Annotated in this window: 163 protein-coding genes and 1 pseudogene (1 of these 164 running past the window's edge); 94 read left to right on the top strand and 70 right to left on the bottom strand. The window is 59.9% G+C overall.

Annotated elements, in window-relative coordinates:
• A pseudogene (locus ROI90_RS10425) lies at positions 1-103 on the top strand (IS5/IS1182 family transposase); the annotation flags it as partial.
• 154 nt (positions 104-257) lie between these two features.
• Here ROI90_RS10425 and ROI90_RS10420 read toward each other — a convergent pair.
• The 7 genes from ROI90_RS10420 to ROI90_RS10390 all read right to left on the bottom strand — a co-directional run bounded on the left by ROI90_RS10420 (position 258) and on the right by ROI90_RS10390 (position 10808).
• Positions 258-1715, bottom strand: a complete 1458-nt coding sequence (locus ROI90_RS10420; protein ID WP_315998285.1) for a hypothetical protein — start codon at positions 1713-1715, stop codon at positions 258-260.
• Positions 1716-1934: 219 nt separating this feature from the next.
• On the bottom strand, positions 1935-2309 hold the full coding sequence (locus ROI90_RS10415) for an endonuclease domain-containing protein (RefSeq protein ID WP_315998284.1): 375 nt from the start codon (positions 2307-2309) through the stop codon (positions 1935-1937).
• A gap of 180 nt (positions 2310-2489) precedes the next feature.
• Complete coding sequence (locus ROI90_RS10410; protein ID WP_315998283.1) at positions 2490-5954, bottom strand: hypothetical protein; 3465 nt, start codon at positions 5952-5954, stop codon at positions 2490-2492.
• Between the two features lie 149 nt (positions 5955-6103).
• Positions 6104-7552, bottom strand: coding sequence for a hypothetical protein (locus ROI90_RS10405; RefSeq protein WP_315998282.1), 1449 nt, complete (start codon positions 7550-7552; stop codon positions 6104-6106).
• 183 nt (positions 7553-7735) lie between these two features.
• Complete coding sequence (locus ROI90_RS10400) at positions 7736-8128, bottom strand: hypothetical protein (RefSeq protein WP_315998281.1); 393 nt, start codon at positions 8126-8128, stop codon at positions 7736-7738.
• Between the two features lie 166 nt (positions 8129-8294).
• Complete coding sequence (locus ROI90_RS10395) at positions 8295-9668, bottom strand: hypothetical protein (RefSeq protein ID WP_315998280.1); 1374 nt, start codon at positions 9666-9668, stop codon at positions 8295-8297.
• A gap of 138 nt (positions 9669-9806) precedes the next feature.
• A complete protein-coding gene (locus tag ROI90_RS10390; protein WP_315998279.1) occupies positions 9807-10808 on the bottom strand; it encodes a sugar phosphate nucleotidyltransferase in 1002 nt (333 codons plus the stop codon).
• Positions 10809-11036: 228 nt separating this feature from the next.
• On the opposite strand from ROI90_RS10390, the gene ROI90_RS10385 reads away from it, so the two are divergent.
• From ROI90_RS10385 to ROI90_RS10375, 3 genes are all read left to right on the top strand, one after another.
• Entirely contained in the window at positions 11037-11615 is a 579-nt protein-coding gene (locus ROI90_RS10385) for a LemA family protein (protein WP_315998278.1), read from the top strand.
• Between the two features lie 93 nt (positions 11616-11708).
• Complete coding sequence (locus ROI90_RS10380) at positions 11709-12161, top strand: TPM domain-containing protein (RefSeq protein ID WP_315998277.1); 453 nt, start codon at positions 11709-11711, stop codon at positions 12159-12161.
• Positions 12158-12988, top strand: a complete 831-nt coding sequence (locus tag ROI90_RS10375; RefSeq protein WP_315998276.1) for a TPM domain-containing protein — start codon at positions 12158-12160, stop codon at positions 12986-12988. The genes ROI90_RS10380 and ROI90_RS10375 overlap by 4 nt, the downstream gene beginning before the upstream one ends.
• A 35-nt stretch (positions 12989-13023) precedes the next feature.
• On the opposite strand, the gene ROI90_RS10370 is transcribed toward ROI90_RS10375, so the two are convergent.
• Positions 13024-13647 (bottom strand): 3'-5' exonuclease family protein, encoded by a 624-nt coding sequence (locus tag ROI90_RS10370; protein WP_315998275.1) that lies wholly within the window; start codon positions 13645-13647, stop codon positions 13024-13026.
• 655 nt (positions 13648-14302) lie between these two features.
• On the opposite strand from ROI90_RS10370, the gene ROI90_RS10365 reads away from it, so the two are divergent.
• The 8 genes from ROI90_RS10365 to ROI90_RS10330 all read left to right on the top strand — a co-directional run bounded on the left by ROI90_RS10365 (position 14303) and on the right by ROI90_RS10330 (position 26716).
• Entirely contained in the window at positions 14303-15052 is a 750-nt protein-coding gene (locus ROI90_RS10365) for a hypothetical protein (protein ID WP_315998274.1), read from the top strand.
• Between the two features lie 48 nt (positions 15053-15100).
• Positions 15101-17878, top strand: coding sequence for a TonB-dependent receptor (locus ROI90_RS10360; protein ID WP_315998273.1), 2778 nt, complete (start codon positions 15101-15103; stop codon positions 17876-17878).
• A complete protein-coding gene (locus ROI90_RS10355) occupies positions 17879-19039 on the top strand; it encodes a DUF4249 domain-containing protein (protein ID WP_315998272.1) in 1161 nt (386 codons plus the stop codon).
• 37 nt (positions 19040-19076) lie between these two features.
• A complete protein-coding gene (locus ROI90_RS10350; RefSeq protein WP_315998271.1) occupies positions 19077-21497 on the top strand; it encodes an MG2 domain-containing protein in 2421 nt (806 codons plus the stop codon).
• 201 nt (positions 21498-21698) lie between these two features.
• Positions 21699-24587, top strand: a complete 2889-nt coding sequence (gene polA, locus ROI90_RS10345; protein WP_315998270.1) for a DNA polymerase I — start codon at positions 21699-21701, stop codon at positions 24585-24587.
• Positions 24588-24602: 15 nt separating this feature from the next.
• Complete coding sequence (locus ROI90_RS10340) at positions 24603-25085, top strand: DinB family protein (RefSeq protein WP_315998269.1); 483 nt, start codon at positions 24603-24605, stop codon at positions 25083-25085.
• A gap of 130 nt (positions 25086-25215) precedes the next feature.
• The gene (locus tag ROI90_RS10335) at positions 25216-25638 is read left to right on the top strand and encodes a DoxX family protein (protein ID WP_315998268.1); all 423 of its coding nucleotides are present in this window, start codon (positions 25216-25218) and stop codon (positions 25636-25638) included.
• 67 nt (positions 25639-25705) lie between these two features.
• Positions 25706-26716 (top strand): YpdA family putative bacillithiol disulfide reductase, encoded by a 1011-nt coding sequence (locus ROI90_RS10330; RefSeq protein WP_315998267.1) that lies wholly within the window; start codon positions 25706-25708, stop codon positions 26714-26716.
• Between the two features lie 107 nt (positions 26717-26823).
• Here ROI90_RS10330 and ROI90_RS10325 read toward each other — a convergent pair whose 3' ends face one another.
• The 3 genes from ROI90_RS10325 to ROI90_RS10315 form a co-directional block, all read right to left on the bottom strand.
• A complete protein-coding gene (locus ROI90_RS10325) occupies positions 26824-28284 on the bottom strand; it encodes an SGNH/GDSL hydrolase family protein (RefSeq protein ID WP_315998266.1) in 1461 nt (486 codons plus the stop codon).
• Positions 28285-28310: 26 nt separating this feature from the next.
• A complete protein-coding gene (locus ROI90_RS10320; RefSeq protein ID WP_315998265.1) occupies positions 28311-29570 on the bottom strand; it encodes an OmpP1/FadL family transporter in 1260 nt (419 codons plus the stop codon).
• Positions 29571-29749: 179 nt separating this feature from the next.
• On the bottom strand, positions 29750-30565 hold the full coding sequence (locus tag ROI90_RS10315; RefSeq protein ID WP_315998264.1) for a cyanophycinase: 816 nt from the start codon (positions 30563-30565) through the stop codon (positions 29750-29752).
• 262 nt (positions 30566-30827) lie between these two features.
• Here ROI90_RS10315 and mgtE point away from each other — a divergent pair, with 262 nt between their 5' ends.
• The 3 genes from mgtE (at position 30828) to ROI90_RS10300 (ending at position 33973) form a co-directional block, all read left to right on the top strand.
• Complete coding sequence (mgtE, locus tag ROI90_RS10310; RefSeq protein WP_315998263.1) at positions 30828-32213, top strand: magnesium transporter; 1386 nt, start codon at positions 30828-30830, stop codon at positions 32211-32213.
• Between the two features lie 76 nt (positions 32214-32289).
• Complete coding sequence (locus ROI90_RS10305) at positions 32290-33207, top strand: magnesium transporter CorA family protein (RefSeq protein WP_315998262.1); 918 nt, start codon at positions 32290-32292, stop codon at positions 33205-33207.
• Positions 33208-33235: 28 nt separating this feature from the next.
• Positions 33236-33973, top strand: coding sequence for a hypothetical protein (locus ROI90_RS10300; protein ID WP_315998261.1), 738 nt, complete (start codon positions 33236-33238; stop codon positions 33971-33973).
• 82 nt (positions 33974-34055) lie between these two features.
• Here ROI90_RS10300 and arfB read toward each other — a convergent pair whose 3' ends face one another.
• Together arfB and ROI90_RS10290 are read right to left on the bottom strand one after the other, a co-directional pair.
• The gene (gene arfB / locus ROI90_RS10295; RefSeq protein WP_315998260.1) at positions 34056-34463 is read right to left on the bottom strand and encodes an alternative ribosome rescue aminoacyl-tRNA hydrolase ArfB; all 408 of its coding nucleotides are present in this window, start codon (positions 34461-34463) and stop codon (positions 34056-34058) included.
• A gap of 208 nt (positions 34464-34671) precedes the next feature.
• Positions 34672-35106, bottom strand: coding sequence for a hypothetical protein (locus ROI90_RS10290; RefSeq protein ID WP_315998259.1), 435 nt, complete (start codon positions 35104-35106; stop codon positions 34672-34674).
• 94 nt (positions 35107-35200) lie between these two features.
• Between ROI90_RS10290 and ROI90_RS10285 the strand changes: the two genes are divergently transcribed.
• Positions 35201-37258 (top strand): M13 family metallopeptidase, encoded by a 2058-nt coding sequence (locus ROI90_RS10285; protein WP_315998258.1) that lies wholly within the window; start codon positions 35201-35203, stop codon positions 37256-37258.
• A 99-nt stretch (positions 37259-37357) separates the two neighbouring features.
• Here ROI90_RS10285 and ROI90_RS10280 read toward each other — a convergent pair whose 3' ends face one another.
• Positions 37358-37828 carry a nuclear transport factor 2 family protein gene (locus tag ROI90_RS10280; protein ID WP_315998257.1) on the bottom strand — a complete coding sequence of 157 codons (471 nt, stop codon included), beginning with the start codon at positions 37826-37828 and terminating at the stop codon, positions 37358-37360.
• A 250-nt stretch (positions 37829-38078) separates the two neighbouring features.
• Here ROI90_RS10280 and ROI90_RS10275 point away from each other — a divergent pair, with 250 nt between their 5' ends.
• Positions 38079-38786 (top strand): head GIN domain-containing protein, encoded by a 708-nt coding sequence (locus ROI90_RS10275; protein ID WP_315998256.1) that lies wholly within the window; start codon positions 38079-38081, stop codon positions 38784-38786.
• Between the two features lie 87 nt (positions 38787-38873).
• Here the strand turns inward: ROI90_RS10275 and ROI90_RS10270 are convergent, their stop codons facing one another.
• Positions 38874-41759, bottom strand: a complete 2886-nt coding sequence (locus tag ROI90_RS10270) for a PA14 domain-containing protein (protein WP_315998255.1) — start codon at positions 41757-41759, stop codon at positions 38874-38876.
• A gap of 302 nt (positions 41760-42061) precedes the next feature.
• Positions 42062-42631: a hypothetical protein gene (locus ROI90_RS10265; protein ID WP_315998254.1), complete on the bottom strand. Its 570-nt coding sequence runs from the start codon at positions 42629-42631 to the stop codon at positions 42062-42064.
• 156 nt (positions 42632-42787) lie between these two features.
• On the opposite strand from ROI90_RS10265, the gene ROI90_RS10260 reads away from it, so the two are divergent.
• On the top strand, positions 42788-43735 hold the full coding sequence (locus ROI90_RS10260; RefSeq protein WP_315998253.1) for a 3-oxoacyl-ACP synthase III family protein: 948 nt from the start codon (positions 42788-42790) through the stop codon (positions 43733-43735).
• Between the two features lie 163 nt (positions 43736-43898).
• On the opposite strand, the gene ROI90_RS10255 is transcribed toward ROI90_RS10260, so the two are convergent.
• Positions 43899-45998, bottom strand: coding sequence for a matrixin family metalloprotease (locus ROI90_RS10255; protein WP_315998252.1), 2100 nt, complete (start codon positions 45996-45998; stop codon positions 43899-43901).
• 157 nt (positions 45999-46155) lie between these two features.
• On the opposite strand from ROI90_RS10255, the gene ROI90_RS10250 reads away from it, so the two are divergent.
• The gene (locus ROI90_RS10250; RefSeq protein ID WP_315998251.1) at positions 46156-46842 is read left to right on the top strand and encodes a hypothetical protein; all 687 of its coding nucleotides are present in this window, start codon (positions 46156-46158) and stop codon (positions 46840-46842) included.
• 96 nt (positions 46843-46938) lie between these two features.
• On the opposite strand, the gene ROI90_RS10245 is transcribed toward ROI90_RS10250, so the two are convergent.
• Entirely contained in the window at positions 46939-47853 is a 915-nt protein-coding gene (locus ROI90_RS10245) for a DUF72 domain-containing protein (RefSeq protein WP_315998250.1), read from the bottom strand.
• 381 nt (positions 47854-48234) lie between these two features.
• Between ROI90_RS10245 and ROI90_RS10240 the strand changes: the two genes are divergently transcribed.
• The 6 genes from ROI90_RS10240 (at position 48235) to ROI90_RS10215 (ending at position 54428) form a co-directional block, all read left to right on the top strand.
• Positions 48235-49053, top strand: a complete 819-nt coding sequence (locus ROI90_RS10240) for a septal ring lytic transglycosylase RlpA family protein (RefSeq protein ID WP_315998249.1) — start codon at positions 48235-48237, stop codon at positions 49051-49053.
• A 157-nt stretch (positions 49054-49210) separates the two neighbouring features.
• Positions 49211-49528: a hypothetical protein gene (locus ROI90_RS10235; RefSeq protein WP_315998248.1), complete on the top strand. Its 318-nt coding sequence runs from the start codon at positions 49211-49213 to the stop codon at positions 49526-49528.
• A gap of 69 nt (positions 49529-49597) precedes the next feature.
• The gene (locus ROI90_RS10230) at positions 49598-49804 is read left to right on the top strand and encodes a hypothetical protein (RefSeq protein WP_315998247.1); all 207 of its coding nucleotides are present in this window, start codon (positions 49598-49600) and stop codon (positions 49802-49804) included.
• A gap of 66 nt (positions 49805-49870) precedes the next feature.
• The gene (locus ROI90_RS10225) at positions 49871-52366 is read left to right on the top strand and encodes a penicillin acylase family protein (protein ID WP_315998246.1); all 2496 of its coding nucleotides are present in this window, start codon (positions 49871-49873) and stop codon (positions 52364-52366) included.
• A gap of 154 nt (positions 52367-52520) precedes the next feature.
• Complete coding sequence (locus ROI90_RS10220) at positions 52521-54014, top strand: TonB family protein (RefSeq protein ID WP_315998245.1); 1494 nt, start codon at positions 52521-52523, stop codon at positions 54012-54014.
• Between the two features lie 21 nt (positions 54015-54035).
• Positions 54036-54428, top strand: coding sequence for a hypothetical protein (locus tag ROI90_RS10215; protein ID WP_315998244.1), 393 nt, complete (start codon positions 54036-54038; stop codon positions 54426-54428).
• A gap of 94 nt (positions 54429-54522) precedes the next feature.
• Here the strand turns inward: ROI90_RS10215 and ROI90_RS10210 are convergent, their stop codons facing one another.
• A complete protein-coding gene (locus ROI90_RS10210) occupies positions 54523-55752 on the bottom strand; it encodes an alpha/beta hydrolase family protein (protein WP_315998243.1) in 1230 nt (409 codons plus the stop codon).
• A 166-nt stretch (positions 55753-55918) separates the two neighbouring features.
• Between ROI90_RS10210 and ROI90_RS10205 the strand changes: the two genes are divergently transcribed.
• The 4 genes from ROI90_RS10205 to ROI90_RS10190 all read left to right on the top strand — a co-directional run bounded on the left by ROI90_RS10205 (position 55919) and on the right by ROI90_RS10190 (position 60009).
• Complete coding sequence (locus ROI90_RS10205) at positions 55919-56341, top strand: BlaI/MecI/CopY family transcriptional regulator (protein ID WP_315998242.1); 423 nt, start codon at positions 55919-55921, stop codon at positions 56339-56341.
• Positions 56307-57650 carry a M56 family metallopeptidase gene (locus ROI90_RS10200; RefSeq protein WP_315998241.1) on the top strand — a complete coding sequence of 448 codons (1344 nt, stop codon included), beginning with the start codon at positions 56307-56309 and terminating at the stop codon, positions 57648-57650. The genes ROI90_RS10205 and ROI90_RS10200 overlap by 35 nt, the downstream gene beginning before the upstream one ends.
• A gap of 157 nt (positions 57651-57807) precedes the next feature.
• Positions 57808-58797: a hypothetical protein gene (locus ROI90_RS10195; RefSeq protein WP_315998240.1), complete on the top strand. Its 990-nt coding sequence runs from the start codon at positions 57808-57810 to the stop codon at positions 58795-58797.
• A gap of 174 nt (positions 58798-58971) precedes the next feature.
• The gene (locus ROI90_RS10190) at positions 58972-60009 is read left to right on the top strand and encodes a hypothetical protein (RefSeq protein ID WP_315998239.1); all 1038 of its coding nucleotides are present in this window, start codon (positions 58972-58974) and stop codon (positions 60007-60009) included.
• A 161-nt stretch (positions 60010-60170) separates the two neighbouring features.
• Here ROI90_RS10190 and ROI90_RS10185 read toward each other — a convergent pair whose 3' ends face one another.
• Entirely contained in the window at positions 60171-61742 is a 1572-nt protein-coding gene (locus tag ROI90_RS10185; protein ID WP_315998238.1) for a DHA2 family efflux MFS transporter permease subunit, read from the bottom strand.
• Positions 61743-61822: 80 nt separating this feature from the next.
• Here ROI90_RS10185 and ROI90_RS10180 point away from each other — a divergent pair, with 80 nt between their 5' ends.
• Complete coding sequence (locus ROI90_RS10180; RefSeq protein WP_315998237.1) at positions 61823-62212, top strand: four helix bundle protein; 390 nt, start codon at positions 61823-61825, stop codon at positions 62210-62212.
• 111 nt (positions 62213-62323) lie between these two features.
• On the opposite strand, the gene ROI90_RS10175 is transcribed toward ROI90_RS10180, so the two are convergent.
• The 3 genes from ROI90_RS10175 to ROI90_RS10165 form a co-directional block, all read right to left on the bottom strand.
• Positions 62324-63430: an HlyD family secretion protein gene (locus ROI90_RS10175; RefSeq protein ID WP_315998236.1), complete on the bottom strand. Its 1107-nt coding sequence runs from the start codon at positions 63428-63430 to the stop codon at positions 62324-62326.
• A gap of 134 nt (positions 63431-63564) precedes the next feature.
• Complete coding sequence (locus tag ROI90_RS10170) at positions 63565-63990, bottom strand: universal stress protein (RefSeq protein WP_315998235.1); 426 nt, start codon at positions 63988-63990, stop codon at positions 63565-63567.
• A 133-nt stretch (positions 63991-64123) separates the two neighbouring features.
• Positions 64124-65458: a TolC family protein gene (locus tag ROI90_RS10165; RefSeq protein WP_315998234.1), complete on the bottom strand. Its 1335-nt coding sequence runs from the start codon at positions 65456-65458 to the stop codon at positions 64124-64126.
• A 237-nt stretch (positions 65459-65695) separates the two neighbouring features.
• Here ROI90_RS10165 and ROI90_RS10160 point away from each other — a divergent pair, with 237 nt between their 5' ends.
• From ROI90_RS10160 to ROI90_RS10125, 8 genes are all read left to right on the top strand, one after another.
• Positions 65696-67786, top strand: a complete 2091-nt coding sequence (locus ROI90_RS10160) for a sigma 54-interacting transcriptional regulator (RefSeq protein WP_315998233.1) — start codon at positions 65696-65698, stop codon at positions 67784-67786.
• 221 nt (positions 67787-68007) lie between these two features.
• Complete coding sequence (locus ROI90_RS10155; RefSeq protein WP_315998232.1) at positions 68008-68133, top strand: hypothetical protein; 126 nt, start codon at positions 68008-68010, stop codon at positions 68131-68133.
• A gap of 120 nt (positions 68134-68253) precedes the next feature.
• Positions 68254-69570 carry an AAA family ATPase gene (locus ROI90_RS10150; protein WP_315998231.1) on the top strand — a complete coding sequence of 439 codons (1317 nt, stop codon included), beginning with the start codon at positions 68254-68256 and terminating at the stop codon, positions 69568-69570.
• A 9-nt stretch (positions 69571-69579) separates the two neighbouring features.
• Positions 69580-70611 (top strand): 5-methylcytosine restriction system specificity protein McrC, encoded by a 1032-nt coding sequence (locus ROI90_RS10145; protein ID WP_315998230.1) that lies wholly within the window; start codon positions 69580-69582, stop codon positions 70609-70611.
• Between the two features lie 288 nt (positions 70612-70899).
• Positions 70900-72552 (top strand): TldD/PmbA family protein, encoded by a 1653-nt coding sequence (locus tag ROI90_RS10140; protein ID WP_315998229.1) that lies wholly within the window; start codon positions 70900-70902, stop codon positions 72550-72552.
• Between the two features lie 148 nt (positions 72553-72700).
• Positions 72701-74035, top strand: a complete 1335-nt coding sequence (locus ROI90_RS10135; protein WP_315998228.1) for a TldD/PmbA family protein — start codon at positions 72701-72703, stop codon at positions 74033-74035.
• An 81-nt stretch (positions 74036-74116) separates the two neighbouring features.
• A complete protein-coding gene (locus ROI90_RS10130; protein ID WP_315998227.1) occupies positions 74117-75769 on the top strand; it encodes a TldD/PmbA family protein in 1653 nt (550 codons plus the stop codon).
• Between the two features lie 122 nt (positions 75770-75891).
• A complete protein-coding gene (locus ROI90_RS10125; RefSeq protein WP_315998226.1) occupies positions 75892-77217 on the top strand; it encodes a TldD/PmbA family protein in 1326 nt (441 codons plus the stop codon).
• 82 nt (positions 77218-77299) lie between these two features.
• Here the strand turns inward: ROI90_RS10125 and ROI90_RS10120 are convergent, their stop codons facing one another.
• Entirely contained in the window at positions 77300-77959 is a 660-nt protein-coding gene (locus ROI90_RS10120) for a porin family protein (protein WP_315998286.1), read from the bottom strand.
• Positions 77960-78507: 548 nt separating this feature from the next.
• Between ROI90_RS10120 and ROI90_RS10115 the strand changes: the two genes are divergently transcribed.
• Positions 78508-79221: a hypothetical protein gene (locus ROI90_RS10115; RefSeq protein ID WP_315998225.1), complete on the top strand. Its 714-nt coding sequence runs from the start codon at positions 78508-78510 to the stop codon at positions 79219-79221.
• 134 nt (positions 79222-79355) lie between these two features.
• Positions 79356-80063 carry a hypothetical protein gene (locus tag ROI90_RS10110; RefSeq protein WP_315998224.1) on the top strand — a complete coding sequence of 236 codons (708 nt, stop codon included), beginning with the start codon at positions 79356-79358 and terminating at the stop codon, positions 80061-80063.
• Here ROI90_RS10110 and ROI90_RS10105 read toward each other — a convergent pair.
• Complete coding sequence (locus ROI90_RS10105) at positions 80060-80641, bottom strand: outer membrane beta-barrel protein (RefSeq protein ID WP_315998223.1); 582 nt, start codon at positions 80639-80641, stop codon at positions 80060-80062. The two genes, ROI90_RS10110 and ROI90_RS10105, sit on opposite strands and share 4 nt — an antisense overlap.
• 204 nt (positions 80642-80845) lie before the next feature.
• Here ROI90_RS10105 and ROI90_RS10100 point away from each other — a divergent pair, with 204 nt between their 5' ends.
• The 8 genes from ROI90_RS10100 (at position 80846) to ROI90_RS10065 (ending at position 90953) form a co-directional block, all read left to right on the top strand.
• Positions 80846-81469 (top strand): DUF4159 domain-containing protein, encoded by a 624-nt coding sequence (locus ROI90_RS10100; protein WP_315998222.1) that lies wholly within the window; start codon positions 80846-80848, stop codon positions 81467-81469.
• Positions 81470-81479: 10 nt separating this feature from the next.
• Positions 81480-82241: an outer membrane beta-barrel protein gene (locus ROI90_RS10095; RefSeq protein WP_315998221.1), complete on the top strand. Its 762-nt coding sequence runs from the start codon at positions 81480-81482 to the stop codon at positions 82239-82241.
• Positions 82242-82367: 126 nt separating this feature from the next.
• On the top strand, positions 82368-83345 hold the full coding sequence (locus ROI90_RS10090; RefSeq protein ID WP_315998220.1) for an AAA family ATPase: 978 nt from the start codon (positions 82368-82370) through the stop codon (positions 83343-83345).
• Between the two features lie 124 nt (positions 83346-83469).
• Positions 83470-84342 carry a DUF58 domain-containing protein gene (locus ROI90_RS10085; protein ID WP_315998219.1) on the top strand — a complete coding sequence of 291 codons (873 nt, stop codon included), beginning with the start codon at positions 83470-83472 and terminating at the stop codon, positions 84340-84342.
• A gap of 187 nt (positions 84343-84529) precedes the next feature.
• Positions 84530-85216 (top strand): DUF4468 domain-containing protein, encoded by a 687-nt coding sequence (locus ROI90_RS10080; RefSeq protein WP_315998218.1) that lies wholly within the window; start codon positions 84530-84532, stop codon positions 85214-85216.
• Positions 85217-85349: 133 nt separating this feature from the next.
• Entirely contained in the window at positions 85350-86870 is a 1521-nt protein-coding gene (locus tag ROI90_RS10075; protein ID WP_315998217.1) for a BatA domain-containing protein, read from the top strand.
• Positions 86870-89164 (top strand): DUF4175 family protein, encoded by a 2295-nt coding sequence (locus tag ROI90_RS10070; RefSeq protein WP_315998216.1) that lies wholly within the window; start codon positions 86870-86872, stop codon positions 89162-89164. Before ROI90_RS10075 ends, ROI90_RS10070 begins: the two co-directional genes overlap by 1 nt.
• Positions 89165-89186: 22 nt before the next feature.
• A complete protein-coding gene (locus ROI90_RS10065; protein WP_315998215.1) occupies positions 89187-90953 on the top strand; it encodes a hypothetical protein in 1767 nt (588 codons plus the stop codon).
• A 162-nt stretch (positions 90954-91115) separates the two neighbouring features.
• Here the strand turns inward: ROI90_RS10065 and ROI90_RS10060 are convergent, their stop codons facing one another.
• Positions 91116-91361, bottom strand: a complete 246-nt coding sequence (locus tag ROI90_RS10060; RefSeq protein ID WP_315998214.1) for a hypothetical protein — start codon at positions 91359-91361, stop codon at positions 91116-91118.
• Positions 91362-91495: 134 nt separating this feature from the next.
• On the opposite strand from ROI90_RS10060, the gene ROI90_RS10055 reads away from it, so the two are divergent.
• From ROI90_RS10055 to ROI90_RS10025, 7 genes are all read left to right on the top strand, one after another.
• Positions 91496-92077 carry an RNA polymerase sigma factor gene (locus tag ROI90_RS10055; RefSeq protein ID WP_315998213.1) on the top strand — a complete coding sequence of 194 codons (582 nt, stop codon included), beginning with the start codon at positions 91496-91498 and terminating at the stop codon, positions 92075-92077.
• Between the two features lie 82 nt (positions 92078-92159).
• On the top strand, positions 92160-93350 hold the full coding sequence (locus ROI90_RS10050) for a serine protease (RefSeq protein WP_315998212.1): 1191 nt from the start codon (positions 92160-92162) through the stop codon (positions 93348-93350).
• Between the two features lie 305 nt (positions 93351-93655).
• Entirely contained in the window at positions 93656-93910 is a 255-nt protein-coding gene (locus tag ROI90_RS10045) for a hypothetical protein (protein ID WP_315998211.1), read from the top strand.
• A gap of 366 nt (positions 93911-94276) precedes the next feature.
• Positions 94277-94471 (top strand): hypothetical protein, encoded by a 195-nt coding sequence (locus tag ROI90_RS10040; protein WP_315998210.1) that lies wholly within the window; start codon positions 94277-94279, stop codon positions 94469-94471.
• Between the two features lie 613 nt (positions 94472-95084).
• The gene (locus tag ROI90_RS10035) at positions 95085-96011 is read left to right on the top strand and encodes an SMP-30/gluconolactonase/LRE family protein (RefSeq protein WP_315998209.1); all 927 of its coding nucleotides are present in this window, start codon (positions 95085-95087) and stop codon (positions 96009-96011) included.
• 110 nt (positions 96012-96121) lie between these two features.
• Positions 96122-99574, top strand: coding sequence for a PAS domain-containing protein (locus ROI90_RS10030; protein ID WP_315998208.1), 3453 nt, complete (start codon positions 96122-96124; stop codon positions 99572-99574).
• 60 nt (positions 99575-99634) lie between these two features.
• Positions 99635-100039 carry a response regulator gene (locus ROI90_RS10025; protein WP_315998207.1) on the top strand — a complete coding sequence of 135 codons (405 nt, stop codon included), beginning with the start codon at positions 99635-99637 and terminating at the stop codon, positions 100037-100039.
• A gap of 50 nt (positions 100040-100089) precedes the next feature.
• Here the strand turns inward: ROI90_RS10025 and ROI90_RS10020 are convergent, their stop codons facing one another.
• On the bottom strand, positions 100090-101175 hold the full coding sequence (locus tag ROI90_RS10020) for a PAS domain-containing sensor histidine kinase (RefSeq protein WP_315998206.1): 1086 nt from the start codon (positions 101173-101175) through the stop codon (positions 100090-100092).
• 383 nt (positions 101176-101558) lie between these two features.
• Between ROI90_RS10020 and ROI90_RS10015 the strand changes: the two genes are divergently transcribed.
• Positions 101559-103181 (top strand): Na+/H+ antiporter, encoded by a 1623-nt coding sequence (locus ROI90_RS10015; protein WP_315998205.1) that lies wholly within the window; start codon positions 101559-101561, stop codon positions 103179-103181.
• A 212-nt stretch (positions 103182-103393) separates the two neighbouring features.
• Here the strand turns inward: ROI90_RS10015 and ettA are convergent, their stop codons facing one another.
• Positions 103394-105061 carry an energy-dependent translational throttle protein EttA gene (ettA, locus tag ROI90_RS10010; RefSeq protein WP_315998204.1) on the bottom strand — a complete coding sequence of 556 codons (1668 nt, stop codon included), beginning with the start codon at positions 105059-105061 and terminating at the stop codon, positions 103394-103396.
• A gap of 341 nt (positions 105062-105402) precedes the next feature.
• Here ettA and ROI90_RS10005 point away from each other — a divergent pair, with 341 nt between their 5' ends.
• From ROI90_RS10005 to ROI90_RS09995, 3 genes are all read left to right on the top strand, one after another.
• A complete protein-coding gene (locus ROI90_RS10005; protein WP_315998203.1) occupies positions 105403-106716 on the top strand; it encodes a DUF349 domain-containing protein in 1314 nt (437 codons plus the stop codon).
• A gap of 142 nt (positions 106717-106858) precedes the next feature.
• Entirely contained in the window at positions 106859-107080 is a 222-nt protein-coding gene (locus ROI90_RS10000) for a DUF2795 domain-containing protein (protein ID WP_019948259.1), read from the top strand.
• 75 nt (positions 107081-107155) lie between these two features.
• A complete protein-coding gene (locus ROI90_RS09995) occupies positions 107156-107935 on the top strand; it encodes an ABC transporter ATP-binding protein (RefSeq protein WP_315998202.1) in 780 nt (259 codons plus the stop codon).
• A gap of 31 nt (positions 107936-107966) precedes the next feature.
• On the opposite strand, the gene ROI90_RS09990 is transcribed toward ROI90_RS09995, so the two are convergent.
• From ROI90_RS09990 to ROI90_RS09980, 3 genes are all read right to left on the bottom strand, one after another.
• On the bottom strand, positions 107967-109157 hold the full coding sequence (locus ROI90_RS09990; RefSeq protein ID WP_315998201.1) for a lycopene cyclase family protein: 1191 nt from the start codon (positions 109155-109157) through the stop codon (positions 107967-107969).
• Positions 109158-109360: 203 nt separating this feature from the next.
• Positions 109361-110224 carry an LOG family protein gene (locus tag ROI90_RS09985; protein WP_315998200.1) on the bottom strand — a complete coding sequence of 288 codons (864 nt, stop codon included), beginning with the start codon at positions 110222-110224 and terminating at the stop codon, positions 109361-109363.
• Between the two features lie 256 nt (positions 110225-110480).
• A complete protein-coding gene (locus ROI90_RS09980) occupies positions 110481-111743 on the bottom strand; it encodes an ABC transporter permease (protein ID WP_315998199.1) in 1263 nt (420 codons plus the stop codon).
• Between the two features lie 142 nt (positions 111744-111885).
• Between ROI90_RS09980 and queA the strand changes: the two genes are divergently transcribed.
• Together queA and ROI90_RS09970 are read left to right on the top strand one after the other, a co-directional pair.
• Entirely contained in the window at positions 111886-112935 is a 1050-nt protein-coding gene (gene queA, locus ROI90_RS09975) for a tRNA preQ1(34) S-adenosylmethionine ribosyltransferase-isomerase QueA (RefSeq protein WP_315998198.1), read from the top strand.
• 127 nt (positions 112936-113062) lie between these two features.
• A complete protein-coding gene (locus ROI90_RS09970) occupies positions 113063-113767 on the top strand; it encodes a 2-C-methyl-D-erythritol 4-phosphate cytidylyltransferase (protein WP_315998197.1) in 705 nt (234 codons plus the stop codon).
• A 110-nt stretch (positions 113768-113877) separates the two neighbouring features.
• Here the strand turns inward: ROI90_RS09970 and ROI90_RS09965 are convergent, their stop codons facing one another.
• Positions 113878-114297 (bottom strand): hypothetical protein, encoded by a 420-nt coding sequence (locus tag ROI90_RS09965; RefSeq protein ID WP_315998196.1) that lies wholly within the window; start codon positions 114295-114297, stop codon positions 113878-113880.
• Positions 114298-114466: 169 nt separating this feature from the next.
• Positions 114467-115324 carry a hypothetical protein gene (locus ROI90_RS09960; RefSeq protein ID WP_315998195.1) on the bottom strand — a complete coding sequence of 286 codons (858 nt, stop codon included), beginning with the start codon at positions 115322-115324 and terminating at the stop codon, positions 114467-114469.
• A 199-nt stretch (positions 115325-115523) separates the two neighbouring features.
• Here ROI90_RS09960 and ROI90_RS09955 point away from each other — a divergent pair, with 199 nt between their 5' ends.
• The 3 genes from ROI90_RS09955 (at position 115524) to ROI90_RS09945 (ending at position 117046) form a co-directional block, all read left to right on the top strand.
• Complete coding sequence (locus tag ROI90_RS09955) at positions 115524-116099, top strand: DUF4142 domain-containing protein (RefSeq protein WP_315998194.1); 576 nt, start codon at positions 115524-115526, stop codon at positions 116097-116099.
• 70 nt (positions 116100-116169) lie between these two features.
• Positions 116170-116379, top strand: coding sequence for a hypothetical protein (locus ROI90_RS09950; RefSeq protein WP_315998193.1), 210 nt, complete (start codon positions 116170-116172; stop codon positions 116377-116379).
• Positions 116380-116422: 43 nt separating this feature from the next.
• On the top strand, positions 116423-117046 hold the full coding sequence (locus tag ROI90_RS09945) for a DUF4142 domain-containing protein (protein ID WP_315998192.1): 624 nt from the start codon (positions 116423-116425) through the stop codon (positions 117044-117046).
• 123 nt (positions 117047-117169) lie between these two features.
• Here the strand turns inward: ROI90_RS09945 and ROI90_RS09940 are convergent, their stop codons facing one another.
• Positions 117170-117400, bottom strand: a complete 231-nt coding sequence (locus tag ROI90_RS09940; protein ID WP_315998191.1) for a hypothetical protein — start codon at positions 117398-117400, stop codon at positions 117170-117172.
• 103 nt (positions 117401-117503) lie between these two features.
• Complete coding sequence (gene uvrA, locus ROI90_RS09935; RefSeq protein WP_315998190.1) at positions 117504-120641, bottom strand: excinuclease ABC subunit UvrA; 3138 nt, start codon at positions 120639-120641, stop codon at positions 117504-117506.
• A gap of 263 nt (positions 120642-120904) precedes the next feature.
• Between uvrA and ROI90_RS09930 the strand changes: the two genes are divergently transcribed.
• On the top strand, positions 120905-121633 hold the full coding sequence (locus tag ROI90_RS09930) for a hypothetical protein (RefSeq protein WP_315998189.1): 729 nt from the start codon (positions 120905-120907) through the stop codon (positions 121631-121633).
• Between the two features lie 200 nt (positions 121634-121833).
• Complete coding sequence (locus ROI90_RS09925) at positions 121834-122295, top strand: hypothetical protein (RefSeq protein ID WP_315998188.1); 462 nt, start codon at positions 121834-121836, stop codon at positions 122293-122295.
• Positions 122296-122369: 74 nt separating this feature from the next.
• Here ROI90_RS09925 and ROI90_RS09920 read toward each other — a convergent pair whose 3' ends face one another.
• On the bottom strand, positions 122370-123989 hold the full coding sequence (locus ROI90_RS09920) for an FAD-dependent oxidoreductase (protein ID WP_315998187.1): 1620 nt from the start codon (positions 123987-123989) through the stop codon (positions 122370-122372).
• Between the two features lie 130 nt (positions 123990-124119).
• Here ROI90_RS09920 and ROI90_RS09915 point away from each other — a divergent pair, with 130 nt between their 5' ends.
• Entirely contained in the window at positions 124120-124359 is a 240-nt protein-coding gene (locus ROI90_RS09915; RefSeq protein WP_315998186.1) for a hypothetical protein, read from the top strand.
• 53 nt (positions 124360-124412) lie between these two features.
• Positions 124413-124664 (top strand): hypothetical protein, encoded by a 252-nt coding sequence (locus tag ROI90_RS09910; protein ID WP_044000633.1) that lies wholly within the window; start codon positions 124413-124415, stop codon positions 124662-124664.
• Between the two features lie 577 nt (positions 124665-125241).
• Here the strand turns inward: ROI90_RS09910 and asnS are convergent.
• Entirely contained in the window at positions 125242-126645 is a 1404-nt protein-coding gene (gene asnS / locus ROI90_RS09905; protein ID WP_315998185.1) for an asparagine--tRNA ligase, read from the bottom strand.
• A gap of 275 nt (positions 126646-126920) precedes the next feature.
• Here asnS and rpoN point away from each other — a divergent pair, with 275 nt between their 5' ends.
• The 3 genes from rpoN (at position 126921) to ROI90_RS09890 (ending at position 132932) form a co-directional block, all read left to right on the top strand.
• A complete protein-coding gene (gene rpoN, locus ROI90_RS09900; RefSeq protein ID WP_380229739.1) occupies positions 126921-128507 on the top strand; it encodes an RNA polymerase factor sigma-54 in 1587 nt (528 codons plus the stop codon).
• Positions 128508-128604: 97 nt separating this feature from the next.
• Positions 128605-129186 carry a hypothetical protein gene (locus ROI90_RS09895; RefSeq protein ID WP_315998183.1) on the top strand — a complete coding sequence of 194 codons (582 nt, stop codon included), beginning with the start codon at positions 128605-128607 and terminating at the stop codon, positions 129184-129186.
• 125 nt (positions 129187-129311) lie between these two features.
• Positions 129312-132932 (top strand): PAS domain S-box protein, encoded by a 3621-nt coding sequence (locus ROI90_RS09890; RefSeq protein ID WP_315998182.1) that lies wholly within the window; start codon positions 129312-129314, stop codon positions 132930-132932.
• 59 nt (positions 132933-132991) lie between these two features.
• Here ROI90_RS09890 and ROI90_RS09885 read toward each other — a convergent pair whose 3' ends face one another.
• Positions 132992-133723 (bottom strand): LytR/AlgR family response regulator transcription factor, encoded by a 732-nt coding sequence (locus tag ROI90_RS09885; RefSeq protein ID WP_315998181.1) that lies wholly within the window; start codon positions 133721-133723, stop codon positions 132992-132994.
• Positions 133724-134005: 282 nt separating this feature from the next.
• Entirely contained in the window at positions 134006-135391 is a 1386-nt protein-coding gene (locus tag ROI90_RS09880; protein WP_315998180.1) for an FAD-dependent oxidoreductase, read from the bottom strand.
• A 642-nt stretch (positions 135392-136033) separates the two neighbouring features.
• On the opposite strand from ROI90_RS09880, the gene ROI90_RS09875 reads away from it, so the two are divergent.
• On the top strand, positions 136034-138019 hold the full coding sequence (locus ROI90_RS09875; RefSeq protein WP_315998179.1) for a TonB-dependent receptor: 1986 nt from the start codon (positions 136034-136036) through the stop codon (positions 138017-138019).
• On the top strand, positions 137979-138767 hold the full coding sequence (locus tag ROI90_RS09870) for a TonB-dependent receptor domain-containing protein (protein WP_315998178.1): 789 nt from the start codon (positions 137979-137981) through the stop codon (positions 138765-138767). Before ROI90_RS09875 ends, ROI90_RS09870 begins: the two co-directional genes overlap by 41 nt.
• A 41-nt stretch (positions 138768-138808) precedes the next feature.
• Here ROI90_RS09870 and ROI90_RS09865 read toward each other — a convergent pair whose 3' ends face one another.
• From ROI90_RS09865 to ROI90_RS09840, 6 genes are all read right to left on the bottom strand, one after another.
• A complete protein-coding gene (locus ROI90_RS09865; protein ID WP_315998177.1) occupies positions 138809-139471 on the bottom strand; it encodes an alpha-ketoglutarate-dependent dioxygenase AlkB family protein in 663 nt (220 codons plus the stop codon).
• Between the two features lie 12 nt (positions 139472-139483).
• The gene (locus tag ROI90_RS09860) at positions 139484-140143 is read right to left on the bottom strand and encodes a hypothetical protein (RefSeq protein WP_315998176.1); all 660 of its coding nucleotides are present in this window, start codon (positions 140141-140143) and stop codon (positions 139484-139486) included.
• Positions 140144-140255: 112 nt separating this feature from the next.
• Positions 140256-141539 (bottom strand): kynureninase, encoded by a 1284-nt coding sequence (kynU, locus tag ROI90_RS09855; RefSeq protein ID WP_315998175.1) that lies wholly within the window; start codon positions 141537-141539, stop codon positions 140256-140258.
• A 245-nt stretch (positions 141540-141784) separates the two neighbouring features.
• The gene (locus ROI90_RS09850; RefSeq protein ID WP_315998174.1) at positions 141785-142795 is read right to left on the bottom strand and encodes an amidohydrolase family protein; all 1011 of its coding nucleotides are present in this window, start codon (positions 142793-142795) and stop codon (positions 141785-141787) included.
• Between the two features lie 11 nt (positions 142796-142806).
• Positions 142807-144135, bottom strand: a complete 1329-nt coding sequence (locus ROI90_RS09845; RefSeq protein ID WP_315998173.1) for a hypothetical protein — start codon at positions 144133-144135, stop codon at positions 142807-142809.
• A gap of 28 nt (positions 144136-144163) precedes the next feature.
• Positions 144164-144700, bottom strand: coding sequence for a 3-hydroxyanthranilate 3,4-dioxygenase (locus ROI90_RS09840; RefSeq protein ID WP_315998172.1), 537 nt, complete (start codon positions 144698-144700; stop codon positions 144164-144166).
• A gap of 182 nt (positions 144701-144882) precedes the next feature.
• Between ROI90_RS09840 and ROI90_RS09835 the strand changes: the two genes are divergently transcribed.
• Both ROI90_RS09835 and ROI90_RS09830 read left to right on the top strand, forming a co-directional pair.
• On the top strand, positions 144883-145668 hold the full coding sequence (locus tag ROI90_RS09835; protein ID WP_315998171.1) for an SDR family oxidoreductase: 786 nt from the start codon (positions 144883-144885) through the stop codon (positions 145666-145668).
• Between the two features lie 137 nt (positions 145669-145805).
• Positions 145806-147638 carry a hypothetical protein gene (locus ROI90_RS09830; protein ID WP_315998170.1) on the top strand — a complete coding sequence of 611 codons (1833 nt, stop codon included), beginning with the start codon at positions 145806-145808 and terminating at the stop codon, positions 147636-147638.
• Between the two features lie 57 nt (positions 147639-147695).
• On the opposite strand, the gene ROI90_RS09825 is transcribed toward ROI90_RS09830, so the two are convergent.
• From ROI90_RS09825 to ROI90_RS09815, 3 genes are all read right to left on the bottom strand, one after another.
• Entirely contained in the window at positions 147696-148241 is a 546-nt protein-coding gene (locus ROI90_RS09825; protein ID WP_315998169.1) for a hypothetical protein, read from the bottom strand.
• A 93-nt stretch (positions 148242-148334) separates the two neighbouring features.
• Positions 148335-149783 (bottom strand): hypothetical protein, encoded by a 1449-nt coding sequence (locus ROI90_RS09820; RefSeq protein WP_315998168.1) that lies wholly within the window; start codon positions 149781-149783, stop codon positions 148335-148337.
• A gap of 169 nt (positions 149784-149952) precedes the next feature.
• On the bottom strand, positions 149953-150477 hold the full coding sequence (locus ROI90_RS09815) for a hypothetical protein (RefSeq protein ID WP_315998167.1): 525 nt from the start codon (positions 150475-150477) through the stop codon (positions 149953-149955).
• Positions 150478-150735: 258 nt separating this feature from the next.
• Between ROI90_RS09815 and ROI90_RS09810 the strand changes: the two genes are divergently transcribed.
• The 5 genes from ROI90_RS09810 to ROI90_RS09790 all read left to right on the top strand — a co-directional run bounded on the left by ROI90_RS09810 (position 150736) and on the right by ROI90_RS09790 (position 157184).
• Positions 150736-152304, top strand: coding sequence for an ArnT family glycosyltransferase (locus ROI90_RS09810; protein ID WP_315998166.1), 1569 nt, complete (start codon positions 150736-150738; stop codon positions 152302-152304).
• Positions 152305-152420: 116 nt separating this feature from the next.
• Positions 152421-153176 carry a class I SAM-dependent methyltransferase gene (locus ROI90_RS09805; RefSeq protein WP_315998165.1) on the top strand — a complete coding sequence of 252 codons (756 nt, stop codon included), beginning with the start codon at positions 152421-152423 and terminating at the stop codon, positions 153174-153176.
• A 28-nt stretch (positions 153177-153204) separates the two neighbouring features.
• On the top strand, positions 153205-154158 hold the full coding sequence (locus ROI90_RS09800; protein WP_315998164.1) for a glycosyltransferase family 2 protein: 954 nt from the start codon (positions 153205-153207) through the stop codon (positions 154156-154158).
• 30 nt (positions 154159-154188) lie between these two features.
• Positions 154189-155631 (top strand): aldehyde dehydrogenase, encoded by a 1443-nt coding sequence (locus ROI90_RS09795; RefSeq protein WP_315998163.1) that lies wholly within the window; start codon positions 154189-154191, stop codon positions 155629-155631.
• A 104-nt stretch (positions 155632-155735) separates the two neighbouring features.
• On the top strand, positions 155736-157184 hold the full coding sequence (locus tag ROI90_RS09790) for an ArnT family glycosyltransferase (protein WP_315998162.1): 1449 nt from the start codon (positions 155736-155738) through the stop codon (positions 157182-157184).
• Between the two features lie 12 nt (positions 157185-157196).
• On the opposite strand, the gene ROI90_RS09785 is transcribed toward ROI90_RS09790, so the two are convergent.
• Entirely contained in the window at positions 157197-157778 is a 582-nt protein-coding gene (locus ROI90_RS09785; RefSeq protein WP_315998161.1) for a Uma2 family endonuclease, read from the bottom strand.
• Positions 157779-157887: 109 nt separating this feature from the next.
• A complete protein-coding gene (locus ROI90_RS09780) occupies positions 157888-159324 on the bottom strand; it encodes an energy transducer TonB (RefSeq protein ID WP_315998160.1) in 1437 nt (478 codons plus the stop codon).
• Positions 159325-159454: 130 nt separating this feature from the next.
• Here ROI90_RS09780 and ROI90_RS09775 point away from each other — a divergent pair, with 130 nt between their 5' ends.
• Together ROI90_RS09775 and ROI90_RS09770 are read left to right on the top strand one after the other, a co-directional pair.
• A complete protein-coding gene (locus ROI90_RS09775; protein ID WP_315998159.1) occupies positions 159455-160381 on the top strand; it encodes a pirin family protein in 927 nt (308 codons plus the stop codon).
• 122 nt (positions 160382-160503) lie between these two features.
• On the top strand, positions 160504-160746 hold the full coding sequence (locus ROI90_RS09770) for a hypothetical protein (RefSeq protein WP_315998158.1): 243 nt from the start codon (positions 160504-160506) through the stop codon (positions 160744-160746).
• 96 nt (positions 160747-160842) lie between these two features.
• Here ROI90_RS09770 and ROI90_RS09765 read toward each other — a convergent pair whose 3' ends face one another.
• Entirely contained in the window at positions 160843-163053 is a 2211-nt protein-coding gene (locus tag ROI90_RS09765; RefSeq protein WP_315998157.1) for a S9 family peptidase, read from the bottom strand.
• A 193-nt stretch (positions 163054-163246) separates the two neighbouring features.
• On the opposite strand from ROI90_RS09765, the gene ROI90_RS09760 reads away from it, so the two are divergent.
• Positions 163247-164188, top strand: coding sequence for a hypothetical protein (locus ROI90_RS09760; RefSeq protein ID WP_315998156.1), 942 nt, complete (start codon positions 163247-163249; stop codon positions 164186-164188).
• Between the two features lie 92 nt (positions 164189-164280).
• Here ROI90_RS09760 and ROI90_RS09755 read toward each other — a convergent pair whose 3' ends face one another.
• Positions 164281-165798 (bottom strand): OmpP1/FadL family transporter, encoded by a 1518-nt coding sequence (locus ROI90_RS09755; RefSeq protein ID WP_315998155.1) that lies wholly within the window; start codon positions 165796-165798, stop codon positions 164281-164283.
• Positions 165799-165890: 92 nt separating this feature from the next.
• A complete protein-coding gene (locus ROI90_RS09750; protein ID WP_315998154.1) occupies positions 165891-167294 on the bottom strand; it encodes a hypothetical protein in 1404 nt (467 codons plus the stop codon).
• A gap of 187 nt (positions 167295-167481) precedes the next feature.
• Between ROI90_RS09750 and proS the strand changes: the two genes are divergently transcribed.
• From proS to floA, 3 genes are all read left to right on the top strand, one after another.
• A complete protein-coding gene (gene proS, locus ROI90_RS09745; protein ID WP_315998153.1) occupies positions 167482-168957 on the top strand; it encodes a proline--tRNA ligase in 1476 nt (491 codons plus the stop codon).
• Positions 168958-169074: 117 nt separating this feature from the next.
• A complete protein-coding gene (locus ROI90_RS09740; RefSeq protein WP_456077700.1) occupies positions 169075-169635 on the top strand; it encodes an NfeD family protein in 561 nt (186 codons plus the stop codon).
• A gap of 57 nt (positions 169636-169692) precedes the next feature.
• Positions 169693-170694 carry a flotillin-like protein FloA gene (gene floA / locus ROI90_RS09735; RefSeq protein ID WP_315998151.1) on the top strand — a complete coding sequence of 334 codons (1002 nt, stop codon included), beginning with the start codon at positions 169693-169695 and terminating at the stop codon, positions 170692-170694.
• A gap of 145 nt (positions 170695-170839) precedes the next feature.
• Here floA and ROI90_RS09730 read toward each other — a convergent pair whose 3' ends face one another.
• Positions 170840-172885 carry an OmpA family protein gene (locus ROI90_RS09730; protein ID WP_315998150.1) on the bottom strand — a complete coding sequence of 682 codons (2046 nt, stop codon included), beginning with the start codon at positions 172883-172885 and terminating at the stop codon, positions 170840-170842.
• 437 nt (positions 172886-173322) lie between these two features.
• Between ROI90_RS09730 and ROI90_RS09725 the strand changes: the two genes are divergently transcribed.
• Together ROI90_RS09725 and chrA are read left to right on the top strand one after the other, a co-directional pair.
• Entirely contained in the window at positions 173323-174300 is a 978-nt protein-coding gene (locus ROI90_RS09725) for an isopenicillin N synthase family dioxygenase (RefSeq protein ID WP_315998149.1), read from the top strand.
• A 162-nt stretch (positions 174301-174462) separates the two neighbouring features.
• Positions 174463-175695, top strand: a complete 1233-nt coding sequence (gene chrA / locus ROI90_RS09720) for a chromate efflux transporter (protein WP_315998148.1) — start codon at positions 174463-174465, stop codon at positions 175693-175695.
• 88 nt (positions 175696-175783) lie between these two features.
• Here chrA and rfbA read toward each other — a convergent pair whose 3' ends face one another.
• The 7 genes from rfbA to prmC form a co-directional block, all read right to left on the bottom strand.
• Positions 175784-176656: a glucose-1-phosphate thymidylyltransferase RfbA gene (rfbA, locus tag ROI90_RS09715; protein ID WP_315998147.1), complete on the bottom strand. Its 873-nt coding sequence runs from the start codon at positions 176654-176656 to the stop codon at positions 175784-175786.
• 73 nt (positions 176657-176729) lie between these two features.
• The gene (locus tag ROI90_RS09710; protein ID WP_315998146.1) at positions 176730-177737 is read right to left on the bottom strand and encodes an SDR family oxidoreductase; all 1008 of its coding nucleotides are present in this window, start codon (positions 177735-177737) and stop codon (positions 176730-176732) included.
• 124 nt (positions 177738-177861) lie between these two features.
• On the bottom strand, positions 177862-178914 hold the full coding sequence (rfbB, locus tag ROI90_RS09705) for a dTDP-glucose 4,6-dehydratase (RefSeq protein WP_315998145.1): 1053 nt from the start codon (positions 178912-178914) through the stop codon (positions 177862-177864).
• A 96-nt stretch (positions 178915-179010) separates the two neighbouring features.
• Entirely contained in the window at positions 179011-180033 is a 1023-nt protein-coding gene (galE, locus tag ROI90_RS09700) for a UDP-glucose 4-epimerase GalE (RefSeq protein WP_315998144.1), read from the bottom strand.
• A gap of 86 nt (positions 180034-180119) precedes the next feature.
• Positions 180120-181418: a nucleotide sugar dehydrogenase gene (locus tag ROI90_RS09695; RefSeq protein WP_315998143.1), complete on the bottom strand. Its 1299-nt coding sequence runs from the start codon at positions 181416-181418 to the stop codon at positions 180120-180122.
• Positions 181419-181471: 53 nt separating this feature from the next.
• Positions 181472-182068 (bottom strand): acyltransferase, encoded by a 597-nt coding sequence (locus ROI90_RS09690; RefSeq protein WP_315998142.1) that lies wholly within the window; start codon positions 182066-182068, stop codon positions 181472-181474.
• A 117-nt stretch (positions 182069-182185) separates the two neighbouring features.
• Positions 182186-183049 (bottom strand): peptide chain release factor N(5)-glutamine methyltransferase, encoded by an 864-nt coding sequence (gene prmC, locus ROI90_RS09685; protein WP_315998141.1) that lies wholly within the window; start codon positions 183047-183049, stop codon positions 182186-182188.
• 91 nt (positions 183050-183140) lie between these two features.
• Here prmC and ribD point away from each other — a divergent pair, with 91 nt between their 5' ends.
• Positions 183141-184181 carry a bifunctional diaminohydroxyphosphoribosylaminopyrimidine deaminase/5-amino-6-(5-phosphoribosylamino)uracil reductase RibD gene (gene ribD, locus ROI90_RS09680; protein WP_315998140.1) on the top strand — a complete coding sequence of 347 codons (1041 nt, stop codon included), beginning with the start codon at positions 183141-183143 and terminating at the stop codon, positions 184179-184181.
• A gap of 92 nt (positions 184182-184273) precedes the next feature.
• Here ribD and rpmA read toward each other — a convergent pair whose 3' ends face one another.
• Together rpmA and rplU are read right to left on the bottom strand one after the other, a co-directional pair.
• Positions 184274-184579: a 50S ribosomal protein L27 gene (gene rpmA / locus ROI90_RS09675; protein ID WP_315998139.1), complete on the bottom strand. Its 306-nt coding sequence runs from the start codon at positions 184577-184579 to the stop codon at positions 184274-184276.
• A 106-nt stretch (positions 184580-184685) separates the two neighbouring features.
• On the bottom strand, positions 184686-184991 hold the full coding sequence (gene rplU, locus ROI90_RS09670; RefSeq protein WP_315998138.1) for a 50S ribosomal protein L21: 306 nt from the start codon (positions 184989-184991) through the stop codon (positions 184686-184688).
• Between the two features lie 449 nt (positions 184992-185440).
• Between rplU and ROI90_RS09665 the strand changes: the two genes are divergently transcribed.
• The 5 genes from ROI90_RS09665 (at position 185441) to ROI90_RS09645 (ending at position 191701) form a co-directional block, all read left to right on the top strand.
• Entirely contained in the window at positions 185441-186403 is a 963-nt protein-coding gene (locus ROI90_RS09665) for a ribonucleoside-diphosphate reductase small subunit (RefSeq protein ID WP_315998137.1), read from the top strand.
• Positions 186404-186519: 116 nt separating this feature from the next.
• A complete protein-coding gene (locus ROI90_RS09660) occupies positions 186520-186735 on the top strand; it encodes a hypothetical protein (RefSeq protein WP_315998136.1) in 216 nt (71 codons plus the stop codon).
• A 430-nt stretch (positions 186736-187165) separates the two neighbouring features.
• Complete coding sequence (locus tag ROI90_RS09655) at positions 187166-189547, top strand: ribonucleoside-diphosphate reductase subunit alpha (protein WP_315998135.1); 2382 nt, start codon at positions 187166-187168, stop codon at positions 189545-189547.
• Positions 189548-190361: 814 nt separating this feature from the next.
• The gene (locus ROI90_RS09650) at positions 190362-190775 is read left to right on the top strand and encodes a hypothetical protein (protein WP_315998134.1); all 414 of its coding nucleotides are present in this window, start codon (positions 190362-190364) and stop codon (positions 190773-190775) included.
• Positions 190776-191101: 326 nt separating this feature from the next.
• The gene (locus ROI90_RS09645; protein WP_315998133.1) at positions 191102-191701 is read left to right on the top strand and encodes a hypothetical protein; all 600 of its coding nucleotides are present in this window, start codon (positions 191102-191104) and stop codon (positions 191699-191701) included.
• Between the two features lie 198 nt (positions 191702-191899).
• Here the strand turns inward: ROI90_RS09645 and ROI90_RS09640 are convergent, their stop codons facing one another.
• From ROI90_RS09640 to ROI90_RS09610, 7 genes are all read right to left on the bottom strand, one after another.
• Entirely contained in the window at positions 191900-193246 is a 1347-nt protein-coding gene (locus ROI90_RS09640) for a sensor histidine kinase (protein ID WP_315998132.1), read from the bottom strand.
• Entirely contained in the window at positions 193243-193932 is a 690-nt protein-coding gene (locus ROI90_RS09635) for a response regulator transcription factor (protein WP_315998131.1), read from the bottom strand. Before ROI90_RS09635 ends, ROI90_RS09640 begins: the two co-directional genes overlap by 4 nt.
• A gap of 96 nt (positions 193933-194028) precedes the next feature.
• Positions 194029-194829 (bottom strand): hypothetical protein, encoded by an 801-nt coding sequence (locus ROI90_RS09630; RefSeq protein ID WP_315998130.1) that lies wholly within the window; start codon positions 194827-194829, stop codon positions 194029-194031.
• Positions 194830-195129: 300 nt separating this feature from the next.
• A complete protein-coding gene (locus ROI90_RS09625; protein WP_315998129.1) occupies positions 195130-195903 on the bottom strand; it encodes an MFS transporter in 774 nt (257 codons plus the stop codon).
• Positions 195903-196430 carry an MFS transporter gene (locus ROI90_RS09620; RefSeq protein WP_315998128.1) on the bottom strand — a complete coding sequence of 176 codons (528 nt, stop codon included), beginning with the start codon at positions 196428-196430 and terminating at the stop codon, positions 195903-195905. Before ROI90_RS09620 ends, ROI90_RS09625 begins: the two co-directional genes overlap by 1 nt.
• 39 nt (positions 196431-196469) lie before the next feature.
• Positions 196470-196841: a DMT family protein gene (locus tag ROI90_RS09615; protein ID WP_315998127.1), complete on the bottom strand. Its 372-nt coding sequence runs from the start codon at positions 196839-196841 to the stop codon at positions 196470-196472.
• Positions 196842-197129: 288 nt separating this feature from the next.
• A protein-coding gene (locus ROI90_RS09610) for a hypothetical protein (protein WP_315998126.1) crosses the window boundary here: on the bottom strand, positions 197130-197266 show its final stretch. It continues 142 nt past the right edge of the window; the window shows 137 of its 279 coding nt (coding positions 143-279); the start codon falls outside the window, past its right edge; it ends in the stop codon at positions 197130-197132.

Below are 197266 nucleotides of genomic sequence, written 5' to 3'. Positions count from 1 at the left end.
CAAGCAGTTTCGCCGCGTGGCCACGCGCTATGACAAGTTGGATGCCCATTTTCTGGCCTTTGTTCATCTTGCCGCAACCGTACTCTGGCTGCGTGACTGTTAACACTTCCTAGTTCCCCTCCTTGGAAAGGAGGGGTTAGGGGTGGTTGACTTTACGTCAGAACGATGGTTAGAGCTACCTCCAGTACCGTTCAACGAATATCACCCCCCCCTAACCCCTCCTTTCCGAGGAGGGGAACTGGCTTTTAGCTTTTTAGTTACTCAAACCGGATGGCGGCTTTCTGCTCAATCTGCCAGGCTCCGGCCACTTTGCGCAGTACGCCCTCTTCCTCCGTCACGATGCGCGTAACTGGGCCGGCGGGCTGCTGGTATTTGCAGGCCTCGCGCAGGGAATATTGGGCGCTCTGAATGGCGTAGGCGTGCACCGCCTGGTTGGAGGTTACGCTGAACGTGGCCAAATCGGGCCATTGCGGGTCCAGATGAATTTCGTAAATGCTGTCGTGTTGGGGCTCGTCCGAAAAGTCGTACTCATTAAAAGTACCGTTCACGGGCACCTTCACGTAGCGCGTGCGGGGCTGGTCGGCAGCCGGAACGGCGGGCGTTGCGGGTAACTGCACGGGCGGCACCAGGCTTGCAAACTCGTCGTGCGCAGCGGGAGCAGGCGTACTGGCAACCGGCGTTTCCGTTGGCTGAAGCGGAGCCGGCGCAACTGGTGCGGGTGAAGCTACCGGAGCCGGAGTTGGTGCAGCCGGTACCGGAGTTGGCGCAACGGGTTGCGGTGCGGGTGGTGGGGTTGGCCTAGCCGCAGCTACTGGTGCCGCAGCCGGAGCGGCTTTCTGCTGGGGCTGGCGTTTCTGTAGCTCCTGTTCTACCCGCTGCTGAATTAGCTGTTCCAGCTCGCGCAATTGGGTTGGGGAGAAACGGTCGGCCGTTTTGCCACCGCTGCTGCCGGGGCTGGTTTGCAGCGCCGCAATATCGTCGCGGCGCTTGTCGATGCGGGCGTTGATTTCTTTCCAGGATGCGCCAATGCTGCGCTTCAGCAGCGCGTATAGCACCAAGCTCAGCAGCGCCAAAATCAGGGCCAGCGGCCCAAAAAACTTATTCATCAGGCTCTCCCCTGCCCCGGTGCTAGCGGCGGCAACGGGCGAAGCAACGCCAGCCTCGTCCAAACCCGCGTCGCCGGGGGCAGCTGCTGTGGCTTCGTCGGTGGTGGCAGTGGTGTCTACGGTTTCGGTTTCGGCGGCGGCTTCGGCAGCGGGCAGGTCGCCGATGGGCGTGCCTTGGTCGAGGTAGTTTTTCAGGGCCGTTTCCAGCTTCGTCACGCCGGCCAGCCGGGCCGTGTTGCCTTTTCGGGACGGGGAAGTGCGCAGCCGGTTGATGATTTCGCGCACCAACGTTTGCAGCCGCGAATTATCGGAACCTAACCCCTGGTACATCACGCCCTTCACTTCCAACGGCTGGTACAGCGCCGAATACACCCGCTGGTTATCCGACTTAATACTGCCCTCCAGCACCTTCAACGACCCACCGCACTGCAGCTGGCTTTTCAGTTCCGGATGGCCGGTATCCTCGTACACGAACTTGGCCGTAGCGCACCAGATCTGCACCTTCCGCTCTTCCAGTGTGGGCTGGCCAAGGGGCGTTTGGGCATGGCCGCCCGCCGCGAGCAGCAGCAGGCCAGAAAGTAAAAAAGCAGCGCGACGGGAAAGGGTCATAGGGTGTTGGGGTAGCAGGTTGAGCCAGACGAAACTAGAGCTAAAAATTAAAAGCTAGTTCCCCTCCTTGGAAAGGAGGGGCTAGGGGTGGTTGATCGTGCGCTGGAACGGTTTTTAGAATTAGATCTAGTCATCGTTCTTACATCCATCAACCACCCCTAACCCCTCCTTTCCAAGGAGGGGAACTATTTTTTAGTCTTTAAGGAGTGTTGTGCATCATTATTTCTCGGAAAAAGCCGCTTCAATGGCAGCCAGTACGCTTTCCGGATGGCTCCAGAAGTTCTTGTTTTCAAACCGCAGCACGCGCAAGCCTTGGGCCTCCAGGTACTGCGTACGATGTATGTCCCGCGCATTGCCCACTACATCATAATGCCTGGCCCCATCCAACTCTACCACCAGCTTCTCAGCGGGGCAATAGAAATCCACGATGTATGGCCCAACACTGTGCTGTCGCCGAAACTTACGCCCGGCCAGCTGGCTACGCTGCAAGTAACTCCACAACGAAGCCTCCGCCGAAGTCAGGCTGTTGCGCAATTCCCGGCGCTGCTGCTTTTGCGGGGTGAGGTTGTGCCGACGTTCTGCATGCTCAGCCATTGTGACCAAGATTAGAAACTAGCTCGCCTCACTGGAAAGGAGGAGTTGGGGGTGGTTAATTCGTTGAACGAGTACTTGAGCTAAAAGCTAGCGGGTCGTTCAACGAATCAACCACCCCTAGCCCCTCCTTTCCAAGGAAGGGAACTAGTTTTTAGCTCTTAGTTCTGGTTTCGTTCATGCTTACGCCTGCAGCTCGCGGCTCAGGTTGTACAATGCCTGTTTTAGCGGCAGGAAGAACAGGGTTTCGGGCAGGGTTTCGTCGGAGGAGAGCTGGCGCTGGAACTGGTGCAGGCCCAGGCTCAGGCTGTCCTCGATTTCGCGGAGCAGGATGTCCTTCACACGCTGACGGTCCACGTCTACGCCTACTTCGCGCAGGTAGGGGGCTACTTCGTCGCCTTCCAGCACCAAAGTGAGGTAGTTGCGCACGTTGTCCAGCACCGTATTTTTCAGCTCGGCATCCACCTGGTTCAGTTTCAGGCGCTGCTGGTTGAGCTCGGTGCCTTCCACGGCGCCGCTGTACTTCACGGGCTTGATGTTGTCGTAGTCGGTGGTGGTTTTCTCCTCGAACAGCACGCCGCCGTTGGTGGTGGCTTCCTTGGGGTTGTCGGCCAGGATAACGCGGAAGTTGTGCGGCGGCTCCACACCCGTTACGGCTTGGAAGATGGCCTTCGTAATCTTCTCGATAGCCACCAATGAGCTACCGCCAGCCAGCAGACGCAGGTAGAGGCTGCCCTTGCCGGAGAAGCACAGGTAGCGCGGCGTTTTCAGGCCGAGGTGCTTGGTGAGCTGGGCCGTGTGGTAGATGATGCTGGTGTAGTGCAGGTAGAACAGCACCCGCAGCTGCCGGCCCTTGCCGAGGCCCAGGGCCTGGGTGAAGCGCAGGGCATCATCGTACTTAAACAGCAGGCTGGTCACGTCGGCAGAACCGAAATCGGTGTTGCTGAGCGCAGCGCGCAGGTAGCCTTTGTACTCCTGGTTTTGCTCGGAGTCGGGCAGGCTTTCCACGTGGCCCACGCCGAGGCGCAGCAGGCCGTTCTGCTTGGGCGCACCCTGCACGCGGGCGTAGCCGTCGCCCCACAGGTCGTCGCCGGCAAAGCGGAACGAGGTGCTGTAGGCCGGTTTCTGATCGGCGAAGAGCAGCAAATCGGTGGTACCGCCGCCGATGTCGATGTTCACCACGTTTTCGTCGCGGTTGGGCACTACCTGGTTGGTGGCGGTAAGGTAGTAATACGGCGCCACCGACTCGGTGAGGCAGATGGTAGCACGGCGAGTCTTGAACACCTGCTGGAACGACTCGTCCCAGACCTGCTGGAACTGGTTACGCAGGAACCCATCAAAGCTCAGCGGCGCAAACCACACCACGCGGGTGTCTTCCAGAATGCCGCCGTGCAACGCCGCTTTGTGGCGGAGTAGCAGCAGAATTTCCTTGAAGAAGGCCTCAATGCGTGACACGCCCTGTGGGTCCAGCTCCGCCGACCACTTCAGGTTGGTGATGAAGCGGTTCTGGGGCAGCTCCGACGCGTTTTCGGTATTAATGCTGAAGCCGATGTTGATATTGCTGAGCACCTTAGCGGGCTCATTGGCAAACGATGTCGTTTCGCAAACGGCTGTTCGGATCGGGAATTCATACACCGAACCACCTTCGCCCACGAACGAGGGCACAAACTCGCGGTTCTGCAGCGTAGCAATGTAGGTCCAGATTTGGCCGGCACCGGTGCGGTAGCGTTGCGCGGCCGAAAGGCCTGCATCGGCTACCGGTGCATGCAGCCATTCCACTTGCACATCAGCCTCTCCAATGGTGAGAGGGCGCGGGTGAGCCGTGGGTGAATCGGCGTAGGCAATGTGGGTGTTGGTAGTACCGAAGTCCACCGCGAAGGTGAAGCGGCGGGTGCCCCGGTCCAGCTCACGCCAGCGCGGCACGAACAGGCCACGGGCCGGCTCCGCGCCAATAGTGGCGGGCGGACAGGTCAGTTCGGCCAGGTCAAAATGGGTGCCGGTGACTTCGTAGTAGGTGCTGCCGGCGGTGGCCATGCTCTTCTGAGTGCGCTCGTAGCGGGTGGCGCGGCGGGCGGCACCCTGCTCCGTGATTCGCTCCCCGTTCACGAAGAACGTGAGGTCGTAGCGACGGTTGAGCATAGTGGGCGCGTTGTCGGCGTCCACCAGCATCACCTTGTAGAGGTCGTTGTACTCGGGCTGGTAGCGCACCTTGTAGAACGGGAACACGCCCACGCCCACGGCGGCCTTCACAATGCGGCCCTTCTCCAGAATCTCGCGGCCCTGGGCATCCTTCGGGTTCTGCGGATTGGTGTAGTAGCTGCGCTCAAACGTGATAAAGCGGCCCGCCTGCACCGGCACCCGCAGCTGCACGCGCACGTGGCTCAGGTCAATAGTGAAGGTGAGCAGCTCGGCCAGCTCGTTCTCGGTGAAATACTCGAAAAACGCCTGTTTCAGCGGCAGCAGATACGGGAAACGCGCGCGGCCCTGACCATCGGCACCATACTGAAACGTGACTTTTCCGGTGTGGAAACGCTGAGTATTCAACTCGTAGGGTAGCTCCACCAGCGAGTCTTCCAGCAAGTCGCCTACCGTGAGGTAGGGGTACTTGAAGCCTTTGCCAGGCAGCACGCGGCTTTCCAGCGCCACTTCGTCGTAGTAGGGCACCGGCGTACGGTCGTCCCAGGGCTGGCCGTTGAGGTAGTTGGCGCCGGGCATGGTCAGGTTGGGGCGCAGCACCAAAGGGCGCGGCCGGCCCGTTGTCGATTCGCGGGTGGGCTGGATGAACAGGTCGGAGCTGGTCACGGCCGACTGGTCGGCGCGGCCGGGCAGCGGCACGCCTTTCACGCTCACGAGGTTGCCCTGCACGTCGGCCAGGGCTGGGTAGCGAGTGGCAAACTGTTGGGCACTCCGGTCGCCCTGCATCTGAAGCTGGTTGATTTTCGAGCGGTCGAGGCCGGCGTACACGCTGCCGGCAAACTCGCGGCGCTGTAGCTGCGGATAGGCCAGAAACAGCTCATACACGAACTCCCGGAACTGTGGGTCCCGGTCTTCAAGCAGCACGGTTTGCTTGTCGAAATAATGGCCGCGGGCCTGGGGCCGCTCCAGGTCCAGCGGCGTCACGGCGGGGCCGGTGAACAGGATGGTCAGCGGCGAGGTGCCGCCCAGCAGGCGCGTGCCCCCCGCTAATTCCGGCGACTCATAGTACACTAGGTACATGTCGGTGAAGTCCCGGAACCGCTCGTCCTGCATGTACAGCTGCAGGGTTTCGCCCAGCAGGCGCGTGCCCTCGTCCTGCCGCATCCGGCGGATTTCGGCCTCGGCATTCCAGCGGCGCAGCGTGATTTTACGGCCGGCCTGGGTGTAGAGGTGGTAGTTGTAGAGCAGCTCCAGCAAATCCCAGAAGTGCGTGGTCAGCTCGTGGTACACCGAGCCGGGGTTGCGCTGCCCCTCCCGAGCCAGGAAATCAAAAGCCGTTTCAAACAGGTGCATCCGCGCAAACGGCGTCGGGATGCTCACGGCCAGGTTGCGCGACTTACCGCCCGCCGGATCCGTGACGGTGTTGATTTCGGTGCTGGTGACGGGGGCGGTTTTCTGCCAGCCCTGCACCTGCTGGGAGCCGTTGTTGTGTAAGCGAAGGACTTTGGCCATTGGTTGCCTCACCCCCCGGCCCCCTCTCCTTCAGAGAGGGAGTGCGTTCTGGAGGATTTTTCTTTGTGTTTCTGACTAATTGATACCGGAGAATACGCGCCGCCGTGGCTCCCCCTCTCTGAAGGAGAGGGGGCCGGGGGGTGAGGCAGCTACACCACTTTCACCTTCTCCTCAAATGCCTTGTCGGTCACGTCGTAGAACAGCTCCAGCAGCTTGCGGAAGCTGTCGGGTTCCTGGATGGACTTCTCGGTTTTGTTGAGGTTGTCGAGCAGGTAGTTGTGGCTGAGGCCCTTATTGAAGAAGTCGTTCCACTTCTTTTCCACCGGCTTGCCCAGAATCATGGCGTTGAAGTCGTCGGTCTGCAGGTCGAAGGGGCGGAAGGCGCGGCGGTTCTGGGCCAGCTCCTGTAGCCACTGATCCACGCCCATGTCCTGGCTGTGCAGGAAGGTGTTCAGCTCCCGGAAGATGGGCTCGTTGCGCATGGCGTAGTCCAGCTTCAGGTTGTCGGCGTAGGGCGCTTTGTCGGTGGGCAGGTGCTGCTTGTGGTAGCGCGTGAAGTACAGGAACTGCGTGAGCTGCTTGGCAATGATTTCGCGCGACTCGTCGGGCAGGTGGCTGAACTGGATTTCCGGCGCGTCCGTCTGCAGGCCGTACTCGTGGAAGTGTGGGCCGCCGGTGCGCAGCTCGGCGGGCGAGTAGCGCATGAAGTCCACGATGCTCAGAGCCGCCAGCAGCTCAATTACGTGGGCCTTGTTTTTCTGCTGGGTGCCACCGGGCTGATTTTCGTAGGGCGTGTCGGGCGTGTCGGCGAGGTAGTACAGCGCGTCGAGGCCCTGGAGGTTGTGCTCGTAGTAGCTGAGCGCCGCCTTGGTCTTTGTGAGGAAGTTGTTGGAGTCGATGACGGCGTTGTCCTCGCTCTGCAGGGCGAAGTAGGGCATCACCGTCACGGCGCCGGTGGGCGCGTCGCGCAGGTAGCGGGCGTTGCTGAGGCGCGTGTTGGTGTCCTTCAGGTTCTTGAGCATCAGCGGGAAGCCCGCCGCACCCGTGCCACCGAAGATGCTTGACACAAAAAACACCCGGTCGCCATCCTGGAAGTTGTCGGCGAAAAACCGCATTTCGGGGCTCTCCACCAGCTTATTCAGCACAATGCTACCCACGTTCGGGGAGCCGCGAAAACCAATGGTCAGCGGGCTTTCCAGGTTATCCTGAGTGAAGAGCAAATCCACCAGGCCCTTGGAGTCAACCGACAGACCATCGTAGCTCAGGTATTGCCGAAAGCTCTGGTTGATGCCGCCGAAGTCGAAGATGAAAGTGTCCTTCACCGAGCCGTTCACGTCCTGCGAAATGCCGCTCAGCGTGCTGATATCGGTTTTGAAGAAGCCTTCTTCGCGGGGGCCGAGGCGCTTGTAGATCTGCTGGTAGCTCTGCAGCAGCTGCACCGTGCGGTTCATGTCCCCGTTGTGGGCGTCGGGGTCGATGATGATGGGCACTACCCGGTCGCAGTTGGGCAGCTCCACCCCCGCGGCCAGCAGCATCGTGAGCGAGCGAATCACGCGGGAGCCCGTGCCGCCAATACCGAATAAAAAGAGTTTAGCCATGAGTTGCTGATGTTGAACGAAACTCCCCTCCTTGGAAAGGAGGGGACGCGGCGGCTTTAACCGACGCTGGGGTGGTTGATTCGTTGCTGATGTTGTTTATCAAAACAACCCAAACGTCATCGTCCAACGATTATCAACCACCCCTAGCCCCTCCTTTCTAAGGAGGGGAACTAGCTTCTAGCTCTAAAACGGTGTCGTGCTGGCGTTGGTGGAGGCGCGCTTGAACAGCAGCGAAAAGGTGAAGAACCATGCTAGGCCTAGAATAGCGTTCCAAGTGGCCAGCCAGTAGATGTAGCTGTGGTCGGTGACCTGCTGGGCGTTGGTTTGCCAGATGGTGACGACAAACGCAATCAGCGCATTCAGCACCAGAAAAATGCTCCAGTGGCGGCCCTTGTTGAAGGTAGCTACGCCCATGGCCCGGTTGATGAGTAGATAGAAAACCAGCGCCAGCCCGGCGGAAACACCCAGGTTCAGCAGCCCGAGGTTGGGGAAAATAACGTCGCGGTATACGGGCGTATCCGCTGGGGGCTGAGGGTTGCCAATGAGTTCGTAGAGGAAGCGGAAGAATGCTTTCATGGAAAGAGGTGAGGCCGGGCTCCGGGCCGGCAACCCGTGGAACGATGGGAAGGAAACGAAATTGTGAGACCGGACATCAGCCGCTCCTCGCTATCAAGGAACGAAAACCGTTCCAAATCGGTGAACAAGTCAGCCAACACAGGCCACACGCGGCTCGGCCGTAGCCCTATTCGGCTGGCTGTAAGGTGAGTGGCAACTCAAAAATCGGGCGCGTGGCCTCGGCTGGCTCCAGGCTGTCAAGCAGGGAACTGAGGGCAAAGGTTTTGGGCGCGGGCGTACCATCGTTGCGGGTGGTCCACTGGGCCACCCAGGCGGGGCGCTGATCCTGGAGGCGTAGCACCAGCGGGCGGGCCGCTTTGGGCTGGCGCGTCAGGCGCACTTTGGCGAAGTGCGTGAACTTGCTCTGGGGGCCACTGCTGGCTTTGGTTTGGTCGGTAGCGGCGGTTACTTCCAGCAACTTGGCGTCGGTATCTACGCCTTCCAGCTTCAGATTCTGCCGCAGGTACGCCACGTCCTTATACTGGCCGGGCAGTTGTCCCAGGTTCAGGCCCACCACAAACTCTACGGGTTGCTGGGCCGAAGCTTCCGACACAGCTACCACGCGGTAGGAGCCGGCGGCCCGCTTGCTCGCCCCGGCATCACCGTAGTACCACGCGCCTTTGTTCTGATATTTATCGAGCACGGAATAGGCCGGGCGCGGGTACGTAACGCCGAAATGGGCCTGTTTAGCGGGTTGTTGCTCCAGCAGGGCGGCATCGAAGCGGCGCACGGCATCGGCGGGACCCAGCACCCAGATATAGTAGGGTATTTCGGTGTCGCAGCAGTTGGTTTTCTTGCCGGCCGCTTTCAGGGCCGGGTAGTACGTGCCCCTGAAATCCGAGAGGTAGCCGTACACCGACACGGCCAAGTCGGGCTGCGCGCCGTTGCGCTGCAGCGCGTCCGTAATGTCGGTTTTGATGTAGGGAATGGCCCCGGCGTTTTTCGGGGAGTAGATGAAGTCCGAAATCAGCACACTCACCGAGCCGGGCTGGTAATAGCGCGTCATCAGCGTATCGAGCACGGCGGGCAGCTCGGTGCTTTTGGCCGGCTGCTGAATGCCGCTGCGCACGGTACCGGAAATACCCGAATACGTGTCCTTGTACGGCTTTTCCTTGATGCGAAAGAACGTCTTCTGGCGGGCGGCCGGGGTACGGTTTATTTCCGAAAGCAGCTGCGCTACGTGCTGCTGAAACTTGGTGTTCTCGCCGCTAGCTCCGGTTTTGGGCATGAAGCCTTCCATCGAGCCCGACACTTCCAGAAACACATTCACGGCCTGCAGGGGCTGAGCCGCCGCGCCATTCGTTACGTCGGCTGCCTCCTCCGGGGCTTCCACGCCGGGCGCTTCCGTGGGCCGTACACTGGCCGGCATTTCAGCTTTGGGTTTTTCAGCAGCAGCGGCTCCGTCCTCCGATTTCATATCGGAGCGGGAGTAACAGCCGGACAGTAGCAGCATCAGGCCCAGGGCGGGCAGCAGGCGGGGGAAGGAGGTCGGGTAGCGCATCGGGCTAAAGTAACGACAATCTGCCCGCAGCGGATACATAAACGGTGAAGTTGTGAAATGGTGAAGTTGTGAAATGTTCTGACCACACCAGTAGACAGAACATTTCACAACTTCACCATTTCACAACTTCACCATCCCTTAGCTGTAGTCGATTTCCGTGTTGTCGCCGATGTTGAGGCTGTGGCGGGTGCCTTTGAACAGGGCGTCGGAGCCGACGATGCAGTCGTGCATCACGGCGGAGCGCAACTCGCTGTAAGAGCCGATAATGGACTCGCTCAGGATGGTGTTCTTGACGATGGTCCGGTCGCCGATGGCCACGTTGGGGCCGATGATGGAGCCGCTGATCTGGCAGTCGTGGCCGATGCTGACGGGCGGGATGATGATGGTATCGGGAAATTCGGGGAACTCGCGGCGCTTCAGAAACTCGGGGCGGTTGAGCAGGCGGGCGTTGGCTTCCAGCAGGCTTTCCTTGCGGCCGCAGTCAAACCAGTTATCCACGGGCGTAGTCACCATTTCAGCCCCATCCTGAATCATCAACATAAGCGCATCCGTCAGCTGAAACTCGCCGTGGGTACGCTGGTCCTGGTCGATAATGCGCTCCAGAGCTGAAGCCAGCCAATCAGGGTTGGCCAGCTTATAAAGGCCCACCAAGGCATAATTCGACTTGGGAATGCGCGGCTTCTCCACCACTTTGGTTACGCGGCCACCGGCACCGGTTTCTACCAGACCAAACAACGAAGGGGTTTTTACCTCCTTCACGGCCAGCACGTTACCGGGCGTAGCCATCATGGCGGGCAGGTCTACATCCACAATGGTATCCCCGAGCAAAATCAGGATACCATCCTGCTCATGGCGAAACTGCTCCCGGGCCAGCCATAGGGCGTGGGCAATACCCTCGCGGGGCTCCTGTACAACAAAGGTGCTGCGCAGCTGCGGGTACTGCTTGCGCACGTAGCTCTCCACTTTCTCCCCCAGATAGCCGATGATAAAGACGAACTCCTGCACCCCGGCGTCCATCAGCCGGTCGATGATATGACCCAGGATGGTGTTGCCGGCCACGGGCACCAGCGTTTTGGGCTGGGTGTGCGTATGGGGGCGCAGGCGGGAGCCGATACCGGCTACGGGAATAACTGCTTTCATGAGGGGAGAAAAATCGGGAAGCACCGAAGCGCAAAATACACAAACCAGCCGGAGCAACCGTACACACAACCGCTGTGGCCTGAATTCGTACTTTGCAGCACGCTGGTTCAGCCGTGTGCTCCCGTTACGGGCGCACCGCGCCGATATGCAACAGCCACAAAGGCTACTTGGTTGGCCCACCGTCTTCTTTGCTTCTCTCTTCCATTTTTTTCACTCTCCCTCACTTTTATGAAACGCTTTCTGCTCTATTTCGCCGGCCTAGTGCTGCTGCTTACTCAGTCGTCCTGCGGGTACAACTCCATGGTTTCCAAAGACCAGGCCGTGAAAGCTCAGGTGGGCAACGTGCAAAGTGCCTACCAGCGCCGCTCCGACCTGATTCCGAACCTGGTAAACACGGTAAAAGGGGCCGCCAACTTTGAAAAGTCTACCCTGACGGAAGTAATTGAGGCCCGCGCCAAAGCCACCAGCGTGCAACTGAACGCCAACGACCTGACGCCCGAAAACCTGAAGCAGTTTCAGGAGGCTCAGTCGCAGGTAAGTGCGGGTTTGGGCCGTCTGTTGGCCGTATCAGAAAACTACCCGGAGCTAAAGGCTAACGCCAACTTCCAGGAGCTGCAGGCTCAGATTGAAGGCACCGAAAACCGCATCAACGTGGAGCGCAACAAGCTGAACGTAGTAACCAACGACTACAACGGCTACATCAAGAGCTTCCCCAACAACCTGTTTGCCGGCATGTTCGGCTTCAAGGAGAAGCCTTACTTTGAGGCCGACGCCGCCGCGCAGAAAGCCCCGACTGTTCAATTTTAATTCGAGTTACCAGTTGCCCGTTGTCCGTTGCCAGGTTGTACAAACTCCCTACTCGGCAACTGGTAACGGGCAACTGACAACTGGTAACTGACTATGACCAACCCTCTCACCCCAGAGCAGGAAGCAGCGCTGGTAGCGGCTATCCGCCAGGCCGAGTTGCGCACTTCCGGCGAAATCCGGGTACACCTGGAAGACACCTGCCCTACCCCGGAGCCGCTGGACCGGGCGGCACAGGTATTTGCGGAGCTCGGTATGCACCGCACGGCCCAGCGCAACGGGGTGCTGTTCTATCTGGCCTGGCAGAGCCGGCAGTTTGCCGTTATCGGCGACGCGGGCATAAACTCCGTGGTACCCGATGATTTCTGGGAAACAGCTAAAGAGAACGTACTCCAGCATTTCCGGTCCGAGAAGTACGTGAATGGCTTGGAGCAGGGTATCCGGCTGGTAGGTGAGCAACTACGGCGCTACTTCCCCTACGACTCTGCCACCGACCAAAACGAACTGGACGATTCCATTTCTTTCGGCAATACGCCTACCCGCTCATGAGGCCATTGCTTTCTTTCGCCCGCGTTTCCCGAAGTTGGTGGCTGGTCCTGTGTCTGCTGCTGGCTCAGCTGACGGCCTCGGCCCAAAACCTGCCGCCCCGGCCCAATCCGCCCCGCTTGGTAAACGACCTGGCGGGTATGCTACAGCCTCAGCAGGTAGAGCAGTTGGAGCGCAAATTAGTCGCCTATAACGACTCTACTTCTTCGCAGATAGCCATTGTAACGGTGCCCACCCTCGGCGACTACGACATTGCTGGCTATACCCAGCAATTGTACGAAAGCTGGGGTATTGGCCAGAAGAACAATAACAACGGGGTTCTGATTCTGGTGGCTGAGCAGGAACGCAAGGTGCGTATTCAGCCCGGTTACGGCTTGGAGGGAGCCATTCCGGATGCGTTGGCAAAACGGATTATTACCTCCACCCTCACCCCGGCTTTCAAGGAAAACCGCTACTACGAAGGCCTCGACCGGGCTACCGACCAGCTTATTGCCTTAGCCAAAGGCGAGTACAAAGCTGATCCTGCCACCCAGCCTCGGGCCCAGCGCGGCCGCGAGGATTCCAGTGGCTCGGGCATCAGCTTTTGGGTAATTATTGCCCTTCTCATTCTGTTTATCCTGTTCCGTAACCGGGGCGGTGGCAGCGGCGGCCGCCGTAACCGCGGCTTTGGCGGAGCCATGATTCCCCCCATCATCTTTGGCGACTTCAGTGGCGGCCGCGGCGTATTTGGCGGCGGGGGCGGCAGCTGGGGCGGTGGTGGCGGAGGCGGTGGCTTTGGGGGATTCGGCGGTGGCAGCTCCGGCGGCGGCGGCGCTTCCGGCGACTGGTAGCCCCCTCCTGTGCTCATAAACAACAAGGCCCGGCTTTATGCCGGGCCTTGTTGTTTATGAGCAGCCTGCCCCTGCTTGTACACGGGCAACTCATAGAAAGGCCGCAGCAGCTGTACCACGTCCAGCGCGTCGGCCAGCGCCTGGTGGGCCACGGTGTCATCCTCGAAGCCGGCCCGGGCCTTACAGATTTGCATAGTGGGCAAGCGTGAGTCTTTGCGCCAGTTCAGGTAGAAAGCGGCTGGGTCCAGCATGGCGGGCTCGGCGCGTACCAGGGTGCCATAACCAGGCAGCTCCCGTAAAAAACCCAGGTCGAATACGGCAATATTCTTGCCGGCCATGGTTACCGCCACGCAATCCTTTTTATCGGCTTTGAAGCCCTGCGCCAACAGAAAATCCCGCAGTTGAGGCAGCAGTTCCGTGGGCGTGCAGAGTTCGGGGTTCGGTTCTTTACGGGCCAATTCCTGCAGCAGGCCCGCGTTCAGGGCCAGAGCTCCGGCTGTGCCCACCAGCTCCGGGTGGCGCACCACCCGCCGGAACGCAGGCAACTCCGCCAGAGGCCTCAGCTGCTTAGTGTCTTCCACTACGGCGGCCAGCTCCAGAATCTGGTGCCGCTGAGGGTTGCTGCCGGAGGTTTCAAGGTCAAGAGAAATATAGCGCATAGTACCGCCTCTACGCAGATACCGACTACCATGGCCAAGCTCCGGCCACCCTACGGCTCAGCCATGGCTAGGCTATGGTTTTTCCAAATGAGTGGTATGCAGCAGCCCCAGTTACGTGTCACAGAGTAAATTTATCGGCTCTACACTTGTTCTGCAGCGGTTTTGCGGACCGTGTACCGGTTTGGTGGACGCCGCTCGCTAGGCCGGTTGTCGCCGGTGAAAGATGTTCCGCCGTCTGGGTGTCAGCTGCCAGCAGTGGGCCCGACGAGCTACGGCCGTCGGGCCGGAGGACAACTCCATCGGGCCTGCCCCTGATGAAACTGTAGCACTTTGCACTACAGTGGTTTCATGAACGGTGTAGAGACGCCCACTCGTGTCTACTCGTCCGGGCCACTACCGCGTTATGGTTCAACGAGGAGATGCAAGTAGGCGTTTCTACCCCCCGCTACCTCATTCGTGAGCTTGCTATATGCTTAGCAACCCAGTTGAAAACAACGGGGAATAGTACCAGGCTCGAGTACCTGGTAATTCGTTTATGCTACTCCTACGGCCGATTAGATTGAAAATTTTATCATCCACCTTCAATAATTTAGAATAACTTTCCTTCTAGCTCTACCCTTGCTGTCAATCCTGAGCCTATTTATCCTGTAATAGCATGAAAACACCTGTTACTATTTGCCTTACTTTAAGCTCTTTTATTCATTGTGCAGCTGCCTTCAGTCAATCGGCCTCCTCTACGGTTGAGCTTAAGCCCGATACTGCCGCATTACAGCAACAGTACAATATCATATTTACTAACTCAGCGCAATTATACAACGGCCCCGAATATGCCGATTATTCATTACGGTTTAACGCCCGTATCGGCCACCAGTTTTATATGTGGCCCGACAAGCAACCAGGCACTATTGTATACAACAAGCAATATTATTCCGGCCTGTTATTGGCGTATGATATAGTAGTAGACCAGGTGGTATTATCATTTCCCAATAGCCCATTCAGACTACGAGCAGTGAATGAGAAGGTAGATGAGTTTACTATCAACAACCACCATTTTATTAGAGTAGTGGCTGATAGCACTACTGATAAAAATCTTTCTACTGGTTACTATGAGCTATTAACACCGGGCAGTGCTCAGGTGTTAGCCAAGCGCAGTAAACACATGCAGAAGCAGATCAGACAAAATAAGGTAGAAGCCGAATTTTCTTCTAAAGACAAGTTTTTTTTGAAACACGATGGGCGTTACTACGCTGCTGATTCCAAAGCCAGTATTCTACGTGCTTTCCCTAGCCATTCGAAAGAAATGCAGATGTATATTCAATCTAAAAAATTAAAGTTTAATAAAAAAACTATTGAATATTCATTAATTACTGCAACAAACTATTACAATGAATTATCTAATAAATAGCCTTCTATTATTCCGTGTATTTATTCTTGCACTACTTTTTCGCTCTTTATGAAACACGCTTACACAGTACTGCTCCTTCTGTGCGGCTCCGTGCTTCCTTCTGCCGGTTACGCGCAGCAAACTGACAAGGTGCTGGATGGAACTTTTACCCGCGTACCGTTTGAACAGTTTGCCCGCCTGGTCGAAAGCCAGACCAGCTACCGGTTCTATTTCAATGCAGCCGCTACGGATAGTCTGTTCATTACCCTGAAAGCGCAGAACCTGCCGGTAGAAGCGGCCCTGGAGCAGGCGCTGCGCCCCACGGCTTTCCGCTTTGCCGTGGATGACGAGAAGCGCGTGTTCATTACGGTGGGCAAACCCATAGAGGCAACTCTGCCCGGCATTTTCTTCCAGAATACCACCGAAGGCCCGGCAGTTGCCCGCAACTTTCCAACTCCCCCCCAGCAGACCACCCCCGTGGGCCGGTCGCGCTACGTGCGCGAGGCCGAGTACGTGGTGCACGACATTGGCGCGGGCAGCAGCACAGGCAGCGGCAAGGCCACGCTGGCCGGCCACGTGCGCGACCTGAAATCGGGGCAGCCTATTATTGGCGCAACGGTGTACACCGAAAACCCGGACGCGGGCACCAGCACCGACCAGTTCGGCTACTACTCCCTCACGGTTCCGGTAGGGCGGCGCGACATCAAAATCCGGGGCATTGGCGTGAAGAACACGAAACGGCAGGTGGTTTTGCGCGGGGACGGCCGGCTGGAAATTGAGGTAGAAGAGGATATTACCTCGTTGAAGGAAGTGGTAATTGAGGCAGAGAAAGACAAGAACGTGGCGGGCATGCAAATGGGCCTGACGAAGCTGGATATCAAAACCATCCGTCAGGTACCCACGGCCTTCGGCGAATCCGATATTTTGCGGGTAATTCTGACGCTGCCGGGGGTAAAATCGGTGGGGGAAGGCAACACGGGTCTGAATGTGCGGGGCGGCGCCACCGACCAGAACCTGATTCTGTTCAACGGCACCACCATTTATAACCCTTCCCACCTGTTTGGCTTTTTCTCGGCCTTCAACCCCGATATTTTGCAGACGGTGGAGCTCTACAAGAGCGCCATTCCGGCCAAGTACGGCGGGCGGCTGTCGTCGGTGCTGGAAATTACTACCCGCGAGGGCAACCGCAAGAAGTTCTCCGGCTCCGGGGGCATAGGTCCGCTTACGGGCCGCCTGACGCTGGAGGGCCCCATTGTGAAGGATAAAAGCAGTTTTATTATCAGTGGGCGCAGTAGCTACTCCGACTGGATTTTGCGGCGACTATCCAACAGCTCCTTCCGCAACAGCACCGCCTCGTTCTATGATGTAAGTGCCCACGTCAGCCAGCAGTTCAACGAAAAAAACAGCGTGTACGCTACTGGCTACCTCAGCACCGACCGGTTTCGGCTGGCCAGTGATACCACCTACCAATACATCAACCAGAATGGTAGTCTGAAGTGGCAGCACAGCTTCAACAACAAGATTTACGGCGTATTTACGGGTGCCTACAGCCACTACGGCTACGATATTACCAGCGAGAAAAACCCGGTAACGGCCTCTCGCCTGCAGTACGGCATCAAGCAAACCAACCTGCAGGCCGATTTCAGCTACTTTCCCAACACCAAGCACACCATTGATTTTGGGGTGAGCAGCCTGCTGTACCGGATTTCGCCGGGCAGCCTGAAGCCCAACGGGGAAGGCTCCTTGATCATACCTGATGTGCTGGCTCGCGAGCAGGCCCTGGAAAGCGCCCTGTACGTTTCGGACCGGATTGACGTGAGCCCGCGCTTCTCGGTGGCGGTGGGGTTGCGCTACTCCCTGTTCAATGCCCTGGGCCCACGGGATGTGTACCAGTACGCGGCCGGTCTGTCCAAATCAGAAAACACCATTACCGACACCCTGCGCTACGGCTCAGGCAAGGTGTTGGCCACCTACCACGGCCCCGAGTACCGTCTCTCGGCCCGCTATGCCCTCACGGATAACTCCTCCGTGAAGCTCAGCTACAACCGCACCCGGCAGTACATCCACCAGCTTACCAACACGGCCTCCGTGTCGCCGGCCGATATCTGGAAGCTCTCTGACGCCAACGTGCGCCCCCAAGTCGGCGACCAGTACTCGGTGGGCTTCTACCGCAACTTCAAATCCAACACCATTGAAACCTCAGTGGAGGCGTACTACAAGTCGTTGCGTGATTTTGTGGACTACAAAAGCGGGGCGACGCTGATTCTGAACCATCACATTGAAACGGACATCGTGAATGCGCTGGGCAAGGCCTACGGGGTGGAGGTGCTGGTGAAGAAAACGACCGGCAAGGTGAACGGCTGGCTCAGCTACACCTACTCCCGCTCCCTGGTGCGGGTGAATGCGGCCACCACCTCCGATATGGTGAATGGCGGCCGTTACTACCCCAGCAACTTTGATAAGCCCCACGATGCGACGCTGGTAGGTAACTACCGCTTCAGCCGCCGCATTAGTGCCTCCCTCAACCTCACGTACAGCACCGGCCGGCCCATCACGCTCCCGCTGGCCAAGTACACCATCGGCAATTCCACCCGCGTGTACTACTCCGACCGCAACGCCTACCGCATTCCGGATTATTACCGCGCTGATTTTGCCCTGAACATGGAAGGCAACCACAAGGTGAAAAAGCTGGCCCACAGCTCCTGGACCGTGGGCGTGTACAACCTCACCGGGCGCCGCAACCCCTACTCGGTGTATTTCAAGTCAGAAAACGGGCAGATTCGGGGCTACCAGCTGTCCATTTTTGGCCAGCCCATTCCTACTATAACCTATAATTTCAAATTCTAGATGCATCCTCGCCTTTCCATACTATGCACGGCCGCGTTGTGGGTAATGGCCCTGTTGCTGCCCGGCTGCATTGAGTCCTACTCGCCCGAGGTGCTGAGCAGCCCCCGGCAGTTTCTGGTGGTTGATGGCTTCATCAATAGCCAAGGGGTTACCACTATTTCGCTGCAGCGCACCATTGATATTACCGCCAAAACGCCCCCACCGCCCGAAAAAGGCGCCGCAGTTTCCATTGAGGAAGAAAATGGCGCACGGTACGTATTACCGGAAGGCGTAGTAAAAGGCACTTATTCCTCGGCCCCACTCACGCTGAACCCCCAGAAAAACTACCGGCTGCGCATTCTTACGGCGACGGGCAAGGAGTACGCTTCTGCCTACACGGCCGTTAAAACCACCCCTCCCATCGGGGACGTAACCTGGCAGGCCAGCGACAAGGGGCTGGATATTTCCCTCAGCTCGTATGATGCCTCCGGCCAGACGCGGTACTACCGGTGGGAGTACGTGGAAACCTGGGAAATAGCCTCTCCTTACAACCCAACGGTTGAGTACAAGAACAGCCGCATCCAGGATATCACCACGCCTTTCCCCACAAGATGCTGGTCGACGGCCACCTCCTCCGATATTGAAATAGCCAGCACTGTTCGGCTTACGGAGGATAGAGTTTCCAATTATTTACTCCGCTCCCTGCCTACTACCTCTGACCGGCTGCGCATACGCTACAGCATTCTGGTAAGCCAGCACGCCCAAACTGCCGAGGAATACATGTACTGGGAGCTTTTGCGGAAGAATACCGAAAACATCGGCACGCTCTTCGATCCGCTGCCCTCGCAGCTGACGGGTAATATCCGTTGCCTGAATGACGAGAATGAATTGGCCCTGGGCTTTATCAGTGCGCACTCCCTGGCGCAGAAACGCCTGTTCATCGGCCGGGGCGAGCTTCCCCGCACGTGGCTCATTCAATCCGGCTACGAAAGCTGCCTGCCGCCTGACACCGTGAAACTCTATACCGGATTCAAGTCGCCGGCGGAAATATTGAAAGCGACCTTTAGTATCCCGGGCTACCTACCCATCAATGAAGTGGATGGAGGCTACACGGCCAGGTCCCGCGAGTGTATTGATTGTCGACTACGCGGCACTGCCGTGAAGCCCGATTTCTGGCCGTAGTTCTTGATAAGCTGCTATGTATTACGCTAGTACTCTATTGCGAAGCAAAACCGCCGCTATCCGTTACCGCAGCCTGCTGCTGGCCCTGGGTGTGGGGCTGACGGCCGCCAGCGGCGCGGCGGCCCAGACTGCCCCCGATTCCTTGGGCGGCCTGACGCGCGTTTTCAGCCGCTACCAGCGCACGGCCGTACCCGAAAAGCTGTTTCTGCACCTCGACCGGCCGTTTTACACGGCCGGAGAAACCATGTGGTTTAAGGTGTACGCCGTGGATGGCACCTCCGGCCGGCCCCTGCCCATGAGCAAAGTGGCCAACGTGGAGGTGCTCAACCACGAAAATAAGCCCGTACTCCAGGCCCGGGTGGAGCTCCGGCAGGCCACCGGGCAGGGTTCTTTCACCCTGCCGGCCTCCTTGGCTTCGGGCACTTACACTGTGCGGGCGTATACCAACTGGATGCAGAACTTCGGGCCGGAATACTACTTCCACAGCTCCGTAACGGTGGTCAATACGTTTGCGGCCTCGGGCGCGGCCGCCCAGGATTCTGTCAAGCCCTATACCGTCCAGTTTTTCCCGGAAGGAGGTAATCTGGTGCAGGGCCTGCCCGGCAAGGTCGGCTTTCAGGCCACCAGTTCCAGCGGTAAGGGCGTGGCCGTGGAAGGCAAAGTGCTTACCCAAACCGGTGCGGTGGTGGCTACCTTCAACACGCTACGCTTCGGTCTGGGCAGCTTCAGCTTTACGCCGGAAGCGGGCACTACCTACACGGCCGTAGTAACCCAGGGCAAGGGCAAGCCCAGCCGCTACCAGCTACCCCCAGTGTACGCGCAGGGCTACGCTATGCGCTTGGAGCGCCCGGCTAGCGGCCTGCTGACTGTAACGGTGCGCGCCACTACTACCCAACCCGAAACTGTATACCTGCTGGGCCACGCCGGACAGACTATAGCCGTGGCCGCTCAGGCCACGCTGCGCGACGGCAGCACCACCTTCACCGTGGAGCCCGGCCAGCTGCCCGACGGTATTTCGCATTTTACCCTGTTTGACGCCGGCCGCAAGCCGCTGTGTGAGCGGCTGTACTTTCAGCCGCCCCGCAACAAACTCACCGTAACCGCTCAGCCCGACAAGAACCACTACGGCCTGCGCGACCAGGTGGCCCTGAGCCTGGCTACGACGGCCGGGGCGGGGCAGGCCCTGGGCGCCAATTTGTCGGTGGCCGTGTACCGGCTGGATTCACTGGCAGCCCCACGGCCGGCGGATATCAACAGCTACCTGTGGCTGAGTGCCGACCTGAAAGGCGAAGTTGAAAGCCCTGAATACTACTTTACCGCCACCGGGCCCGAAGCCGCCGAGGCCGCCGACAACCTCATGCTCACCCAGGGCTGGAGCCGGTTTCGGTGGGAGCAGGTGCTCGCCTCCGCGCCGGCCCCGCTGCCCTACCTGCCCGAGCTGCGCGGCCCATTGGTGCAGGCCCGCCTGACCCAGCCCGGCACCGATATTCCCCGGCCGGGCGTGACGGCCTACCTGGCCTCGCCCAGCCGCCTTACCCGCCTGACCAATGCCGTGAGCAATGCTGATGGGTTGGTACAGTTTGAGGCTGATGCGGCGCGTGGCACCCGGGAGTTAGTGATTCAGACTGATCCGCGCCAGGATAGTACCGCGCAAATCAAGCTACTTTCGCCATTTTCCGGCCGCTACGCTCCCGCTTTGGCTCCGGCATTTAGCGCCCTGCCCAGCCTGGAAGCAGCCTACACGAAACGACACTTCCAAACCCAGGTACAGACCATCTTCGCCCCCAAAGAAGCCCTGCGCCCCGCCCCGGCCCCGGCCGATAGCCTGGCATTTTATGGCAAGCCGAGCGAAACCTATTTCCTGGACAAGTACACCCGCTTCAAGGTGTTGGAAGAGGTGATGCGGGAATACGTACCGGGTGTTATGGTCCGCATCCGTAAAGACGGTTTCCACTTCATGGTGATGGATAAGGTCAACAACGCCATCCTGACTGAAAACCCGCTGGTTCTGCTGGATGGCGTGCCCGTTTTCAGCGTGAACAAGATGATGGCCATGGACCCGCTGAAAATTCAGAAGCTGGAGGTAGTCGACAGCCGCTACTTCCACGGCGCCACCGTCTACAACGGCATCGTCAGCTACACCACTTACAAGGGTGATTTGGAAGGTTTTGAGCTGGACCCACGGGCCCTGATTCAGCAGTACGAGGGCCTGCAGGCGCAGCGGGAGTTTTACGCGCCCCGCTACGATACGCCCCAGCAGAAGCAGAGCCGCCTGCCCGATATGCGCAACCTGCTCTACTGGAACCCAGGCGTGACCACCACGGCCGCCGGCCCCCGCAAGCTGGAGTTTTATACCGGCGACCAGGCCGGCCGCTACCTGGTAGTGGTGCAGGGCCTCGCCCCCACAGGGCAGGCTGGAAGCAGCCGTACCGTGTTGGAGGTGAAACCCGCCCTGTAACCGGCCGGGCCGGTTTATTGGCAAAGCCACTCTGCCTGGGCGGGGTGGCTTTGCGTCTTTTTGCGGCCGCCGCCCCGTATCCGCAACTCCGGCCGGCTATCCGCGGTAGTATACACCGCCACTCTATCTTTTGGCCGGTTACCTACTTATCCGACGCGGCGGCTACTGCCCGCGCTTTCCTCCTTCCGTACCTTCGCCCGCATGACTCCTGACGCTCCCGCCTCCCAGCCCCACAAGCTTTTCCTGCTCGACGCCTTCGCCCTGATTTACCGCGCCCACTTCGCCTTCAGCAAGAACCCGCGCGTGAACTCCAAGGGCCTCAATACCGGGGCCATCCTGGGCTTCACCAACACGCTGGTAGAGGTGCTGCAGAAGGAAAAGCCCACCCACATTGGGGTGGCCTTCGACGCCCAGAAAAAAACCTTCCGCCACGAGCAGTTTGCCGACTACAAGGCCCAGCGCCAGGCCATGCCTGAGGATATTGGGCTGGCCATTCCTTACATCAAGAAGATTATTACGGCCTTCAACATCCCGATTTTGGTGGTGGATGGCTACGAGGCCGACGACGTGATTGGTACCCTGGCCCGCCGGGCCGAGGCCCAGGGTTTTGGGGAGGTGTTCATGATGACGCCCGACAAAGACTACTGCCAGCTGGTCACGGACTGCGTGAAGATTTACCGCCCGGCTTTCATGGGCAATGCCGCCGAGGTGCTGGACGTGCAGCACGTACTGCAACGCTTCGAGATTGAGCGGCCCGAGCAGGTAATTGACATTTTGGGCCTACAGGGCGACGCCTCCGACAACATTCCGGGCATTCCGGGCATCGGGGAGAAAACCGCCAAAACCCTGATTCAGAAGTACGGCTCGGTGGAAAACCTGATTGCCAACGTGGACGAGCTCAAGGGCAAGCAGCAGGAAAACGTGCGCAACTTTGCCGAGCAGGGCCTGATGAGCAAGGAACTGGCCACCATTCACCTGGATGTGCCCATTGAATTCCACGAGGAAGGCCTGCGCATGGAAGCCCCCAACGTGGAAGCCCTGCACCAGCTGTTCGAGGAGTTGGAATTCCGGCAGCTGGCTACCCGCCTGCTGGGCGGGGGTAGCCCGGCTGGCACCAGCCCCGCTGCTCCTACCCCGCGCGGGGCCCGTCGCCCCAAAGTAGCTGAGGGCCAGGGCAGCTTGTTCAGCTCCTCCGCCGATGCCGCCGTGGGCATTGCGGCCGAAGAAGGCGAAACCGGCAGCTTTGGCGCCCCGGCAGGCCCGCGGCGTACCCTGCAGGATATGGACGTGCGCTACCATCTCATCGACACGCCCGAGCTGCGCAACAGCCTGCTGGAGTTTCTGTTACAGCAAACCGAGGTCAGCTTCGATACGGAAACCACCGGCCTCGATACCATGACAGCCCGGCTGGTGGGCCTGAGTTTCTGCTGGCTGCCCGGCGAGGCATACTACGTACCCGTTCCGCACGACGACCACGCCACCGCCCAAGCCCTGCTAAATGAGTTCTGCCCCTTTTTCGAGGCCCCGCAGATTACCAAAGTGGGCCAGAACATCAAGTACGACCTCACCATTCTCAAGCACTACAACGTGCAGGTGAGCGGGCCCCTGTTCGACACCATGCTGGCCCACTACCTGCTGGAGCCCGATATGCGCCACGGCATGGACGTGCTGGCCGAAACCTACCTGCACTACACGCCGGTGCCCATTACTGACCTCATCGGCCCCAAGGGTAAAAACCAGAAAACCATGGCCGATATTCCTGCGGCCGAGGTAAAGGACTACGCCTGCGAGGACGCCGACGTGACCCTGCAGCTCAAGCACGTGTTTGAGCCCATGCTGAAAGAGGTGGGCCTGCTGGATTTGCTAAACGAGGTAGAAAATCCGCTGGTGCCGGTGCTGGCCGATATTGAGTACGAGGGCGTAAAAATCGACTCCTCGGCCATGGGCGAGTACTCGGCCGAACTGCAGGGCTACATTGTGGATATTGAGAAGCAGATTTTCGCGGAGGCCGGGCAGGAGTTCAACATTGGCTCGCCCAAGCAGTTGGGGGAAGTGCTGTTCGATAAGATGGACCTGGGCCGGGGCAAAATCAAGAAAACCAAAACCGGCCAGTACGCCACTGGCGAGGAAGTGCTCAGCCAGTTGGCCGCCGATGCCCCCATTGCCGGCCTCATTCTGGAGCACCGCCAACTCACCAAGCTGCGCAGCACCTACGTGGAGGCTCTGCCCCAGCTGGTATGCGAAGCCGATGGGCGCGTGCATACCTCCTTCAACCAGGCCGTAACGGCTACCGGCCGCCTCAGCTCTACCAACCCCAACCTCCAGAACATTCCCATCCGCACGGAGAAGGGCCGGGAGATTCGCAAAGCCTTTGTGCCCCGCGACGCCGGCCACGTATTGCTGGCCGCCGACTATTCGCAAGTGGAGCTGCGCATCATGGCTGACTTTTCGGGCGACAAAACCATGATTGAAGCCTTCCGCCAGGGCCTCGATATTCACACCAGCACGGCCAGCAAGGTATTCCACGTGCCCCTGGACCAGGTAGATGGGGAGATGCGCCGCAAGGCTAAAACCGTCAATTTTGGTATTATCTACGGTATTTCGGCCTTTGGTTTGGCCCAGCGCATCGGCATTTCGCGCAAGGAAGCCACCGAAATTATTGACACCTACTTTGAGGAGTTTGCCTCGGTGAAGCAGTTCATGGATGAGAGCATCAACCGGGCCCGGGAGCTGGAGTACGCCACCACACTGCTGGGCCGCCGCCGCTACCTGCGCGACATCAACTCCCGCAACGCCACTCTGCGCGGCTACACCGAGCGGAACGCCATCAACGCCCCCATCCAGGGTACCGCGGCCGATATCATCAAGAAGGCCATGATCAACATTCACGAGTGGCTGCGCGCGGAACGCCTCAAAACCCGCATGATTCTGCAGGTGCACGATGAACTGGTGTTTGATGCTGTGAAGGAAGAAGTGGACTACATCACGCCCAAAATCAAAGAGCTGATGGCCACGGCCCTGCTGCTGCCTCACGGCGTACCGCTGGAAGTAGAAGTAGGCACCGGCCAAAACTGGCTGCAAGCTCACTAGTACGTGCGTAACGCTATGGACCAGCCCATTAAACAAGGTATCGTAACGGAGCTGATTAGTCTGCTCACCGAGGGCAACGCCCACGTTACGTTTGAGGAGGCGTGTGCCGGCCTCACGCCGGCACACTGGAACCAGCACGTGCCGGAGGTACCCTACACCATTTGGCAGCTGGTAGAGCATGTGCGTATTGCCCAGTGGGATATTGTGGAGTTTTCCCTTGGCGCCGGGCATACTTCGCCCGACTGGCCCACCGGCTACTGGCCTGCCGCCTCCGCTACCGCCGACGAAACTACCTGGCAACACACGCTTGAACAGATTCAGGCTGACCGGCAGCGGTTCATAGCTCTGCTACAAAGCCCAACTACCAATCTGCTGGCACCCATTCGGCACGGCGACGGCCAAACGCTCCTGCGCGAAGCCATGCTGATTGGGGACCACACGGCCTATCACACCGGCGAAATCGTTCTGATTCGGAGGCTACTGCACGCCTGGAAATAGGGAGATGGTAGTAGCTGAGCGTTCGGCCGCGGCCCGTGCCAAGCAAGGGTGCTGGGACAGGCCGCGGCATATCCGCGGCGGTGGCGGGGCCGTATAGCCGAAGGAACCGGGCAAATCCTGGCGTACTCTCATGCAGCAACCTCCTCACACCACCACCCTGCAAAACGTAGCCCGAGGGCTGTTGGGCACCTTTATGCTTGTGGCCGGCACTGGCCACCTCACGTTTGCCCGCCAGGAGTTTCAGGCCCAGGTACCCGACTTTATTCCGCTGAACAAGGACACGACGGTACTAGCCTCGGGGGTGGTGGAAATTGGGCTTGGCCTGGCGCTGCTCACCTTGAAAGGCCAGAACCGGGTGCGCATGGGCATGGGCCTGGCGGCCTTTTATGCCGCCGTTTTCCCCGGCAATATTCACCAGTATACCCACCACCTTTCCGCTTTCGGTCTTGATACCGATGCCAAGCGGTTTGGGCGGCTGTTCATGCAGCCGGTGCTAATGGGTGTGGCTCTGTGGTCGACGGGGGCCTTGAGGGCGCTGCAAAAGAAATCCTGACACTGCCCATGCTAACCCAGACTGCTTGTTTGAAAACCACTGGGCCCCGAAGCTGGTAGTATAGCGTATGACTGATTCCTCTTTTGATGTGGTGGTGGTGGGGGCCGGGCCGGTGGGCTTGGCTTGCGGGCTGGAAGTGCAGCGGCGCGGCCTCTCAGTGTGCGTGGTGGACAAGGGCGCGCTGGTGAATTCCATTATTGGCTACCCTACCAACATGGAGTTCTTCTCTACCCCCGAGCTACTTGAAATAGGCGGCTACCCCATGACGACGCTGCACTACAAGCCGCTGCGGGAAGATGCCCTGGACTACTACCGCCGCGTGGCCTTCACCGAGAAACTGCCGCTCCGCCTGTTTGAGCGGGTAGTTGGCCTGGAAGGCTCCCTGGATAACTACACCGTGGTAACGGACAAGGGCCGCATTCGGGCACGCTTCGTTATTGTAGCTACTGGCTTCTACGATGTACCCAACCTGCTGCGCGTGCCCGGCGAGGACCTGCCCCACGTTACCCACTACTACAAGGAGCCCTACGCCCACGCTGACCAGGACGTGGTGATCATCGGGGCCAAGAACTCCTCGGCCAAGGCCGCACTGCAGCTACTGCGCGCCGGAGCCCGCCCCACTCTGGTAGTGCGCGGCCCGGAAATCAGCGAGTCGGTGAAGTACTGGATTCGGCCCGACCTGATAAACCGGATTAAGGAAGGCCGCATCGGCTGCCACTTCAACAGCACTGTGGCGCGCATCACCGAAACTACTGTGGAAGTTCACACGCCTGACGGCCCGCGCACTCTACCTGCCCAGCACGTGTATGCCCTCACCGGCTACCACCCCGACTTCTCCTTCCTGGCCACCCTGGGCATCACCTGCGGCACCGACGCTGCCCAAACGCCCACCCATAACGCTGATACGCTGGAAACCAACCGCCCCGGCCTGTACCTGGCCGGCACCGTGTGCGGGGGTCTCAACACCAGCCGCTGGTTTATTGAAAACGGCCGCTACCACGCCCAGCTCATTGCCGCCCGCCTGGCCGGCGAGGCCGCTCCGCAGCTACCCGAGGTATTGCAGCAGGTGCAGCTTTAGTAGGCTGTTTTCTGCGCTACCCGTTCTCCTCTCTCCTCACGCAAAGAGCCCGCTTCCACTGACTGGAAACGGGCTCTTTGCGTAGCCTTACAACCACCTGATAATGCCTAGGGCAGCAGCAGAGCGTTGTAGTCGATGGGGTTTACCTGCGGCACGGAGGCCCCGTAGGTGGAGTTTATTACTTTGATGAACTCATTGGCAATTACGGCGTAGCCACGCGAAGTGGGGTGCACGCCGTCCAGCGAGAACAAGTTGCCCCGGATGAAGCTGGCGTTGTTAGCCGTGCCGTTAATGGCAATTCCACCCAATGCTACCGTGCTGAAGAACGAATTCATATCAGCCAGGCCCACATTATACTGGCGGGCGGTTTTGGCAATAATATTGTTCAGCTGCGTAGTGCGTGTTTGAATGGCGGTAACTTCGGCAGCGTCCAGCACAAACTGGCTGGGCAACGGATTGGCTTGCGTAGCTGAGTAACCCACTCCTACTGGCAGCGGATTGCCTGGAGTAGTGGAGGCGCTACCAATAACAGCCGAAGATGGCAGAACCAGCAGGTCGTTGGCGGTAGCCTCCCGCACAGTACCGGTGCCGGTGGTAATATACAGGCTAGCAGCAGCGGCGTTCGGCAAGTTTGGGTTAGCCTTGATACCCGCAATGATAGTTGGCACAGCTACGGCCGTAAAATACGGCACGTTGGTCACGTTCGGAATATTGGCTACTACGCCTTTCACCGTGCCCGTTTTGCTGATGGTACGCACAATGTTGCGGTACCCACGGCCGAAGCTGGTGGTATCCGTCAGGTTGCTGAAGGGGTTGGAGGCTACTGCTACCGCCCCATTGGTGGCGTACGTGAGCACGTCGTTATTACCTAGCCAGCAGGTGAAGAACGTGGCATTCTTGCGGCTGATAAACGTGGTGTAGTCCGTAGTACCACGGTCAGCAGCTGGTAGCAGACGCTGGTAGTAGTTATTGAGCAAGCCGTAGCCCTGCGCCAGCGCAGCCACCTGCGGCACGGCAGAGGCTGTGCGGTCAGCACTGAGGACCGAAATACCGGGCACACCCAGGTTGTTCGGCTGTACAGTGTTGAACGGTGTCAGTTCCAGAGCACCCGTTGCAGGCGTAGGTAATGGCAAACGGTTGCCGGTGAAGGCCAGCTTGTAGTCGGCTGCGTTGTTCGTGAAAGTCTGGGGAGTAGTCTGGCCGGCCAGCGTAGCAGTAGTGCTCTGGCCGGGCGACAGAATGATGGGCGAACCGGCGGTGGTGATACCGTAGAACTTGAGGTAACCCGAACCATCGGCGCGCTCAGGCGCAAACGTTGGCGACACGAACTCACCGCCGCCTACTTTGGCAAACTGCTGGGCCAGAATGGCAGGGTACGAGGTGGTGATACCAAAGTTAGCCAGGCCACCGCTCTGGAAACCGGCGGTGAGGGAGTTACCGATGGCCACGTAGCTGGTGAAGTCAGCGGAGCCTCTGTCGGCGCGGGGAGCATCCAGCTCGGGCTGGCAGGCGGCCAGGCCCAACCCCATCAGGGCTGCTGCCGACCAAGTTTTCTTAGAGGAAAACATATTCATAGAAGTAGAAGCAGCAAAAATTAGAAGGTGTAGTTCAGGCCCACACCGGGCACAACTACCTGCGTTTTGTAGGTACCGGCCACGCGGTCGGTGGTACCGTTATTGATCAGGTCGGCCTGAGTTTCTGTGCGCTTTTTGAGGTTCACGAACTGCGTGCTCAAGTCGACGCTGAAATGCTCGCCGAATTTGTAGGAAGCACCTAGCGTGCCGGTAATACGGTCGGCATCCGGCGTTTCGGGCGTTACGTAGCCGTCGCGCACCGGGGAGTTATCGTAAGCCCCACCGGCGCGCACCGTCAGGCCGCTCGTAACTTGGTACTGGCCGCCCAGGCGGAAGGTCAGTGCATCCTCGTAGTAGCGCTTGGAGGAGCTAACGGTCTGGCCATTTACGGGGGCGTTAAACCGGAAATCAAGCGTTTTGTAGGCGCTCCACTCCACAAAGTTCACGTCGAAACCAATGGTCAGCTTCTCATTCGGCATTACGCCGATACCTACCGAAGTAGTAGCAGGCAGGGGCAGCGTGGCGTCGAACTCAGTGGCCTGGAAGTTAGGCGCCGCCGTGCCCGACAAGTTGGTGAACTTCACGTCGCCACCCTTCACCTGCGCGTCAATTTTGGAGCGGTAGCTCACCCCAATGCTCAGCTTTTCCGAAGGCTTGAAGAACACCCCGGCGTTGAAGCCAAACTTGCGCTCGGCCTTGCCATCCAGCTCGATGCTGGCAAATTCGCCATTGGCATTCTGGGCCGGAATGTCGCGCTTCAGGTTCACGGAGCCCAGTGCCAGGTAGGTCAGGCCCGCGCCCACACTCAGGTTATCGGTAATGGCGTAGCTCACGGTGGGCTGCACATAAATCGACTTCAGGTCAATTTCCGTGAGGGCGAAGCGGCCTTCCCAACCGGGGGCATACTCCAGCTTGTTGCCGAAGGGCGTATAGATGGCAATGCCCACCCGGAATTTACCCTCCGTAGGGCCAAAGCCCACAAACGCGCTGAAGGGGGTAGTGGTATTGTTTTGCAGCTCGCGCTGCACGCTGCCGTTTTCGGCGCGGAAGGCCTGCCGAGCCAGCGTGGCGCTTACGCCCAGCTGCACGCCGCGGTCCTTCACCATGGCCAGGGCACCAGGGTTGTAGAACATGGCCGCCTGGTCCAGCGACAAGCCAACACCCACGCCGCCCATGCCGTTGTTCTTCTGGCCTGCCAGGGTTACCTGGTAGCCACCCGCCGAGGCTGCCGTACCCGAGAGCAGCGCCCCTCCCGCGAGGAGTAGAGATTGTAGCTTCATGTTGAAGTAAAAGAGGTGAGTGAGAAGTTGGGGGTTAGTGCCCTAAATGTAGGGAAAAATGCCACTATTTACTCGGCGTGCCGAATAACTTTCTGTGGTAGAAACACGCAGTTGGTGAGTACTCCCTCAGCCGTATTATATGCAGTAGCGCTGCCGTACTCCGTCATTGGCTGAGTTCTTTACGTGGTAAGCGTTACCTCCCGGGAGTGCAGGTCCAGCACCTGGCCCGCCACCACTAGGTGTACCCGGAAGTTTTGGCCACTGACGGGCTCCCCCCGGCCAATGCGGCCCAGATTGCTACCGGTGAGGTGGCGGCCATCCACTACCATCACCACCCCATCCCCGAAAGCCTCAGCATAACGTCCCTGGCGAATAATAAGGCCGGTTTCCTCGGCTAGGCCCAGACCCAGACACATGGGGTGGGCCAGCAGGGCGTGGGCCAGGCGCCCGAAGCGGCCCCGCTCCACAAAGTGCTGATCAATGAGCAGGCGGGGCAGCAGGCCCAGGCCGTGGCTGGTGAGCATACCGCCCTTGCGCAAAGCCCGCCACCCGTATCCCTGCACCACCATTAGCTCGGGCATCACGGCGGCCCCGGCGCTGGTACCGGCAATGATGAACTCAGGTTCCTGCTCATAGCGCTCCTGCAGCACCCGCAGAAACTCGGTGTTCAATAGAAAGTCGGTGATACGCTCCTGGTCGCCGCCGCTGAAGAACACGAGGCCGGCTTTGCGCAGGCGGCGCAGCGTATCGGGGGCATCGGCGGGGTGGTGCTCACTGATGCGCAGGTGCCGGGCCCCGGTGCAGCCCAGTTCCCGCAGGGCCCGCTCGTAGGCCCGGGCCGAGCGGGCATCGTCGCGGGAGGCTACCGTAATAATTTCAACTGGCAACCCGGAGTTGGGCAGCATGTCGCAGAGCAGGGCCAGCAGGGCATCGTCGTCGCCGCCACCGAGGGCGACAAGCGTACCGAGCGGCTGAACAGTAGACGGATGGGGCATACAGGGCGGAAAGGAACAGAAACCAAATGTACGGGGCTAACGCAATTCAGCAACCAGCGGCCATGCCGGGCCGCCCGCGCCGGCCTGCGGGCAGCCAAAGTCCCGGCCGTATGGTTGGGTTTCGCGTATAGGCCACCGAACCGGCCAGAAACTTGGGCGCAGGGCACGGAAACCGGCCCTGAAAAGCCTACTTTTGCGCGCCGGTTTTTACCGCCTCACCAAGTCCTGTTTGCCTAGCGAAAAACACCCCCTCTTGCCGTTCATGAATCAGCACCCAACTACCGACCACATCACGTCCCTGATTCAGGAGGGCGAGTTTTTTAAACTCAAGGAGGCGCTGAAGTCCTTTGAACCGAACGAAGTAGTAGAGCTACTGGAACAGGAGGAAGAACGGGAACAGCTGATCATCTTCCGGCTGCTGCCCCTGCGCCTGGCCACGGAAGTGTTCGAATACCTCGACCTCGACATTCAGAAGCATTTTCTGGCCAACCTCTCGCAGGACAAAATTTCGGACATCCTCAACGAAATGTCGCCCGATGACCGGACGGCGCTGCTGGAGTTTCTGCCCGACGAGCTGGTGCGGGAGCTGATCCAGACGCTGTCGGAGCCGGAGCGCAAGGTTACGCTGGAGCTGCTGGGCTACCCTGAGTACTCGGTGGGCCGCCTGATGACGCCCGATTACATTGCCATCCGGGAAAGCTGGACGGTGCAGCAGGTGCTGGACTATATTCGGCGGCACGGCGGGCAGTCGGAAACCCTGAGCGTGCTGTACGTAACCGACGAGCGGGGCGTACTGGTAGATGACATTCGCATTCGGGAGTTTTTGCTCTCCGACCCGCAGAAGCGCGTGAGTGAGCTAATGGACCGGCGCTTCGTGCAGCTCAATACCATGCAGGACCAGGAGGAGGCCATTGAGGTGTTCCGCCGCAACGACCGGGTGGCCCTGCCCGTGGTGAACGACGAAGGCGTGCTGTTCGGCATTGTAACGATTGACGACATTCTGGATATCCGGGAAGAAGAAGATACCGAGGACATACAGAAGCTGGGCGGCTCGGAAGCCCTGGATGAGCCCTACCTCGACACGCCCATCTGGAAAATGGTACAGAAGCGGGCCGGCTGGCTGGTGATTCTGCTGATTGGGGAAATGCTCACCACCTCGGCCATGCACCACTTCGAGGATGATTTGCAGAAGGCGGCTGTGCTGGGCTTGTTTATTCCCCTTATTATCTCGGCCGGCGGCAACGCGGGCTCCCAGGCTACTTCGCTTATCATCCGGGCCATGAGCCTGGGCGAGTTTTCCCTTTCTGACTGGTGGCTGGTAATGCGGCGGGAGTTGCTTTCGGGCTTGGCCCTGGGCAGTATTTTGGGTATAGTGGGGGCGTTACGTATTATACTGTGGGCCAACTACATCGACCCCGGTTATTTCGGCCCGTACTGGCAGTTAATTGCCGTAACAGTGGGCTTCTCACTGCTGGGCATTGTGCTGTGGGGTGCGCTGTCGGGGGCCATGCTGCCCATGCTGCTGCGCCGCCTTGGGCTTGATCCGGCCACGTCCTCGGCCCCGTTCGTGGCCACGCTGGTAGACGTTACCGGCCTGATCATCTACTTCTCGGTGGCCACTTTTGTGCTGCGCGGGACGCTGTTATAAGCAGCCTCTTCCTAGTGCCAGTGCGGTAGTTTGGGCGCGGGCGGAAAAATTGAACCAGCTACTTTCTCCCCCTCTCATGACCGAACAGCTGCTTACCCAACAGGACACGCACTTTACCTGGCTCGACATTACCAACCCCAGCGCCGCCGAGCTGGAGGCCGTGGCGGCGCAATACAGCCTGCCCGATGCCCTGGTACGTGACTGCCTGGAACCCACGCACCTGCCCAAGTTTGAGGCCACCAACGGGCTGAGCTTCGTGATTCTGCGGGTGTTCAGCATGCCCGAAAGCACCCAGGCCGATACTATTCAGGAGCTGAGCACCAAAATTGCCGTGTTCTACACCGCCAATTTTCTTATTACCGTGCACCGGCGGCCGCATCCGGTGCTGAGTGAACTGAAAAGCGTGGCCCGTGCCCCCGGTCAGGAGTGCAATACGCCCGCCGAGGTAGCTATTCATTTGGTGCGCTACGCCCTCAATAGCTACGTACAGCCGGCCCTCACGCTTACCAAGGAGCTGGACGATTACGAGGCAGAAATTTTTCTGAAGCAGGAAGTACCTAATGCGTTGCAGGGTCTGTATTTTCTGAAGCGCAAAGCCTCGGCCGCCAAGCAGCTGCTCCTCCTTACCCGCGACATTTTGCTGATGCTGCGCCGCCAGACGGCCAGCGCCACCGTCCACGTAACGCTGCTTCAGGACACCCAGGATTTGCTGGTGAAGGTAGAAACGCTCTACCAGCAGCTCGACGGGGCCGCCACCAACCTGATGAACCTCTACCTCTCGTTGTCGTCGCAGCGCACCAACGAGGCCATGCGGGTGCTCACGGTGTTTTCGGCGTTTTTTCTGCCGCTTACCTTCATTGCCGGCATTTACGGCATGAACTTCAACTACATGCCCGAGCTGACCTGGAAACTGGGCTACCCGCTTTCCATCATATCAATGGTGGTTATTTCGGTGGGGATTTACGTGTGGTTTAAGCGCAAGGGCTGGATTTAAGGCAGCCCGTTTAGGTAGTTTGTTTCCGATGAAGTTTCGCCTGTTCCTCTCTCACTGCCGGAGCCTGCGCGCACTGCGGGCCGCCCCCCTGGCCCTGCTGGGCGGCTGCGCCGCCGTGGGCCAGCTCGATACGCTTCCCGAAGGCCGCTACCGTGCCATCCAAACCAACGATGCGGCGCTGCATGCCCGGCTGCCGCTGGGCCAGCCGGTGTACGCCCGCCAGAGCGCCGATACGTTGTATCTGCTCCCGGATAGCCTCAGCCACAAGGCTCCAGCGCCGGATATGCCGCTCTACTATCGGCTGCAGCCGGGCCGCCACGTAGTGCTGGCCGCCCGCCGCTTCGACCTCGACGTGTTTACGATTCCGTTTAAAATTCGTCCGCCCCGGGCCGGCCTGCCGGTGCAGCTCAACTCCAACTTCAACGCGGCACTGTACCTAGGGCGCCGCCTCGATTTTTACCACCTCACCAGTCACCGCCAGGTGGGCGGGCAGCGCCGGCCGCTAGTGCGCACCACGGGCTTGGGCTACGGTCTATTCACCGGGCTGGGCTCCTCGGCCATCACCCCCGATTTCACGCGCCAGCATGCCACTACCGACTACGAGGGCTTTGTGCTGCACGTCGGGGCCGCCACTATTTACGACGCGCACATTTTCAACCTGGGCCTGGCCGTGGGGGCCGACCACCTGCTGGGCCCCGACGGCAGCCACTGGATCTATCAACACCGCCCGTGGTTTGGGGTATTGTTTGGCCTGGATCTGAATTAGGCATTAGTGCTTGGTTGGTAGTGCTTAGTGCTTAAGTCACGAGACGAGAACAGCCTAAGCACTAGGCACTATCAACTAAGCACTAAAAATCTACCCGGCCGCGGTTGGCTTTTTTGTCGCCGTGCTTCTTCTTGGATTCCAGGCGCTGGCGCACGGCACCTTTGCTGGGCTTGGTGGCTCGGCGGGCTTTGGGCTTGTAGAGGGCTTTGCTGAGCAGCTCGTGGAATTTGCGCAGGGCCGTTTCCTTGTTGCGCAGCTGGCTCCGGTCTTCCTGAGCTACCACCAGCAACTCACCCTCAGTGGTGAGTTTGGAAGCCAGCTTCTGCAGCAGCGTCTGTTTCTGCTCGTCGGTAAGCAGCTGGGAATCGAGCAGGCGGAAGCGTAGCTCTACCCGGCTTTCTACCTTGTTCACGTTTTGGCCGCCCGGCCCGCTGCTACGGCTGGTTTGAAACTGGAGTTCGGGCAGAAAATCGGTGGCGGCGGGAAGCATTGGGAGCAGGTTGTAGCGCGAAGCCTTTGCTTCGCTTATCAGTATACAATAATTGCCATTTAAGCGGCGCGGGTATCCCAGAGCTGAAGCCCTTGGCTACGGAGAGGCGCTATGGCTTGTTGGCTGTGGCGCTGACTGGCCTAGTGGTTCGGCCCTGGACGCCCGCACCGAACCATTAGGCAACAATACGCGAAGCAAAGGCTTCGCGCTACAAAACTTTCCACAGCAGCCAGCCCAGCAGGCCGCTCCGGATGGTCCAGGCGACGGTGCGGAGCCAGTTGGTACGCACCAGTCCGTCGATGGTCACGTAGTCGTAGCCGTGGGCGGCCAGGCGGTTGTGAAAGGGCACCGAAATGAAGAACGTACTGGCCCACACCACCACCACCAGCCCCAGCTGCCCCCAGCGGGCCGAGCCCAGCTCCGGGGCCGCCCCGGCCAGCCACCCGGCCAGGCCCAGCTCCAGCACCATGGGGGCTAGCACCACCCAGCTCATGGTACGGGTGTGGTGCCGATGAAATGCCCCGAATTTATCGGGTGCCACGTAGGCGAGGCCGGGGTAATGCACCAGCTGCACCGTCCAGATGAGGCCGGTGAGGTAGGCGGCCAGGGCAAAGTTAAGCAGCAGCAGGTGGGGGAGTATCATGAGTAAGCAACGGCCGGAAAAGTAGCCGCGTCCTTGCCGCTACGCGAAACGCCCCATTCGCGCTACATTCGCCTTCCCTTATTTACCATTTCCCATGACCCTCTCCCCTACTCTGCGGCCCTGGCTGCTGGCGGCTCCGCTGCTGGGCCTCGTGTTTACGGCCTGCCAGCCCGGCGGCAGCTCCAAAGCCACCGGCCCCGACCTCATTCAGGCCAACCTGGATACCACCGTGCGTCCCGGCGACGATTTTTACACCTACGCCAACGGAGCCTGGTTTAAAGGTCACCCCATTCCGGCTTCGGAAAGCAACTGGGGTATTGGCAAAGAAGTGCAGAACGAGGTGTACGCCCGCCTGCGCAAGCTCAACGAGGACGCGGCTACAACCAAAGCCACCGTCGGCTCGGTGCAGCAGAAAATCGGCGACTTCTGGGCCACGGGCATGGACAGCGCCACCATCAACAAGCAGGGGGTAGCACCGCTGAAACCTGAGCTGGACCGTATTGCCGCCATGCAGTCGGTAGCCGATGTGCAGGCCGCCATTGCCCGTTTGCAGCCCCTGGGCGTGAATGCGCTGATTGGTTACTACGTGGGGCAGGACGCCAAGAACAGCGAGAAAATGGCGCTGCAACTCTGGCAGTCGGGCCTGGGCCTGCCCAACCGTGACTACTACTTTAATAAGGACGCCCGCACCAGCAACATCCGCCAGGAGTACAGCCAGCACTTGACCAAGATGTTCGGGCTGCTGGGCCAGGATGCGGCTACGGCCCAGGCCAACGCCCAGCGCGTAGTGCAGTTGGAAACCAAGCTGGCCGCCGCCTCCCGCAAGCTCGAAGCCCTGCGTGACCCCTACGCCAACTACAATAAAATGCCCGTTTCGGGTCTGGACAAGCTCACGCCCGGCCTCAGTTGGAAGCTCTGGCTGGCCCAGATGCAGTTGAGCAAAGTAGATACGGTCATCGTGGGCCAGCCCGAGTTCTACCGCGAAGCCGGCCGCCTGCTCACCACTGCGCCCCTCGCCGACTGGAAAGCCTACCTGCAGTGGCAGCTGGTGCACGCCTACGCCGGCACGCTCAGCCAGGATTTCGACAACGAGAACTTCCGCTTTTATGGTACCGTGCTGCAGGGCGCCAAGGAGCAGCGGCCCCGCTGGAAACGCGTGCTCGATGCCGAGGAAAACGCCATGGGCGAGGTGCTGGGCCAACTGTTCGTGAAGGAGTACTTCACCCCCGAAACCAAGAAGCGCTACGAAGACCTCACCGAAAACGTGGTGGCCTCCTTCCGCGACCATATTCAGCAGCTGGACTGGATGAGCGACTCCACCAAGCAGAAGGCCCTGGTAAAGCTCACCAAAATCACCCGCAAAGTAGGCTACCCCGATAAGTGGAAGGATTACTCCTCCCTGAAAGTGGACCGCAGCTCCTACGCCGCCAACGTGATGCGCGCCAACGAGTGGGCCTACCGCTACAACCTCAGCAAGCTGGGCAAACCCGTGGACCGCACCGAGTGGGGCATGACGCCCCAGACTTACAACGCCTACTACAACCCCAGCAACAACGAAATTGTGCTGCCGGCCGCCATTTTCGCCATTCCCGGCCTGATTGACGCCAACGCCGACGACGCCATCATTTACGGCTACGCCGGGGCCAGCACCATCGGCCACGAGCTCACCCACGGCTTCGATGATGAGGGCAGCCAGTTTGACGAGAAGGGCAACCTGCGCAACTGGTGGAGCAAAAAAGACCGGGCCGCCTTTCAGCAGCGCGTAAACGGCATCGTGCGCCAGTTCAACGGCTACACCGTGCTTGATTCGCTGCACATCAATGGCAAGGCCACGGCCGGCGAAAACATTGCCGATTTGGGCGGTATCGTCATTGCCCTGGATGCCTTCAAGAAAACTGAGCAGTACAAGAAGGGCGAGAAGATTGGCGGCCTCACGCCCACCCAGCGCTACTTTCTGGGGTACGCCTTGGGCTGGCAAACCCACCAGCGCGACGAGCGGCTGGCCCAGGCCATCCTCACCGACGTGCACTCCCCGGCCCAGTTCCGCATCAACGGCCCCTTTGCTGATGTGCCCGAATTCTACGAAGCCTTCAACGTGAAACCCGGCCAGAAACTTTACCTCCCCGATTCGGCCCGGGTGAAAATCTGGTAGGCTGACTTTCTAAAATTGAAGCAAAAAAGCCTTTCTGCGCAGTGCAGAAAGGCTTTTTTGCTTTCGATCTGGCAGCTGGAAGCCGCCGGCCCGGCACGCTTACTGTTTTGGGCGGGCCATGAATTGCTCCAACCCTTCACGGGCAGTTTTACGCACTTTGTCTTGCAGAAACCCCGACCAGCCTAGCAGCCAGCCCATTGGCCCCAGCGCCTGCCGCGACCAACGCCAGAAGCTGAACTCATCGTGGTGGGTGCGAATGAGGCCGTCTTGGAAGGTGAAATGGGCCTGCACGTGGTTGTGCACTTTGCGGCGGGTTTTGCTGAAAGTATAGCGGGCATCCCAGGTGGCGCGGCCGCTGTGCTCATCGGCCCACACGTCGTTGTAGGCCAGGCGCAGGTCGCCGCCCCGCTCGCAGAGCATCCGCCACATCAGCCCGATTTCGGTACCCTTCAGCTGAAACGCGGCATCTTCGAACGTAGCTTCGGGGTGGTAGCAGGCGGCCATACCGGCATGGTCGCGGCGCTGGAAGGCCTGGTAGAAACGGTTGAGCAGGGCTTGGTGCGGATGCATGAGACGGGTGCCCGGTAATTGGGGCCATCAAAGCTACCCAAAAAGGCCCAACCCTTGTGCACTCATCCCCTGGTCACTGAGCTTTGCCCACGAGCAATACTCCTTTGGTCAAGCAACGAAAACCAACGCCACAGAAATGCATTATGCAGTATTATGCAGCATTTTACAAATTCATTATGGCGCGTAGGCAACGGTTTTTCCGGGGCTGTCATCTGTACCCTCAGATGTCTCACTTTAACTTCTGCACGATATGAAAACGCTCCGGTTTCTGTTGCCTATTTTGCTCATGGCCTTGGTAGTACTGTCGGCCTTTCGGGTAGCCGGCACCCGCGAAACTCGCTCCGTGGAGGCCTTTAGTGCCGTGAGCCTGGGCGGCTCCATGAAGGTAGTACTTCGCCAGGGTAGCCCCCAGAAGGTGGAGGTAGAAGGTGAGGCCGAAGATTTGGCGTACCTGGAAACCGTGGTAAGCAACGGCAGCCTGCGCATCGGCACCAAGAAAACCAGCGGCAACAATTGGCATACCTACAAAGGCAGCGTAACGGTGTACGTGACAGTGCCCAGCATTAAGGCGCTGAAAGTAAGCGGCTCGGGCAGCATCAACGCCGCCGATGCCATCAAAGCTGACAAGCTGGACCTAGGCGTAAGCGGCTCGGGTAGTATTATTTTGAGCAGCGTAACAGCCGACAAAATCAGCTCGGCGCTTTCCGGCTCCGGCTCCATTCAGGCTGCTGGCGTGGCCCCCACTCAGGAAATCAGCGTGAGCGGCTCGGGCGGCGTTCAGGCTCCCAAGCTGCAAAGCAAAACCTGCAGCATCAGCATCAGTGGCTCGGGCGGCTGCCGGGTGCAGGCTACCGAACTGCTGGAGGCCAGCATTGTGGGCTCCGGCGACGTGTACGTGACTGGCAACCCGCAAGTAAAAAGCTCGGTGGTGGGCAGTGGCCGCGTACACCGGCAATAGAGTCTGCTTATTCAATGGTAATAGTAAACAAACTGCCCTGCTGGCTAAGCCAGCGGGGCAGTTTGCCGTTGAGGAAGGTAGTAGGTGCTACTCCCGCACTAGCCGCTGGGTAAGCACACCCCCCGCCGAGGTAATCCGGCACAGGTACACGCCCTGGGGCACGCTCGTTAAGTCAAGCGGTACTTCCTGCACCTGCGCAGCCGGTAGCTGGCGCCTCAGCACCACGCCCCCCCGGACGTCCACTATTTCCAGCGTAGCCGCAGTGGCCTGGGGCAGCTCTACCCGCACTATCACCGTGCCCTGGTTGGGGTTGGGGGCCAGCGTGGCGCGGGCAGCGAGGCTACCCCGGAAGGTTACTGACACCACTGCCGACAGGGCTTCCGTACCATCCTGGTCTACCTGGCGCAGGCGGTAGTAGTTGATACCGGTCAGTGGCGTGGCATCCAGGTAAGCGTAGCGCTGGTGCTGCTGGGTAGTGCCTGCCGCTGCTATTTTGCCCACTGGCTCAAATACCTGCCCGTTGCCGGAGCGCTCCAGCACAAAGTAGGCGCTGTTCAGCTCCTGGGCGGTTTCCCAGGTGGCAGCTACGCCAGATCCTTGGGCTACCGCCCCAAACCGGGTGAGCGTAACGGGTAGTGGGGCGTTGGAGGTGGTAGTACACAAGCCTGCTGCGGGTACCAGCTGCTGGCTTATTCCGGCCTCCGGGCTGGCGTACTCCAGCCGCAGCGTGTTGCTGCCAGTAGCCTCTCCGTACAGCACCAGCATATCGTGCAGGCCCGCCGTGAGTTGCACGGTGGCTGTAATTGTAGTAGCCGGGTGAATGCCGCCGTTCTGGATAGTGGCCGAGGTTAGCGTGGGCGTAGTAGCCAGCGCCGCATTATCCAGCCAGAGGTAGGCTCCGTCATCGGCGGTGAGGTAGAAGGTGTAACTGCCAGTAGCAGGAACAGTGATGCGCCCCCGAAACCGGGCGCTGAAGTTGTTAGGGTCCTGGGTGGGGCCACTGGCTGCGCCGGTGAGGTTGCCCCAGCTGGCCGTGCTGCCAAAGTTGAGTACTTGCACGTTGCGGCTCTGGGCCGGAGTAGCGCTGGTAAAAAAGGCCGGATCATCGTTGAAATAGCCCGGGAAGAACTCCGCGTACAGGCCCGAGGAAGCTTCCACCCCGCCCCCATCGAGGCCGGAACAACCCGCGGGCGAGCGGGCAATTATCTGCACCTGCAGTGCCCCCTCAAACACGGTACTGCCCCCGGCATTGCGCGCGGCCACATCCAGCTGGTAGGTATCCTCTGGCACGGTAGCATCAACCAGCACCTGCCCGGTGGTGGCGTTGATGGTAATACCAACGGGCAGGCTGGCAGCATTGGTAAGCACATAGCTGGTAACTGGCGAAGCGCTGGTAACAACCGGTACTGCCGAGGCCGCCTGCGTTTGTACAGTTACCCGCAGGGCATTGGGCGAATAGCGCAGGGCCGTAGGCAAAGGCAAAGCCGGCTGCACCGAGCCGCAGAACGCGGTGCTGGGCACCACCTGCCGGGCAATGCCCAAGCCGGCACTTTCATACTCTAGCCGAAGCACGTTATCCTGGGCATTGTCGCCGTAAAGCAGTAACAGGTTGTGCAGGCCGGCGCTTAGCGTTATGGTTGCGGCAACGGTAGTAGCCGGGTGCAGGCCGCTGTTGTCAATGGTAGCATCGGCGCGCACGGCCGGCGCAGCCAGCGCCGCATTATCCAGCCAGAGGTAGGCCGCGTCGTCGGCCGTGAGGTAGAGGGTGTAGCTGCCGGCCGTGGCAATGTACAAGCTCCCGCGCAGGCGCAGGCTAAACTGCTCGGGGTTTTGCTGGGTACCGCTTGCCACGGGCAGCAGGTTGCCGAAACTGTCCGGACTGCCAAAATCAACGGTAGGCTCAGTGCGGGTGAGGCCCGGCGTTGCGCTAGTAAAAAAGGCCAGATTATCATCGAAATAGCCCGCGAAATACTCCGCGTACAGCCCGGCCGAAGCGGGTTCCCCACCGGCATCGGTACCACTACATCCACTGGGCAATGGGGCTGTTACCTGAAACCGGAATACATTGCGGAAGGTGCTGGTGCCGTTGGCATTACTCACGGCCACATCAACGTCGTAGGCCCCCTGGGGCACGGTAGCATCAGCCGTCAGTACGCCGGTAGTGGCATTTACACTAATGCCCGCTGGCAGGTCGCTGGCGTTGCTCAAGGCAAATCCGGTGGCCGCCGCACCGCCATCATCTACTACCGGTGTGCCAGAACCGCGCGTACTTCCTGTGGGCAGGGCCCGGACAGCCGGACTGTAGCTGATACCCTTGGGAGGAGAAGGCTGGGCCACCAGGGCGGTGCACAGAGCGTTGGTTGGCACTGGTTGACGCGCAATATTGGGACCTTCGTATTCCCATACCAGCGTGTTCTCGCAGCAGTCTTCCCCGTACAAAATCAACACGTTATGTCGCCCGGCCGGAAGCGTAAGGGTTACTGAGCGGGTGGTAGCCGCGTGGCGCCCCCCGTTGTTGATGGCCGCCGCGCTTACCGCTGGCGGTAGCGCCAGCGCTGCATTATCCAGCCAGAGGTAGGCCGCGTCGTCGGCCGTGAGGTAGAAGGTATAGCTGCCGGCCGTGGCAATGCTCAGGCTGCCACGCAGGCGCAGGCTAAACCGTTCGGGGTCCTGAGCTGAGCCATCGGAAACCGGTAGCAGGTTGCCGAAGCTGGCGGAGGTTGTGAAATTTACGTCCGGCTCGGTGCGGCGTAGGCCTACGGGGTGGTTGTTGTCGGAGAAAAAGCCCGGATCATCTTCGAAATAGCCCCGGTAATACTCCGCGTACAGCCCACTACTGGCCGGCTGCCCACTGGGGTCGGTACCGCTACACCCGGGGGTTTGCGCGTTGGCAAACGTAGTGACAAACAGGCTTGCCGCCGCTATCAGGTAAATCACCCGTTTGAAATGCGAGAGAGAAGAGATTTTTGTCATCTTAAGATGATTTTATAGAATAAAGACAATACAATTCATACTATTGAAGGTAGCAACTATTTTATATTTTGCAACTTTTTTTATTTTTTATTGTATTAATTAAATAACAGTGTTTATATTATTCCGTGTTACTTGTAAGTGGGCAGTGCATATGCAAAGGCGTAAAGCTGATTTATATATCTAATTTATTTTATATTCAGGATTTAGCTATAGACCCATGCATATGCATACTGCCCCCGCCTTATTGGCCTTGGAGGCACAACAAAGCGGGGGCAGCGCCCAGGCAACAGCCGAGGTAGCGGCTAGAAATCAAACAGCCCCTTGCGGCTGCCGTCCTTGGCCTTCGACTTTTTCTTGTTTTTCTTCTTGTCGCCGAACAGCCCATCGAACACGCTTGACTTGTCTTTGATGAGCACGTAGCGCACGGAAAGGGCCGTTGGAAACCGGGCCCAGTCATCGGAGTTAATCTCCACGGTGGGCTTGAAATCGAGGCTCAGCACCAGCGGTACAAAGGCAACTTTGTACTCTACTCCCGCCAGCGCATCAAAGCCCCCAAAGCCGCCCGTATCCTTGTTGCGGCCCAGGTGCCCGCCGGCCCCAAAGTAGTAGTTCAGGCTGGGACCCAGAATGCCGAAGTGTCGCTCGGCCAGCACCGTGGCGCTTACTTCCCGGGAACCCACCAGGGCCAGGCCTTCCAGCGTGGTTTTCTCAAGTATTTTTTGCTGCACCGTGAGGCCGTAGTTGTTTTTACCCAGCCGCAACCCGGCCGCCGTGTGGTATTTCTGGGCCTGCGCGGCCGGAGCCAGCAGTGCATCTGCACCGGATACTACTAGCAGCAGTGCCCCTGCCCGAAGCCAATTGTGAAACGTCATAATCTTGTTAGTGCGGCCCTGAACCCGGCCCTGGGTACCGCGTTCAACGAATTGCGGCTGCGCAAAGTACGGGCCCCTGCCGGAATAGCCACCGACTTTCTGCAAAGGCCGTACCTTGCCGCCTCTTTTTGCTCAGCACCACCTCCAGTACATACCGTGTATATTCACCACGTGGCGGCGTACCTGCCCACCGACATTATCACCAACGAACATTTTACCCGCCTCAACGGCCTTTCCCACGAGTGGATTACGGAGCGCACGGGTATTCGGGCCCGTCGGAAAGCCAGCCCCGGTGAAAACACCAACACGATGGCCGTAGAGGCCACGCGCCGGGCTTTAGCGGAGGCGCCCACCTTTTCGGCCTCATCTATTGAGCTGATTGTGGGCGGCACCTACACTCCCCACGACACCATCTATACCGTGGCCCACGCCGTGCAGCGGGAGCTGAACGTATCCGATATTCCGGTGGTCAGTATTTCCTCGGCCTGCTCCTCGCTACTCAATGCGGTGGAAATTGTGGAAGGCTATTTTGCCCTGGGCAAAGCCAGCCGGGCGCTGGTGGTGGTAAGTGAACACAACACAGCCTACAACAACGACCTTGACACCGTAGCGGGCCACTTGTGGGGCGATGGAGCAGCGGTGCTGCTGCTTTCCAAGGAGCGTATTTCGGAGCAGGACCTACGGGTGCAGTCCATCCGGACGGGCGGAGCCGGCAATGTGGGCAAGGCCGACCAATCGGTAACGCTGAAGCCTGTGGAGCGAGGCATTGTCATGCCTTTCGGCAAGGACGTATTCATCCACGCCTGCACCTACATGACGCGCGTAACCCAGCAGATTCTGGAGCAGAACAACCTGGGCATCGACGACGTGACCTTCCTGATTCCGCACCAAGCCAACCTGCGCATCACCAAAAACGTGCTGCAGCAGCTGGGTCTGCCCGAGGAACGGGGCGTATCCAACATTGAGGAGCTGGGCAACACGGGTTGCGCCGGGGCCGCCATTGCCCTCGCCGATATCTGGGGCCAGCTGCACCCGGGCAACCACATTGTGGTGACAGTATTTGGGGGGGGCTACTCCTACGGGGCTATGCTGCTGGAGCGCTAAGCTTCTGCCAATATATGCGGTCAAGAAAAAGTCCTGCTACCCGGCAGGACTTTTTCTTTGAAGCCGTTTAGGAAGTCGTAAAAATTAACAGAACGTCATGCAGAGCCGGAGGCGAAGCATGACGTTCCACCACTTTCTAAACAGCTTCTTTGTATGATTTCCGCTACTCCGTAACTACGAATGGCGTGGTACCGTCGCGGCCGTTGGTATCGGTCCAGCGGATAAGGTAGTAACCGGCACGTAGCGGGGGCGAGTTGATGGTCGTTATGTTCACCCCCGGCAGGTACTCGAAGCGGGTACCGCCCAGGTAACGACCCACCGCATCGTAAAAGCGCACCACTACTGCGCCGGCAGCTGCCCCGCCCACATACTGTAGGTTTATTGGGCCGTACCCATTTACGGGGTTGGGGTAGATCAGCAGGGAGGTGGCGGCGGCGGCTTCGTCGGTTACACCCATGGGCAGAGCCGCATCCAGGGAGCCATCGGGGCGGCGCACCCGCAGGCGGTAGTAGCTCAGACCCGGCCGGGGCTGGGCATCCACGAAACGGTACTGCCCTCCCCCGGCCCCGGCAGCTACCGTAGCCACGGCTTGCCAGCCGGCCGTCGTATCGGCAGAGGCCCGCTCTACTACAAATCCGCTCAGGTAGCATTCCTCCCGCGTGGTCCACTGCACTGTAACCCCGGAGCCGCTTGCCAACACAGCGGCCTGGCTGGTAAGTGGGGCTGGCAACATGGGCGAGGGTCCACAGATATCGGGCTGAAAACTGCGGGTACGCAATATGTAGCGCCCCCCGGCAATGTCGCTGCTGGCGGCCAGGGTGCGGCTGCGCTGGCCCCGGGCAATGGCAAAGTGCATTACGGCCGTAGGCAGAATCAGGTGGGAGAGTTGCTGGGCGTGCCCCAGCTCGTGCACGGCTACCGACTCAAAATCCAGTTGCGTTACGGAAGGATTGGCCGGCCCGAACTGCCAGGCAGCGGCGTCATCAAATTGGGTGTCTACTTCCTGCACGTAAAATACCACGCTGCCATTGGCGCGGTAGCACCCCCGGTAGTAGCTGGTGGTGCGGCCCAGTACCCCGCTGGGCAACTGCCCGCCGCCATCAAAGCCCACCGAATTCTCGCCGTCGTCGGCCACCCCGGATTTGGAGCGGGTAGTGCCCAAGGTCCAGTTAACGCCGGTTTGGCAGCGCCAGGTAGCCAGAGCCCGTTGCCAGGAAGCAGCAGCGGCCGTGTTGCTGGCAAAGTCGGGGTCGAGGCGGAAAGTCATGCCCCCGGCCCCATCGAAATTGCGGTGCCCCGGCACGGCGCGCTGGCCAGTGTTGGTATCCAGCACGTTGGTGGCCGCATACACAATAGTAACCGAGCCGAGGCTTACCGTGGCCAGCTGCCCACTGGTGGTAACGCGCACAGGACCGGTGCCGGCCGGGTTGCGGCCGGCGCTCAATGAGGGAACCCGCACCTGAATGCGGGTATCCGTCCAGCTCAGGTAGTCATCATCATTGACTTTGGTATAAGTTGCGCCCCCATCATCAGCATTGCGGAACTCTACACTGCCCGTGCCCCGGGTGCCCCCGAAACCGGAGCCGGAAATAGTAAGCACCGCGCTGGTGCCGGCCGTGAGGCTGGCCGGCGAGAGGGTGGTAATAACCGGCGCGGCCCCCTTGGCAGCCGCAGCCGGCTGACGCAGCTGCTGCAAGGCGGCATCCAGGCTTGGGTTAGCCTGCACCAACTGCGGCGCGTCCCCGGCTACTGCACTGTAAAAGGTGGCATCCGTGAGCGAGTAGCGGCGAAAGGGCTCGGCGGCCGTGCCAGCCCGAACATCGTAGCGGATAAAGCCCTGCTCACTGCCGTAGGCCTGCCACTCACTGCCGGCGGCAAGACCAGCAAAAGCAGCCGGCTCCAGGTAAAACACACCTTGCTCACCGGGTACTAGGCTCAGGGTGTTGGTAAGCTGTTGCCGCTCCAGGCCCACAGTTCCCCCCTCCGTTATAAGGGTAAGCGTGGGTTGCGCTGGCCCTTTTAGCTGCTTGAATACCCGCAGCTGGTGCCGGGTAAATATCCGCCCGTTCTTCCCCCGAAAGCCGACTACATCCAGCACCTCGGCCTCTACAATGCGGCTGGCCCGGGCAGTGCGCGCGGCTGGGTCTAGCGGCACTAGCAGACAATGCGTTTCCGCAGGTACCAGGGTCTGAGCCGTGAGGGACAGGGGCCGGAACCAGCAGGCTGCCAGTGCCAGAGCAAGCGTAAAAATTGTACGCATCATATCATGCAGGAGTAAGGCACGGGGCCGAAGGTAAAGTACAGGAATTACGAATTATTGCCGGCCCCAGACGCCGCTTCTTCGCATTTATTCCGCATAAGGCAACCATTGCGGGCGAGGTAGCCTCCTGCTGCTACATTCTACCTTTTTCCCTATTTCTATGCGTATGCTTTCCCGGGCTCTGCCAATGGGCCTGTTCTGTTTATTGACTACGGCGGCCGCGGCCCAAACCACCGACTCCGCTACCACCACACCTACCCTCGGGATCAGCCGAAAAACGACTGAGCCCGGCAACGGCCCGGGTACCCTTATCAAGGTAGGCACTGGCCTCACCCGGGGCCTTAGCAGCAGCTACTGGGGGCTGTCGGTGCCGGTAGTGGTGGGGGCCGAGCATCACCTCACTCCAGCCTTGAGCGTGTACGGCAACGGTTTTGCCGGCGTCAAAATTGGGCGCAGCAACCGGCTCTCCGATGGCTCCCGCTCCTCCCTCATCGGCGACTACGGCTTTGATGTAGGCGTAAAGTATTACTACAACCAAGAAAAGCGCCGGCAGAAAGGGCGGGAAACCGGCCCGTTCGTGGGTAACTATCTGTCGTTGCAGTCCAGCTCCGAATTTACCACCGCCAGCTTCCGCACCCCCTACAACTACTCCACCCTCACGGTGCAATGGGGCATGCAGCGCCGCCTAGGCAAGTACGGCTGGTTTGATGCCTACGTGGGCGCGGGCCTGGGCCGGGATGCGGGCTACACCTATTACGATTACACCGGCCCCAGGAGGCAGGCTCCGCAGCTCGGCATTGCCACGGAGCTGGGCATTAAGTTCAGCTTGGGAAAAGTAGTGAAATAGTGAGATGGTGAAACGGTGAGTGTGACGGTCTATTTGCCCCACTTGCTCAGCCTTAGCCGCCAGAGCATCAAACTCACCATCTCACTATTTCACCACTCAAAACAAGCTACCCTGCACCGCCTGCGGAATAACCCGGGGCGGCTGCACGGCCATGCCCGTCAGCTCGTGCAGGCGGTGCAGGAAATGCTCAGCCCAGATGGGGGAGTGCATGATGTCCTTTTGATGCACGAATACATACGCCGTGTGCAGCCCCGCCTCCAGCCAGCTGGCCAAGCGGGCAGCCCAATCATCGGCCCGCTTGAAGTCGGAATCAATGAGGGCGTGGCCGTTGATGCGTAAAAACGCCACGGGCGTAGTTAGGCGCAGATGCAGCACGTCGCGGCGGCCGGCCACATCACTCAGCACTAAGGGCTTGTTCAGGGCTTCCAGCATGGCTGCTACTGAATCCAGTAGGCCTCTGTCAGCAAACCAGGCGGGGTGGCGCAGCTCTACAGCCAACGGCACGTAGGCCGGAAAATCCAGCAGGTAGCGCTCCAACCGAGGCAGATGCTCGGGGCCAAAAGTGGGCGGCAGCTGCAAAAACGCGTGCCCCAGCGTGGGCCCCAACCCTTCAATAGCCCGGCAGAAGCTCTGCGTGAGGTCGTCGGCGTTGTAGAGGGCCCGGTCGTGGCTGATGATTTGGGGCAATTTGGGGCAGAAGCGGAACGTAGCCGGTACCGCATCGCGCCATTTGCGCACGGTGGGGGCGTCCGGAATCCGGTAATGGGTAGTATTCAGCTCAATGCTATTGAATTGCCGGGCGTAATGGTGCAGGTAGTCGGCATCCCGGATACCCATGGGGAAGTAGCTGCCCAGCCAAGCCTTATTGGTCCAGATGGGGCAGCCCACATACACGGCCGGGGGTGCCGGTTGGGCAGGCAGAGCCCGGGCCAGTACCCCGGCCGTATCGGGGTGGTCGGGGGGCAGGCGAAAGTTAACGTAGCGCAGGTCGGAAAGGCGGCCAAAATCCATACCCGAAGGTACGGCAAAACCCCGGCTCCCGGCTACAAGCTCGCGCCAAGGCATGGCCGGTATCGAACACATAGTGCTTAGCACATTTCCGCGACTTTTGCAACCTGCCTTTGCCCTGGCATCCGTACTACATGACAAAATTTTTTAAGCGGCGGATAGTCGCATTTTCTCAAACAATTAGCACTGGTATAAAAAGAGTGCAAAATCCATCTTAACGAAACACAATACCCTTTTTATGAGCTTTCGATTCAATAATTTAAATGCAAAATTTCTTCGAAAAGATCAATTTATAAAGTTAGTGCAAGCCTAATACGGTTGGAACGGGGGAGGTGATTTCTGGGGGGCGTCTAGATTTGTCGCATTCACCAACCAAGAGACTTTATGAAGTTGACTGTACGACTGCATCTCTCGGGCTTGATGATGAGCCTGCTACTGGTACTGCTGACAGCCTTCTCGGCCTCAGCAAGCGCGCGGCGGGCAAGTGAGGATGAAAAAGCCCCGGCTGCGGCCGTAAAAAAGACATCGACCATGCGAGGCCGCGCCTCCTGGTACGGTCGTGAGCACCAAGGCCACCGCACCAGCAATGGGGAGCGGTTTGACCGGAACAAGTACACCTGCGCCCACAAAACCCTGCCTTTCGGCACCAAATTGCGGGTTTCCAACCCCGAAACCGGCAAATCGGTGGTGGTGCGCGTTACGGACCGGGGCCCATTTCGCCACCAGCGTATTCTGGATCTGGCGGAAATTGCCGCCCGTCCGCTGGGCATTGTTACCCACGGAGCCGTAGCAGTGGTAGCGCAGGTAGTGGACCCAACCACGCCCCTTGGCCCCACCGAGGCGCCGGAGAACCTGGCCCTGCTGGCTGCTGACTCCACTATTACCGCTGATATTCACACCAATATTGTGGCCGGCGAAACCGAAGCAGCCGATGTGGCCCTCACGCCCGAACCCGCCGCTACCTACATTATCCAGGCCGGCACCTTTGGCGACCCACGCAATGCCCGCGCCGTGATGGACAAGATTCAGAGCGTAGAGCCCAAGCTGCTGGTTACCACCGTAGCCACCACCACTGCAGAGGGCCGGGCCCTGAACCGCGTAGTAGTGGGCCGCTTCGCCACCCAAGCTGAGGCCGATGAGGTGCGGCTCCGGCTGGCCCGCGTGGGCGTGGCCGGGCTGGTCCGGCAGGGCGAGAACCTGTAAGCACGGATTCAGCTAGCTCGTCCGGAGTTAGACCTGATAGAAGCATCTTCCGCTAGCGGAGGATGCTTCTGTTTTTTAACGAGAACCGGGTTTCGCATCATCAATTATTCCGGATAACTTCAGCCAGTTTCCACCTATCCTATTGCACCTTTCTATCATGTATAAGCCTGTTTTGCTGATTGCTGTGGCCTGTTTGTTACTTCGGAACGCTGCGGTAGCCCAAAGCACTACCACTAAAGGCACCCGCGTACTGGGAGTTTCTGTCGGCAGCCTGTTTTTCCGGTCCGAGGCCAGCACCTCCGCTTTTGATGTGGCACTTGAGCCGGTTGCGGGAGTGTTTTTCGCCAACAACTGGGTCGTGGGCGTTGCGTTGCCGGTAGAGTACCACGCCTTCCGCTACAAGCGAACTGACGAGCATCACAACGAACTGATAACGGGCGTGGCGCCTTGGCTGAGGTTTTATCTTCCTTCCTAAAGCCGGCACCGGGTATTTGGGGAAGCGCAGGTCGGGGCTCTGTACAATGCTTACTGGGGGAAGCAGCCAGTGTACGACCCGCTGGGCATGCCCGTCGTCGACAAATTTAAAGGCCACAACTTTGGCGGATTCGTGCGCATTGGGACCGGCTACTCGTATTTCCTGACGCCGAATGTAGCCGTTGAAAGCGTGGCGGCCTATCAGCAGGGCGGTTTCACGTCGGGCTACGATGGTCTGAAGTTGAACATCGGCCTGCGGGCCTACCTGGCCCGGTAAGCTACCTCAGCTGCGTCAGAAACCGAAGCATTTGCTACCTTCCGCTCCCGCGAAACTGGTTGGCAAATGCTTCGATTTCTTCCGGGCACCCTGGTGCTCCTCGTTACGCTTACCCTTGCCTGGGTAATGAACACCAAGCTGGGTATTGCGCCGCCCGTGGCGCGTCTGCTGAGCCCATACCGGGGTTTTTGGCAGAATGGCGAAACGCCCGAAGATTTTCCCGAGAGGCAGACCCTGCACCTGCCCGGCCTGCGCCAGCCGGTGCGCGTGCGGTTCGATGACCGGCGGGTGCCCCACATCTTCGCCCAGAACGACCATGACCTGTACTACGCCCAGGGCTACCTTACGGCCCGGGACCGGCTCTGGCAGATGGAGTTTATGACCCGGGTGGCGGCGGGCCGCATTTCGGAAGTGGTGGGCCCGCGGGCTCTGGAGTACGACCGGTTTCAGCGGCGCATGGGGTTGCCGTACGGGGCCGAAAACTCCCTGCGGTCCATGCTGAAAAACGATACGACGCGGCTGGTGCTGGAGTCGTACTCAGCGGGGGTGAATGCCTACATCAGCCGCCTTTCGCCCAAGGAGTACCCGTTTGAGTACAAGCTGCTGGATTACGCCCCCGAGCCCTGGCAGCCCCTGAAGTGCGCGCTACTGCTGAAGCTGATGGCCTGGGACCTGAGCGGCCGCTCCGACGACCTGCGCCTGAGCAACATCCTGAATAAATACGGCCCGAAGGTGACGCAGGACCTGTTCTCCGATTACCCCTTCCGCGAAGACCCAATTGTGCCCGCCGGTACGCCTCTCGATTTCAAGCAGCTGCCGGTACCGGCCACACCGCCTTCGTTCACGGCGGCCTTGTCGGGGAAGGTGCCCGAGCGGGAGCCGGATGCCGAGTTGGGCTCCAACAACTTTGCCGTGGCGGGCAGCCGCTCGGCCTCGGGCCTGCCGCTGCTGGCCAACGACCCGCATTTGCAACTCAACCTGCCCAGCATCTGGTACCAGGTGCAGCTGCACGCGCCCGGCCAGAACGTGTACGGCGTAACCATTCCGGGTGCACCGGCCGTGATTATCGGCTTCAATGAGGATGTAGCCTGGGGCGTGACCAACGTGGGCGGCGACGTGCTGGACTGGTACCAGCTCAAATTTCGGGACGCAGCCAAACGGGAATACTGGCACGATGGGCGCTGGAAACCGGTGCGCCGGGTGGTGGAGCGGATAGCCGTGCGCGGCTTCCCTGACCGCCTCGATACGGTGCTTTACACCCACCACGGCCCCGTGGTGTACGACCACGACGAGAAGCCCTTCAACCCGCAAACGCCCACCCAACACGCCATGCGCTGGACGGCCCACGAGGGTGCCGATGAGGTGCTGGCCTTCGTGAAGCTCAACCACGCCCGCAACTATGCCGACTACGACCGGGCCCTACGCACCTACGCCTCCCCGGCCCAGAACTTCATTTTTGCCAGCAACCAGAACGATATTGCCATCCGGCCCAATGGCCGCTACCCGCTGAAGTGGCCCGAGCAGGGCAAGTTTATTCTGGATGGCACCGACGCCCGCACCGACTGGCAGGGCTGGATTCCGATGACCCAGACGCCGCGGGTGCAGAACCCGGCCCGGGGCTTCGTATCGTCGGCCAACCAGCACTCGGCCGGGCCCGACTACCCCTACTACATCGGCTGGGACTACGCGCCCTGGGACCGGGGCCACCGCATCAACCAGCAGCTGGCCAAGATGCACCGCGCCACCGCCGACACCCTGCGCGAACTGCAGAACGATAACCTCGGCATCAACGCCCAAACCATGCTGCCGTGGATGCTGGCTACCATAAAAGGTAACAAGATGACCGATAACTGCTATATGCCGCCAGTTCCGGACTCGCCAGAATATGCGGCAGTGCGGGCGTTGGAGAAATGGGACTACCACTACACCACCGATGCCGTGGCCGCTACCATCTTCGATCTGTGGTATCAGGAATTGGTCAAGCGGCTCTGGGATGATGATTTTGGTAAACAGGCTACTGGGCTGGAAATGCGCCCCCCCTCGCAAGACCGAACGAATCGGTTGTTACTTACCCAATCGGGTAATCCGGCTACTTGCTTTCAGAATAGCAGCCCCTGGGTTGACGACCGGCGCACACCCAAGAAGGAAAACGTGCACGACCTGCTGGCGGCGTCCCTGCATTTCGCCGTGGATTCGCTGACCCGTAAGTTCGGGCCGCTGGGGCCGAAGTGGGGCTGGGCCAACCAGAAAAGCACCGACATCAACCACTTGGCCCAGCTGGCGGGCTTTGGGCACCAGGATATTGTGTGCGCCGGCAGCCGCGGCACCGTCAATGCCACTACCCCGCGCAACGGCCCCTCCTGGCGCATGGTGGTGGCACTGGGCCCGCAGGTTCGGGCCTACGGCATCTTTCCCGGCGGGCAGAGTGGCAACCCGGCCTCCCGGCACTACGATGATATGCTGGAAAGCTGGCGCGTGGGCAAGCTCGACGAGCTGGTGTTTCTGCGCGCCGCCGACGAAAACCACCCCCGCCTGCAGGCGGCCTGGCGGCTGGAACAGTAACGCAGTATAGTGCTGGTTCCGTGCGTATCTTGCTCAGCTGACCCTATCCTGTCTCCGCTTCTATCTGACTTCAGAAATGTCTTTACCGTGTAGCCGCTCTGTGTGGCATCGAATAGTATTGGCAGCTTGCCTCACGGGAGCAGCCGCACCAACAGTGCAAGCTCAAAAAACCACCAAAAAGCCGGCTACTGTTACTAAACTGTCACCCACGCCGCGCATTTACAGCCTATATGAAGTGCAGACGCGGCCCGAGTACGCGGAGGGCGAATACGCGCTACGGCAGTACCTGCGAAGCCAGCTGCGCCAGCCGGCCGCCGTGAAGGCAGGCAAGGAGCGGGGCACGGTAACGGTCTACTTCATCGTGCAGCCGGATGGTCGCCTCACCGACGCCTTCATTGCCCAGGGCCTCAGCGCGGCCAGCAACGCCGAGGCCCTGCGCCTGGTACAGGCCATGCCCCGCTGGCGTCCCGCCCGTTACCAGGATAAGCCCGTACCCGTGCAGTATCCGATTTCCATTCTGTTTGAGCCCCCGGTTCAGACAGTGCCCGACTTGTCGGGTTTGCAGAACGAGAGGCGGGTGGTGGAAGAGGTACTGGAGAATAAGATATACACCTACGTAGAGCAGATGCCGGTATTTCCGGGCGGGCAGGAGTATTTGGTGAAGTACGTGCAGGCGAGTTTGCGCTACCCGGCGGCGGCCGTTGCCAACAAGGTAGAGGGCCGGGTGTTTGTCCGGTTTGTGGTGCAGCCGACGGGTCAGGTAGATAACGTGGAGGTTATAAAAGGCCTGAGTGCAGGCTGCGACGAGGAAGCGGCGCGTGTTATCAAAGCCTTGCCGCCCTTTGAGCCCGGCAAGCAGAATGGTCGCTTAGTTGCTGTGTCGTATACACTGCCCGTCACGTTCAGTCTGGAAAGCACCCCTGGCGCTCCGGGCGTAGCTATTCCGCCCTTGCCCACGCTGCCTAAGCCCGAGGATAAAGTGTACACCTACGTGGAGCAGATGCCCGCGCTGGCTGGCACCACTGAGGCCACCATTGCCTCGGCCCTACAGGCGGCCGTGGTGCTGCCTAGGGAAGTTGTGAAGGGAGATAAGGAAGGCCGTGTGTACCTGAGTTTCGTGGTAAACCAGGATGGCCAGACCGAAGACGCCAAGATACTGCGGGGGCTGTGCACGACCTGTGATGCCGCTGCCCTGGCGGCCGTGGCAAAGCTGCCCCGTTTGGAGCCTGGCAAGCAAAATGGAGAAGCGGTGCGCGTACAGCTGACGCACACAGTACAAATGTTCGGTCCCAACCACGTATTCGAGCCCCGGGAGGCGGTAACGCAGGCCAGCTTTAACGGGGGCGGCGTGGCCCTGCGCCAGTATTTCACGGAAAAGCTCAAGGAGCCCAAGGTACTGGCCCAAGAACAGCTGCGCGGGGCGGTGGAAGTACGCTTCGTGGTGCAGGCCGACGGCAAAATTGGGGCGACCGAAGTGGTGCGCCCCCTCTGCCGCAGCTGCGACGAGGAAGCCCTGCGCCTGGTGCGCGCCATGCCCACCTGGACCCCGGCCCGCGACGCCTCCGGCCAACCCATTGCCGTGCGCCAGGCCGTACTTATTCCCATGCCCGCCCCCGAGCTGCCCCGCAAAGCCGGCATCGACAATTAGGTCTTCCCCACTCCCCTTCCTATGAAAAGTACTCTCGCCTTGCTCCTGCTCATTTTTCTGGGGAGTGTGTTATTGCAGTTGGCGCTGCCTTGGTGGAGCGTAGTGCTGCTGTGTTTGGCGGGAGGCGCGTGGTGGCGGGTTTCGGCCGGGGAGGCTTTCTTGGCGGGACTATTAGGGGCGGGCTTAAGCTGGTGGTTGCCCGCGGCCTGGCTGAACACCCATGGCGCGGGCCTGCTGGCTGCCCGCCTAGCTACGTTGCTGCCCCTGGGAGGCCAGCCCTGGCTGCTGGTAGCAATAAGTGGCCTGTTGCTGGGTTTGGTGGGCGGCCTGGCAGCCTTATCCGGGGCCTTGCTACGCAGAGCCATAAAGCCCGCAGTAGTCCCCGCTAATCAGTCTGCCCGCAACCTCGGCTAAGCTTGGGCGCATCCTTCCGCGCACCATGCTCAGCTACAGAAAAAGCCCGGCCGCAACGAGTACGACCGGGCTTTTTCTGTAGCTGAATACGTTTTTAATACTGCGAGATAAAGGCAAAAGCCTGCAGCGTATACGTAGCCACCGAGCTGAAATGGTTGCCTCCCTGGATGGGCCGCAGCGTTACCTGCGTGGCCCCCTGGGCGCGCATGGCGGTATAAGCATCCTGGGAGTTGAAGTAGGGTACGTAATCATCCTGGGTACCGTGGAACAGGGCTACCGGGGCTTTGGGTTTCCAGTCGTAGATGTCGTTATCCGTAAGCGAGGCCGTCAGGGCGGCGTCCGAGCTGGTGGTTACCGCCTGCCGGAACGCGGGAGCAAACAGGGCGCTGGCTTGGGCGGGCACTTCACTGAATGGGTTGGCTTGCAGGCGGCTGGCGTAGGGCTCCTGGTAATAGTAGGTAGCCGGCCGGCCCAGCTTGTACACGCGGTTGTAGGTATCCAGCACCCATACGTAGGTGCTCAGGAAGTTGAGCGGCTGCGTGGAGCTCATGATGTACTTGGCAAACGCCGACTTATGATAAGCCCCCGCCCCCGGGGCACTGGCCGCTACCGGCAGCTCCGTGGGGTATTTTTCCTCCAGGTACTTGTGCAAAGCCATGGTGGCGTACCCGCCCTCGGAGTAGCCCAGCAGAAAGTTCTTCTGATTGACGCTGATGTTTTCCTTCTTACAGAATTCGCGGGCCGCCCGCAGCATATCGGCCGAGGCCGAGGCCAGGGAAGCAGCGTGCTCATACGGATGCGGCAAAGCCTTAGAGGCCCCGTAGCCAATGTAATCGGGGGCCGACACCACGTAGCCCGTAGCCGCCAGCACTGATACCGCCGACCACAACTCGCTGCTCTGGCTGTAATATGAAGGCGCCCGGTTCTCGTCATCGGGCCGGATGGTGCCGTGCTGGTAGCTGATAACGGGCAGGGCCGTAGTGGCTACCGGCACCAGCAGCGCCCCGGAGGCCGTTACCGCTTGCCCGTCGGTGTTGCGGGTGGTGTAGGTAAGGCGGTACACCTTCACGGAGTAGCGGGCCAGAGAGCCGACCAGCGGAATATCCTGCACCCGCGCCGCTAGTTGCGCCGGTGTGTACTCACCAAGGAGCGCGCTGCCCGTGAGCACGGTGGCCGGTACCGCAGTTTCAGGAGTAGTAGGTGCGGGTGCCGGATCGGAGGCCGAGCTTTGACAGCCGGACCCCAGCCACAGCGTGCCTATCAAGCCTAACAAGCCCATTTTGTACGTGTGCGCCAAGGTGCGCAGCCGGGAAATTACTATCACAAGCAGTTGATTAGCTGAATTCTGAATCCAGCCTTACAACGCTGTACTGAGGCTTTCTCGTTCCGGCTGGCTGAAGAGTTATTATGCAGCAAATTTTTTCAGCTAAATAATTAGTTTATTAACTAAATAATTAGTTATATTAGCTTACTCATTCACCCAGACATATATGGCAGAGAATAATTTCCCGGAGCTGACCCGGGCCGAGGAACAGGTAATGCAGGTGCTTTGGCAGCGCGGGCCCTCTTACGTTAAGGACGTGGTGCCGGAGCTACCCCCACCCACGCCAGCCACCACCACGGTTTCTACCATTATCCGCATTCTGGAGCAGAAGGGCTTTGTGGACCACGAGGCTTTTGGGCGCACCCACCGCTACTACGCCTTGGTAGCCCAGGATGAGTACCGCCGCTTCTCCTTGCGCAAGCTGCTGGGCGGCTACTTCGGGGGCTCCTTCACGCGCTTGGTGTCCTTCTTCGCCCAGGAAGAAAACCTGGACGCGGCTCAGCTGGATGAATTGCTCCGTCATGCCCAGGCTTCTACTCCAACTCCTCCCGCCAATGAGCCCGACCCTACTTCCGAGCACCACGCCTGAGTTGCTGGGCTGGCTGCTGCAAAGCACCCTGTGCCTGGGGGCCTGCTGGTTGCTGTACCGGTATGCGCTGCAGCAGGAGCGGTTTTTTCACTACAACCGCCGCTTTCTGCAGTTTACGCCCTGGCTGGCGTTACTGCTGCCGCGCCTGGTGGCGGTAGCTCTGCCTCACCTGCCCACCTGGTGGCCAGTGGCGGCCAACCAGGCCTCGGGGGTACTGAACGGGGGCCTACTGCCGGGCCCCACCGTGCAGGCGGCGGGCAGCGCGCTCTATAGTTTGCCTCAGTGGCTGCCTTTGTTGTACTATGCGGGGGTGCTAATCCTGCTGCTGCACCTGGGCGGGCAGGTGCTGCACTTGTGGCTCAGCACCCGCCAGCTGCCGCGCGAGACGCGCTCCGGCTACGTATTGGTGCATACCGGCGGGCAGTGCCCCACCAGCTCGTTTGGGCGCTGGGTGTTCTGGGATGAAACCGTCCCGCTTACGCCCGAGGAGGTCCGTACCGTACTGGCCCACGAAATAGCTCACGTCCGGCAGGGCCACACCGCCGAGAAATTGCGCCTGGAGCTGGTGCGCGCCTTATTGTGGCCGGTTCCCTTCGTGCATTTTTTCCCCAAAGCCCTTACGCAGGTGCAGGAGTTTATGGCCGACGCCCAGGCCCTGCACACAGTAGCTGCCCCCGCCAACGGCGCCCCGGCCGTGTACTCCGGGTTACTGGCCCGCCTGGCGCTGCAGTCCTTTCAGCCCGACTTACCGCTTACCCATTCTTTCACTCAATCCCTCACCCTTACCCGTATCCGTATGCTTACTCAATCTGCCCCCGCACGCCGCTGGAAACAGTGGCTGCTCTTGCCGCTGGGCACGGCCCTGCTAGCGGCCACCGCTGCCTGCGAAAAAGCCGGCGAGTTGCCGCCCCCGCCCCCACCTACCATCGTGGCCGATGCTGCGCTGGCTCCGCCGCCGCCCCCACCACCAGCTCTCTACGAAGGTGATGGGCAAACTCCTCCCGGTTATCCCGGGGGCATGACCCAACTACTGGCTGACGTGATGAAGCGGGTCAAGTATCCGGCCGTTGCTAAAGAGGCCAAAGTGGGCGGCACTGTTTTCGTGCGGTTTGTGGTAAGTGAACAGGGCCTCATTCAGGACGCAGAGGTAATGAATACCCCTAAAGGGCCCAGCCCGGCTGTAGATGCACTAAAATCAGAAGCCCTGGCGGCCATTAAAACGCTACCCGGCCGCTGGACACCCTGCCTACGCGACGGGAAAGCCGTAGCTACCCGCTATACTATTCCTGTGCAGTTTTCCTTAAAATAATCTACTATTCAAGTAGTTACCTAAACAGCTGTTCACTAGTAAGTGGGCAGCCGTTTGGCGTTAGGGCCGTATATTAGCCCCGAGTGCCCGCTAATACTGCGTCGCTTGAGATGTTGGGCGCAGTGATTATGCTAGGGCCACTGCTTGTTTTATACGGATGATCTGGAAGAGAAAAGAAGCTACGCCCCCTCAGTGGTTATGCCGCTTGCTGGTGCTGGGTAGCTTGCTCAGTAGCATACTGGTAACCGGCTGTGAGCCCGCCCCGCGCCAGCCTACCGCCACCGAACTGGCCCGGCAAAAGCGCCAGGCAGTGCGCTATGATTCGCTCCGCGCCGATTCTATAGCTCGGACCGGGGGGCAGCTGTCGGGGGCCGTGCTGCCCGATAACCGCATTGTGGCTTTCTACGGCAACCCGCTGCACAAGGCCATGGGCATACTGGGCCAGTACCCCAAGGAGGAAATGCTGCGCCGCCTCCGCTACCAGACCGCCCAATGGCAGCAGGCCGACAGCCTGCCGGTGCTGCCTGCCCTGCACATGACGGCCGTTATTGCCCAGCGCGACTCCGGGGCCGATGGCAAGTACCGCCTGCCTCTGCCCGACAGCACTATCCGGCGGGTTATCCGCTGGGGGCAGGAGCACCGGGCCCTGGTGTTTCTGGATGTGCAGGTGGGCCTTTCCGACTTGCAGCACGAGCTGCCGCCCCTGGCCAAGTACCTGCGCCTGCCCTTTGTGCATCTGGGCATCGACCCCGAATTCTCCATGAAATCGGGGCGGCGGCCGGGTACGGAAGTGGGCGAGTTTGACGCGGCCGATATCAACTACGCCCGCCAGTTTCTGGCCCGGCTGGTAAGTGAAAACCAATTGCCGCCCAAGGTGCTGGTAGTACACCGCTTCCGCCAAGATATGGTGACCAACTACCAGAACATTCAGCTGGACCCGCGCGTGCAGATTGTGATGCACATGGATGGCTGGGGCACCCCCCGCATCAAGCGCAGCTCCTACCGGAAATTCATTAAAAAGGAGCCCGTGGAGTACACCGGTTTCAAGCTGTTCTTCCGCAACGACCAGCGCCCCGGCTCCCGGCTCATGACGCCCCAGGAAGTTGTTAGCCTCTCGCCCGCCCCGCTTTACGTGCAGTATCAGTGAGAAGGGAGTAGTGAACTTGTGAAGGGTGTACTTGTAAGCTGCGCCCCTGCTTGTCAGGGCCTATGCGGCCTGCGCCACTGGGGTACCCGTTTCACAATTTCACAAATTCACAATTTCACCTTTGAGAAACCCGTACCTTCGCCGTGTTTCCTGACTTCAATACCTTTCCACTCAGTGTCTTATTTCCGGACCTTCACCCGCCTGACGGCCCCCGCGCTGGCTTCCCTGGGCCTCGCCTTTACCCTCACCACCCTGCCCGGCTGCGGCTCCCGCTCCGGCACCGACTCGGAAAATGCGGCCGTGGTAGCCGACACCACTAAGCCTGCTGTGGTTGACACGGTGAAGCTGAAAATGGAAGCCATGCGCCGCGACTCGCTCAAGGCCGACTCCATCGCCAAGAAAAACGGCCAGCTGCCGGGTGCTATCCTGCCGGGTCACCGCATTGTGGCTTTCTATGGCAACATCCGCTCGAAGGGCATGGGTATTCTGGGCCGGGAGCCGAAGGAGCAGATGTTCCGCAAGTTTGAGGGCGTGCTGAAGGAATGGCAGGCCGCCGACCCCAGCATTCCGGTGCAGGCCGCTTTGCACAACGTCACCATCACGGCCCAGGGCACGCCCGGCAAGGATGGCAAATGGCGCCTGATGAACTCCAAAGCTACCATTGAGGAGGTACTAAGCTGGGCCAAGGAGCACAACTGCATTCTGTTCCTGGATGTGCAGCCGGGCCACAGCACCCTGCAGGCCGAGCTGCCCAAGCTGGAGCAGTACCTGAAAGACCCCATCGTGCACCTGGGCATCGACCCGGAGTTTTCGCTCTCCACCATGCCCGGCGTGCGCCCCAACCAGAAAATCGGGACGCTGGATGCCAAGGACGTGAACTTCACGGTGAACTTCCTGGCCCGCATCGTGAGCGAAAACAAGCTCCCGCCCAAAGTGCTGACGGTGCACCGCTTCACCCGCAAGATGATCAGCAACTACAAAAACATCAAGCTGGACCCGCGCGTGCAGATTGTGATGCACATGGACGGCCACGGCGAACCGACCCTGAAAAAGGACTCCTACAAAGCCTACATCCAGAACGAGCCCGTGCAGTACACCGGCTTCAAGCTGTTCTACGAGTACGACGCCCGCCCCAAGCCCCACCACATCATGACCGCCAAGGAGGTGCTGGCCGAGTTAACGCCCAAACCGCTGTATATTCAGTATCAGTAGGTGGTGAAATTGTGAAAGGTGAAGTTGTGAATGGCCAGATGGCCGTCTTGGTTCCACCTCCACCACGCAAAAGCCCCGACCGTAAGCTACGGTCGGGGCTTTTGCGTGGTGGTATGGTCAAAACCAGCTTTTCACAACTTCACCTTTCACAACTTCACCACTTAGTGCGCCGCGTTCAAATCCACTTTTTCGCCGGGTTTGGCGCGCTGGATGAGGAGCATCAGGGGCAGGCAGAGCAGGAAGAAGGCGCCAATCATCAGGAAGGTCTGGCCGTAGGTGATGATGGAGGTCTGCTTCATGATCATACCGCTGAGGGCGGCGTAGGCCTGCTGCTGGGCATCGAGGAAGCTGGCGCCCTTGCTCATGAAGCTGGCCGTGAGGCCCTGGAGGCGCTGCTGGGTTTCGGGGTCGTAGAGCGACACGTTGGATGCTACGCCCACCCGGTTCTGAGCAATGGAGCGTTCCAGGTAGGTACCCACCAGCGCCACCCCAAACGAGCCGCCGAGCTGGCGGATCATGCCGGTGAGGCCGGCGGCCTGGCCCGCATCCTTGCCGCTGATGCCGCTGAGCGACATAGTGGTAATGGGCAGAAACAGCAGGGCCAACCCGAACCCGCGCAGCAGCAGCGGCCAGAAGAAGTCACTTTCGCCGGCCGTGGGCGAAATCTGGGTGCTCATCCAGTAGGAGAACAAAAAGAAGGTGATGAAGCCCACCGGCAGAATGTACTTCTGCGGCACACCGCCCTGAATCATCTTGCCCACCACCGGCATCATAAAGCCCGAAAGCAAGGCTCCCGGCAGCAGAATGTAGCCAGTCTGCTCGGCCGTGAAGCCCAGAATCCGCTGGCAGAAAATCGGGAAGACGAACACCGAGGCAAATAGCCCGAACCCGAGAATAAACGACAGGAACGCCCCGATGGCCAGGTTACGGCTGCGCGTGAGTACCCGCAAATCCACGATGGGCTGCTTGGCCGTCAACTCCCGCCAGATAAAGCCCACCACGCCGACTACCGACATCAATGTAAAGAAGTTAATGTACAGGCTCTCGAACCAGTCCTCGGTTTCGCCCTGCTCCAGCACCAGCTGCAAGGAGCCCACGCCCAGAATCAGCAGAAAAATCCCCAGCCAGTCGATTTCCCGCAACGGGCGCGGAATGGCGTTTTTGATGCGCTCCGGGTCGCGGATGAACAGCACGGTGAAGATGCTGGCCATGATGCCCACCGGAATGTTCACGTAGAAAATCCAGGGCCACTCGTAGTTGGTCACAATCCAGCCGCCGAGCGTAGGACCGATGGTGGGGCCGATAATCACGCCCATGCCGAACAGGGCCTGGCCCAAAGCCAGCTGTTTGGGCGGGAAGGTATCGATGAGGATGGCCTGGGAAGTAGCCATGAGGGCGCCGCCGCCGATGCCCTGGATGAAGCGAAACGCCACCAGCTCCCAGATGTTGGTACTCTGCCCGCAGGCCATGGAGGCCAGCGTGAACAGAATTACGGAGAACAGGTAGTAGTTGCGGCGGCCGAACTGCTCGGCCAGAAAGCCCGTCATCGGAATCACGATGACGTTGGCAATGCCGTAGGAGGCCACCACCCAGCTGACCTCCTGCTGCGTGGCCGAGAGGTTACCCATCATCTGGGTCAGGGCCACGTTCACGATGCTGGTATCAATAAGCTCCAGCAAGCAGCACATCACCACCGTAATGACGATGATCCACTTGGTAAATCCGGTTTCCATGCGGTGAAATTGTGAAGTTGTGAAGTTGTGAAATGACCAGCTTTTGTAGCTTACCGGCCATTCTCAGTTCACAGCATGTTATGAATGACGAGTTACCTCAATCAGCTGCTCAACTGTCATTTAACGAAGACATCCGAGTGCGAACGAAACAAGCGTCTTTGCGAATAATTCGGTTATTTCAGCAACTACCACGCACAGGCGAAGCCGTTGTGCTGGGCAAGCAATTGTTGCGTTCAGCCACTTCAGTAGCAGCCAACTTTCGGGCCGCCTGCCGGGGCCGCTCGGCAGCCGAGTGGTACGCCAAGCTGTGCATCTGCGTGGAAGAGGCCGATGAAACATTGTTCTGGCTGGAACTCCTCGGTGATGCGAACATCATTGCCAAACCCTGCTTATCAGAGCTGGAAAAGGAATACACCGAAATCGTATCCATCCTGGCCAGCATCCGCAAAAAAGCGAAGGCAAGATTATGAAGGGTGAAGTTGTGAAGGGTGAAGTTGTGAAGGGTGAAGTTGTGAAGGGTGAAATTGTGAGCACGGAATAGCCCATCAGAACAATTCACAACTTCACCCTTCACAACTTCACTACTTGACCTTAACCGTCGCCGTTACGCTCATGCCGGCGCGTAGGGGGTGTTCGGGGTCGGTTTTGTCGAGCACGATTTTGACGGGGACGCGCTGGGTTACTTTCACAAAGTTACCCGAGGCGTTATCGGGGGGCAGCAGGGCGAAACGGGCACCCGTGGCCGCCGACAACGACTCGATGTGGCCCTGAAACTCCTCGTTGGGGTAGGCATCCACTTCCACTTCCACCGGCTGGCCCACTTTCATGCTTTCCAGCTGGGTTTCCTTGAAGTTGGCGATAATCCAGGTGTTGCCACTGGCTACCAGGCCCATCAGCTGCTGGTTGGGGCTCACGAGTTGGCCGGGCTGCACGCTTTTCTTGCTGACGATGCCATTGGCCGGGGCCGTGATGGTGGTGTAGCTCAGCTGCAATTTGGCGTTGTCGAGGTCGGCCTGGCGCTGTTTTACCACGGCTTCGGCCACGGCTACTTGCTGCTGGGCTGCTGCTACCTGCTGCTGGGCCACTTTCACCTGCTGCTGAGCTGTGCTGCGCTGGGCCGTCGTCGATTTCAGGTTGGCCTGCACGGCATCGTACTCGCTCTGCGGGATGATGTCCTCCTTGCGCAGAAACTGGCTGCGCTTCAGGTCTTTTTCGAGGCGGGCGCGGGTAGCATCACTCACGCCAATGGCCGACTGGGCCGAGCTGACGTTGGCGGCGGCCGTACCCACGGCGGCGCGGGCGGCTACCACGTTGGCCTGAGCGGCGGCCAGGGCGGCTTCGGCGGCATTCACGCGCTGCTGCTGGTCGGCGGGGTCCACGGTCACCAGCACGTCGCCTTTTTTCACCGGCTGGTTGTCCTGCACCTTCACCTCCAGCACCGGCCCCGATACCCGGGGCAGAATCGGATACACATCGCCCTCTACCTGGGCATCGTCGGTTTCCTCGTGGGCCTGCCCGAACTGGTAGCGCTGCCAGCCGAAGTAGCCGCCTACCAGCAGCACCAGGGCCAGAATAATCAGGATAATCGGGCGCTTGGAGCCGCCCTCCGCTTGCTCGTCCACTGCCGGCGCGTAAGCGGCAGATTGCGTAGGCGCTACGGCCGAATCGTGTTGAACGGGAGTTGCCATATGGGTATTCAGTGAATGGGGTGCAATTTGTGAAGTTGTGAAGGGTGAAATTGCGAAAGGTGAAGTAGGATAAGGCATCCAGCGTGAAAGCAGAACTGGTTCACAACTTCACTCTTCACAACTTCACCTTCTCATTACGCCGATTGGCGGTAAGCTTGCGGGCAGCCGGGCGTTACCAGCAGCGTCACGCAGGGGGCCGTGCGCACCACGGTTTCGGCGGTGCTGCCCATCAGGAAGCGGGTGAGGCCGGTTTGGCCGTGCGCCCCAATGACGATGATATCCGCCGGGTGGCGGCGGGCTTCGGCCACAATTTCCTGGGCGGCCTCGCCCGTTACCACGGCCGTGGTTACCCGGGCCCCGGAGGCCAGCGCGGCTTCCCGATGGTGGGCCAGCCGCTGGGCCAGCACCACATCATCGGCCGGCCCGAGCACCGGGCGGAGCTGCGGCGCCAGCACGTGCAGCAGCCGCAGCTCCGCCCCCGTACCAGCTGCCAGCGCCGCCGAGTACGTCACCAGGGCCTCCGTAGCAGCAGAAAAATCAATCGGACAGAGGATGGTCATGGCGGTAGGGTATGAGGGTGGGCGGGTAAGAGGGTATGGGTGAAGAGGTGGCAGGGATAAGTTGCAAGAGGCGCCAAAACTGACCGGAGAAATAACTCCTACCCTCTTACCCCCAACCCTCACACCCTGCCACCTACCAAATCTGCTCGCCGGTGGCGCGGCGGAGCTGGTATTGGCCGAGGGTGTAGTTGTAGATGGACTGGAGGCGGGAGAGGCGGGACTGAGCCAGTTGGGTTTCGGCGTCCAGCACGTCCAGGTTGGAGCCTACGCCGTAGCGGTAGCGGGCTTTGGCGCGGGTGAGGGCGTCGGCGGCCTGCCCGATCTGGACCTGAGAGTTGTCGTAGCGGGCGGTGCTGGTTTGCATGTTGTTCACGGCCTGCAACACATCGGCACGCACCTGCTCCTGAGTGTCCTGAGTGCGGGCCTGGGCCCCTTTAATGGCCGACTGGGCGGTGGCACGCTGGTATTTGTTCCGGTCGCCGTCGTAAATCGGGATGCTGAGCTGGGCCCCGGCCACCGTGTTGAAGCGCACCCGCTCCAGGTTGGGCACGATGTAGCCGTTTTTGCCGCCGGCCTGGGCCACCAGGTTCAGGGTGGGCTTGTTGCCAACTTCGGCCACGCGCAGTTGGGCGGTGGCGGTTTCCTCGGCATCCTTGGCCAGCTTCACCTCGGGGCGGTTGGTGGCGGCGCGGGCCAGCGCATCCTGCACATCCACCGACTGCGGGCTGTACTCGAAGCGGCCGCGCACCGGCGTTACTTCGCCCTCGGGGCGGTGCAGCAGGCGGGCCAGCTGAATTTCCTGGTTGCGCAGCTGGTTTTGCAGGTCAATCTTGCGGTCCAGGGCCTGGGCAATGCGCACCTGCGTGGTCGTCACGTCGAAGTTGGTGCTCACGCCGCCTTCCACGCGCTTCTCCATTTCGCGCTGGTGCTGGCGCAGAGAGGCCAACTGGGCGTCCTGCACCCGAATGGCTTCGCGGGCGAACAGAATGCTGTAGTAGCTCTGGGCGGCGGCGTAGGCCAGGTCGCGGCGGGTTACGTTGATCTGGTCGGAGGCGGTGAGGGCGCGGGATTTGGCCGCGTTGATGGCCGCATTGGCCCGCCCGAAGTCCAGCACCGTGTAGCGGGCCGTTACGTGGGCATCGTAGTTGTTGGCCGGGGCCAGCTGAAACGTGGCGTCGCCCAGCGGAATCTTCACTACCGGGTCGATGCGGGTGTAGCTGGCGGTGCCGTCTACCACGGGTTTCAGGTAGGTGCGCGTCTCGTCGAGACGGCTCTGGGCCTGATTTACTTCTTCCTGCAAAGCATTGATGGCCGGATTGGCATCCAGCACGGAGCGCACCGTAGTTTCCAGCGACAAAGAGTCGCCGGCCGTGGCGGCGGCCAGGGGTACCTGGGCGTAAGCCGCGCTGCCTAGCATTAGCCCCAGGGTAGTGAGCAGCGGCGCGGTATGGTGAGGTCGGAAACGCATAGTGAATTTCGCTTTTGAATGTCTGCCTTTTACCTAACCCCGTGCCAACACGTTAAAATCATTTTAATTCGCCTTAAAAACGCCTTATACAGCCATTAAACGACGATTATTTTTCCGTGTAGGTGAAATATTGTATAAAATACATATTTCAAGATTTCCTTATATTTCAGCAATGCCTCATTTTTATTCCTGATATTTCAGGATAATCAAGCGTAACCACATCCTACTTTCCGCCCCATGCCTGACCAAGACGATTCGCTGCTGCTGTATCTGAACGATGCCATTGCTACCACCCGCAACAAGGAAACCCTGTTCCGGAACGTGACGGAGAAGCTGCGGCTGATCTTCCCCTTCGATGCCATTACCATCATCACCCTGGACGCCGAGCACCAGTACCGCCGCGTGTTTCTGCGCGACTACCTGGGCGAGGTGCTGCTGCCCGATACGGCGGAGCGCAAACCCAGCCGCATGCCGGTAGAGGGCACGCCCATCGAGCAGTTTGTGCGCCAGCCCCAGCTGCACCAGTACGATTTGCAGGAATTGCTGCGGGAGTACTGTTTTCAGCCGTTTGAGGCGCTGCTGGCCAAAGGAATGCGCTACTTTACGGTGGTGCCGCTGCGCACCGGCGGCCAGCTCATCGGGCTGCTGTCGTTGGTGGCCCGGCGGCGGCCGGAGCTGTCGGCGCTGGATGCCGATTTGCTGGAAAAGATTGGCAGCCTGGTGGCCGTGGCGGTTACCAACACGCTGGCGTTCGAGGACATTGCCCGGCGGGAGCAGGAAAAAACCATGCAGCTGGCCCTCAACAACGCGCTGCTGAGCATCAAGGAGCGCGGGGAGCTGTTCCGGGCCATTGCCGCCGAAATCAACCGGGTAGTGCCCTGCGACTATTTTGGCGTGCGGGTGCGGGAGGCCAACTCCCCCACCCGGGCCCTGGCCGAGTTCAACAAGCAGCCCGACGGCTCCTTCCAGCCCCTGGACGAAAACCGTTTCGATGAGCTGCCCCTGACCCTGCGCACCAAGGAGTCGATGCAGCTGATTTTCCGGGAGCCCGGCGTGTTCGTGGGCGAGGATTTTGAGGCCCTGGCCCGGCGCCACGAGCTGCTGCGCTACATCCGGGAGGAGCGCGGCACCCGCTCGGTGCTCTGCGCCCCCCTCGATACCACCGAGGAGGCCACCACCGTGCTGATTATGGCCAGTCGTCAGCCCTTCGCCTTCACCGAGGAAACCCTGGAGCTGATTCTGACCCTGGTGCCCCAGGTCCGGCTGGCCATTCAAAACGTGCTGGCCTTTGAGCAGATTGACGCGCTGCGGGCCCAGCTGGAGCAGGAGCGCACCTACCTCATCGACGAAATCAACACCACCGCCGCCGCCCGCCTCGACGACTTTGTGGGCGGCAGCGCCGTGATGCAGCAGGTGTACACCCGCCTGGCCCAGGTAGCGCCCGCCACCACCACCGTACTCATCACCGGCGAAACCGGCACCGGCAAGGAGCTGGTAGCCCGGGCTTTGCACAACCTCTCCCCGCGTAAGGAGCGGGCCCTCATCAAAATCAACTGTGCGGCTTTACCGGCCCAGCTGATTGAGAGTGAGCTGTTCGGACATGAGAAGGGTGCGTTTACGGGGGCCCACGACCGGCGCATCGGTAAGTTTGAGTTGGCCGACGGGGGCACCATTTTCCTGGATGAAGTGGGGGAATTGCCGCTGGATCTGCAGGCCAAGCTGCTGCGGATTTTACAGGAAAAGGAGTTTGAGCGCATCGGGGGGCGGCGCGTTATTCATACCGATGTGCGGGTGCTGGCGGCCACCAACCGGGTGCTGGAAGACGAGGTAGCCGCCGGCCGCTTCCGGGCCGATTTGTACTACCGCCTCAACGTATTTCCGGTGCGGCTGCCGCCGCTGCGGGAGCGGCCCGAGGACGTGGAGCCCCTGATGCGGCATTTCCTGGAGCGCTTCACCAAGCAGATGGGCAAGCCCGTGCGCGGCCTGCGGGAACGGGACTTGCGGGCCTTGCAGCAGTACATCTGGCCGGGCAACGTGCGGGAGCTGGAGCACGTGGTGGAGCAGGCCGTTATTGTGAGCCAGGGCGCGTTTCTGGAGTTTCAGGGGTTTGCCGCCGCCGCCCAAACGGCCCCGGCACTACCGGAACCCAACGGCCCCATCAGAACCCTCAAAGACCAGGAGCGGGACCATATCCTGCAAACCCTGCACCGCACCGCCGGCCGCGTCAGTGGCCCCAACGGCGCGGCCGTCCTGCTCGACATCAACCCCAAAACCCTGGAAGCCCGTATGAAAAAGCTGGGCATTCAGCGCACGGTGGAGGTGAAGTAACAATGGTTGAATGGATGAAGCCACTTGTCATCCTGAGCATTCCGCGCATCAAGCGGCGACGAAGGACCTTATTACGTTCGCACTATTCCGCGCTGACGTGATAAGGTCCTTCGTCGCCGCTTGATGCGCGGAATGCTCAGGATGACAGACTATCCGTCAGTTCAACCATTCCTACCAGGGCCGCGTACACCTGGGCACCATTCATTCTATACCTGAACCTCATGGCCCAGCCCACCTCCACGCCCCAGCATACTGACCCCGCCACCAAGCGCGACGAAAAGAAGAACGAGGAAACCAAAACCGACAAGCCCGACGGTAAAAAGAAAACCACCCAGAAAGGCTCCTAAGCCGCTGAGATTGTTACCCAAAAGCCTGGTTGCGCCGCAGCCGGGCTTTTTTGTGCCCCGGCGGCCCCGGCCCGGAGCTTTCCGTCGCGCTCCGGTGTTTTGCCCGTACTTTAGAACCGCATGCCCACTCCTCCTCCCGACCTGATTCAGCTAACCCGCGCCCAGGTGTTGCAGGCCCTGCGCCAGCTGGACGCCGTGGGCCCACGCATGCCCCTGAGCACCGTGTACGATTTGGTGTACAAGAGCCGGCGGTACGCGCCCCGCGCCGTGGCCCAGCTGGCCTACCGCCTGGCCCTGGGTCAGCCCGATGCGGTGTGGCCCCTGCCGGCCGGCGCGCCCACCAACCAGGTGCTGGAAAAGCTCAGCTTCACCATTGCCACCAAGCGCCCCACCCTGGAAAACTCGCCCCTGCTGGACGGAGACGTGGCCGCCCAGGAGCAGATGCAGGAGCTGTACACCGGCCCCGTACCGGCAACGCCACCCGCTCCGGTCCGCCGGCCCGTGGCGGAAGCACCCCCCGCGCCCGCTGAGGTGCAGGAGCCGCTGGCGCATTACGCCGCGCCGGAGCCCTACGCCAAACCCCAGGCCCTGGCCGAACTGTTTATGCCGGAGGAGAAGCTAGATGCGGCTTTGGCGGCGTTGCGGCGGCGGCGCAACCTGATTTTGCAGGGCCCGCCCGGCACCGGCAAAACGTTTCTGGCCCGGCGGCTGGCCTGGCTGGAGCTGGGTGCTACCGATGCGCGCCGCCTGGAACTGGTGCAGTTTCACCCGAGTTATAGCTACGAGGACTTTGTGCAGGGCTTCCGGCCCGATGGTCAGGGACAGTTTCAGCTCCAGAACGGCATTTTGCTGAACTTCTGCCAACGCGCCGCCCAGGATTTGGAGCGGCCGTATTTTCTGCTGATTGATGAGCTGAACCGGGGCAACGTAGCGCGCATTTTCGGGGAGCTGTTGCTGCTGCTGGAAGCCGACAAGCGCGGCCCCGCCCACGCCGTGCGCCTGCCCTACGCCCCGGCCGGCAGCCCGCCCTTCTTCGTGCCCGAAAACGTGCACCTCATCGGCACCATGAACCTGGCCGACCGGAGCCTGGCCCCGCTGGATTACGCCCTGCGCCGCCGCTTCGCCTTCGTAAACCTGGAACCCGAATTTGGCGCGCCGCTACAACAGTTTCTGGCCGCGCAGGGCGTCCCGGAGGCCGTCGTCACCCGCCTGACTGCCCGGTTATCCGACCTCAACCAGACCATTGCCGACGACCCGGAGCTGGGCCCCGACTTCTACATCGGGCACAGCTACTTCTGCCAGCCGCCCACCAACCCAGCTGAGGCTTCGGCCTGGCTCCAACTCATTCTGGAGCAGGAAATTGCGCCCTTACTGGCTGATTACTGGCTCGACCAGCCCGCCAAAGCCGCCCAGCAGCGGAAAAAGCTGCTGAGCTAACAGCCCGCCATGATTCCCATCCGGAACCTGTACTACCTGCTGTGCTACGCTTGGAACCGGCTGCCGGACCCCGGGGAGCTGCAAGCCACGGCCACCAAGGAGTTTCATCGGCCCCTGGAGCTGCTCACGCGCCTGCTGCTCACGGCCACGCGCCGGCAGCTGCGTCAGGGTTTGCCGGTGGCCTACGTGGAGCAGGTAGCCGAGCTGCCCGAGCTGCGCGGGCGGGTGCAGCTGGTCCCCACCATCGGCCGCGACCTGCTGCGCCGGGGCCGGGCCGTGTGCGTTTTCGATGAGCTAAGCCCCGATACGCCCCTGGCTCAGCTGGTGCTGGGCACCTTGCAGCAGCTGGGCCGGAGCCGCCGCCTGCCGCCCGTGCTTCGCCAGGAAGTGCGGGCCTTGCTCCGCCGGTTTCCGGCCGCCGTGGCTCCGGCCGTATCGGGGGCGGCAGCGCTGCGGGGGTTGCGCCGCCAGCGGCTGCCCGGGCCCCTGGCTTTTTTGCTGAACCTGTGTGAGCTGATTCAGCAGAGCGCCTTGCCGGCCCCGGATGAGGCTGGTACCTTCCGGTTCCGGGACTTCCGCCGCGACGAGGCGCTGATGGCGCGGCTGTTCGAGCAGTTTGTGCGCAACTTTTACCGCCTGGAGCAGCGCCAGTTCCGGGTGCTGAGCGAGACGATTCAGTGGCAGGCGGCGGCAGCGCAGCCCACCGACCTGGCTTTGCTGCCCGCCATGATTACGGACACGACCCTGGAAAGCCCGGCCCGCAAAATCATCCTCGATACCAAGTACTACGCCGCCGCTTTGCGCCCGCGCTACGACCAGCAGAAGCTGCTGGCTCCCCACCTCTACCAGCTCTACGCCTACCTGCAAAACCAGCCCACCCGGCCCGGGCAGCAGCTGGAGGGCATTCTGCTGTATCCGGCCGCCACCCAAACCCTGGATGTGCGCTACACCCTGGGCGGCCACCCGGTGCGCATCGTGACGATAAATCTAGCCCAGCCCTGGCCCCGGATTGCCGCCGATTTGCTGGCCTTAGCGCAGTAGCACGCAGCTCCGCTTCGCGCACGAGCGAAGCGAGTATCAGGCATGTAGTGCTTCCGCGGGGGAACTCGTCGGCAGCTCGTGCGCGCAGTTTCGCTGCGCGCTACTTGCGTTTTGAAACCCGCCTGAAGCCTGCTGCTCATCCGCATTACAAAATTTGCAATAATTACCGGGCTCAGCGTGCGGATATGCAGCCCGGGTACGGCTTTTTCGTCAGTAGGTTGCAATTGCAGCGGCTTCTGGCTAACATTCCTGCAAATTCCTTCTCCCATCACCCAAACCTCTACCTCTTTGAACAGACGCGACTTTGTAGGCCTGACTGGTCTGGCCGCCGGCGCCATCTGGCTGCCCTCGGTGCCAGCCCTGGGCGGCTCCCTCGTGGACCCCGCCCGCCTGCTTGAACCCGGCCTGGATGTGGCCGTGAAAAAACGCCTCTCCGACGCGGCCCTGAACGCGGCCAAATCGGCCGGGGCCAGCTACGCCGACGTGCGCATTGGCCGCTACCTCAACCAGAGCGTGTTTACCCGCGAAAAGCAGGTGCAGAACATTGCCAGCGGGGAGAGTTTCGGGGCCGGCATCCGGGTAATTGCCAACGGTACCTGGGGTTTCGCCTCCACCAATCAGGTAACCGAAGCCGGCATGGCCAAAGCGGCCCAGTTGGCCGTGCAGATTGCCAAAGCCAACGCCAAAGTGCAGAAGGAACCCGTGAAACTGGCTCCTCAGCAGGGTTTCGGGGAAGTTTCCTGGAAGACGCCCATTCAGGTTAACGCCTTTGAGGTACCAGTGAAGGACAAGGTGGACCTGCTGCTGGCGGCCAACGCCAAAGCCCTGGAAAACGGCGCGTCGTTCGTGAATTCGGCCCTGTTCCAGATCAACGAGCAGAAGTACTTTGCCTCAACCGACGGCTCTTACATCGACCAGGATATTCACCGCATCTGGCCCAACTTCTCCGTCACGGCCATCGACCGGGGTTCGGGCAAGTTCCGCACCCGGGAGGCGCTCAGCTCGCCCATGGGCCTGGGCTACGAGTACATGCAGCCCAAAGCCCAGGACAAAATTGCTGGCCCCGCCGGCACCGGCCTGGTAGGCTACAAGTACAGCTACGATATGCTGGAAGATGCCGCCCTGGCCGCCAAACAGGCCAAGGAGAAGCTCACCTGCAAAAGCGTGGTGCCCGGCAAATACGACTTGGTGCTGGACCCCAACCACCTGGGCCTGACCATCCACGAAAGCATCGGGCACGCCACTGAGCTGGACCGCGTGCTGGGCTACGAGGCCAACTACGCCGGCACCAGCTTCGCCACGCTGGAGTGGAAGGCCAAGAACCAGCCCTACGGCTCCAAATTTGTGAACATCATTGCCGACAAAACCCAGCCCGGCTCCCTGGGTGCGGTGGGTTTCGATGATGAAGGCGTGAAAACCGGCCAGTGGGACATCATCAAGGACGGCAAGCTGGTGGACTACCAGAAAATCCGGGACCAGGCGCACATCGTGGGTCAGACCAAATCGGACGGGTGCTGTTACTCGCAGTCGTGGCAGGATGTGCAGTTCCAGCGCATGGCCAACATCAGCCTCAAGCCCGGCACCGAGAAAATGAGCGTGGACGACATGATCAGCAAGGTGGACAAGGGCATTTACATTGCCGGCCGAGGCTCGTTCAGCATCGACCAGCAGCGCTACAACTCCCAGTTCGGCGGCACGGTGTTCTACGCCATCGAGAAAGGCAAAATTGCCGGTATGATCGAAGACGTGGCCTACCAGACCAACACGGTAGAGTTCTGGAACTCGTGCGCCGGCGTCTGCGACCAGTCGGATTACCGCCTGTTCGGCTCCTTCTTCGATGGCAAGGGCCAGCCCAGCCAGGTGTCGGCCGTGAGCCACGGCTCCGCCACCACCCGCTTCAACTCGGTCAACGTCATCAACACCGCCCGCAAAATCGGATAATTCCCACTTGAACCCCTCCCCAACCCCTCCCCTCCGGGAGAGGGGGCTCTAGCTTTAAGAACTAGCCGTTAGAAAAGCTAGAATTAGAGCCCCTCTCCCAGAGGGGAGGGGTTGGGAAGGGGTCCACATTCTGCACATTCAAAAAACAATGGCAATACTTTCCCAATCCGAAGCTCAGGGCATCCTGCAAAAGGTAATGAGCTTCAGCAAAGCCGACGAGTGTGAAGCCACGCTCAACGGCCAGACGGGCGGCAACGTGCGCTCGGCCCGCAACGCCATCAGCACCAGCGGCGCCGTGGATAACGTGAGCCTGACGGTAGAATCCCGCTTCGGCAAACGCTCGGGCGTGGCTACCTGCAACCAGTTTGATGACGCCACCCTGCGCAACTGCGTGCAGCGGGCCGAGGAAATTGCCCGCCTCGCCCCGGAAAGCCCCGAGTACATGCCTTTGCTGGGCCCCCAGAAGTACCTCACTTCGCCCAACAGCTTCGCTAAAGCCACCGCCGACATCACGCCCGACTACCGCGCCACGCAGGTAGGGGCCAGCATGAAGCTCTGCGACGAGAAGAAGCTGACCTCGGCCGCTTTCCTCAACGATGGGGCCGGTTTTGTGGCCAAGCGCAACAGCAAGGGCCTCGAAGCCTACCAGCAAACCTCCGGCCTGGAGTTCAGCATTACGGTGCGCACCCCGGACGGTACCGGCTCGGGCTACGCCACCGCCGACTACAACGACGCCAGCAAGTTTGACGCCCGCCGCCTCACCCAGATTGCCGCCGACAAAGCCGCCGGCTCCCGCAATGCCCAGGCCTTGGAGCCGGGCAAGTACACCGTTATTCTGGAGCCCGCCGCCCTGGTAGCCAACACCGATGCCTCCCTGCTGCAAGCCCTGATGAGCGCCATGGACGCCCGCAATGCCGACGAAGGCCGCTCCTTCCTGAGCAAAAAAGGCGGCGGAAACCGCAAGGGTGAAAAGCTTTTCGATGAGCGAGTAACTATCTACTCCGACCCCTTGAACCCCGAAATTGCCGACCTCACCTTCTCGGGCGACGGACGGCCCCAGCAGAAGATGACCTGGATTGAGAAGGGCGTGGTGAAAAACCTGTATACCTCGCGCTACTGGGCCCAAAAGGCCGGCATTCCGGATATTCCGCGCCCTGGCGGCTGGATTATGGAAGGCGGCACCCAAAGCACCGCCGACCTCATCAAAGGCACCCAGCGCGGCATTCTGGTCACGCGCCTCTGGTACATCCGCCCCGTTGACCCGCAGACGCTGCTGTACACGGGCCTGACGCGGGACGGAACGTTCTACATTGAGAACGGCAAAATCAAGCACCCGGTGAAGAACTTTCGCTTCAACGAGTCGCCCATCATCATGCTCAATAACCTGGAGGCTATCGGCAAGCCCGTGCGGGTAGGCGGCAACCTGGTGCCCCCGCTCAAAATTCGGGACTTCACCTTCACCTCGCTTTCCGACGCGGTGTAACTAGTAGCGCAGGGCCCTGGGGCCCTGCGCTATGCTTTTTTACTTCTAGCCTTCTCTCCTGGAATTTCAACCCCTACCCTTGTGAACAGACGTAATTTTGTGGGCGTAACCGGCTTGGCGGCCGGTGCCCTGTGGCTGCCTTCCTTGCCCAGCTTCGGTGGTGAAGCCGTGGACCCAATGCGCCTGCTGGAGCCGGGCCTGGATGTGGCCGTGAAAAAGCGCCTGGCCGATGTGGCCCTGAACGCGGCCAAATCGGCCGGGGCCAGCTACGCCGATGTGCGCATTGGCCGCTACTTGAACCAGGGCGTATTTACCCGCGAAAAGCAGGTGCAGAATATCGTCAGCTCCGAGAGTTTCGGGGCTGGTATTCGGGTAATTGCCAACGGCACTTGGGGCTTTGCCTCCACCAACCAAGTGACGGAAGCCGGCATTGCCAAAGCCGCCCAGCTGGCCGTGCAGATTGCCAAGGCTAACTCCAAGGTGCAGAAAGAGCAGGTGAAACTGGCTCCGCAGAAAGGCTTTGGGGAGGTTTCCTGGAAAGCGCCCATCAAGCAGAACGCCTTCGAGGTGCCCATCAAGGACAAGGTGGACCTGCTGCTGGCCACCAACGCCAAGGCCCTGGAAAACGGCGCGTCGTTCGTGAATTCGGTACTGTTTCAGGTAAATGAGCAGAAGTACTTCGCCAGCACCGACGGCTCCTACATCGACCAGGATATTCACCGTATTTTCCCCACGTTCGGGGTAACGGTGGTAGACCGGGCCTCGGGCAAGTTCCGCAGCCGGCAGGCGCTCAGCTCGCCCATGGGCCTGGGCTACGAGTACCTCACGCCCAAGGCCGAGGACAAAGTGGCCGGCCCCCAGGGCTCGGGCGTTATCGGCTACAAAAACAGCTACGATATGCTGGAGGACGCCGCTTTGGCCGCCCGCCAGGCCAAGGAAAAACTCACCTGCAAGAGCGTAGTGCCCGGCAAATACGACCTAGTGCTGGACCCTCACCACCTGGGCCTGACCATCCACGAATCGGTGGGTCACCCGCTGGAGCTGGACCGCGTGCTGGGCTACGAGGCCAACTTCGCCGGTACCTCCTTCGCTACGCTGGAGTGGAAAGCCAAGGGCCAGCCCTACGGCTCGAAGCAGGTGAACATTGTGGCCGATAAGCTGCAGCCCGGCTCCCTGGGCGCGGTAGGCTACGACGATGAGGGCGTAAAAACCAAGGAGTGGAACCTCATCAAGGACGGTATTCTGGTGGATTATGAGAAAATCCGGGACCAGGCGCACATCGTGGGCCAGACGGAATCGGACGGGTGCTGCTACTCCCAGTCGTGGCAGGATGTGCAGTTCCAGCGCATGCCCAACGTGAGCCTGAAGCCCGGCGCGGCCAAGCTCAGCGTCGATGACATGGTCAAGAACGTGGACAAGGGCATCTACATTGCCGGCAACGGCTCCTTCTCCATCGACCAGCAGCGCTACAACTCCCAGTTCGGCGGGCAAGTGTTTTACGCCATTGAGAAGGGCAAAATCACGGGCATGCTGGAAGATGTGGCTTACCAGACTAACACCCTGGAATTCTGGAACTCCTGCGCCGCCGTGTGCGACCAGTCGGATTACCGATTCGCGGGCTTCTTCAACGACGGCAAGGGCCAGCCCAGCCAGTCGTCGGCCGTAAGCCACGGCTCCAGCACCACCCGCTTCAACTCGGTGAACGTCATCAATACGGCCCGCAAAATCGGATAGTGTTAATGTGAGAAATGTGCAGAATGTGACCCATGTGGGAAAACTCTTCACCTGCGCGGTAGCCTCCCACTGCCCATTCTGCACATTCTCCACATTCCCTCCACATTCTGCACATTAACTACATGGCAATTCTCTCCAAAGACGAATCCCAGGCTATCCTGAAGAAGGTTATCGGGTTCAGCACCGCCGATGAGTGCCAGGCCAGCCTGGATGGGCGCACCACCGGCAACGTGCGCTACGCCCGCAACTCGGTGAGCACCGCCGGCGCCTCCGACAATGTGCGGCTGGTGGTGGAATCCCGCTTCGGCAAACGCTCGGGCGTGGCCACCTGCAACGAGTTCGACGATGCTACCCTGCGCCGCTGCGTGCAGCGGGCCGAGGAAATTGCCCGCCTCGCCCCCGAAGACCCCGAATACATGCCTTTGCTGGGCCCCCAGCAGTACCTCACGCCCGTGAGCTACGCCGCCAGCACCGCCGCCATTACCCCCGATTTTCGGGCCCAGGCCGCCGGCGACAGTATTGCCCTGTGCGCGGCCAAGGGCCTCACCGGGGCCGGCTACCTGGAAGATGGCGCGTATTTTCAGGCCCTGCGCAACAACAAGGGCCTGGAAGCCTATCAGCAGAGCACCAGCATCGACTTCTCGGTGACGGTGCGCACGCCCGACGGTACCGGCTCGGGCTACGCCGTAGCCGATTTCACGGATGCCGGCAAGTTTAACGCCAAAACCCTGACCCAAACCGCCGCCGATAAAGCGGCCGGCTCCCGCAACGCCAAGGCCTTGGAACCCGGCAAGTACACCGTCATTCTGGAGCCCGCCGCGTTGGTATCCGACGAAGGGCTGCTGAACAACCTGATGTACAGCCTGGGTGCCCGCGAGGCCGATGAGGGCCGCTCCTTCCTGAGTAAAAAGGGGGGCGGCAACAAGCTGGGCGAAAAGCTCTTCGACCCGCGCATCACCATCTACTCCGATCCGCTGAATGCGCAGGCCCCCGGCGGCGTGTTTGACGGGGAAGGTATGCCGGTGAAGCGCATGAACTGGGTGGAGAAGGGCGTGGTCAAGAACATGTACTACTCCCGCTTCTGGGCCCAGAAAACCGGTAAGCAGGCCACTCCCTTTCCCGGCAGCTTCATCATGGAAGGCGGCACCCAGAGCGTGCAGGACCTCATCAAAAGCACCGAAAAGGGTATTCTGGTGACGCGCCTGTGGTACATCCGCGACGTGGACCCGCAGACGCTGCTGTTCACCGGCCTCACCCGGGACGGCACGTTCTACATTGAAAACGGCAAAATCAAGTTCCCTATCAAGAACTTCCGCTTCAACGAGTCGCCCATCATCATGCTCAACAACGTGGAGGCCATTGGCAAGCCCGTGCGTCTGAACGGCAACCTGGTACCGCCCCTGAAAATCCGGGACTTCACCTTCACCAGCCTCTCCGACGCGGTGTAAACCGGCAACAAGGCCTACATTCAAAACGCCCGATCTGACCAACAGATCGGGCATTTTGGTAAGTGGCGGTAGAGGGCGCCTGCTATTTTGAGCTGAACAGATACCCCAGAGAAAATTCCAGCACCCGGTTGTACAACCCCTTTATGCGCAGGGCCTCACGCAGTTGTTTTTCCTGCTCGTTGTTGTTAATGTCCGTCAGGCCGTAGTTAACACGGGCTGCGAAAGTGAGGCCGCTTTTCAGATCAACCCCCAAACCCAGACACAGGCCAACGTCGCTTTTATAATCAGCCTTCACGTCCAAATCCTCGGTACGGAAACCGGAGCCACCCGAACCGGAGTAATAGCCAGTTTGGCCGGTTTGGCGAGCGGCCAGCAACAGCCCAACCTGCGGCCCCACCTGCAGATTTACCGCCTCACTCAGATACAATTTCGCAAGCAGCGGGATGTTCAGGTAGGAGAGCTTGGTCTTGTTTTCGAGCGTTACCGGGCCCAGAGGTATTTCATTGCTTGAGCCCTGCTGCGAGAATGTCAATTCTGGCTGGAAGGCGAAAACCCGGCTCGGGCGTACCCGCAGCATACCCCCCACGTGAAACCCGGACTTGTACTTGGTATTCTGATTGATACTGCCACTAAGCACTGCCGTAGTAAGTCCCGCTTTGAGGCCCGCCTGCACGCCCGTTTGTGCCCAACTGCTACTGGCAACACACAACAAAAGGGTGGCCACGAGAGTAATTTTTTTCATAGATAAGTAGGAGAAAACATTCGGCCGGCAAGTAGAAAAAAATCCTGCAGCCCCCAAAATCAGCTACATTCCTCCCGCTTCCTGAGTGTGCAGCCCACCAGCTCTCACTGCACAGGCGTAGCACGCAGTTTATTTCCTCCTCCGTAAATAGCATACCCCAATCGGGGGCCGGTTACAGGCCAAGATAACCTAGGCCGTGTGGATAGTATTCAACAAGACCATCATGCAGAGCGAAGCGAAGCATCTCGCGTGCGGAGGTTTCCAGACTACTCCTGACGTCAGCCAAGCGAGATGCTTCGCTTCGCTCTGCATGACGGTCTGAGTGGTAGCAAGAAGCGTTACGTTACTGTCTGTTTACATAGCTTAGGGTGTGAGGCCAAGCTTAGCAGCGTGCGGGCACTGCCGGGATGTACCACTACTTCTTTTTTTCTATTTTCAAGCTCTCTGCACCGCGTTAGTCAGTTATGGGCAAAAAAATGATATTCATCAAGTAATTGCAGAATTCGCCGTCCCAGCTTTACCTATCCTTACCCAACGCTCTTATTCCGATGCACCCACTTGTCCGGCTTGGATTTTCACTCGGCATTGCAAGCCTGGCACTCCTGTGCCCTGGCACGGCTGCTACTGCCCAAACCCTGCCCGACTCGGTAGCCTGGCGGGATACAGGCCCCAAAACGCCGCACGGGCTGGCCGTAGTCAAGACCACCGATGGCAAAACTGTACGCTCGTATTTCCCGGTCGACTGTATCGGGTTTGAAGAGAAGATCCTCTACTTCAGCCGCAACCCTGAGGTGCGGCCCTTTCCCCGGATTCAGTACGTAGATGTCAAGAAAATATCTTCGGCCACTATCCGGGGGCATCAGCTGGAAAATATGGGGGCCGCCGGCTACCCCGAGGTGCTAGCCATGCGCTTAGTAGAGGGCCCGGTGGAGCTGTTTGCCGTCAGCGGTTCCGTGGGTGATAAAGTGCCGCTGATTTTCTCCGTTGTAAACCCGGCTTTGGCTGGCGCCACCATACTGGCCCAACTGGGAGGCAGCGCCATGGAGCGCAACCGCTGGTTTCTGCGACGCAATGGGCAACTCGTGGCACTTACGCATGGCAACTTCCGCAAGTTGATGACTGACTACACCGCCGACTGCCTGGCCATCAGCACCCAAATTAAGCAGGGCAGTGAGGGATTTCACTACAAGGATACGCCGCAGATTATCAACCTGTACAATCAGTTCTTACTCAATAACAGCGCGGCACCAAGTTCCCACTGAATTCGCCTGGGAAAGACCAGACCGAGGTACGGAGCAGGATGGAGCAGGACAAAGCAATAGAAAGTACGGAGCCGGCTGGTAGCTTTATGGCGGCTAACGCCCAGGGGTCAGCTAGTATCTTTTCTAACGCACTGATGAAGTCTTTATTCGGCCTTTTGTTGCTGCTGGCCGTGTCGTTGAAGGCGCTGGCCCAGCAGCTTGACACTACTGCGGCCCCGGCCGTTACGGCTGCCGCCCCCGCTGATTCCGGCGCTTACGTGGCGAACCGCTTTGTATCCTTTATTCCGGGCAAGCTGGAGCTGCTGGATGGACGCGTGATTAAGGGCTACATGCCGGTAACCACCATGTACCCCGGCCTCGATTTTGAGTTCATCTACTACCTCTCGCATCCGGGCCGGAATCCGAAACCAGTGAAGCAGGAAGTGCGCATGCAGGACGTGAAGCGCATGACGGCCGGCACCCACCACCTGGAGCCAATGCGCTTACCAGGCGAGAAGGTGAAAATTATGGCGGAGCGCTTTGTGAATGGGCCAGTGGAAGTGTTTCTGCAGGCCGACCAGAAAAGTGTACCGATTATAGTACCCCTGCCTTCGGCTACGTTGATGTCGGGCATTCCATACACCAAAAGCCACTTCTTTGTACGGCGCGACGGTGTGCTTACCCAAGTGGACCGCGGAATGTTTTATATGCAGATGAGCCAGTACCTAGCCGCTTACCCGGAGCTAGCCAAGCGCATTGCCCATGCCGAAAAAGGCTACCACTATAAGGACTTGCTGCGGCTGGTAAGCAGCTACAATCAGTTTATGGCCAACCTGAAAAGCCCCGTCCGGTCGGTTGATTAATCGTTATCGAACTGGTAAGCCACGTAGCCTTGAATTACGCGGTTTTTGAAGCGGGGGTCGTTGAGGTTGGTGGGGTACGGTGTCTCGTCGATGTCGTTGAGGCCGGCATTGAAGCGGGCTCCCAGTAGTAGGTTACCGAGCTTGAGGCCGCCCCCGGCTGCCAGGCTGAAATCGGTGCGCTTAAAGCGGTAGCCGCCCCCGCCGCCTACCTGGTTGGCTTTTTCATTGGCTACCATAAACCCCACCTGCGGGCCCGCTTCCACGAATACCGGGCCCACCGTTACCTTGGCCAGCACGGGTAGGTTGAGGTAGTGCAGCTTGGCGTCGTAGTTGCCAATGGCCGTACGGATGGAGCTGCCCTGCAGGGAGTAGAGCAGCTCGGGCTGAATGGATACCGGCCCCAGCACGTTGGCCTCATACAAAATGCCGCCGTGGTAGTAAGTTTTGTACCGGGTGGAGGTGGAGCCCAGGTTTTCGCCGTCCAGCACGGCGGCGTTGATACCGGCCTTTACCCCAAATTGGGCCTGGGCGGTGGCGGCCAGCAGCAGGGCCGGCACTACGAGCAAGGTGCGTTTCATAGCAAAAGAGTAGTAGATGGTTACGGGCAGTACGCCACTTGGAGTAACGGCAGTTGCCGCCCAAGGCGTATGTTTAGCGCCGCAAACCCGTCCCTTTCCGGTGCGGCTCCGCAACCTGCTGCCCTACTGCTGGGCTGGCTGATGCCACCTTTAGCCCGGAGCCTGTGTCTTTGCCCCGCGTTTACTCCCCTGTTCCCTGCCCGTATGCCCGCGCCGTTCACTTTTGTACGCCTCCAATACCGCTCCGGCGACTGGGACGCCGTGGATGAACGGATGCCCGCCAACCTGCTCCACTCCCTGGTGCAGTACACCAAAGTGCCGGTCAATGCCAAGGAGAAAGTGGTAGCCCTCGACTCGCCGGAGCTGTTCCGCTACCCATTCTGCTACCTTTCGGGGCACCGGCTGGTGCAGTTTTCGGCCCCGGAGCGGAAGAATTTTGAGCAGTACGTGCGGGGCGGCGGCTTCGTGTTTGTGGACGACTGCAACCACGACATCGACGGGCTGTTTGCCCGCAGTTTTGAGGAGCAGATGCGGGTGTGTTTCGGGGCCGGAGCCCTCAAAAAGCTGCCCAAGTCGCACCCCATTTACTCCCAGTTCTTTAAATTCCCCGACGGCCCACCCAACACCGGCTTCGAGCTTAATGGCTGGGGCGACGACCTGGTGCACGACTACCTGAAGGGCATCGAAATTAACGGGCGGCTGGCGGTGCTCTACTCCAACAAGGACTACGGCTGCGAATGGGACTATGACTTCCGCAACAAACGCTTCCTGGCCGAGGACAACACTAAATTCGGAGTCAACATTATCTTATACGCCCTAACTGCCTAGCCCCTATTATATGTTGAAAGTAGTACCAACCGCACTCCTGCTCACGGTCCTGGCGTATTCGGCGCAGGGTCAGGTACAGGTCAAATTCGAGCCGCTTCATGCCCCCACGCTCCGCTACGGCCTGCGGGCAGGCGGGCAGGTGATGGGCGTATCTAGGCAGCAATATTCCCATACGTACTGGTATAACGGCGCCACCACGGAGGTACCCCAGGTGGGGTTGTGGGGCGGCAACATTGGCATAGCAGCAGAAGCGGATTTCGGCTGGCTGGCCCTGCAGCCCGCAGTGCTATTTATGCAGAAAGGCTACTGCTTTCAGGTGTCTCGCACAGAAACGATTCGTGGTATGTCGTTTCGGAATAGCCGGCTGGACAAGCAGCGCGTGAACTACCTTGAGGTGCCCGTAAATGCGGTAATTACCATCAAGGGTATCCAACTGCTTGCTGGTCCTTACGTGAGCGTGGGAGTGGGGGGCCGTTACTGGGACGAGACGAGTTACCCAATGGGCTCTGAATACTCCCGCGACTACCAGCAGTACCACTACGCAGGAAGTGGGAAGGTGCGCTTCGGGGACAACCCGCAAGGCAATGCCAGTGAAGCGTACGTGGAACGACGGCTGGATGCGGGGTACAACCTGGGGCTGGGTTACCGACACAACAGTTGGCAGGTGCAGCCCACCTACAGCCGGAGCATCCGGAGTACTTCCCGTCTTTCATCTGAAAAAACCTGGAGCGCCCAGCTAAACCTGACGTATTTCTTCAGCCCCGCTTCCTAGAACTGATTTATAGCAACACTCAGAATACGCGCCCAGCCGCGGTTTGAAGCATCCCCGGCGCGTTTCTGCTGACTTTGTATCAGTTTCCCTTCTATCTTCCGTCCAGACTTTTCAACGCCCGCTTTCGTGACCGAACAAGACGTAACTCGCCTGCTTCAGAAAATACCCCAGCTTAAACAGGAAATCGGGAAGGTGATAGTGGGCCAGCAGGACGTGCTGGAAGAAGTGCTGGTGGCCCTGCTGGCCGGGGGACACGCTTTGCTGGAAGGCGTGCCCGGCCTGGCCAAAACCCTGCTGGTGCGTACCCTGGCCCAGGCCCTGGACCTGCCCTTCCGCCGCATTCAGTTCACCCCCGACCTGATGCCCACCGATATTCTGGGTACCGAGATACTGGAGGAAGACCACGGCACCGGGCACCGCTCGTTCAAGTTTAACCCCGGCCCCATTTTCGCCAGCCTGGTGCTGGCCGACGAAATCAACCGGACGCCGCCCAAAACCCAGGCCGCTTTGCTGGAGGCCATGCAGGAAGGCCACGTAACCTACGCCGGCCAGGAGCACGCGCTGCCCAAGCCGTTCTTTCTGCTGGCCACCCAGAACCCCATTGAGCAAAGCGGTACCTACCCCCTGCCCGAGGCCCAGCTTGACCGATTTCTGCTGTACGTGCGCATTGGTTACCCCACCGAGCAGGAGGAGCTGGCCGTACTGAGCGGCACTACCGGCACCAGCCGCCAGCAGGTGCAACCCGTGCTGGGCGGGGAGGAAGTGCGCCAGCTACAGCTGCTCACGCGCCAGGTGAGTATTAGTGAGGAGCTGATGAGGCTGGTGAACCGCCTGGTGCGCGCCACCCGCCCGGCCACCTCGGAGGTGAAGTTTATCCGGGACTACGGCCGCTGGGGCGCAGGCCCCCGGGCCGGGCAGGCCCTCATTTTGTGCGCCAAAGCCCGGGCCTTGCTACACGGCCGCTTCGCCGCTACCCTGGAGGATGTGCACGCCCTGGCCCCGGCCGTACTGCGCCACCGCGTGCTGCTGAACTTCAACGCCGAAGCCGAAAGCCTCACCCCCGACGATGCCGTGCGGGAGCTGCTAAAGGCGGTGCAAATTTGAGTTAGTTGCTGGTTGTCAGTTGTCAGTTGTCAGTTGTCAGAATAAAATTCTCTTCTTAACAACCAGCAACTGACAACCAGCAACTAACAACTGACAACTGATAACTAACAACCAGCAACTAAGTATGCTCACGCCCGAATACCTGCACGCACTGCAAAACCTGCCGCTGGCGGCCCGGCGGGCGGCGGAGGGCATGCTGCATGGTGCCCACGCCAGCCGGCGCAAGGGTGCGGGTATGGAGTTCAATCAGTACCGCCCCTACCAGCCCGGCGACGACCTGCGCCGCCTCGACTGGCGGCTGGCGGCCCGCTCCGACAGGTACTACCTGCGCGAATCGGAGGTGGATACCAGCCTGGTCGTGCATTTGGTGCTGGATGCCACGGCCAGCATGAACCACCGGGACGATAATGGCCTGAGCAAGTTGGAATACGCCCGCCTTCTGTGTGCGGCCCTGGCCTACGTGGCCACCCAGCAGGGCGACGCCGTAGCCCTCACGGTGCTGCACCCCCAGGGCCTGCAGCACCTGCCGCCCCGCTCCGATGCCCGCCAGCAGCAGCGCATCTACCATACCCTGGAGCACATTGAAGCCGCCGGCCGCTTCCCCGATACCGTCACCCTGGCTCCCCTCACGGCCCGCCGCCAGCCGGCCCTTACCGTGTGCGTAAGCGACCTGTACGAGGAAAATGGGGAAATTGAGCAGCTGCTCACTCGCCTGCGCGCCGCTACCGGCGAGGTACTGCTGCTGCACCTAATGGCCCGCAACGAACTGGATTTCACGTACCGCGGCGCCGTAACCTTTGAGGACCTGGAAACCGGCCAGCAGCTGCAGCTGGACGCCGGCCAGCAGCGTCGGGTATGGCAACAGCAGCTGCAGGCCTGGCTGCTGGACACCGCCCGCCGGGCCCGCACCCGGGGCTTCGAGTATTACCGGCTAAATACGGCCAAACCACTGACAGATGCGCTACGGGAGTTTCTGCGGCGCCGCGCCCGGGGCTGACATTTGGCCGGTCCGGCGGCTGGAAGCCGTCGGGCCGGTTGCCGTAAGCTGACGCCGGAACGACAACGGAACAACATCAGCTACCAACAACCGGCCCGACGGTTTCCAGCCGCCGGACTGGACCGCCAGGCCGGCTCAGGCCCGATAGTTGCGAGAAGTCGGCCACAACCGTCTTATCCTGCTCGCTATGACCCGTTATCTACTCGTTGGCTTACTTGCGCTGGGCCTACCTACTCCGGTGGCCTACGCCCAAACTACCCTGCTGCCAACCAATTACCAGCGGCGACTGCCCGTTGTTCCTATTGACTCGGTAACCCACCTGATTACTTACCGGGGCCTGTTGCCGGCCGCCGGGCTACCCCAGGCCGAGGTATACAGCCGCGCCCAGGAGTGGCTGGCCCGGCAGTTTGAGCAGTATGACCAGGTGGTGCGCTTTGCCGACGCCGGTCGGGGTGTACTCATCGGGCAGGCCATCGTGCAGGCCCTGGGGCCGGCCCAGAAAAACCTGGAGGCCCGCCGCTTCAACCTGCTGTTCCGCTTCCAGCTTAGAGCCCGGGCTGGCGGCCTGCAGTATGAGCTAACCGACCTCAGCTACCCAAATTATCCTGTAACCAGTGCCGCCAGTGATGCCAGCGGCGGCTTGGCTGCCGATGGTCTGGCGCAGTGGCAGCGGGCCGATGACTTTGCCCGCATCAGTACTACCGCCGCCCAAAACCGCCGCCAACCCGTGGAGCCGGCTTTGCGCGACTATGACCAGTACACGAGCAAGGGCGAGCCGAAACCGCGCATGCTGCAGCAGTGCCAGGGTATTCAGGATGCCATGACGGTGCTGGTCGCCTCGCTGGAGCAGGCCTTGGCCCAGCCGCTGCCATAGAATAAGGCTGGCAGGAGCGGAAACTTTTGGCGAGTCAGGGCCTTATCGGCGGCAACGCTGCTGTGGAAAGTTGTGTCTGTAGCCTGGCTTCCGTAGGTTGAGGGCCCGTCCGTACTTCCAACCCCTGCTCTGTTTGGTTCCCGTTGTCTTTTCGCACGCCGCTGCTGGCTGGCTGGCCCTCCTGGCGCTGGTAGTACCCCTGGCTATTTACCTCTGGAACCGGCGGCCGGGCCGGGTAGTGCGCGTGGGCAGTGTGCGGTGGCTGGAAGCGGCGGCCAACCGCAGGCTCCGGAGTCTGCGGCCCGAGCAGCTATGGCTATTTTTGCTGCGGGCGGCCCTGCTAGCCCTGCTGGCCCTGGCCCTGGCCGAGCCCGCGCAGCTGTTGCCCACGCCGCCCGCCCGCGGGCAGGTGCTGCTGGCTCCGGGCCTGACAGCTGCGGCGCTTGAGCCGCTACGCCCGGCCCTGGATTCCTTGCGGCAGCGGGGCTACGAGTTGCGGCAGCTGCACGCGGCTTTGCCCGTTGGAAATTCCTTGCCCTGGGCCAGCCTCGGCCTCGGCGATACTACCGCTGCTTCTGCCTTCCAGCCCGACTCTGTGGCCGCCGACAACATGTGGCACCTGGCCCAAACTGCCGCCGACTCCCTGCCCAACCGCCCCCTGGTGGTAGTTACGCCGCTCAACTTGTCCTCCTTCAGGGGCACCCGCCCCGTGTTGCCCGCCGCCGTACGCTGGCTGCCCGTGCCCACCCCCGACTCCCTGCGCTGGGCCCTGAGCGCCTGGCAGCCCCACCCCGACAGCCTGGTAGTGCTGCTGGCCACGGGTCAGGAAACGGGTATTCGCTTTGAGAAAATTCGACAACCCTGGCCTTCAGAAAGCGGCCCGCTGCCTATCGGGCCAGGACTGGTACTGCGGGTAGATGCCGGGCAACATGCGCTGTACCAGGGCAACCGGCTACTGCCGCTGCTCACCCGGGCCCCACACTGGCACCTTAGTATTGATGAAGCCCACGCGGCCTCGGGGCGGGTGCTGCTGGCGGCGCTGCGGGCCGTGGGCAGCGTGCTGCCGCTGGCTCCGCGCATCACGGTGGCCTCCACCACGCCTACCGATTCCCTGGATTGGCTATTCTGGCTCCGGGATGCTCCGGCGCCACGCTTAGCCCGTACCACGCGGGTGTGGCAGGAAGCCCCGAGCACCACCGCCAAGGCCGAGGCGGCCTTTCAGCCGCCGGTCTTCAACCAGACTATACGCATTCAGCGGCTCGATACCAGCCGCCAAGGCGCCGGCCCGTTGTGGGTAACGGCTACCGGCCAGGCGGTGCTCAGCCAGCCTACTCCCACTCGCTACTACCTGCACACCCGCCTCGGAGCCGGCTGGAGCGAGCTGGCCGACAGTCCGGCCCTGCCCGCGCTGCTGCTGCCCCTACTGCACCCTGCTTCAGCCGCGCCCAGCGGCCCCGATTCGCGCCTGCTGCCGGTTGCGCAGTTGCAGGGCCCGCAGCTGCAGGAGCCAGCCGACTCCGTTGGGCCCGCCCCGATGGCCCCGCGCCGGGCCCTGGCCCCCTGGCTGGTGCTGGCGGCGGGTCTGCTTTTTCTACTTGAGCGGGTCTTGGCTTCGCGCCGGGTAGCCACATCCTCTCCTAGCCTCACTTCCTGATGAGTACGCTGCTTGCCTCTCCTGTTTCGGCCGCTGCGCCGCTCTGGGCCGCCGCCCGCGCCTGGGCCCTGCGGCGCACGGCTGCCGGGCTGCTGCTAGCCACGGGGGCCGCCGCTGTACTGGCCGTGGCCGCTGTGGCTTGGCCAATGGCGCGCCCAGCCGTGTATCTGGCGGCAGGGCTGGGGTTGCTGGTGGGGGCATGGTGGCTCTGGCGAATCTGGCAGGAGCCTTTAGGAAGCGTAGCCCGGCACCTAAACCGCCAGCACCCGGCCCTGGAAGACAGCGCGGCCCTGCTCCTGCGTCCCGCCGAGGAGCTCAACCTGCTGGAGCAGCTCCAGCAGCAGCGGCTGCTCAGTCGTTTGCCGGAGCTGAGCGCCGCCGGGCCCTTGTTGCCCGTGCGCTGGCGGCCGTACGGCCTGGGCCTGGCAGGCTTACTACTACTGGCGGCGGGCTTGTGGTGGGCACGGCCGGTGGCGGGCACCAGCGCCCCAGCGGCGGGCAAACCGCTGCCGCTGCACTTCACCGAAACTCCAACCCAACCGGCTGCCGCTCCGCGCATCACTGAAACCCGCCTGCTGGTACAACCGCCCGCTTATACCCGCCGCGCCGCCTTTACGCCCCCTTCACCCTCGTTCCGCTGCCCCCAGCAAAGCCGCGTGCAGTGGCTGCTTACAGTTAGTGGGCCCACTCAAACGCCCCCCGTGCTGGAGTTGGGCACCCAGCGTATCAAGCTGCGGCCGGTGGCGGGCCAACCTACCCAGTTTGTGGCCGAGCAGCAGCTCAAGGCCTCCGCGCTGTACCGGCTGCGGCTGGGTAGTCAGGTTTCCGATGAGTACGCCATTGAGGTACAGCCCGACCAAGCCCCGACTATCCGCATCGTCTCGCCCAAAGCCTACACGCTGGTTGAGTTTGGCCGCCCTCCGCAGGTAGCCATTCAGGCCCAGCTGCGCGACGACTACGGCCTGGCCCGCGCCCGGCTGGTGGCTACCGTGGCCCAGGGCCAGGGTGAGGGCGTGAAGTTTCGGGAAGTAGTTACCGATTTGAGTGCCCCACTGGCCGGGCAGCCCGCAGCGGCTACTGTGCGCCCGGTGCTGCGCCTGCCGGCCCTGGGCCTCACCTACGGCGACGAGGTGTACTTTTACGTGCAGGCCTGGGACAATCAGCAGCACATGACCCGCTCCGACACCTACCTGGTGCAGTGGGAAGATACCACCGTGCAGGAAAGTGCCCTCGATGTGTCCTTGGGCGTGAATACGGCCCCGGCGTATTTCCGCAGTCAGCGCCAGATTATCATTGACACCGAGAAGCTGCTGGCCGAGCAGCGCACCCTGGCACCCGCCACGCTGCTGGAGCGGGCCAACACCATTGGCTTCGACCAGAAAGTGCTGCGGATGCGCTACGGCAAGTTTTTGGGGGAGGAAGCCGACGAAACTATTGGCGGCGCCCCGCCCGGCCCACCTACTGCCGACGCGCCGGCCGAGGAGCCCGGCCTGGGCTCCGTGGTAGCCGAAGACCACACCGAAGCCGAAGCCAAACCCGAGCAGCACTCCGCCGACGAGCCCGGCCACAGTCCCGACGACGGCCACGACCACCACTCCCCGGCCCCGGCCGGCGCCACCGACTACGAGGCCCGCACCGCCGAGCTGATGGACCCTTACATCCACCACCACGACGACGCCGAAACCGCCGACTTCCTGGAGCCCACCGTGAAAGCCAAGCTGCAGGCCGTGCTCAGCCAGATGTGGGAGTCGGAGCTGCGCCTGCGCACCGGCCGCCCCCGCGAGGCCCTGCCCTACGAGTACCGCGCCCTGCGCCTGCTCAAGGAGGTGCAGCAGCAAACCCGGGCCTACGTGAAGAAAGCCGGTTTCACGCCCCCCCCCATGCCCGAGGCCACTACCCGCCTCACCGGCGACCTGGCCGGGGCCGCGGCTACCACGCGCCGGGCCCAGCTGCCCGCCCCCAGCCAGCAGCCGGCCGTGCGGGCGGCGCTGGGGGCCCTGGCCCAGCTGCGGCAGAACAACGCTGCCGCCAGCACCGCAGCGGCCTTGGAACAGGGCGGGCAACAGCTGGCGCAGGCCGCGTTGCGCCAGCCCAGCACTTACCTGGGTGCGTTGCGGGAGTTGCGGCTGCTCACGGCGGGCCTGCGCGCCAAGCAGCCGGCTGCCCGCTACAATCTGCCCTTGATTGAGCGCGCCTTTACCAGCCTGCTGCCCCCACCACCGGCCGCGCCCGTGCGCACTACGCGTTCCGGCAACCAGCTCACCCGGCGCTATTTCCAGGAGCTTAGCCGCTAATTCTTTTTCTTCCGTTCCTCGAATGTTGTACGCTGTTGCTCTTTGCCTGCTGTTGGCGGTGCTGTTGACTGTGCTGGCCATTCGCCGCGCCGATACCCGGCGGCGGGGTCTACGGCTGCTAGCCGGGCTGCTGGCCGCCGCCGGGCTGGGCCTTGCCGCGTTTCCACCTACCCGCAGCTTCACGCAACCGGCTCCTGCTTCGGCCATTCTGCTCACGGATGGCTACTCTGCTGATACGCTTCAGGCCCTGCAACGCCAGGTGGCGGCGGGCACCCCGGTATGGCGGCTGGCCCCGCATCGGGCCGATGATACTACCACCATTCCGAATGTGGCAGCTGTACGCCAGTTGCTGCCCGGCATAACGCGTTTGCACGTGCTGGGCCAGGGGCTACCCGTTGCCGATGTAGCCGCCCTGCAAGGCTTGCACCTGGTTCCGCACGCCGATGCTTCCCGTGTGGGCTTCGCCATGGCCGCTTGGCCTACGCAGCCTGAGCTGGGCCAGCCCTGGCAGATAGAAGGTTCTTTCAGCGCTCCAACTGCGGGGCCAGTGTGGGTGCGGCTGCTGGCGGCCGGTGCCCCCCGCGACTCAGTGCAGCTGCCTGCTGGGCGCGGCTCTTTCCGGTTGCGCTTCACTCCCAAGGCTGTCGGCACGACCGTTTATCAGGTACAGGCTCACCAAAAAGGCCGGCTCCTGGCCCAGGAACCGGTACCCGTGGAGATACTGCCCACTCAACCCCTGCGGCTATTGATACTGGCCTCCGCGCCCTCCTTCGAAATCCGGTTTCTAAAGGATGAGTTGGCGGCTCGTCAGCACAAAGTGGCTCTGCGCATCGGCGTTAGCCGGGGCCTAGCTCAAACGGAGTTTCTCAACCTACCTACCCCGCTCAACTTAAGCCGCCTCACCCCCCGCTTGCTGGCCACCTTCGATGTGCTCCTGCTCGATAACGACGCGCTGGCCAGCTTATCCGCTGATGAAAGTCAGGCCCTGAGCCAGAGTGTGCGCACGGGCACCTGCAACGTGCTGCTCCTGGCCGATGGCTCCGCTATTCCGCGCCAGCTGCCAGGCGGCGCCGCTTTCCGGCTGCAGGCCCGGCCAGCCAATGCCGCTGCCCTGCCCCTGCAGTGGCCGGGTACTACCCAGCCGACTCCGTCACCGGCCACGCATGTGCTCCTGAATTCAGCAAGCTTACGGCCGCTGCTCAGCACTGCCAGCCAGCAGGTAGCCGCCGCCAGCCGCCGCCTGGGGCTGGGGCAGGTAGCCGTTACCACCGTCACCGAAACTTTTCCCTGGTTGTTGCAGCGCCAGCTGGGGGTGTACCACGCCTACTGGAGCCAGCTGCTGTCCGCAGTGAGGCCCGCCCAAACTACCTCTGAACTCCGGTTGCTATCCTCTTGGCCACGCCCGGCCGAGCCGGTTGTGCTCCGCTATGAAGGCCCGGCTACCCGCAGCCCCCTCACCATTATCAGCCCCGGAAACACAACTACACTGGTCCGGCGCCAGGATGCCACCGTTCCGGAATGGACTACGGCCCCGTACTGGGCTGCCGCGCCTGGTTGGCACGAGGCCCGCGTGGGTAGCACCAGCCGGCACTTCTACGTGTATGATTCAATGGCCTGGCCCCTGCCCCGGTTTGTGGAATGGCAGCGGGCAGCGCGACAAAACGCTGCCACGGGCGCTCAGGCCGTGGTTGGGGCACCAGCAACGGCCACCACTACCTGGCCCCGGTGGCTCGGCTTTGGCCTGTTTGTACTAGGGGCGGGCCTGTTGTGGGTGGAAGAGAAGCTCTAGCGCCAACCGCAGAACCAAGTCCCCACCACCCCCAACGACAGCCGAGCTAACCCGGCAAATCCTAGTATCTTTCGGCTTGGCTCCGGGCAAAAAAACAGCCCGGGCCTCGCCATAGCGAAACCCGGGCTGTTGTAATTAGGTACGGGCTAAGCCGGCGCTTAATTACTTAACTTCCGTGGTGGTGGTGGTAGCTTCCGTGGTAGTGGCAGCCGGAGCAGCAGTGGTAGCAGCAGCGGTGGTGTCAGTGGTAGCGGGAGCAGCAACCGTGGTGTCAGTGGTAACCGTAGTAGCTTCGGTAGTCGTAGCTTCCGTGGTCGTGGTGGTTTCTTCAGCTTTCTTGGTCTCGCAGGAAGCGAGGGTAGCAGCGAAAACAACGGCCAGAGCGGATACCTTCAGGAGGTTCTTCATTGTACTAGTAGGTTTGAGAAAATTGGTCCAAAAAACGCCCTTAATACCGGTATTCGAAGTTGGTAACCCTCTTTCGAAAAATATTTTTCTGGCGGGTTACTCCGCCTTTCTCATCGTATTAAGCCACAAAGCGAATGGGTAAGGGCCAACCTTCCTACACCGATGAGGAGTTTGTGGCGGCCATCCGCCGCGACGATGACCGGGCGCTGGCGCAGCTCTACCGGTTACACTTCCCCATGATTTCGCACTACGTGCTGCAGAATAGCGGCACGGAGGACGAAGCCAAGGACGTGTACCAGGAGGGCGTAATGGTATTTTATGAGAAGGTGCGTGACGGCTCTTTGGAGCTGAGCTGCCAGATCAAAACTTACCTCTACGCGGTGTGCCGCCGTCTCTGGCTTAAGCGCCTCACCGACAAAACCCGCTTCGGCGGCCGCCTCGACGACCACGAGCCCTTTCTGGAAACTGGGGCCGAGGCCGACCTGGAGGAAGCCGAAGAGCGGGACCGGCGGCTGGGCACCATGGCTCAGGCTCTGGACCGTATTGGGGAGCCGTGCCGTTCGCTTCTAGAAGGATTTTATCTGCTTGATAAGTCCATGCAGCAACTCACGGCTGAGTTCGGCTACACCAATGCCGACAACGCTAAGAACCAGAAATACAAATGCTTGGTACGTTTGAAGAAGCTATTTTTCAACCAATACCAGGAACAGATATAGAGTTTAGTTGATAGGGCGTAGTACGCAGTGCTTTGTTGAATAGACTAAGCGCTACGCACTACGCACTAGGCACTACAAAAGCATGAAAACAGAAGCTGACTATTACGCCTTATTCGACGCTTACCGCTCCGGCGGGTTGGCCGAGGAGGAGCGCACCGCCCTGGAGCACCGCCTCGCCGCCGACCCGCAGCTGGCGCAGCGCCTGCACGAGTTTGAGGAGCTGACGGGTACACTCACGGCCTATGGCCGCCGGCTGGCCCTGCGCCGCAAGCTCCACGCCATTCATGCTGATATGGACGCGGAGCGCGCCGTACGCCTTACACCCCTGGCCAAAGCCGCCGAGGAAGATGAGCGCCACGAGCAGTTCTCCACGGGCCGCGCCCCCCGCCCGGCTCTGCGCATTTCGCGCACCGAGGAAAAGCTGCGCGCTTTCTGGCAGGGCCACCGCGCTACCATGATGGTGGCCGCGGCCGTGGCGGTGCTAGCCGTATTCACCACGCTGCTGGGGATGGAAATGTACCGGGCCGTGCAGAAGCCCTCCTTGTACGGCTACACGGTGCTGCGCCGGGAAGTGGAGCGCATCAAGCGCAACCAGCGCTCCATGAACCGGACCCTCAACCAGATGGACGTTTCGCAGCCGGAAAGAAGCAACCCGGGCAAGTTCAGCGGCACCGGCTTTGCCCTCACGGCCGATGGCTACTTGGTTACCAGCTACCACGTTATTCAGGGTGCCGACTCCTTACTGATTGAGAGCAAGGACCGGCAGCGCTACCGCGCCGAAACGGTATTCACCGACGTGGCCCATGATCTGGCCATCCTGCAAATCAAAGACAAAGATTTCAAAGGCTTTGGCCGCCTGCCCTACTCGTTTAAGCGGGGGCAGTCGGAGCTAGGGGAGCGGGTGTACACGCTGGGCTACCCACGCGAGGACTTGGTGTTTAACGATGGTTCGTTGAGCGCCCGCTCAGGTTTTGAGGGCGACACGGGCTTCTACCAGATCAGTATTCCGGTAAACCCTGGCAACTCGGGCGGGCCGCTGCTGGATGACCGGGGCAACCTGATTGGCATCATCAGCGGGCGGCAAATGGATGTGCAAAGCGCCGCCTTTGCTACTAAGTCGTCGTATCTGATGCGCTTGGTTGACTCGCTGGGCACGGCCGGCGCGGGCAAACCCTACAATATGCCCCGCACCAACCTGCTGACTGGCACCTCCCGGCCACAGCAGATCCGTAAGCTCCAGGACTATGTGTTTGTAGTGAAAGTGTACGAGTAGATTTCGCCTTTTTTGCCCGCACAGAAAAGCCCCGCCGGTATCCGGCGGGGCTTTTCTGTGCCTTTGTTGCTGGGTTTCAGCGCAGGCATCTCCTCTTATGCTTTAGGGGGCAGGTCGGGGCGGGTCGGTGAGAGGTTATGATGCATTCTGGTTTCGGTAGCCGGGGGCAAGGTGAACAGTAGAAAAAAGACTTGCTAACGGGCGCCAAAAGGAGGTATCAAAAATATCCTGAACTGCGTACAGAGCCTTCGGGAATGCCTAGCGGCATTTCCACTTTATTCTTCACCTCTCTGCCTTTCCTCATTATGAGCAACCAACTCCCCAAAGAAATCGAAAAAATTGTTCCTGAGGACATCATCAATACCCTGCAAAGCGCCTACGGTGTGTTCAAAGGTGAGCAAGACCAACTAGATGACTTGCTGAAGAACGGCAGTGCCCTGTTGCGTAAAGCCTCGCAGCGCTTTACCTCCACTCAGCTCATCATTGGAGTGGCCGTACTGGCTAGCATAGCCATTTTTGCCACTGCGAAGATAGCCGAAGCCGACACCCACGAGCAATAGGAAACCTTCAGTTACTTCAGAAAGCCTCTCCCCATTCGGGAGAGGCTTTTTTGATGTTTTTTCATTATTATAATTTAAGTAATAAAATATTTAACTTATACTTGCATTAACACAACCAAATCATCTTTTAAGCTATGCAAGCTACTTTCCTCGCTCTTCTGGTCGCACCCTTCCTTGCATCCTCTGAGGCGGCTGTCCCCCTGGCGTCAACTCCTATTAACAGCGCCGTATTAGTAAGTAGTGAGGCAGAGACGTCAGAGGTGCCCACTTGGTTTAAGCGCAAGAAGCGTAGCCACACGCCAGCTTACCGCCGTCTTCGCTCCCGCCGTCGGTAGGTGCCCTTATCATCACTTCAATAGATGCGGTATGAAAACTGTTGCTACTTTCCTGTTGCTGGCCGGAGCAGCTGGCTATTTTGCCCCTGAAACCTTGGCCGGGCCTGAGCCCACCAAAAAGAGCCTTAAGGTGTCGCCGAAGAAGAAGCTGAACAAGTTGTTCGGCCGGCGCTTGCCAGAGTCGGCGTATGCAAAGGCGCTACGGCGTAACGAACTGCTACGGTAGTTTTCCGCCTATTCCGCAAGGGAAACACGCAGCTGTAAACCCGTGAGAGAACACTGCGCAACATGTCGAAGCTCTTTTGCAGCGGCCCATCGTCCGTCCCAGTGTGGTTAGGAGGTGTGCAACGCAGTCCTTCACCAGCAGGCTGGTTGGCTAAACCATTCTCTGGCTGAGCACCGCCCATCGGGTACTGGCAGGGTGGGCCAGTGGCTATCCTATTTTCAACGTTTTTACGGCCATGCCCCACTGCGTGGCCCAGTCATCAGGCGCGTCCCATTGCCAGCCAGTAGCGGCTGGTAGTAGGGCGCGCCCTCCTCATTTTGGCAAAACTCCACTCCGCTGCTTTGGCTAGGTATCAGGCCGGGGCCGAGAAGACGCCATTCGCCGCTAGGGGTACAAGCTTGCGGGTGGGTCTAAGAAGCGGAAAAGGCAGGGGCCCGCAGCACAAACTGCATCTCGCAGAAGGGTGCTGCGGGCCGACTTACGGACTGAAACCCCAGGGATAAATGCGGGAAGCAGCCTAAAACACCTGGGCCTGTGCAGCCAATTGGCGCCGGTTTTCGTCTTGGGAATATGCACCGGTGCCCGTTGGCCTGGCTGTTCCTGTTTCTTTGCTATGAAATACTGCTCTTTTTACCCGCTTGCGGCCGTTGGAATACTACTACTCGGAGCCCTTGGCGCTGTTTCGGCCAATGCTCAGTCCAGCTCCAACTCCGTAGTGGCGGCTGGGGCTACCCCCCGGCTGGTATCCCGGCAATTTAGCTTCACCGAGGGCCCAGCCGTGGATAGAGCCGGCAACGTGTTCTTTACCGATCAGCCCAACAACCGGATCTGGAAGTATGACACCCGCGGACAGCTCTCTATTTTTCTGGAGCCAGCGGGCCGCGCCAACGGCACGTATTTCGACCAGAAAGGCAACTTACTGGCTTGCGCCGATGAACACAACCAGCTATGGTCTATTGCCCCCGATGGCACAGTAACCGTCCGGCTACGGGACGTACAGGGCCATACTCTTAACGGCCCCAATGACCTATGGGTGCAGCCTAAAACCGGGGGCATCTACTTCACTGACCCTTACTACCAGCGGCCCTACTGGACGCGCCAGGCCCCCGACCCCAACCTGGGCGGACAGAAAGTGTATTACCTGCCCCCCAACCAGACCACTGCCGTGCCCGTGGATGACAAGCTGCAGCAGCCCAACGGCATCATCGGCACGCCTGATGGTAAGCTGCTGTACGTGGCCGACATTGGAGCCGGCAAAACCTACCGTTACCAGATTGGGCCCGATGGCCGGCTGCAGAATCGGCAACTGTTCGTGGAACAGGGCTCCGACGGTATGACCATTGACCGGCAAGGCAACGTGTACCTGACGGGCAACGGCGTAACCGTGTACAGCCCCGCCGGCCAGAAAATTGAGCAGATTGCCATTCCGGAGAAGTGGACGGCCAATGTGTGCTTTGCTGGTAAAAAGCGGGACACCTTGTTCATTACTGCCTCCGAGGCCGTATATATACTCCCCATGCGGGTACGGGGCGCACAGTAGAAGCTGCGCAAAGATGTTTAGTGCAGACTGAGAATTCTCTTCTTTTGTGCTGATATCATTTTACCCGGGTAGCTACCCCCTGCCTCGTTCTGCTTTTTTGCCTATTCCCGGTGAGTCCTCGCCCTGCTGATACTTCCGCTGCTACCCCCGATAGTCTGCTGCAAACGGCTTTGGCTTGGTCTGCTGTGGCCATGGCCCTGTTGCGGCCTACGTTCAGGGCGGGAAGCCCCGAGCCGGTTGATTTTGTCTATGACTACCTGAACCCGGCCGCGCAACAACTCCTGCAGTTGCCCGAACGGCCCACCCGCACGCACGCCGAGCTGTATTCCGGCAACGAGCCAGGGTCCGTCTTCTCCTTCTATCAAAACATGTTTCGGGCCGAAGCAGGCACCATTAGTTTGGAGTTGGATGGGTATACGCCTACTGGTACGCCCCTACATATAGTGGCTAGCCGCCACGCAGAGGTGCTGCTGGTGCGCTTTAGCGTGCCCGAACCACCCAGCCAAACCCAGCGGCCAGCGCAGCCCACTACGCCCCTGCCGCCGGTAGCCACCGAAAACCAGGCTACCGGGCAGCTGGAGGCGCTGCATCAGCAACTGCAAGCCGCCCGCCAGCAGTTGGCCACCCTCTCCCAGGGCCTGGCGCAAACCCGTAGTGAGGCCGAAACCCAGCGCCAGCACCTGCACCAGCTGTTTATGCAGGCCCCTGCCTGTATTGCCACCCTGGAAGGGCCAGACTTAGTGTTCACCCTCGTCAACCCGCTTTATCAGGAGCTGGTTGGGGAGCGGCTCCTGCTGGGCCGCCCTTTACGCCAGGCCTGGCCCGACCTGGAGGGGCAGCCCTTCTTCGACCTGCTGGAGGGCGTGTACCGAACCGGCGAAACCTACCACGGTCGGGAGCAGATAGTATATATTGACCGGAGCAACTCGGGCCGACCGGAGCCAGTGTACTTCAACTTCACTTACCAGGCTATTCGTAGCGCGGCCAGGGCCGTAACGGGCATAACTATTTTCGCCTACGATATTAGCCCGCAGGTACTGGCTCACCAGCAGGTACAGCACCTCAACCAGCGGCTAGGTAAAGCCAACGAGGAACTAGCCGCCACTAACGAAGAGCTGCAGGCCAGCAACGAGGAGTTCCACCTCAGCAACGCCGAGCTGCAGCGCACCCAGCACCAACTGCAACTGCTTAACCAGGAGCTGGAAACCCGCGTGAGCCTGCGCACCCAGGAAACGCAGGCGGCCCGCGCCGAAGCAGAGCGCCAGCGCGCCCACCTGCAGCGCCTGTTTATGCAAGCTCCGGCAGCCATCTGCATTCTGCGGGGCCCGAAGCTGGTGTACGAACTGGTGAACCCGGCGTACCAGCAGCTGTTTCCGGGGCGGGAGCTGTTGGGTAAGCCCATCTTGACGGCGCTACCCGAAATTCAGGAGCACGCCGTGTATCACACTTTCCGAGGAGTGTACGAGACGGGCCAGATGCACCAGGAGCTGAGCATGCTCATTCCGCTGGCCCACCCCACCAGCGGAGTGCCACAGAACCGCTACTTCAACTACATCCAGCAGGCCTACTATAATGAGCAGGGCGCGGTGGATGGCGTGGTGGTGTTTGCCTTTGAAGTTACGGAACAGGTGCAGGCCCGCCAAGCCAGCGAGGCCTCGGCCAGGCAATTGGAGCTGATTACGGATGCGCTGCCCGTGCTTATCAGTTACATCGACCACACCGAAACCTACCGCTTTGTTAATAAGGCCTACGAGCATTGGTGGCGCGACCCAACTACCGGCCTGGTAGGGCGCCCCGTGCGCGACGTGATAGGCGAGCCTGCTTACCAAAAAGTACGGGGTTACCTGGAGCAAGTAATGGGCGGCGAGCGGGTGGATTTCGAAACGCGCCTGACGTATACCGATGGCACGCGCCGCCATGTGCAGGCCAGCTACGTGCCCGACGTGCAGAACGGGCAGGTAGTAGGAGCCGTGGCCGTGGTTAACGATGTAACGGCCCTGGTAGAAGCCCGCCAGGATGCTGAGCGGCAGCAGCAGCTTCTGCACAAGCTTTTCATGGAAGCCCCGGCACCCATCGTAATTCTTGATGGGCCAGAGTTTGTGTACCAACTGGTAAATCCGGCGTATCAGCGCATTTTTCCGGGGCGGGAGTTGCTGGGCAAGCCCATGCGCGAGGCGCTGCCAGAAGTAGTGGGCACTTTTGTGTATGAGGTACTGGAACAGGTGTATAGCAGCGGAGAAACCGCCGTATTCCAGGAAGTTCCGCTCCGGCTGGCCCGCCACGAAGGAGGGCCGCTGGAGGAGATATTCTGGACCTTCACCTACCAGGCCCGGCGCAACGCCGATGCTGGCGTAGATGGCATAGTGGTGTTTGCCCATGAGGTAACCGACCAGGTGCAGGCCCGGCGCGTGTTGGAGCGTAATGAGCAGTACCTGCGCCAGATGGCCAACAACGTCCCAAGCATGATTTGGGTGACTGATACGGCTGGCCAGTGCATCTACCTCAACCAGCAGTGGTACGACTACACCGGTCAGACGGAAGCCACCGGACTTGGCCGGGGCTGGCTGGATGCCGTGCACCCCGACGACCTGCAGGCCACTTACACCACCTTCGAGGCCGCCGCCTTCCGCCAGGCCCCATTCAGCCTGCTCTACCGCCTGCGCCGGCAGGATGGGCGTTACCGCTGGGCCATTGACAGCGGCCTGCCCCGGTTTACGCACACCGGCGAGTTTGATGGGTTCGTGGGTACGGTATTCGATATTCATGAGCAGAAACAGGGCGAGCAGGCCCTGCAGCGCCTTACTACCAAACTGCGCACGGCCCGCGACCGGGCGGAGGCGCTAAATGCGGATTTGCAGGCCAGTAATGAGCAGCTCCGGCGAACCAACGTAGACCTGGACAACTTTATTTACACGGCGTCCCACGACCTCAAAGCCCCTATCACCAACATCGAAGGTCTGGTATACCTGATGCAGGACCAGCTGCCCACCGACCTGCCCCTGACGGCGGAGCTGCAACCGGTACTGGCCATGATGCAGGCGGCCGTGGAGCGGTTTAAGCGCACCATTGAGCACCTGAGCGACGTGACCAAGCTCCAGCGCGAGTTTGACCGCCCTGCCCAGGACACCTCCCTGGCCCCGGTAGTAGAGGACGTTTGTCAGGATTTGCAGCCGCTGATCCAGGCCACCGGTGCTGAGGTAGAAATAAACGTAACGGACTGCGCCAGCGTGCCTTTTTCGGCCAAAAACCTGCGCTCCGTAGTGTACAATCTGCTCAGCAACGCCCTCAAGTATCACCGCCCCACCTTTCCGCCGCAAGTACAGATCAGCTGCCGCACTGAGGAAGCCTTTGTGGTACTGGAGGTGCAGGACAACGGGCTGGGCATTGAGGAAAGCCGACAGCCGGAAATGTTCCAGATGTTTCGCCGCTTCCATGCCCACGTGGAGGGCTCGGGTATCGGCTTGTACATGGTCAAGCGAGTGGTGGAAAATGCCGGGGGCCACATTCAGGTTCGGAGCCAGCCAGGCGCCGGAGCCACCTTTACCGTGTACTTTCGGCGCTGACGCTCGTATAGGTGTAGCCGCACGGCCCCTGCCTTACCGCCGTTCTGTACCTGTTACCGCATGAAAACACTGTCGAGTGTACTTCTGGTAGATGACGACCAGACTACCAACTTTCTGAATAAAAACCTGTTAACTCGGCTGCAGGTAACCAATAATGTGCTGGTTGCCCTAAATGGGGAGCAGGCCATGGCCCGCGTGCAGGAGCTCTGCACCTCCCCGGCTACCGACTGCCCGGCCCTGATTCTGCTGGATGTGAACATGCCGGGCATGAACGGCATTGAGTTTCTGCAGACCTACAAACAGCTACCGGCGGCCATGCAGCGGCCCACCATTATTGTCATGCTCACCACCTCCCTCCACCCCCGCGACGTAGCCCGGGTAGAGCAGATGGCCATAGTTGCCGGCTTTATCAGCAAGCCACTGACTACGGAGAAAATTCAGGACATCCTGCACAATCACTTTTAAGCCGGGCATAGCACCCGTTTTCTGCCCAGCCCTGGCGGAAAAGAGGAACGCTATATCACTTCGGCGGGCAGCTCCACGATAAAGGTGCTGCCCTGCCCTTCCGTGCTTTCAAACGTGATGCGCCCGTGGTGCAGCTCCACAATAGTTTGAATAATGGACATGCCCAGGCCGGTGGTTTTCTCGCCGCGCAGGCCGGGCCGACGGGCGGGCGTGAACTTGTCAAAAAGCACGGGCTGTACGGACGCCGGAATGCCCACCCCGTTGTCGACTACCCGTACTACCGCCCGGTTCTTGTGCTGCTCCAAACTCAGGGCAATGTGGCCGCCGTCGGGGGTAAACTTAATAGCATTCGATACCAGGTTGTTCACAACCTGCTGAAACTTGTTGATGTCCATGTTCACGTACACGGGTACGGGCGGTAGTGTGCAGCTGAACTGCAGGTGCGTATGACGCTCAGAGCCCTGATACTCTTCCATGAGGGCTTGTAGCCAGGCACCCAGGTCGGCCCGTTCCCACTTCATCTTCACGCTGGCCGACTCCATAAACTCATTGTCGACGAAGTCCCGAATCAGTGTGACGCCCTCCCGGCAGGTACGCTCCATGAGCTCCAGTACCCGCCGGGCCTCCTCGCTAACCGGGCCGGTTTCATGCCGCAGGTGTTCGGTGAGCTGCTGCAGCAAAGCCAGCGGCGCCGCCAAATCGTGGGAGAGTATTTCCAGGGTGGCGTTCTTCTTGGTGTTGAATTTATGGGCGTTGATGGCAACCTCCCGCGCGGCAGTATTGTCACGCAGGCTCCCACTCAGGTACTTCGCGCCCGCTGCATCCCGGACGCGGCATATGGCCAGGCGCAGCCATTGCGTGCGCCCTTCCGATTGGGCTACCCGAAGTTGCAGACCCTCGATAAGCTGGCCTTCTTCCGCCTCCCGGAGCTGGTCGACAATTAGCCTACGATCATCGGGATGCACACGCTGCAGCCAGTGGGGCCAGTCCTCGGTGGCATGGGCGGCCGGGTCGCCGAATACCTGCTCATAGGCCTCACTCAGGTACACAATGCGCTTATCCGCCTCCCGAAGCACAAAGTTTACGGCCTTGGAATGAGTCAACAACGGGTGGAGCAAGGGAAGGAATTCCTGCATATGGGTATTGGTGGAGGGCAGAGCCTGGGGTTGGAGCTGTAACCCGCGAAAGTACTGAAGGCACAGGCGGGCACCCACAACTGTAAGCTAAGCACAGTACGGAGCTGAAGTAATAAACAACCAAAGGTGCTCAATAAGGCAGTAGCGCTGTTTGAGTAAATACAGCGGCGCAACCAGCTTAGCCCAGAAGACCCAACCAGCCACAAGTCCCCCATGCAGTACCACTATATAGTAGTTGGGGTTGCCACGATAGTCCTGTGGGGGGTCAGTAAACTCTTTCTGGTTGAGCCTTGCTCCTACTTTCCGCTTGTCAATTAGGATTCTCCTTCTGCCTTGTAGCTATATTTCCGCTCTACTATTGCCTGTCCTTCCTACTCTTGCCTATGCCCGAAACTAACTTGCACGGAACCATTCTGCTGGTACTGGGGCTGCTGTTTGCCATGCTGCTGCTGGTAATGCTGAGCCAGAAGCTGCGCATCTCCTACCCTATTTTTCTGGTGCTGGCGGGGCTGGCCCTGAGCTTCGTGCCGGGTCTGCCGCTTATTGTTATCGACCCCAACCTGATTTTTCTGATTTTCCTGCCACCCCTGCTCTACCAAGCGGCTTGGGACACCTCCTGGCAGGATTTCTGGCGTTGGAAGCGGCCTATTACGCTGCTGGCCTTCGGGCTGGTGTTCTTTACGGCTACCCTTGTGGCTTACGTGAGCCAGGCTATGATTCCGGGCTTTACCCTGGCGCTGGGCTTCCTGCTGGGCGGCATCATTTCCCCGCCCGATGCCGTAGCAGCTACCTCCGTGCTCAAGGGCATTAAGGTGCCACGCCGCGTAACCAGCATTCTGGAGGGCGAAAGCCTGATCAACGATGCCAGCAGCCTGATTGTATTCCGGTTTGCCTTGGCGGCGGTGGTAACGGGCACCTTTTCCTGGCACCAGGCTATTACCAGCTTTCTGCTGGCCAGCGGCATGGGCCTGGGCATCGGGCTGGTGGTGGGCTATGGCTTCTACCTGATTCATAGATACCTGCCCACCACGCCCAGCATTAATACAGTACTCACTTTCCTGGCGCCTTACGTGATGTACCTGTTGGCCGAGGAATTTCACTTCTCGGGGGTGCTGGCCGTGGTGAGCGGGGGGCTGCTACTATCCTACCACTCCCACCGGGTGTTCGACGCTGATACCCGCCTGCAAACCAATAGCGTGTGGGCCAGCGTAGGCTTCGCCCTGAATGGCCTGGTGTTTATCCTGATTGGGCTGGAGCTGCCGGTGGCCGTGCAGGGCTTGGGCAACTACTCTTTGCAGCAGGCCATTACCTACGGCCTCATCATCAGCGCTATAGTTATCATCATTCGGTTGCTGTGGATGTTTCCGGCCGCGTTTGTGCCGCGCTGGCTGTTTCGCAGCATCCGCACCCAGGAAACCAGCCCGGGCTGGCAGGGACCGGTTATCATCGGCTGGGCCGGCATGCGGGGCGTGGTATCCCTGGCCTCGGCGCTGTCGGTGCCGCTGCTGCTTAGCAATGGGCAGGAGTTTCCGCAGCGCAACCTTATCCTGTTCATCACCTTCGTGGTCATTCTGGTTACGCTGGTATTTCAGGGGCTCACGCTGCCGGCCATCATCCGCTTTACCGGCGTCGCCCACCAGGAAGAGCGTATGCCCACCGATGCCCAAGAAGCTGGCATCCGGCTACGCCTGCGCCACGTGGCCCTGGCCCACCTAGCCCGGCACTACCCCGAGGACATTCAGCACAATGAAATGATTAACGCCCTACAGCACCGCATGCAGGCCGAGGCCCAGCGCACCGGCAACCTGCTGGAGGCCCTGGACTACGACGATACCAAGCGCGAAGCTCTACAACGCTACCACCAAGTGCTGCTGGATGTGTTGCAGGTGCAGCGGGAGGAGCTGTTTGTGCTGCGCCGCGAGGATGTGTTCGAGGAAGAAATGCTCCGCCACCAGGAAGCCCAGCTCGACCTCGACGAAGCCAAAATCAGCCATATGCCGCACTGAGAAACAGATGACACTACCTGAACGTCATGCTGAGCGCAGTCGAAGCATCTCTACCTCTGGCTAAATCAATCGTGTGGACGAAGCGGTAGAGATGCTTCGGCTTCGCTCAGCATGACGTTCTGCTTTCCCCAAACGCCACCCTCCCCAAAACCCAAACGTCCTCTTCCGGCCGAAGTCAGAAGAGGACGTTTTCAGTTAGCTAATCGAACAACTTAGTTCAGGCTCCGGTACCGCACCCGCTTGGGCTCCACGTCGCCGAGGCGCTTGCGCTTGGCTTCCTCGTAGTCGGAGAAGTTACCCTCGAACCACACCACCTGTGAGTCGCCCTCGAAGGCCAGGATGTGGGTAGCCAGGCGGTCCAGGAACCATCGGTCGTGGCTGATAATCACGGCGCAACCGGCGAAGTTCTCCAGCGCGTCTTCCAAAGCCCGGATGGCGTTTACGTCCAAGTCGTTGGTGGGCTCATCGAGCAACAGCAGGTTGGCGCCCTGCTTGAGGGTGGTGGCCAGGTGCACCCGGTTCCGCTCCCCGCCCGAGAGGCTGCCGACTTTCTTTTCCTGGTCGCCGCCCCGGAAGTTGAAGTTGCTCACGAAGGCCCGGGAGTTCACCTGCCGGCCGGCCAGCAGCATGGTTTCGGTGCCGCCCGAAATGGTTTCGAACACCGATTTGTTGGGGTCCAGCGTGTCGTGCTGCTGGTCCACGTAGGCCGTCTGCACCGTGGGGCCCACCACGAACGTGCCGGCATCGGGCTGCATCTGGTCGGTGATGAGGCGGAACAGGGTGGTTTTGCCCGCGCCGTTCGGCCCGATGATACCCACGATACCGCCCTGGGGCAGCTGGAAGCTCAGGCCATCAAACAGCAGCTTGTCGCCGAAGGCCTTCCGCAGCCCCTCGGCCTCAATCACTTGGGAGCCCAGGCGCGGACCATCCGGGATGAACAGCTCCAGCTTCTGCTCCTTCTCGCGGGAGTCCTCGTTCACCATTTTGTCGTAGCCGGCGAGGCGGGCCTTGCTCTTGGCCTGGCGCGCCTTCGGGGCCATGCGTACCCATTCCAGCTCCCGTTGCAGGGTTTTCTGGCGCTTGCTCTCAGTTTTTTCTTCCTGAGCCAGGCGGTTCGACTTTTGCTCCAACCAGCTGCTGTAGTTGCCCTTCCAAGGAATACCCTCGCCCCGGTCCAGCTCCAGAATCCAGCCGGCCACATTATCGAGGAAGTATCGGTCGTGGGTTACGGCAATTACGGTGCCTTTGTACTGCTGCAAGTGCTGCTCCAGCCATAGCACGCTCTCGGCGTCCAAGTGGTTGGTGGGTTCGTCCAGCAGCAGCACATCGGGCTCCTGGAGCAGCAGGCGGCACAGGGCCACGCGGCGCTTTTCCCCACCCGAGAGGTTGCCGATAACAGCTTCCTCAGGGGGCGTGCGCAGGGCATCCATGGCACGCTCCAGCTTGTTGTCGAGGTTCCAGGCGTCGAGCTGGTCGAGGCGCTCCTGCACGGTACCCTGGCGCTCCAGCAGCTTGTCGAAGTCGGCATCCTCGGCCCCGAAGGCTTCGTTGATTTCGTCGAACTCCTTGAGTAAAGCTACCGTTTCGGCCACGCCTTCCTCTAGTACCTGGCGCACGGTTTTGGTGGCGTCCAGCTGGGGCTCCTGCTCCAGGTAGCCCACCGAGTAGCCCGGCGACCATACCACGTCGCCCTGAATCTGCTTATCCTGGCCGGCAATGATTTTCAGCAGGCTGGATTTACCCGAGCCGTTGAGGCCGAGCACACCAATTTTGGCCCCGTAGAAAAACGAGAGGTAAATGTTCTTGAGAACCTGTTTCTGAGGCGGGTACACTTTGGTTACCCCCGCCATGGAGAAAATAATGGTGGGTTGGTCGGACATAGTCAAGAGTTGGTCAGAGGTCAGATAATACAGCGGCAGCCTTGCTGGTTTGCCGGGGCTTTCTATTTTGCAGAACAGTAGACGGGCTTCGGGCTGTGGGTGCAAAGCCCGAAGCCCGCCTACTGCAGCGGCTACCAGCCGGGCAGTCATAACCGCAGCGGCGGCGGGTGCGTAGCTTGTTCCGGTAGCTCTGGCAGGGCTTTCAGCCAAAGGTAGGCAGGCCACGCTAACATTCCGAAGCTTTGGCCAAGCTGAAGAATTACCGCACAACCCGTAAACTTGTACATCTTTCCGGCCCCAACTCCGTCCTTTTCACCTATTCGCTCCCCCGCTATCTATTTATGGACTCACAAGACCACTTACTGGCCGAAGCCCGCCGTTATGGCTACATCGAGGGCGACCAGGTGTGGCTTCGCCCGCTCCTACACCTGCCCGCTCGCCAGGTGGGCCAGGTAAAAGAATCTGCTGATGCTTCACTGGCCTATTTTGCCCAACGCTTCACCCTGTTTCGCTCCAAGGTAGAAGAGCTGCTGCAGAAAATTGAGGAATCCGACAACAAGGGCTCTTACCTGATGAAGGCCCTGCACCTCAAGGAGCAGGTAGGCTCCTACGATGCGCTTGGTGACTTTGAGAGCCTGCACCACCGCCTTACCGAGGCGGAGGAAGCCATTAAAGTAACGGTAAACCGCAACCGGGAAAAAAACCTGGCCACCAAAATCGGACTGATTCAGGAGGCCGAGGCTCTCCACGACACCATCGACTGGCAAGCTGGCAGCGACAAGCTGAAAGACCTGCGCCAGGGCTGGATCAAAACTGGCCCAGTAGAAAAACAGCTGGTTGATGAACTGGAAGCCCGTTTCCAGACCGCCGTTGATGCCTTCTTCGCCCGCAAAAAGGATTTCCTGGCCGAAAAGAAGGCCATGACCAATCGGGTATATGACCAATACAAAGACCTGATTCATAAGTCAGAGGCGCTGCAGAACTCTCCCGATTTCGAGGAAACCACCCGCAAGCTGAAAGTACTGCAGCAGCAGTGGAAAGAAATTGACGGCTCCTTGCCCCGCAAGCAGGCCAACGACCTCTGGACCCGGTTTCGGGCGGCCCACAACCACTTTTTTGAGCGCCTGAAGGTACACATCGAAAGCAAGCGCCAGGAGCAGCAGTTCACGCCCACGGGCAATACCGGCGAGGATAACCTCAGCCGCAAGCGCGCCTTGGTAGCGGAGGCTACGGCCCTGCTCAACCGCCCCATGCAGGAGGCCGTAGCTCGGGCCAAAGAGCTGCAGGCGGCCTGGAAAAAAGTGGGCCCCGTGCGCGGCGAAGAATCGGACCGGGTGTGGGAGCAGTTTATTCTGGCCTGCGACAAAGTATTTGAGATGAGTGCCTTGGAACACTACATGCGCAAGCGCCCTGTTACCCCGGAAACCAGCAGCCCGCAAAGCCAAGCGGCCCTGCGCGTGCAGGCGTTGCAGGAGTTCATCAAGTTTGACAAGCAGGAGCAGGAGGTGCTCAATGAGAATTTGGGCAAACTCAACGACTCCCCCGGCAACGAAGCATTCCGGACGATGCTGCAAGGCAAAATCCGGGCTTTCGACCGAAAAATCCGCACGAAAAACGAGTTGATTTCCATCTTCCAGCAGCAGCAGGTTGGCTAGCCCAACCCTAACCCGTATTTTACGTTGTCGTCAGCAACCTGCGCAACGCCGAACCGGTAACGGTGTCAGTCCTGACCCAACGGCCGGATTTTTGCTATCGGCATTTCACCTTTTGACCACATTTTTTTAGTAGCACACGACTATGTACTGGACTCTAGAACTCGCTTCGTACCTGGAAGATGCTCCCTGGCCTGCAACCAAGGATGAGCTTATCGATTACTCTATCCGTTCGGGTGCGCCCATGGAAGTGGTAGAAAACCTCCAGGCTCTGGAAGATGACGGTCAGCCCTACGAGAACATTGAAGAAGTTTGGCCGGATTATCCGACCAAAGAAGACTTTATGTTCAACGAAGACGAGTATTAGTAGTTAGTGCCTAGTGCTTGGTTATTAGTGCATAGCATTATTACGATGCGTTTTTTTGCCTAAGTACTTAGCACTATGCACCAAGCACTATCAATACACAACCTGATTGCGGGGTATGGACAGCGCGTCCTGCTCCGCAATTTGTGTTTTACGGTGTCCGGGCCTGCGTTTGTGGCCATCATCGGACATAACGGCTGCGGCAAAACTACCCTGTTTCGCGCCCTAACCGGGCAGATTCCTTATCAGGGCCAAGTGCAGGTGTTGGGCCGGGAGTTGCGTGCCCAGCGGCGGCCGGCGGCCAGCGGCTTGCTGGCGCATTTGCCCCAGCGGGCCAGCGTGGAGTTTTCTATTCCGGTGCGCGAGCTGGTGGTGATGGGCCGTTTCCGTCACCACCGTTTTCTGGGAGGCTACACCGCGCAGGATTATGCCCTCGCCGATGCCGCCCTGGTTCAGGTAGGAGCTGCTCACCTGGCTCAGCAGGATTTTATGCTACTGTCGGGCGGGGAGCAGCAGCTTGTATGGCTGGCCCAGCTAAGCCTGCAGGATGCCCAGCTGTATTTGCTGGACGAGCCTACCCAACAGTTGGACGTGTACTACCGCCGCCGGGTATTTGCCTTGCTGGAAAGCTGGGTACAGGCGCATAATAAAACTATTCTCTGCATCACCCACGACCTGGAAAACCTGGCGGAGCTGCCCGGCTACCTGCTCAACCTTTCGCGCCCTGTTCCCGCCCTTCTGCCCCTCTCGGCAGCCACAGTTCAAACGGAACGGGCATTTCTGGAAAGCGAAGAGAGCCTCCACGTAGTGAAATGGGGTGATGATGTAATGAGGCAAGGCTCTACTTGCGCAAATTGAGCCCTACCTCACAATTCACCACTTCACTATTTCACCTTTGCCCCGGCCGGCCCCGGAGTAGGTGGCCAATGGAGCGCAGAAACGGCCAGGGCGTCACGGAGTTCATGATCTGGAAGTTTTCAGCCCAGGAAGTTCGCTCGTCGAGAAAGTCGAAAATTCGCTCCACTGGATTACGCTGAAATAACTGTGTGAATATATCCCGGGTACGCTCCCCTTGGCGTTGCATGATATCCAGAAGAAGCGTATCGAATAGCCGAAATTGCCACTGGTCGCCGGTTAGGTTTTGTGGTGGGCGGCCCGTGGCGGCTAAAGCAGCCGTAAGGCGGGCCGAGTGCGCCTGAATACGCTTGAAGGCATAACCAGTGCTGGCTTTGGCCCGTCCGGCCCTGGTTCCTAGATTAATGATGTGCGCGCCGTCGTGGGCCGGTAACGGGTGGTCGGTCATTGGGATGGCGCCGGCTTCCTGGGCCACTATGCGGTAAGGACGCCCACCTAGTTGCTCCACCAGATATCGGCGCAGTTCTGCTTCGTACTCTTGCTTGGGCAGCGTGGTGGCTGAAAACAGGGTGTACTCTACCAGCGCCCGCCGCTCGCTAAACGGCAGCACATACATGAAGCGGGCTTCCTGGTACTGCTCCTCCCGGAAGTCCATGAACTCCTGTGTTTCCGGGTTGAAAACGTCCTCCTCCGTTTCTACTTCCCAGCCCACGAAGTGCTGCAAGAGGTAGTGGTAACGGCCGGGTTGCTGTAGCTGAGCCAAATCCGGCGGCCGACTATCAAAAGCATACCGGCCCTGAAAATCACCCTGGGCAGTGCGCGCCACAGCCCCAACCAGCGTATTTTCGAGGCCCGTCACAGCAGCCTGAATTCGCGTAACCTGCGGGTTAGCGTCCAGGGCAGCGTGTACAAACCGGTAAAAATCCAGTCCTCTGATCATCTTGTAGCGGTGGCGCCGCAATGGAAACACTTCCGCGTAGCCGGGGCTACGAAAGGCAATCTGCGTCCACTCGTGAACCACAATACTATCAAACAAAGTAGGCGCATCGGTCCAGAAAGACCAGGTCCGGTCGTTCTGGGTTTTGGCCTCTGGTTCCAGCAGCAATACCCGCTTGCCGGCCAACCGCGGCTCTTGGCTAATATGATAGGCCAAGCTCAGGCCGGCTGCCCCCCCGCCCACAATCAGGTAATCATATTCGGGGGCAAGTGGCGAAGAAGTTTGCACAGTAGAAGGCTGAATGGCTTGAAGCAAATCGTAAACAAAAGAACACGAAAAAAGGCTACCTCCGCAGAGGCAGCCTTTTTTCGTGTCTTGACCAACGGGGTCAGGTAAGCTCAATCGAACTGCACAGCTCCTCTACCCTTTTCAGGCCTGAGCTAGCTACAAAATCCGCGGAATCCGTCAAAAAATCCGCGTAATCAGTGGTCTTAGAAGTTCGGCGACAGGAGGTACTTGCTGTAGAAATCATCGATAATTTTCACCGCCGACTCCGCATCATCCACCAGCTGCACCAGGTTCATGTCCTCGGGCGAGATGTTGTGCTCATCCTCCAGCATTACCTGCTGAATCCAGTCGAACATGCCCTGCCAGTACTTGGTGCCCACCAGCACGATGGGGAAGCGGCCGATTTTCTTGGTCTGAATCAGGGTAATAGCCTCAAACAGCTCATCCAGCGTACCAAAGCCGCCGGGCATGCCAATGAAGCCCTGGGCGTACTTCACGAACATCACCTTGCGTACGAAGAAGTAGTCGAAGTTGATGATTTTGTCGGGGTCGATGTAGATGTTGTTGAACTGCTCGAAGGGCAGCTCAATGTTGAGGCCCACCGATTTGCCGCCCTCCGAGTGGGCACCTTTGTTACCGGCTTCCATGATGCCGGGGCCGCCGCCCGTGATAACGCCGTACCCATGGCGCACCAGCTTGGCCGCAATTTCCTCGGCCATTTTGTAGTAGGGGTTCTCGGGTTTGGTACGGGCCGAGCCAAAAATGGACACGCAGGGCCCGATCTTGGACATCTTCTCGAAGCCCTCCACAAACTCGGCCATCACCTTAAAGATCTGCCAAGAGTCGGCAATCTTAATTTCATTCCAGTCTTTGTCCACAAAGGCCCGACGGATGCGCTGCTCGTCATCTACCTGCACCGTGCGCTCCCCGTGCGTCTGCTCGCGGATGTCACTGATGGTCTTAACCTTATTATCGTTGACGTTGGGCTGCACAATGGTCTGACCACTGCCGGCATTCAGTACTTCATCCGCCACTTTCGTGCGGCTGGTTTTTTTGAGCTTCGCCATAGGAGCTACAAGAGGAATAGGGTGCAGAGGATGCGTACGCATGGGCGCAGGCAGTTACTGTGGGAATTTCTCCGCACCGGGTAAACAATGAAAAAAGGCAAAAAGAAAGCCGCCCCCACGGAAGAAGAGGGCGACCCAAGGTAGCGACCGGCAAGTTAACAATTTGTTAACATTACGCTACGGTTTAAGGGGAATGTGAGAACGTGGGTAGTGCTACGACCCTCCACATTTCCACATTCCTCACATTCCCCACATTTTACTGCGCCCGAATGGCAATAACCGGATCGAGGTTAGAGGCCAGTACTGCCGGAATGATGCCCGCCAGCACCCCAATCACCACGGATACTGTTAGCCCCAGGGAGATATTACCCACCGACAAAAACAGCGGCAGCGCGTCCTGCGGTAGTAGCGTAATCAGAAACACCAGCAGGATGCCGGCCCCGCCGCCCAATAGGCACAGAAATACCGCTTCGAACAGAAACTGGAACAGCACGAAGTAGTTTTTGGCCCCCAACGACTTCTGGATACCGATGATATTGGTGCGCTCCTTTACCGACACGAACATGATGTTGGCAATGCCGAAGCCACCTACCAGCATGGCAAACCCGCCAATGACCCACCCCGCAATGCCAATCACGGAAAACAGCTGCGTAATAGCGTTAGCCAATAGCTCGGGCCGATTCAGCGCGAATGAGTCTTCCTGCCGGGGTTTCAGCCCCCGAATAACGCGCATACTGCCCTGGATTTCGGCTTCCAGGTTCAGCAGGCCGGGGTCATCGTCGCGGCCTTTCACAACAATGGTGGCCTGAGCGCCCCCCATGCCGTTGCTGCTCATCTGGAATATTTTGGTGAAGGCGGCGAAGGGGATGTAGCAGTTGGTGTCGTTGCTGGGCGTATCCAGCAGCTTTTTGCCCTCTTTCTGCATTACACCAATAATGGTGAAGCGCTGGCCTTTCGCCTTGAACTCCTGGCCCAGGGCCGAGCCGTTGGGGTACAGCCCCTGGGCAATGGAGTAGCCTACCACGGCCACGTTACGCGCCGCATTCATTTCCTGCTGGGTAAAGTAGCGCCCCTCCACCACCGGTACATCGGACACACGCCGGTAATCGAAGCTGATACCCTGAATGGCGCAGTCGCTCACCGAGTTGGAGCCCGACTTGAGAATGTTACCGCCCGTAGCCGCGAAAATGGCAATACCGTTGTGGCTTTCCGGATTCAGCGTGCGTTGGATTTCCCGGAACTCGCGGACGGTAGGCACAGGGCGGTTAAAGTATTTCCACCAGGGGTAATCTCCCCCGAATGCCCAGGGCCATTTCTGCACGTAAATCACCTTGTCGCCCACGAAACTCATGCTGTCGCGGATGTTTTTCTCCAGCGAATCCACCACGGTAAACACGGCAATAATGGCGAATATGCCCACCGTAACGCCGAGCAGCGACAAGATGGTACGCAGCAGATTGGACTTGAGAGCTTGCCACGCAAAGCGGAAACTTTCCAGGGTAAGGCGCAATGCTTTCATGCGGAGCGAAGGTTCAGCAAGGGGCGTGGAAAGGGCAATAAGCAGATTTCAGGCGAAAAGTAACGATTCTTCCGAGGATTGTGCGTACTTTCGCGGCTCAATTTTTTCTATTAGGTTCCCCACCTATTGCCCTGTCTGGCCCATGAAGCTTTCTGAGTTCAAATTTGACCTGCCTGAAAACCTGCTGGCACAGCACCCCGCCAAAAACCGCGACGAGTCGCGCCTGATGGTGTTGCACCGCGACAGTGGCAAAATAGAGCACCGCACCTTTAAGGATATTCTGGAGTACTTCACCGACGGCGACGTGTTCGTGGTGAACGACACGAAGGTGTTTCCGGCCCGCTTGTATGGCAACAAAGAGAAAACCGGCGCCCAGATTGAGGTATTCCTGCTGCGCGAGCTGAACAAGGAAATTCACCTCTGGGACGTACTGGTGGACCCCGCCCGCAAAATCCGGGTAGGCAACAAGCTGTACTTCGGCGAGTCGGATATGGTAGCGGAGGTAATTGACAACACTACTTCCCGGGGACGCACCATCAAGTTCCTGTTCGATGGCCCGGACGAGGAGTTCTACAAAGCCCTGCACGATTTGGGCGAAACACCCATTCCAAAGGAATTCATCACCCGCGAAACGGAAGCTGCCGACAAGGAGCGGTACCAGACGATTTACGCCAAGAATACCGGCGCGGTAGCGGCCCCTTCGGCGGGCTTGCACTTTACCCGTGAGGTAATGAAGCGCCTGGAAATCAAAGGAGTAGAAGTAGTTCCGGTAACGCTGCACGTTGGCCTGGGCACCTTCCGCACCGTGGACGTGGAGGATCTGACCAAGCACAAAATGGACTCGGAAAACTTCATCGTGCCGGCGGAATCGGCCACGGTGGTGAACCACGCCCTGGACGCCAAAAAACGCGTGTGCGCCATCGGCACCACCTCTATGCGGGCCATGGAGTCGTCGGTATCGGCCAACTCGCGGCTGAAGCCCACCGTAGGCTGGACAGACAAGTTCATCTTCCCTCCGTATGATTTCAAAATTGCCAACTGCCTGCTCACCAACTTCCACACGCCGGAAAGCACGCTGATGATGATGGCTTCGGCCTTTGCCGGGCATGAGCTGCTGATTGAAGCGTACCAGACGGCCATTAAGGAGAAATATAAGTTCTTCAGCTACGGCGACGCCATGCTGGTGCTGTAAGCCGAAGAGCTGTTTTTATTGAAAGTCCGGCCGTGTAACCACGGCCGGACTTTTTATTTTTACTTTTTAACGCTTCAGTTGACGCGTGGCAGGAGCCGCGCGCAGCTCTTCACCTTCTATCTTGCCCGTGGCAGCATCTGTTTCCGTATCCACAGCCGCCTCTTCGCGCGTTGCCATACTTGTAGCGGGCGGCAGTGGCACCCGCATGGGTGCCGACCGGCCCAAGCAGTTTCTGGAGCTAGCCGGGGAGCCGGTGTTACTGCACACGCTGCGGCGGTTTGCGGAGCCCTCTTTGCAGGTTTCGAAAATAGTGCTTGTGTTGCCCACTGAGCAGTTTGCTACCTGGCAAGTTTTGTGTGAGCAGTATGCCATTACGATACCCCACCAGGTAGTGGCAGGCGGCGCCACCCGCTGGGCTTCCGTGCGCAATGGGTTGGCCTCCCTCCCTAACAGAGAAAAGGGAGTGGTAGCGGTGCACGATGGAGTGCGGCCACTCACACCTATTGCCGTAATAGAGGCTACTTACCAGGCTGCTTACAACCACGGCGCAGCGGTAGCCGCCGTAGTTCCCAAAGATTCGGTGCGGGGGCTAAACCAGCAGGGCTCCTATGCCCTGAACCGCAGCCGCCTACGGTTGGTACAGACGCCGCAGTGCTTTGGCCTGGAACTACTGCGCCGAGCTTACCAGCTACCGGAACTCACCACGTTTACCGATGATGCCAGCGTGGTAGAGGACTTGCACCCGATTCACCTGGTGGAAGGCGACTACCGCAATATCAAAATCACGACCCCGGAAGATTTGCTGCTGGCTGAAGCTCTGCTCCGGCATTGACACCGCTCAAGCTGGCGGCTACGTAGCCGAAACCAGCGCGCCCGCATACGACAACCGCCCCGGACACTAGGCGTCCGGGGCGGTTGTCGTATGCGGGGATGAATCAGCTGCTACAAGTTGATGTAGTCTACGTCAATTTCGCCGGTTACTACATTGTAGCGGCCGCCTACCCAGCTTTCTGTTCCGTCCTGCGTTCGGAACTCCAGGCTGAACGGATATACTCCATCACAACCCTGCGTACCAACTATTACGTTGGTTGGCTCCCAGCTCCGGCCGTAGGCATAAAGCCGGGCCTCTCGCACAATACGGGCCCGAATAGTGGTAGTAGGCGCCACGCACGTTGGGGTGTACCCGCCACCGCCCGTACCGCCGCCACCGCTCGGGCAGTCACCATCGGGGCAGTAGGGAGCTACGTTGTTGGCTGATTGTTTCGCCGATACGGGTGCTACGCTTTCGGGAGTTAGGGAGCAGCTGGCCAGAAGCAGAGAACCGGCCGCCAGCACGGTTTGCACGAGAGAAGAGCTTTTCATGGATGAATTGGGTAACGTGGAAGGATGGGCCAAATAGCCAACTAATTAGCCTACCAACCAAGGACTAACCTCGCGCGTTTGTGACATGTTGCCAGGCCAATCATTCCCAGAGTCTTCTGACGAAAAGCTTTTTATTCCACTCAAAGCAGTTCTCTCGGGCCAGGCCCGCTTATAGGCGGCCGCCTACCCGAATGGTACGCGTTACTCCGCCCACCGTAACGGTGGCAATATTGTCGCAGGCCTGCGTACCGGTGGGGTCGTAGTTGAGGACCAGGTCCTTTTCTTTGGAGGTAAGAATGTTTACCGTTCCGGCCACGAACGTGCGGGCACAACCAGCCTGAAATTTCTTGATGAGCGGCTGCTGCACGGTAGCCGTGTAGCTCACGCCCCGCCGGTTGGTACCCGAAGTCTGGCCCGTAACCCGGTACTCGTCGTCGGTGATGGTGCGGGTAGCGGCGCCGGCCGTGCGGGTATACAGCCGCTGTGAGGTCCAGGAGTGCGTCCCGGCCGTGGTGGTAATGCTGGCATTCTGCACATCCAGGCTCCAGGAGCCCTGTCCTTGGTTGGTGATGATGCGCGTACCGGTGTGCAGATTGTCGTTGCGGTAGTAGTTAACCAACGTGATGGTGACCGTAGAGCCCGCCTGCCGGTAGGGGCCGCTGAACACGGCCACAATTTTGCCGCGTCGTGCTACTCCGTTGGGGCCGATGCAGTTGACGGGGCCAAAATCCAGAGTAAGGGTGCGGGTAGCCGCCTCGTAGGTGCGGGTGAGGCAGGGTCCGGCCAGGCGGGTCAGGTCGGCGGGCTCAGCGGCGGCGCTGCCGTTGAGGGCCGCATCCGTGGGTGAGCCGGCTTCTACCATATCGGCGGCCGTAGCACTTTCATCTTCCGCTAAGCTCTGGTCCTCCGCCGATGCGGCGGCGTCAATGGTGGCTTGGGGGTCGGCGGATTTGTTGCAGGAGGCCAGCAGTAGTGCGGCAGCAGCCAGCACGGATAAACCGAAGGAGCGGAATACGGGACGTTTCATGGGAGTGAGAGAAAAAGTAAAGCGTGAAGACCAGGCGAAATGGGACAGTACTAAAAGAGCTCTTTTGCTGGGTTGGAGAAAGAAACTACTGCGGAGTTTAATGTACTCGGGAACTTTTTTTACAAATGTGCAGCCCAACCTCACCACCTAAGTCGCGTATAGTTTCACACCCCACCTCATTTTGTAACCCACTGTGTGTATGCTTATTTCCGGTCGTGTATGCGGCTTATTGCTAGTATGCCTGGCGGCCTGCTCGAGCCCCGAAAGCAACAAAGACCCCGTTTTCGAGGCCAAATTCCAAAATGAAAAGCGTATTGGGGAAGAAGCCATAACCAAACGGCAGATCCGGGATGCGGAGTACGTGGTGGATGCCGCCAGCCGAAAGATGTTGCTCCTGGAAATAAGCCAACTAGCCACGCGTAAAGCCGCTTCGCCGGACACCCGCTACACCGCCCAGAATGTAACTGCCCAAACCACCACTTTACTGGGCGGACTCAAGGCACTGGCTCAGCAGAAATCCATTACCCTGCCCACCGGCCTCAGCGAAGCACAGGGTACCCAAGCCGGGGAGCTGACCGCCCTCAACGGGGCCGCATTCGACCAGAAATACCAGGAAGTGCTCAGCGCCGTGCTTGATACGGACGAGGACGCGGCCGACAATATCAAGGACGATGCCTATGATGCCGACTTACGCGCCATTGCGGCCCAGCATGTAACCGTGCTGCAGGACCTTGACCGGGCCGCCAATGCCCTACACGATAAACTGAAGCCCTGATTTTTCCCTCTATTCTTTCATTTCCTTTCCTCACCGACACATGAAATTCCGCTTTCTTTCCCTTCTGACTTTGAGTGCCGGCCTACTGCTGGCTAGCTGCAATAATGCCGAAAAGCGCACCGATGGCACCGCCGGCGAAGCCGTAAGTGACATGGACAAGGCGGCCGAAGATGGCGGCGTACAGGCCGATGCCGTCGTAATCGACAATAACGCTGGCCCAACTGTTACGGCCGATGCCGACTCTGCTATGGCAGCCGATTCGTCGGGCATGGCAAAGTAACATGCCACCCTTACACTGCTCTACAACTTCTCTTCTGACTACTATGAAACGCTTGTTTTTTTCTGCTGCCTGTATCGGCCTGCTCGGCCTGGGTGCCTGTGGCTCTACCACCACCGATACTGCCACAACTACCACTGACGGAGCCACTGCCGACGGTGCCGCCACCGATTCGGCCGGCGCCATGGCTGCTATGCCAGCTGGCGACTCGGCCATGTCGGATGCCAATGGCCCCACCGCTCCCCATTCTACCGACCCAGAGTTTATGCAGTCGGCCGCCCACAGCGACCAAAACGAAATTCAACTCAGCAAGCTGGCGCTGGAGAAAGGCGTAACGGGCATGGCCAAAACCCACGCCAACCAAATGATTACCGACCACACCAAGTCGACGGCCGAGCTAAAGCCCATTGCCCAGAAGAAAGGGGTAACCCTACCAACGGACATGGATGCGGAGCACAAGGCTATTGCCGAGCAGATGCGCGGCTTGTCGGGGCAGGACCTGGAGAAAAAGTACCTGGAGCAGATGACGCTGGACCATCAAAAAACAGCTAACACCATGATGGCCCACCAGAAAATGACTCAGGATGCCGAACTCCTAGGCTTCATTAGCAAAACGCTTCCCGTGGTACAGTCGCACCTGACTATGTTCAAGCAGCATAGCACTATGTAAGCAGGCCTCCCGGCTGATGCGTTGACAGACATCAGCTGCAGTCCAATTCTTACCTCGTAGAAAAGCCCGTTAGGTACATCACCTAACGGGCTTTTCTACGAGGTAAGAACCGTAATATTGAAGCTACCGACGCGCGGTATAATTCTCTGCTGAAGGCAATAGTAGGCCTTTTTTGCTGGCAGACTGAGGCGTTGCGGACAGGTTTTCCGCCGAAGTAGCTGCGGAGTTAAGCGTTTCGGGTGACGCCACTGAGCGGGCAGTTACCTCTTTGCCGGTTTGAGTTGCCGCGAAAGGCTTGGGCGGTGAAACGTAGATGGCAATGGCCAGCAAGGCCGGGAAAACAAGAACTTTCATACGGTGGGAGTGCGGGTTGGAGCCATAATGTAAAAAATGCCGGGCTTCCAGTCAAGAGCTGACTGAAAACCCGGCATCTACTTTTTTTGAGGCGCAAGTCCGTTTAGCCTACTTCCGCATACTTGCTTACCCTAAGTTCCTCGGCCAGGAACCGGCTGGTGTGCCCCTTGCAGGCTTTAGCTACCTGCTCCGGCGTGCCCTGGGCCACAATGGTGCCGCCTCCTCCACCACCCTCGGGCCCAATGTCGATGATGTGGTCAGCTACCTTGATGAGGTCCAGGTTGTGCTCAATGATGAGGACGGTGTTGCCCTTGTCGGCGAGCTTGTGCAGGACTACGGAGAGGTGGTTGATGTCCTCAAAGTGCAGGCCGGTGGTGGGCTCGTCGAGGATGTAGAACGTTTTGCCGGTGTCCTTTTTGCTCAGTTCCGTGGCCAGCTTCACGCGCTGGGCCTCGCCGCCGCTTAGCGTGGTGGCCTGCTGGCCCAGGGTGAGGTAGCCCAGGCCTACTTCATTCAGCGTCTGAATTTTGCGCAGAATGCGGGGCTGGAACTCGAAGAACTCCACCGCCTTCTCCACGGTCATGTCCAGCACGTCGGTGATGCTCTTGCCCTTGAAGCGGACTTCCAGCGTTTCGCGGTTGTAGCGGCGGCCTTTGCAGGTTTCGCAGGGCACGTGCACGTCAGGCAGAAAGTTCATTTCGATGGTGCGCATGCCGGCCCCCTCGCAGGTTTCGCAGCGCCCACCCTTCACGTTGAACGAGAAACGGCCCGGCCCATAGCCGCGGATTTTGGCCTCGGGCAGGGACGAAAACAGCTGGCGGATTTCGGTGAACACGCCGGTGTAGGTGGCCGGGTTGGAGCGGGGCGTGCGCCCAATCGGCGACTGGTCTACCTCAATCACCTTGTCGATAAACTCCAGACCCTCAATCTTATCATAGGCCAGCGGCTCACGCTTGGCGTTGAAGAAGTGCTGGTTGAGGATGGGGTAGAGCGTATCGTGGATGAGCGACGACTTACCCGAGCCCGACACGCCCGTAACGGCAATGAGCTTGCCCAGCGGGAACTTGGCCGTTACGTTTTTGAGGTTATGGCCTTTGGCCCCGCGCAGCACCAGCTCGTTGCCTTCGCCGGCCCGCTTTTTCTTGCGCAACTCAATGTGCTTCTGCCCACTGAGATACTGAGAAGTGAGCGAGCCGCTGGTGAAAATCTCAGAGGGCGTACCAGAAGCCACAATCTGCCCGCCGTGGATGCCCGCGCCAGGGCCAATGTCCAGGACGTGGTCGGCGTGCAGAATCATATCCTTGTCGTGCTCCACTACTATCACCGAGTTGCCCAGGTCGCGCAGGTGCTGCAGCGCCTTGATGAGCCGCTCGTTGTCGCGCTGGTGCAGGCCGATGCTGGGCTCGTCCATGATGTAGAGCACGCCCACCAGCTGGGTTCCAATCTGGGTGGCTAGGCGGATGCGCTGCGACTCGCCGCCCGAGAGCGTGCGCACCGAGCGGTGCAGGTTCAGGTAATCAAGGCCCACTTCCAGCAAAAAGCCGATGCGCTTGCGGATTTCCTTCAGCAGCTCGCGCGCAATCAGGTTCTGGCGCTCCGAGAGGCGGTCTTCCAGCCCTTCAAACCAGGCAGCCAGCTCGTTCAAATCCAGCACCGACAGCTCGCCGATGTGCTTACCCGCAATCTTAAAGTGCAGGCTCTCCTTTTTGAGGCGGTAGCCGTGGCACTCGGGGCACTCCTGGGCCTGGGTGTACTGCTGAATCCACTCCCGGATGTTATCGGACTCCGACTCCATCTGGCGGCGCAGGAAGGGGATGATACCCTCGAACGGCTCCACGTAGTTGGCCTTTTTGGGGTCGGCATCCTCGTCCTCGGGCACGCCGTGCAGCAGCCGTTCAATCAGGTCGGCGGGCAGCTTTTCGATGGGCGTGCTGAGGCTGGCCTTGTGTTTCTTGACGATGAGGCTGAGCTGCTGGAAAATCCAGATGTCCCGGTACTCGCCCAAGGGCGCAATGCCGCCGCGGCTGATACTGAGCTTCTTATCGGGCATCACCGTTTCCTCGGTGATTTCCTGCACCTCGCCCAAGCCGTTGCAGGTGGGGCAGGCCCCGTAGGGCGAGTTGAAGCTGAACGTATTCGGCGCCGGGTCGTCGTAGGCAATGCCAGTGGCCGGGTCCATCAGGAAGCGGGAGAAGAACTGGGTGTTGTCCTTCTTCTTATCGGCATCCAGCACCAGCATAGTGCCTTTGCCCTGCGTGAGGGCATTTTGCACCGAGCCGGAGAGGCGGAACCGGTCTTCCTCCTTCACCACCAGCCGGTCGATGACGATTTCGATGTCGTGGATTTTGTAGCGGTCCACCTGCATCTTGGGCGTGATGTCGAGCAGTTCGCCATCCACGCGCACTTTGGTGAAGCCCAGCTTAGCAATCTGCTGGAACAGCTCCCGGTAGTGGCCTTTGCGGCCCTTTACTACGGGAGCCAGCACTACCAGCTTCTTGCCGTCGTACTCTTTCAGGATGTAGTTGATGATCTGGTCGTCGCTCTGCCGGATCATCTTCTGGCCGGTGGCATAGCTGAATGCCTCAGCGGTACGGGCGTAGAGCAGGCGCAGGAAGTCGTAGATTTCGGTGATGGTGCCGACGGTGGAGCGGGGGTTGCGCGAAGTGGTTTTCTGCTCGATGCTGATAACCGGCGACAAACCCTCAATCTTATCCACGTCGGGCCGCTCCAACCCGCCCATGAAGCTGCGGGCGTAGGCCGAAAACGTTTCCATGTAGCGGCGCTGGCCCTCGGCGTAAATCGTATCAAACGCCAACGACGACTTGCCCGAGCCCGAAATGCCGGTGAACACCACCAGCCGCCCGCGCGGAATCTGCACCGACACGTTCTTGAGGTTGTGCTCCCGGGCCCCGTACACCTCAATGTAAGGCGCTTCCAGGTCGGCGGGGCCCAGCAGCTGGCCCTGGATGCGGGCCTGGTTTTCCAGCACCGCTTCGTTTATCTGCTCCTGACGGGGTACGGCCTGCACGGCAGCGGTGCTGTGGTGGTCGGTACCGTCGGCCACGGCTGCGGCCGTTGGTTTGGGGGCTTTTGTTGTTTTCGGAGCCTTGCGGGGAGTTGCGGCAGCCGGAGCCTCGGCGGGGGCTACCGGGGTTGCCGCTTTGGGTGCCTTGGAAGGGCGGGCCGCTTTGGGGGCCGCGGGCTTGGCAGTGGTAGAAGGAGCAGTTGTTTTTTTGGCCATGCGGCAGCGGAGCGGATAAGTCTGCAAAAGTACGTAAAACGGGCCCGGCAGGCTACCCTTACTAGTTTAATTGCCAGTCATTTTAGTGCCTCTTCCACTCAAGCGCTTTTTGATGCGCCTGGGGTAGATGGTCCATAACACCATCGGCGGCGGAAATGTCCCGGTTGGGGCAGAAGTTCTTTATGTAGCCCAGGGGCTTTGGCTGAATTATGGTGCGGCTTTTGCCTATAGGTGCCGGAACGCTCCATTTGCTTTTTGCGACCATGAAAACTCTGCTGAAATCGGGATTTGTGCTGGCCCTCGGGCTGCTGCTGTACGGCGGCAGTGCCCAGGCTCAGGTACGGGTAAACATCAATGCGCCATACTGGGGCCCGGCCGTACCCCCGAACGTGCAGTACTACTATATTCCGGAAATTGATGGCTACTATGACCTGTACAGCCAGTCGTATCTGTTTTTTGATCCGGCCTACGGAGCTTGGGTAAGCTCGCCGGTATTGCCCCGGGTGTACGCCGCCTACGACCCGCGCTTCTTTCACCCGGTAGCCATTCAGTACGTGGGCCGGCAGCCTTGGGGCTACCTCCGTGACCACCGCCAGTACTGTGACCGGTGGGGCGTGCGGCCGGGCCGATACTACGGCTCCAACTGGCCCGGCCGCGGTTACGTGGTAGCTCCGCGCGGCGGCTACGGCCCCGGCTACTACGGCAACCGCCCCTATGGCCAGGGTGGCTACGCTCAAAATGGCTACCGTGACAACCGCAACCCGTATAACGGGCGTGAGGAGCGCAATGACCGTTATGACCGGGACAACCGGGACGATAGAAACGACCGGAACGATAACCGGTATGAGCGCAACGACAATACCCCTAATAACAACCAAGGTGGGCGCGACGACCGGGGCGGCTACGCGCCCCGCAACGAACAGCCCGGCCCTGGTGCTCCGCCCCAGGTTCCTGGTGGCTACGGCGGCGGCCGACGCGGCCGCGTACTTTAGCTTTCTGTAACAGACTACCAAAACGCTTTCAGCCCCTGGCTGAAAGCGTTTTTAGTGACCTCGCCAGGACATATTAACTAAACCACACCCATTGCGTTAAGGGCCTAGCTGTTAGCAGTAACTCAACGGTCTGGCTGAACTGGCCCCGTTCTTGCAAACTGCATCACCTCTCCCACTCTCTCACTCTACACTCTTGCTGTATGAAGCTCCTGCCCAAAGTAGCCCTGTCTGGCCTGCTGACCTTGTCACTGATGGGGGCGGCCCAATCGGTCCAGGCTCAGGTCACCATCAATGTAAACCCGCCTTCCTGGGGCCCCGCGGCCCCGGCCGGTACGCAGTATTACTACGTGCCCGAATACGGAGGCTATTACGACCTGCGCGACCAGCAATACATTGTGCAGCGTGATGGCCGCTGGACGCGGGTGCGCAACATCAGCGGCTACAACCCCGCCAACTTCCACCCCGTGGTGCTTGATTACCGGGGTACTCAGCCCTGGACCCTCATTGGCCGACACCGGCAGCTGTACCCAGCCAGCTTGCCCCCCGGCCAGGTGAAGCGCTTAGAGAGCGGCAAAGGTTTACCGCCCGGCCAGGCCAAGAAGCTCGGCTACGGTGGCAACGGTAATGGCAATGGAAAAGGCCACGGCAAAGGCAAGCACTAATCCACATTCCTGTTAAGCACAAGCGCCCATCCAAGTTGGATGGGCGCTTGTGCTTTGTTGGCGAAGGCAGAGCGTTATTCCAGCAGCTTGGCCCAATTGAGTTTGCGGCGGGCGGCTGTGGGGGTGGGCATTCGGCCATTGCGCATCAGTTCCTCGATACACACCATATCATCATCGTGCTGCATGCCGGCGGCGGCTACCAGCTTGTTCTGGTAGGAAAAGAGGGCCAGAAACTTGTGGCGGCGCACGTCGCCGTGGAAGATGATTTCGTCCCAGACGGTGGCGTGGCCGGCGTAGCGCAGGCTTTTCCCGAACTGTTGGGTCCAGAAGAAAGGAACTGCCTGGAAGGCCGTGTTTTGCCCCAGCATATTGCGGGCAGCGCAGGCTCCGTGCTGCTGGGCCACCCGCCAGTGCTCAATGCGGTGCTGACCCAGGCCGGCTGGCAGCGAAAACAGGGCTACGTCGCCGGCGGCGTACACGTGCGGGGCGGCGCAGAGGTGGGCATCTACGCGCAGGCCGCCGTCTTTCTCCAAATCGAAAGTTTCGGCCAAGAAGTTGGTGGCGGGGCGCACACCTACTGCCAGCACAACTGCATCGGCGGGCAGACGCTGGCCCGAAGCTAGGCGTACGGCTGTAACGTGGCCATCCTTTCCTTCCAGGCACACCACCTCAGCTTCGACCCGAAACCGCACCCCGTGGCGGCGGTGCAGGTTACGAAACATGCGGCCAATCTTAGAACCCAAAATACGGGCAAACGGCTCGGCGTCCTGAGCCACTACCGTTACTTGCCGCTCTTCCCCCACCAGGCTGGCCGCAGCTTCCATTCCAATAAAGCTGCTCCCGATAATAACTACCCGCTTGGCTTTGGCAACCAACTGGCGCATCTGTTCGGCATCCGACGCAGACCGCAATGGCAACACACCAGCCAAATCATAGCCGGGCAGCTTGGGCAGGGTGTTCGGGATACAGCCGGGAGCTAGCAGCAGCGCATCATAGTGCAGGGGCCCGCGGCCGCTGAGCTTGAGTTGGCGAGTGCGCAAACTCAGGCCCGTAGCCCGGGTATCAGAGAGTATTTCGATGCGGTGCCGCTCATAGAACTCGTCCTTGCGAAGGGGTAGCGCCTTGCTGCCGGCTTCGCCAGCTAAGTAAGCCTTACTGAGTTTGGTCCGGTCATAGGGCGCGGCCGTTTCGGCAGTTACCATTACCAGGCGGCCCCCAAAGCCTTCGGCGCGTAAGGTTTGGGCCGCAAACTGCCCGGCTGCTCCGCCCCCTACAATTACAAAAGTGCGGGTGTCGGGTGCGGCGGCGTTAGGCGCGGGCGCATTGCCCCCAACCAGGGCCGTGGGTGTAGCATCGGGTGAGTTGGTGGCGGCGGTGGGTTTGGTGGGCAACTGCACCCATACGCGGCCATCGGCCACGCGCACGGGGTAGCTGGGCAGGTTATCCAGGGCCGGGGGCTGGCAGAGGTGGCCATCCGGGATGCGGAAGCAAGCGTGATGCCAGGGGCACACCAGTTGGTCATGCACGATACGGCCCTTTTCCAGAGGGGCACCGTAGTGCGGGCAGTTGGGCGCCAGAGCCACGTACTGCCCCTGACGACGCAGCAGCAGCACGGTCGCCCCCGATGCTACGGTAAAGGTGCGCATTTCCCCTTCCTGCAGGGCATCAGCGGGAGCAAAGTCGAATTCGGGCATGGGCAGCGGAGGCAAAGTTGAGGTTGGGGCTGCCCTGCCAACGCAGGGAAGGAAAACCGGGTTGTATTGTCTTTTCGTAATTCTTTCTACCTACCCGTATCCTTTTATTGCTCAACCCGTTCAGCCCGCTATGCCTTCCACCCAGCAGTATTACGGCGGCTCGCCCCTGGAACCCCGCACCCTGCTGCGCGAAGGCCAGGCCTGCCTGCTGGTATACCGGATGCCAGGCACCTCAGCCGAATTCAGCCTGCAAGGAGTTCTGCACCATATTATGCGCCGCGGCCAAACGGATTACCTGTGCTTAAGCGGCGGCTGCGAGCTGCGCCTCGATTGGCTGGTGGCCGTAAATGGGCACCGGCTGGCGGCCTAATCCTAGGCTGGCGGTTTACCGTATGCCGGAAGGTACGTTTTCCTTCCCCACTCATGGCAACCGCACCCTACAAACCCATCAGCTGCTCGTTCTACGACGAGTTGGAGGCACACGCCACCACTGGCCAGCCCTGCACCCTCACCTACCGCACCGAGCCCGACACCCCGCCCAGCACCTACCACGGCATTATCCAGGACCTCTACATCCGCGACAAAGTGGAATACCTGCGCCTACAGGATGGCTTCGAACTCCGCCTGGATAACCTGCTGGCTTTGGATGACAAGGAGCTGCGGAATTACTGCTGAGAATATGGTTCTTTGGCGGATCATTAATTCTCTATCTGATGCCCCGCTTTACATTGTTGTTGCTACTAATCCTACCAAGCTATAGTTGGGCTTGCTCATGCGGAAGAGCCGGCATTTTGAAAAGTCGTCATCATGCCGCAGTTATTTTCACTGGCACACTTATTAGGAGCCATACTGTCATATATAATGATACTCTCACTACGTCGAAGACAGAGGTTTTCACTCGTTCAGCCAGACTTACACGTTTTATATTCAGAGTTGATAAACTATATAAGGGCCAAACACGAGCAGATACTGTATCCATAATAACCAGCGCAGGAGGAGCAGATTGCGGCAGTAATTTCTTGACCGATCAATCATACCTGATATACAGTTGGTACACAGACAGAAGGCCGAATGACTTTCGAATAGAGTATACAAAAGTTGGCAAGCACTTAACTACTAGTGTGTGTTCTCGCACAAAAGCCAATACATTCCTCACTTTCTATGAGAAATTTTGGTTGGCAGTTTTATAAAATATTAACGGCCGCCCCACTTGCGTGAGGCGGCCGTTAAAACGTCCACGAAATCCGTGAGCCTAAAACTCCGCCGACTTGGGGAAGCGGGGGAAGGGAATCACGTCGCGGATGTTGGCCATGCCGGTGATGAACAGGATGAGGCGCTCGAAGCCCAGGCCGAAGCCAGCGTGCGGGGCCGAGCCGAAGCGGCGGGTATCGAGGTACCACCAGAGGTCTTCCTCGGGCACGTGCATTTCCTGCATGCGCCGCTGCAGCTTCTGCAGGTCGTCCTCGCGCTGAGAGCCACCGATGATTTCGCCGATGCCGGGGAACAGCACGTCCATGGCGCGTACGGTGCGGCCGTCCTCGTCCAGCTTCATGTAGAAGGCCTTGATATCCTTGGGGTAGTTGGTGAGGATAACCGGCTTCTTGAAGTGCTTCTCCACCAGGTACCGCTCGTGCTCCGACTGCAAATCAGTGCCCCAATCCACCGGGAATTCGAACTTCTGCTTGGCAGTTTTCAGAATTTCTACGGCCTCGGTGTAGGTGAGGCGCTTGAAGTCATTTTCTACTACAAACTTCAGGCGGCTGAGCAGCTCCTTGTCATACTGGTCGTTGAGGAACTGCAGGTCATCGGGGCAGTGCTCCAGGGCGTAGCGCACCAGGCTCTTGAGGAAGTCCTCGGCCAGGTCCATGTTGTCCTGCAGGTCGAAGAAGGCCACTTCCGGCTCAATCATCCAGAACTCGGCCAAGTGACGGGCCGTGTTGCTGTTCTCGGCCCGGAACGTGGGGCCGAAGGTGTACACCTTGCCCAGCGCCATTGCCGCCACCTCGCCTTCGAGCTGGCCCGATACGGTGAGGTTGGTGGCTTTGCCGAAGAAATCCTGGCTGTAATCCACCGCGCCGGCCTCGTTTAGGGGCGGCTTGGTGTCGGAGAGGGTGGTAACGCGGAACATCTGGCCGGCACCCTCGGCATCGGAGCCGGTGATGATGGGCGTGTGGATGTAGAAGTAACCGTTGTCGTTGAAATACTTGTGCACCGCAAACGACATGGCGTGCCGGATGCGCAGCACCGCGCCAAACGTGTTGGTACGGGGGCGTAGGTGGGCAATTTCGCGCAGGAATTCCAGGGAATGTCCTTTCTTCTGCAACGGATACATGGTGGGGTCGGCGGAGCCGTACACGGTAATTTCCTCCGCCTGAATCTCTACTGACTGGCCTTTGCCCTGGGATGCTACCAGCTTACCGCGCACGGCAATGGCTGCGCCGTTTTCCACACCATCGGCTTTCAGCTTCTCCTCCGGAAACTGCTCGGCGTTGGCCACTACCTGAATGGAATTGAAGCCGGAGCCGTCATTCACGGCAATAAACTGCACGTATTTGTTGCCGCGGCGGGTGCGTACCCAGCCTTTTACCAGCACTTCACGGTCCAGGTCGGTGCTGCGGAGTAACTCCTGCACGCTGGTTCTACGGAGGTCGGACATGGGGAAAATCGGTTCTGCTAAAGAATGTATTGGCCGCAAAGGTAGAAGATTTGGTAGGCGGATTCCGCAACTCTTGTCATCCTGAGCTTGCGAAGGACCTTATAGCGTCAGCACAAAGCCCTGCTGCAATGGTCGTGCTAACGTTGTAAGGTCCTTCGTAAGCTCAGGATGACAGCTACACCCAACTTTTTCCCTCAAACCCAAGTACAGAAAGGGCTATATTTGGCCTAACCACCCCGTTTTCCTTACCGGCGGGGCGTACGCGTTTTTAGAGTATGCAACGACTGGACATGAAACAGCTTCTCTCGCAGAAGCTGAGCCCCCAACAGATTCAATTCATTAAGCTCCTGCAGATTCCGACGGTGGAGCTGGAGGCGCGCATCAAGGAGGAGCTGGAGGCTAACCCGGCCCTGGAGGAAGGCGACGACCAAGAAGAGGAGTTTGAGGAGCAGGAGCGCGACGACTCCGACGATGCGGAGGACGATTTCGACGACCCCGATGCGGAATTTGACAATCCTGACAACACGCTGGACGAAGATTTCGACAGTGGCCCGGCCGATGAACAGCCCGAGCTAGACCTCAGCGCCAAAGAAGAGCCCGCCGAAATCAAGGAGTCGGAATCGGCCGATGACCTGGATTTGAGCGACTACCTGCACGACGACGAAATAGCGGGCTACAAGATGCAGGGCGACGGCCCCGGCGAGGACGAGGACGACCGGGAAATGCCCCTGGCCGATACCAGCGGCTCGTTGGTCGACAACCTGCTCGACCAGCTGGGCTTTGCCAGCCTTGATGAGCAACAGGAGGCCATTGGCCGCCAGCTTATCGGCTCCATTGACGGCGACGGGTACATTCGCCGCGACCTGTCGGCCATTGCCAACGACCTGGCGTTTTCGCAGAACATAGAGGCCACCGTGCCCGAAATTGAAAGTGTGCTGCACGTTATTCAAACCTTCGACCCAGCCGGTATTGGCGCGCGGGATTTGCAGGAGTGCCTGTTGCTGCAGCTGGAGCGCCGCCCCCAGGACGAGGCCACCGAGCACGCCGAGCAGATTCTGAACGAAACTTTTGACGAGTTTACCAAGAAGCACTACCAGCGTATTCAGCAAAAGCTGGACCTGGAAGATGATGAGCTGAAGGACGCCATTGCCCTGATTCTCAAGCTCAACCCCAAGCCCGGCGGCACTGGCCCGGTGGGTATGGGCAAGGTGCAGTATATCATTCCCGACTTCCTGCTGACCCACGACAACGGGCAGTTCAACCTCACCCTCAACACCCGCAACGCCCCCGATTTGCGCGTGTCGCCGGCCTACACCGAGATGTTCCAGGCCTACGACAAGGCCTCGAAGAAGGACAAGAAAATGAAGGAAGCCGTGACCTTCGTGAAGCAAAAGCTGGACTCGGCCAAGTGGTTTATTGATGCCATCCGTCAGCGCCAAAACACCCTGCTGCGCACTATGGATGCCATTGTGCGCTACCAGCGGGAGTTCTTTGCCGAGGGCGACGAGAGCAAGCTGCGGCCTATGATTCTGAAGGATATTGCCCAGGAAATTGGCATGGACATCAGCACCGTGAGCCGGGTGGCCAACTCCAAGGCCGTACAGACGGAGTTTGGTATCTATCCGCTCAAATACTTCTTCTCCGAGGGTATTGCCACCGACTCGGGCGAGGACGCTTCCAGCCGGGAGGTGAAGCATATTCTAAAGGAAATCATTGAGGGCGAGCAGAAAAACCGCCCCCTCAGCGACGACAAGCTGGAAAAGATGCTGAACGCCCGGGGCTACAACATTGCCCGCCGCACCGTGGCCAAGTACCGGGAGCAGCTCAACATCCCGGTGGCCCGCCTGCGCAAGGAGCTGTAGCCGGTACCCGACCAGAAAAAAACCAGAACGTCATGCTGCGGTACGCGCGGCATGACGTTCTTTGTTTGCTACCTGGTTTCACGCATTAGCCGTCCGTTTGAAAAAGCGCCTCGCCACCCTGCTATCCGCCGTATTTCATCCGCTACTGGTACCCTCCTACTTGGCTGGGCTGCTGGAAATGCAGCAGGCGGCGGGTAAGGGCCGCCTCTGGACGGTGGTGCTGTTCACCTTTGTGCTACCCACGGGCGCGGCCCTGCTTCTGCTCCGTCTGGGCCGCATCGACTCCCTGGAAATGCCCCAGCGGCAGCAGCGGGCCTGGCCCCTGGGACTGGCAGCCCTAAGCTTTGGGGCCGGGGCGGGGTGGCTGCACTGGCAGGGCGTAGCACCAGCCTTGGTGGTGGGACTGGCGGGTATGGCAGTGGCCGTATTGCTCACCTTCCTGATTACGCTGCGCTGGAAAATATCGGCGCACGGCGTGGGCATGGGCGGAGCGGCCGGGCTGCTGCTGGCGTTGCAGCTACAGTTCGGCCGCCCCGGCCTGGGCGGGGTGCTGGCAGTGGCGGGGCTGGCGGCGGCTGTGGGCTGGGCGCGGCTGGAGTTGCGGGCCCATACGCCGGCCCAAGTATGGGCGGGCCTGGCGCTGGGCCTGAGCGTAGCCCTGGCGGCAGCCAGCTACTAAGGTTGGGGTAGCCCGAATCGTTGCGTACCTTTCTTGGGCTACACCGCACTCCGTCAGTACTGCTGCCCTGGGCTGCTGCTGGCGTTTCTGCTTCCTGGCCTCTCCGCCGATTTTGCTGTTGCCGTATGTCCTTGCCCTCCGACTCCGCCCCCACTCTGGAAACCTTGATTGCGCAACTGGCCCAGGAACGCCAGGCGCGCCAGGCCGCTGAGCAGCAGGTGCAGGTGGTGCGCCGCCAGCTGGCCACCTCCCAGCGCACCATCAGCCGCCTCACCGATAGTATTACGCGCCTTACCCAAAACCTGCGGGTAGGCGTGCTGGTAGCGCATCAAACGGGCATGGTGGCCCTACTCAACCAGGAGTTCTGCGACCTGGTAGGAATTGAAGACGTACCCGCCCTGGGCGGTAAGGAGCAGCCGGCACAGCCCATTCTGGAGGCGCTGATAACCCAATCGGCCAAGCCTGAGCACACGCGGCAATGCCTGGCCGGAATGCGCCTGGCGAATGAGCGGGTGCTGGGCGAGGAGTTGGAACTGGCCGATAACACGGTGCTGGAGCTGGACTTTATTCCGCTTAGCGGGCCCAACGAGCTGGTAGCAGCGGGCTATATGCTGTCGTTTCGGGATGTGACGCAGGCCCGCCGCGCCGAGCAGTACATGCACTCCCTATCCCGGATTCCGGGGCAGAACCCCAACCCGGTGCTGCGCCTGCACGCTAATGGCCGCCTTATGTACAGCAACCCCGCCGCCGAGCAGCTCCGGCGGGAATACCTCGCTCCTGAGCTGGAGCCCGAATTACCCAAGCAAGTATACCAGGCGGCCCTCGATGCGCTGGCCAACGGTGAGCAACTGACGCGACGGGAAATGTGGTTTTGGGGGCAGTGCTACCAAGTGGCCATTGCCCCCTTCGTGGACGACCAGTACGTGAACCTGTACTTCACGGATATTACGCCGCTCAAAGATGCTGAAAGCCGACTGGTGGAGCAGCAGGAGTTCTACGAAACGGTGCTCAACCAGCTTCCCGCCGACGTAGTAGTGTTTGATGCCGAGCACCGCTACCGGTTCGTGAACCCGGCCGCCATCCGCGACGCCGAACTGCGCCAGTGGATTATCGGCCACGACGACTTTGAGTACGCCACGCACCACGGCCGCCCCCTGGCTCAGGCGGAGGCGCGCCGGGCCCTGTTCAACCAAGCCGTGCAGCAGCGCACCATGGTAGCCTGGGAAGAAACCCTTGTGCACCCCGAAGGCCCCCGCCTGGCGTTGCGCCATATGCAGGCAGTCTTCGGTACCCAGGATGAGGTGCGCATGGTTATTGGCTACGGCATTGACATTACGGAGCGGCATGCGGCCGTGGAGCGCTTGCGCAAGAACGAGGCCGTACTCCAGGAAAATCAGGAGTTTGTACGCCTGGTAGTGGATACCACGCCCAGCTATATCTGGGTAACGGACGGCCGCGGCAACGTGCTGTTCAGCAACCGGGCATTTGATGAGCTGGTAACGCAAAGCAGCCACCGCGAGGTAAACGTGGACGATTTCACCAACCCGGTGGCAGCGGAGGCCCGGGCGTTCATCACCACCGATGCGCAGGTGCTGGCTACCGACCAGGAACTGGTGCAGGAAACCACCTACACCCTGCGCGACGGCACTACCATGTGGCTGCAAACCGTGAAGCGCCCCCTGCACCGCGCCGACGGTTCCGTGAACGTGCTGGGCATCAGTACCGACATTACGGAAATGCGGCGCGCCCGCCAGGCCCTGGAAAGCAACGCCAAGCAGTACCGCGACCTGATGCACTATTCCCAGGCTCTGATCTGCACGCACGACCTGAACGGCACGCTACTCTCCGTGAACCCGGCGGCGGCCCAGCTGGTAGGCGTGGCCCCGGAGCTGCTACTGGGCTGCAACCTGCGGCAGGTACTCTCCCCCGAGCTGCAAAGTGAGCTGGAGCAGTACCTGCAGCGGGCCCACGAGCAGCAGGAGCTCACCGGCCTACTAACGCTACGCAGCCCCGACGGACGGCCCCACCATCTTATGTACCATAACTACCGCGTGGAGGAGCCCGACGAGGTGCCTTACGTTATTGCCTACGGCCAGGAAATTACCGAGCGGATTCTGGCCGAGCAGGAGTTGGTACGGGCCAAGGAGCAGGCCGAAAACACGGCCCGGGCCAAGGAAAACTTCCTGGCCAACATGAGCCATGAAATCCGCACGCCCATCAACGGCATCCTGGGCATGGCCGGCCTGCTGGCCAAAACCCCACTCAACGAAGCTCAACAGGAGCATTTGCGCATACTGCGCAACTCGGGCCGCCATCTGCTCACCGTTATCAACGATGTGCTGGATGTGGCTAAAATTGAGGCCGGCAAGCTGGAAATGGAGCAGGTTGCTTTCGATATCTGCCAGTCAATCAAGGATGGTGTGCAGAGCCTGGGCTACCGGGCCGAGGAGAAGGGCATCGAGTTACGCATCCGGCCCTTGCAGCTACCTCACCCGGTGGTTATCGGCGACCCGGGCCGCCTCAACCAGATTTTGCTCAACCTGCTCAGCAACGCCATTAAGTTCACCGACCAGGGCCATGTAGAGCTGGGTGGGCGCCTGCTGCACGATACAGCCACGGAACTGGAGCTGGAGTTCTGCGTCCGGGACACTGGCATTGGCATTTCAACCGACAAGCAGGAAACCATTTTCGACAGCTTCACCCAGGCCTACGCCGATACGTCGAGGCGCTTTGGGGGTACCGGCCTGGGTCTCACTATCAGCCGCCGCCTGGTGCAGCAACTGGGCGGGCGCATGTGGGTAGAGAGTCAGGAGGGGGAAGGCAGTACGTTCTTCTTTACCCTGCGCCTGCCCAAAGGCCCCCTCAACCTGCCCACGGCTCCCGTCCTGGCTCCCCTGAGCTACGATGCTTTGCGCGGCAAGCGGGTGCTGCTGGTAGAAGACCACCCGGTAAATCAGCAACTGGCCATGCTTATTCTGGAAAGCTGGGACGTGGAAACGCACATAGCCTCGGATGGTCACGAGGCCCTGGCCCAGCTGGAAGCCCGCCTCTACGACGTGGTGCTTATGGATATCCAGATGCCCGGAATGAGTGGCCTGGACGTGGCCCGCCGCCTGCGCCAGCACCCTGACCCACTACGGGCCAGCACCCCGGTTATTGCCCTCACGGCCAACGTAATGCGCTCCGACAATGAGCTCTACCTGGCGGCCGGCCTCGATTATCTTTCCAAGCCCTTTGAGGAGGATGACCTGTACCGCAAGCTAACTGCCAACCTGCGCCCCACCCCGGTAGCCGAATTAGGTCCCCCTCTCCACGCTCTGCCTACGCCGCCAGTCACTGCCGAGCCAGTTTCTTCCGCCGTTCCTGTAGTCCCGCCGGCTTCTGCTGCCCCCCCTCTGTATAACTTCAGCCGCCTCCGCGACACGGCCCGGGGCAGCACCGTGTTTATGCAGAAAGTAGTCAACTCCTTTCTTACCCATACGCCCATAACGGTAGCTCAACTGCAGGAGGCCACCGCCGCCGCCGACTGGCTTACCGTAGGCAGCCTGGCCCATAAGCTGCGGCCCTCCTTGCAGCTGCTTGGCATGGAGGCCACGTATGCACCAGTAGCCCTGCTGGAGCCTTTCTCCCGCCCGGCTACCGGCCCGGTCACGGCCACCCAAACGGAGCTGGCAACGGCGGCCACCCAACTCATCAGCCTTCTGAACACGGCCGTGGAGCAGCTCACTGTAGCTACCGTAGAATAAGCATCGGCCCCGCTGGAACTACCAGCGGGGCCGATGCTTATCAGTGGAGGAAGCAGAACTTAGATGCGGTTGAGCTTCCGGAAAAAGGCTTCCTGGTACGATTTTCCGATGGGTACATGCTGCCCGCCGGGCACTACGGCGGCCCCATCCTCAATGGCCTCAATGCGACGCATGTTCAGAATGTAGGAGCGGTGCACACGCACGAAATGGTCGAAGGGCAGGCGGGCATCCAGCGCCTTCATGGTGGTGTAGACGATGTACTTCTGCCGGTCCGTTACGATGATAACGTAATCCGACAGGGCTTCAATGTAGAGTACCTCATCAAAGTTGATGCGCACCATTTTGTTGTTCACCTTCACGAACAGGTCGTGGTCGGGAGGGCTAGTGGGTGCGGCGGGGGCCGCCGGGGCGGCGGACGGCGTGGCGTGCTGCTGCAAGGCCCGCTGCACCGCCCGGCTGAAGCGGGCGTAGTCGAAGGGCTTTACCAGGTAGTCCGTCACGCGCAGGTCAAAGGCATCCACGGCGAAATCCTCGTGGGCCGTGGTCAATACCACAATGGGCGGGTCTGGCAGTACGCGCAGCAGGTCCAGGCCGTTCAGCTGAGGCATCTGCACATCCAGAAATAACACATCCACTTTGTTGCCGGCCCGGAAGTAGTTTAGCCCCTGGAGCGCATCGTCCATGGACACAACCAGTTGCAGGGAGTCCGTCAGGGAAATATAGTGCTCCAGCGTCAGCCGGTTGATTTCTTCATCATCGATGATAGCGCAGGTCAGAACAGGGGCGGACATAAGGGCGGGGAAGGAGTATCGGGTGTAACCTACTGATTCTCTACTCGAAACAAAGTTTCATCGCCCAACATGGGGCGTCTGAGGGAGAAAATATAGCGTTTATCGGGTAGCTAAGCTAGGGGCCGGAGCTTTGCCAACCAAGCCGTTCAGCAAGTAACCAACGGTTATTCCCGCTTTGAGAACTGCTAACTGGCTCCTTCGTCTCGGAATACGGCCACCTTCCGGTTTCGAAACCGGCCATCTCACCGGTTTCCTTCTTGGGAAAAGCTTCTGGCCCAGGCCTTAAGACCGATGCGCCATTTCCTGGGCCAGTAGTTGCTGCACCTCAGGCCGCTGGTAATCCTCTTCCTGCTGAATGTGTGGCATCAGGCGCTGCATAATGCGTTCCTGCGCTTGCCCGTTGGCCCAAGCCTCGGCGTAAGGCAGGCTCGAAAACGTAACCTGGGAGTACAGCGGCAGCCACTTCTCGGGGTACTGGGCCGATATTTTACTTTCTATCTTTTTCTGCAGCAAAAACCGGGGGTCGGCCACCCGGTCGCGCATTTCCTGGAAGTTGTACACCGCCAAATCGGCCATAGCATCGGTGTTGGGTTTGCGCAGGGCCTCAAACTCCTGAAAGATGCGCCCCCAGTCGTGGCCGTGCTGGTGCAGCAGCTCGTTAAGAATAGTGCAGTCCTCGAAGCCGGCGTTCATACCCTGCCCATAAAACGGCACAATGGCGTGGGCAGCGTCGCCGAGTAACAGCACGTGGTCCTGCTCAGCCCAGGGAAAGCACCGGATGGTTACCAGAGACGCCGTAGGATTCTCAAAAAACTCAGTTTCCAGCTGAGGCATCAATGGCAGCGCATCCGGAAAAACCCGGCCAAAAAACTCGGTTACTTGTGCCGGGGTCTGCAGCGTGGCAAAGGAATCGGGGCCTTCGTAGGGGAAGAACAACGTGCAGTTAAACGAGCCGTCGAGGTTAGGCAGGGCAATCATCATGTACTGGCCCCGGGGCCAGATGTGCAGGGCGTTTCTTTCAATTGCCCACTGCCCGCCAGCTGCCGCTTCAATGGTCAGCTCCTTGTAGCCGTAGTTCAGGTATTCCTGAGAGTAGTTGAACCGGTCAGTCCGCTGCAGGGCACTGCGTACCGCCGAGTAGGCTCCATCCACCCCGAACAGGCGCTGGTAGGGTACTACCCGCTCCTGCTGCGTTTCCGTATCCAGCATTTCCAGCTCCTGGCGCTTTAAGTCAACGCGGCGGCATTGCTGGTTAAAACGCACCGTAATACCAGGTTCCTGCTCCACCAGGTCCAGCATGCGGCGGTTCAGGCCCGCCCGAGAAACGGAGTAGATGGACTGCCCGGCTTGGCCATAGGGTTGAAATGTAAGCCCACCCTGGGTGTCGTGCATCATGCGGCCGTGCATGGCAATAGCCACCTCCCGTACCGCCTCAGCAATGCCTACGCCTTCCAGGGCCCGCCACCCCCTATCCGACAGGGCCAGATTGATGGAGCGCCCCTCTACTGGCCCGGCACCCCGGATATCGGGGCGGCGCTCAAACAACTCCACTTGGTGCCCATGCCTCGCCAGGTACAAAGACAACAGGCAGCCAACCAGGCCCCCACCCATAACTGTCAGGTTGCCTGTATTTTCTACAGAGGATATGCTGCTTGGGGTATCGGTCATGGCATGTAGGCGTAGTGCGGTTGGTATAGGCAGGGTGAAGCAGCGAAAGTAACCGTTTCTGTTGGCATCAGTTGATCGAGCAAAACCGTGCGTTGAACCCGGCAAGTGGGCTAGTTGGCCGGAAGCCGTTTTCCAGGCTCTTAGTACTAGTGTAGCTTTGTATTATTAAGTGATTGTATTTCGCTAATCCTTATTTGTTATGCACCTTACTCCCGCTATTCAACTTGTCTATTCCAGCCGTCCAAACGGCCGTCACCGGCGCCATGACGCCCCTAGCGCCCGCAACTCACGCCTAAACGACGTCTCCCTTCTATCCAATAAGCACCTTGATCCGGCAGATGCTTGTTTATGGGCAGTTGTGCCTGCTCGCCGGGCTATCAGCGGCGGTTATCGGTACGCCGACTACCTATTAGGAGACGAAAACTGTCTCTATCTGTATGGTCCGGAGAATATTCGGTACTAAAGTCACTGGTGAGCTGTCAGCGGCCTATGCGCCGCTTTAGCTGGCTATACCCGTTTTAATTCAATTTGACAACGTGCACAATGCAATGATTGTCAGTAATTTGTTAGGCATACATACCATATATTTGTACCCCTTTCTGACGAAGGGATACGCATAGTCATTTTTAGAATTTTTCCAGTATGAGAAAACACTACCGTTTTCTATTTCTTTTCCTGCTGTTGTTTGGCTGCGCTTTAGCGGGTCTGGCGCAGGACTTAAGCGCCGTAGCTGGCATGGTACAGACGGAGGCCGGTGAGCCCATGCCCGGAGCTACTATTTTCATTCGGGGCACCTTCATTGGCACCAGCACCGACCGGGACGGCAAGTTTGGCCTGCGGGCTGATTTCAGCGAAGGACCAGTGGTACTGTCGGTATCATTTGTGGGTTATGAAAGCCGCGACGTGACCTTGAGCCAGCCTGACAACGCCGTGAAGGTGCAGCTCAAAATCAACCCCACGCAGACGACGGAGGTAATTGCCTCGGCCTCGCGCGTGGAGGAAGGTATTTTGCAGGCACCGGTAACGGTAGAAAAAATCACCTCCCAGCAGGTGCTGCGCCTGCCCCCGCCCGATGTGCAGGTGGGCCTCAACCAGTTCAAGGCCATTGACGTGAACAGCACCAGCATGCTGATGAACTCGCTCAGTACCCGGGGCTTCAACTCGGCCAAATCAGAGCGCCTGATTCAGCTGACGGATTATTTTGACACTCAGTCGCCGAGCCTGAACGTGAATGCCGGCAACCTGACGGGCCTGCCCGAGCTGGATATTGAAAGCATTGAGATTATTCACGGTCCGGCTTCGGCCCTGTACGGCGCCAATGCCTTCAACGGGGTGCTGCTGCAGAACTCCAAAGATGCTTTCGTGAGCGAGGGCCTGACCCTGCGTGTACGCGGCGGGGAGCGGAGCTTCTTTGACGGGCAGGTGCGCTACGCCAAGAAAATCGGGGAGAAGTTTGCCTTCAAGGTTACCGGAGCATATTTAACGGCTAACGACTGGCTGGCCAGTAACTACTCGGCCACCAGCACCCAAGTAGAGCGACGCAACAATGCGCAGGGCTCCCCGCTGGGCTACGATGCCGTGAACCGCTACGGCGACGTGGCCAGTACCTACGGCCCCCAGCAAAATATTCCGGGCTTGTTTACCGTGAACCCGGAACTGTACGGCAAAACCGTGTTTATGCCTGGCTTTGATGAGAGAACCCTGGTGGCGGATGACAATAAAGCTAAGTCGCTGAAAATTCATCCCTCTCTTTCCTACCTGCTCACCAGCTCTATTAAGCTGACGGTGGGTGCCAGCTACAACCGGGGCACGGCCAGCTACCAGAGCTCCAGCCGCTACCGCTTCAAGGATTTCGGCACGAACCAATACCACGGCGAGATTAAAGGAGAGCGGTGGTTTTTGCGCGGCCAGTCAGTCCAGGATTTCGGGCAGAACTCGTACGATTTGAACTTCCTGGGCTCCTTCATTCAGAACACGGTGGATGCCACCAATGCGCTGGGTATTCCGGGCCGGACGTATGCGCAGGAGTACTTTTTTACCTACAATAATGCCTACACGGCGGCCCGCAACCGCAACGCCAGCGTGGAGGAAGCACAGCAGCAGGCCCAAACGGCCGCCAACCGCCTGCAGCTTGACCCCGGCAGCGCCACGTTCCAGACGCTGCGCAGCACCATTATTGCCGATGCCACGCCGGGCCGGGGCGCGCGCCTCAATCCCAGCTCTTTACTGAACGAAGGCAACGCGCAGTACAACTTCAAGCTGGGCGAAACCGCCGACCTGATTGTGGGCGCCGCCTACCGCAAATTCCGCCTGGGGTCCAATGGCAACCTGTTCTCCGACGTGGACGACCGGATTCAGAACCACGAGCTGGGCGGCTACGCGCAGGTGACCAAGAAACTGCTGGATGAGCGCCTGAAGCTGGCTCTGGCCGGCCGCCTCGACGGCTTCAAGAACTTTGACCCTGCTTTCTCACCCCGGGCTTCGGTGGTATACTCGGCGGGCAGCAAGCGGGAGCATAACTTCCGGGCCAGCTACGGCCGCGCCTTCCCAGACCGAGCAGTACTTCTACAACGACATCCGGACGGGCGTGCTGATTGGCAACATCGGCAACGGCTTCCAGGGCTATAACCTGAGCTTGTTTAACTCGCCCCAGCTGCTGGCCGCCGCCCAAACCAACCCGGCCGTGCTGCAACCCTACGAGTACAACGCTGCCCCCCTGAAGCTGGAGCGCGTGAACACAGCGGAAATCGGCTACAAAGGCGCCATTCTGCCCAACGTGTACGCCGACGTAAGCTACTTCCGCAGCGCCTACGACGGCTTCATTGGGGCCCAGACGTTCGTGGGTAACACCGACGGCTCACGGCCCACGCCCCAGCAGCTGGCTGCCGGCTACTCCACCGCCTACACTGACCAGAGCAAGCCGACCCGGGTACTGTACGCCTACTATAACAACGCCGAGCAGGTGAAAACCCAGGGCGTTACGGCCGGCCTGACGTACTACTTCCGCAAGGCCCTGAACATCACCGGCAACTACTCCCTGAACGTGCTGGACCGCAGCAACCTGCCCGAAGGCTTCCAAACGTTCTTTAACGCGCCCAAGCACAAGTACAACGTGGGCGCCAACGGGCAGGCCGGCAATTTCAGCTACACCGTGAACTACCGCTGGGTACAGGGCCACCTGCAGGAAATGCCCTTCGCCACCGGCACTATCCGGGACTACAGCACCACGGATGCCTACCTGGGCTATACCGTCCCGAAATTTGGCACCACCTTCCAAGCTGGTATTTCCAACGCCTTCAACACCAACAACATTCAGGTATTCGGCGGCCCGCAAATCGGCCGCCTCGGCTACCTGGGCCTGCGGTTTGATATGTAGTGCTTAGTGCTTAGTGCTTAGTGTGTATGAAAAGGCCCCCGTTACGGTTTCGTAGCGGGGGCTTTTTGGTGGATGGCAAACGCCTGCTTCTGTTTGGCAGGCGACACTCGCCGGAAGGTGAGGTTGATACGGGGGCCGACGGGACGGGTGGTTTTGGGCAGGGCGTGCAGCCAGTTCTGCTGGGTGAGTCCGCGCATTACCAGCAGGCTGCCCGAGGTAAGCGGTATACTCAGCGGCGCGGGCAGCGGGGCAGCGCCGGGAAAGGCTGCCGGCCGGGGCTTGAGCCGGAAGGTACGGGTGGCTCCCAGCGTGAGGGAGGCAATAGTGGGCTCAGGACCTAGCTCCGGCTCATCGTCGGCGTGGTAGCCCATACTGTCTTGGTCGGAACGGTAGAGGTTCAGCAGCACACTGTTGAACCGGCAGCCCGTGGCTTGCTCCACCCGTTGGCGAACCTGCGCCAAGGCCGGCAGCCAGGGCAAAGGCTCCAGATGCAGCCCAGAGTAAGAGTAGGTGGCTCCGGCGTCGCCGTACCAGGCCGTGAGCCGGGGCTGCAGCACCTCGCGCCCGAATAGCCGGATGGGCTGCTGCTGCCAGGGCACGACTTCCGTGAGCAAAGCCAGCAGCGTTTCAGCCGCCGGCAACGGCAGAAACTCCGGGTCCAGCCACAGCTCGGCGGCGGGCAAATGGAGCGGTTTCAGCGACACGGACCAGCCGGATTACTTGGTGGTGGCGGTGCGCATCTGCTCAATCATCTGCTGCACCTGCGGGTTATTTTGCACGATGAGCAGGCCCCAGGCTAAGCTCACGGCCACGCACACCAGGAACAGCACGGCCCAGTTACGACTCTGGAACTGACTAACCCGAATGTAGCGGGGCCAAAACCAGAGCGAATAGGCCAGTACCGCCCCCACCTCGGCAATCAGGGCCAGCACCATCTGCCCGGAGGCCACCAGCGCCAGGCGCACCGCCAGGTAGGCCAGCACGAACAGCACCAGCCGTCCGGTAGCCCCCACCCGCTGCAAACGGCGCAGGTTGATGGCCAACAATACCGCTCCCACCACCGGCGACACGCACAGCGAAAACACGGTGATGGCCGTGGGCGAATACAGTAGCGGCCCAGCCTCGGGCACTTCGGTTTCGGCCTGAGCCTGCTCGGCCTCCAGCTGCTGGCGCGTGGCCTGCTGCTGGGTTATCACCGCCGATAACTCCTGGCGCAACTGAGCTACATCCAAGTCGGGCAAAGCCAGCTGGCGGCGCTCGGCCTCCTGAATGGCCGCCAGCACGGCGTCTTCCCGGTATTGAAACCGGTTAGCCACGTAGTCGCGCAGCTCGGCGTCGGTTTTGCGGCTCATTTTGTCCGCGTATTCTTCGGCCATTATCGTCAAGAAAAGAAAGTCAGCAATGAGAAGCGGCCGGGGCCGCAGGGATATACGAAGAAACAACTTCCGGTGCCGGAAAGTGGCTCAACCCCCGTATTTTACACCAGTGTTACTGGCGGGCAGCCCACTCGGCCAGCACTTCACCCACGTGGTACACGTCCTCGAAGGTATTGTAGAGCGGTACGGGGGCCAACCGAATCACGTTGGGCTCCCGCCAGTCGCCGATAACGCCCACGGCCATCAGATGCTCAAACAGGTCGCGCCCGCCCTGGTGAACCAGCAACGACAGCTGGCAGCCGCGCTGGGCGGGGTCCGAGGGGGTGATGATTTCGAGGGTGGTTTTGGGCAGGCCCAGGCGCTGAATCAGGAACTCCAGATAGCCCGTCAGCAGCTCGCTTTTGCGGCGCAGAGCCGGCATGCCCCCGGCGGCCATGTGCTCGGCCAAAGCGGCCTCGTGCACGGCCATCGTCAGGACGGCCCCGTTGGAGAGCTGCCAGCCGGCGGCCCCGCGCATGGGCCGGAAGCCCTTGCGCATCTTAAACCGCTCCTTTTCATCGTAGCCCCACCAGCCGGCCAGGCGCAGCAGCTCGGGCTGGTCGGCAAACCGCTCGTGCACAAACACGCCCGATACCCCGCCGGGGCCGGAGTTGAGATACTTATAGGAGCACCAGCAGGCAAAATCCACGTCCCAGTCGTGCAGGTGCAGCGGAATATTGCCGGCGGCGTGGGCCAGATCGAACCCGACCATAGCGCCCACGGCGTGGCCGGCCTCGGTTATGGCGGCCATATCGTACACCTGGCCGGTGTAGTAGTTGATGCCACCCATGATGATGGTGCAGAGCGAATCACCGAGTTCGGCAATTTTGGCCAGGATGTCTTCGGTGCGCAGGGTATGCTCGCCGGGGCGGGGCGTCAGCTCCACAATGGCGTCGTCGGGCTCCAGACCGCGCATGCGCACCTGGGTTTCCAGGGCGTACTGGTCGGAGGGGAAAGCACCGCCTTCCATCAGCACCTTGTAGCGGGTGGCCGTGGGCTGGTAGAAGGACACGAGCAGCAGGTGCAGGTTGGTGGTCAGGTTATTCATTACCACTACCTCCACCGGCTTGGCACCCACCACCTGGGCCGAGGCCTCGGTGAGGCGCTGGTGGAAGTGCATCCAGGGTGTTTCGCCTTTGAAATGGCCTTCCACGGCTAAATTCTGCCAGTTGGTGAACTGCTGCTCGGCGGCGGCGCGGGCCGTGCGGGGCTGCAAACCCAGGGAGTTGCCACAGAAATACAGACATTCCCCGGCCCCGTTGGGCGCGGGTGGTATCAGAAAGTGCTGGCGAAACTCGCGCAAAGGATCCTGGGCATCAAGGCCGCGGGCAAACTCAAGGGTGGGCTGGTAGGTCATGGAAAGCAAAGATACCGGCGGTGAAGTTGTGAAGAGCGAAGTGGTGAAATTGTGAAAGGTGAAATTGTGACATGACCAAGTAGATAGGGAAGTTCCTGTCATCCTGAGCTTGCGAAGGACCTTATCACATGGCACCGATTACCGTAACAGTGGTTCGTTCAGGCGCAGCAAAGTCCTTCGCAAGCTCAGGTTGACAGGCTGCCCCTTCACAACTTCACAACTTCGCAATTTCACCTTTCACCACCTCACCGCGCAAACCGCTCCGCCGGCAGGCCCAGCCAATCCAGGGCATTCTGGCCCAGCATCCGGGCCTTTACGTCGTCGGCCCAGGGCATGGAGCGGATGAGCTGGCCGGGCTCCAGCTCGCCCAGCGGGAACGGGTAGTCGGTGCCGAGCGTGATTTTGTCGGCGCCCAGGGTTTTCACCAGGTACTCCAGCATCAGTGGGTCGTGCACCAGGGAATCTACCCAGAAGCGGCCGAGGTACTCGCGGGGGTTGCGGGGGTTGTCTACGGCGCAGAGGTCGGGGCGCACCTGCCAGCCGTGCTCAATGCGGCCAATGGTGTGGGCAAAGGAGCCGCCGCCGTGGGCCACAGCTACCCGCAATGTGGGCAGGCGCTCCAGCACCCCCCCGAAAATGAGGCTGCACAGGGCCCGGCTGCTTTCGGCGGGCATCCCCACCAGCCAGGGCAGCCAGTAATTGGGCATCTGCTGCTGGCCCATCATGTCCCAGGGATGCACAAACACGCACATACCCAGCTCCGCAGCCGCCTGAAATATTGGAAATAGCGCCGGCTCGTTGAGGTTCCAGTCGTTGACGTGGGAGCCAATCTGCACACCCGCCAGCCCGATTTTCCGGCAGCGTTCCAGCTCCCGGATGGCCAGATCGGGGGCCTGCATGGGCAGGGTGCCCAGCCCCACGAAGCGCGCGGGGTAGCGCTGCACCACGCCGGCAATGTGGTCGTTGAGCAGTTGGCTGAGGTCGAGCGTATCGAGCGGTTTGGCCCAGTAGCTGAACATGACGGGCACCGTACTCAGCACCTGCACCTGCACACCAAACTGGTCGTACTCCCGCAGGCGCACCTGGGGGTCCCAGCAGTTATCCTGAATTTCGCGGAAGAACTTGTCGTCCTGCAGCATGCGGGCACAGCAGGGCCGGTGGTGTTCCAGCCGGATAAACCCGCCGTAGCCATACCGCTCCCGCAAATCGGGCCACCGCTCGGGCAGAATGTGCGTGTGAATGTCGATGGAAAGCACAGGAACGAATGTTAAGGCAGGCGCAAATCGGACGGCAGTTTTTTGATAGAGCCAATGAAAAAGTTGCGTCGGTACCGGTCAGCCGTCATGCTGTCCCAGTGAATTACACCGGCTGCGTACTGGTAGGTTTGCCAGAGGTTGAGCACAATGCCCAGGGCCAGCACCGCCCGCAGCGCCACCCGCCTGGGCCGTTGCCAGGCCACTGAGGCGGCCACCAGTGCCGCCAGGCACAGCCCCAGCATGGGGTAGAGGCTGATAAGCGGCCGGGCTCCGAAGCTGCCCCCGTACCACCACTCCCGCCAGCTGAAGGTAACGTATACCACAACGGGTACTGCCAGCAGCAGGGCCCCGCGCAGCCCCCGCAGACGCGGCGGCAGAAAGAAAACGCCAACCAGCGCCACGGCAGCCAAGGGCGTGTATAGCAGCCAGCCTTTTTTGAAGCTGAACAAGCCATCCAGCACATGCGGGCGCGTGAAGTCGAACCCCTCGCCCTGATACGTATCCAGCCACCACTGCCCGCTTACCGCGTGCCAGAAAACCGGCTGCCACACCGCTACTGCCAGCACCATGGCAGTGGCCAGCAGCACCTGTCCGGGCCGGCTCTGCAGCCAGCGCAGCCAGCCGCTCAGACCGCCCTGGGTGGCCAGCCCCCACCCCAACGGCACCAGGGCATACAGCGCCTCGGTAGGCCGGGTCAGAATGGCGAGGCCCAGTAGCAAGCCCAGAGCGGCCGCCCACTCAGTGCGGCGCGTTTCGTACCAGGAGGCCGTAGCCCAAACAATACTTAGCTGCCACACAAATAACAGGCCGTGGGCCATGGCGCCTTCGTAGCTGGCATACATAAACCAGTTGGTGCCCAAGCCAATACCGGCCAGCGCCCAGGCCACGGTAGCATCATCTTGCGGAAAGAAGCGCCGCAGCAGTTTGCGCAGCAGCCACAGCCCCAACACCCCATGAAACAGCCCGGCCAGCATAATGGCCTGCTGGTAAGGCCGGGAAAACCCATCAGCCGGCAGGCCCCGCAGGCGGGCCCAGGTGTGGGCACCCGCAAACCAGGGCAGTTCGGCCAGGGCCAGGCCCAAGGGGTACTTGGATATAACGTTGCCGTTGGGCAGCGTCAGTAAGCCCATGTAGGGCCGGGGGCCGGGGCGGTACGTTTGCTGAACGCTCTGCAACGAATCGGCCCGACCGGCAGCCTGATAGAGTAGCACCGAGGGCAGGTACACGTAGTAGCCCCCCTGGTCGTTATCGAATACTTCCAGCGGCTTCCAGCGTTTATCGTTGAAAGTAGCCAGAATGAGCAGGGCCGTGGTGAAGAGAAAGACCAGTCGGGACTTCACGAAGAATACGTAAGAACAGAATGGCCGCTTACGGAGCGGGAACAACGGGGGTCGGCGCCTGCATGTACGTGCCGCAGACCTTACAGGTGCGCAGCGCATCAGAGGCCCAGAAGGCATTCATGATGGGCGGCAGCTGGGCCACGATGTCGGTAATTTCGGCAAATTCCTCGTGCAGCTTATGGCCGCAATTCTCGCAGTACCACTGAAAGCCGTCCAGCTCGCCCGCCGTGCGGTAGCGCTCCAGCACCAGGCCAATGGTGCCGGCCGGCCGGCGCGGCGAGTGGGGCACGCCCCCCGGCAGCAGGAACATGCTGCCCTGCTTGATTTCAATATCCACGGGCTGCCCGTCCTCAATAATCTTGACCACGATGTCACCTTCTATCTGCAGGAACAGCTCCTCCCCCTCGTCCACGTGGTAGTCTTTGCGGGTGTTGGGGCCACCCACTACCATCACAATAAAGTCTTTGTTGTCTTTGAATACCTGCTGGTTGCCTACGGGTGGTTTGAGCAGGTGGCGGTGTTCATCAATCCACTGCTGAAAATTGAACGGACGAGCGACAGACATAGCGTGCACTTGTGAAGTAAGGAAATAGTGAGTGGGCTCATTGCCTGCGGGCGGCTCACCGCAGGCAAATAACAACATTCCGGCGTAGCAGCCCAGCATCCTGTAATTTGCCCCACCGTTCCGGCGGCCGGCGCCCCCGGTTTCCGCCTTTTTTCCTATTCAGTTTCTCTCTCTCTTTTCTTATGGATTTTCTGTCTCAACGCGCCCTGGTGGGCGGCAGCACCCAAGGTATTGGCCGGGCCGTGGCCGAAGAGCTAGCCCGGCGCGGGGCCACGCTCACGCTTCTGGCCCGCAACGAAGCAGCCCTGCGCGAGGTAGCCGCCGCCCTACCCACGCCCGCCGGCCAGCGGCACGACTTCATTGTGGCCGATTTCAGCCAGCCCGATGTTTTGCGAGAACGGGTGCAGGAGTACCTAGGCGCGCATCCGGCGGGGTTTAATGTGCTGGTGAACAACACCGGCGGACCGGCGGGCGGGCCTATTCTGGAGGCAACGGTGGAGGCATTCCGGGCGGCATTTGAGCAGCATGTGGTGTGCAACCATCTGCTGGCCCAGGCCCTGGTACCGGGCATGCGTCAGCGCGGGCAGGGCCGCATTATCAACATTATCAGCACCTCGGTAAAACAGCCGCTGCCGGGCCTGGGCGTGAGCAATACCATTCGGGCGGCGGTGGGCAACTGGGCCAAAACCCTGGCCAACGAGCTGGCGGCCGACGGCATTACGGTAAACAACGTGCTGCCCGGGGCCACCGTCACCCAACGCCACACCTCCCTCATCGAAAAGAAAACCGAGCAGACCGGCCAAACCACCGAGCAGGTAGAGGCGGCCATGCTCCGGCTGATTCCGGCCCAGCGCTTCGGGCAGGCTCCGGAAGTAGCGGCAGCGGTGGTGTTTCTGGCCTCGGCGGCGGCGGCTTACATCACGGGCATCAACATTCCGGTGGACGGCGGGCGTACGGGTAGCCTCTAGCCAAGCCCCGAAAGAGTGCCCCACCCTTGCGGTGCGCTTGGCCCCTACCAGTATCTTTACCCGCTTTTCTTTCTCAGCAGCGCGGGGCCGGCACTACTGGCCAGTGCCTGCCGGTGCCTTTTCCAGTTATCTTCTCTATGCTTCTTTCTAAACAGTACGCCACCCGCTGGCCAGTATTGCTGGGCTTACTGGCCATGTTGGTGCTGGCCGCCCTGGCCTGGCATTTTTATCTGGAGCGAGCTGCGTACTACGATTTGGCCTGGCATACCTATGTGTACACCAAAACCCAGGCTTTGTACGTGCAGAACCGCCGGTTTGTGGCCATTGTAACGCAGTGGCCCACGCTCACGGCCGTGCGTATGGGCCTACCCCTGGACCAGGTACTGCGCCTGTACTCTATGATGTTTGTGGGTTTTTACCTGGCTATTTTCCTGGCATGCGCCTACTGGCTGCGCAACGAGGCGGTAGCCCTGGTGGTAGTGCTGCTATTTGTGCTGCTGTCTACGCGGGCCTTCTACTGGGCGCAGTCGGAGATGCCCCAGACCCTGGTAGTGCTGCTATTGTTTTACGCGGGCATTTCCCGGCAGGCCCCCATTCAGCTAAAGTTCAGCACGCTGGCCCTGGCCGCCCTGGTGCCGGTTATCATCTTTGGCTATCCTATTGCCATCATTCCCTTTATGTTTTTGTGGCTCTATGACTGGTTGCTGAACAAGCGTTTCCGTGACAAGCCTTACTACGGGTTTCTGGTGCTGGCTTTTCTGATGTACGGGCTGCGGGCCATGCTGATTCCGGCTGGCTCCTACGAGGACACGCAGATGACCTTTAAGCCCAACCTTATCCGGTTCTTTCCGCACTATCTGTCCCTGGAGAGCTTCGATATTTTCCGGCGGCTGTGCGCCCGAAACTTCATTGCTCTGCCCCTATCGGTGGTGGTGCTCACGGTGTTTTACCTGCGCCAGCGCAACTGGCTGGCTACTTTGCGCCTGGGCCTGGTGTGGGCCTTTGTGGGTGGCTACGCCTTTATCACCATCGTCACCCGCGCCGATTATACCGAGGTTACTTACCTGGAAAACCTGCTGTTCCCGCTCACCATTTTTATTGCGGTGCCTCTGGCCATGGAGGTTTTGCCGGCCCTGGAACGGGCGGGCACCCGGGGCAAATGGCTGGCGGCTGGCCTGGTTGGGCTGGTGCTCACCGTGCGCCTGGGCGTGCTGTGGTACCAGCACATTCCGTACACGGCCTACCAGCAGTGGCTGCGGCAGCTGCTGGCCTACACTCGCCAGTTTCCGGAGCGCAAATACCTGATGTACCCCGATAACGTGGACCCGCAAACCCTGCGCGCGGGCTGGCCCTGGTGGGCTATTCCCAGCGAAACCATGGTGCTGAGCGCCCGCCACAGCCCCGACTCGGTACAGACCGTGCGGGTAGACTGGTCAATTGACTACTTGGCGGAGCAGGGTGCTAACCCGGCTAATTTTCTGGAGCCGTTTGGGGTGGAGCCGGCTAGTACGGTTTCGCCGGTGTACTTCCGCTTTCCCCAAACGCCTTACCGGGTTATCAACTCTAATCCGCCCCAGGATACGGTAGCCCTCAATGCCTATATCAAGGCGCACCGCGGGGTGCAGCTGGCCCTGCTGGACTCCTTGCCCACAACTATTAAGGTCGGGGAGCAAACCACTATTCCGGTGGAGGTGCGCGTACCTGAGCAGTTACGGCCCCTGCACTCCGGCACGCGCGTAGACCACCCCACGCTGGTACGCACCGTGTTCTTCAAGCCCCACGACTGGCCCTCGGACACGGCCCCGGTGGAGGCACCCCTGGAGGTGGATGTGTGGCAGCCCTGGCAACAAACCCTGCGCATTCAGGCCCCGCAGCAGCCGGGGCAATATATCCTGGATATTGGCCTAATTAGTCGCAACTACCGCACCTGGCCCGTGCACCTGCGCCGCACGATTACCGTCACAGAATAAAGAAGGCCGGCTCCTTACAGGAGCCGGCCTTCTTTTATACGGTGGTGTCAACAGCCTCTATTTGGCCAGGGAAATGCGCATATCATCCACGTAGACCGGCACTTTGGTTTGGTCGCGCCACACGTAGACTTGCAGAGTGCTTTGCGGGCCGGCCGTGGCGGGTACCGTAATGGTTTGCTCCACGTACTGCCATTTATTAAACACGGATACGGCCGTGCTCAAATCTACCCCCTCCCAGAGCTGCCCGCTGCCGGGCTGGTCAGGGGATTTTATTTCCGTCACCAGTTTGGCCTTGGCCTGAGCGTTGGGCACGAACACCCAGGCTCCAATGGTTAGTTTGGGGGGGTAATCGGAGGCAAGTTGGCTTAGAGTGTTTTTGTAGCCCAGGCTGTACTCATGCTCCGCATCGACGCGGCAGCTGAATTTGCCCGAATGAGCTTTATCCCGGCTCAAGGTGGCTTCATAGGGAGAACCAATCAGCCAGCCTGATACATTCTCAAAATCGTTGAAGGCCAGCGTAGCATCGGCCGCTGCGGGTGCGGGACCGGGCGTACAGGCAGCCAGCAGGCCAGTCAGAAGCAGAACCGGGGCAAAGCGCGTCATAGGGGGAGGCGAAAGAAAAAATAAACAAGAAATCTGGCCAGCAGCGGCCAGTGTACCGGCCGCTACTGGAGCCTAAACCGGCCGCAAGCTACTCTATTGCTGGTACTGCTTGGGGGCCGGAGTAACGCGCCAGTAGTGCAGCATCTTGCCCTGCAGCTCCGACATGTGAAAATCGTACATCGGGCCCCAGGCCAGCACATTGCACTCATTGGACACGCGCACCACCGGCTCCGGCGACTGGGCCATTTGGTCGAGGGCCCACCGCTCACACTCGTTGGTGCGGGGCATCACGGGGTTGGAGTCGGCTTTGGCAAAGTATAGCAGCAACAGGCCCGTGGCCGCAGCGTAGCTCCAGCGCACCACCGGCAGCCGCAGGTGGCGCAGCAGGTAATAGGCGGAGACGCCGTAGGCGAAGAGCAACGCCACGATAATGGGCAGAATAGAGTCGCCGCGCACGAGGAAGGGCCGGTAGGGCCGGTATCCGCCAAAGGGCAGCAGCAGCAAGTACACCACACTGAACAGACCTACCAGGCGTAGCGCCAGCAGCACCCGGCTACGCTCCGGTGAGGCGGGCACCACGTGGCGGAGCAGCTGCCCGTTGAGCAGTACCACCCCAATAAGCACCTGCAGGCCCGTTTGGAGCATGAAGGAGTTGTAGATACCCGTAGGCAGCAGCTCATACAGCTGCTTGAGCGTGTGCGTATCGGAATTTTCGGCGTTGTAGCGGCCCAGATACAGGGAGTACACGCTCAGCAGCCCCAAAATAGCCAGCAGCCCCAGCGCCTGCCCCGACAGCCAACCCTGCGCCAGCGGCAGCTGCCGGATACCCTGCCGCCACTGCCGGATTTGCTGCCGGAGCCAGTACACGCCCACTACCAGCAGCACAATTGCCACCGAGGCCACCACTACGGGTCCGTTAAAAACAGTTACCACCATCAGCAGCACCAGCAGCACGCATTGCCACAACGGGAGGCGCAGCGGCTCATTGCGGCAGGCGGCCCGGTAAAAGGGCCACAGCACCAGTAGCAGCAAAGCCAGCGGAAAAGCGTAGAAGAAGGTGTAGGTAATGGCCTGGTTGGTAATGCCCATCTGCTCATAGAACCCGCTGGTCTGGAACAGAGGAAACAGCAGCAGCACCGCCAGCCAGAAGCCCCAGCCAGTACGCTCGCCCTGCGCCCCCAGGCGCACGTAGGCGGCCAGTAAACCAATGAGGGCCAGCTGGGTAGCCACGTTGAACAAAGCACTGGCCACGTACAGGCTGTCGATGGCCGATAGGAACGCTTGCAACAGCAAGGGCACCTGCTTCCAGTACAGCGTCATGCCGGCATGGGCAAAAAACCGGTTGGTGCCCGCGTATACTTCCTGGCGCGTCAGCACGGCCCAGCCAAAGGGGTCGTGCATCACCTGGCTGTACCAGGGCGCCGGAAAGATGGTTGGCACCAGGTCGCCATCGAGAGGCAGCTGGTAGTTTTGCCGGTAGGTGAGCAAAGTATCCAGCAGCAGCAATATAATAACCAGCCCCGACCAGTAGCGTTGTTTCATGGATACAGTATAAGGGAGACAACAGGCCCTTGGCGCAAGAGAAACCAGTCCGAAAAAGGGCCAGCCAGTCTGCAATAATAGCAGGGCAGCGGGTGCAATGCCCAGCTGTGCCAAGCCTCACACCCGCTGCCCTGCTATGGCTCCACCCGAAGAAGGAGCACTCCGCTACCTACCGAAGGGCCGTTAGCGTGATATCGTCCACGTAGGCGGGGGAAGTAGCCTCGGCCCGCGACACGTAGATAACAACCTGCGAGGAGTAGCTGACGGTTTTGGGGAATACAATGTCGCGCGATACTTTCACCCACTTGCCAAATTCGCCCGCCGATTCGGCTATTTTCACCTGCTCGTGCAGGGCTTCCTTGCCATCGGCCTCTTTGATAACGAACTCCAGCTTGGCGGCCGAGTTTTTGTCGGTGGCGTACACCCAGGCCTCCAGTTTTGCTCCCCGGGGGCGAGTGGCAGTCATGCGCCCAATCAGGGAGCTGAAGCCGGGGCTGAACTCGTGCGTGGGATCTACGCGCAGGCTATACTGCCCAGAGTGAGCTTCTCCCTTTACCAGCGCATTGGGGTCGGCTACCCAGCCCACGATGCTGTCAATATCAGATGACATGAGCACGTCGCTGTCGGCGGCGGCATCATCTTTTCCGCAGGCAACCAGGGAAACCAGCGACAAAGCCAGTAAAGCATTTTTCATGAACGGGGGAGCAGAAGTAGGTAAGGTTCACTATTGAACGGTGCGCAAAAGTAACAGAGGAAACCTCATTTTCGCTGCTCATTCCCAGATTTATCCACCTCCATTCCAGTCCCTAACCGCCTGAGCGGCGGCTAGTATTACCCTTCTGCTAATTCCTGTACCCGCGGGAATCTGCTCTATATTTGTTGGCCTGCACGGTGCCCGAACGCCTTGCTCAACCAGGGCACCCCTATCTGCTCGCTCCTTATCCTTACCTGCATGGCTCTTTCGGAAGTTCAGCCCTCTTCCACCCGCTCGCTATTTCCGCGCATTCAGCAGTGGTTGCAGCACCCGGAAAACCGCCTGTTACTCCTGCTCTTGCTCCTGGTTTTTCCGCTGTACTATGAGCTGGGCCGCACCCCGGTGCAGCTCTACGATGAGTCGAGGGTGGCGGTAAACACTACGGAAATGCTGAGAAACGGCCATTGGCTAGTTCCGCACTACGATGGCGCGCCCGACCACTGGAACACCAAGCCGCCCCTACTGATCTGGCTGCAGGTACTTTCGCTCAAGCTATTCGGCATTTCGGCCTGGGCCCTGCGCCTGCCCACCCTGCTGGCCTCTTTAGGCACCGTGTTGCTGCTGTTCCGGTTTGCGACCCGGGTGCTGCGCCGGCCCTGGGCCGGCGTACTGGCCGGCGTTATTCTGGTAACTACCACCGGCTTTGTGCGCCTGCACGTGGCCCGCACCGCCGACTACGATGCCCTGCTGATTTTTTGGCAGGTGCTGCTCTGGGTGCATTTCTTTCAGTATCTGGAAACCGGGGCGCGGCGGCATTTGCTGTGGGTAGCACTGAGCGTACTACTGGCTACGCTTACAAAGGGCCCCGCGGCCCTGCTCGGGCTGCCGGGGCTGGCCGTATATGCTCTGGGCCGGGGCAAGCTGCTGTGGCTGCTGCGCCAGCCAGGCGTATACCTGGCAGCGGTGGTGTGGCTGGCCGTCATGGCCACTTACTTTCTGGTGCGGGAGCCCCTGGACCCTGGCTACTGGGAAGCCGTGCAGAATAACGACCTGGGCGGCCGCTTTCTCACTACCCTCGACAACCACGTGCACCCCTGGGATTTTTACCTGGAAAACTTCCGGCAACGCTTTTTCGCCCCCTGGCTCTGGGCCCTGCTGCCGGCCTTGGTGGTAGCGGGTATTCTGCAGCCGGCCGGGCTGGTAAAACGGGCCGCTTGGATGCTGGTGCTTTTCTGCTTGAGTTGGCTAGGGGTTATCAGCTCGGCCCAAAGCAAGCTGGAGTGGTACGATGCCCCCATTTACCCGGCCCTGGCTTTGCTACTGGGCTTGGGGCTGAGCATTGCTTACCAGGACTTGCGGGAATTGTACCGGCCCCGGGTAGGCCGGGTGGCGGGGGTACTGGCCCAGGTGCTACTCATCGGGTGCGTGGTGCTACTGCCCTACTATGCCATTACCACCCAGCTCATTGCCGAGCGCCACAGTGACTTTGGCCTCGGGCCCGATGGCCACCTGGGCCGCTACATCACTCGCCTAGCCCGGGAGCAGCCCCAGGTTAACAACGTAACGGTTCTTACCCACGGCATGGCCAACAGCATGCTGCTCTATTATAAGGCCGAGTTTGAGCAGCATGCCGGCAACCGCCTCACCATTCTGAATGAGCCAGGTACCCGCACCCCGCCGCTGGGCTCGGTAGTCGTTACCTGCGACCCCGCCTTCAAAGCCCCCTTGGACTCGGCCTTCCGCATGATTGAAGTGCACCAGAACGGCTCCTGCCAGACGCTGCTGCTGCTGTCCCGCCTGCCTTCCCCCGGCGTACCGGTTCCCTAGCCCGCCAAGCTGGAGCCTGCTGGCCCGGTACTTCCTGTTTTTTTCGAAATCCTCATATTTACTTCTCCGCGTTGTCGAAGGCAGGTATAGCCCGGCAATTCCGTAATTTCGTCCTTATGCAAGTTCAGTACGAGGCGCTGTATCATCAGCTGGAGGAAAATCATTGGTGGTTCCGGGGACGGCGCGCCGGCGTGTTCGACCAGTTACAGCAAATGAATCTGCCAAAAACGGCCGCTATTCTGGAAATTGGCTGCTCCGGCGGTCCTTTGCAGCAGCAGCTTCGGGCCATCGGCTTCCACAACCTCACGGGCATCGATATCAGTGAGGCGGCCATTGCCCTGGCCCACCAGCGCCGGATTCCGAACGTATCGGTAATGGACGGAGCCCGGCTGGAATTTGCCGATAACTCCTTCGACGTGGTGGTGGCCTCCGATGTACTGGAGCACATTGAGGATGAGCAGCGTGCCCTGCGCGAGTGGCGGCGGGTACTCAAGCCGGGCGGGCAGCTGCTGGTATACGTGCCGGCCTTTCCCCAGCTCTGGAGCCAGCACGACGTGGTAAACCGCCACTTCCGCCGCTATACGGCCGCTTCCCTAGGCCAGGCCCTTACGGCAGCAGCGCTGCAGGTACAGCGGAAATCATACTGGAATTTTGCCCTGTTTTTCCCCACGTTTCTGGTGCGCCAGGCCCAGCGCCTGCGCGGTCCGGTTCGGCCCGAGGCGGAATCCGGTACCGGCGACCTGCTGGCGTTGCCTGCCCCGGTCAATACCTCCCTCATTTGGCTGCTGCGGGCCGAAAACTGCCTGCTCCGCCACCTGAACCTGCCCGTAGGCGTGAGCGTGTTTGCCCTGGCCCGCAAGCCGGCCGCCTAACTTTTACCTGCTTTCTTCCTTCTGTCGCGTGGATCTGTCCGTTATCATCCCCATTTACAACGAAGAAGACAATATTCCGGCGCTGTATGAACGCCTGCGCGGTGTGCTGGACCCTATGCCGTTACCGGGGGGCTACGAGTTCATCTTTATCAACGACGGCTCCCGCGACCAGTCACTGGCCCTGATTCAGACCTTGGCTGCCCGCGACTCCCGGGTGCATTTCATCAACTTCAGCCGCAATTTCGGGCACCAGATTGCCGTGACGGCCGGCCTCGACCGGGCCGAGGGGGAGGCCGTAGTTATCATTGATGCGGATTTGCAGGACCCGCCCGAGCTGATTCCGCAGCTGTACCAGAAGCTGCACGAGGGCTACGAGGTAGTGTACGCCAAGCGTCGCTCCCGCCAGGGTGAAAGCGCCGCCAAGAAGCTCACAGCCAAACTATTTTACCGGATTCTAGCCAACATTACCAACATTTCGATTCCCGTGGATACCGGCGACTTTCGGGTGATTTCGCGCAAGGTGGTGGAAGCGTTGCGGCGCATGCCCGAGCAGAACAAGTTTATCCGGGGGCAGATTTCCTGGATTGGGTACCGCCAGACCTACCTGGAATATGACCGGGCCGAGCGGGCCGGCGGCGAAACGGGCTACACCTACCGCAAAATGATCAAGCTGGCTCTGGATGGCATTACGGCTTTTTCGGATGTGCCCCTGAAAGCCGCTACTGTGGGCGGTTTCGTGGTATCGGGAGTGGCGTTTTTGGTGATGCTGTTCACGCTCTATGCCCGCTTCGTAAGCAAGGACTACGAGCCCGGCTGGGCTTCGTTGATGGTGAGCATTTTGTTTCTGGGCGGGGTGCAGCTGATTGCGGTGGGCATTATTGGCGAGTATATGGCCCGGCTCAGCGCCAACGTGCGGCAGCGCCCGCTCTATATCGTATCCGAGTCGAATTTGCCGGAGCCCCCGCTGCCTCAGCAACGGTAGCGGCAGGTAGCGGCCCTTCCCGTTACGCCTATGATTCAGCTTCAGAACTACATTGGCGGCCAGCTGCTGCCCCCGGCGGCGGGCCGCTACTTGCCCCTACTCGAGCCCGCCACTGGCCAGCCGTTTGGGCAGGTGCCGGACTCTGATGCCGCCGACGTGGATGCGGCCGTGCGCGCTGCCGAAGCGGCCCTGCCCGCCTGGCGGGCTTTGGCGGCCGAGGAGCGGGGCCGCCGCCTGGTGCGCCTCGCTGAGCTGATTGACCACAACCTGGACCGTCTGGCCCGGGCCGAAAGCCAGGACAATGGCAAGCCCCTCAGCCTGGCCCGCACCCTGGACATCCCGAGGGCGGCCAGCAATTTTGCCTTTTTCGGGACGGCGGCGCAGCATTTTGCCACCGAGGCCCACGTGCAGGAGGGCGTGGCGGTGAACTACACGGTACGGCACCCGCTGGGCGTGGTGGCCTGTATTTCGCCCTGGAACCTGCCGCTGTACCTGTTCACCTGGAAAATTGCCCCAGCCCTGGCCGTAGGCTGCTGCGTGGTGGCCAAACCCTCGGAGCTGACCCCGTACACGGCCTTTTTGCTGAGCGAACTAGCCCAGGAGGCAGGTTTGCCGGCGGGCGTGCTCAACATTGTACACGGCACGGGCCCGGCCGTGGGTCAGGCTCTGGTTGACCATCCCGGCATCCGGGCCATCAGCTTCACGGGCGGCACTAAAACCGGGGAGCAGATTGCCCGCTCGGCCGCTCCGCGCTTCAAAAAACTATCCTTGGAGCTGGGCGGCAAAAACCCCAACCTCATCTTCGCCGACTGCGACCTGGCCGAGGCCGTGCAAACCAGCCTGCGCAGCTCCTTTGCCAACCAGGGCCAAATATGCTTGTGCGGCTCCCGCATCTTTGTGGAGCGGCCCATCTACGAGCAATTTAAAGCCGAATTCTTGTGCCAAGTGCAAACCCTAACCGTGGGTGACCCGCTGGACGAGCACACCCGCCAGGGCGCCTTGGTCAGTGAAGCGCATCTGCAGAAAGTACTGTCCTATATTGAGCTAGCCAAGCAGGAAGGTGGCCGGCTGCTGGCGGGCGGGCAGCGGGTGCAGGTACCAGGTCGTTGCGCCGAGGGGTATTTTCTGCAGCCTACCGTGTTTGAAGGCTTAGCGCCTGAGTGCCGGGTAAACCAGGAGGAAATATTTGGGCCGGTAGTCACCCTCATCCCCTTTGATACGGAGGAACAGGCGCTGGCTTGGGCCAACGGCACTGAGTACGGCCTGGCGGCCACCATCTGGACCCAGGACTTGAGGAGGGCGCACCGCCTGGCCCAGCAGCTGCACGCCGGCGTGGTATGGGTAAACACCTGGCTGCACCGCGACCTGCGTACGCCCTTCGGGGGCATGAAGAGCTCCGGGGTGGGCCGGGAAGGAGGCCTGGAGGCGCTGCGGTTTTTCACGGAGGCCCAAAACGTGTGCATTAAGCTCTGAGCCGGCCCAAAACGGGGGCTTGCACAACCTCGACCGGAGCCGTAGCTTAGAGCGTGTACTCCCCTCCCACCCTTTCTTCTCCCCGGCCGGTTTGGCAACGGCTTTTGCCTCTACTGCTACTGCTGGCCCTGGCGTATTTTCCCTTATTCTGGCAACTGGCCTCCTTCCCGGTGCAGCAGTGGGACGAGTCGCGCACGGCCCTGGATGCCCTGGGCATGCTGGTGCACCACGACTGGCTGGTGGCCCGCTACGAGGGCCAGCCCGACCTCTGGAACTGTAAGCCGCCCCTCTGGCTCTGGACTTTAGCCACCAGTATTCGGCTACTAGGCCCCACGGAGCTGGGCTTACGCCTCCCGGCGGCTCTTACGGCCTTGGCTACCGTGGGACTGGTGTACTACGCGGCGGCCCGGTGGTTGCGCAGCCCACTGGCAGGTTTATTGGCCGGGCTGGTTTTGCTCACCGCCCCTGGCTACGTCAGCTTCCACGTAGCTCGCACTGCCGACTTTGACGCATTTTTGACTTTTTGGACGACGGCGGGAGCCTTGAGCTGGGTGGCATATCTGCGTACGGGCCGGGCCCGTTGGGCCTGGGCAACGGGCGCAGGATTTACACTTGCCGTGCTTACCAAGGGTATTGCTGGGGCTATGTTCGGGCCGGGCCTGTTACTGGCGGCCTGGCTCACGGGTAGCCTGCACCGGCTGCGGAAGCCGGCGCCCTGGCTGGCGGCGGGCCTGGTAGTGCTGGGCGCTGCCGTCTGGTATGCGGTGCGGGAGGCAGCCGCGCCCGGCTACCTGGCAGCCGTGTGGCAGTATGAGGTGGGCGGTCCGGCTGCCCATGAGCTGGAGGGCAATGACGGGCCATTTGCGTTTTACCTGGGCCTGCTGGTCAGCTGGCAGTTTGGGGTGTGGCTGCTACCGGCGCTGTTGGGAGCTGGGTTAGGCTGGTGGCAGCCGACTGGCACCACCGGCTGGTGGCTGGGCCGCGCCCTTTCGGCCATTATCGGGAGCTTCCTGCTGGCACTTTCCTTGGCGGAAACCAAGCTGGTGTGGTATAATGCTCCCGCTTTCCCGCTGCTGGCTTTGCTGGTGGCGGCCGGGGTTATGCAGGTATTCCGGCTCATACAACCAAGTTTTTCGCGGCCTCTGCCTTATGCCAAGCGCGTGGCGGGGGTGCTGGCTTTGGCTGCTTTCCCCTACCTCAATCAGGTGCAGTACCTGCGCCAGCTTTCCAAGTACCGCTTCGATAACCACCAACTGGTATACGGGCACCATTTGCGCCAGCAGTGGCAGCAGCGGCCCGAAATCTGGACCTATACCCTGGGCACGGATGGCTCCTTCAACGATGCTCCGCTGTTCTACCAGATGGCTGCCCAGTACCAGCAGGGCCACACCGTGGCGCGCCGCGCCGCCTGGGCAGCCGCCGAGTCAGGCCCCGGTGAGGTGGTGGTGGTCTGCGGACAGAAAGCCACCCGAGCTTGGCAGAGTGCTTTTCAGACGGAAACCCTGGTGCAATCCGACTCCTGCCAAACGTTGCGGCTGGGCGCGCGGCGGTAGCACTTGGGGGCACTAGGGCAGCATTAGGCCCGCGTATACATCCGTCAGCGGCACCTGGCAGCCAATACTGTCGAGCATCAGCAGGTCATGCCAGTTGGTGGTTTCAGTTAGCAGCCAGCGGCCCTGCGCATCCTGGGTGTGCAGCTCAGCGTGCACGCGCTGCGAATCCAGCAGCAGATACTGCTGCAGCGTCGGAATCTGGCGGTAGAGAAAGAATTTGTCGCCCCGGCCGTGGCTTTTGGTTGAGGCCGACAGCACTTCCACCAGCAGCATGGGATTAAGCAGGGTATCGGGTTTCGTATTATCCTCAAACAAAGGCTGTCCGCATACCACGGTTAGGTCCGGGTACACGAAGGTCGATTCGCTCAGCACCTGCACCCGCTGGTCACTGCCCACTAATGAGCAGGGTTTTCCTTTTAACTGTATCCCAATTTCTATGGTAAGATTGGCGGCTATTCGGTTGTGCGCGAAGCTGGCCCCCGACATAGCCCGGATTTCTCCGTCCCAATACTCGTGCTTGGATTCCGCGCGGCGTTCAGCTGCCAGGTAATCCTCGGGCGAAACGTGAGCGAGTGGCGTAGCAGGCGGGCCCATCAGGCAGAAGTTAATAGGATGGCAGACCGCAAAATACTACGGAAAGGATACTGGCTGCTCTGAGGCCAACAGGCAAACCACCCACTAGTATGCACCCACCAGTACGGCCTCAGTTCAGCTTTTCCAGGGTAGTTTCCAGCTCGGCCAGGGTGGTTTCGCGGAAGCGCAGCGTATCCGGGGCGGTGAGGGGGAGTCGAGCCAGGAAGGGCGTACCATTTTCGTAGCGCAGGCCTACCACCGTAGCTCCAGCCGGAGCCGCCGCAAACTGAAAGCCGCCCAACTCCGCCTGCCCCGACAGCACAACCCGGTGGCCGGGCACCAGCAGCCGCACGGTACAGTGCTCATCGGTGGCAAAGGCGGGCACAAACAGGGCGGCGGCGGCGCTCTGCCAGGGCTGCCCCGTGGCCAGCCAACCCAACTGCGTAACGGAAAGAGCGCCCGGATTTTCCTCCAACTCATTGAGCATTGTCTCCTCAGCCGGAGCGGCGGCGGCTACTGCGGCTGTTTCGGGGGCGGTGGCCAGGCCGGGCTGAAAATGGAAGCGAATAGGCAGTACCAGCTTCACCTTTACAAAGCGCCCGTCCTGCTGGCCCGGTACCCAGCGGCCCGAGGTTTGACGCAGCACCCGCAGCACTTCCTCGTCGCAGCCGTTGCCCAGGCCCCGCACAATGTGGGGCTGCGTTACGCGGCCGGTTTCATCAACCACAAACGAGGCAAATACCAACCCTTCCGTCTGGGCTTCCTGGGCGGCGCGCGGGTAGCGAATCAGCCGGTTGATATCGGCCGAGCCCTGGCCGTAGCGGGGCATTTGCTGGGCCGTAGTCAGGATGGTTTCAGCGGCGGCATCTGCTGTTGGCTCAGCTGTTTCCTGCCAGCGTACGGGACTAGTGGCAGTGGTTTGCCCGTAGTACAGGGGGGCTTTGCGCGGGCCACCGGCCATTTCCAGCTGCATCAGGCGGCCGGCGCCCAGGGCCAGTGGCTGCCCCCCGGCAGTGGCGCGTACCAGCACGGCGCCGTTCAGCTCCAGGGCCGCCCCGGCCAGGGTTTCGGTCAGCAAATTAGAAAGCAGTAGGTCGGAGGCCGAATAACACTCCTTGAGCTCCACCCACACAGCCGTCGTAACGAGATGCTGGCGACTATCTACCAACGCCCCGGCCGGAATCCGGACAATGGTACCCTCCCGCCCGCGCACTTCGGCGGCTTTGGTGGGGTCAATCTGAAAATACTCACTGGCCTTGAGCGTAAGGTCCTGAAGGCGGGCCTCGGCGGGCGGTGTAGCGCCAGGTAGGCCGGGCCGGCTACTACTGCTGCGGTACACAATAAGGGGGGCCCGGCGGCTGGTGGGGCGGTCCAGGCGGTGCCAATTTCGCGCCCCGGAGGCGGCGCCTACCGGCTGCGCCAGGGAGTCGTAGCTGAGCGTATCGGCCAGGGCAGGGACGGCAGCGGCCGGGGCGGTGCGCTGGGCCGTGCGCTCGGGTTGGCAGGCTACCACAAAGCCACCTATCAGCACGAACAAGGGTAAACGAATCGGGGTAAGCATCGGCATAAGAGGCCTCTACGCGGGAAACACCGGATTTATTGGACCAAAGTCGGTTTTTTCTGCTAAACAGCTGGCATAAATACATTTACTTTTCTTTTTTCCAATTTGCGGACCGTCTTTCCTAGCCGTACTGCTCATGCTCGACCTTATAATTGACGCCCGCCCCGCTGCCCTGAGTCCGGGGTTTGAGGTGAAGCGCATTCTGCCCTACCGCCTCCGCCGCATGCTGGGCCCGTTTATTTTCATGGACCACGCCGGCCCCGTGCATCTGGCCCCGGAGCTGCTGCCTACCCTGGATGTGCTGCCCCACCCCCACATCGGCCTGAGCACCGTCAGCTACCTGTTCGGCGGGCAGGTTACGCACCGCGACAGTCTGGGCGTGGAGCAGATTATCCGGCCGGGTGAGGTAAACTGGATGACGGCCGGCCGCGGCATTGCCCACTCCGAGCGGTTTGAGGACCCGGCTACCCTGGCCGGGGGACAGTTGGAAATGCTGCAGACCTGGGTGGCCCTACCCGAAGCCGACGAGGAAACGGCCCCTACCTTCGACAACTACGCTCCTCACGAGTTGCCCATTTTCACCGAGCCCGGTGTGTGGCTGCGCCTGATTGCCGGCGACGCCTTCGGGCTGCAGAACAGCGTCAAAACTCACTCCCCGCTGTTTTACCTGCACGTGGTTCTGCAGCCAGGTGCCCGGTTTGGCCTGCCCCGTGGTTACCCCGAGCGGGGTGCCTATGTAGCCAAAGGCCGGCTCGAGGTAGATGGCCGCACCTACGGCCCCGGCCAACTGCTGGTGTTCACGCCCGGCCTCGACCCGGTGCTGGTGGCCCAGGAAACTACCACGCTCATGCTGCTGGGTGGGGAGCCGCTGGGGGAGCGGTTTATCTGGTGGAACTTCGTCTCATCGAAAAAGGAGCGCATTGAGCAGGCCAAAGCCGACTGGCAAGCTGGCCGCATTCTACTCCCGCCCACTGACAACCAGGAGTTTGTGCCGCTGCCTCAGGACAAGACCCGGCCGGCTGGTAGTGGTACTGATTCGCCCCCACCGCAGGCGCTTTCCTGATCCTACTGCACCTCAACAGTAGGAATATTCTCATACTTTAATACTAAATATATTAGACATTAACACCAATTTAATTAGCTTTACAGTCTGTTCTCGCTCCCTCCTTTCCTCGCATTTGGGCTATGAAAAACACGCTGGAGTACACCGTTTGCTGCCGCCTTACGCTGGCGCAGCTGGAATGTGGGCAGGTTGTGGGCACCCGGCAACGCAAGCGCCAAGTTCGCTCCACTACCGCCGAACTAAGTGAGTTGTTTGCCGACCTCTACGAGCAATTCCGCAGTCCGCAGCTGCTCGGCCTGCAAATCACCTCCATCAGCCCCCAGCCAGTGCCTGAGCTGACTGGCCACCCGGAACTACTGCAGTAGTTCTTCGGGAACAAAAAAGCCCCTCACGTGAGGGGCTTTTTTGTTCCCATACATGCTCCTGTCATTCCGAGCGAAGTGAGGAATGACAACGGCGGCTTACAGGTTTTTCAGCACGAAATCCGTCATCTGGCGGTAGAGGTGCAGGCGGGTATTGCCGCCGTAAATGCCGTGGTTGCGGTTAGGGTAATAGAGGGTCTGGAAGTCCTTGTTGTTCTTCACCATAGCATCCACGAAGGAGACGGAGTTCTGGAAGTGCACGTTGTCGTCGCCGGTGCCGTGGACGAGCAGGAGCTTGCCTTTCAGCTTGTCGGCGTGCTGCACGGGGGAGTTGTCGTCGTAGCCCTGGGGGTTTTCCTGGGGCGTTTTCAGGAACCGCTCGGTGTACACGGTATCGTAGTAGCGCCAGTTGGTAACGGGGGCCACGGCAATGCCCATCTTGAACAGGTCGGCATTTTTGGTGAGGGCCAGCGTGGTCATGTACCCGCCGAAGCTCCAGCCCCAGATGCCGATGCGGCTTTTATCCACGTAGGGCAGTGTGCCCAGGTATTTGGCGCCTTCGCCCTGGTCGATAGTTTCGAGCTTGCCCAGGTTGGCGTAGGTTACTTTCTTGAAGGCTGCGCCCCGGGCCCCGGTGCCGCGCCCATCCACAATCACCACGATGTAGCCGTTTTCCGTGAGCATCTGGTGCCAGAGGTAGTTGGTACCGCCCCAGGAGTCGGCGTTGGTCTGGGAGCCGGGTCCGCCGTAGACGTGCATGAGCACGGGGTATTTCTTGGTAGCGTCGAAGTTGGTGGGCTTCAGCATCTGCCCGTTCAGCTCCACGCCTTCACTGGTTTTGAAGGTGAAGAACTCGGGCGTGGCCAGGTTGTACTGGCCCAGCTTCTCGCGCAGCTTGGCGTTGTCTTCCAGTACTTTCACCAGCTTGCCATCCTGCCCGCTGCGCAGGCTCACCACGGCCGGCACTGCGGCCTCGGAGTGGTAGTTGAGGTAGTAGCGGGTATCGGGGCTGAGGTTTACCATGTCGGTGCCGCGGCCGGCTTCGCTGAGGCGGGTTTTGCCCTTGCCTTTCAGGTCGATGCGGTAGAGGTGGCGCTGCAGCGGCGAGCCTTCAGTGCTGGTGAAGTACACCAGGCTTTTCTTCTCGTCGAAGCCGTTGATTTCGGTAATTTCCCAGCTGCCCTTGGTAATCTGGCGTACCGGCTTGCCCTTCATATCATAGAGATAGAGGTGGCGGTAACCGTCCTTCTCGCTGGTGAACAGGAACTCCTTGCCCCCGGCCAGGTAGCGCACATCATCGGTAATGTCCACGTAGGCCTTGTCGGTGTCGGTGAGTACCACGCTGCTCTGGCCGGTTTTGGCGTTGGCGTGCAGAATTTCCAGCTTGTTCTGCAGGCGGTTCAGGCGCTGAATGCTGAGCAGGTCGGCTGTCTGCGTCCAGAGGATGCGCGGGATGTACTGGTCGGTTTCCGTGCCTACATCCATTTTGGCCGATTTGCCGGCGGCCACGTCGTAGGCCGAGATGCTGACGATGGAGTTTTTTTCGCCGGCCTTGGGGTACTTGTAGCGGTAGTCTTTGGGGTAGAGCTCGCCCCACTCCTGCATGTTGTACTCGGGCACCTGGCTTTCATCGAAGGTGTAGTAGGCCACGTAGCGAGAGTCAGGCGACCATTGGAAGCCCTGGGCGAAGGAGAATTCCTCCTCGTACACCCAGTCAGTGCCGCCGTTGATGATCTTGTTCAAGACCCCATCCGTCGTCACGGCGGTTTCCCGCATGGTGGCCAGGTCGGTCACGTACAGGTTGTTGTCGCGCACGAAGGCCACGCGCTTACCATCGGGCGAGAAAGTAGCGTACAACTGCTTGCCACCAGCACTGAGGGGCGTGAGCTTCTTGCTGGCCCGGTCATACACAAAGAAGTACGACTTGCTGCTGCGGCGGTAAATCGGCTCCGTATCGGTGCTGAACAGAATGCTGGATTCGTCGGCGTTGAAGCTGTAACCGTCCACCTGCAGGGGCTGGGTCTGGCCGGGCAGCTTCAGGTCCTGGCCGGCCACCAGCGTCTGCACGGGCTGGCCGGTGGTTACGTCGTTCTGCACCAAATCACCCTTGCTCAGGGAGGAGTAGAAGCGGCCGTCCTTCATCCAGTTGAAGCCGGGCACCGAGCGGGCCGAGAAGGTGCCTTTCTGCCAGATGTCCTCGAGGGAGATATTCTGCTTTTGCTGGGCAACAGCTACCGGGGCGGAACCGGGCAATACAACAGGGCTGGCGGTGGTCAGGAACAGGGCCAGGCCCAGGGAACGTAAACGCATGCGGGGAAAAATGAAATGTCGGCGGGAATCCGGCGTTAAGGTAGCCAATGCCAGGGGCAAGGTTGCACGGCTCCCGCAAAACCCGCGCCTGGGAGTAGCTGCGGCGGAGTGACTCATACTAAAACGTGCCCCAGGGCGTATATTCCGGGCTGCTGCTACCGGATAGCCGCCAAATCCCGACCTTTATCCCGTTATGCGTTTTACCTCTTCGTCTTTCCTGCTGCTTCTGGGCACGGCGGCCATTTTCACTGCCTGCGAACCGGCACTGGAGCCCGGCCCCCGCGTGAACTTTGTGGGCAGCTCCCGCTTCAACCCCGCGTCCCGCCGCATCACCAACGATGGTGATACTATTGCGGTGCGACTGTACGCAGAGGCCGAAGACAATGCCCCCCTGACCCGACTGCTAATCCAGGCCAACTACCTGCCGCGGGCGCGCCCCATTACGTATTTCACGGGGTACACTGAGAATGACTCCCTGGCCTCCCGGCTGGTGTACCTGGATACGCTGATTGCCAACGCCCCGGAGTTTGCCTTCCAGAGCGTGCAGCCCACCCGCACCACGGCCGGCAAGGAAACCTGGGAGTACACCTTCACCGACGCCAACGGCAACACCGGCAAGCGCAGCTTTTACCTGCGCCTGGGCCGTACCGATTCGGCGGCGGCGTTCCACACCTACACGGTGCCGCTGCAAGACCCCGGCGCGTTCGGGCGGCGCAGCTTTCTGGCCCTGCGCGAAGGGCTGGCGCTGCCCAGCTTCTCCCTGCGCCGCCTGCCCGAAAACCAGCAGCTGATTGACCTGGTGTACGTGCCCGGCTCCACCACCATAAACCCGGGCCTGGCCGTGGCCACCGATGCCGGCCTGAAACTGCCCTGGGTTGGGCGGGCCACTGAAATTCGCCCCACGCCGCTGGCTGCTTCGGCCTTGGCCAATTACTCCACCACCCAGGCCCTCACCAACGTCTATAACCTGTACCAGGGCACTACGTTTCCTACCCGTACCCGCACCGGCGCCCTCTCCAAGGGTCAAGTTATTGCCTTCCGCACTCCCGACAACCGCTACGGCCTGCTTTCGGTCCAGGATATCATCACCACCGGTATCCGCACGTTGGTGCTGGAGGTACGCATGAGCAGGTAGCCGCTGCGGCTAACTGTCCCATACAACAACGGCCGAACCCGCAGTACGCAGGTTCGGCCGTTGTTGTATGGTGCAGCTATTGGCTTACAAGGCTAAAACATGAAGCCAGCGGTGAGCGTGGTAGTAAAGCGTTTGTTGTCTACCTCCACCACGGGCGTATTGGCCGCGTTCCGTAGGGAATAGGGTGAGTACAGGCGGGTGCCGCTGCTATACACGCCGGCCGCATCCAGGAAGAAGTTCTTCTGACGCAGCCCTACGCCACCCGTGTAAAACGTCCGAGCCTGGTCTACTGCCGAGCTTTTGTATGGGCTGCCGTACCGGGCAAAACCGGCCCGCACCCGAAAAATGTCGGCGCGCACCTCTCCGCCAACCCGCAGGTTCACGGTGCTTCTGTATAGATTATCAATGGCGTCATTGTCGGGTCCGAAGTCGAAGTTGCCGGTTACTCCCTCATTGTTGTAGTTGCTGAGGTTGGCACTGGCATAATTCACGTACTCCACGTCCCCGCTCAGGAAGCCATACTTCCCAATTACGGCCGCTACCCCGCCCGTTGCCCGAAATGGCGTAGTCACGGCGTAATCGAAGATATTGGGGTCGAGGGACGAACTGGCCGAGTTGAAGCTCTGGGAGCCAACCTGCACGGGCTTATCAAACCGGGCGCTTAGCGAGGAGCTGTACGTTTCAGTAAACTGATGATACGTAGGAGTTTGCACGGAGGCCCCAATGCGCAGTGCATCTACGGGCTTGTAAATAATGCCGATGCGGGCGTTAAAACCCGTTCCCTTCGTTTCCAAAAAGTCACGCTGGGTCAGGGAGGCAAAGGAAGTACCCGCCGCATTACTTACTGGCTCCGTATCGGAAGCAGTTATGATATTCTCGGAAGTATAGCGTGAGGTTACGATGCCAATACCGCCCCCGATGTAAATCTTGTCCATATAGCTGGCTCCGTAGGCGAAGTCGTACTGGCTCTGGGAGCCTGTCGTCCGCACCGTTTCAGCCTGGTCCAGTTGCCCGGTATCGTTGAATGGACCCGATATTCCGCGTTTTACTAGGCGGCCGGTAGTGCCGTTATTGGCATTCAGACTGTCGGTCAGGTAGGTATCGTAGGCCAGGTCATCCAGCGCGGCCCCCCGGTCCTCATTCAGCCGCTGAAAAATATCCTGCTCAAGTTGGGGCCGCCCCTGGTAGCGGAAATTAGAGTTGTAGTCGCCAATGCGGGTAAAGCCAAAGGAAAACGCCCCCGAGCGCCAGGGCGCGGTATCATCATCGGGGCGGCGGTTGGCGAATACCAGCCCTATACTGCCAATGTGTAGGTTACTGCGCGAATCAGAGGTGGTGGTGCCAAAGGCCCGGCTGCTTGAGTTCAGGTTACTCAGCCCCGGCGAGAAGGTAAACTCCGAGCGTTGGAACATACCAAGGCCCGCCGGATTTATCGTGGCGGCCCCGAAGTCGCCGCCCACAGCAGCCGAAGCCCCCCCCAAGCCTAGTGTACGGGCCGTACCGGTGGGCTGGGTCTGGGAAAACCGCAGAGCATCCGTATTGTATTGGGCAAAAGCGTGGCTGGCCGAGCCCATTAAGGCCACGGCTAAGCCGAATTTCAGCGTTTTCATAGGAAAAGAGAAGGAAGGGATGCCCGACAGGCTGCCGGGCATCTCACAGATAATTACCTAGGTTTGATATATGAGCCGGAAGCGTCAGGGGCTTACTGCACCCGGCCCCGGCGGCCTCCCCCATCAGAGCCACCGCCACCCGAGTTACCGCTGCTGCTGCTACGGGAGGGCTCGGAATACGAGCGGCTAGGCTGCTCGTATGACCGGGAAGGCTGCTCATACGTGCGGGCAGGCTCAGAGTATGTCCGGCGGGGCTGGCTCGGCTGCGACGACTGGTCGTAGAGGCGCTGACGGCGGGGTTGGTCAGCCACGCGCGGCTGTGCCGGCTGCTGCTCCGAGCCCGTAGTACCACCAGCCGGATTCCACTCTACCCGGCGACGACGGGTTTGCTCACCGGACGACGATTGGGTACCTGCACCGTTGGGGCTGGATACCGTACCGTTGGTGGTGTTATCAAGCGTCCGCCAGCGCCGGCCACCCGGTATCTGCTCGGCCTGCGGAGATGGTAGTGGCACCTGCTCCGCCTGCGATACCTGCGCCTCCCGTACCCGCCGGGTGGATGGCTGCGGAGAGGATACCGGCGGCGTGTTCGTATCAGTTATTTCCTGCACCCGGCGGCGGCCACTGCCCTCAGGCCGGCCGGCTACGCCGCTAGTTGTGCTGCCGGGTGTGCCGCCCCCCGTGAAACCACCCTCCTGCACTCGGCCACGGCCAGAGCTGGCTGGTACGTTAGTATTGGGAGCCGCCAAGCGCTGCCCATCCGTAGCCCGGTCGCGCCGGGGCCCGTAGGTAGCGCGCTGACCCGGCCGTTCGTAGTAGTTACCCCAGCCATTGCCGCCGTAGTAACCACCGCCCCCGTAGAAGCCGCCCCCGTAGCCCCCGCCATACAAGCCGGGGTAGTAACCGCCACCATAGCCCCCCCAGGGACTGCCAAAGCCATAGCCGCCCCAAGGACTACCAAAGCCGTAATCGTAGGGGCTGTAGCCGTAGCCGCCGCGCCAGGGGCGGTACCAGGGCCGGCCGAAACCGATATTGATATTTACGCTGCCGTAGCCCCAGGGGCTGAAGAAGGGGTCATATAGCCCATTGTAGCCGTAGCCCCAAGGCGAGTAAGCTGCTCCGCCACCGTACCAGTAAGGATCGGTGTAGGCAAAATCATAATAGCCCATGCCAATGCCCCGGTACGGGCTATGGAAGCGCCGCAGCCGCGAGGCATAGTAGTAGTCGTCATCGTAGTACTCCCCTGAGCCCGTGGCCGAGCTGCGGCCAACGGTACCATCATAGTCGGGGTTGGTCACGTCGCCGGGTTCCACAGTGGTGGCTTCTTCCGAGGCCGGAGCGGCCGCCGTAGCCGCCTGGGCGGGAACAGTTACCCGGTCCGACGAGGAATAGTACATCCCGTCGTTTTCAGTGGTAGCGAGGTAAGAGGAGCTTGCACAGCCTCCCAGCGTAAGCAGGGCCAGGGCGGGCAATAAAGGTGAAAGGATCTTTTTCATGGCTGCTTACGCGTAAAGTTGTATCAGAAATAGGAAGAGCGAGTGAGGGCCAACAATGCACAGTCCGTCAGGGCCTAGTCCTCCAGATTTAATAACGTAATTTGGGGCCGAAACGGTGCCCTTTTTCTACGTCAAATCTTGTACCAGAAACAGGAACTTTTTCACTACTTCTACAATACCTCAAGATATGAGCAAAAGTTTGCCCAAACGCACCGAAGATTACTCTTTGTGGTACAATGAGTTGGTGAAGCGCGCCGGCCTGGCCGAAAACTCCTCGGTGCGGGGCTGCATGGTGATTAAGCCCTACGGCTACGCCATCTGGGAGAAGATGCAGCGCACCCTTGACGACATGTTCAAGCGCACGGGCCATCAGAACGCCTATTTCCCGCTGTTTGTGCCCAAAAGCTTGTTTGAAGCCGAGGAAAAAAACGCCGAGGGCTTTGCCAAGGAGTGCGCCGTGGTTACCCACTACCGCCTCCAAACCGACCCCGACAAGCCCGGTAAGCTGCGCGTAGACCCCAACGCCAAGCTGGAAGAGGAGCTGATTGTGCGCCCCACCTCGGAGGCCATCATCTGGAGCACTTACAAAGGCTGGATTCAGAGCTACCGCGACCTGCCCCTGCTCATCAACCAGTGGGCCAACGTAGTGCGCTGGGAAATGCGTACCCGCCTGTTTCTGCGCACCGCCGAGTTCCTGTGGCAGGAAGGCCACACGGCCCATGCCACCGCCGAGGAAGCCCTGGCTGAAACCCGCCAGATGCTGGAGGTGTACGCCCAGTTTGCCGAGGAGTGGATGGCCCTGCCCGTAGTAAAAGGCGTGAAAACCGAAAACGAGCGGTTTGCCGGGGCCGTAGAAACCTACTGCATCGAAGGTCTGATGCAGGACGGTAAAGCCCTGCAGGCCGGTACCTCCCACTTCCTGGGACAAAACTTTGCCAAGGCCTTCGACGTGCAGTTTGCCAACAAGCAGGGCCAGCTGGAGCACGTATGGGGCACGAGCTGGGGCGTAAGCACCCGCCTGATGGGCGCGCTGGTAATGGCGCACTCGGATGATGAAGGCCTGGTGCTGCCGCCCAAACTGGCACCCATTCAGGTGGTCATCGTGCCCATCTACAAAACCGGCCAGCTGGATGAGCTGCTGGAGCGCATCCGCCCCATGCAGATGGGCCTGATTGAGCGGGGCATTTCGGTGAAGATTGACGATCGGGACACGGAGCGCCCCGGCTTCAAGTTTGCCGAGTGGGAGCTGAAAGGCGTACCCGTGCGTATTGCCGTAGGCATGCGCGACCTGGAAAACGGCACTCTGGAAGTAGCCCGCCGCGACACCAAGGAGAAAATGACGCTGCCCCTCACGGACATCGTGAACAGCGTGGACCAGCTGCTGCAGGACATTCAGAAGAACATTTACCAGCGCGCCCAGAGCTACCGCGAAACCCACACCACCCGCGTGGAGAGCTACGAGGAGTTCAAACAGGTGCTGGAAGGCAAGGGAGGTTTCGTGCTGGCCCACTACGATGGCACCTCCGAAACGGAGGAGCGCATCAAGGAGGAAACCAAAGCTACCATCCGCTGCCTGGCCCTGGCTGAGCCCCAGGAAGAAGGTGTGTGCATTGTAACGGGCCGTCCCTCCAAGCGCCGCGCCCACTTCGCCAAAGCCTACTAGGCTTCAAGGGGAAAGCGAGGCGGCTGAATTTCACAGCTCGCGTGGAACCTGCTTTTGAGCGGGAGTTGCCGATGGGCAGCTCCCGCTTTTTTGTAACACGGTATCTTCTGTTGGTTTGTGGCTAAGCCAGAAGTAAACAGGCTACTCGGGCTTCAGGCGCGCGGATGCGCGGGGTTTGTGTATCTTTTCCGCAACCAAACTACTTCTGCTATGGACTGGCTTACCATTGCTTTGCTGTTATTCTTCGGGCTGGTTTTTCTGGCGGCCGAAGTCATTTTCATTCCAGGCACCACGGTGGTAGGCCTGGTAGGCTTTGGGCTACTGGCGGCTGGCATCTGGTTTGGTTACCGTGACTTGGGCAGCAGCACCGGGCATATCCTGCTGGTAGGTTCCTTACTTATTACTGGCGCGCTGGTGTACTGGGGGCTACGACCCCAAAACCTGAACCGCGTGGCCCTGACCCAGGTAAACCACACCAAAGTGCAGGATGTGCGTCACCCCGATGTACTGCCCGGCACGCTGGGCCGCACCCTCTCGGCCTTACGGCCGGCCGGCACCGTGCTGTTCCAGGACGACCGGCGTGAGGTTACCACCCGCGGCGAGTTTGTACCCGCCGGCTCCGCCGTGCGGGTGCTGGGTATTGAGCACAACCGCATTGTGGTAGAGCTGGTGGCTTAGCAGCTTACCAGCACCAAGCGTAACATTCCATATTCTTCCATCTTTTCCCTTTCCCGCATGGATTTTCCTCTCTTTCCGCTCATTGTGGGTGGCATTGCTCTGCTGGTCTTTCTCTACTTCTTCCCCATTAGCCTCTGGATTACGGCGCTGTTTTCGGGGGTGAAGGTGAGCCTGTTCCAGCTGGCGTTCATGCGGGTACGTAAGGTGCCACCTTCCCTCATTGTCAACTCCCTCATCACTAGCACCAAGGCCGGCCTTGAGTTAACAGCCAACGACCTGGAAACCCATTACCTGGCCGGTGGCAATATTCCCAGCGTTATCAAGGCCCTGATTTCCGCCGACAAGGCCAACATCCCGCTCAGCTTCAAGCAGGCTACGGCCATTGACCTGGCCGGGCGCGACGTTTTTGAGGCCGTAACCACCTCGGTAAACCCCAAAGTCATCAACACGCCCAACGTGGCTGCCGTGGCTCAGGACGGGATTCAACTCATTGCCAAGGCCCGGATTACGGTGCGCGCCAACATTACGCAGCTGGTGGGCGGGGCCGGTGAGGAAACCATTCTGGCCCGCGTGGGTGAGGGTATCGTGACCAGCATCGGCTCATCTCGCTCCCACAAGGAAGTGTTGGAAAACCCCGATAAGATTTCCAAGCTGGTGCTCAGCAAAGGGCTGGACGCTGGTACGGCTTTCGAGATTCTGAGCATTGATATTGCCGATGTGGATATTGGAGAGAATATCGGGGCTAAGCTGCAAATCGACCAGGCCACCGCCGACCTCAAGGTTGCCGAAGCCAAGGCCGAGGAGCGCCGCGCTATGGCAGTAGCTATTGAACAGGAAAACCGCGCCAAAACTCAGGAAGCCAAAGCGCAGGTTGTGCAAGCTGAAGCTGAAATTCCGAAAGCCATTGCCGATGCTTTCCGCTCCGGCAACCTGGGGGTGATGGACTACTACAAAATGCGCAATGTGCAGGCCGACACTGATATGCGTGACTCCATTGCCAACCCCAGTGGCCAGAACAGCAGCACCAAACCCGGCCGCGACGAAGGCCGGATGTCGTGAATCTGAGAAATGTGAAGCGCGAGAGGGATTGAGCAATTCGTCGCCTTGCAAAGCAAAGGGCCGGTTTCTGATAGAAACCGGCCCTTTGTGCTATAGAATTTTTACATCTCCCACATTCCTGACCACATCAAGCATATTTCCTTCTCTACTTCTTCGTAATCCGGAACTCTACGCGGCGGTTAAGTTTACGGGTTTCTTCCTGGTCGTTACTGGCTACTGGTTTGCTGCCTCCGTAGCCTTCGGTGGTAATGCGGTTGCCGCTAATACCCTTCTGCACTAAGTATTTCTTCACCTCATTTACGCGGTCCAGGCTCAGCTTCACGTTTAGCTGCGGGTCGCCCTGGTTGTCAGTGTGGCCTTCGAGCTTGATTTCTACCTGCGGATAATCTTTCAGGATACGCACCAGGCGCAGCAGTTCCGGATAAGAATTCTCGCGCAGGTAGTACTTGCTCTGGGCAAAGAAGATGTTGTTCAGCTTGATGCTCTGGCCCACCGCAAATGGCACCAGGTACAAGTCCTGGTTGATTTCGGAGTACTTCTGCCGGTCCGTTACGTCCAGGTTGTCCGATTCGGCCAGGTAGTCCTTGGCTTCGGCCCGGTAGCCATAGTGCGCCCCGGAAGGCAGCACTATAGTATAGGAGCCATCAAGAGGGCTCGTTTCCGCCACACCAATTTCTTCTCCAGTCAGCAGGTTTTCGTAGCGGATGGTGGCGGCTACTGGTTTCTTGGTGGAAGCGTCCAGTACTTTGCCCCGCACCAGCGTCACAATTTCGGGCCGGAACGTGGGCTTCAGGCTGATGCGGAAAATGTCCTTGGAGCCATCAATGCCTTTGCGTGCCGATACCAGGTAAGCGTCTTCCCCGGCCGCCGAAACAGTGTAATAGGCATCAAAATCGGGGGAGTTTACGCTGGCTCCCAGGTTGCGAGGCTTACTCCAATTGGTCCAGGTATCATCCAGCCGCTTGCTGTAAAACAAGTCACTTTTGCCGTAGCCCCCGTGCCCTTCCGAGGCGAAATACAAGGTTTTGCCATCGGAGGCCAGAAAAGGCGCAAACTCAGGCTTCTTGGTATTGACGGTAGCGCCCAGGTTGCGGGGCTTGGTCCACGTCTTGCCGTCGTCTTTCAGAAAGCTTACGTACAAATCCTGCTCCCCCTGGCCATCCTTGCGGTCCACTGCCATGAGCATCACTTTGCCCGAGGTAGCCAGGAAAAAGTCAACGTTTTCCGGGTCGTCGTTGTAGTAATCCTCAATTTCTACTTTCTCTGGTTTGGTCCAGCCGGTGGGTGTGCGGCGGCTCACGCTGGGGCCTTTGGGCACCATTGAGCCATCGGGCTGGTATACGCCAATTAACAGCAGCTGCTGGCCGTTAGCCGACACCGAAGCCACTCCATTAGGGTCGCGGGGGGTGTTAATGGGGCTGCCGATATTCTTAGCCGTGCCCCACAGCTTTTTGTCGACGTTGGTGAGGTTGCTGTACCACACGTCCTGCACGTCTTTAGCTCCACCTACATTCTGGGGGTTTTCCTGACGAGCAAAAAACAACGTGCGACCATCCGGTGAAATAACCGGGTGCGTATCCACGAACTTAGAGTTGACGGTGGGTCCCAAGTTCACCATAGAGGAGTCGAAGCTGACTCCGCTTTGCTCGTTTCGGAACTCTTTCTTCACCATTGTCTCCGCCACATCAGCCACCCCAATGGCATCAATCTGATTGACGCCATTTACGGCCTTGGTGTTTAAGCTGACCACTACTCCTATAGTGCGGTACGTGGCCGGCGAAAACGTAACCTGCAGCGTGCGGTACTGCTCTGGCAAGGGGCCTGGGCTGTCGTTGGAGTACACCTGGTGTTTTTGCCCCCGGGTGTCCACCAACTCAATCTTGGTAATGGCCCCCGGGTTGAAATTTTCTACCACTGTCACTTGCTTGGCCACCAACGACTTGCCAAACCGCACTTCTATAAACTCGTTGCTGCCTTCCTTCTTCGGAATCCAGGCTTCGTTGTGCGCTTGGCCCAGCGGGGTGGCATTGGGTTCGCCCAGTACCTTTTCCGGCGAAAATGCCTCCTTCCCCTCAGCCTTTTGGGATGAAACCGCTACCACTTTGGAAGCCCATACGGCGTGCTGTGCCTGTGCTGCACCGCCCGCCCCCAACAGCAGCCCCGCCGACAATAGTAATTTTGTAAGAGTCATACGTTCAAGGTCAAATCAAATGCTTCTGGTGAGGCAGTCCCCAGATGAGCAGTGCCGCGCACTCGTCTTCAACCCTGAAGACGTCGCAGCCCGGCCGGAAGTTTCGCTACTTGCTCCCGGTCCCCGGCAAATGCCCTCTACAGACCGCAGAAGGCACATAAGAATTCGGAACCAAGTTACTACATAGATTGTGTTCTGGCTCAGAACTGTCAGTGGCTGCTTCCTAGTGCAGGCAACCGCCGGCATACCCCATCTGGCACAACTCTGTTGGGTGCGGCCGTACAGACGTGGCCGAGAAACAAAAGTTGCATTTTGCCTACCCTGTTTGGGTTATTACCAGTAGCCTGACCACAGAACTGCTGTTCACGAATCCATGCATTTGTCGTACCTTGCGGGGTACGTACCGTTCCCCTTAAGTACACTATTTTTCCCACACCATGGAAGAGAAGCTGCTAGACGAAATTCCCTCGCTTGACTTGGCTGATTTCCGCTCCGGTGACCCTGAGCGCAAAGCCCGTTTTGTTCAACAACTCGGCGAAGCTTACCAGAACATTGGTTTCGTGGCCCTCAAGAACCACGGCCTCACCGATGAGCAGACCCAGGCTCTGTATGCCGACGTAAAGTCGTTCTTCTCGCTGCCCGACGACGTGAAGCAGCAATACGAAAAGCCGGAACTGGCAGGCCAGCGCGGTTACGTAAGCAAAGGCAAAGAGCACGCTAAAGGCCGCAATACCGGCGACCTGAAGGAGTTTTACCATGTGGGCCAAGAAGTAGAGGACCAGACCGACCCCATTGGCCAAGAGTACCCCGCCAATATCTGGCCGAAGGAGGTGGAGGGCTTTCACAAAAGCACTTTTACGACCTACCGCACGCTGGAAGCCGCTGGCAAAGATGTGCTGCGCGCCATTGCGTTGTATCTGAAACTACCGGAAAATTACTTCGATGATAAGGTGCGCAACGGCAACAGCATTCTGCGCCCTATTCACTATTTCCCTATTGAGAACCCCGACGCGGTACCAACCGATGCCGTACGTGCCGCCGAGCACGGCGACATCAACCTCATCACCCTGCTGATGGGAGCCTCGGCCGATGGCCTGCAGGTGAAGCGCCGCGACGACCAGTGGATTCCGATTACCGCCTTACCCGACCAGATTGTGGTGAACGTAGGTGACATGCTGCAGCGCCTGACCAACGGCGTACTGAAAAGCACCATTCACCGCGTAGTGAACCCGCCCCGCGAGAAAATGAACTCTTCGCGCTTCTCCGTGCCGTTCTTTATGCACCCGCGCTCCGAAATGAGCTTGGCAGCCTTGGAGAACTGCGTAACTCCCGAAAACCCTAAGAAGGAGGCCGACATCACGGCCGGTGAGTTCCTGAATGAGCGCCTGATTGAATTGGGCCTCAAGAAGAAATAGGTTGTCTTTCCGCCATAAAAAAGGCCTGCTTCCTTTCGGGAGCAGGCCTTTTTTTGCTTTTACGGCTGGCTACATACGGTTACGCTGGGGTATAAGCCAAGCCGATGAGCAGGCAACTTATTATCTTGTCCGGTACTGTTTCCGCCTTCTCTCCCTTGCCCTGTGGTTTCGCCGCAAGAAGACATACAACTGGCTCCTCTGCCCCACCGTGCCAAACAGGTAAAGCGGGGCCGCAACCTCATTTTCCTGAAAGATGTGGCGGCCCTGGGGCTAAGCGCCTTTGGGGGTCCGCAGGCGCATCTTGCCATGATGCTGCGCCTGCTGGTTGACAAGCGCCGCTACCTCACGGCAGCCGAGTTACTGGAATTAACGGCTTTGTGTCAGATTTTGCCCGGCCCGACCTCCACCCAGACCATTACGGCCATTGGTTTCCGGCTGGGCGGACCCAACCTGGCTTACCTTACGCTGCTGGTCTGGATGCTGCCGGCTGTGTGCATCATGACCTGCGCTGGACTTACCATCAGCTATTTGGATAAGGAGCAGGTGGCCCGGCTGGTGCAGTACGTGCAGCCAGTGGCAGTAGGGTTTGTGGCTTACTCCGCTTACAAAATTGCCGAGAAGGTTATTCATACCAAAACCTCGGTGGCCCTAATGGTTATAGCGGCTATGCTAGTCTACCGGTTTCAGGTGCCTTGGCTGATGCCCATTCTGCTGCTGGCCGGGGGGCTGCTCACTACTTTCCGGTACCGGAAACTACCCCAGGAAACCAAGGTACCGTTGCGCATAGAGTGGCCCAATTTTCTGCTGTGGCTGGGTGTTTTTGTGGGAGCCGCCGTGCTTGGTCAGTACACGCAGTGGCTACCGGTACGCCTGTTCGAGAATTTTTACCGCAACGGAAGCCTCGTATTTGGGGGCGGGCAGGTATTGGCACCCCTATTTTATACTGAGTTTGTAGAGTTCAAACATTACCTCTCTCCCGAGGAATTTCTCTCGGGCCTGGGGATGGTGCAGGCCCTGCCAGGGCCTAATTTCTCGTTTGCCTCCTACATTGGGGCCCTGGCCATGCGCCGGGAAGGCAGCGGCCTTGATGGGCAGCTGTTGGGGGCTTTGGTAGGGGCAGTTGGCATCTTTATGCCTGGCACCTTACTCATCTTCTTCCTGATTCGGTTCTGGGACCAGCTCAAGCGCTACCGCGTAATAAAGGCGTCGTTGGAAGGCATCAACGCTGTATCGGCCGGACTGGTGTGCGCCGCTACATTTCTGCTTTACCACCCCCTTCCCGACCATCCCATCAACTTGGCCCTTATTGCCGCTACCTTTCTGCTGTTGCTGTGGGAAAAAGTACCGTCCTATCTTATCGTGGGGGCGGCGCTGGTGGCAGGGCTTATCTGGTGAAATAGTGAAATGGTGGGTTTGGTGTTCAACCCGCCCGAACGGCGCGATAAAACACCAAACTCACCATCTCACACTATTTCACCACTAATTACATCAGCAATTGCTCAGGCAGGCGCATGAGGTAGTCACCATAGCCACTCTTGCGCAGAGGCTCGGCAATTTTGCGCAGCTGGTCGGCATCAATGAAGCCTTGGCGGTAGGCCACTTCCTCAATGGAGCCCACTTTCAGGCCCTGACGCTGCTCCAGCACGCGCACGAACTCGCCAGCTTGCATCAGGCTTTCAAACGTACCCGTATCAAGCCAGGCAGTGCCGCGGCCTAGGATGCCCACTTTCAGCTTGCCGCGGCGCAGGTACTCCTGGTTCACGTCAGTTATTTCGTACTCGCCGCGGGGGCTGGGCTTTAAGTCGCGGGCAATCTGCACCACCTCATTATCGTAGAAGTACAGGCCGGGCACGGCGTAGTTACTCTTGGGCTTAGCGGGCTTTTCCTCAATACTGAGTGCCTTGTTATTAGCATCGAACTCCACTACGCCGTAGCGCTCCGGGTCGTGCACGTGGTAGGCGTACACCACGCCGCCATCGGGGTTATTGTTGCTTTTAAGCAGTTCCTCCATTCCTTCGCCGTGGAAAATATTGTCGCCGAGCACCAGGGCTACTTTATCGTTGCCAATGAAATCGGCACCCAACACGAAGGCCTGAGCCAGGCCGTTAGGTACTTCCTGCACCACGTACTCGAAGCGGCAGCCCAGGTTGGAACCATCACCAAGCAGTTTCTTGAACTGAGCTTGGTCGTGGGGTGTGGTGATGATGAGAATTTCCCGAATGCCGGCCATCATCAGGATGGACAGCGGGTAGTACACCATCGGCTTGTCGTACACCGGCATCATCTGCTTGGATACGGCCAAAGTAAGAGGGTGCAACCGGGTGCCGGAACCGCCGGCGAGAATGATGCCTTTCATATGGTATGGACTTGGAGTCTTGAGGACTTAGAAACTTGGATAAAAGAACGTCCTGCTTTATCTGCCAGACAGACTAATTCCGCTCGGCAATAAACGCCTGATTCTCCTTGAACCAGCTCAGCGTCTTCTGCAAGCCTTCCTGAATGCGGATCTGTGGTTGGTAGCCGAGCAGGTTGTTGGCCTTGCTGATGTCGGCCAGGGAGTCGCGGATGTCACCGGCGCGGTCGGGGCCATACTCGGGCGTGATGTCGGAGCCGGCTTCTTCCTTCAGGATGTTGAACAGGTCGTTGAGCGAGGTGCGGTCGGCCACGGCCACGTTGTACACTTGGTTCACCGCCTCGGGGTTCTGCACCAGCGCCGCCTTGATGTTGGCCTGCACGCAGTTTTCCACGAAGGTGAAGTCCCGGGTCTGGCCCCCGTCGCCGTTCATGCGGGGCGGACGGCCTTCTAGCACGGCATCAATGAACAGCGGAATGACGGCGGCGTAGGCCCCGTTCGGGTCCTGGCGCGGGCCGAAGATGTTGAAGTACCGCAGGCCAATGATTTCCATGCCGTACGTCTTGCCAAACACGTCGGCGTACAACTCGTTGGCGTACTTGGTGACGGCGTAGGGCGAGAGGGGCTTGCCGATGCGGTCCTCCACTTTCGGCAGGGCCTTATGGTCGCCGTAGGTGGAGCTGGAGGCCGCGTACACGAAACGCTTCACGCCGGCTTCCTTGGCACCTACCAGCATGTTCACGAAGCCGCCCACGTTCACGTCGTTGCTTGTGATGGGGTCATTGATGGAGCGCGGCACCGAGCCCAGGGCCGCTTGGTGCAACACCACGTCGATGCCTTGGCAGGCGTCGATGCAGGTCTGCCGGTCCCGGATGTCGCCTTCGATGACGCGCAAGGACGGGTTGCCTTCGAACAGCGCCACGTTTTTGCGGAAGCCGTTGGAGAAGTTATCCAGCACGCGCACCTCTTTGGCGCCGTACTTGAGCAGGTATTCCACCAGGTTCGAGCCGATAAAGCCGGCCCCGCCGGTAACGAGGAAGCTCAGGTTGTCGAGCGGCTGGTCGTGAAAAGGAGTATTGTACATTTCTTGGGGATAATCAGCACGTCATGCTGAGCTTGTCGAAGCATCTCTACCGCTTCGCTTGAATACTACTCAAACGCCAGCAGTAGAGATGCTTCGGCAAGCTCAGCATGACGTTCTTTCTGACCTACCGATTATACTGCTTCTGGTAGTAATCCTGGTACGCGCCGCTGGTGACGTTATTCAGCCACTCCTCGTTTTCCAGGTACCAGTCTACCGTCTGGCTCAGGCCCTGCTCAAATGTAACGGACGGTTTCCAGCCCAGTTCGTTCATGATTTTGCTCGAGTCGATGGCGTAGCGCAGGTCGTGGCCGGCGCGGTCCGTCACAAATTTGATGAGCTTGCGGGAGGTGCCTTTTTCCTTGCCGGTTTTCTCGTCCAGCGTGTCGCAGAGCAGGTGAATCAGCTCCAGGTTAGCCCATTCGTTCACGCCGCCGATGTTGTAAGTTTCGCCCACGGTGCCCTTGTGGAACACGGCATCAATGGCGGTGGCGTGGTCTTTCACGAACAGCCAGTCGCGTACGTTTTCGCCCTTGCCGTATACCGGAATGGCCTCGCTGTGCTGAATGCGGTGAATGGCCAGCGGAATCAGCTTCTCGGGGAAGTGGTTGGGGCCGTAGTTGTTGGAGCAGTTGCTCAGCTTCACCGGCATGTGGTAGGTGTGATGCCAGGCCCGCACAAAGTGGTCCGACGATGCCTTGGAGGCCGAGTAGGGCGAGCGGGGGTCGTAGCTGGTTTCCTCGGTGAACATCTCGGGACCGAAGTCCAGGGAACCGTATACCTCGTCGGTACTTACGTGGTAGAATACTTTGCCCTCGTAGTTGAGCGGCTTCCACAAGTTTTTGGCGGCGTTCAGCAGATGCACCGTGCCCAGCACGTTGGTCTTCACGAAGGCTAGCGGGTCGGTGATGCTGCGGTCCACGTGGCTTTCGGCGGCCAGGTGAATCACGGCGTCGGGCTCCTCGGTGGCAAACAGGTTGTCTACGAAAGCCTGGTCGGTGATGTCGCCTTTCACCAGACGGTAGTTGGGCGCGTTTTCAATGTCGCGCAGGTTTTCGAGGTTGCCAGCGTAGGTCAGGGCATCCAGGTTCAGAATCTGATACTCCGGATACTTGGTCACGAACAGGCGCACCACGTGCGACCCAATGAAGCCGGCCCCGCCGGTGATGATGATTTTCATAAGTGGTGAAGTTGTGGAATTGTGAAATTGTGAAGGCTGAAAGATGAGTATGTGGGTCACAAGGAGAGAATATTCACAACTTCACCTTTCACAACTTCACTTTTTCAAAGCAAGCTGCCATTTCCAGGAGCTGGCCAACGATTCTTCCAGGGAGGTGCTGGTCTTGAAGCCCAGGGTTTCTACCGATTTGGTTACGTCGGCGTAGATGGCGGGCACATCGCCGGCGCGGGCCGGACCGATTTTATAGTTTAGTTTCTGGCCGGTGGCGCGCTCGAAGGCCTGCACCACTTCCAGCACCGAGTTGCCACGACCGGTACCCACGTTGAAGGTCTCCACCTTATCGCCGATTTTGTCGAGCAGGCGCTGCACGGCTACCACATGGGCCTTGGCCAAATCCACCACGTGCACATAGTCGCGGATGTTGGTGCCGTCGGGCGTGTCGTAGGTGTCGCCGAAGATGGTGAGCTGTTCCCGGATGCCGGCGGCCGTCTGGGTCACGAAGGGCACCAGGTTCTGGGGCACGCCCAGCGGCAGCTCCCCAATCAGCGCCGACTCATGGGCCCCAATAGGGTTGAAGTAGCGCAGCAGGATGGTACGGAAGTCGGAGCCCAGGCCCACCACGTCGCGCAGGATATCCTCGCACATCTGCTTGGTGGCGCCGTAGGGCGAGTTGGCCTTTTTAGTGGGCGTCTGCTCAGTCACGGGCAGGGCATCCGGAATACCGTACACCGTGCACGACGACGAAAACACCAAGGCCTCCACGCCAAACTCGCGCATCACCTGCAGCAGCGTCAGCAGGGAGCCCACGTTGTTCTGGTAGTATTCCAGGGGCTTCTGCATCGACTCGCCCACGGCTTTGTAGGCCGCGAAGTGAATCACGCCGCGCAAGCTGCCTTCCTCGGCAAACACGGCCCGCATGGCTTCCACGTCGTTGCAGTCGATGCGGTGAAAGGGCACTTTCACGCCCAGAATCCGCTCCACGCCATCCAGGGCGCGCTCCTGCGAATTCGCGAAATTATCAACCAGTACCGGCTGAAAACCCGCTTCATATAACTCCACCACAGCGTGCGAACCGATATAGCCGGCTCCGCCCGTTACCAGAATTTTTGCTCTGTCCATCTTTGATAAGTAACTGAGTAGCTGAGCGGCTGAGCAGGGAAGTTCGCCAGGCAAACGCTCCGCTCCTCAGCTACTCAGTTATTGTATTAAAGGCTCCAATAGGCCAAATCCTGAATTTTATTGCGGAACATCCCTTTGATGTCTACAATAACGGCGGGCTGATTAGTGATGGATTTGAAGTAAGCCTCATCCAGTTCCACGTAGGCTTTATGGCTTACCGCCACAATAACTGCGTCATAATCAGTGCGGGTTTCGCTTCCTGGGGTCAGGCGGAAGCCATACTCGTGGTTGAGTTCCTCCGAATCGGCGTGGGGGTCAATGATGTCCACATTCACCGAGAAATTCTTCAGCTCCTGAATTACATCGGCCACCTTGGAATTGCGGATATCCTCCACATTTTCCTTGAACGTAGCTCCCATTACCAGCACCCGGCTCTTGGACACATCCTTACCCTGCTTAATCATCGTCTGCACGGTGCGGCGGGCAATGTAGGCGCCCATGTTGTCGTTGGTAGTTCGGCCACTCAAAATCACCTTGGCGTCGTAGCCCAGCTCTTTGGCCTTATAGGTGAGGTAGTAAGGGTCTACTCCGATGCAATGGCCACCCACCAGCCCGGGCGAGAACTTCAGGAAGTTCCACTTGGTACCGGCCGCTTCCAGCACTTCGTAGGTGTTGATGTTCATGCGGTCAAAAATCATCGACAGCTCGTTCATCAGCGCAATATTCACGTCGCGCTGCGTGTTTTCGATGATTTTGGCAGCCTCGGCTACTTTGATAGACGAAGCCCGATGCACACCAGCTTTAACCACCAGTTCGTAGGTTTTGGCAATTTCCTCCAACGACTCCTCGTCGCCGCCGGAAACCACTTTCACGATGCTGCTCAGAGTATGCTCTTTGTCGCCGGGGTTGATACGCTCCGGCGAGTAGCCTATTTTGAAGTCACCGTTAGCATAGCTCAGGCCCGAGTGCTTTTCCATTACGGGGATGCAGTCTTCCTCGGTGCAGCCCGGGTACACGGTACTTTCGAACACCACGTAATCACCCTTCTTCAGCACTTTGCCTACCGAAGCGGAAGCACCCAGCAGGGGCTTCAGATCGGGTTGGGCATGCTCGTCAATGGGTGTAGGCACCGCCACCACGTAGAAGGTTGCCTGGCTCAGTACGTCCAGCGAGTCGGTGAACTCAATGTCGCAACCTGCAAAGTCCTTGGCCTCCAACTCGCCGCTGGGGTCAATGTTGTTGCGCATCATCTCTACGCGCTTAGCATTGATATCGAACCCAATTACTTTGATTTTACGGGCGAATTCGAGGGCAATAGGCAGGCCTACGTATCCGAGGCCGATAACGGCCAGCTTGGCCTGTTTTTGGAGAAGTTGCTCGTACACGATAGAGGTGACTGAGTAATGAGTGACAGTGAAAAGCTATTAGCGGCTAATGTTTAGCCGGGGCTGATACGGGAAACGTGCTGGTTGGTTAGCTGGTAGACCGCCCTACTTTCAGGACAGGTGGCTTGCCCCCCAGCATCAAATTGTAGCTGGTGACCGTAGGCGCTCATCCAGCCGTGCTGCCGGGCGGGGTTGCCATATACCACAGCATACGCTGGCACATCATGCGTTACCACTGCTCCGGCCCCAACGAAAGCATATTCGCCCAGCGTAATGCCGCACACAATGGTGCTGTTGGCACCCAGCGTAACGCCCTGCCCCAGGTGAGTTTCCGCATAATGGGCGCTGCCCCGGCGCGGCACAGCGGCGCGAGGGTTACGCACATTGGTAAATACCACGGAAGGGCCCAGAAATACGTCGTCGGCGCAATGCACGCCCGCATACAGGCTAACATTATTCTGCACCTTCACGTTGCGGCCCAGCACTACGCCTTCGGCTACAAACACGTTCTGGCCCAGGCTACACCCCTCGCCTAGCACGGCACCGCTGCTCACGTGGCAGAAATGCCAGATACGACTACCCGCCCCAATCTGGCAGCCTGAGTCCAGGATGGCCGTAGGATGCGCGTAGTAAGCAGATGGTTCGGACATGCCGGCGGAGTGAGAGGAAAGTATTTCAGCCCGCAAAGGTAGTGGTTTTGGTAGTCTGTTGGGAATCTGTGGGGTGGCTTACCTCAGAAGCTGCCGTGGCAGGCCAACAAGAACCCATCAGGCACGCCCGGGCCAGGTCGCACGCACCATCCGATACTTACCAAAAATATCCGGCAGCGCCTCGGCGGCCACATAGCCCAGGCCCTGCAGCAGCTCAATCGTTTCAGCGGCAAACTGCTCATTGATTTCAACGTACAGCACCCCGTTTTCTGCCAGCAGGCTACGGCCCAGCTCCGCAATGCGACGGTAAAACAGCAGTGGGTCGTTGTCGGGCACGAATAGCGCAGTATCTGGCTCGTACTCCAGCACGTTAGGCCGCATCAAGGCCCGCTCATTCTCCAGCACGTAGGGCGGGTTACTCACCAGCACCTGCAGTGGGGCCACCAGCACCGGCGACTCTCGCAAAATATCTACTTGCTGAAAATCGACGGTTGTGCTGTGCCGGGCCGCGTTGCGGCGAGCCACCGCCAGGGCCTCCGCCGATATGTCTACGGCCGTAAAAGAAGCTCCGGGCAGGCGCTGAGCCAACGCCAGCGGAATGCAGCCGGAGCCGGTGCCTACATCCAGCACCCGCAGCCCCGGCCGGGGCTGCTGCTCCCGGGCAATCAGAGCCACTAACTCCTCCGTTTCGGGCCGTGGAATCAGGGTAGCCGGTGTCACTTCCAATTCCAGCCCATCGAAATATGCCACGCCCAGCACGTATTGCAGGGGCTCGTGGCGGAGTAGGCGGGCCTGTATATCGGCCAAGGCTGCTACCGGCTCCGGGTCTACTTCCTGCTGAGCCTGCATGCGGCGCTGCAAAGGCGTTAGGCCCAACAAGTGCTCCAGCACCTGTCCGGCTATGGCCTCCGCTTCCGGCCCGTCATATATGGAACGCAGGGCCGCCGCGAGGGTGTCGGTGTGCTGGCGCAGAGTAGGCATGCGGCAAAGGTACGCTACCAGCCGGCAGCACCGGCCGGGGTTGCCAGGCATCGTGTATCTTCACCCGCCCCACCATTTTCCTGCTCTGCTTATGCCCTTCTCCGATTTCGACCAGCTGATGATGCGCCGGGCCCTTGACCTAGCTCGCCTGGGTACTGGCTATGCCCGGCCCAACCCACTGGTTGGGTGTGTTATCACGCACCAGGGCCGGGTTATTGGCGAAGGGTGGCACCAGCAATACGGGGGGCCGCACGCCGAGGTACATGCCGTACATGCCGTAACGGAACCACACCTATTGCCGGAAAGTCGTGTGTACGTAACGCTGGAACCCTGCTCCCACTTCGGCAAGACCCCGCCCTGCGCCGACCTGCTGATTGACCGTTGGGTGGCTGAGGTGGTCGTTTGTAACCTCGACCCCAACCCGCTGGTGGCGGGGCGGGGCATTCAGAAGCTGCGTGAGGCAGGTATCCGGGTAGAAACGGGCCTGCTGGAGCAAGAGGGCCGCCACCTGAACCGCCGCTTCTTTACTTTTCAGGAGCAGCAGCGGCCTTACGTAGTGCTGAAGTGGGCCGAAACTGCCGACGGCTACCTGGCAGGGCCGTACTTTCAGCCCGTGCCCATCAGCGGGGAGCTGGCCCGGGTAGCCGTGCACCAGTGGCGCAGCGAGGAGCATGCTATTCTGGTAGGCACCCGCACCGCCCTGCACGACAACCCGCGCCTGAACGTACGGGAGTGGCCCGGCCAAGACCCCGTGCGGCTGGTTATCGATAAAAACCTCAGCCTGCCTCCCAAGCACCACCTCTTCGATGGCACCCAGCCTACCGTAGTCTACACTTACCGGGAACGGGCCCGCCAAGACAACGTGGACTATGTGACCCTGTCCGAAGCGGAAGATTTGTTTCCCCAAATTCTGCAGAACCTGTACCAACGCACTATTCAGTCGGTGTTGGTAGAGGGAGGCCCAACGGTGCTCAACTCCCTGCTGAAAGATGGGCTGTGGGATGAAGCCCGGGTTATCCGGGCCCCACACCAGTTGGGTGGCGGAGTGCCCGCCCCCCGCATGGGACTTACGGGCCTGCACGAGCAGTTTCGGGTCGGGGCCGACGAGGTGTTTATCTACCGGCCGCACTAGCCAACCCGGAATGCAAAAAGGGACAGTCCTTACGAACAGTCCCCTTTGCTTGGAAGCCGGTGGCTTATTCTACCAGCAGTGGCAATGTGCTACTACTCGGCAGCCGAAACGGTAGCCGACGTATGCACGTCAGCAGGTTCAACGGCCACTGGAACTACCGATACAAACGAACGGTCTTTGCGGCCCTTGCGGAACTGCACCGTGCCATCAATCATAGCGAACAGGGTGTGGTCCTTGCCGATACCCACGTTCTGGCCGGGGTGGTGCTTGGTACCGCGCTGACGCACGATGATGTTGCCGGCAATGATGCTTTGTCCGCCGAAGATTTTCACGCCCAGACGCTTAGCTTCTGATTCGCGGCCGTTGTTGGAGCTACCTACGCCTTTCTTGTGTGCCATGGTATTTTAATGCTTAGTGCTTGGATGTTAGTGCTTGGTGGAATGTTGGGCCGAAACCGCTCAGTTGAACCAACCAAGCACCAGGCACCAACAGCTAAGCACTATACTAGCCGATGCTGTTGATCAATACTTTCGTGAATTGCTGACGGTGGCCGTTCAGCTTCTTGTAGCCCTTACGGCGCTTCTTCTTGAATACCAACACCTTGTCGCCTTTTACGTGGGCCAGGATGGTACCGCTTACGGTAACGTCCAGCTCAGGCGAGCCAATGGTGAGGGTTCCGTTATCATCGGTCAGCAGGGCTTTGCCCAGCTCCACTTTGTCGCCGACGTTGCCAGCCAAACGGTGAGCGTATACAAATTTATTGGCTTCGACCTTGGTCTGCTTCCCGGCTATGTTGACAATTGCGTACATCGGCGTCTTCGCGGTTTCTGAAAAATGGAAGGCAAAAGTAGAAGGTTCCTTCAACAAATCCAAACCCTAACTCACTAAACCTCATTGCCCCTGCCATTTTGGTAGCAACAACGGGCTTTATCAGGAACGTGCCAGCGGGTGTGCGAATAACATTTTCTGTGGACAACCCCAATTATCCACAGAAAATATGTGGATAACTTTAATTATTCACACTCTTCCCGCTAGATTCTCTCACTTTTCCAGAGTATTAAGAGGGGAGATTTTTTTTGGGTATACACAAAAATTAACACAGAAAAAATGTAAAACCCGGGGGCTTCTTCCCAGCTCAGCGGTTTATCTTTGGGTTCGGCGCCAGAGCGCCGAACCGCGAAACATTCTGTTTTGCCTCGGAGTTGGGCACTGCACCCCAACGACTGGGCCGTTGTCATTTCAACCTTATACCTGCTGCTATGGAACCTCTGCTCACTGAGAATCCCAACCGCTTCGTCCTCTTCCCGATCCAGCACAATGATGTGTGGCAGATGTACAAGAAGGCCGAGGCCTCGTTCTGGACGGCTGAGGAAATTGACTTGAGCCAGGATCAAAAAGATTGGGACTCGCTCAATGACGGGGAGCGGCACTTCATCTCGCACGTGCTGGCCTTCTTCGCCGCTTCCGACGGAATTGTGAACGAGAACCTGGCCGTAAATTTCATGCAGGAGGTGCAGATGGCCGAGGCCCGCTGCTTCTACGGCTTCCAGGTGATGATGGAAAATATCCACTCCGAAACCTACTCCCTGCTGATTGACACCTACATCAAAGACCCCAAGCAGAAGGACTATCTGTTCAACGCGCTGGAAACCGTGCCGGCCGTGGCCAAGAAGGGCGAGTGGGCCATCAAATGGATCAACTCCGAGAACTTCACGGAGCGCCTGATTGCCTTTGCGGCCGTGGAAGGCATCTTCTTCTCCGGCTCGTTCTGTAGCATCTTCTGGCTGAAAAAACGCGGCCTGATGCCCGGCCTGACCTTCAGCAACGAGTTGATTTCCCGCGACGAAGGTCTGCACTGCGACTTCGCCTGCCTGCTCTACAAAGACCACCTGCAGAACAAACTGCCGGAAAGCCGCGTGCACGAAATCATCAAGGACGCTGTGCAGATTGAGCAGGAATTTGTGACCGATGCGCTGCCCGTGAACCTGATTGGCATGAATGCCAAGAGCATGAGCCAGTACATCGAGTTTGTGGCCGACCGCCTGCTGGAGTCGCTGGGCTACAGCAAGATTTACGGTGCTTCCAACCCCTTCGACTTCATGGAAATGATTTCGCTGCAGGGCAAAACCAACTTCTTCGAGAAGCGCGTGGCCGAGTACCAGAAGGCCGGCGTGATGAGCGAGCGGACCGAAAACGCCTTCTCCCTGGACGAAGACTTTTAACCGCTGCTACCTGTGTAGCAAAAAAGCGCCAACCCGCCACCGGGTTGGCGCTTTTTCGTTGGGTTACCTCCAGCCGCAGCGCCGTATTCAAAGGCTCAACCGGTTACCCACGCGCTATGTCACCCTTCTCCCCCGAGTGGCCCCTCCCCGGCCAGGCAGACCCCAACCTGACGCCCTGCGCGTTCTGCCGCCGCCGGCTGCGCATCAATGGGCAACCAGTGTTTACCAGTTGCTCCTGCAAAGCCTTCGGGCCATCCGTTACGGTTGGGGCACTGGTGGCCGGGGCCGTGCTGGTGGCCGCTGGCGCCATCTGGCTGCTGCAGCGTAAATAAACAATGGATTACGAGGGGCCCAACAGGCTTGTCCCGCAGCTGCCCATTAACTCACTCACCGATTTTTTACCCCCTTCCCTGCACAGCCAACGGCGCCCGCGTCGTTGGCTGTTTTGGGTTTAGTTACTGCCGCACCGGCCCGGCAATACGACTTCTGGCGGAAAACCGCAACCTGATTTCCAACCGTTTTAGCGCGCTATATAGAAGTGTCTGAATTACAAAAAACGGCCTAAGCACTAGCATTTTACGCTTATGTGGAAAACTTCTGAAAAGAAGGTTTGTCCTACAACCCAGATAGAAATATCTTCCGCTATCAATGGATACCGCCCCGTTACGAGCGGGCTTCCTTCGAGCTGTTTCTGACCTTGTGCCTGCCCCCTGCCGGGTAGGCGTGCTCATACTCCAACTCCCCACATCAACTGCTACGCTTATGTTGGTACTCAAACGCGACGGCCGCCGCGAATCCGTGAAGTTCGATAAGGTTACGGCCCGCATCGAGAAGTTGTGCTACGGACTCAACCAGAACTTCATCTCCCCCATTGAAGTAGCCAAGAAGGTTATCGACGGCATCTACGACGGCGTGACCACCGTGGAGCTGGACAACCTGGCTGCCGAAACCGCCGCCTCGCTCACCACCAAGCACCCCGACTACGCTATTCTGGCCGCGCGCATTGCCGTGAGCAACCTGCACAAGGTGACCAGCAAGTCGTTCAGCAGCACCATGAAGCGGCTGCACACGTACGAGGACCCCAAAACCGGCGAAAACGCTTCCCTCATTGCCCAGGACGTGTGGGAAATCGTGCACGCTAATGCGGCCACGCTGGACTCGGCCATCATCTATGACCGGGACTATAACTACGACTACTTCGGCTTCAAGACGCTGGAGCGCAGCTACCTGCTCCGCCTCGACGGCAAGGTGGTGGAGCGGCCCCAGCACATGATTATGCGCGTGGCCGTGGGCATCCATAAGGAGGACATTGCCGCCGCCATCGAGACGTATAATCTGATGAGCGAGCGGTGGTTCACGCACGCCACGCCTACCCTATTCAACGCCGGCACGCCCAAGCCCCAGCTCAGCTCGTGCTTCCTGCTCACGATGAAGGACGACTCCATCGAGGGCATTTATGACACCTTGAAGAACTGTGCGCTGATTTCGCAGAGCGCCGGCGGCATTGGCCTGGCCGTGCACAACGTGCGCGCTACGGGCTCCTATATCAAAGGCACCAACGGCACCAGCAACGGCCTCACGCCCATGCTGAAGGTGTTCAACGACACGGCCCGCTACGTGGACCAGGGCGGTGGCAAGCGCAAAGGCGCCTTCGCCATTTACCTGGAGCCCTGGCACGCGGATATCATCGACTTCCTGGACCTGAAAAAGAACCACGGTAAGGAGGAGATGCGCGCCCGTGACCTGTTTTACGCCCTCTGGACGCCCGACCTGTTCATGAAGCGGGTGGAAGCCAACGGCGACTGGACGCTGATGTGCCCCCACGAGTGCCCCGGCCTGGATACCACCTACGGCGAGGAGTTCGAGAAGCTCTACCAGAAGTATGAGCGCGAAGGCCGGGGCCGCAAGACCATCAAGGCCCAGGAGCTGTGGTTTGCCATTCTGGAAAGCCAGACCGAGACCGGCACGCCCTACATGCTGTTCAAGGACGCCGCCAACAGCAAGAGCAACCAGAAAAACCTCGGTACCATCAAGAGCTCCAACCTCTGCACCGAGATTATGGAGTACACCGACGAGAACGAAATTGCCGTGTGCAACCTCGCCTCGCTGGCCCTCCCCCGCTACGTGCGCCCCGACGAAGCCGGCAACCTCATCTTCGACCACAAGAAGCTCTACGAGGTAACCTACCACGCCACGCTGAACCTGAACAAGGTTATCGACATCAATTACTACCCCGTAATTGAGGCCGAGCGCAGCAACCGCCGCCACCGCCCCATCGGGCTGGGCGTGCAGGGGCTGGCCGATACGTTCATTGCCCTGCGCATGCCCTTCGAGAGCGACGAAGCCAGCGGCCTGAACAAGGACATCTTCGAGACCATCTACTTCGCGGCCATGACGGCCTCCAAGGACCTGGCCATGCGCGACGGCCACTACGAAACTTTCCCCGGCTCGCCCCTGAGCCAGGGCCAGTTCCAGTTCGACCTCTGGAACGTGCAGCCCGACTCTGGCCGCTGGGATTGGGACACGCTGCGCGGCCAGGTGATGGAGCACGGCGTGCGCAACTCCCTGCTGGTAGCGCCCATGCCGACCGCCTCCACGGCGCAGATTCTGGGCAATAACGAGTCGTTTGAGCCCTATACCTCCAACATTTATGTGCGCCGCGTGCTGAGCGGCGAGTTCATGGTGGTGAACAAGCACCTGCTGAAAGACCTGGTGAAGCTGGGCCTGTGGAACGAGCAGATGAAGAACGCCATCATTGCGGCCAACGGCTCGGTGCAGGATATCCCCAGCATCCCGCAGAACATTAAGGACCTGTACAAAACGGTGTGGGAGATTTCGCAGCGCCGCATCATTGATATGTCGGCCGACCGGGGCGCGTACATCTGCCAGAGCCAGAGCCTGAACCTGCACGTGCTGAACGTGAACTTCGGCAAGCTCACCAGCATGCACTTCCACTCGTGGAAGAAGGGCCTGAAAACCGGCATGTACTACCTGCGCACCAAAGCCGCCGCCGACGCCATCAAGTTCACGGTGCAGAAGCAAGCCGCCGAGACCCTGGAGCCGCTGAACGTATCGGCCCAGAACGCCTCCGACATGGCCTGCTCCCTTGATAACCCCGACGCCTGCGAGGCTTGCGGGTCGTAGAATTTTCGAAAAGTGGGCAGGGTAGTTTCCCTGCCCACTTTTCATAAACCTCCAACCCTCCTTGAATGGCAACATAGCTTTCCAGAGTCATAGCCAAAGTGGCGTCCTATGACTTAGAAGCGACCAAACAAAAAAAGAGGCACCGCGCCAACGGTAACCTCTTCTTTTTGGGAGGAGCGAGACGCCCCCGATTTTCCAAACCTCAAACCTGTATCCCATGAGCCTTCGAAAGCGTGGTAACAGTCCGAAGTCTGGTAAGAACTATTCCTTTCGCCGTATCTGCACCAACTTGACGTTAGGAGCAGGAGCTATAACGGCTCTAGGGAAAGCATATGTGACATTAGAGCCATTGCTAGCTCCTCATGCTCACGTGCTTCTTACCATGTTTAACAGCTGGTTTATGTAGATAGTTATCTTGCCAGCGTGAAGGAGTCAGAGCACATATGTTCTGGCTCCTTCTTCTTTTAAATTAACTCCCAAACCTAGATTCAGAGCAAGCTTTTACGCTCCTAAATTTTACGAATGCCCCTAACGTTATTGTAGTGCAGAAATGTTAGCGACGATTGACACAGAATGTAATGCCAAAATCGTGTTTTTTATTTCGAAGCTATTACTCCCGCACTCGCTCGGCTATGCCGAGTGAGCCCTACGCCTGGGGGCTGTGCCCCTGTCCGCGCCATTAGCCCAGTTACAGCGGACGCACGCAGCATAGCTGCTGAAGCGTAGTAGGTCACTCGGCACAGCCGAGCGACTGCCCCCGGCAGCGGCTGGTCTGTTTTCAGAGTATTTTTTCACTTTCTAAAATCTGCATCTCGTGAAATACCTGATACTCGGCATTTGCTTCATTTCTATACTTGCAAGCAACGATAGTTTAGCTCTCATGCGCCCCCCCAAGGTTGTTCGAGTAAGCTTCCAGTATTTGGAAGCTTGTGAAGCAGGGCCGGAATGCAAACCGATTAGCATAAGCCGAAAAGTTGGTGAAAAAGTAGAATTAGCGTTACCCAACCTATCCCGGACATCCGTCAGCATATGGGACGAAGAGAACTACAAGAAGCTGATGGAACGTACTGGCACTTACAAGCCTATATACAGAACCGGAAGCAGCGAGGCAGGCAAAAGACGCGAAATCGTTTTGCCCCTGAGCAAATTGAAAGACGGTAATTATCGTGTTTGGATAGTAGGTGATTCGGTGGGAGGCATGCTTGAACTCTACTTAAAAACGGAATAGCTTCTTTAATTCCCCTCGAACTCGCTCGGCTGTGCCGAGTGAGCCCTACGCCTGAGGGGCTGTGCCCCGAATCCGGCCGCGCCACTAGCTCTATTCCGGCGGACGCATGCAGCACAGCTGCTGGGGCATAGTGGTCACTCGGCGCAGCCGGGCGACTGCCGGGGGCGGCATGATAATGACTTACATTATATGGCAAGCCACCACCGCGCCGACTGAAGAAATCCGGTCGGCGTTTTTCGTTCAGACCAGGCGCGTAAGACCTCAAGCAAACGATGCTTGGCACAGTTTTCTATATAGCGTTTCTACACGCCCTTATCCCCTATCGTATGCATTACAACGCTACTCTCTCGTTCCTGCTGGGTCTGACGCTGGCTTTCACGGCAGGCTGCTCGAAAGACGACCAAGAACTGCCTGAACCCACGCCGGAGCCCACCATGAGCTATAGCCGCTCCGTCGTGTATCAGGATAACGGCCAGCACCGGGATACCACGTTTCAGGCTGCGCAGCTGAAAGCGTTTGTTACCCAAACGGCCCAGAGCCTGGCCGTGGGCGTAGAACCCACTACTACCACCGAGGGCATCAGCTTCGAGGTGGACCGCACGAAGCTGCCCGCCGCGCTTACCGGCACCTACACCCTGCAAACCCTGCGCGACAAGACGCTCGACGCGGAAACGCGCTTTTACTACGACCTGCCCGAAAGCCTGGGCGGCGGCACCGTCATCTACCCCAGCAGTATGCAGCACGTCACGGGCAGCTTCGTTATCAGCAGCTACGATGCGAAGCGGCAGCTGCTGAGCGGCACCTACACCGCCACCCTCACGGGAGCCAGTGACCCCACCGTGGCATACAGCACGTTCCCCAAGCGGAAGTGCGACATCACCGTATCGGGCACCTTCGCCAACATCCCCGTGCGGGCGGTGCAGTAAGCAGGGCACATTGGTTGGTTTATCAACAGCAACGGCTTCCTCGGTTGAGGAAGCCGTTGTGGTTTTTTTGGTGGATGCAGGAATGGGTATTACACTCAACTGAGCGTCATGCAGAGCGTGAATTAGCGTTCAACGTCAGCACGCGAGATGCTTCGGCTGCGCCTCTGCATGACGTTCTTTTTTCATCCTTGTACCCAACTACTCAGCCAGCGGGGGCAGGCGGATCCGGGCGCGGAACCAGCCGTCGGTTTCCTGGAGCTGCAGGGGGGCACCGTGCAGCTCGGCCAACTGGTTGCTGAGCCAGAGGCCCAGGCCCGCGCCGTTGCTGAGTACATCGGCCTGGTAGTAGGCGGTGGTGAGGCGGCTCAGGTCGCCGAGGGAGTGACGGATGGGGTTGGCTACTTCCACGAAGAGCCAGCCGGTGGCGGCTTCTTGGTCTACCGATACGCGCACCTCCCCGCCGGGCAGGGCGTGGCGCAGGGCGTTTTCGAGGAGGTTGCCCAGCACGGTGGTCAGCTTATCCACATCGGCCTGCACAGTATAGGCGGGTACGTCCTCAGCCACGGCCAGATGCAGGGGCCGGCCGGCGCTGCGGAACTGGGGTAGCAGCCTATCCACGGTGGCCACGGTCAGCTCATCGAGGGGCACCGGCTCCAGGTGCAGCGGCAGGGCTCCGGCCCGTAGGCGGCTGCTGAGCAATAAGTCATCGACGAGGCGACTGAGGCGGCGCACCTCGTCCTGCTGGGCGGCCAGCTGCTGCTGGGTGGCGGCGGGCAGCGCGGGGGTATGCTGCACGGTGTGCAAGCCGGCGTGCAACGTTGCCAGCGGGGTGCGCAGCTCGTGGGCGGCGGCGGCCAAGAAGTTGTCCTGCAGCTGGGCACTCTCGTGAAGGCGGCGCAGCATCTGGTTGAGGGTGCGGGCCAGGTCTTGCACTTCGTCGCCGGTGGCGGGCTCGGGCAACTGCTGCAGGCCCGGGGCCTCGTGGATGCGACGGGCGTGGCGGGCCATGCGGCGCAACGGGCGCAGCGCCCGGTGGCCCAGCAGTGCCGCCAGCGCCGCGGCCAAAGCCAGGCTACCCAGCAACGCCCACGCCAGCCGCTGCCGCAGCTGCTGCACCGCTACTAAAAGCGGCTCACCGGAGTGGGCCAACCACAGCGTGAAGTAACGGTCCTGGTCGTCGGGGGTGGTTTGGAGGCGTACCACGCGCTGGCCCTGCCAGGTGGCGGGCTCGCCCAGCGCCAGCTGCGGCGGCAGGGGTGCGGGAAACTCCGGGGAGCGGAACAGCTCTTGGTCGGGCTGGCCGGCGGCGTGGGCCACCACGCGCAGCTGCTCGCCCAGGCCGGGCAAGGGTACGGTAGGCAGGGGCTCGAAGGAAGTGCGAGCCAGGAGCTGCCGGGCCTGGCGCAGCAGGAGCTGGTCGTCGGTTTGGCGCAGGGTGTGGGTCAGTTGGCGGTACTGGTAGCCACTGGCCAGCAGCGTAACGCCCCCAAACACCAGGGCAAAAAGCAGCAGCAACTGCCCCCGCAGGCCCGCCAGCAGCCTCATGCGGCGGCCCCGTCGGCCACGAGGCGGTAGCCGTGCCCCACCACGGTTTCCAGCAGCGGGGGCAGGTGGGGAAAGGCCCGGTCCAGCTTACGGCGCAACTGGGAAAGGTGCACTTCGATGACGTTGGAGCCCATATCGTAGTCTACATCCCATACCTTTTCGGCCATGCGGATTTTGGTGACCACGCGGCCGGCGTTGCGCAGCAGCAGCTCCAGGAGGGCAAATTCCCGGTTGGTCAGCGTCAGGACCTGCCCCGCCCGCGTCACCCGGCGCTGCACGGGGTCCAGCTCCAGGTCGGCGAGGCGCAGGGTGGTAGCCTCGGAGCCGGCCGTTTTGCGCTGCACAATGCGCAGGCGGGCCAGCAGCTCGTCAAACTCGAAGGGCTTGCGCAGGTAGTCTACTGCCCCCGCATCGAGCCCCCGGATAACGTGGGCTGTGTCGCTGAGGGCGCTCAGGATGATGACCGGCGTGCTGAGGCCGAACTCGCGCAGGTTGCGGAGCACATCGAAGCCATTCTGGCCGGGCAGCATTAAATCCAGCAGAATCACGTCGTAGGGCGTGGTGGCGGCCAGCTCCAGGCCGACCGCGCCGTTGTCGGCCACGTCGGCCACATGGCCGGCCTGGCGCAGGCCCTGCTGCACAAAGGCCGCCAGCCGGGCTTCGTCTTCAATCAGGAGGATTCGCATACGGGAGGTTGAGGGGAAGGAGGCAGAGGCGACAAAGGCCCGGCCAACCTGCACAGTACGCGCGGGTGGGCCGGGCCGGATGCTTATCGAGGGCAGTTATCGGAGCAGAAACCGCACACCATCCAGCGTGAGGGTTTCGGCCCGCAGACTACGCACGGGGCGCAGGGCAACTTCACCAGTACGGGGCGTGTGCAGGTAGCCGGTGGCTTCTATGGTGGCACCGGTGCGCAGCTTGGCACTCAACTGCTCCGCCGCGTGCGGTGGTACGCGCACAATGGTCTGGTCGTTCAGTATCAGGCCGTTCACGCGGCCTTCCCGGTCTTTGCGCAGGCTGCTCACGGTACCTTTCACGGTGGTGGAGGCTTCGGTGGGCGGGGTGGCGGATGGCGTAGGCGGCGTGGGCTTGATGGTCTGCCCCCCGGCCGTGAGGGACACCATGTGCAGGGCGGCGCGGCCATCGGGACCGGTGTGGCGGTACCCATTTACGGTTACCCGGCTGCCGGCTTTGGCGGCGGCCATCAGCTGCTGGGCCGCGTGGCGGGGCAGGCGCACGGTATCGGTGGCGGAGCCGGTATTCAGCACGAACCCGTCCACTATCTGCTCATCGTTGGTAGCCACGTACTGGGTGAGCGTACCACTGAAGTCGGACAGCTCCTGCACCGCGGGGGGGGCTGGGCGGCCGGGTTTATGACCGGGGCCGCCGGGAGGAGGCGGGGGCAGCTGCGGCGCGCCAGCCGGGCCACCTGCTACGGACGGGGCGGGCACAGCGGCCGTAGTGGAGCCAGCGGCACGGGCGGCTTTGCGGGCGGAGCGGGTTTGCTGGGCGTGAGCATCAGAAGCGGCCGTGGCAGCCAGCAACAGGAGCAGAAGGGGGAGTTTAGGCAGGGAATGTGACATGGTAGCAATTGGTTAGGGCAACCGGTTTGTTCCGATTACTGATCCAAAGGTGCCAGCGCCACCTGAGGCCGGGCTGAAGCTGAAATTAATTTTTCTTCAGGTGGAATAAGGGCTGTAGAGCGGTCCTCTTCAGAACGTCATTCCGAGCGAAGTCGAGGAATCTCGCGTGCTGACGTTGTAGTGCTATGCAATGAAGCAGTAGAGATGCTTCGACAAGCTCAGCATGACGCATAGTTTGGCAACGTCAGCACGCGAGATTCCTCAGCTTCGCTCGGAATGACGTGCCATTATATCAACTACTCACCCCGTAGCCGCCGCATCGGCAGACTTGCTCGCAGCTGGCTCATCGGAAGCCAGGGCGGGGTTGGTTTCGGGGACGAAGAGCCAAAAGAACACCAGGGCCACGGCTGCCACGGCGGCCAGACTCAGGAAGGCGGCCCGGTAGCCGAACTGCTGCACCACGTACCCGGCCACGGCCGTACTAAGCGCCGCGCCAATGCCCAAGGCTGTGGTTACGGCGCCCTGCACGAAGTTGAAGCGGCCGGAGCCCCGGGTTAGGTCGGCAATCATAATCACGCTGATTACTCCGAAAATGCCCCCGGCCAATCCATCCAGCACCTGCACACCTACCAGATAATACGCGTTGCCGCTGAGGGTGTAGAGTACGCCCCGGATAGGCAGCGCCGCAAACGCCAATAGAAATATGGGCTTGCGGCCGGCCTCGGTGGGCCGCTTGCTCACCCAGGCCGCCACCGGAATCATCACCAGCTGGGCCACAATAATGCAGGCCGACATGAACAAAGCCGAGGCTTTGGGGTGGCCCAGGGCCAGTAGCTGGCCCACTAGCGGCAGCATGGCCGCGTTGGCAAAGTGAAACAGCACCACCGCCCCCGCAAACCGCAGCAGCCGGGGATTAGCCAGCACCTCCCGAAACCCTGCCGCGGCTCCCGCTGATTCGGCCGGGGCATCGGCATCTTCGGCGGGCTCGTCGTCGGGGCCACAGCCCCGGGCCAGGTCGTGGTTGATGGCTTGGGGTGCAATGCGCAGGGCCGACCAGCTACCCAGCACGCACATCAGGCCACCAGGTAAAAGATGCCCTCGTAGCGCCAGTAGTAGCCGATAAGGCCGGCCAGTGCCGCGGCCAGCACATTACCGGCGTGGTTGAAGGCCTCGTTGCGGCCGGTTTGGTGGGCGAAACGGCGGTGGCCCACCAGCCCAAGCGTAATGGCCGCCACCACCGGCGCGTACACGGTGGTAGCCGCCCCGGTAAGCGCCTGGGTGAGGTAGATAACCGGCCGGATGGTGAACGTAACGGCCGCCACGCAGCTTAGGGCCACCACCACTGAGGCCAGTACCAGCAGTTCCCGCTTGCGCTTAGTAGTATCTACCAAGGTCCCGGCGGGCGTTTGGAGTAGCACGGCCACCAGCCCCGGCAGGGCCATAGCAATGCCAATAGGGCCGGGCGCCCAGTGCCGCACCGTGAGCAGGTAAATGGCCAGGTACGGCCCCACGCCGTCGCGCACGTCGGCCAGAAACAGGTTCAGTGGGGCCAGGGCCCGCACGCTGCGCCGCTTAACGGCGGCCGAGTCAGAGGCCGGCATAAACAGCAGGAAAGGCCGTAGGCGCTTGCGCGGAGCGGGCTACCACTTCTTAAAGATGAAAAACACCGCCAGCACAATCAGCCCGAAGCCCACCAGGTGGTTCCAGGCCAGCTTCTCGGTTTTGAAAACGTACACGGTGATGAGCGTAAACACAATCAGCGACACGGCTTCCTGAATGGTTTTCAACTCAAATAGGGAGAAAGGGCCGCCATCTTCCTTGTAGCCGATGCGGTTGGCGGGCACCTGAAAAATGTACTCGAAAAAGGCCAGCCCCCAGCTGATCATAATCACCCCAAACAGGGTGATGTTACGGAAGGCCGGCATGGTTTTGAACTGCAAATGCCCGTACCAGGCCAGCGTCATGAATATGTTGGAAAGAATCAGCAGGCCAATGGTGTAAAGGGTTTTCATGAGGGGAGAAAGAGTGAAATGAGGAGCGTGAAGTACTGCCAAGCGCATTAAGAACAGCTGAAGCCCGCCTGAAGAAATCTTCAGGCAGGCCGTGCAGCCAGCTATGCGCTTCCGGGTACATACGGTAACGCGCAAGCTGGGCCGTAGCGGTTAGCAGGGTTCTGGCAAAATATTTTGGCCTTGTACGGCACATACACCCGTCTCAATACGCTTAGATGCTATTTCCTGTAAAAACAGCAAGGGCTTCTGCGGTGCGCAGAAGCCCTTGTTGATATGCTGTACCACCTACTAATGGCGGCCGTGGCCGTGACCATGCCCCCGGCCGTGCCCGTGGCCGCGTGGCGCATAGTACACCGGCTGAGCAGGCACTAGCATCACCGGGCGGGGTTGGTAATAATACCGTTTGGGCGCTTTCCACTTGCGGG

Origin of the sequence: Hymenobacter endophyticus (assembly GCF_032464715.1) — a bacterium.
In the GTDB taxonomy this organism is placed as follows: domain Bacteria; phylum Bacteroidota; class Bacteroidia; order Cytophagales; family Hymenobacteraceae; genus Hymenobacter; species Hymenobacter endophyticus.
Note: the sequence above shows the minus strand (reverse complement) of the source record. Positions and strands in the feature narration are given on the sequence as shown.

Excerpts from the sequence above, each read along its gene's own strand:
- ROI90_RS09620 (WP_315998128.1), bottom strand. The coding sequence starts at position 196,430 with ATGCCGGCCTCTGACTCGGCCGCCGTTAAGCGGCGCAGCGTGCGGGCC.
- ROI90_RS09920 (WP_315998187.1), bottom strand. The coding sequence starts at position 123,989 with ATGCCCGAATTCGACTTTGCTCCCGCTGATGCCCTGCAGGAAGGGGAA.
- ROI90_RS09815 (WP_315998167.1), bottom strand. The coding sequence starts at position 150,477 with ATGAAAAATGCTTTACTGGCTTTGTCGCTGGTTTCCCTGGTTGCCTGC.
- ROI90_RS09930 (WP_315998189.1), top strand. The coding sequence starts at position 120,905 with ATGAAAACTCTGCTGAAATCGGGATTTGTGCTGGCCCTCGGGCTGCTG.
- ROI90_RS09885 (WP_315998181.1), bottom strand. The coding sequence starts at position 133,723 with ATGTCCGCCCCTGTTCTGACCTGCGCTATCATCGATGATGAAGAAATC.
- ROI90_RS09785 (WP_315998161.1), bottom strand. The coding sequence starts at position 157,778 with ATGGGCCCGCCTGCTACGCCACTCGCTCACGTTTCGCCCGAGGATTAC.
- uvrA (WP_315998190.1), bottom strand. The coding sequence starts at position 120,641 with ATGGCCAAAAAAACAACTGCTCCTTCTACCACTGCCAAGCCCGCGGCC.
- ROI90_RS10020 (WP_315998206.1), bottom strand. The coding sequence starts at position 101,175 with ATGCAGGAATTCCTTCCCTTGCTCCACCCGTTGTTGACTCATTCCAAG.
- ROI90_RS10015 (WP_315998205.1), top strand. The coding sequence starts at position 101,559 with ATGCCCGAAACTAACTTGCACGGAACCATTCTGCTGGTACTGGGGCTG.
- ROI90_RS10340 (WP_315998269.1), top strand. The coding sequence starts at position 24,603 with ATGGACCAGCCCATTAAACAAGGTATCGTAACGGAGCTGATTAGTCTG.
- ROI90_RS09730 (WP_315998150.1), bottom strand. The coding sequence starts at position 172,885 with ATGACTCTTACAAAATTACTATTGTCGGCGGGGCTGCTGTTGGGGGCG.
- asnS (WP_315998185.1), bottom strand. The coding sequence starts at position 126,645 with ATGTCCGACCTCCGTAGAACCAGCGTGCAGGAGTTACTCCGCAGCACC.
- ROI90_RS09780 (WP_315998160.1), bottom strand. The coding sequence starts at position 159,324 with ATGCCGATGCTTACCCCGATTCGTTTACCCTTGTTCGTGCTGATAGGT.
- ROI90_RS09710 (WP_315998146.1), bottom strand. The coding sequence starts at position 177,737 with ATGTACAATACTCCTTTTCACGACCAGCCGCTCGACAACCTGAGCTTC.
- ROI90_RS10245 (WP_315998250.1), bottom strand. The coding sequence starts at position 47,853 with ATGGATTTTGGCCGCCTTTCCGACCTGCGCTACGTTAACTTTCGCCTG.
- ROI90_RS10070 (WP_315998216.1), top strand. The coding sequence starts at position 86,870 with ATGAGTACGCTGCTTGCCTCTCCTGTTTCGGCCGCTGCGCCGCTCTGG.
- rfbB (WP_315998145.1), bottom strand. The coding sequence starts at position 178,914 with ATGAAAATCATCATCACCGGCGGGGCCGGCTTCATTGGGTCGCACGTG.
- ROI90_RS10225 (WP_315998246.1), top strand. The coding sequence starts at position 49,871 with ATGCTTCGATTTCTTCCGGGCACCCTGGTGCTCCTCGTTACGCTTACC.
- ROI90_RS10050 (WP_315998212.1), top strand. The coding sequence starts at position 92,160 with ATGAAAACAGAAGCTGACTATTACGCCTTATTCGACGCTTACCGCTCC.
- ROI90_RS10320 (WP_315998265.1), bottom strand. The coding sequence starts at position 29,570 with ATGAAGCTACAATCTCTACTCCTCGCGGGAGGGGCGCTGCTCTCGGGT.
- ROI90_RS10395 (WP_315998280.1), bottom strand. The coding sequence starts at position 9,668 with ATGCGCTACCCGACCTCCTTCCCCCGCCTGCTGCCCGCCCTGGGCCTG.
- ROI90_RS09875 (WP_315998179.1), top strand. The coding sequence starts at position 136,034 with ATGAGAAAACACTACCGTTTTCTATTTCTTTTCCTGCTGTTGTTTGGC.
- ROI90_RS10300 (WP_315998261.1), top strand. The coding sequence starts at position 33,236 with ATGAAGTTTCGCCTGTTCCTCTCTCACTGCCGGAGCCTGCGCGCACTG.
- ROI90_RS10035 (WP_315998209.1), top strand. The coding sequence starts at position 95,085 with ATGAAATACTGCTCTTTTTACCCGCTTGCGGCCGTTGGAATACTACTA.
- ROI90_RS10360 (WP_315998273.1), top strand. The coding sequence starts at position 15,101 with ATGAAACACGCTTACACAGTACTGCTCCTTCTGTGCGGCTCCGTGCTT.
- ROI90_RS09630 (WP_315998130.1), bottom strand. The coding sequence starts at position 194,829 with ATGTCACATTCCCTGCCTAAACTCCCCCTTCTGCTCCTGTTGCTGGCT.
- ROI90_RS10375 (WP_315998276.1), top strand. The coding sequence starts at position 12,158 with ATGAGGCCATTGCTTTCTTTCGCCCGCGTTTCCCGAAGTTGGTGGCTG.
- ROI90_RS10330 (WP_315998267.1), top strand. The coding sequence starts at position 25,706 with ATGACTGATTCCTCTTTTGATGTGGTGGTGGTGGGGGCCGGGCCGGTG.
- ROI90_RS10240 (WP_315998249.1), top strand. The coding sequence starts at position 48,235 with ATGAAGTTGACTGTACGACTGCATCTCTCGGGCTTGATGATGAGCCTG.
- ROI90_RS09625 (WP_315998129.1), bottom strand. The coding sequence starts at position 195,903 with ATGTGCGTGCTGGGTAGCTGGTCGGCCCTGCGCATTGCACCCCAAGCC.
- ribD (WP_315998140.1), top strand. The coding sequence starts at position 183,141 with ATGCCCTTCTCCGATTTCGACCAGCTGATGATGCGCCGGGCCCTTGAC.
- ROI90_RS09775 (WP_315998159.1), top strand. The coding sequence starts at position 159,455 with ATGCTCGACCTTATAATTGACGCCCGCCCCGCTGCCCTGAGTCCGGGG.
- ROI90_RS10280 (WP_315998257.1), bottom strand. The coding sequence starts at position 37,828 with ATGCATCCGCACCAAGCCCTGCTCAACCGTTTCTACCAGGCCTTCCAG.
- ROI90_RS10275 (WP_315998256.1), top strand. The coding sequence starts at position 38,079 with ATGAAAACGCTCCGGTTTCTGTTGCCTATTTTGCTCATGGCCTTGGTA.
- ROI90_RS10100 (WP_315998222.1), top strand. The coding sequence starts at position 80,846 with ATGCCCGCGCCGTTCACTTTTGTACGCCTCCAATACCGCTCCGGCGAC.
- ROI90_RS10080 (WP_315998218.1), top strand. The coding sequence starts at position 84,530 with ATGACCCGTTATCTACTCGTTGGCTTACTTGCGCTGGGCCTACCTACT.
- ROI90_RS10115 (WP_315998225.1), top strand. The coding sequence starts at position 78,508 with ATGCACCCACTTGTCCGGCTTGGATTTTCACTCGGCATTGCAAGCCTG.
- ROI90_RS09820 (WP_315998168.1), bottom strand. The coding sequence starts at position 149,783 with ATGAAACAACGCTACTGGTCGGGGCTGGTTATTATATTGCTGCTGCTG.
- kynU (WP_315998175.1), bottom strand. The coding sequence starts at position 141,539 with ATGACCTACCAGCCCACCCTTGAGTTTGCCCGCGGCCTTGATGCCCAG.
- ROI90_RS09945 (WP_315998192.1), top strand. The coding sequence starts at position 116,423 with ATGAAACGCTTGTTTTTTTCTGCTGCCTGTATCGGCCTGCTCGGCCTG.
- ROI90_RS09640 (WP_315998132.1), bottom strand. The coding sequence starts at position 193,246 with ATGAGGCTGCTGGCGGGCCTGCGGGGGCAGTTGCTGCTGCTTTTTGCC.
- rpmA (WP_315998139.1), bottom strand. The coding sequence starts at position 184,579 with ATGGCACACAAGAAAGGCGTAGGTAGCTCCAACAACGGCCGCGAATCA.
- rplU (WP_315998138.1), bottom strand. The coding sequence starts at position 184,991 with ATGTACGCAATTGTCAACATAGCCGGGAAGCAGACCAAGGTCGAAGCC.
- ROI90_RS10095 (WP_315998221.1), top strand. The coding sequence starts at position 81,480 with ATGTTGAAAGTAGTACCAACCGCACTCCTGCTCACGGTCCTGGCGTAT.
- ROI90_RS10410 (WP_315998283.1), bottom strand. The coding sequence starts at position 5,954 with ATGGCCAAAGTCCTTCGCTTACACAACAACGGCTCCCAGCAGGTGCAG.
- ROI90_RS10205 (WP_315998242.1), top strand. The coding sequence starts at position 55,919 with ATGGCAGAGAATAATTTCCCGGAGCTGACCCGGGCCGAGGAACAGGTA.
- proS (WP_315998153.1), top strand. The coding sequence starts at position 167,482 with ATGAGCAAAAGTTTGCCCAAACGCACCGAAGATTACTCTTTGTGGTAC.
- ROI90_RS09805 (WP_315998165.1), top strand. The coding sequence starts at position 152,421 with ATGCAAGTTCAGTACGAGGCGCTGTATCATCAGCTGGAGGAAAATCAT.
- ROI90_RS10085 (WP_315998219.1), top strand. The coding sequence starts at position 83,470 with ATGCTCACGCCCGAATACCTGCACGCACTGCAAAACCTGCCGCTGGCG.
- ROI90_RS09665 (WP_315998137.1), top strand. The coding sequence starts at position 185,441 with ATGGAACCTCTGCTCACTGAGAATCCCAACCGCTTCGTCCTCTTCCCG.
- ROI90_RS09825 (WP_315998169.1), bottom strand. The coding sequence starts at position 148,241 with ATGACGCGCTTTGCCCCGGTTCTGCTTCTGACTGGCCTGCTGGCTGCC.
- ROI90_RS10390 (WP_315998279.1), bottom strand. The coding sequence starts at position 10,808 with ATGAAAGCAGTTATTCCCGTAGCCGGTATCGGCTCCCGCCTGCGCCCC.
- ROI90_RS10195 (WP_315998240.1), top strand. The coding sequence starts at position 57,808 with ATGATCTGGAAGAGAAAAGAAGCTACGCCCCCTCAGTGGTTATGCCGC.
- ROI90_RS10370 (WP_315998275.1), bottom strand. The coding sequence starts at position 13,647 with ATGCGCTATATTTCTCTTGACCTTGAAACCTCCGGCAGCAACCCTCAG.
- ROI90_RS10005 (WP_315998203.1), top strand. The coding sequence starts at position 105,403 with ATGGACTCACAAGACCACTTACTGGCCGAAGCCCGCCGTTATGGCTAC.
- ROI90_RS10145 (WP_315998230.1), top strand. The coding sequence starts at position 69,580 with ATGATTCCCATCCGGAACCTGTACTACCTGCTGTGCTACGCTTGGAAC.
- polA (WP_315998270.1), top strand. The coding sequence starts at position 21,699 with ATGACTCCTGACGCTCCCGCCTCCCAGCCCCACAAGCTTTTCCTGCTC.
- ROI90_RS10105 (WP_315998223.1), bottom strand. The coding sequence starts at position 80,641 with ATGAAACGCACCTTGCTCGTAGTGCCGGCCCTGCTGCTGGCCGCCACC.
- ROI90_RS09960 (WP_315998195.1), bottom strand. The coding sequence starts at position 115,324 with ATGAAACGTCCCGTATTCCGCTCCTTCGGTTTATCCGTGCTGGCTGCT.
- ROI90_RS10215 (WP_315998244.1), top strand. The coding sequence starts at position 54,036 with ATGAAAAGTACTCTCGCCTTGCTCCTGCTCATTTTTCTGGGGAGTGTG.
- ROI90_RS10160 (WP_315998233.1), top strand. The coding sequence starts at position 65,696 with ATGCCTGACCAAGACGATTCGCTGCTGCTGTATCTGAACGATGCCATT.
- ROI90_RS10315 (WP_315998264.1), bottom strand. The coding sequence starts at position 30,565 with ATGCCCCATCCGTCTACTGTTCAGCCGCTCGGTACGCTTGTCGCCCTC.
- ROI90_RS10235 (WP_315998248.1), top strand. The coding sequence starts at position 49,211 with ATGTATAAGCCTGTTTTGCTGATTGCTGTGGCCTGTTTGTTACTTCGG.
- ROI90_RS10250 (WP_315998251.1), top strand. The coding sequence starts at position 46,156 with ATGCGTATGCTTTCCCGGGCTCTGCCAATGGGCCTGTTCTGTTTATTG.
- ROI90_RS09835 (WP_315998171.1), top strand. The coding sequence starts at position 144,883 with ATGGATTTTCTGTCTCAACGCGCCCTGGTGGGCGGCAGCACCCAAGGT.
- ROI90_RS09755 (WP_315998155.1), bottom strand. The coding sequence starts at position 165,798 with ATGAAAACGCTGAAATTCGGCTTAGCCGTGGCCTTAATGGGCTCGGCC.
- ROI90_RS10165 (WP_315998234.1), bottom strand. The coding sequence starts at position 65,458 with ATGCGTTTCCGACCTCACCATACCGCGCCGCTGCTCACTACCCTGGGG.
- ROI90_RS09655 (WP_315998135.1), top strand. The coding sequence starts at position 187,166 with ATGTTGGTACTCAAACGCGACGGCCGCCGCGAATCCGTGAAGTTCGAT.
- ROI90_RS09915 (WP_315998186.1), top strand. The coding sequence starts at position 124,120 with ATGCCTTCCACCCAGCAGTATTACGGCGGCTCGCCCCTGGAACCCCGC.
- ROI90_RS10150 (WP_315998231.1), top strand. The coding sequence starts at position 68,254 with ATGCCCACTCCTCCTCCCGACCTGATTCAGCTAACCCGCGCCCAGGTG.
- ROI90_RS09955 (WP_315998194.1), top strand. The coding sequence starts at position 115,524 with ATGCTTATTTCCGGTCGTGTATGCGGCTTATTGCTAGTATGCCTGGCG.
- ROI90_RS09940 (WP_315998191.1), bottom strand. The coding sequence starts at position 117,400 with ATGAAAGTTCTTGTTTTCCCGGCCTTGCTGGCCATTGCCATCTACGTT.
- ROI90_RS10170 (WP_315998235.1), bottom strand. The coding sequence starts at position 63,990 with ATGACCATCCTCTGTCCGATTGATTTTTCTGCTGCTACGGAGGCCCTG.
- ROI90_RS10060 (WP_315998214.1), bottom strand. The coding sequence starts at position 91,361 with ATGAAGAACCTCCTGAAGGTATCCGCTCTGGCCGTTGTTTTCGCTGCT.
- ROI90_RS09635 (WP_315998131.1), bottom strand. The coding sequence starts at position 193,932 with ATGCGAATCCTCCTGATTGAAGACGAAGCCCGGCTGGCGGCCTTTGTG.
- ROI90_RS10040 (WP_315998210.1), top strand. The coding sequence starts at position 94,277 with ATGAAAACTGTTGCTACTTTCCTGTTGCTGGCCGGAGCAGCTGGCTAT.
- ROI90_RS09985 (WP_315998200.1), bottom strand. The coding sequence starts at position 110,224 with ATGGCGAAGCTCAAAAAAACCAGCCGCACGAAAGTGGCGGATGAAGTA.
- ROI90_RS10385 (WP_315998278.1), top strand. The coding sequence starts at position 11,037 with ATGAAACGCTTTCTGCTCTATTTCGCCGGCCTAGTGCTGCTGCTTACT.
- ROI90_RS09830 (WP_315998170.1), top strand. The coding sequence starts at position 145,806 with ATGCTTCTTTCTAAACAGTACGCCACCCGCTGGCCAGTATTGCTGGGC.
- mgtE (WP_315998263.1), top strand. The coding sequence starts at position 30,828 with ATGAATCAGCACCCAACTACCGACCACATCACGTCCCTGATTCAGGAG.
- ROI90_RS09925 (WP_315998188.1), top strand. The coding sequence starts at position 121,834 with ATGAAGCTCCTGCCCAAAGTAGCCCTGTCTGGCCTGCTGACCTTGTCA.
- ROI90_RS10000 (WP_019948259.1), top strand. The coding sequence starts at position 106,859 with ATGTACTGGACTCTAGAACTCGCTTCGTACCTGGAAGATGCTCCCTGG.
- prmC (WP_315998141.1), bottom strand. The coding sequence starts at position 183,049 with ATGCCTACTCTGCGCCAGCACACCGACACCCTCGCGGCGGCCCTGCGT.
- ROI90_RS09615 (WP_315998127.1), bottom strand. The coding sequence starts at position 196,841 with ATGAAAACCCTTTACACCATTGGCCTGCTGATTCTTTCCAACATATTC.
- ROI90_RS10120 (WP_315998286.1), bottom strand. The coding sequence starts at position 77,959 with ATGAAAAAAATTACTCTCGTGGCCACCCTTTTGTTGTGTGTTGCCAGT.
- ROI90_RS10125 (WP_315998226.1), top strand. The coding sequence starts at position 75,892 with ATGGCAATTCTCTCCAAAGACGAATCCCAGGCTATCCTGAAGAAGGTT.
- ROI90_RS09880 (WP_315998180.1), bottom strand. The coding sequence starts at position 135,391 with ATGACCGATACCCCAAGCAGCATATCCTCTGTAGAAAATACAGGCAAC.
- ROI90_RS10110 (WP_315998224.1), top strand. The coding sequence starts at position 79,356 with ATGAAGTCTTTATTCGGCCTTTTGTTGCTGCTGGCCGTGTCGTTGAAG.
- ROI90_RS10055 (WP_315998213.1), top strand. The coding sequence starts at position 91,496 with ATGGGTAAGGGCCAACCTTCCTACACCGATGAGGAGTTTGTGGCGGCC.
- ROI90_RS10025 (WP_315998207.1), top strand. The coding sequence starts at position 99,635 with ATGAAAACACTGTCGAGTGTACTTCTGGTAGATGACGACCAGACTACC.
- ROI90_RS09750 (WP_315998154.1), bottom strand. The coding sequence starts at position 167,294 with ATGAAAAAGATCCTTTCACCTTTATTGCCCGCCCTGGCCCTGCTTACG.
- ROI90_RS09725 (WP_315998149.1), top strand. The coding sequence starts at position 173,323 with ATGGAAGAGAAGCTGCTAGACGAAATTCCCTCGCTTGACTTGGCTGAT.
- ROI90_RS09890 (WP_315998182.1), top strand. The coding sequence starts at position 129,312 with ATGTCCTTGCCCTCCGACTCCGCCCCCACTCTGGAAACCTTGATTGCG.
- ROI90_RS10420 (WP_315998285.1), bottom strand. The coding sequence starts at position 1,715 with ATGACCCTTTCCCGTCGCGCTGCTTTTTTACTTTCTGGCCTGCTGCTG.
- ROI90_RS10135 (WP_315998228.1), top strand. The coding sequence starts at position 72,701 with ATGGCAATACTTTCCCAATCCGAAGCTCAGGGCATCCTGCAAAAGGTA.
- ROI90_RS10065 (WP_315998215.1), top strand. The coding sequence starts at position 89,187 with ATGTTGTACGCTGTTGCTCTTTGCCTGCTGTTGGCGGTGCTGTTGACT.
- ROI90_RS09645 (WP_315998133.1), top strand. The coding sequence starts at position 191,102 with ATGCATTACAACGCTACTCTCTCGTTCCTGCTGGGTCTGACGCTGGCT.
- ROI90_RS09980 (WP_315998199.1), bottom strand. The coding sequence starts at position 111,743 with ATGAAAGCATTGCGCCTTACCCTGGAAAGTTTCCGCTTTGCGTGGCAA.
- ROI90_RS10405 (WP_315998282.1), bottom strand. The coding sequence starts at position 7,552 with ATGGCTAAACTCTTTTTATTCGGTATTGGCGGCACGGGCTCCCGCGTG.
- ROI90_RS10380 (WP_315998277.1), top strand. The coding sequence starts at position 11,709 with ATGACCAACCCTCTCACCCCAGAGCAGGAAGCAGCGCTGGTAGCGGCT.
- ROI90_RS09840 (WP_315998172.1), bottom strand. The coding sequence starts at position 144,700 with ATGTCTGTCGCTCGTCCGTTCAATTTTCAGCAGTGGATTGATGAACAC.
- ROI90_RS10180 (WP_315998237.1), top strand. The coding sequence starts at position 61,823 with ATGAATGACGAGTTACCTCAATCAGCTGCTCAACTGTCATTTAACGAA.
- rpoN (WP_380229739.1), top strand. The coding sequence starts at position 126,921 with ATGCAACGACTGGACATGAAACAGCTTCTCTCGCAGAAGCTGAGCCCC.
- ROI90_RS09965 (WP_315998196.1), bottom strand. The coding sequence starts at position 114,297 with ATGAAAAGCTCTTCTCTCGTGCAAACCGTGCTGGCGGCCGGTTCTCTG.
- ROI90_RS10400 (WP_315998281.1), bottom strand. The coding sequence starts at position 8,128 with ATGAAAGCATTCTTCCGCTTCCTCTACGAACTCATTGGCAACCCTCAG.
- ROI90_RS10175 (WP_315998236.1), bottom strand. The coding sequence starts at position 63,430 with ATGGCAACTCCCGTTCAACACGATTCGGCCGTAGCGCCTACGCAATCT.
- ROI90_RS10290 (WP_315998259.1), bottom strand. The coding sequence starts at position 35,106 with ATGATACTCCCCCACCTGCTGCTGCTTAACTTTGCCCTGGCCGCCTAC.
- ROI90_RS10285 (WP_315998258.1), top strand. The coding sequence starts at position 35,201 with ATGACCCTCTCCCCTACTCTGCGGCCCTGGCTGCTGGCGGCTCCGCTG.
- ROI90_RS09690 (WP_315998142.1), bottom strand. The coding sequence starts at position 182,068 with ATGTCCGAACCATCTGCTTACTACGCGCATCCTACGGCCATCCTGGAC.
- ROI90_RS10155 (WP_315998232.1), top strand. The coding sequence starts at position 68,008 with ATGGCCCAGCCCACCTCCACGCCCCAGCATACTGACCCCGCCACCAAG.
- galE (WP_315998144.1), bottom strand. The coding sequence starts at position 180,033 with ATGGACAGAGCAAAAATTCTGGTAACGGGCGGAGCCGGCTATATCGGT.
- ROI90_RS09810 (WP_315998166.1), top strand. The coding sequence starts at position 150,736 with ATGGCTCTTTCGGAAGTTCAGCCCTCTTCCACCCGCTCGCTATTTCCG.
- ROI90_RS10335 (WP_315998268.1), top strand. The coding sequence starts at position 25,216 with ATGCAGCAACCTCCTCACACCACCACCCTGCAAAACGTAGCCCGAGGG.
- rfbA (WP_315998147.1), bottom strand. The coding sequence starts at position 176,656 with ATGAAAGGCATCATTCTCGCCGGCGGTTCCGGCACCCGGTTGCACCCT.
- ROI90_RS10185 (WP_315998238.1), bottom strand. The coding sequence starts at position 61,742 with ATGGAAACCGGATTTACCAAGTGGATCATCGTCATTACGGTGGTGATG.
- ettA (WP_315998204.1), bottom strand. The coding sequence starts at position 105,061 with ATGTCCGACCAACCCACCATTATTTTCTCCATGGCGGGGGTAACCAAA.
- queA (WP_315998198.1), top strand. The coding sequence starts at position 111,886 with ATGAAGCTTTCTGAGTTCAAATTTGACCTGCCTGAAAACCTGCTGGCA.
- ROI90_RS09910 (WP_044000633.1), top strand. The coding sequence starts at position 124,413 with ATGGCAACCGCACCCTACAAACCCATCAGCTGCTCGTTCTACGACGAG.
- ROI90_RS10305 (WP_315998262.1), top strand. The coding sequence starts at position 32,290 with ATGACCGAACAGCTGCTTACCCAACAGGACACGCACTTTACCTGGCTC.
- ROI90_RS09795 (WP_315998163.1), top strand. The coding sequence starts at position 154,189 with ATGATTCAGCTTCAGAACTACATTGGCGGCCAGCTGCTGCCCCCGGCG.
- ROI90_RS10270 (WP_315998255.1), bottom strand. The coding sequence starts at position 41,759 with ATGACAAAAATCTCTTCTCTCTCGCATTTCAAACGGGTGATTTACCTG.
- ROI90_RS09995 (WP_315998202.1), top strand. The coding sequence starts at position 107,156 with ATGCACCAAGCACTATCAATACACAACCTGATTGCGGGGTATGGACAG.
- ROI90_RS10355 (WP_315998272.1), top strand. The coding sequence starts at position 17,879 with ATGCATCCTCGCCTTTCCATACTATGCACGGCCGCGTTGTGGGTAATG.
- ROI90_RS09760 (WP_315998156.1), top strand. The coding sequence starts at position 163,247 with ATGCGTTTTACCTCTTCGTCTTTCCTGCTGCTTCTGGGCACGGCGGCC.
- arfB (WP_315998260.1), bottom strand. The coding sequence starts at position 34,463 with ATGCTTCCCGCCGCCACCGATTTTCTGCCCGAACTCCAGTTTCAAACC.
- ROI90_RS10045 (WP_315998211.1), top strand. The coding sequence starts at position 93,656 with ATGAGCAACCAACTCCCCAAAGAAATCGAAAAAATTGTTCCTGAGGAC.
- ROI90_RS10265 (WP_315998254.1), bottom strand. The coding sequence starts at position 42,631 with ATGACGTTTCACAATTGGCTTCGGGCAGGGGCACTGCTGCTAGTAGTA.
- ROI90_RS10415 (WP_315998284.1), bottom strand. The coding sequence starts at position 2,309 with ATGGCTGAGCATGCAGAACGTCGGCACAACCTCACCCCGCAAAAGCAG.
- ROI90_RS10325 (WP_315998266.1), bottom strand. The coding sequence starts at position 28,284 with ATGTTTTCCTCTAAGAAAACTTGGTCGGCAGCAGCCCTGATGGGGTTG.
- ROI90_RS09765 (WP_315998157.1), bottom strand. The coding sequence starts at position 163,053 with ATGCGTTTACGTTCCCTGGGCCTGGCCCTGTTCCTGACCACCGCCAGC.
- floA (WP_315998151.1), top strand. The coding sequence starts at position 169,693 with ATGGATTTTCCTCTCTTTCCGCTCATTGTGGGTGGCATTGCTCTGCTG.
- ROI90_RS10255 (WP_315998252.1), bottom strand. The coding sequence starts at position 45,998 with ATGATGCGTACAATTTTTACGCTTGCTCTGGCACTGGCAGCCTGCTGG.
- ROI90_RS10365 (WP_315998274.1), top strand. The coding sequence starts at position 14,303 with ATGAAAACACCTGTTACTATTTGCCTTACTTTAAGCTCTTTTATTCAT.
- ROI90_RS09770 (WP_315998158.1), top strand. The coding sequence starts at position 160,504 with ATGAAAAACACGCTGGAGTACACCGTTTGCTGCCGCCTTACGCTGGCG.
- ROI90_RS09660 (WP_315998136.1), top strand. The coding sequence starts at position 186,520 with ATGTCACCCTTCTCCCCCGAGTGGCCCCTCCCCGGCCAGGCAGACCCC.
- ROI90_RS10200 (WP_315998241.1), top strand. The coding sequence starts at position 56,307 with ATGAGCCCGACCCTACTTCCGAGCACCACGCCTGAGTTGCTGGGCTGG.
- ROI90_RS09860 (WP_315998176.1), bottom strand. The coding sequence starts at position 140,143 with ATGGCCGAAGAATACGCGGACAAAATGAGCCGCAAAACCGACGCCGAG.